Source organism: Natrinema gelatinilyticum (genome assembly GCF_024266705.1).
Lineage (GTDB): Archaea > Halobacteriota > Halobacteria > Halobacteriales > Natrialbaceae > Natrinema > Natrinema gelatinilyticum.
The window spans coordinates 461,131-691,816 of record NZ_CP100757.1 but is presented as its reverse complement, the minus strand read 5'-3'; the positions used below and the strand labels follow the sequence as shown (position 1 = coordinate 691,816).

The 230,686-nt window shown below is 58.7% G+C and carries 200 protein-coding genes and 23 pseudogenes (2 of these 223 running past the window's edge); 94 read left to right on the top strand and 129 right to left on the bottom strand.

Annotated features, from left to right (window positions below; all coding sequences use genetic code 11):
• Positions 1–135: the final stretch of a ribose-phosphate diphosphokinase gene (gene prs / locus NJU76_RS21320; protein ID WP_254533808.1), read on the top strand. 684 nt of this gene lie to the left of the window's left edge; the window shows 135 of its 819 coding nt (coding positions 685–819); its start codon lies beyond the left edge, outside the window; it ends in the stop codon at positions 133–135.
• Between the two features lie 284 nt (positions 136–419).
• On the opposite strand, the gene NJU76_RS21315 is transcribed toward prs, so the two are convergent.
• Positions 420–3,620, bottom strand: a complete 3,201-nt coding sequence (locus NJU76_RS21315; protein WP_254533807.1) for a bacterio-opsin activator domain-containing protein — start codon at positions 3,618–3,620, stop codon at positions 420–422.
• A gap of 167 nt (positions 3,621–3,787) precedes the next feature.
• Between NJU76_RS21315 and NJU76_RS21310 the strand changes: the two genes are divergently transcribed.
• A complete protein-coding gene (locus NJU76_RS21310) occupies positions 3,788–4,051 on the top strand; it encodes a HalOD1 output domain-containing protein (protein ID WP_254533806.1) in 264 nt (87 codons plus the stop codon).
• A 136-nt stretch (positions 4,052–4,187) separates the two neighbouring features.
• Here NJU76_RS21310 and ppsA read toward each other — a convergent pair whose 3' ends face one another.
• Positions 4,188–6,482, bottom strand: coding sequence for a pyruvate, water dikinase (gene ppsA / locus NJU76_RS21305; RefSeq protein ID WP_254533805.1), 2,295 nt, complete (start codon positions 6,480–6,482; stop codon positions 4,188–4,190).
• 336 nt (positions 6,483–6,818) lie between these two features.
• Positions 6,819–7,421, bottom strand: coding sequence for a hypothetical protein (locus NJU76_RS21300; protein ID WP_254533804.1), 603 nt, complete (start codon positions 7,419–7,421; stop codon positions 6,819–6,821).
• A gap of 452 nt (positions 7,422–7,873) precedes the next feature.
• On the opposite strand from NJU76_RS21300, the gene NJU76_RS21295 reads away from it, so the two are divergent.
• Positions 7,874–8,341: a C2H2-type zinc finger protein gene (locus tag NJU76_RS21295; protein ID WP_254533803.1), complete on the top strand. Its 468-nt coding sequence runs from the start codon at positions 7,874–7,876 to the stop codon at positions 8,339–8,341.
• 417 nt (positions 8,342–8,758) lie between these two features.
• Here the strand turns inward: NJU76_RS21295 and NJU76_RS21290 are convergent, their stop codons facing one another.
• A complete protein-coding gene (locus NJU76_RS21290) occupies positions 8,759–9,064 on the bottom strand; it encodes a thiamine-binding protein (protein WP_254533802.1) in 306 nt (101 codons plus the stop codon).
• Positions 9,065–9,607: 543 nt separating this feature from the next.
• Positions 9,608–9,928, bottom strand: coding sequence for a DUF5785 family protein (locus NJU76_RS21285; RefSeq protein WP_254533801.1), 321 nt, complete (start codon positions 9,926–9,928; stop codon positions 9,608–9,610).
• Between the two features lie 256 nt (positions 9,929–10,184).
• On the opposite strand from NJU76_RS21285, the gene NJU76_RS21280 reads away from it, so the two are divergent.
• A complete protein-coding gene (locus NJU76_RS21280; RefSeq protein ID WP_254533800.1) occupies positions 10,185–11,243 on the top strand; it encodes a sodium:calcium antiporter in 1,059 nt (352 codons plus the stop codon).
• A gap of 132 nt (positions 11,244–11,375) precedes the next feature.
• Here the strand turns inward: NJU76_RS21280 and NJU76_RS21275 are convergent, their stop codons facing one another.
• Together NJU76_RS21275 and NJU76_RS21270 are read right to left on the bottom strand one after the other, a co-directional pair.
• Entirely contained in the window at positions 11,376–12,494 is a 1,119-nt protein-coding gene (locus tag NJU76_RS21275; protein ID WP_254533799.1) for a sodium:phosphate symporter, read from the bottom strand.
• 451 nt (positions 12,495–12,945) lie between these two features.
• The gene (locus NJU76_RS21270; protein ID WP_254533798.1) at positions 12,946–13,239 is read right to left on the bottom strand and encodes an Hsp20/alpha crystallin family protein; all 294 of its coding nucleotides are present in this window, start codon (positions 13,237–13,239) and stop codon (positions 12,946–12,948) included.
• 148 nt (positions 13,240–13,387) lie between these two features.
• Here NJU76_RS21270 and NJU76_RS21265 point away from each other — a divergent pair, with 148 nt between their 5' ends.
• Both NJU76_RS21265 and rpl12p read left to right on the top strand, forming a co-directional pair.
• A complete protein-coding gene (locus NJU76_RS21265) occupies positions 13,388–14,605 on the top strand; it encodes a CBS domain-containing protein (protein ID WP_254533797.1) in 1,218 nt (405 codons plus the stop codon).
• Positions 14,606–14,807: 202 nt separating this feature from the next.
• Positions 14,808–15,128 (top strand): 50S ribosomal protein P1, encoded by a 321-nt coding sequence (gene rpl12p, locus NJU76_RS21260; RefSeq protein ID WP_254533796.1) that lies wholly within the window; start codon positions 14,808–14,810, stop codon positions 15,126–15,128.
• A 70-nt stretch (positions 15,129–15,198) separates the two neighbouring features.
• Here rpl12p and NJU76_RS27180 read toward each other — a convergent pair.
• Both NJU76_RS27180 and NJU76_RS21250 read right to left on the bottom strand, forming a co-directional pair.
• Positions 15,199–15,336: pseudogene (locus tag NJU76_RS27180) on the bottom strand (NifU family protein); the annotation flags it as partial.
• Positions 15,337–15,458: 122 nt separating this feature from the next.
• Positions 15,459–16,346, bottom strand: a complete 888-nt coding sequence (locus NJU76_RS21250) for a universal stress protein (RefSeq protein ID WP_254533794.1) — start codon at positions 16,344–16,346, stop codon at positions 15,459–15,461.
• A 173-nt stretch (positions 16,347–16,519) separates the two neighbouring features.
• Here NJU76_RS21250 and NJU76_RS21245 point away from each other — a divergent pair, with 173 nt between their 5' ends.
• Positions 16,520–16,741 (top strand): hypothetical protein, encoded by a 222-nt coding sequence (locus NJU76_RS21245; RefSeq protein WP_254533793.1) that lies wholly within the window; start codon positions 16,520–16,522, stop codon positions 16,739–16,741.
• A 147-nt stretch (positions 16,742–16,888) separates the two neighbouring features.
• Here NJU76_RS21245 and NJU76_RS21240 read toward each other — a convergent pair whose 3' ends face one another.
• Both NJU76_RS21240 and NJU76_RS21235 read right to left on the bottom strand, forming a co-directional pair.
• Complete coding sequence (locus NJU76_RS21240) at positions 16,889–18,094, bottom strand: CBS domain-containing protein (RefSeq protein ID WP_254533922.1); 1,206 nt, start codon at positions 18,092–18,094, stop codon at positions 16,889–16,891.
• 180 nt (positions 18,095–18,274) lie between these two features.
• Entirely contained in the window at positions 18,275–19,150 is an 876-nt protein-coding gene (locus NJU76_RS21235) for a universal stress protein (RefSeq protein WP_254533792.1), read from the bottom strand.
• Between the two features lie 117 nt (positions 19,151–19,267).
• On the opposite strand from NJU76_RS21235, the gene NJU76_RS21230 reads away from it, so the two are divergent.
• The gene (locus NJU76_RS21230) at positions 19,268–19,894 is read left to right on the top strand and encodes a SagB/ThcOx family dehydrogenase (RefSeq protein WP_254533791.1); all 627 of its coding nucleotides are present in this window, start codon (positions 19,268–19,270) and stop codon (positions 19,892–19,894) included.
• A 127-nt stretch (positions 19,895–20,021) separates the two neighbouring features.
• Here NJU76_RS21230 and NJU76_RS21225 read toward each other — a convergent pair whose 3' ends face one another.
• The 5 genes from NJU76_RS21225 to NJU76_RS21205 form a co-directional block, all read right to left on the bottom strand.
• Positions 20,022–20,468, bottom strand: a complete 447-nt coding sequence (locus NJU76_RS21225) for a universal stress protein (protein ID WP_254533790.1) — start codon at positions 20,466–20,468, stop codon at positions 20,022–20,024.
• Positions 20,469–20,618: 150 nt separating this feature from the next.
• Entirely contained in the window at positions 20,619–21,836 is a 1,218-nt protein-coding gene (locus tag NJU76_RS21220) for a CBS domain-containing protein (protein WP_254533789.1), read from the bottom strand.
• A 217-nt stretch (positions 21,837–22,053) separates the two neighbouring features.
• Positions 22,054–22,698 (bottom strand): phosphoribosyltransferase, encoded by a 645-nt coding sequence (locus NJU76_RS21215; protein WP_254533788.1) that lies wholly within the window; start codon positions 22,696–22,698, stop codon positions 22,054–22,056.
• Between the two features lie 143 nt (positions 22,699–22,841).
• Positions 22,842–23,156, bottom strand: coding sequence for a hypothetical protein (locus NJU76_RS21210; RefSeq protein WP_254533787.1), 315 nt, complete (start codon positions 23,154–23,156; stop codon positions 22,842–22,844).
• Between the two features lie 244 nt (positions 23,157–23,400).
• Positions 23,401–24,153: a sugar phosphate isomerase/epimerase family protein gene (locus NJU76_RS21205; protein ID WP_254533786.1), complete on the bottom strand. Its 753-nt coding sequence runs from the start codon at positions 24,151–24,153 to the stop codon at positions 23,401–23,403.
• Between the two features lie 303 nt (positions 24,154–24,456).
• Here NJU76_RS21205 and NJU76_RS21200 point away from each other — a divergent pair, with 303 nt between their 5' ends.
• Positions 24,457–24,888: a hypothetical protein gene (locus tag NJU76_RS21200; RefSeq protein ID WP_254533785.1), complete on the top strand. Its 432-nt coding sequence runs from the start codon at positions 24,457–24,459 to the stop codon at positions 24,886–24,888.
• Between the two features lie 92 nt (positions 24,889–24,980).
• Here the strand turns inward: NJU76_RS21200 and NJU76_RS21195 are convergent, their stop codons facing one another.
• Positions 24,981–25,766, bottom strand: coding sequence for a diphthine--ammonia ligase (locus NJU76_RS21195; protein ID WP_254533784.1), 786 nt, complete (start codon positions 25,764–25,766; stop codon positions 24,981–24,983).
• Positions 25,767–26,268: 502 nt separating this feature from the next.
• Here NJU76_RS21195 and NJU76_RS21190 point away from each other — a divergent pair.
• Entirely contained in the window at positions 26,269–26,718 is a 450-nt protein-coding gene (locus NJU76_RS21190) for an Hsp20/alpha crystallin family protein (RefSeq protein ID WP_254533783.1), read from the top strand.
• A gap of 196 nt (positions 26,719–26,914) precedes the next feature.
• On the opposite strand, the gene NJU76_RS21185 is transcribed toward NJU76_RS21190, so the two are convergent.
• From NJU76_RS21185 to kdgK1, 5 genes are all read right to left on the bottom strand, one after another.
• Complete coding sequence (locus NJU76_RS21185) at positions 26,915–27,424, bottom strand: nicotinamide-nucleotide adenylyltransferase (protein ID WP_254533782.1); 510 nt, start codon at positions 27,422–27,424, stop codon at positions 26,915–26,917.
• Between the two features lie 55 nt (positions 27,425–27,479).
• Positions 27,480–27,785, bottom strand: coding sequence for a hypothetical protein (locus tag NJU76_RS21180; protein ID WP_254533781.1), 306 nt, complete (start codon positions 27,783–27,785; stop codon positions 27,480–27,482).
• A gap of 119 nt (positions 27,786–27,904) precedes the next feature.
• Positions 27,905–29,116 (bottom strand): phosphoglycerate kinase, encoded by a 1,212-nt coding sequence (locus tag NJU76_RS21175; protein WP_254533780.1) that lies wholly within the window; start codon positions 29,114–29,116, stop codon positions 27,905–27,907.
• 74 nt (positions 29,117–29,190) lie between these two features.
• The gene (gene gap / locus NJU76_RS21170; RefSeq protein ID WP_254533779.1) at positions 29,191–30,264 is read right to left on the bottom strand and encodes a type I glyceraldehyde-3-phosphate dehydrogenase; all 1,074 of its coding nucleotides are present in this window, start codon (positions 30,262–30,264) and stop codon (positions 29,191–29,193) included.
• 113 nt (positions 30,265–30,377) lie between these two features.
• Positions 30,378–31,331, bottom strand: a complete 954-nt coding sequence (gene kdgK1 / locus NJU76_RS21165; RefSeq protein ID WP_254533778.1) for a bifunctional 2-dehydro-3-deoxygluconokinase/2-dehydro-3-deoxygalactonokinase — start codon at positions 31,329–31,331, stop codon at positions 30,378–30,380.
• 320 nt (positions 31,332–31,651) lie between these two features.
• Between kdgK1 and NJU76_RS21160 the strand changes: the two genes are divergently transcribed.
• The 4 genes from NJU76_RS21160 (at position 31,652) to NJU76_RS21145 (ending at position 34,532) form a co-directional block, all read left to right on the top strand.
• A complete protein-coding gene (locus tag NJU76_RS21160) occupies positions 31,652–32,848 on the top strand; it encodes an NAD(P)/FAD-dependent oxidoreductase (protein WP_254533777.1) in 1,197 nt (398 codons plus the stop codon).
• Between the two features lie 283 nt (positions 32,849–33,131).
• Complete coding sequence (locus tag NJU76_RS21155) at positions 33,132–33,797, top strand: plastocyanin/azurin family copper-binding protein (protein ID WP_254533776.1); 666 nt, start codon at positions 33,132–33,134, stop codon at positions 33,795–33,797.
• Between the two features lie 155 nt (positions 33,798–33,952).
• On the top strand, positions 33,953–34,345 hold the full coding sequence (locus NJU76_RS21150) for a secondary thiamine-phosphate synthase enzyme YjbQ (protein WP_254533775.1): 393 nt from the start codon (positions 33,953–33,955) through the stop codon (positions 34,343–34,345).
• A 43-nt stretch (positions 34,346–34,388) separates the two neighbouring features.
• Positions 34,389–34,532 carry a DUF7557 family protein gene (locus NJU76_RS21145; protein WP_254533774.1) on the top strand — a complete coding sequence of 48 codons (144 nt, stop codon included), beginning with the start codon at positions 34,389–34,391 and terminating at the stop codon, positions 34,530–34,532.
• A gap of 398 nt (positions 34,533–34,930) precedes the next feature.
• Here NJU76_RS21145 and NJU76_RS21140 read toward each other — a convergent pair whose 3' ends face one another.
• A complete protein-coding gene (locus NJU76_RS21140; RefSeq protein ID WP_254533773.1) occupies positions 34,931–35,353 on the bottom strand; it encodes a CBS domain-containing protein in 423 nt (140 codons plus the stop codon).
• A gap of 242 nt (positions 35,354–35,595) precedes the next feature.
• Between NJU76_RS21140 and NJU76_RS21135 the strand changes: the two genes are divergently transcribed.
• Complete coding sequence (locus NJU76_RS21135) at positions 35,596–36,480, top strand: universal stress protein (protein WP_254533772.1); 885 nt, start codon at positions 35,596–35,598, stop codon at positions 36,478–36,480.
• A 47-nt stretch (positions 36,481–36,527) separates the two neighbouring features.
• Here the strand turns inward: NJU76_RS21135 and NJU76_RS21130 are convergent, their stop codons facing one another.
• A complete protein-coding gene (locus NJU76_RS21130) occupies positions 36,528–36,875 on the bottom strand; it encodes a hypothetical protein (RefSeq protein WP_254533771.1) in 348 nt (115 codons plus the stop codon).
• 30 nt (positions 36,876–36,905) lie between these two features.
• Positions 36,906–37,127, bottom strand: a complete 222-nt coding sequence (locus tag NJU76_RS21125; RefSeq protein ID WP_254533770.1) for a hypothetical protein — start codon at positions 37,125–37,127, stop codon at positions 36,906–36,908.
• Between the two features lie 168 nt (positions 37,128–37,295).
• Between NJU76_RS21125 and NJU76_RS21120 the strand changes: the two genes are divergently transcribed.
• Positions 37,296–38,270 (top strand): aldo/keto reductase, encoded by a 975-nt coding sequence (locus NJU76_RS21120; protein ID WP_254533769.1) that lies wholly within the window; start codon positions 37,296–37,298, stop codon positions 38,268–38,270.
• A 158-nt stretch (positions 38,271–38,428) separates the two neighbouring features.
• Here the strand turns inward: NJU76_RS21120 and NJU76_RS21115 are convergent, their stop codons facing one another.
• Positions 38,429–38,854 (bottom strand): DUF7539 family protein, encoded by a 426-nt coding sequence (locus tag NJU76_RS21115; protein ID WP_254533768.1) that lies wholly within the window; start codon positions 38,852–38,854, stop codon positions 38,429–38,431.
• Positions 38,855–39,177: 323 nt separating this feature from the next.
• Here NJU76_RS21115 and NJU76_RS21110 point away from each other — a divergent pair, with 323 nt between their 5' ends.
• Entirely contained in the window at positions 39,178–40,884 is a 1,707-nt protein-coding gene (locus NJU76_RS21110) for a SulP family inorganic anion transporter (RefSeq protein ID WP_254533767.1), read from the top strand.
• Positions 40,885–40,941: 57 nt separating this feature from the next.
• On the opposite strand, the gene NJU76_RS21105 is transcribed toward NJU76_RS21110, so the two are convergent.
• A complete protein-coding gene (locus NJU76_RS21105) occupies positions 40,942–42,018 on the bottom strand; it encodes an alpha/beta fold hydrolase (protein ID WP_254533766.1) in 1,077 nt (358 codons plus the stop codon).
• Between the two features lie 255 nt (positions 42,019–42,273).
• On the opposite strand from NJU76_RS21105, the gene NJU76_RS21100 reads away from it, so the two are divergent.
• Positions 42,274–42,462 carry a hypothetical protein gene (locus tag NJU76_RS21100; protein WP_254533765.1) on the top strand — a complete coding sequence of 63 codons (189 nt, stop codon included), beginning with the start codon at positions 42,274–42,276 and terminating at the stop codon, positions 42,460–42,462.
• Between the two features lie 298 nt (positions 42,463–42,760).
• Here NJU76_RS21100 and NJU76_RS21095 read toward each other — a convergent pair whose 3' ends face one another.
• From NJU76_RS21095 to NJU76_RS21050, 11 genes and pseudogenes are all read right to left on the bottom strand, one after another.
• Positions 42,761–43,207, bottom strand: a complete 447-nt coding sequence (locus tag NJU76_RS21095) for a DUF2267 domain-containing protein (protein ID WP_254533921.1) — start codon at positions 43,205–43,207, stop codon at positions 42,761–42,763.
• 388 nt (positions 43,208–43,595) lie between these two features.
• Positions 43,596–43,859, bottom strand: coding sequence for a universal stress protein (locus NJU76_RS21090; RefSeq protein WP_254533764.1), 264 nt, complete (start codon positions 43,857–43,859; stop codon positions 43,596–43,598).
• A 104-nt stretch (positions 43,860–43,963) separates the two neighbouring features.
• Positions 43,964–44,062: pseudogene (locus NJU76_RS21085) on the bottom strand (transposase); the annotation flags it as partial.
• A 65-nt stretch (positions 44,063–44,127) separates the two neighbouring features.
• A pseudogene (locus NJU76_RS26630) lies at positions 44,128–44,244 on the bottom strand (universal stress protein); the annotation flags it as partial.
• A gap of 149 nt (positions 44,245–44,393) precedes the next feature.
• Entirely contained in the window at positions 44,394–46,130 is a 1,737-nt protein-coding gene (locus tag NJU76_RS21075; RefSeq protein ID WP_254533763.1) for an adenosylcobalamin-dependent ribonucleoside-diphosphate reductase, read from the bottom strand.
• 98 nt (positions 46,131–46,228) lie between these two features.
• Positions 46,229–47,866: a PHA/PHB synthase family protein gene (locus tag NJU76_RS21070; RefSeq protein WP_278002502.1), complete on the bottom strand. Its 1,638-nt coding sequence runs from the start codon at positions 47,864–47,866 to the stop codon at positions 46,229–46,231.
• A gap of 79 nt (positions 47,867–47,945) precedes the next feature.
• Complete coding sequence (locus NJU76_RS21065; protein WP_254533762.1) at positions 47,946–48,830, bottom strand: universal stress protein; 885 nt, start codon at positions 48,828–48,830, stop codon at positions 47,946–47,948.
• A gap of 69 nt (positions 48,831–48,899) precedes the next feature.
• Positions 48,900–49,244, bottom strand: coding sequence for an Ntn hydrolase family protein (locus NJU76_RS27175; protein WP_425604333.1), 345 nt, complete (start codon positions 49,242–49,244; stop codon positions 48,900–48,902).
• The gene (locus NJU76_RS21060; protein ID WP_254533761.1) at positions 49,241–49,930 is read right to left on the bottom strand and encodes a haloacid dehalogenase type II; all 690 of its coding nucleotides are present in this window, start codon (positions 49,928–49,930) and stop codon (positions 49,241–49,243) included. The genes NJU76_RS27175 and NJU76_RS21060 overlap by 4 nt, the downstream gene beginning before the upstream one ends.
• Positions 49,931–50,317: 387 nt before the next feature.
• Complete coding sequence (locus tag NJU76_RS21055; protein WP_254533760.1) at positions 50,318–50,692, bottom strand: winged helix-turn-helix transcriptional regulator; 375 nt, start codon at positions 50,690–50,692, stop codon at positions 50,318–50,320.
• A 131-nt stretch (positions 50,693–50,823) separates the two neighbouring features.
• Positions 50,824–51,795, bottom strand: coding sequence for an IS1595 family transposase (locus NJU76_RS21050; RefSeq protein ID WP_254533759.1), 972 nt, complete (start codon positions 51,793–51,795; stop codon positions 50,824–50,826).
• A 161-nt stretch (positions 51,796–51,956) separates the two neighbouring features.
• Between NJU76_RS21050 and NJU76_RS21045 the strand changes: the two genes are divergently transcribed.
• A complete protein-coding gene (locus tag NJU76_RS21045) occupies positions 51,957–52,988 on the top strand; it encodes an NAD(P)/FAD-dependent oxidoreductase (protein ID WP_254533758.1) in 1,032 nt (343 codons plus the stop codon).
• Between the two features lie 473 nt (positions 52,989–53,461).
• Here NJU76_RS21045 and NJU76_RS21040 read toward each other — a convergent pair whose 3' ends face one another.
• From NJU76_RS21040 to NJU76_RS21030, 3 genes are all read right to left on the bottom strand, one after another.
• Positions 53,462–53,725, bottom strand: a complete 264-nt coding sequence (locus NJU76_RS21040; protein ID WP_254533757.1) for a helix-turn-helix transcriptional regulator — start codon at positions 53,723–53,725, stop codon at positions 53,462–53,464.
• A 176-nt stretch (positions 53,726–53,901) separates the two neighbouring features.
• Positions 53,902–54,129 carry a hypothetical protein gene (locus NJU76_RS21035; RefSeq protein ID WP_254533756.1) on the bottom strand — a complete coding sequence of 76 codons (228 nt, stop codon included), beginning with the start codon at positions 54,127–54,129 and terminating at the stop codon, positions 53,902–53,904.
• Positions 54,130–54,315: 186 nt separating this feature from the next.
• Positions 54,316–54,798, bottom strand: a complete 483-nt coding sequence (locus tag NJU76_RS21030; protein ID WP_254533755.1) for a DUF8159 domain-containing protein — start codon at positions 54,796–54,798, stop codon at positions 54,316–54,318.
• Positions 54,799–54,994: 196 nt separating this feature from the next.
• Here NJU76_RS21030 and NJU76_RS21025 point away from each other — a divergent pair, with 196 nt between their 5' ends.
• The 6 genes and pseudogenes from NJU76_RS21025 to NJU76_RS21000 all read left to right on the top strand — a co-directional run bounded on the left by NJU76_RS21025 (position 54,995) and on the right by NJU76_RS21000 (position 60,060).
• The gene (locus NJU76_RS21025) at positions 54,995–56,308 is read left to right on the top strand and encodes a YncE family protein (protein WP_340681263.1); all 1,314 of its coding nucleotides are present in this window, start codon (positions 54,995–54,997) and stop codon (positions 56,306–56,308) included.
• 183 nt (positions 56,309–56,491) lie between these two features.
• Positions 56,492–56,723: pseudogene (locus NJU76_RS21020) on the top strand (ISH6 family transposase); the annotation flags it as partial.
• 212 nt (positions 56,724–56,935) lie between these two features.
• Positions 56,936–57,955 carry a thiamine pyrophosphate-dependent dehydrogenase E1 component subunit alpha gene (locus tag NJU76_RS21015; RefSeq protein ID WP_254533918.1) on the top strand — a complete coding sequence of 340 codons (1,020 nt, stop codon included), beginning with the start codon at positions 56,936–56,938 and terminating at the stop codon, positions 57,953–57,955.
• Complete coding sequence (locus NJU76_RS21010) at positions 57,955–58,974, top strand: alpha-ketoacid dehydrogenase subunit beta (RefSeq protein ID WP_254533754.1); 1,020 nt, start codon at positions 57,955–57,957, stop codon at positions 58,972–58,974. Before NJU76_RS21015 ends, NJU76_RS21010 begins: the two co-directional genes overlap by 1 nt.
• Complete coding sequence (locus tag NJU76_RS21005; protein WP_254533753.1) at positions 58,971–59,231, top strand: lipoyl domain-containing protein; 261 nt, start codon at positions 58,971–58,973, stop codon at positions 59,229–59,231. Before NJU76_RS21010 ends, NJU76_RS21005 begins: the two co-directional genes overlap by 4 nt.
• Positions 59,232–59,337: 106 nt before the next feature.
• Positions 59,338–60,060, top strand: coding sequence for a 2-oxo acid dehydrogenase subunit E2 (locus tag NJU76_RS21000; RefSeq protein WP_254533752.1), 723 nt, complete (start codon positions 59,338–59,340; stop codon positions 60,058–60,060).
• 132 nt (positions 60,061–60,192) lie between these two features.
• Here the strand turns inward: NJU76_RS21000 and NJU76_RS20995 are convergent.
• A pseudogene (locus NJU76_RS20995) lies at positions 60,193–61,185 on the bottom strand (IS630 family transposase).
• Between the two features lie 308 nt (positions 61,186–61,493).
• On the opposite strand from NJU76_RS20995, the gene rdfA (NJU76_RS20990) reads away from it, so the two are divergent.
• From rdfA (NJU76_RS20990) to NJU76_RS20980, 3 genes are all read left to right on the top strand, one after another.
• The gene (rdfA, locus tag NJU76_RS20990) at positions 61,494–62,246 is read left to right on the top strand and encodes a rod-determining factor RdfA (RefSeq protein WP_254533751.1); all 753 of its coding nucleotides are present in this window, start codon (positions 61,494–61,496) and stop codon (positions 62,244–62,246) included.
• A gap of 2 nt (positions 62,247–62,248) precedes the next feature.
• A complete protein-coding gene (locus NJU76_RS20985; RefSeq protein ID WP_254533750.1) occupies positions 62,249–64,039 on the top strand; it encodes an archaea-specific SMC-related protein in 1,791 nt (596 codons plus the stop codon).
• Positions 64,040–64,183: 144 nt separating this feature from the next.
• Positions 64,184–64,402: a hypothetical protein gene (locus NJU76_RS20980; RefSeq protein WP_254533749.1), complete on the top strand. Its 219-nt coding sequence runs from the start codon at positions 64,184–64,186 to the stop codon at positions 64,400–64,402.
• Positions 64,403–64,621: 219 nt separating this feature from the next.
• Here NJU76_RS20980 and NJU76_RS20975 read toward each other — a convergent pair whose 3' ends face one another.
• Positions 64,622–64,846, bottom strand: coding sequence for a DUF7860 family protein (locus NJU76_RS20975; RefSeq protein ID WP_254533748.1), 225 nt, complete (start codon positions 64,844–64,846; stop codon positions 64,622–64,624).
• Positions 64,847–65,117: 271 nt separating this feature from the next.
• Positions 65,118–65,948, bottom strand: a complete 831-nt coding sequence (locus tag NJU76_RS20970) for an IS5 family transposase (RefSeq protein ID WP_254532285.1) — start codon at positions 65,946–65,948, stop codon at positions 65,118–65,120.
• A 127-nt stretch (positions 65,949–66,075) separates the two neighbouring features.
• Here NJU76_RS20970 and NJU76_RS20965 point away from each other — a divergent pair, with 127 nt between their 5' ends.
• Together NJU76_RS20965 and NJU76_RS20960 are read left to right on the top strand one after the other, a co-directional pair.
• Positions 66,076–66,969: a DUF106 domain-containing protein gene (locus tag NJU76_RS20965; RefSeq protein WP_254533747.1), complete on the top strand. Its 894-nt coding sequence runs from the start codon at positions 66,076–66,078 to the stop codon at positions 66,967–66,969.
• A 425-nt stretch (positions 66,970–67,394) separates the two neighbouring features.
• Positions 67,395–68,759, top strand: coding sequence for an APC family permease (locus tag NJU76_RS20960; RefSeq protein ID WP_254533746.1), 1,365 nt, complete (start codon positions 67,395–67,397; stop codon positions 68,757–68,759).
• Positions 68,760–68,897: 138 nt separating this feature from the next.
• On the opposite strand, the gene NJU76_RS20955 is transcribed toward NJU76_RS20960, so the two are convergent.
• Positions 68,898–71,312, bottom strand: coding sequence for an amino acid permease (locus NJU76_RS20955; protein WP_254533745.1), 2,415 nt, complete (start codon positions 71,310–71,312; stop codon positions 68,898–68,900).
• A gap of 111 nt (positions 71,313–71,423) precedes the next feature.
• Here NJU76_RS20955 and NJU76_RS20950 point away from each other — a divergent pair, with 111 nt between their 5' ends.
• From NJU76_RS20950 to NJU76_RS20940, 3 genes are all read left to right on the top strand, one after another.
• A complete protein-coding gene (locus NJU76_RS20950) occupies positions 71,424–72,887 on the top strand; it encodes an HPP family protein (protein ID WP_254533744.1) in 1,464 nt (487 codons plus the stop codon).
• A gap of 228 nt (positions 72,888–73,115) precedes the next feature.
• A complete protein-coding gene (locus tag NJU76_RS20945; protein ID WP_254533743.1) occupies positions 73,116–73,370 on the top strand; it encodes a hypothetical protein in 255 nt (84 codons plus the stop codon).
• Between the two features lie 281 nt (positions 73,371–73,651).
• Entirely contained in the window at positions 73,652–74,767 is a 1,116-nt protein-coding gene (locus NJU76_RS20940) for a lipid II:glycine glycyltransferase FemX (RefSeq protein WP_340681262.1), read from the top strand.
• Positions 74,768–75,126: 359 nt separating this feature from the next.
• On the opposite strand, the gene NJU76_RS20935 is transcribed toward NJU76_RS20940, so the two are convergent.
• Complete coding sequence (locus NJU76_RS20935; protein WP_254533741.1) at positions 75,127–76,422, bottom strand: APC family permease; 1,296 nt, start codon at positions 76,420–76,422, stop codon at positions 75,127–75,129.
• Between the two features lie 555 nt (positions 76,423–76,977).
• Positions 76,978–78,150, bottom strand: coding sequence for an ISH3 family transposase (locus tag NJU76_RS20930; protein WP_254533740.1), 1,173 nt, complete (start codon positions 78,148–78,150; stop codon positions 76,978–76,980).
• Positions 78,151–78,264: 114 nt separating this feature from the next.
• Here NJU76_RS20930 and NJU76_RS20925 point away from each other — a divergent pair.
• From NJU76_RS20925 to NJU76_RS20905, 5 pseudogenes are all read left to right on the top strand, one after another.
• Positions 78,265–78,741 (top strand): annotated as a pseudogene (locus tag NJU76_RS20925) (IS630 family transposase); the annotation flags it as partial.
• 46 nt (positions 78,742–78,787) lie between these two features.
• Positions 78,788–79,477: pseudogene (locus NJU76_RS20920) on the top strand (IS630 family transposase); the annotation flags it as partial.
• A 71-nt stretch (positions 79,478–79,548) separates the two neighbouring features.
• Positions 79,549–80,368: pseudogene (locus NJU76_RS20915) on the top strand (IS5 family transposase).
• A gap of 87 nt (positions 80,369–80,455) precedes the next feature.
• Positions 80,456–80,878: pseudogene (locus NJU76_RS20910) on the top strand (IS630 family transposase); the annotation flags it as partial.
• A gap of 7 nt (positions 80,879–80,885) precedes the next feature.
• Positions 80,886–81,497, top strand: a pseudogene (locus tag NJU76_RS20905) (IS630 family transposase); the annotation flags it as partial.
• Between the two features lie 3 nt (positions 81,498–81,500).
• On the opposite strand, the gene NJU76_RS20900 reads toward NJU76_RS20905, so the two are convergent.
• The 4 genes and pseudogenes from NJU76_RS20900 to NJU76_RS27170 form a co-directional block, all read right to left on the bottom strand.
• The gene (locus NJU76_RS20900; protein WP_254533739.1) at positions 81,501–81,734 is read right to left on the bottom strand and encodes a helix-turn-helix domain-containing protein; all 234 of its coding nucleotides are present in this window, start codon (positions 81,732–81,734) and stop codon (positions 81,501–81,503) included.
• A 488-nt stretch (positions 81,735–82,222) separates the two neighbouring features.
• Complete coding sequence (locus NJU76_RS20895; RefSeq protein ID WP_254533738.1) at positions 82,223–82,597, bottom strand: DUF7475 family protein; 375 nt, start codon at positions 82,595–82,597, stop codon at positions 82,223–82,225.
• 264 nt (positions 82,598–82,861) lie between these two features.
• Positions 82,862–83,206, bottom strand: a complete 345-nt coding sequence (locus NJU76_RS20890; protein ID WP_254533737.1) for a hypothetical protein — start codon at positions 83,204–83,206, stop codon at positions 82,862–82,864.
• Positions 83,207–83,314: 108 nt separating this feature from the next.
• Positions 83,315–83,515: pseudogene (locus tag NJU76_RS27170) on the bottom strand (DedA family protein); the annotation flags it as partial.
• Positions 83,516–84,391: 876 nt separating this feature from the next.
• On the opposite strand from NJU76_RS27170, the gene NJU76_RS20885 reads away from it, so the two are divergent.
• From NJU76_RS20885 to NJU76_RS20870, 4 genes are all read left to right on the top strand, one after another.
• Positions 84,392–84,802, top strand: coding sequence for a universal stress protein (locus NJU76_RS20885; RefSeq protein ID WP_254533736.1), 411 nt, complete (start codon positions 84,392–84,394; stop codon positions 84,800–84,802).
• A 262-nt stretch (positions 84,803–85,064) separates the two neighbouring features.
• Positions 85,065–85,493, top strand: coding sequence for a cation-transporting P-type ATPase (locus tag NJU76_RS20880; RefSeq protein WP_340681261.1), 429 nt, complete (start codon positions 85,065–85,067; stop codon positions 85,491–85,493).
• 808 nt (positions 85,494–86,301) lie between these two features.
• Complete coding sequence (locus NJU76_RS20875) at positions 86,302–87,411, top strand: AI-2E family transporter (RefSeq protein ID WP_254533735.1); 1,110 nt, start codon at positions 86,302–86,304, stop codon at positions 87,409–87,411.
• A gap of 332 nt (positions 87,412–87,743) precedes the next feature.
• Complete coding sequence (locus NJU76_RS20870; protein WP_254533734.1) at positions 87,744–88,526, top strand: APC family permease; 783 nt, start codon at positions 87,744–87,746, stop codon at positions 88,524–88,526.
• A 7-nt stretch (positions 88,527–88,533) separates the two neighbouring features.
• Here NJU76_RS20870 and NJU76_RS20865 read toward each other — a convergent pair.
• Positions 88,534–89,358 (bottom strand): annotated as a pseudogene (locus NJU76_RS20865) (IS5 family transposase).
• 52 nt (positions 89,359–89,410) lie between these two features.
• Between NJU76_RS20865 and NJU76_RS20860 the strand changes: the two are divergent.
• The 3 genes from NJU76_RS20860 (at position 89,411) to NJU76_RS20850 (ending at position 91,837) form a co-directional block, all read left to right on the top strand.
• Positions 89,411–90,073 carry an amino acid permease gene (locus tag NJU76_RS20860; protein ID WP_256567116.1) on the top strand — a complete coding sequence of 221 codons (663 nt, stop codon included), beginning with the start codon at positions 89,411–89,413 and terminating at the stop codon, positions 90,071–90,073.
• 30 nt (positions 90,074–90,103) lie between these two features.
• Entirely contained in the window at positions 90,104–91,138 is a 1,035-nt protein-coding gene (locus NJU76_RS20855; protein ID WP_254533732.1) for a universal stress protein, read from the top strand.
• Positions 91,139–91,432: 294 nt separating this feature from the next.
• Positions 91,433–91,837: a DUF5518 domain-containing protein gene (locus NJU76_RS20850; RefSeq protein WP_254533731.1), complete on the top strand. Its 405-nt coding sequence runs from the start codon at positions 91,433–91,435 to the stop codon at positions 91,835–91,837.
• Positions 91,838–91,947: 110 nt separating this feature from the next.
• Here the strand turns inward: NJU76_RS20850 and NJU76_RS20845 are convergent, their stop codons facing one another.
• A complete protein-coding gene (locus NJU76_RS20845; RefSeq protein ID WP_254533730.1) occupies positions 91,948–92,775 on the bottom strand; it encodes an ABC transporter permease in 828 nt (275 codons plus the stop codon).
• Positions 92,772–93,788, bottom strand: a complete 1,017-nt coding sequence (locus NJU76_RS20840) for an ABC transporter ATP-binding protein (RefSeq protein ID WP_254533729.1) — start codon at positions 93,786–93,788, stop codon at positions 92,772–92,774. Before NJU76_RS20840 ends, NJU76_RS20845 begins: the two co-directional genes overlap by 4 nt.
• Positions 93,789–94,426: 638 nt before the next feature.
• Between NJU76_RS20840 and NJU76_RS20835 the strand changes: the two genes are divergently transcribed.
• Both NJU76_RS20835 and NJU76_RS20830 read left to right on the top strand, forming a co-directional pair.
• Entirely contained in the window at positions 94,427–94,849 is a 423-nt protein-coding gene (locus NJU76_RS20835; RefSeq protein ID WP_254533728.1) for a DUF6677 family protein, read from the top strand.
• Positions 94,850–94,941: 92 nt separating this feature from the next.
• Positions 94,942–95,373 carry a universal stress protein gene (locus NJU76_RS20830; RefSeq protein ID WP_254533727.1) on the top strand — a complete coding sequence of 144 codons (432 nt, stop codon included), beginning with the start codon at positions 94,942–94,944 and terminating at the stop codon, positions 95,371–95,373.
• Here NJU76_RS20830 and NJU76_RS20825 read toward each other — a convergent pair.
• Both NJU76_RS20825 and NJU76_RS20820 read right to left on the bottom strand, forming a co-directional pair.
• Positions 95,320–95,655: pseudogene (locus NJU76_RS20825) on the bottom strand (anion permease); the annotation flags it as partial. The gene NJU76_RS20830 and the pseudogene NJU76_RS20825 sit on opposite strands and share 54 nt — an antisense overlap.
• Before the next feature lie 303 nt (positions 95,656–95,958).
• Positions 95,959–96,692 (bottom strand): annotated as a pseudogene (locus tag NJU76_RS20820) (glucose 1-dehydrogenase).
• A gap of 144 nt (positions 96,693–96,836) precedes the next feature.
• Here NJU76_RS20820 and NJU76_RS20815 point away from each other — a divergent pair.
• The 6 genes and pseudogenes from NJU76_RS20815 to NJU76_RS20790 all read left to right on the top strand — a co-directional run.
• A pseudogene (locus tag NJU76_RS20815) lies at positions 96,837–97,142 on the top strand (IS5/IS1182 family transposase); the annotation flags it as partial.
• Between the two features lie 45 nt (positions 97,143–97,187).
• A pseudogene (locus NJU76_RS20810) lies at positions 97,188–98,279 on the top strand (IS630 family transposase).
• Positions 98,280–98,282: 3 nt separating this feature from the next.
• Positions 98,283–98,808: pseudogene (locus NJU76_RS20805) on the top strand (transposase); the annotation flags it as partial.
• Between the two features lie 28 nt (positions 98,809–98,836).
• Positions 98,837–99,455, top strand: a pseudogene (locus tag NJU76_RS20800) (RNA-guided endonuclease TnpB family protein); the annotation flags it as partial.
• A gap of 959 nt (positions 99,456–100,414) precedes the next feature.
• Positions 100,415–101,641 carry a molybdopterin molybdotransferase MoeA gene (locus NJU76_RS20795; RefSeq protein ID WP_254533726.1) on the top strand — a complete coding sequence of 409 codons (1,227 nt, stop codon included), beginning with the start codon at positions 100,415–100,417 and terminating at the stop codon, positions 101,639–101,641.
• The gene (locus NJU76_RS20790; protein WP_254533725.1) at positions 101,638–102,300 is read left to right on the top strand and encodes a nucleotidyltransferase family protein; all 663 of its coding nucleotides are present in this window, start codon (positions 101,638–101,640) and stop codon (positions 102,298–102,300) included. The genes NJU76_RS20795 and NJU76_RS20790 overlap by 4 nt, the downstream gene beginning before the upstream one ends.
• A gap of 126 nt (positions 102,301–102,426) precedes the next feature.
• On the opposite strand, the gene NJU76_RS20785 is transcribed toward NJU76_RS20790, so the two are convergent.
• A complete protein-coding gene (locus tag NJU76_RS20785; RefSeq protein ID WP_254533724.1) occupies positions 102,427–103,248 on the bottom strand; it encodes a hypothetical protein in 822 nt (273 codons plus the stop codon).
• 117 nt (positions 103,249–103,365) lie between these two features.
• Positions 103,366–103,554 (bottom strand): 30S ribosomal protein S17e, encoded by a 189-nt coding sequence (locus tag NJU76_RS20780; protein ID WP_254533917.1) that lies wholly within the window; start codon positions 103,552–103,554, stop codon positions 103,366–103,368.
• Between the two features lie 430 nt (positions 103,555–103,984).
• Here NJU76_RS20780 and NJU76_RS20775 point away from each other — a divergent pair, with 430 nt between their 5' ends.
• Complete coding sequence (locus tag NJU76_RS20775; RefSeq protein ID WP_254533723.1) at positions 103,985–104,242, top strand: hypothetical protein; 258 nt, start codon at positions 103,985–103,987, stop codon at positions 104,240–104,242.
• Between the two features lie 105 nt (positions 104,243–104,347).
• Here NJU76_RS20775 and NJU76_RS20770 read toward each other — a convergent pair whose 3' ends face one another.
• The 5 genes from NJU76_RS20770 to NJU76_RS20750 form a co-directional block, all read right to left on the bottom strand.
• Positions 104,348–105,325 carry a DUF8073 domain-containing protein gene (locus NJU76_RS20770; RefSeq protein WP_254533722.1) on the bottom strand — a complete coding sequence of 326 codons (978 nt, stop codon included), beginning with the start codon at positions 105,323–105,325 and terminating at the stop codon, positions 104,348–104,350.
• Between the two features lie 152 nt (positions 105,326–105,477).
• The gene (locus tag NJU76_RS20765; protein WP_254533721.1) at positions 105,478–105,660 is read right to left on the bottom strand and encodes a 30S ribosomal protein S17e; all 183 of its coding nucleotides are present in this window, start codon (positions 105,658–105,660) and stop codon (positions 105,478–105,480) included.
• Positions 105,661–105,858: 198 nt separating this feature from the next.
• Positions 105,859–107,649 (bottom strand): archaea-specific SMC-related protein, encoded by a 1,791-nt coding sequence (locus NJU76_RS20760; RefSeq protein WP_254533720.1) that lies wholly within the window; start codon positions 107,647–107,649, stop codon positions 105,859–105,861.
• Positions 107,646–108,296 (bottom strand): rod-determining factor RdfA, encoded by a 651-nt coding sequence (rdfA, locus tag NJU76_RS20755; RefSeq protein ID WP_254533719.1) that lies wholly within the window; start codon positions 108,294–108,296, stop codon positions 107,646–107,648. Before rdfA (NJU76_RS20755) ends, NJU76_RS20760 begins: the two co-directional genes overlap by 4 nt.
• Positions 108,297–108,970: 674 nt before the next feature.
• Positions 108,971–110,269 carry an amidohydrolase family protein gene (locus tag NJU76_RS20750; protein ID WP_340681260.1) on the bottom strand — a complete coding sequence of 433 codons (1,299 nt, stop codon included), beginning with the start codon at positions 110,267–110,269 and terminating at the stop codon, positions 108,971–108,973.
• 186 nt (positions 110,270–110,455) lie between these two features.
• On the opposite strand from NJU76_RS20750, the gene NJU76_RS20745 reads away from it, so the two are divergent.
• Entirely contained in the window at positions 110,456–111,811 is a 1,356-nt protein-coding gene (locus NJU76_RS20745; protein WP_254533717.1) for a dihydroorotase, read from the top strand.
• A 54-nt stretch (positions 111,812–111,865) separates the two neighbouring features.
• Here NJU76_RS20745 and NJU76_RS20740 read toward each other — a convergent pair whose 3' ends face one another.
• Positions 111,866–113,587 carry an NAD(+)/NADH kinase gene (locus NJU76_RS20740; protein ID WP_254533716.1) on the bottom strand — a complete coding sequence of 574 codons (1,722 nt, stop codon included), beginning with the start codon at positions 113,585–113,587 and terminating at the stop codon, positions 111,866–111,868.
• Between the two features lie 621 nt (positions 113,588–114,208).
• On the opposite strand from NJU76_RS20740, the gene thrC reads away from it, so the two are divergent.
• Positions 114,209–115,468: a threonine synthase gene (thrC, locus tag NJU76_RS20735; RefSeq protein WP_254533715.1), complete on the top strand. Its 1,260-nt coding sequence runs from the start codon at positions 114,209–114,211 to the stop codon at positions 115,466–115,468.
• A 324-nt stretch (positions 115,469–115,792) separates the two neighbouring features.
• On the opposite strand, the gene NJU76_RS20730 is transcribed toward thrC, so the two are convergent.
• Both NJU76_RS20730 and NJU76_RS20725 read right to left on the bottom strand, forming a co-directional pair.
• Entirely contained in the window at positions 115,793–116,830 is a 1,038-nt protein-coding gene (locus NJU76_RS20730; protein WP_254533714.1) for an LLM class flavin-dependent oxidoreductase, read from the bottom strand.
• Between the two features lie 260 nt (positions 116,831–117,090).
• Entirely contained in the window at positions 117,091–118,728 is a 1,638-nt protein-coding gene (locus tag NJU76_RS20725; RefSeq protein WP_254533713.1) for an N-acyl-D-amino-acid deacylase family protein, read from the bottom strand.
• A gap of 275 nt (positions 118,729–119,003) precedes the next feature.
• On the opposite strand from NJU76_RS20725, the gene NJU76_RS20720 reads away from it, so the two are divergent.
• Together NJU76_RS20720 and NJU76_RS20715 are read left to right on the top strand one after the other, a co-directional pair.
• Positions 119,004–120,236, top strand: coding sequence for a Zn-dependent hydrolase (locus tag NJU76_RS20720; RefSeq protein ID WP_254533712.1), 1,233 nt, complete (start codon positions 119,004–119,006; stop codon positions 120,234–120,236).
• 106 nt (positions 120,237–120,342) lie between these two features.
• Positions 120,343–121,671: a 5'-deoxyadenosine deaminase gene (locus NJU76_RS20715; protein WP_254533711.1), complete on the top strand. Its 1,329-nt coding sequence runs from the start codon at positions 120,343–120,345 to the stop codon at positions 121,669–121,671.
• Positions 121,672–121,857: 186 nt separating this feature from the next.
• Here NJU76_RS20715 and NJU76_RS20710 read toward each other — a convergent pair whose 3' ends face one another.
• The gene (locus NJU76_RS20710; RefSeq protein ID WP_254533710.1) at positions 121,858–122,067 is read right to left on the bottom strand and encodes a PhnE/PtxC family ABC transporter permease; all 210 of its coding nucleotides are present in this window, start codon (positions 122,065–122,067) and stop codon (positions 121,858–121,860) included.
• Between the two features lie 53 nt (positions 122,068–122,120).
• Between NJU76_RS20710 and NJU76_RS20705 the strand changes: the two genes are divergently transcribed.
• Positions 122,121–122,396, top strand: coding sequence for a sulfurtransferase TusA family protein (locus NJU76_RS20705; protein ID WP_254533709.1), 276 nt, complete (start codon positions 122,121–122,123; stop codon positions 122,394–122,396).
• Positions 122,397–122,653: 257 nt separating this feature from the next.
• Positions 122,654–123,880, top strand: a complete 1,227-nt coding sequence (locus NJU76_RS20700) for an RNA-guided endonuclease InsQ/TnpB family protein (RefSeq protein ID WP_254533708.1) — start codon at positions 122,654–122,656, stop codon at positions 123,878–123,880.
• A gap of 216 nt (positions 123,881–124,096) precedes the next feature.
• Here NJU76_RS20700 and NJU76_RS20695 read toward each other — a convergent pair whose 3' ends face one another.
• From NJU76_RS20695 to NJU76_RS20680, 4 genes are all read right to left on the bottom strand, one after another.
• Positions 124,097–126,550, bottom strand: coding sequence for a xanthine dehydrogenase family protein molybdopterin-binding subunit (locus tag NJU76_RS20695; RefSeq protein ID WP_254533707.1), 2,454 nt, complete (start codon positions 126,548–126,550; stop codon positions 124,097–124,099).
• Complete coding sequence (locus tag NJU76_RS20690; protein ID WP_254533706.1) at positions 126,547–127,113, bottom strand: (2Fe-2S)-binding protein; 567 nt, start codon at positions 127,111–127,113, stop codon at positions 126,547–126,549. The genes NJU76_RS20695 and NJU76_RS20690 overlap by 4 nt, the downstream gene beginning before the upstream one ends.
• 369 nt (positions 127,114–127,482) lie before the next feature.
• A complete protein-coding gene (locus NJU76_RS20685) occupies positions 127,483–129,927 on the bottom strand; it encodes a xanthine dehydrogenase family protein molybdopterin-binding subunit (protein WP_254533705.1) in 2,445 nt (814 codons plus the stop codon).
• The gene (locus tag NJU76_RS20680; RefSeq protein ID WP_254533704.1) at positions 129,924–130,472 is read right to left on the bottom strand and encodes a (2Fe-2S)-binding protein; all 549 of its coding nucleotides are present in this window, start codon (positions 130,470–130,472) and stop codon (positions 129,924–129,926) included. Before NJU76_RS20680 ends, NJU76_RS20685 begins: the two co-directional genes overlap by 4 nt.
• Before the next feature lie 256 nt (positions 130,473–130,728).
• Between NJU76_RS20680 and npdG the strand changes: the two genes are divergently transcribed.
• Entirely contained in the window at positions 130,729–131,355 is a 627-nt protein-coding gene (gene npdG / locus NJU76_RS20675; RefSeq protein ID WP_254533703.1) for an NADPH-dependent F420 reductase, read from the top strand.
• Between the two features lie 32 nt (positions 131,356–131,387).
• On the opposite strand, the gene NJU76_RS26625 is transcribed toward npdG, so the two are convergent.
• The 3 genes from NJU76_RS26625 to NJU76_RS27165 form a co-directional block, all read right to left on the bottom strand.
• Positions 131,388–131,513: a hypothetical protein gene (locus tag NJU76_RS26625; protein ID WP_256567006.1), complete on the bottom strand. Its 126-nt coding sequence runs from the start codon at positions 131,511–131,513 to the stop codon at positions 131,388–131,390.
• Between the two features lie 133 nt (positions 131,514–131,646).
• Positions 131,647–132,027, bottom strand: coding sequence for a Rid family detoxifying hydrolase (locus tag NJU76_RS20670; RefSeq protein WP_254533702.1), 381 nt, complete (start codon positions 132,025–132,027; stop codon positions 131,647–131,649).
• Positions 132,028–132,155: 128 nt separating this feature from the next.
• Positions 132,156–132,296, bottom strand: a complete 141-nt coding sequence (locus NJU76_RS27165; protein WP_425604341.1) for a hypothetical protein — start codon at positions 132,294–132,296, stop codon at positions 132,156–132,158.
• A 385-nt stretch (positions 132,297–132,681) separates the two neighbouring features.
• Here NJU76_RS27165 and NJU76_RS20660 point away from each other — a divergent pair, with 385 nt between their 5' ends.
• The 7 genes from NJU76_RS20660 to yqeB all read left to right on the top strand — a co-directional run bounded on the left by NJU76_RS20660 (position 132,682) and on the right by yqeB (position 140,236).
• On the top strand, positions 132,682–134,118 hold the full coding sequence (locus NJU76_RS20660) for an NCS2 family permease (protein ID WP_256567005.1): 1,437 nt from the start codon (positions 132,682–132,684) through the stop codon (positions 134,116–134,118).
• A gap of 173 nt (positions 134,119–134,291) precedes the next feature.
• Positions 134,292–135,677, top strand: coding sequence for a uracil-xanthine permease family protein (locus tag NJU76_RS20655; protein ID WP_254533701.1), 1,386 nt, complete (start codon positions 134,292–134,294; stop codon positions 135,675–135,677).
• Positions 135,678–135,894: 217 nt separating this feature from the next.
• Positions 135,895–137,565 (top strand): adenine deaminase, encoded by a 1,671-nt coding sequence (ade, locus tag NJU76_RS20650; RefSeq protein WP_254533700.1) that lies wholly within the window; start codon positions 135,895–135,897, stop codon positions 137,563–137,565.
• Positions 137,566–137,692: 127 nt separating this feature from the next.
• Positions 137,693–138,064, top strand: a complete 372-nt coding sequence (locus NJU76_RS20645; RefSeq protein ID WP_254533699.1) for a DsrE/DsrF/TusD sulfur relay family protein — start codon at positions 137,693–137,695, stop codon at positions 138,062–138,064.
• A complete protein-coding gene (locus NJU76_RS20640; protein WP_254533698.1) occupies positions 138,061–138,414 on the top strand; it encodes a DsrE family protein in 354 nt (117 codons plus the stop codon). The genes NJU76_RS20645 and NJU76_RS20640 overlap by 4 nt, the downstream gene beginning before the upstream one ends.
• A gap of 26 nt (positions 138,415–138,440) precedes the next feature.
• Positions 138,441–138,662, top strand: a complete 222-nt coding sequence (locus tag NJU76_RS20635) for a DsrH/TusB family sulfur relay protein (protein ID WP_254533697.1) — start codon at positions 138,441–138,443, stop codon at positions 138,660–138,662.
• The gene (yqeB, locus tag NJU76_RS20630; RefSeq protein ID WP_254533696.1) at positions 138,659–140,236 is read left to right on the top strand and encodes a selenium-dependent molybdenum cofactor biosynthesis protein YqeB; all 1,578 of its coding nucleotides are present in this window, start codon (positions 138,659–138,661) and stop codon (positions 140,234–140,236) included. The genes NJU76_RS20635 and yqeB overlap by 4 nt, the downstream gene beginning before the upstream one ends.
• 52 nt (positions 140,237–140,288) lie before the next feature.
• Here the strand turns inward: yqeB and selD are convergent, their stop codons facing one another.
• Both selD and NJU76_RS20620 read right to left on the bottom strand, forming a co-directional pair.
• Positions 140,289–141,317, bottom strand: coding sequence for a selenide, water dikinase SelD (selD, locus tag NJU76_RS20625; protein WP_425604340.1), 1,029 nt, complete (start codon positions 141,315–141,317; stop codon positions 140,289–140,291).
• Complete coding sequence (locus NJU76_RS20620) at positions 141,310–141,567, bottom strand: sulfurtransferase TusA family protein (RefSeq protein ID WP_254533694.1); 258 nt, start codon at positions 141,565–141,567, stop codon at positions 141,310–141,312. The genes selD and NJU76_RS20620 overlap by 8 nt, the downstream gene beginning before the upstream one ends.
• Positions 141,568–141,687: 120 nt before the next feature.
• Here NJU76_RS20620 and yqeC point away from each other — a divergent pair, with 120 nt between their 5' ends.
• The 3 genes and pseudogenes from yqeC to NJU76_RS20605 form a co-directional block, all read left to right on the top strand.
• Entirely contained in the window at positions 141,688–142,440 is a 753-nt protein-coding gene (gene yqeC / locus NJU76_RS20615; protein ID WP_254533693.1) for a selenium cofactor biosynthesis protein YqeC, read from the top strand.
• A gap of 530 nt (positions 142,441–142,970) precedes the next feature.
• Positions 142,971–143,522: a hypoxanthine/guanine phosphoribosyltransferase gene (hpt, locus tag NJU76_RS20610; protein ID WP_254533692.1), complete on the top strand. Its 552-nt coding sequence runs from the start codon at positions 142,971–142,973 to the stop codon at positions 143,520–143,522.
• A 267-nt stretch (positions 143,523–143,789) separates the two neighbouring features.
• Positions 143,790–144,092: pseudogene (locus NJU76_RS20605) on the top strand (helix-turn-helix domain-containing protein); the annotation flags it as partial.
• Between the two features lie 188 nt (positions 144,093–144,280).
• On the opposite strand, the gene NJU76_RS20600 reads toward NJU76_RS20605, so the two are convergent.
• The 3 genes from NJU76_RS20600 to NJU76_RS20590 all read right to left on the bottom strand — a co-directional run bounded on the left by NJU76_RS20600 (position 144,281) and on the right by NJU76_RS20590 (position 146,196).
• Positions 144,281–144,472, bottom strand: coding sequence for a hypothetical protein (locus NJU76_RS20600; protein ID WP_254533691.1), 192 nt, complete (start codon positions 144,470–144,472; stop codon positions 144,281–144,283).
• A 103-nt stretch (positions 144,473–144,575) separates the two neighbouring features.
• The gene (locus NJU76_RS27160; protein ID WP_425604332.1) at positions 144,576–144,722 is read right to left on the bottom strand and encodes a hypothetical protein; all 147 of its coding nucleotides are present in this window, start codon (positions 144,720–144,722) and stop codon (positions 144,576–144,578) included.
• Positions 144,723–144,915: 193 nt separating this feature from the next.
• The gene (locus NJU76_RS20590; RefSeq protein ID WP_254533690.1) at positions 144,916–146,196 is read right to left on the bottom strand and encodes an RNA-guided endonuclease InsQ/TnpB family protein; all 1,281 of its coding nucleotides are present in this window, start codon (positions 146,194–146,196) and stop codon (positions 144,916–144,918) included.
• Positions 146,197–146,252: 56 nt separating this feature from the next.
• On the opposite strand from NJU76_RS20590, the gene NJU76_RS20585 reads away from it, so the two are divergent.
• Positions 146,253–146,393, top strand: a complete 141-nt coding sequence (locus NJU76_RS20585; protein WP_254533689.1) for a hypothetical protein — start codon at positions 146,253–146,255, stop codon at positions 146,391–146,393.
• A 206-nt stretch (positions 146,394–146,599) separates the two neighbouring features.
• Here the strand turns inward: NJU76_RS20585 and NJU76_RS27155 are convergent.
• Positions 146,600–147,007, bottom strand: a pseudogene (locus NJU76_RS27155) (iron-containing alcohol dehydrogenase); the annotation flags it as partial.
• Positions 147,008–147,598: 591 nt separating this feature from the next.
• Here NJU76_RS27155 and NJU76_RS20580 point away from each other — a divergent pair.
• Positions 147,599–148,597, top strand: a complete 999-nt coding sequence (locus tag NJU76_RS20580) for an IS110 family RNA-guided transposase (protein ID WP_254530875.1) — start codon at positions 147,599–147,601, stop codon at positions 148,595–148,597.
• Between the two features lie 340 nt (positions 148,598–148,937).
• Here NJU76_RS20580 and NJU76_RS20575 read toward each other — a convergent pair whose 3' ends face one another.
• Positions 148,938–150,104 (bottom strand): ISH3 family transposase, encoded by a 1,167-nt coding sequence (locus tag NJU76_RS20575; protein WP_254533688.1) that lies wholly within the window; start codon positions 150,102–150,104, stop codon positions 148,938–148,940.
• A gap of 762 nt (positions 150,105–150,866) precedes the next feature.
• Here NJU76_RS20575 and NJU76_RS20570 point away from each other — a divergent pair.
• The 4 genes from NJU76_RS20570 (at position 150,867) to NJU76_RS20555 (ending at position 153,214) form a co-directional block, all read left to right on the top strand.
• Complete coding sequence (locus tag NJU76_RS20570) at positions 150,867–151,499, top strand: metal-dependent hydrolase (RefSeq protein ID WP_254533687.1); 633 nt, start codon at positions 150,867–150,869, stop codon at positions 151,497–151,499.
• Between the two features lie 122 nt (positions 151,500–151,621).
• Positions 151,622–151,933 carry a hypothetical protein gene (locus tag NJU76_RS20565; protein WP_254533686.1) on the top strand — a complete coding sequence of 104 codons (312 nt, stop codon included), beginning with the start codon at positions 151,622–151,624 and terminating at the stop codon, positions 151,931–151,933.
• Positions 151,934–151,997: 64 nt separating this feature from the next.
• Positions 151,998–152,249, top strand: a complete 252-nt coding sequence (locus tag NJU76_RS20560; RefSeq protein WP_425604331.1) for a zinc ribbon domain-containing protein — start codon at positions 151,998–152,000, stop codon at positions 152,247–152,249.
• 62 nt (positions 152,250–152,311) lie between these two features.
• A complete protein-coding gene (locus tag NJU76_RS20555) occupies positions 152,312–153,214 on the top strand; it encodes a ZIP family metal transporter (RefSeq protein WP_254533685.1) in 903 nt (300 codons plus the stop codon).
• 147 nt (positions 153,215–153,361) lie between these two features.
• Here the strand turns inward: NJU76_RS20555 and NJU76_RS20550 are convergent, their stop codons facing one another.
• The 13 genes from NJU76_RS20550 to NJU76_RS20490 all read right to left on the bottom strand — a co-directional run bounded on the left by NJU76_RS20550 (position 153,362) and on the right by NJU76_RS20490 (position 166,433).
• Positions 153,362–154,294 (bottom strand): SulP family inorganic anion transporter, encoded by a 933-nt coding sequence (locus NJU76_RS20550; RefSeq protein ID WP_256566994.1) that lies wholly within the window; start codon positions 154,292–154,294, stop codon positions 153,362–153,364.
• Positions 154,295–154,316: 22 nt separating this feature from the next.
• Entirely contained in the window at positions 154,317–155,420 is a 1,104-nt protein-coding gene (locus tag NJU76_RS20545; RefSeq protein WP_254533682.1) for an IS630 family transposase, read from the bottom strand.
• Positions 155,377–156,210, bottom strand: a complete 834-nt coding sequence (locus NJU76_RS20540) for a SulP family inorganic anion transporter (RefSeq protein WP_254533680.1) — start codon at positions 156,208–156,210, stop codon at positions 155,377–155,379. The genes NJU76_RS20545 and NJU76_RS20540 overlap by 44 nt, the downstream gene beginning before the upstream one ends.
• Before the next feature lie 401 nt (positions 156,211–156,611).
• Positions 156,612–157,463 (bottom strand): VOC family protein, encoded by an 852-nt coding sequence (locus tag NJU76_RS20535; RefSeq protein WP_254533679.1) that lies wholly within the window; start codon positions 157,461–157,463, stop codon positions 156,612–156,614.
• A 785-nt stretch (positions 157,464–158,248) separates the two neighbouring features.
• Entirely contained in the window at positions 158,249–158,644 is a 396-nt protein-coding gene (locus NJU76_RS20530; protein WP_254533677.1) for an Hsp20/alpha crystallin family protein, read from the bottom strand.
• A gap of 628 nt (positions 158,645–159,272) precedes the next feature.
• The gene (locus NJU76_RS20525) at positions 159,273–159,740 is read right to left on the bottom strand and encodes a GNAT family N-acetyltransferase (protein ID WP_254533676.1); all 468 of its coding nucleotides are present in this window, start codon (positions 159,738–159,740) and stop codon (positions 159,273–159,275) included.
• 227 nt (positions 159,741–159,967) lie between these two features.
• Complete coding sequence (locus NJU76_RS20520) at positions 159,968–160,636, bottom strand: IS630 family transposase (protein ID WP_254533913.1); 669 nt, start codon at positions 160,634–160,636, stop codon at positions 159,968–159,970.
• 10 nt (positions 160,637–160,646) lie between these two features.
• Complete coding sequence (locus NJU76_RS20515) at positions 160,647–161,099, bottom strand: helix-turn-helix domain-containing protein (protein ID WP_254533674.1); 453 nt, start codon at positions 161,097–161,099, stop codon at positions 160,647–160,649.
• A gap of 255 nt (positions 161,100–161,354) precedes the next feature.
• Positions 161,355–162,872 (bottom strand): molybdopterin-dependent oxidoreductase, encoded by a 1,518-nt coding sequence (locus tag NJU76_RS20510; protein WP_254533673.1) that lies wholly within the window; start codon positions 162,870–162,872, stop codon positions 161,355–161,357.
• Between the two features lie 389 nt (positions 162,873–163,261).
• Complete coding sequence (locus NJU76_RS20505) at positions 163,262–163,549, bottom strand: amphi-Trp domain-containing protein (RefSeq protein ID WP_254533670.1); 288 nt, start codon at positions 163,547–163,549, stop codon at positions 163,262–163,264.
• Between the two features lie 265 nt (positions 163,550–163,814).
• Positions 163,815–164,111, bottom strand: coding sequence for a DUF3006 domain-containing protein (locus NJU76_RS20500; protein WP_254533669.1), 297 nt, complete (start codon positions 164,109–164,111; stop codon positions 163,815–163,817).
• The gene (locus NJU76_RS20495) at positions 164,108–165,532 is read right to left on the bottom strand and encodes a lamin tail domain-containing protein (RefSeq protein WP_254533667.1); all 1,425 of its coding nucleotides are present in this window, start codon (positions 165,530–165,532) and stop codon (positions 164,108–164,110) included. Before NJU76_RS20495 ends, NJU76_RS20500 begins: the two co-directional genes overlap by 4 nt.
• Positions 165,533–165,836: 304 nt before the next feature.
• Positions 165,837–166,433, bottom strand: coding sequence for a TetR/AcrR family transcriptional regulator (locus NJU76_RS20490; protein ID WP_254533666.1), 597 nt, complete (start codon positions 166,431–166,433; stop codon positions 165,837–165,839).
• A gap of 212 nt (positions 166,434–166,645) precedes the next feature.
• Between NJU76_RS20490 and NJU76_RS20485 the strand changes: the two genes are divergently transcribed.
• Complete coding sequence (locus NJU76_RS20485; protein ID WP_254533664.1) at positions 166,646–168,040, top strand: alpha/beta fold hydrolase; 1,395 nt, start codon at positions 166,646–166,648, stop codon at positions 168,038–168,040.
• Between the two features lie 1,044 nt (positions 168,041–169,084).
• Here NJU76_RS20485 and NJU76_RS20480 read toward each other — a convergent pair.
• The 9 genes from NJU76_RS20480 to NJU76_RS20440 form a co-directional block, all read right to left on the bottom strand.
• A complete protein-coding gene (locus NJU76_RS20480) occupies positions 169,085–169,996 on the bottom strand; it encodes a DUF7351 domain-containing protein (protein WP_254533663.1) in 912 nt (303 codons plus the stop codon).
• A 281-nt stretch (positions 169,997–170,277) separates the two neighbouring features.
• Positions 170,278–171,486, bottom strand: coding sequence for an inorganic phosphate transporter (locus NJU76_RS20475; protein ID WP_254533662.1), 1,209 nt, complete (start codon positions 171,484–171,486; stop codon positions 170,278–170,280).
• 24 nt (positions 171,487–171,510) lie between these two features.
• A complete protein-coding gene (locus NJU76_RS20470; RefSeq protein ID WP_254533660.1) occupies positions 171,511–171,855 on the bottom strand; it encodes a DUF5828 family protein in 345 nt (114 codons plus the stop codon).
• 5 nt (positions 171,856–171,860) lie between these two features.
• Entirely contained in the window at positions 171,861–172,538 is a 678-nt protein-coding gene (locus tag NJU76_RS20465) for a molybdenum cofactor guanylyltransferase (protein ID WP_254533659.1), read from the bottom strand.
• 16 nt (positions 172,539–172,554) lie between these two features.
• On the bottom strand, positions 172,555–173,709 hold the full coding sequence (locus NJU76_RS20460; RefSeq protein ID WP_254533658.1) for an Mrp/NBP35 family ATP-binding protein: 1,155 nt from the start codon (positions 173,707–173,709) through the stop codon (positions 172,555–172,557).
• A 10-nt stretch (positions 173,710–173,719) separates the two neighbouring features.
• Entirely contained in the window at positions 173,720–176,884 is a 3,165-nt protein-coding gene (locus NJU76_RS20455; RefSeq protein WP_254533656.1) for a molybdopterin-dependent oxidoreductase, read from the bottom strand.
• Position 176,885: 1 nt separating this feature from the next.
• Entirely contained in the window at positions 176,886–178,661 is a 1,776-nt protein-coding gene (locus NJU76_RS20450) for a 4Fe-4S dicluster domain-containing protein (protein ID WP_254533655.1), read from the bottom strand.
• A 341-nt stretch (positions 178,662–179,002) separates the two neighbouring features.
• The gene (locus NJU76_RS20445) at positions 179,003–179,923 is read right to left on the bottom strand and encodes a sulfite exporter TauE/SafE family protein (RefSeq protein WP_254533654.1); all 921 of its coding nucleotides are present in this window, start codon (positions 179,921–179,923) and stop codon (positions 179,003–179,005) included.
• A 128-nt stretch (positions 179,924–180,051) separates the two neighbouring features.
• A complete protein-coding gene (locus NJU76_RS20440) occupies positions 180,052–181,203 on the bottom strand; it encodes an MBL fold metallo-hydrolase (protein ID WP_254533653.1) in 1,152 nt (383 codons plus the stop codon).
• Positions 181,204–181,380: 177 nt separating this feature from the next.
• Here NJU76_RS20440 and NJU76_RS20435 point away from each other — a divergent pair, with 177 nt between their 5' ends.
• Complete coding sequence (locus tag NJU76_RS20435; RefSeq protein ID WP_254533651.1) at positions 181,381–181,833, top strand: universal stress protein; 453 nt, start codon at positions 181,381–181,383, stop codon at positions 181,831–181,833.
• Between the two features lie 31 nt (positions 181,834–181,864).
• Here NJU76_RS20435 and NJU76_RS20430 read toward each other — a convergent pair whose 3' ends face one another.
• Entirely contained in the window at positions 181,865–183,655 is a 1,791-nt protein-coding gene (locus NJU76_RS20430; RefSeq protein WP_254533649.1) for a bifunctional metallophosphatase/5'-nucleotidase, read from the bottom strand.
• Between the two features lie 568 nt (positions 183,656–184,223).
• Here NJU76_RS20430 and NJU76_RS20425 point away from each other — a divergent pair.
• Entirely contained in the window at positions 184,224–184,994 is a 771-nt protein-coding gene (locus NJU76_RS20425; protein WP_254533648.1) for an IclR family transcriptional regulator, read from the top strand.
• 243 nt (positions 184,995–185,237) lie between these two features.
• Here the strand turns inward: NJU76_RS20425 and NJU76_RS20420 are convergent, their stop codons facing one another.
• The 5 genes from NJU76_RS20420 to NJU76_RS26620 form a co-directional block, all read right to left on the bottom strand.
• Positions 185,238–187,181: an archaea-specific SMC-related protein gene (locus tag NJU76_RS20420; RefSeq protein WP_254533647.1), complete on the bottom strand. Its 1,944-nt coding sequence runs from the start codon at positions 187,179–187,181 to the stop codon at positions 185,238–185,240.
• 194 nt (positions 187,182–187,375) lie between these two features.
• Positions 187,376–187,978 (bottom strand): rod-determining factor RdfA, encoded by a 603-nt coding sequence (gene rdfA / locus NJU76_RS20415; protein ID WP_254533646.1) that lies wholly within the window; start codon positions 187,976–187,978, stop codon positions 187,376–187,378.
• A gap of 610 nt (positions 187,979–188,588) precedes the next feature.
• Positions 188,589–189,587 (bottom strand): Acg family FMN-binding oxidoreductase, encoded by a 999-nt coding sequence (locus tag NJU76_RS20410; RefSeq protein WP_254533645.1) that lies wholly within the window; start codon positions 189,585–189,587, stop codon positions 188,589–188,591.
• Positions 189,588–189,627: 40 nt separating this feature from the next.
• Positions 189,628–190,869: an RNA-guided endonuclease InsQ/TnpB family protein gene (locus NJU76_RS20405; protein ID WP_254533644.1), complete on the bottom strand. Its 1,242-nt coding sequence runs from the start codon at positions 190,867–190,869 to the stop codon at positions 189,628–189,630.
• On the bottom strand, positions 190,869–190,991 hold the full coding sequence (locus tag NJU76_RS26620; protein ID WP_256566987.1) for a hypothetical protein: 123 nt from the start codon (positions 190,989–190,991) through the stop codon (positions 190,869–190,871). Before NJU76_RS26620 ends, NJU76_RS20405 begins: the two co-directional genes overlap by 1 nt.
• Before the next feature lie 839 nt (positions 190,992–191,830).
• Here NJU76_RS26620 and NJU76_RS20400 point away from each other — a divergent pair.
• Positions 191,831–193,126 (top strand): ArgE/DapE family deacylase, encoded by a 1,296-nt coding sequence (locus NJU76_RS20400; protein WP_254533643.1) that lies wholly within the window; start codon positions 191,831–191,833, stop codon positions 193,124–193,126.
• Between the two features lie 188 nt (positions 193,127–193,314).
• Positions 193,315–193,563, top strand: a complete 249-nt coding sequence (locus NJU76_RS20395; RefSeq protein ID WP_254533642.1) for a hypothetical protein — start codon at positions 193,315–193,317, stop codon at positions 193,561–193,563.
• A 466-nt stretch (positions 193,564–194,029) separates the two neighbouring features.
• On the opposite strand, the pseudogene NJU76_RS20390 reads toward NJU76_RS20395, so the two are convergent.
• Positions 194,030–195,013, bottom strand: a pseudogene (locus tag NJU76_RS20390) (IS630 family transposase).
• A gap of 194 nt (positions 195,014–195,207) precedes the next feature.
• Between NJU76_RS20390 and NJU76_RS20385 the strand changes: the two are divergent.
• Entirely contained in the window at positions 195,208–195,690 is a 483-nt protein-coding gene (locus NJU76_RS20385; RefSeq protein ID WP_254533641.1) for an IclR family transcriptional regulator, read from the top strand.
• 1,500 nt (positions 195,691–197,190) lie between these two features.
• On the opposite strand, the gene NJU76_RS20380 is transcribed toward NJU76_RS20385, so the two are convergent.
• A complete protein-coding gene (locus tag NJU76_RS20380; protein ID WP_278002501.1) occupies positions 197,191–199,050 on the bottom strand; it encodes an acetyl/propionyl/methylcrotonyl-CoA carboxylase subunit alpha in 1,860 nt (619 codons plus the stop codon).
• A gap of 323 nt (positions 199,051–199,373) precedes the next feature.
• Here NJU76_RS20380 and NJU76_RS20375 point away from each other — a divergent pair, with 323 nt between their 5' ends.
• Positions 199,374–200,183: an endonuclease/exonuclease/phosphatase family protein gene (locus NJU76_RS20375; protein WP_254533639.1), complete on the top strand. Its 810-nt coding sequence runs from the start codon at positions 199,374–199,376 to the stop codon at positions 200,181–200,183.
• Between the two features lie 648 nt (positions 200,184–200,831).
• Here NJU76_RS20375 and NJU76_RS20370 read toward each other — a convergent pair.
• Positions 200,832–201,932, bottom strand: coding sequence for an LLM class flavin-dependent oxidoreductase (locus NJU76_RS20370; protein WP_254533637.1), 1,101 nt, complete (start codon positions 201,930–201,932; stop codon positions 200,832–200,834).
• A gap of 171 nt (positions 201,933–202,103) precedes the next feature.
• Between NJU76_RS20370 and NJU76_RS20365 the strand changes: the two genes are divergently transcribed.
• Both NJU76_RS20365 and NJU76_RS20360 read left to right on the top strand, forming a co-directional pair.
• Positions 202,104–203,240, top strand: coding sequence for an acyl-CoA dehydrogenase family protein (locus NJU76_RS20365; protein WP_254533635.1), 1,137 nt, complete (start codon positions 202,104–202,106; stop codon positions 203,238–203,240).
• Positions 203,241–203,416: 176 nt separating this feature from the next.
• On the top strand, positions 203,417–204,454 hold the full coding sequence (locus NJU76_RS20360; RefSeq protein ID WP_254533634.1) for an LLM class flavin-dependent oxidoreductase: 1,038 nt from the start codon (positions 203,417–203,419) through the stop codon (positions 204,452–204,454).
• Between the two features lie 50 nt (positions 204,455–204,504).
• Here the strand turns inward: NJU76_RS20360 and NJU76_RS20355 are convergent, their stop codons facing one another.
• Positions 204,505–204,954, bottom strand: coding sequence for a PaaI family thioesterase (locus NJU76_RS20355; protein ID WP_254533633.1), 450 nt, complete (start codon positions 204,952–204,954; stop codon positions 204,505–204,507).
• Between the two features lie 17 nt (positions 204,955–204,971).
• Between NJU76_RS20355 and NJU76_RS20350 the strand changes: the two genes are divergently transcribed.
• Positions 204,972–205,286, top strand: coding sequence for a hypothetical protein (locus NJU76_RS20350; protein WP_254533632.1), 315 nt, complete (start codon positions 204,972–204,974; stop codon positions 205,284–205,286).
• A gap of 161 nt (positions 205,287–205,447) precedes the next feature.
• Here the strand turns inward: NJU76_RS20350 and NJU76_RS20345 are convergent, their stop codons facing one another.
• On the bottom strand, positions 205,448–207,100 hold the full coding sequence (locus NJU76_RS20345) for an AMP-binding protein (RefSeq protein ID WP_254533631.1): 1,653 nt from the start codon (positions 207,098–207,100) through the stop codon (positions 205,448–205,450).
• Between the two features lie 205 nt (positions 207,101–207,305).
• Here NJU76_RS20345 and NJU76_RS20340 point away from each other — a divergent pair, with 205 nt between their 5' ends.
• Positions 207,306–208,094, top strand: a complete 789-nt coding sequence (locus NJU76_RS20340) for an enoyl-CoA hydratase-related protein (RefSeq protein ID WP_254533629.1) — start codon at positions 207,306–207,308, stop codon at positions 208,092–208,094.
• A 16-nt stretch (positions 208,095–208,110) separates the two neighbouring features.
• Here NJU76_RS20340 and NJU76_RS20335 read toward each other — a convergent pair whose 3' ends face one another.
• Together NJU76_RS20335 and NJU76_RS20330 are read right to left on the bottom strand one after the other, a co-directional pair.
• Positions 208,111–209,544, bottom strand: a complete 1,434-nt coding sequence (locus tag NJU76_RS20335; RefSeq protein ID WP_254533628.1) for a zinc ribbon domain-containing protein — start codon at positions 209,542–209,544, stop codon at positions 208,111–208,113.
• Positions 209,544–210,731 (bottom strand): thiolase C-terminal domain-containing protein, encoded by a 1,188-nt coding sequence (locus NJU76_RS20330; RefSeq protein WP_254533626.1) that lies wholly within the window; start codon positions 210,729–210,731, stop codon positions 209,544–209,546. The genes NJU76_RS20335 and NJU76_RS20330 overlap by 1 nt, the downstream gene beginning before the upstream one ends.
• Positions 210,732–210,924: 193 nt before the next feature.
• On the opposite strand from NJU76_RS20330, the gene NJU76_RS20325 reads away from it, so the two are divergent.
• Together NJU76_RS20325 and NJU76_RS20320 are read left to right on the top strand one after the other, a co-directional pair.
• Positions 210,925–212,118, top strand: coding sequence for an acyl-CoA dehydrogenase family protein (locus tag NJU76_RS20325; protein WP_254533625.1), 1,194 nt, complete (start codon positions 210,925–210,927; stop codon positions 212,116–212,118).
• A 162-nt stretch (positions 212,119–212,280) separates the two neighbouring features.
• A complete protein-coding gene (locus NJU76_RS20320; protein WP_254533624.1) occupies positions 212,281–213,132 on the top strand; it encodes an amidohydrolase family protein in 852 nt (283 codons plus the stop codon).
• A gap of 20 nt (positions 213,133–213,152) precedes the next feature.
• Here the strand turns inward: NJU76_RS20320 and NJU76_RS20315 are convergent, their stop codons facing one another.
• From NJU76_RS20315 to NJU76_RS20305, 3 genes and pseudogenes are all read right to left on the bottom strand, one after another.
• Positions 213,153–213,620 (bottom strand): hypothetical protein, encoded by a 468-nt coding sequence (locus NJU76_RS20315; protein WP_254533622.1) that lies wholly within the window; start codon positions 213,618–213,620, stop codon positions 213,153–213,155.
• 40 nt (positions 213,621–213,660) lie between these two features.
• A pseudogene (locus NJU76_RS20310) lies at positions 213,661–214,029 on the bottom strand (7,8-didemethyl-8-hydroxy-5-deazariboflavin synthase subunit CofH); the annotation flags it as partial.
• 110 nt (positions 214,030–214,139) lie between these two features.
• On the bottom strand, positions 214,140–215,132 hold the full coding sequence (locus tag NJU76_RS20305; RefSeq protein ID WP_254533621.1) for a DUF7065 domain-containing protein: 993 nt from the start codon (positions 215,130–215,132) through the stop codon (positions 214,140–214,142).
• Positions 215,133–215,253: 121 nt separating this feature from the next.
• Here NJU76_RS20305 and NJU76_RS20300 point away from each other — a divergent pair, with 121 nt between their 5' ends.
• Entirely contained in the window at positions 215,254–216,504 is a 1,251-nt protein-coding gene (locus tag NJU76_RS20300; RefSeq protein WP_254533620.1) for a phenylacetate--CoA ligase family protein, read from the top strand.
• Between the two features lie 124 nt (positions 216,505–216,628).
• Here NJU76_RS20300 and NJU76_RS20295 read toward each other — a convergent pair whose 3' ends face one another.
• The 6 genes from NJU76_RS20295 to NJU76_RS20270 form a co-directional block, all read right to left on the bottom strand.
• On the bottom strand, positions 216,629–217,405 hold the full coding sequence (locus NJU76_RS20295; protein ID WP_254533619.1) for an SDR family NAD(P)-dependent oxidoreductase: 777 nt from the start codon (positions 217,403–217,405) through the stop codon (positions 216,629–216,631).
• Positions 217,406–217,482: 77 nt separating this feature from the next.
• Positions 217,483–219,096, bottom strand: a complete 1,614-nt coding sequence (locus tag NJU76_RS20290; protein ID WP_254533617.1) for an acyl-CoA carboxylase subunit beta — start codon at positions 219,094–219,096, stop codon at positions 217,483–217,485.
• Between the two features lie 21 nt (positions 219,097–219,117).
• Positions 219,118–219,582, bottom strand: a complete 465-nt coding sequence (locus tag NJU76_RS20285; protein ID WP_254533616.1) for a Zn-ribbon domain-containing OB-fold protein — start codon at positions 219,580–219,582, stop codon at positions 219,118–219,120.
• Between the two features lie 91 nt (positions 219,583–219,673).
• Positions 219,674–220,849, bottom strand: coding sequence for a thiolase family protein (locus NJU76_RS20280; protein ID WP_254533613.1), 1,176 nt, complete (start codon positions 220,847–220,849; stop codon positions 219,674–219,676).
• Between the two features lie 2 nt (positions 220,850–220,851).
• Positions 220,852–222,075 carry a thiolase family protein gene (locus tag NJU76_RS20275; RefSeq protein WP_254533612.1) on the bottom strand — a complete coding sequence of 408 codons (1,224 nt, stop codon included), beginning with the start codon at positions 222,073–222,075 and terminating at the stop codon, positions 220,852–220,854.
• 138 nt (positions 222,076–222,213) lie between these two features.
• Positions 222,214–222,588: a PaaI family thioesterase gene (locus NJU76_RS20270; protein WP_256566984.1), complete on the bottom strand. Its 375-nt coding sequence runs from the start codon at positions 222,586–222,588 to the stop codon at positions 222,214–222,216.
• A 38-nt stretch (positions 222,589–222,626) separates the two neighbouring features.
• Between NJU76_RS20270 and NJU76_RS20265 the strand changes: the two are divergent.
• Positions 222,627–223,620 (top strand): annotated as a pseudogene (locus tag NJU76_RS20265) (transposase).
• A 185-nt stretch (positions 223,621–223,805) separates the two neighbouring features.
• Positions 223,806–225,494: an acetate--CoA ligase gene (locus NJU76_RS20260; protein ID WP_254533609.1), complete on the top strand. Its 1,689-nt coding sequence runs from the start codon at positions 223,806–223,808 to the stop codon at positions 225,492–225,494.
• A gap of 116 nt (positions 225,495–225,610) precedes the next feature.
• Here NJU76_RS20260 and NJU76_RS20255 read toward each other — a convergent pair whose 3' ends face one another.
• Positions 225,611–226,675 (bottom strand): phosphotransferase family protein, encoded by a 1,065-nt coding sequence (locus tag NJU76_RS20255; protein WP_254533606.1) that lies wholly within the window; start codon positions 226,673–226,675, stop codon positions 225,611–225,613.
• Positions 226,676–226,884: 209 nt separating this feature from the next.
• Between NJU76_RS20255 and NJU76_RS20250 the strand changes: the two genes are divergently transcribed.
• A complete protein-coding gene (locus NJU76_RS20250; RefSeq protein ID WP_254533605.1) occupies positions 226,885–228,072 on the top strand; it encodes a hypothetical protein in 1,188 nt (395 codons plus the stop codon).
• 51 nt (positions 228,073–228,123) lie between these two features.
• On the opposite strand, the gene NJU76_RS20245 is transcribed toward NJU76_RS20250, so the two are convergent.
• From NJU76_RS20245 to NJU76_RS20235, 3 genes are all read right to left on the bottom strand, one after another.
• Positions 228,124–229,116 (bottom strand): DUF7065 domain-containing protein, encoded by a 993-nt coding sequence (locus tag NJU76_RS20245; protein ID WP_254533604.1) that lies wholly within the window; start codon positions 229,114–229,116, stop codon positions 228,124–228,126.
• A 58-nt stretch (positions 229,117–229,174) separates the two neighbouring features.
• Positions 229,175–229,630, bottom strand: a complete 456-nt coding sequence (locus NJU76_RS20240; RefSeq protein WP_254533602.1) for a MaoC/PaaZ C-terminal domain-containing protein — start codon at positions 229,628–229,630, stop codon at positions 229,175–229,177.
• 73 nt (positions 229,631–229,703) lie between these two features.
• On the bottom strand, positions 229,704–230,686 hold the 3' portion of the coding sequence (locus NJU76_RS20235) for a phosphotransferase family protein (protein WP_254533600.1). It continues 88 nt past the right edge of the window; only the last 983 of its 1,071 coding nucleotides appear in the window; its start codon lies off the right edge, out of view; its stop codon occupies positions 229,704–229,706.

The following is a 230,686-nucleotide window of genomic DNA, read 5'->3' as shown; positions in this document are numbered from 1 at the left end:
GCGGTACACGGCGTACTCGACGACGGAATTCAACGCGTTCGTGACACCTACGACGGACTCTACCTGACGAATTCGATCGCGTCAGACGCGGCGAACGTCTCTATCGAACCCCTCGTCCGGACGGCACTCGAGTGAGATCGAACGGATCGGTTGTCTGGAATCGTCGATAACCGGGATGAGGGCCCGAGGTGTGTGTACAATCGCGATGGGACGTGCGCGGGAGTATTGGTCGATTTGTTGTGACTCGATCGAACTGGACCGGCGAACCGTACGCTCTCGCAACCGCGCCGATCTCCGAGGCGTTATCGTCCGAAATGCTCGTTCTCGACCAGGTCAGATTCCAGACCATCGTCGTGACGGGAGGGGGCTCGGATGGCCGACGTCGTTCGCAGAGCGGCGATGACCTAGACCTCGACGACTTATCGAACGGCCGGGTGTTCGTCGGGTTCGAACAACTGCGTGAGGAGTCGTTGCTGTCCGAACCGGAGGTGGCGATTCACGGTCGGTTGGGCGACTCCGAGCATGTCGGCGATGTCCTCGCCCGTACTCTTCCGCGGCCAATCGAAGAACCCGGCGTAGTAGGCGGTCTCGAGCGCCTCGAGCTGCCTGTCGGTCAACTCCTCGAACAGGGATGCAACCAGTTCTTCTCTCGTGTGCATCGACCGCCTGACGTCGCGCCGGGCGACGAGTTCGACGCTCGAGTATCGCTCGTCCAGCATTCCGACAAACTCCCTGACGTTGATCGTCGGTGACACATCGACGACGACTTCGAGTCCGGTCGGAGTCGCGCGAATCGACCGTGGATTCGCGCCGTGACGGACGAGTCTTGATGCGATGTGGTCGCCCGCGACCGTCGCTTCGAAGAGACATCGACCGCTCGATTCATCGATGAGCTTGTAACTTCTGACGGAAACGAGGTCCTCGAGGACCTGGCTGACGGAATCGGAATTCCCGCCACTCGTCGAAAAGAACAGGCGTGTCTCGTCGGCCGAACGGGTCGTGAGTCCCTCGTAATCGATTTGGTCGCCTGTTTTGCGAGCGACTCGTGCGAGGAACGTCTCCGGGTCGTTGAACCGGAGCGTGAGTTCGAGGAGCGTATCCGCGTGCAGTGCCTGACGGGTCTTGACGGTCGTTATCGAGTTCGCGATGCCCTCACCCAGCTCCTCGAACACCGTTCGCTCGAGTCGGTCGAAAACGCCCGGCTCGTCGGCGTACACGGAGAGGACGCCGTAGGAGTATTCGTCGAACGTGATCGGCACGTAGAGGCAAGACGAGAAGCCGTACGCGAGAGCACTCTTGCGCCAGGATTCTGTTTTCAGATCGTCGAGGATGTTCGAAACGACTGTCGATCGGTCGGTCCGCGCCGTAATGACCGACGGTTCAGGTGACGCCAGATCCGCTTCGAGCGGGGCGATGTCCAGATACTCTTCTTTCCCGCCGGCCCAGGCGCGTGGCTGAAGGGTGCTCTCGGTGGGGTTCAGATTGCCGATCCACGCGAAGCCGATATCGTCAGTTTCGACGAGCTGTTGACAGACCGACAGCTCGATTTCCTCGTGCGTAGTTGCGCCGATGAGCGACTGATCGATGCTTCGAATGATCTCGGTGATCTGGATCTGTCGTTTGAGACGACGGTTTCGCGCTTCGAGTTCCGCGTCTCGCTCCCGGAGGGTCCTTTGACTCTCGAGGCGGTCGAACGCGGCTTCGGTCGTCGCGGCGATCGTCTCCACCAGTCGCCGGGTCTCGTGGTCGATCGTCGATGGTGGTGCGAGCGCGACGAAGACGCCGTAGTCGCCGATTGGGACGAGTAACCCGCCGGTGACATCCTCGTCGAACGGCAGCGAGCGTTCGTACGTCCCGTCGTCCTCGAACACGGTGTGCGTTTCCGTGGCGAACGTGTTCCAGATAGGGGAGTCAGTATCCCCCACCGAGACGGTCGGCGGGTCCTCGGAGCGGGCATCGAACCCGTCGGTGGACGCGATCGGTTCGAACTCGTTCGTATCGGTGAGGTAATACACGCCGACGCCGTCGACGTCGAGAACGTCCTCGGTAGTCCCGACGACCACGTCGGCGACGTCCGACGCCGTCTCGGTGTTGAGTAACTCGCGGGCGGTCTCGTGAAGGGAACTGAGCGCGAACTCGCGTTCTTTTTGTTCGGTCACGTCCTGGAACGTGCCCTGGAGCGACACGATCTCACCGTTCCGCTCGATCCCTTCGCCCGCCACGGTCACCCACCGCTCGTTATCTTCGGCCGTGATTAGCCGTGCTTCGAGTTCGTACCGTTCACCCGTTTCAATAGCGCGTTCGATCGCAGCGCGGATTCGAGGTCGATCGTCGGGGTGGTAGAACTCGATGCCCTTCTCCAGATCAAACGGCTCTCCGACTGGAACCTCGTGGATTCGGTACACTTCGTCCGTCATCGTGACCTCGTACGGGGGATCGGTATCGAGATCGAGCTCCCAGCCGCCCACCCCCGCGATGCGTTGGGTCCGCCGAAAGAGATCGCTCGTCCGCTTGAGTTCACGTTCGCGCTCCTTTCGTCCGGTGATGTCCAGCGAGGAGCAGGTCAATCCTACGATCGTTCCGGAATCGTCACGCAGCGGTTCGACCGTCAGTTCGTACGAGACTCGCCCGCTTGGTAGCTCGTACGACACTTCCTCGCGGATCCCCTTTCCCGTCTCTAACACGGCACGTTTTGGGGCCATTATTTTCTCGGCTTGTTCGGTCGGTAACAACTCGTCGTCGCGTTTCCCGAGCGCGTCTTCGGGTCGGAAATCCGGGTGCGGATTGCAGACCCACGTGTAGCGGAGGTCGGTGTCCAATCTAAACGCGATCAGCGGTGAGTTCTCGAGCGCCACGCGGAAGTGTTCCTTTTCGGTGCGTAGTTCACGTTCGAGACGCTCACGATCGCCGTCGTGTCGGTCGAGTTCCGCCACTATTTGGTATTCGCCCGTGGTGCCGATTTTAACCGCTGTGAGTGCAGTGCGGACGTGTTCGTCGTCCCGGGTCACGACCTCGACGTCGACGCTGGCCCGTCCGGTTTCGCGCGCTCTCTCGACCGCATTGACAACGGACGGCAGATCGGCCTCGTCGAAGAAGTCGAACGCCGTCATCGAGCTGAGGTCCGCCTCCGAATACCCCGACAGGCTCGAGAGCCCTTCTGTCCACTGCAGGAGGTTTCCCTCCTCGTCGAACGAGTAGAGAATGCCTGACTCGGAGTTCAGACAGTCCTCGGTGTGCTCGGTGTCTTCGTCGTAGGGTGCCACACAGTCGCCGAACGCACTCACAAGTCCGTCGACCGCTTCGTACAACGCACCGATTTCGTCGGTCCGGTCGGTCGTGAAGTTCCCGCGGCCAGTGCCCGACCGCGCTCGTTCAATTTCGTTCGTCAACCGGGCGATCGCGGATCCCGTGTCCTCACTTCTGACGAGCCCTGCGAAGCCGATTGCCAACACAATCGGGAGGTGAGTGCTCGCGACGGATGAGGGATTTCCTGCGGTTCCAATCCAACCGAAAAAGGCAGTCAATATGCCGGTGTGTGCTGCGAACGCGCTTCCGAGAACGACCCAGCTCAACTGGATGCTCGCGTTCTGATTTACTTTCCACCAACTAGTCCACGACATCGTTGTAGACTCTAGCGCTCGAGCTGTATTTACATACACGGTCGTACGTCTCGAAACGATCAACTACCGAGAGCGTCCCATTCGGCGCTATACCTGTACCCTCCCTTCGCTGACGTCGCTACACTGATAGCAGGTAGCCGGATATCTCCGTCGCTCGTAGTCGTCTCGTGGCAACCAAAATTCCGAGAGAGCTGCCGGACGAGGACGAACCAATCAGTGCGAACGTAATCGACGCCATCGCGACTGCGATGGAGACCGATCCACTCGAGCTATCGCCTCCCCTGTACTACTCGATCGATCTGGCCGCACTAGACCGACTCTTTCGAACCAAATCGCCGACCACAGTTCGGTTCGACTACAACGGACGGGACGTTACAGTACAGGGCGACGGCACTGTGTCCGTCGGTGATCCTCCTCCCGACAGAGCGTAACGGGTAGTACGCCCGTCTCGAGCCCCGATGAGGACGTCCGCCACGGAGTACTCGGAACGACCGGTTCCCCCGCTTTGCGCTCGACAATAAACTCCCTTCGTAGTGCCACTGATACCAGCTACCGTCTTATTTTTTATTATCCCCGTTCGATCTCAGACACCCTCAAAATCGTCTCGATGGCCACATCGGGGGACACGGATATCGAATCGATACCGGCGTCGAGCAAGAACTCGGTGTATCCGGAAATCGTCGATGGGGCGTCGCCGCAGATACCGACTGGACGGTCGTGGCGGTGGGCCTCCTCGATCAACGAACGGATCGACCGCGTGACCGCGTCGTCGCTCTCGTCGAAGAGCGCGGCGAGTTTTTCGGAATTCCTGTCGACACCGAGCGTCAACTGCGTGAGATCGTTCGAGCCGATCGAGAAGCCGTCGAACAGCTCCGCGAACCGATCAGCGAGGACGATGTTCGAGGGGAGTTCTGCCATCACGTACACGTCGAGGTCGTCTCCGGACAGCCCGAACTCGTCCATGAGTTTGAGCACTCGCTCACCCTCGGCCGGCGTTCGACAGAACGGGACCATCACAGTCACGTTATCGAGGCCGACGTCCTCGCGAACGCGTCGCAGCGCTTCGCACTCGAGGAAAAAAGCGTCTCGAAAGTCGTCGTCGTAGTATCGTGCCGCTCCACGCCAGCCGATCATCGGGTTGTCTTCTTCGGGTTCGTACTTCCGGCCGCCCTCGAGGTTACGGTATTCGTCCGATTTAAAGTCGCTCAGACGAACGATAACCCGATTCGGATAGAACGCCGCGGCTATCTTCGCGATCCCGGTCCGCAGCGCGTCGATGAACGAGGCCGCGTCGTCCCGAGCGATTAACTCGAGCGGGTGGGCGCCGACCTGTGAGGTCACGATGAACTCCTCGCGGGCGAGACCGATACCGTCTACCGGGAGTGCTGCCAGCGAAAACGCGCGGTCAGGGTCGCCGAGAATCAGGCGAACGTCGGTGTCGGTGTCGGGAACGTCGCTCACCGTCTCTTCGTCGACCGTATACTCGAGTTCCCCTTCGTACACTCGCCCCGTTTCACCGGTACAGTCGACCGTGATTTCGTCGCCGTCGCGCAGTACTTTCCTCGCTCGGCCAGTGCCGACGATCGCGGGTACCCCGAGTTCCCGCGAGACGATCGCTGCGTGTGACGTTTTCCCGCCTCGCTCAGTGATGATCGCACTTGCTCGTTTCAGAACGGGAACCCAGTCGGGGTCGGTCATTTCGGTGACGAGAACGTCGCCTTCCTCCAGCCGATCCATCTCTCGGACATCGTCGAGGATCCGCGCCCGACCGACGCCGACTGCGTTCCCGATCGATACGCCGGTGAGAAGTTCGGTTCCGCGCTCCTCGAGACGAGACGTTCGAATGACGGTTTCGTCTGAGACACCGTGGACAGTTTCCGGTCGAGCCTGCACGATGAACAGTTGATCCAGTTCACCGTCCAGAAGCCACTCGACGTCCATCGGTCGGTCGAAGTGATCTTCGATCCGCGTCGCGTACGACGAAAGCGACCGTATCTGTTCGTCGGAAAGGGCGTACCGGTGCCGTTCTTCATCCGGCACCTGCTCGACGGCAGTTCCTCCGTCTCGGTGTCTCATTCGGGTGGCTTTCTCGCCGACTGTTTTCTCGATGATACCGTCGGTCGGCTTGAAAACCACGTACCGATCCGGATCGACCTCCCCCTGGACGACCAGTTCGCCGAGTCCGTACGCCCCTTCGATCACGGTCACGTTCTCGAATCCCGTATCCGGATCCAGCGTGAACAGGACGCCCGATGATGCGAGATCTGATCGCCCCATCTTTTGGACAGCACAGGCCAGTTTGACGTCGAAGTGATCGAAGCCGTGGCGCTCCCGGTATGCGATAGCCCTGTCGGTAAACAACGATGCATAACAGGTTCTGACCGCATCGATCAGCTCTGCCTCCCCGGTGACGTTCAAGACTGTCTCCTGTTGGCCTGCGAACGACGCCGTCGGTAGGTCCTCTGCTGTCGCGGAACTTCGGACCGCGACGGCGGGGTCAGCAACGTTCAACCGGTCAGCAAGTTCTCGATACGCCTCGCCGAGTCGATTCTCGAGTTCTGACGGCATCGGTGCCTCTTCGAGGAGTCGTCTGATCCGTTTCCCGCGGTCTTGCAGGTCCGAGATGTCTTCCGGGTCCAGCCCTTCGAGCGCGTCGTGGAGGTCCGAACGGACGTCCGTCTCCTCGAGGAAGTGATCGTAGGCGGCTGCCGTCGTCGAAAACCCCGGAAGGACGGGAACATCGAGGTCGGCCAACACGCCAAGGTTCGCACTCTTACCGCCGACTGACGCGATGTCGGTGCCATCGAGGTGCTCGAACCACCGCACGAATTTGACTTCCGGCGATTCGTTTTCTGACCCCATCGTTCTCCCTGTCGTTCACCAGGCACACCTATAAATCTCGACGCAACGGTCGGCCGGGTCCGAATACATAGCTCGTCACGTTCCGATGAACGAGCGCGTTCCGGGGAACGTCGAGTCGCCTACGGCGCACTCGACCCCCCGATGCAGTTCGCGAACCCGACGCCACACACGGCAGTAAATCGACACTTCGACGACAATATCTGCCACGTCTCATCTGACCCGAGACGGCTTCCAGTCGGGCTCGATTCGCGATGCAGGATTCCGACGGTCACTCGAGTATCGGGTGTTCACGGCTCAAAAAACAGCCCTCGCGCCTGGTTCGCGATTACGCCGTCCTCAGCGACTCCACTGACGACCGGATTGCTGACCGGTCGTCGGTTGGGTCTGGAGCCCGCTGCTCACCGTGTCGAGCGTCTGCTGGGCCGTCTCGACGAGTTCCCGAATCTCCGGCTGTTGCTGGTGCTGCTGGAGCTGTTGCACCCCGCTCTGGATAACCTGCTGGCTACACTGACTGAATTCCTGAGCGAGTGGGTTTTCCTCGACGATGAGTTCTTTCTGGATGTGTGCGATGTCTTTCAGTGCGTCGGCGATGTTAGCGACCTGCAGATTCCCTTGCTGCATCGCCTGCCCATCCGCGAACTCCGCGATGGTCTCGAGTCGGTCGAGGGTTTCGACGGCCGCCAGTATCTGTTCGGGGACCGATTGGGTAAATTGCTGGCCAGTGGAAGCCTGCTGAGCCCCCATCTGTTCGAACTGTTGTTGTGGTTGGTTGCTACTCCTGGTTTGTTGCGGTCGTCCTTGTCGATACTGCTCGGTTTGTTGCGGTCGTCTTTGCTGATACTGCTCGGTTTGTTGCGGTCGTCCTTGCCGATACTGTCGGGACTGTTGTGGTTCCTCTCGCTGCTGATACTGGCTCTGTCGTGGCTGGTCTTGGCTCATGGTATTCCGTTCGTGTTTTCGTGTTCGAAGGCCGTGTAATGGCAATCGACGCCCCGTCGTACGATGACGATCGACTGTCCGCACGGACCATTCGCTCGTTCGGCAATCGGGGTATTCGGCGCCTATTCAGTCGCTCGCGTTCCTCCTCTCGTTTCCTGTATCCGTCGTCTCAGATCACCACCGGTACGCTGGTGACCACTGGCTAGGGTAAAATACCGTTGGATACTTATCTGGAATTATGCCCGCTATTGTACTCCAATCATTTCGATACGATACGCTGGCACACGTACGGCCATCCCGAGTCGGGCTCCCGGTCGTCGTCGATCACGGTTCACCGACCGACGTCTCGTTCGAACAGTTCGCCGGTCCGATAGCGAGCCCCTGGGCCCACCGCGACCTGTCTATCGCCGGTGAGAGAAGCCCTCTCCTATCTACAGATCGTAGCACGAAATATGCACATTCAACGGTTGAAACGCTTGCTCGAGTTCTTCGTTATCGGCATCATCTTCGGCGTGTCGGAAGACGTCATCGCCGTCGTCGTTGCGACCGACGCCGAGATAACGCTGGACGTGATCGGCGTCGTCGTCATGATCGCGATTCCGTTCGCCATCGTTTCCGAACTCGTCGTCGATCATCCGCGATTCCTTCAGTTCGATCGGTTGGCCATCTGGCTTACTCGAACGCTCACCCGGCGTCCTTCGAACCGGCATCATCTGACCCCACGGATTCATTGGGACGGAGGTCGTACTCACGTTATGTCGCCACAACACCATCACCACCGCTGTAACCTCTGTGGAAAGGACTTCGATACCGGCGAGCAACTTCGCGAGCACGTCGAGCGGCGACATCCGAAGAAGGACGTCAACTGGTGGGTCGTCGCCGAAGACCCTGCGAAAGAACTCCGGTTTTCTCGAGAGTAGCCCGAACTGTCTGTGCGTTCTGCGACGAGGGCGGCCAGATCCCGCACAGTCGGTCGAGACGCGATCGTGTCGGCAGTTTCAGTGCTCCAGCTCGAGCGACGAGGACGGGTGATCGGTACCGAGGCCGTCGAGACGCCGTGACCAATGAGGCTCTCGAAGACGAGCACATCTCTCCGTTCAACGAGTACGAGACCCCACCAGGACGGGTCGCACGGCTCGAGGAAATTGCCGGAGCCGCCGTCTCTCGCTTCGGATGACGCACCGTCCGTCACCGGTGGCACTATTCCGGTCGACGGTGGCTGGTCAGCGCGCCGAATAACGAGTTCACGTAGATCGGGAACGGATATCAAGAAAACGGACGGGTACCGAGAAAACGGACAGTACCAGTTCCCCAGCCGCCTCCGGAGCGATTCGTCGTTACCTGCTCGCTGAACGACCGAGCCGGTGTTCGACCGTAGTCACTCGATCCGACGTGTGCTGTTCCCGACCGGGCTGATCGTCGATCTCCAGCGACGTGATGACCCGTTCTTCGTCGATCACGTCGTGTGCGGCGGCCGCGGCCTGGAAGATTTCGCTTACGTCGTCAGCTTCGATGACCGTGTCCATCGGCGTCAGTTCGTACGTGATATCGAACTCGTCGAGCGCGTCGAGCGCGGCGGCGATCTGGTCCGACATGTGTTCCTCTCGAACCGGGATGATCTCGAGTCTGGCTATTGCTGTCATGGTCGTGTCCTCCAACAGGTGCACGGCAGTTCAGCGCCGTGGCGCTCGTCGTACGGTATCCATCGTCAAATTCCTTCGCCAGGCGTGCCTCCAGACGGTCGGGAGCGAACCGACCGTCTCGGGCGGTGTGAGCTACTTTAGCTGTATTGAGGGTGCTAAGCCCCCTTCCTCAGCGAGCGAAGCGAGCAGGGAGGGGATACAACGCCCGCACGTCTTGGTTTCGTGTGAATCGGCACCCTTATTATCCCTTCGGTTGAAGGTGAGAGTAAGATGCTCACCACGCTTCCGGCGGTGTTCAAACGCGACAACAAGCGTGCATCGTCGGTTGTGGTCGAGTGTCCAACCGGTAGGAGCGGGACACTCCGAACCGCCCGTAAAGGGAAGCCGCCTGCGGAGTCTGGAACCGCTGTGGGATCTGTTCCTGCACGTTCCGACACAGAAACAGGAAGCTCCGTCCGCAACAAGCGAGGGCCGGGGAGGCCCGAGCGCGGTAGGGCGGAGTAGTTCACTGATGCTGCCGTCTCAGACGTCTCGGTGTGACGCTCAGGCGTGTTTCGTATCGGTATCCTTACCTGTCGGATGGTAGTCCCAGAAGTCACCGGCACGCATGGCATCGCCGACGGCCTTATGCATGTCGACCATCGTCTCGAACTCTTCGGGTTCGGCGTACTCGAAAATCTCGCGCATCGGGACGACTTTCTTGTAGTTGATCCGAATTGGATCATCGCCGTGTTCGGCGACGAACTCGTCGCGCTCGAGCGGAAAGTCCTCCGTCTCGTCGACCTTCTTCGCGATGATCGCCATGTCGTATTTTCGCTTCCCTTCGCTGCCTTCCTCACCGTCTGGATCGTGTGGCCATTCCATATAGGGACGTCTGCTAGCACACAGCAAAAGCGTTGGCTCGTCCCGAGTGGCGTTCGAGGGTGCCCGAAACTGGCCGATAGTCGTCCCCGACGCGGTCTCCGTTCGGGTTCTCACCGGCGAAAACGGGTGCTTTTGGGATACGCAGCTTTCTGGTTCAGGCGAACGTCCCCGAGGGAAGAGAACCACTCGCTCACACACAATAACTCGTTGTATGCGATAACTATTAGTGGTGTTAGATGACAGTCGATACTATCGGATGGGCCCTAACGCAGTTCTCGGGTTGTCGTCCATACTGGTGCTCGTACTCGCTTCTGAACTGGTTGTCCGAAAGCTAGAACGGATCGCTAAATTCTACGGCTTGTCGGAAGTCGTGATCGGATTGACGGTCGTGTCGATCGGAACGAGTCTCCCCGAGATCGTGTCACATCTCGTCTCATCGGTTCAGATCGTGTCCGGTCTGGGCGATTCCCGAACGCTTTCGGCGACAGTGCTGGGCGGAAATATCGGTTCCGACGTGGTACAGCAAACGCTGATATTAGGGCTCGTCGTCCTCGCGGTGGGCGGATTTCGGTTCTCGAGAAAATTCCTCGTTCGGGGATACGCGCCGATGATCGGAACGACGCTCCTGACGTTGATACTCGCGTGGGACGGAATGTTCTCACGTCTCGACGGTGTCGTTCTGCTCGGTGTGTTTCTGTTCTATATGTCCTTTCTCTATTCGACCCGAAGTGACATCATTCAGGAAGCGGGGAGGAACCCACCGTCCGACAGTCCCAGACGAGACGTCGTTATCTCGGTGGTGGCTCTTCTCACCGTCGTCGTCTCCGCTCACGTTCTGTTTCGGACAGTCGAGTTCTACGTCAGTCGAACCAGTTTAGAAGGGTCGCTCATCGGTGTGCTCGTGCTCGGTGTCGGCGCTGCCTCCCCCGAGATGTCGACTGCGATAATGGGGGTACGCGAAGGTGCGGAGGGAATCTCACTCGGGACGTTGATCGGAAGTAATATCACGAATCCACTGCTCGGAATCGGTCTCGGGGCGGTGATATCGACGTATCACGTTCCACAGCCATTGATTTACTGGGATTTGCCGATGGAAACGGTTACTGCTGCGATTCTCCTGACATACTTGCTGACCAAAGACGACGTCGGCGTGTTTCTCGGACGCGTGGCTGCGGCCGTCGGACGGCAGGAAACGAAACTGAAACTCGAGATGGTCGAGGAACGGCATCTGGGAAGAGTCGGCGCCGCGATGTTGATCGCGCTGTATTTCGCCTATCTTTTCGGTCGGATTACGTACTTTCCGACGGACTTCTAGCGGGGACGGGACAGCGATTCACCGCCGTTTCGCGACGAAATCGTCGTTCCTCATGCGGTCTGGTGTACCGATATACCGGAGCACCCACAGGCCGGACGCAGTTGCTCCGAAACTGACGTACAGCAGTCCGCATCAAAGAACGATGAGCAGAATCGGGACGATCAACAGCGTTACGAGGAATCCGATAAAAAAGCCGATATCATTGACTAGTTCTGATTGCGCTGAGTTGATAACTCTCGTATACTTCGAATAGAATGCCATCGGGATCAACGAAACGATAAAACTGATCGCGAGTAAGAGTGACACAGTTACGATGCCGACGGGCGTGTTCAGTGCGACTGCGACGATGAGGGTGTCGACCAGAGTCCCGATGTTCGCCCCCAGAACGTACGGGATGATCTCGTTTCGTTTGATGTGGCCCCTGTTGTAGAGCGGAACGATAACGCCAAGCGAAAACGCAACGCTCGTCGTTAGACCGGTGAACACGAGGCCGAGCCCGAACGATGTCCACTTGTCGTTGAGTTTGACCAGGTATCGCTGTCGCAATCGCTGCTTGTCGATCTTATCGAGCGTACTATCGAATAACCGCATGCTGGAGAAGATCAATCCGATCGCCAGGAGGAACGCGACACCGCCTCCGAACGACTGAATGATCCATCCGGAAAACAACGACGGTACGTCGGGAATGTGCGTCTGTATTCCAGGAACTCCCTGCGCAGCCGCCCCCATATCGATCGCTTCAGTTCCACCAGTGTTGCTCGCGCTCCCGAGTCCGGTCTTTCCGACAAGTCCTGTCTTTTCGATCAGCGGCAACGTAAAGTACCCCACTACCAGCACGGGCAGATAGATAGAGTGCGTGAGCAAAAACGTGAGCAGTCCGAGGCTGACCGAATCGCTGAGCGTGTCGAGTTCTTCGTTCAGATAGTCGAACGCTCCGATAAAGATGACGACTGCCGCGCCGCCGAGTCTGGAACCGATGACCATAAGAAATAACTGCGACCGAACGATGAGATCGGAATAGAACAACGAGACTGAAAGGGCGGCGACGACCGAACCGTTCGCCAACACGTAGGAGGCGAACCAACTGACACCGAGCGCTGACCGATCTCCGACGATGATTTGATTGAGAACCCGTCGTAAGAGTGGAGAGAGCGTTTCGACCGCCGATCCCAGTAATCGTATCGCGAATAAAAAGAGGACGACCGTTATGACTACTTGCAACGAAATCGTAAGCGACGACCGATTAGACACCACACACCACCTCACGACAGGTATGAGGCACGACTACTAAAGAGTTGCATTGGTAAAAACACAATTCTCGTATCTGTGACATATTGTCAGTCGAATAACAGATTGGCAGCCGAGTGTGAACTGATCGAGCCATCCGGGTACAGTCGACTCCCATGTCGACTACCAGTATAGTGGAAAGAGAGCACCTCCAACCGTGACTCCTGGTTTTTCGAGTGGAACCGAGAGCGGGTGACCGACCGGAATCGGCGCGCTCGTGAGGAACGACGCGTGTGAACGATTGACGCCGTCGCGGTTCTCGCCCCGGCTGAACCGTTTCGATCGCGGATGCGGTTCACGACCGTTGGTGGCCGCAAACTAAGGGATCGCGATACGAGGGTTCAGGTACTGGAACCGTCGCTCGGTCGCACTCACCCGTTTCCACGTCGCTCGACCGACGGTACTGCAATCGCCATCAGTGTTGTTTTCGTAGCGTAAGCCAGAGAACGCCGTCCTCGTAGCTCGCGTCGACGCGGTTCGGGACGATCGGTTCGGGAAGATCGACCGTGCGAGTGATCGGGTCGCCCTCGCGTTCGGCCTCGATCGTGAGCGTGTTCCCGCTCACACTGACGTCGATGTCCTGCTTCCGCAACCCGGGCAGCTCGGCGCCGACGAGAATTTCGTCACGCTGTTCCGTGATATCGACCGGCACCTCCTCGCGGTCCCGGGTCGAATCGCCGAATTCGTCTGCATTTGGTTCGTCTTCCATGCTCTCACCGGGCTCCGTGAACCCACTCGAACCGTCTACCCGACGTCGAATAAAGGATCGTCTCGATCGAACGCCGGCGAAGAGCGCCCTCCTCAGACGGGCATACGATTAAACCGCCACTCGTGGTAGCGTGAGCCGGTGTGCGACCATGGACATTGCTGATATCATTTCCACGGAGTTCGCGTCGTTCGACGCGTACACGCCGGTTTCGAAGCTATCCGGCGCGTTCGAAGATCCGACGCTCAAAGCCGTCGTCGTCACCGATGGTGGCGAATTCGAGGGTCTAATCACCCGAAAACAGCTCGAAGCCTCACATCGACATCCACAGCAAAAGGCGCGATCGATCGTCTGGCCCGTCCCGACCGTCGAGCGCTACGAGGACATACGGGAGGTCGCTCGCCTGATGATCGGCGGCGATACGCTCGTCCTTCCGGTCGTAGCGAACGACGAGGTCGTCGGCGTGGTCACCGCCGATGCGATGTTACGGAAAGTCCAGCCGTTCCTCAGTGTGCTCACCGTCGATGACGTCGCGACGTGGGGCGTGACGACGATCTCGGAAAACACGACCCTCGGAGAGGCTCTCCACCAGTTTCGTGAGAACAGGGTGACGCACCTCCCGGTGGTCGACGGCGGGAACCTCACAGGGATGCTCAGTCTCAGCGACGTGATCGACTTTACGACCCGCGATGTCGCGCGGAGTCAAGGAGGGTCACCGCGCGGCTTCGACGAACACGGGGGAGCCGGCGCACGCGCTGGCTACCGTTCCCACGGCGGGTTCGGAGAGCGCGGCGAGACTGATCGGCTTCTGGACCTTCCGGTTCGAGACGTGCTGACCGCGCCGGTAGCGACGATCGAACCGTCCCGGCCCCTAGACGAAGCCGTCGGAGAGATGTTCGACCGTGGCACGTCGTCGCTCGTCGTGACGCGAGACGGGCGAGCGGACGGAATCGTCACGAAGACGGACGTCCTCGAGTCGCTAACGTGGACCGACAGGGCTCGCAGCTCCGTTCAGGTCTTCGGGATCGAATTACTGGACGACATCTCCTACGACGAGGTCAGCGACATGATCGACGACGTCGCCCGGAAATACGGCGATATGACCGTGCTCGAGGCGAAGGTCCACCTCCACGAACACGACGAAACGTATCGCGGCCTTCCACTCATCCTCGCTCGAATACGACTGTACACCGACAGGGGGTACTTCGTCGCGCAAGACGAGGGCTTCGGCGCAAGCCACGCACTGCATCTCGCGCGAAACGCGCTGGAGCGCGAGGTACTGAAAGGAAAAACGTACGGCCGGACGAAGAAACATCCGGACGAGGACTACTGGTCGAAAATGCAGGGCTGGTGGTTGACCGGCGACTAGCGGTCTGGCCTCGTCGAGGACCGGGACGGAATAACGGCACCTCGGAAATCGGGGTGTCACTCAGCAGCATGTAACTCACTCGCGTGATCACCGGAGTGACTATGTAATTCGTCGTCGTAGACGGCACTCGGACCGGGGTCGAGTGCTTCGCGAACCGACGAGTACGCCACGACGGTGGCCTCGGATCGAACCGGTGATCACCATGGAATACGTATACGCAGCCCTCATACTGCACGAAGCAGATCACGAAATTTCCGAAGAGAGCGTCACCGACGTCCTCGAGGCGGCCAGCGTCGACGTCGAAGAGTCACGCGTGAAGGCGCTCGTCGCCGCACTCGAGGACGTCGACATCGACGAAGCCGTTGCGGAGGCGGCGATCGGTGCGCCAGCGCCTGCCCCAGCCCCGGCGGAAGCCGAAGCGCCAGAAGCCGAAGAAGAAGAGCCGGAAGAAGCCGAAGAAGAAGAGCCGGAAGAGGAGGAAGAAGAGGCGACGGGCGAGGGGCTCGGAGAGCTGTTCGGATAACCACTTTCTTTTTACGGAATCACAGCACCGCGCGGCCTGCCAGCCCGTCGGCCTGACGAACGGTACCGTTCGTGACGTCGTCGGTTTCGTTATCGACGTCTTCGATTTCGAAATACCCGTCGTGTTCCTGAATTTGCGGAACGCTGTTACTCGGGAAGGGACAACAGGTACTACGGTATCGGTCGACCCCCTCGAGAAATAGGCACATACACTGTCGGAACGCAGCGATGGTTGCTTCGGGTCCCATCGCTCCGTTTGCAGTCGATAGACTGCCGCGCCGTCCTCGTTTCGAATCGACCCTCGATTTCGGCCCGGCCGCCTCGCGTACGGCTACGACGAACCGTCGGGGCGTCCTCGTACTAGCGTCACGGGGAGCGTCGACCGGCGAGACACGGTCTCAGCGACGCTTCCGGTGATGATTCGGGCTGGGAGGGGTCGGCCGTGGCTTCCCATGATGATCTGATCGAAGTCGTTCTCCGTTGCGTAGTCGACGATGGATCGAGACGGACTCCCGTAGCTCAGTTCGGTCTCGACGACGACGTCGTCTTCGACGGTGTCGCGGGCTGATTCGAGAATCGCTTCTCCGTGCTCGGTGAGGGTGTCGACGGTGGACTCGAGATACGTTCCGTCGATTGCCTCGACGTCGTACTCGAACGGGAGTGCCACGGCGTGGTTGATCGTGATTCGTCCTGCTGGAAACCGGTTCACTGCGTACTCGAGTGCGGCGAGCGACTGGTCGGACCCGTCGACGGGAACCAGAATCCTGCCGGGGAGGTCTCGCTGGACGAGTTCCGACCGGGATTCCGGAACGATCGTCGTAGAGACTGGTGCTCTCCTGACGACCGCTTCGCTTACGTGTCCGAGAAACGGTCGAACGATCGGCGATTCCCCGTGGCTCCCCATCACGACGTGGTCGATATCGTGTTCGACGGTGTACTCGACGATGGTGCGATGCGGTATTCCCGACTCGAGTACTGTCTCGACTGTTCGTTCGTAGTCCGCGCCGACCTCGGTCGCACGCTCGAGAATCCGTTCTCCGGCCTGCCGGACGGCTTCGTCGTGTGATTCGGGGGACCCGACCTCCGCGAACGCATCGTGTTGGCTATCGAGGACGTGCAGTGCAGTGACGGTCGCGTCCGGAAACGATACGAGCGTGTATACGAGACCCGCGATCGATTGAGACGACCGGTCGACCGGGACGAGGACGTGTACTGTCATGGGTGGGGCGGCTGTTCGCATCGTCCGCGAGCGATGCGAGCCGGTGGGTTCAACGACGCCCAACGGAATAAAGAGGGGGTGTGCTGGCGGTATCCCTGTATCCAGTCCCCGACCCGGCTCGATTTTCTACCGACGCTGATATTTCAGAGCGCGATGGATATCGAAGGACTGCCGTGGAACGCGGATACATCAGCGCCAAGGTTGGCAACCAACTCCTCGAAGCAACCGAGCAGAGACTGGAACGAATCTTCGACCGGAGACGCACGTTGGAAGCCGATTCGACGGCCGCTGACGAATTGGCGTGGGACGGGCTGGACGTCGATGTCGATACCGGAGGCGACGGATTGAAATCCGACTCAGAGGACGAGCGACCGGGTGGTGACGCGGACTCGTGACGCGGGGAATCGAGTACGTCGAACTCGCCACAGAACGTCCCATTCCCGGTAGTGAGTGCCCCTAAAAGACGATACGGACCTGGTCTTGTGGACACCGAGGACGGGTGCTCCGTACTCGAGCCCGGAGCAGGGTTCGCTCTCGACGACTTACCAACGCGGTCGATTGAGAGGTTTCGTCGGTTCATCCACCTGTTCTTCGGGCTCCGAAACGCCCCCGTACTCTCGTGTCGACCGGACGAAGCCGATACTGAGGGCGGTCACCACGTCCGTGCGGGTCACTAGCCCCGCGAACTGGCCGTCCTCGTCGAGGACGATCAACCGACCGATGTCGTTGCGCTGAAGCGCTATGAGCGCTTCCATCGCGTCATCGTTCGGTGAGACGGTCTCAAGGTGATCCGTCATCACCTCGCGGACCGTCGTCGAGTCCCGGTCGGCCGGTGCGACGGGACGAACGTCCTCGAGTGTGACGATTCCGACGACCGATCCGTCTTCGACAACCGGATATCCGGTGTGGCGCTGCGTCATCATCGAGTCGAGGAGTTCGGTCACCGTACTGTCGGGCGAGACGGTATCGAGGGCGCCCACAGGGGTCATCATGTCCTCGGCCGTGATCCCCTCGACGGCCGCTTGCAGTTCGGTCTGGCGGGCTTCGCTGGTCGCTGTGATGTAGATGAAAAAGGCGATGGCGATCAAGATGATGTTGAACCCGAGGAGTCCGATCAGGCCGAGAAACATGGCGACCACCTTCCCGACCTGTGCCGCCTGTGCGGTCGCTTCGGCGAACGGACGGTTCCGTGCCAATATCGCACGCAGGACGCGCCCGCCATCCATCGGAAACCCCGGTAGCAAGTTGAAAGCTGCGAGCATCACGTTGATGACCGCGAGATACGCGAGGACGAACTGTACCGGTTCGAGGAACGCCGGAACCACGACAGTGAGAGCGTAGAACGCGACCCCGAGTCCGACGCTCACGATCGGGCCGGCGATCGCGATCGTGAGTTCCTGTCGCCAGTTCGTCGGCTGGTCGGTGAGTCGTGCAACACCGCCGAGCAGCCAGAGGGTGATCGAGTCGATTGGAAATCCGTAGCGGATCGCAACGAGTGAGTGACCGAGTTCGTGGAGTAACACGCTTCCAAACAGACCGATCGCCGCAGTGAGTCCGAGCAGCCACGGTGTCACACCCGTCGTGAGGGGCTCGATCGTGAGTTCCGTTCCGAGCAATCCGTTGAGTACCGGCGTGAGGTCCGCGATCTGAGACGCGATGAGCCAGGCGAATGCTGGTAGGATCACGAGGAACGTGATGTCTAGCTTGATCGGAATGCCGAAGAGGGAGCCGATCCGGAAACTCCTGATCATACAGATCCTACGAGCCAAACGACCTTAGTTCGATGCCGCGATCGTCCGCTGTCTGCGCTGGTTCCGCGATGAGGCCGAGAAGTCGCACCGTCGAACCAGACATCCTATTCTCACGAACTCTCCTTCGTGGTGACGCACGCGTGCGAACCGCCACGATCGAGGCGGACACGAAGGGGGTCACGTAACGGATAAGACGGGGATCGGCGATCGACGAACGACTCGAGCCGTCGTGCTTCCGAGCAATCGACCGCTCCCGACCGATCGGCCGCGCGTGCCCATGGCGACGAGGTCGGCATCGACTGACGAGACGTATTTCAGCAGTTCGTCCGCTGGATTCCCACGACGGACGGCGGTCGTCACGCCGAGATTGCGGTCGCGTGCCATCTCCGCGACCGTTTCCGTGGCGTTTCGTCCGCCTTCCGTGAGCAACCCGACGATACTCCGCGACGCGTCCTCGAGATCGTACGGTGCTGGATCGACCACGTAAACGGTGTCGACCGCGGCATCGTATTTCTCGGCGACGTCGAGTGCGGTCTCTGCCGCGCGGATCGCACCGTCGCTCCCGTCGGTCGGAATCACTATCCGATCGTACGATATCGTTTCCGGTGCGGAGCCGTCGTCGTCCGTCAGGCGGACGGAAAGGACTGGAACGTCCGCGAGCGTGAGTACGCGTTCCGTCGTACTTCCCAGGCGGGCCCGATCCGCACCAGTCCGACCGTGAGTCCCCATTACGAGTAGGTCGACGCCGTATTCGTCCGCATACGCGAGAATTTCGCTGTAGGGGGTTCCCTCGCGAACCTCACGGGCAGCCTTCAGGTCCAACTCCTCGGCCCGGTCGGTGATTCGGATCGTCGCCTCTCGTCCCCGGCGCTCCGATGGCGCGAGGAGGTCCTCGCGCTCGTCGCGGGATATCGCGGGCGGTTCGCCGCTGGTGTCGACGACGTACAGCGTGTGCACCGCGGCGCCGTAAGTTCGAGCAAATTCGGTCGCGTGAGCGATAGTTGCTTCAGCACCCGCGCTGCCGTCGGTCGGAACGAGTATCGTACCGATCATATCGTTCCGTTCGATTCGAGCAGGTATCAAAAGCACCCACACGTTCATCGAACGTGACAGACGCGACGAGACGAGAACGGGGTCGGATATTTTGCAGAGCGCTGTCGAAGAATCGCTATGGCCTCGGTCGAACTCCCCGAACCCGCCGTCGACGGATCGACGAGCATCGAACGAGCGATCGCGACCAGGCAGAGTCGCCGTTCGTTCGCCCGAACGCCGATCGAAATAGAGGACGTCTCCCAGATACTGTGGGCGGCACAGGGCTGCACCCACGAACGGGACGGCGTCGAGATGCGCGCTGCACCCAGTGCCGGCGCGACCTATCCGCTTACCGTGTTTCTAGAGGTCGCGCCGAGTGGAAGCGAGCAACTGACGCCGGGGCTGTACCGATACGAATCGGAGCGCCACGGGCTCGAGGCGACGCTCGAGACTGCGATCCACGACGAATTCGCGGCGGCGTCACTGGGCCAGGCGGTCGTCGACACGGCACCGGTGACGGTCGTGCTGACGGCAGACTATGACCGAACGTGTCGGCAGTATCCCACCCACGGCGAGCGGTACGTCCATATGGAGGCCGGACACGTCGCGGAGAACGTTCACCTCGTGTGTGAGTCGCGCAGATTGAACACCTGTCCGGTCGGGGCGTTCTCCGAGCGCGACCTCGCGGACGCATTGTCCCTTCCCGATCGGCTGGCGCCGCTGTATCTGTTGCCGGTCGGTCACCCGTCGTCTCTCCCGGGATAGAGAATCCCGGCCCGTCGGTCGGGCGGGGAATTCGATCCGCGACCTCGAGGACCGAACCCGGAGTGTCACGACAGTGGTCGATACCGTGAGGTACGACCCACGGTGACGCATTGGCACCGCCGTGACGTTACCGGACCACGGTGACGCTAACCGGTGATCGGCGAACGACTATTTCGGCGACGCTGCCGAGTAACATCCGCGCCGTCCCGATACGTCCGTGGCCCCCGACTACGATCTGGTCGATATCGTTGTCTTCGGCGTAGTCGACGATCTCGCGCGCCGGTTCGCCGATCGCGGAATCGGTCGAGAGGTCCGCATCGTAATCGGCCGCCAGCTCGCGCGCCTCGTCGAAGATTCGCTCTTCCTCTTCGGCGGCCCGTTGGTACCATTCCCTGGAGCCGTGCGGCGGTTCGTTTCGCACGTCCACGTCGGTCGCGGAACTGTACCCCGGATCGCTCGGATCGATCACGTGGAGCGCGATGACCGAGATGGAACCCTCTTCGTCGAGTGCGTACTCGAGCGCTCGTTTCGACAGCGGCGATCCATCGACGGGCACGAGCAGTTGACGAGACATCAGGGGCTCGTACCTCGTGTAGTCTCAAAATACTATCCGGACCGCTGTGCGATCCGCCCACCTCGAGCGATTCGTCTCGAGTACCATCACCGTCCCGTCTCGAGTGTCGGCTCGTCACCAGCCGAGTCGAGCGGTCCCGTGCGAGCGGGGTCATTCCTCGAGGAGCCAGCCGAAGCGCTTCTCCCAGAATGCCTCGTTCGGCGGCTTCTTGCTCCGTCCGTAGGTCTTCTCGTCGCGGATTTGCCGATCCAGGACCTCGCGCACCTCGTTGAGCGCGTGGCTCGCACCGTAGCCCTCCCCGGAGGCGATGTACAGGCCCCGATCGGTGTGTAACCGGATGCGGGCGAGTAGCAGCGGCGTCCCGCGGCGGGTCTCGTCGTGTTCGTGGAGGTGGATCTTCGCGTCGAGCACGGTCATCTCGTGATCCCTGTCGTCGAACGTGTCGATCATAGCGACGATATCGTCGTAGGTCGCGTCGTCTATCAGGTCGGTCCCGTAGATCTGAACGGCCCGGTTGCCGCCGACCTCCCACGTGAGCGACTCGAGAATATCGGTTTTCGTGACGATCCCGAACGGCTGGCCGTCGGTCGTGACGACCAGCGATGAACCGCCGATCTCGAACATCTTTTCGATCGCCGTCTCGAGCGTCTCGGTCGGCGGGATCGTCCGCACCGGTGTCGACATGACGTCGCGGACCGGGAGGTCGAGGACCCGTGCGGGTTCGCCCTCTCGAGCGCCGAAGCCGCCCCGGCGCGAGCGCCCAGTGCTGGCGGAGATGTCGCCTCCGAACGGGTCCGTTCCGCCCGCATCGCCGCCCTTACTCTGTACTTCTGCTCGAACCGTCAGACCGGTCACATCGTAAAGGCTGAGGATGCCGACTGCCGTGTTCGACTCGACGACGGGGAGGTGGGTGATGTGGTTTTCCCGGAACACGTTGAGTGCATCACCGAACGTCGACGCCGGATCGACCGAGACGAGGTCGTCCGAGTAGGCCTCGGCGACTGTCGCCGCGTCGAGAAACGGCGTGACCTTCCGTAGAATCGCGTCGGCGGTGACGACGCCGACCAGTTCCCGGCCCTCGAATACCGGAAGCAACTGGGAGTCGCTCTCGATCATGAGCTGTGCCACCTTCCGAACGTCCTCGTCCGGCGTGAGTCGGGGGACGTGCCAGACCAACGATCCGAGTTTTTCGTCGGGTTGACGATGCGACGTGGCAAGTTGTCTTCTGGTGACGACTCCTTCGAACCCCTCACCTCGTATCAGGACGCCCTTGACGTCCGAATCGTCGAACGTCCCGACGAGCTTCGATACCGGCGTCTCCGGAGTGAATTCGACGTACTCGTCCGAAACGATGTCAGTTATTTCCATGGGTGTTGGTGAATTGATGATCCTGGTGCTCAGTTGCTCCGTTGTTCGGTCTGCGATACGATTCGGTCCCGATACGAAGAGACTGGGCGAGTGGGAGCGTCGTCGCCGTTTTCTCCTGTCTTCCCATTCTCTCAGTATCTGACGGCCTGGGTCGTCACCGCCGGTATTCGGAAGCGAGTTTCGTCTCTTCGTGTCACGGGGACGCCTCCATCTTCCGTTACGGTTCCGTCGTCAGATATTCCATCGCCTTCTCGTCGGGCACTTGCGCGAAGTCCTCGTAGAACTGTCCGACGCCTCTGAAGCCGCTCGGCGTTTCGAGACAGACGACCTCGTCGGTTTCGTCAGCCAGTTCGTGGATGGTACGTGGCGGACCGACCGGGATCGCGAGCACGATCCGCTCGGCGTCCGTTTCGTTGAGACACCTGAGGCACGCCCTCGCGGTCGATCCAGTCGCCACGCCGTCGTCGACAACGATGACCGTTTCACCTGACAGATCGGGTTTCGGCCGGTCGCCACGATACCGATCGGCCTTCCGACGCGCGTTCGCTGCCTCCTCCGCACGCTTTTCTTCGAAGTAGTCGGAATCCACCCCCACACCGCGCAACGCGGCCTCGTTTCGCCAGACGCTTCCGTCGCTCGCGACGGCACCGATGGCGTACTCCGGGTTTCCCGGCGCGCCGATTTTTTTCGCGACGACGATGTCGAGTGGGACGTCCAGCGCATCGGCGACCGCGCGCCCGAGCGGGAGACCGCCCCGCGGGATCGCGAGCACGATATCTGCGTCGATCCCTCGATCGCGGATCTCCTCGGCGAGTTGCACTCCCGCGTCAGTTCTGTCCGCAAATCGTTGAACTCCCTCCATCGGTCGGACACGACGCGACACAGTGGCATATAACGTGGGTATCGACCGATGGAACGGAACGATCGCGGAGGTCCACTGCGGGAACGAAGACAATACCCGGGCAAGAGTCCCTCCGTCCGGTCGCGTTCCAGCCGTAGAGGCTGTTACTCGTACTCGAGCCCCTGTAGGTCGTACCGGTAGGTTCGCGTCTCTTTTTTCACGACGAGCACGTGCGTGTCGCCTTCTCGCTCGAGGCTGTCGAAGTGGTTCCCGAGGTTGCCGGGATTCAGGGAGGAACTGCCATCTCGAAGCCCGAATCGGAGGGTCGCTTTCGGTTGGCGGACGTCGTCTACCTGCTTAGCTCGGACCGAAAGCACGTCACCGATCTCCCCAATCTCGACCGTCCCAGTGAGTTCCCACGTGTGATCGCCATACTCTAGCTCTGTTCCGGCGAGCTCCGGCCACTGTGTCTCGTCCATGGACACAACTCCCACGAAGAGTACAATCGTCTTTTCGCCTCTCAACGATTCGACGGATTTCGCGATCGCTTCATCTGCAACTCGATTCCATCCGCGCCGGGACGCAGAGACGGTGCGATGAACGTCGCTTCGGTGGTACCCTCGATACCGGCGTGGTGGCCGTATCCGTTCGTTCGTCTCGAGTTTCCCCACTCATGTCAACCGCGACCGCTCGCTTCGTTCGCTGGGCAGTGACGACCGCGGATCACGAGTCGGGCTCGAGTGCTGCCCTCGCTCGTCGCGCGGTGTCTCGCAACAGGAGGACGTCGTCGGTGAACACTTCGACCGCAACGGTCTCGTCGAATCCCGCGAGGTGCTCCGTGACGATATCGTAGTTTATTTCGCCAGCGCCGATCGGGAGATGGGTGTCGCCGCGGCTCCGGACGTCGTGGACGTGGAGGTGCGAGACGAGGTCGCCGTACTGCGAACAGAACCGGTCGACGCCGTCATTTCCGTCTTCCATGTACGCGTGACCCACGTCGAAACAGACTGCGGTCTCTGTATCCCGTGCGATATCGCCGAGAACCGTCAGTGGGAACCCTCGCTTTTGATGACCGACGTTTTCGACGACGAGTTCGACGCCGGTATCGTCGGCAGCCGTCGCAATGGCCGTCAACTGATCGGCGAAGAGAGGGCGGAGGTCTGTATCGTGCGGATTTCGGGCTGTTCCGTGAAGAACGGCTTTTTCGGCCCCGACGGACCCGGCCCACTCGAGCAGGGTCTCCAAGTAGTCCACGATTGCGTCGTTGATTTGGTGAACCGGCGTCACGATTACCTGTTTGAACGGCAGGTGGACGCAGAGATCGGCACGTGCGTCGGTAAGTGTCGTCTCGAGTCTGTCCGCGTTGATGTCCTCGACGTCGGTACCGTCGCCGATCGACAGCTCAGCGAACTCGAATCCCGGTATCGTTCGTTCCAACCGCTCGAGCGAGTCGCCGACGGTGAGGCCCACGTCCATACGACCACATCCGTCGCCACCGACTTAACGGCGCTGGCGTCTCGGGTTTCGACGACAGCTATCGACGCCCGAAACCGGCATCGGGCGTCCGGTGTCTTGCAACGGACAGGACCGACCGAGACTCGAGAGCAGGGAGTGGACGATTCTGTCTCGAGCCACCGTTTTCCTGTCTGCATCGAGTAGCTGGGATGTTCACAGCAGCGTGTTGTTCCACAACGATACGATCTGACGCCAGTCGCTATCGAAACCGGCCCGATGCGGAGCACGGAATCATTCTTGCCCTTCCCCGAGCAAACCATTGGCATGGCCCTGGAATTCGGGTACGGACCGACGGGACGAAGCTCGATCGTACCGACGCCCGACGAACTCGTCGTCCATTTGCGCGAAGCAGGTGCAACGACGATCTACCTGTCGCGAACCGATGCCTTTCGCGACGACGTCGTTCCGATCACAGCGACCTACACGGCCCCGTCACAGGAGCCAGCGTACGGACCGGATTCCGAGACGGTCCGTCGGATGCTCCGGCGTGTGTTCGACGCAATCGACGACCGGCTCCGATTTCACGGACGTGAATGGGTCCTCGAGTGGTCCGTCGAACCCGCGTTCACCGAGCCGCGAACGGATCTCATTCCGCTGTACGATCGCAGGATCGAGCGAACGTACGGTGACGGGTTCAACCTCTGGAATCTTTATTTCGTCTACGAAGAACACAGCAACTCGTCCACTGACGCGTAAGCGGGAGCAGGACGTCGCCCATCGACTCGCGGACGTGGCGGTTGCATCCCCACAATAGTCGCTTCTCGTGGGTCGCTCCTCGTCGGCCGTGGTTACGCTACCCTGTCGCGGTCGCCCTCCTCCGACACGGATGCCTCGAGTCGGGCGTCGGTGATCCGCAATCGTCCCCAGGTGCCGTACCACTCACGCTCGAACTCGAACTCGATGGGACGAAACATGTGCGGTCCGTCGGTCACGACCGTCTGAAACTCTCCCCCCTCCCCCAGCAGATGAACGCCGTACTCGCGGTGGAGGTCGGTCAGTTCCGCGAGCGCCTCGCTGTCCAGCCGTCGGCCGAGCCAGGACGCGTCGAACCCGGGCGCCGCCACCTCGACGAACACGATCTCGAGACCGGCTTCGATCATCGTTTCCAGGAGGTCGGACGGGTCCGCATGCCACAGCGGCGCGTCGAAGGCACACCCGAGGCGCTCACACATCGAACGGAGCCGATTGGCCTGGTAGTCACTCTCGACGGTCCCGGCGATGAGCCCTCTCAAGCCACCGACGAGTTCGGCGTCCAGCCGTCGAAGGGCGGTCTCGAGGGGTTCGATTTTCGCGTCTCCCGCCTGCCTCGAGACGCGTTCGTCCCTCCCGCTGATATCGGGAGGTTCGACGTCGACGGAGGGGATTGCGACGTCGACTACGGGGATGCCGATGCTCTCTGCGGCTAAACGGGTCACCGACCGTGCGGGCGCGTGGTAGACGTGAGAGCCCGCGGGCGGATTGACGATCACGAGCCTGCAGACGTCCCGGCCAGCCTCGAGGGCCCGGGACAGCGCCCACACGGACTCTTTGCCGCCGGAGAAGAGGACGGCCCATCCGCCGCCGGGTTCGGACATACGGCCCATTTTCCGTCACGGGATATATCTCTGTGGTCCGGTGACGAACGGTACGATTACCGTCGAAAACGGGCAATGACTGGGACGGTATTCGGGGGCCTCGATACGCCGCCCGTCCGTCGCTGTCGACAGTAATTGATTGCGTACCAGTAACAAGTTATTACACTCGTACGATCGTAATGGACCGGGGTCGTCGATCTATTCGCTGGCCCTGCCGGTCGTTCCCTCCACCGCCCGTGAAACGCTTGAAACGATCGGGAAATACTGTATTTCCGCAATCAAATCCGCGAAGTCAATCGTTACAAAGATTTCTACAGCGTATTTCCTGAGCATCCTGAGCATCCAGACGACTGGACAGCACGGACGGGCGCTGATTGGTCGCCGCCGGATGTATCCGGCCGATCACATCGTCGGCGTGCGTCGGCACCCCTCGTACGGATAAGCTTTAACTCGCCACGAGTGGCCCTCTCACTGGGCAGTCGGAATGCCCGTGTGAAGCGCCATGACCAATGGAAGTGATCCCTTCGACGGATTTGAAAAGCAACTCAACCGGCTACAGCAGCAGTTCGAAAACATGACGAAAATGTGGGATCCCAGGCAGTTCGGATTTCCGGAGTCGGAGATGACGGAAATGGGGGTCGATCTGGTTGATCAAGGTGACGAGTTCGTGCTCACGGCGGACGTTCCCGGCTTCGAAAGAGACGAAATTGACGTCCGTCTATCGGATCGCACGCTCAATATCACGGCGGAACACGAGGAATCGACCGAAGAACAGGAGGAACTGTATCTCAAGAGCGAACGGGCACACAAGTCGATCACCCGCTCGGTTCGGATCCCGGAGCCGGTCGACGAAGAGAACGTGAGTGCGACGTACAACAACGGGGTGCTCACCCTCACGCTCCCCAAGCAGGAACCGAGCGACGTCGGCGGACACAGGATCGAAGTCGAATAACCGTCCCGCCTTCGTCGTGTTGCAGCTGCGACCCCCTTGAGGAATAGCGTCGTGATGAGCGATGAGGCGCCGGAACGGGCCGACCTTCGTGTATCGCCCGTTCCGTTCTGGATATGGGTGTCGTTCGGTGCGTTCCGAAAGGGAGGCCATCGAAACGCGTCCGCGCTCACGTTCGACGACGGGGTCCGGGGTTCGGCTACTCGTCGATCCGTTCACTGACCGTTCTCAGTCGATCGACGGCACCGATGTCGTCGATGACCGACGCAACCGGGTCGGGAACGAGGTGTCGCCACGGGTCTCCGCCAATTATTCGGCGTCGGATTTCGGTTCCCGAGTACTGGTCGCGTCGGTAAAGCCGGACGCCCCGGACCTCGAGTCCGGCTTCTTCGAACAGGCGTCTCACGAGCGGATTGTTCGAGTACGCGACGTCGAACGATGGTGCCGTGGCCGTGACATGCGACACCCAGACTGCGTTGCGGTGGAGATCCTCGATCGGGACGACGAACGTCGAATTCTCTGGCCCCGCCATCGTTCGATGTATCATCTCGACTCGTTCGCCCGCGGTGAAGGGGTTGTCGACGGTGTGTGACGCCTGTGCACTTCCGACGCCGATCACGATTTCGTCTACTTCCGCCGTAATATCCGCAACGAAGGAGCGGTGACCGAGATGAAACGGCTGAAACCGGCCGACGAAGAATCCCCGCATGCGGATCAACTCGGTTCTGAATCGCCTGCGCGTCGCGAGACGAACTCGTGCCGACTCATCGATCGACGGCGTACGATTTCAGTGCGTCCGCTATCTTCGCGGCCTTTCGGGTCGCGGGCTCCGAAGGCGGCGCCGTCCGGTAGGCGATCGTGGCCCGTTCTCCGTCTCGGTTCGCGGAACTCGTCCCGACGATCGCGACGAGCATTCCATTTGTCGTCCGGTACTTCGTTCCCTCCTCGCTGTCGGAGGTGGTGAGCCCGTGTACCGCATCGGTGATATGGTCGTGAGCGTCGGCAACGGCGATATCGAGGTCGATTGATTCGAATTCTGGCCGTGCGAGTGCTTCCTCGAGTTGGATCATGGTGTAGCAATTCTCGAGTCGACGCGTCGTACGGAAAGGCTTGCGGTACCTACTATCGCGGAATACGATTCCACTGCAGTCCGCGATTCGATCGTCACACTGGTTCCGTTCACGGGTTCTTACATCTCTCGTTCGAGTACTTCGATACCGACGAGCGACTCTCCAGTAAGCGCGCGGGCGTACGCACCGCCGGCGATCGAAACGCGGGAGAAGTCGTCCTCGTCCAAATCGTACAGTTCGATCGATCGGGAGGTGTCTCCCCCGCCGACAACCGAGAAGCAGTCGGCGTCGGCAATCGCCGTGAGGACCTCGACGGTCCCGTGTGCGAACCGGTCGTCCTCGAAGACGCCGAGGGCGCCCTTGACGAAGACTGCTGCTGACTCGGAAACGAGGTCGGCGTAGCGGTCGGCCGTCTCGGAGCCGATGTCGAGGAACGACGTTCTCTTTGTGGTGCCCTCGACGGCCGTCTCCGCGCGCTCACCGTGTTCGTCCTCGTAGGCGAGATCGCTCGGGAGGAACAGGCAGTGTCCGTACTCCTCGAGCACCCGTTCGATAGTCTCGCGGTGGGCATCCCACTGGTGGTCGAAGAGCGCGGTTCCATGGACGTCGTATCCGACGTCGTGACCGCTGGCCCGAAGGAAGAGTTCGCCGACGATACCGCCGAGACAGAACTGGTCGACGGTGTCGGCGACCCGTTCGATGACCGGGATAGCGTCCTCGGCTTTCTTGCCGCCGAGGATCATGGTGACGGTGCCGTCGAATTCGCGTTCGCGGATGGCGGTGTTCGCCGTGTACTCGCGTTCCATCACGCGACCTGCGTACGCGTCCATGACCTGCGGGAAGCCAACGATCGAGGCGTGAGACCGGTGTGCGGTAGAGTAAGCGTCGTCGACGTACGCATCGAACTTCGGTGCGAGCGTCTGAACGAGCTTCGTTTCGGCTTTGATCGCCGGTTTCTCTTCGGGTAATTCCCCGTCGCACATTCTGACGTTTTCGAGGAGGAGCACGTCCCCTGGCTCGAGTTCGTCGATCGCCGCGAGGGCGTCCGGACCGTCGGTGTCGGCGACGAAATCGACCGGCCTGTGGATGTGATCGGCGAGGAGCGCGGCGTGTTGCTCGAGGGAGACGAACGTTTCACGGCCCGGCCGTCCCTGGTGGGCGAGGAGGGCAATCGCGTGGTCGTCGTCGAGCAGTTCCAGGATCGTCTCCGCGTGGCGGGCGAACCGGCGGCTATCTCGGACGATACCGTTCTCGACGGGTGCGTTGACGTCGATCCGCACAAGTAGCCGCTGTCCCGCATCGAGGTCGTCGATGGTTCGAAACGTGGTCATGTGGTGGATGCGTGAGGTCGTCGCGATCGCTCGGCTGACTGATTCGAGCGTACCGACACCTGTCGATCAGGGTATCAGTGCGCGACCGCTTCTTCGGTCCCGATGGACTCCGTCTCGCTGGCGACGTACGCCGCAAGTTTCAACATCTGCATCGAGAAGCCGTACTCGTTGTCGTACCAGGTCAGGACCCTCGCGAAATCGTCCGCGACGACCATCACGGACTCCAGGTCGACGTACGAGGGAAACGGCAGCCCGATGATGTCCCGCGAGACGATTTCCTCGTCCGTGTACCCGAGAACGCCCGCGAGTTCACCGTCAGCCGCCTTGCGAATCGCGTCGGCGATCTCGTCTTCCGTGACGTCGGTCTCGAGATTGAGGGTCAGGTCGGTGATGGACCCGTCCGGAACCGGGACGCGCATCGCCATCCCGTCGAGTTTGCCCTCGAGTTCGGGCAGGACTTTGGTCGCGGCGATCGCGGCACCGGTCGTGGTCGGAACGATATTTTCGGCGGCTGCGCGGCCGCGACGACGCTTGTCGAGCGGGCCGTCGACCAGCCCCTGGCTCCCGGTGTAGGCGTGGACGGTCATGAGCAGGCCAGAATCGATGCCGAATTCGTCGTCGAGTACCTTCACGACCGGTGCGACCGAGTTCGTCGTGCAGGACGCATTCGAGATGACGTCCGCACCGTCGTATTCCTCGTGATTGACGCCGTAGACGAACATCGGGACCTCCGTCTCCCCTTTCGGCGGGGCCGAGATGATGACCTTGTCGGCGCCCGCGTCCAGGTGCATGGCTGCCTCGTCGTACGTCCGGAACAGGCCCGTCGCTTCGAAGGCGACGTCGATCTGGAAGTCGTCCCACGGAAGGTTCGACGGGTCGTGTTCGGAGAGCAGTTTGATCTCCTGAGAGCCGACGAAGAGAGTATCTCCCTGGCGAGTGACGTCGTCGAACCGGCCGTGAACCGAGTCGTACCGGAAGAGATACTCCATGTCGTCGTCGTCCATGACGTCGTTTATGGCGACGATTTCAATGTCGTCGCGCGATAGCGACGCACGCAAGATAGTGCGGCCAATTCGCCCGAACCCGTTGAGTCCGATTCGGAGCGTCTCGCTCGACCCCGCACTACCGCTGTACGAATGGTTCCCCATGTATGTCGTGTCTCCTCCTGCCGTTAAATCCGTTGCGCCCTATCAGTTAGAAAACGGTAGGTTTCGCTCGAGCAGCCTCCGGATGACGTCGACCATTGCGCCATTGGTCCCGATCACCGCGAAATCGTCGCGTGTTCTCCCGCCACGATACGGTCGACTTCGTCGCGGTCGACGATCGCGACGTCGCCGGGTATCGTTCGTTTGAGGGCGGCAACGGCGGCCCCGTATTCGAGCGCCGTCCCGACGTCGACTCCCTCAAGCCGACTCGCGAAAAAGCCGCCGACGAAGGCGTCGCCCGTTCCGATCGGGGCGATCGTCTCCGTTTCGAATGCAGACCGGTCGACGAGCGTCCCTCCGTGGTACGCCACTGCGCCGTCCGATCCACACGTTATCACGACCGTTTCGAATCCCCACTCGTCGGCAAGTGTGGTCGCGATTTCGTCCGCCTCACCGGTCGCCTCGAGGACATTGCGGGCGTCACGGACCGGCGTGACGAGCGCGTCGATCGACGGGAAGTACGTCTCGATCGTTTCGCGCGCCTCGGCCGGGGACCACAACTTGCTTCGATAGTTGACGTCGAACGCGGTCTGCACGCCGGCCTCTCGGGCGATCTCGAGCAGATCGCCGACCGTCCGTTCGAGCGTCGCGGACAGCGCGGGTGTAATACCGGAGGTGAGAAAGACGGCTGCGTCTTCGAGTAGGTCGGTGGAGAGTTCGTCGACGGTTGCGGTCGTTACCGCGGCGTCGGCCCGGTCGTATACGACGTCGGTTCCCCGCGGTTCTCCCGCGATTTCGAGGTAGTAGACCCCCTGTCGACCGGTTTCGGTCCAGACGACGTCCGCGTCCAGCCCGTAGCGCTTCAGATCCGAAATGACCCGCCGTCCCAGCGCAGTATCCGGCAGTTTGGAAATCCACGTCGCGTCCGCCCCGAGGCGGGCGGCAGCGACCGCCGCATTACTTTCGGCACCGCCCGGATACACGTCGAACGCCGTCGCGGTTTCGAAGCGTTCGTGACGAGGGGGCGACAGCCTGAGCATCGTTTCACCGAACGTGACGAGGTCCGTCATACGTCCGTGGTCGACGGCTGTCGACATAGTTGGGCGGGACGTCACCTGTCGTCTCTCGGTGGGCCGATCCAGTCTCGTGTCGCGGTGGATCGCTGCGTTCTGTTTCCTCCGTGCACGGACGGTGCGTCGGACCTTTCGATCGACTCATCGTGACTGCGCGTTCGCCCGGACCCACAGTACGTTTCTGCGATAAAACGGGAACGTAGGCTGTCGAAGCCGAACCTGTACCTGTATCTAGTCCTTTTGTTAGACTGGGGACCGTTAGGAAACGCACACAGATGACAACGGACCACGCTACAGCCGCGGTACTCGGAGGTTCTGTGTCCGGGCTTGCTGCGGCGACGGGGCTGAACGACGTAACGGCGATCGATCGAGTGACCGTCTTCGAACGCCAGGAATACGACGAAAAGCGAGTCGATTGTGGGGAGGCGATAAACGATGCGACGCTGATACCGCTCGAGAAGACGCCCGAAAACGGATTCGTCAACGACATCGACGGGTTCCGATTATACGTGTACGACGGTGTCGATCGCCCGTCTGAAACGGATCCGTTGGCGACATCGGATCTGCGATGTGCTCCGGGATACATCTGTGAACGGGCCGTCGTTGAACGACGATGGGCGGCTGAGCTGGCGTCCAGGGGCGTCGAATTCCGAACCGGTCGATCCGTCACTCCTGCGGAGTACGCGGACATCGTCGAGACGTACGATTACGTCGTCGACGCAACGGGACACCCGTCTCTGACGCTCAGAACCACGGGTCAAACACGGGAATATACCGGCGAGATGGTCGCTCTCAACGCGACGGTCGACGGCGACTTCTCAGGATACGTGAACCGGCCGCGCATCTTTTTCGAAGGATACGTCGGATACTCGTGGGCGTTCCCGAAATCGGAGCGCCACGCGAACGTCGGAATCGGGTGGGCGGGTGACAGGCGACCGGATGCCTATTTCGCCGCCCTCGAGTCGGCTGCGGACCGGAACGCGTTTCCGAAGCCGGAACGAGAGCAGGTGAACGTCGCCACCATTCCAAAAGGCCCCAGCCTCGACCCTGCCAATGTGTACTTCCCCGACGGGAACGTGTTTCTCGTCGGTGACGCGGCCGGAATCGCCAATCGATACCAGGGCGAGGGAATCTGTCAGGGGATCAGGTCGTCGTATCTCCTCACCGACCTGATCGCGGAGGGAAACGAGGCTTCGTACCCGCAAGCACTGGATTCGTCGATGACGTCCGAGTACCGCCTCGCTCAGCTGATGCGCGGCGTGTGGGTCGAACACGAGGATCCCGAGTTACTGGCGGCGGTCGCAGAGGCGCTCGACGGACTGACGATCGACGACATAACACGTCGACCCGCGACCGTGATTCGCCGCATCGCGAGTCGACCGACGACCGCGATCAGACTCGTCTCAGATATCGGAATGATTCGGCGCCTCTACGACTCGGCGACGAACTCGTGGGAATACACCGAGGAGAACGGGTCGAGACGGGCCACCGATGAAAACGGATCACGAATGTAACGGTGACGGGACTCGCCGGGGCTGACAGCCGGTGGGGCGATGTCTCAATCCACTCGCTACTCGTCGTCTCCGCCCGCCAGTAGCAGTCTCCGGCGCTCGACATCGGAACCGAACGATCGCACCCGACTGTCGCGCTAGCCGCCGCTCTCTCGAGTCGAAGTGACGGTTTCCGGCTTAAGAGGCTCCTAATTGTATCGTTTCCGTTCAGTTGGAAATATCGCCGCCAATCTTATTCCTCGAATAAGTAAAGCAGAGTAGCCGCGTCGTTCGTTCGACGAACATCATGACTGATCGCCTCTCGCGACGGAGTCTACTGGGTATAGCTGGCGGTACGATCGTAACTGGGCTTGCCGGTTGTCTGACAGGGAGCGACCAATCGGCGAACAATGACGGGCCGGAGGATACGTCTGAGAACTCTACGACGGATCAAGAAAGCGGGGACGATGGCAATACCTCGTCCGAGAACGAGACCAATGGTGAGGGAACCGAAAGCCCGTCCAGTGCTGCAGACGTTACCATGTTGACGAACGATTCCGGGACGCACTTCGACCCCCACGTCGTCCGCATCGAACCGGGTGAGGCAGTCACGTGGACCCTGGAAAGCGGAACCCACACGACGACCGCGTACGCCGCTTCGAACGACAAACCCCAGCGGATTCCAGACGATGCAGAGGCGTGGGACAGCGGTTCGATGTCAGAGCAAGGCGCGACGTTCGAACACACCTTCGAAACCGAAGGGGTCTACGACTACTACTGTCGCCCGCACGAGAGTACGGGGATGCTGGGAAGCGTCATCGTCGGGGATCCCGATCTCGAGGGCCAGCCCGGACTGGCAGAGCCACAGTCTGCCCTCCCTGATGCCACCCAGACGAAGATCCACGAACTAAACGAGATGGTCCGCGGTGGGGGGGAAGGCGGACACGATCACGGTCACGAGGACGGCCACTGACCGACTCTAGGCGGGCTGTCGGTCACACTTGGCCGTGTTCGTTGATGGACGACGTGTTCGCTTCCGCCGTCCGCTTTCCTCCGTTTCTGCGTCACACTTCCGCGACAAGTGGACACGATTATCACCGACTCCATCGTACACCGTACACGACCGATATGATCGTCGAAGTACGAACCAGCGAGCGAGTCGACATCGTCGACGTTACCTCGGACGTCGCAGAAACGATCCCCGCAGAAACCGACGACGGTATTTGCACCGTCTACGTTCCACACACGACGGCCGGAGTAATCGTCAACGAACACGAGAGCCGACTCCTGTCGGACGTCGAACGCGCACTCGAGCGACTCGTCCCACGTGACGAGGAGTACGGACACAACGTGATCGACGACAATGCAGACGCTCACGTGCGTGCGACTCTGCTCGGCGAGAGCGCTACAATCCCGGTGGTCGACGGGGACCTCGCGCTCGGAACGTGGCAGTCGATCCTGTTCGTCGATTGCGACGGACCTCGGACACGTCGGCTTCGAATTTCGGTCGTCGACGGGTGATCGGGGGAGTGATTTATTCGCCTGGCGAACGTCGTCGCCTCTGATGGTCCGAACGATCGAGCTCGACGACGACCTCGCGGAACGAATGGACGGCCACCTCGAGGAGGACGAGACCATAGAAGAGTTCATCGAGGAACTGGTCTCGATATACGAACAGGAAGGCAGATTCCTCCAGGAAGGGGCCTGAGCCGCGACTCACCGACGACGTCACGATCGACGAGAGCAGTCGATGGCGGTGTCGTGACGGCCACACAGGGAGTGGTGAGCGACGTCGATACCTCTCCTCCTGACACCGGATATCGAACGCGTCCGGCAGATCGGACCGGATCCACCGTGCGCGGCGGCCGCCGGACGGTCGATGGTTCCCGATGTGTTCTGCGAGTGCCGGGTATCGCTTCTGGGGACGGGATCGTCGACGCACGATCGCCGTGGGGGATCCTACGGTGATCGCCGACGGTCGCGTGTCACGCGTCATCTCTCCGTGACGTCTCAAGTAGGTTCTGGACGTTCCATCGCCTGTCGGGGCGTGTGACGTATAGCAAGCGGAAGCCTCGCCCTGAAGGGGCGGGGAGGATGTCGAGACGGTTAGTACGGCGGTCGTTGCGCCCGAATGACTGCTGCCAGTTCCTGGTGTTCGTTGGCGAGTAATTCGTTCAGGTCGTCGACCGTGATAATGCCGTCCAGATTGCTATTGTCGTCCAAGACGGGAAGTCGTCGCACACCGTTTTCACTCATCATCTCGGCGGCTTCCTTGAAGCCAGCGTCGTGCTGGACGGTCTGTAAACCATCCGACATGACATCGTCAGCAACGAGCTCGTCGGGATCCGTCCCTTCGGCGAGTACGTGCATCGCCAGATCTCGATCGGTGACGATCCCGACCGGCGAATCGCCATCGGTGATGACGATACTTCCGATACCTTCGCTTTGCATCGTCTCGGCGAGGTCGTGAATCGATTCGTCGGTCGTAGCTGTGACGACGTCGCTTCGTGCGAGTGTTTCGATAGGCATTGGTTCTCTCCTTCGTCCATCCCACCGGGAGTACTATAGTAATTTTAGGCGGGTCGCAGTGACAGTCAGCCTTCCTAGCCTTCCGTGAGTCGATATCGCTCGTCGTCTCCATCCATCGGCGTGACGTCCCGTCCTCGAGGAGGGAACTGTCGGAAGTCAACTGAGCACCCGAACTCGAACTGCCGGCCGAACTCAGCCTACGTACGGGATAGCTGTAAGTGAGCGCCGGTCGAATGTCGCGTATGTTCGATCGGATCCTCGTTCCGACCGACGGGAGTGGCCCCGCAACCGCTGCTCTCGAACTCGCGGCCAAGGTCGCGCCGCCTTCGGCGACCGTTCACCTCCTGTTCGTCTCCGAGGCGGACGACCTCGACGATATCGACACGGAACCCGCTGGCGGGACCGAAGACGTCACCGACGCCTCCGAACGGACGGGCCATGAGATACTCGCTGCCGCGAGTGAATTGGCGACCGCCGAGGGACTGTCCGTCGTCACCGCGGTTCGAACGGGGGTCCCTCGAGAGCGCATTCTCGAGTACGCCACGACGCACGATATCGAGATGATCGCGATGGGTCAACACGGCCGGCGGCGGGTCGGACGGCTCGAACTCGGGACCGAAACCCGTGACGTCGTCCGTGACGCGTCGGTGCCGGTTCTCGTCGTTCGGGCGAGCGACGACGTTCGAAGCGTGTATCCGTTCGCGCGGATCCTCGTGCCCACGGACGGAAGCGACCACGCGAACGCGGCGATCGACCTCGGAATCGAAACGGCGGCGGAAACGGGAGCGACGCTCCACCTTCTCGCAGTGGTCAGCGTGACTCGGTACGGGGCCGACGAGGAAACCGACCGACTGATCGACCACCTCGAAAAAAACGCCCGATCGACCCTCGAGGCGGCAGCCACGAACGCTGCCGAGGGTGGCGTCGACGTACATACGGGCGTCTCCGTCGGAACGGTTCATCGGGAAATCTCCGCGTACGCCGAGACGGAAGGAGTGGATCTACTCGTCATGGGGACCCACGGGCGGACCGACGAGGGGCGAGAACTGCTCGGCAGCGTCACGGAGCGCGTCCTCCGAACCGCGCCGGCTCCCGTCCTCACCGTACGAGCACCCGAGTCGGAGTGACGCCGTCTCGACCGAGAGGCCCCGACTGATACACGTCGATCGACGGATCACTCTTCGGGCCGGTCATCTCGAGTCGGCTCCGATGGGACGGCTTTCGGGGTGTCGCCGAGGACGTAATGGCCGGACGTGTCCGCTTCTTCGATCACGTCGGTGTGTACCAGCCAGCGGAGGAACTCTTCGTACTCGCCGTCGCTCAGCGTGCCGCTCAACCGAGCGTCCTCGACGACCTGGCGGGTGTGGATCGGCTCGAGTCGCCTGAAGGTGGCGAACAGTTCGACGATGTCGTCGAGCAGGGGCGCGATGTGCTGTACGCCCGCTTCATCGAGACGGATCGCTCGAACGACGCTCGCTCGATCGATGTCGACCGTCGCCGTCGCAGTGTCATCTCTGCGCATAGCGACGGCTGATTCGAGAGCCATCGTGAATTAGGTTTCCACGGCACGGGACTCGAGACGGGCTGGACCGGGGCACGGCTGACGGGCGTGTGATAGTTCGGAATTCTGCCAGTCGTCCTCGCAGTGCGTGCTGCCGATCGTTTCGTCGTGGGCGAGCAGTTTCGTTTCTGGGGATCTGGCGGGTGCACCGATCCACGCGAGTGTGGTCGTGCCATCCACGTTCTCGGGTTTCCTCGCCAGTTCGATCGGCATCACTCTCCGTGAGCACGGATTTGTTTCGGCCTGGCGGTCGTCACCTCCGACGGGGAGATCGAATTCAGGGGGTCTGAACGAGACAGCGCCATCGGTGCCGCAGAGACGCCGACTCGGGGAGACGAGCCACACACAGCTTCATGCGTCTGGCTGACATACGTTCAGCTAATGGTGCTCGAGACGGTTCCGCTCGGTCAGACGGGGCTGAGCGTGAGCGAACTGGCACTCGGAACCTGGCGTTTTGGCCGGGAAAACGACGCCGGAGAGGTCGAAATCGAGGAGGATCGAGCGCACGAGCTGCTCGATGCGTTCGCCGACCGCGGTGGGACGTTCATCGATACGGCAAACTCCTACGGTGACGGGCGCGCGGAGGAGTGGATCGGCGAGTGGCTCGCCGATCGGGATCGAGACGAATACGTCGTCGCGAGCAAGATTTACTGGCCGACTCGGTCCAACGATCCGAACGCGAGCGGATTGAATCGGAAACACCTCCGCGGACAGATCGACTGCATTCTCGACCGTCTCGAGACGTCGTATCTCGATCTCCTGTACGTTCACCGCTGGGACGACGCGACACCGGCCGCGGAATACATGCGCACGCTGAACGGGTTCGTCGAGGACGGACGGGTGAACTACCTCGGGACGTCGACGGAAACGCCGAACGCGTGGAAGGTCGTCAAGGCAAACGAACTCGCGCGACAGAATGGGTACGAGCCGTTTTCGGTTGCCCAGCCGCGGTACAATCTGCTCGACCGTGAAATCGAGGCGCGGTATCTCCCCATGTGCCGGGACTATTCACTCGGAATCGTCCCCTGGAGTCCGCTCGCTGGCGGATTTTTGACCGGAAAATACGGACGCGACGAAACAGCCCCGTCGACCTCGCGTGCGGCGACCGATCAGTCGTTCGCCGATCGATATTTTTGTGACGAACACTTCGAGGTCCTCGATCACGTCAAGATGATCGCTCTCGAGGTCGGTGCGACACCCGCGCAGGTATCGCTCGCCTGGCTTCTCCATCAGGACGCGGTCACCGCACCGATCGTGGGTGCACGAACTGTCGACCAACTCGAGGAGAACGTGGAAGCGACCGCGGTCACGTTGACCGCGGCTCAACGCACGGAACTTCGCGAGGGAACGGCGTGAGCGGCCACCTCCGATGATGGCGTCTCCACCGACGTATCACCGATCGTGACCCACTTCGAGATCGGGTCGATGGCTGTTCAGCGGGAGTATTGGACGGCGACGAACCTTCCGAACCGGCCACGGTGTCCCGTCCAACCAGGCGAGCAAATCGATTCTGATCAGTCACTCTCTGTGGACTCGAGGAACGACTCGAGATCCGTCTGTATGATCTCGGCGACGCGTTCACAGTAGTTCCAGAGCAGGTCGTTGAGTTCCTCCCGCATCGCCTCCTCGAGGCTCTCCTCGCCTCGAAACCCGTCGTAGGGGATTTCCGGGTGATACGTACACACGACGTGCAGCTCCGATGTATCGACTGGCTGCCCGGTGACGATTCCGTATTCGTCGGCGTCCCACAACCCGATGCCGTTCCGTCGGGTGAGATCCGAATCGATCCTGTCGAGCACCAGGAGCTCGTCGTCCGTCAGTGCAGCATCCGATCCTTCGAACAGTTCCGTGAACGCCTGGGCTCTGGCGTCGAATTTCCACTCCTCGAGATGCGTTCGTGCACGCTGTAATCGCTGTCTCTCGCTATCTGTGACGCCCATAGGAGTCTTCAATCCGTCCAGCCCGATTAATCTGTACCCTATCGCGAGCCCACCCGGCCGAACGATTCCGTTCTCTCTGTTTTTCTTCCGTGCTACCGACAGAGGCGTGAGGCCGACGGCAGTAACGTTCGTCGGACGAGCCGTCTCGACAACTCGTAACGTGTTCGGTTCGGCCTCCGTGATTCAGTCGTGATTCAGTCGTAATTCAGTCGTAATTCAGTCGTGATGATATTCGTGACTGGTCCGAAATGGGTATTTGTCCCGTCGAACCGTCCGTCCCAGAGGGGTGCATTCCGTTGTCATCGAAACGCCTCACGGAACGAATGACAGGACGGTTCTCGTCGGTCTTCCCGGTGCTCGAGTGGCTTCCGCGGTACGACAGCTCGTGGCTCCGTCTGGACATCGTCGCGGGAATTACCGTTGCGGCGTCAGTCATTCCCGAAGGCTTGGCGTACGCGTCGCTCGCGAACTTGCCACCGGAGACGGGATTGTACGCCGGGTTGATGGCAGTCATCGCCTACTTTTTTCTCGGCACCTCTCGGCAACTCATCGTGGGACCGACCTCGGCGCTTTCGATCCTGGTCGCGAGTGGCGTCGGGTACGTCGCCACCGGGAACACCGCCTCGTACGCGTCGCTCGTACTCGTAACGACGCTGCTCGTCGGCGTCATCGCGTTCGTCGCGTGGATACTCCGGTTGGGCTTTCTGGTTCACTTCATCTCGGGGTCGGTTCTCACGGGGTTTTCCGCCGGCGCGGCCTTGTACATAATGTCCACACAGCTCAATAAACTGTTCGGCATCGAGAGCAGTGTGTCGGGGGGCTTCTTCGAGCAATCGTTCTTCGGGCGGATATGGTACATCACGTCCCATCTCGGGATGATGAACGCGGAGACGCTGGTCGTCGGCGTTGCGGGCATCGTATTGCTTGTCCTCGGTGAACGGTACCTACCGCGGTTCCCGAACGCACTTGTCATCGTCGTCCTCGCTATTCTGGTTATGTCGGCGACAGATCTGGAAGCCCGCGGCGTCGACATCGTCGGATCGATTCCGAGCGGGCTACCCTCGCTTTCGGTTCCGGCGGTTCCCGAACTCTCGACGCTGGGTTCTCTCGTTCCCATCGCCGCCGCGTTGTTCCTCCTGTCGTACGTCGAGGGTATCGGTGCGATTCAGACCTTCGCCAGACGCCACGACTACGACACCGATGCGAATCAGGAACTGCTGGCCGACGCCGGTGCCAACCTCGCCGCTGGCCTCGGCGGTGGGTTCCCCGTCGGCGGAAGTTTCTCGCGGTCGGCGCTCAACGATTCCGTCGGTGGGAAGACACAGTTCACGAACGCCGTCGTCGTCCTCGTTCTCGTCGTCGTTCTGCTGTTTCTCACCGACGTGTTCACGACCCTCCCGGAAACGATACTCGCAGCCGTCGTCATCGTCGCCGTCTCTGGTCTCATCGATACGACCGCGATCCGGCGACTGTACCGGGCAAGCAAGAGCGAGTTCGCCATCGCGATGGCGTCCCTGCTCGGGGTCCTCACGGTCGGAATGCTCTGGGGCATCTACGTCGGTGTCATTCTCTCGTTACTGGTCGCGATATCTCGAGTCAGTCGCCCGTCGACGCACGAACTCGGTCAGGTAGCCGGGACGAACGATTTCGTCGGGCTCGACGTAACCCGGTCGGCGACGACCATCTCCGACGTGTTCGTCTATCGCGTCGAAGCCGAACTGTTCTACGCGAACGCGGAGACGGTTCGGACCGACCTCCTCGACCGGCTCGCGAACCGCGACTCCGACGTCGAACTCGTCGTTTTCGACCTTACATCGTCGCCGACGGTCGATTTCGAGGCTGCACAGATGCTCGAGAAACTCCACCAGAAACTCGAGTCGCGCGAAATCGACCTCCGTTTTGCGGGGGCGGAACCCGATGTCGTGCAGATGTTCGAAACGACGGGACTCGCGGCGAACGCTGGCGGCGTGAAACCCGAGGAACCGATCGCCGACGCGATCGACCGCTGGCGGACGGAGCGATCGTCCTGATCATCTCAGTTGTTCCCCCGGTTTCCAATCGCGCACCTTTCTTCCGCCCTCAATCGTCTAAGAGTGCCCCTCGAACCACTCACAGACACGTGGCCAGAGGTCCTCGTGCGACGCTCTTCCGACCGACAGGCCGACGTGGTCGGTCGGAAACTCGATCACCTGGATGTCCTCGCTCGCAGTCGTGTCCAGAAACGGGAGGCTCGCTTCGGGCGGGATGAACTGATCTGCCGACCCGATGACGTTCACGATAGGCATATCGATAGCGTCGACGTCCACGTTCTTTCCCTCGACCGTCAGCCGTCCGGTCTGGAGCTTGTTCTCCCGATAGAGATCGACGAGAAACTGTCGGTAGAGTCTGCCGGGAACGTCGACGCTGTCGAATCCCCATCTGAGTCGCCGCATAACGTGGTCGACGTACGCCTCGTCGTCGAGACGATCGAAGAGCCGAAGATACCGCCCGAGGTGATATTCGAACGGCGCGATGAGGGAGAACTCGAAGGTCAGTAGTGTCCCCGGAGCATTTCTGTATACGTCCGCGACCCGTTTCGGGCTGTAAGACTCCTCTCGCTCCCAGAGCGGAAAAGTCCCCTTGTCCGCATCGAAGTTGAGGACAGGAGCCAGGAGCCCCAGTGTGTGCACGCGCCGGGGAGAGAGCGCTGCGAAAATCGCACTCAGCGTCCCGCCCGTACAGTAGCCAAAGAGGTGGATCGAATCGCAGCCGACGCGCCCGATGACTTCGTCGACGCAGCGTGAGAGGTATCGACCCACGTAATCGTCGATTCCGAGGGACGAATCGAGTTCGGACGGGGAACCCCAGTCGACGAGGTAGACCTCGAACCCCCGCTCGAGAAACCGTCGGACGACGCTGCGATCCGGCTGGAGGTCGAGGATGTACGGTCTGTTGATGATGGCAGAAACGAGTACCACGGGAATATCCCGTGTCCAGTCGGTGAGCGAGTCGTACCGGACGAGACTGAGCTTGTTTTCGGCGTATATCTCCTCGTGCGGCGTTCGACCGACGTCCGCTGCGGCGGATCGGCGGGTCAGGAATGGAGGCTTCGCTCGCGGCGATGGTGACTTCCGAACGCCGGTCTCGAGGGCGGCGCTGATACTGTCTGCAGGGAAGAATGGCATCGTACGGTTCACCACGTGATGCGGATGCTTTGACCTTCGCCACTGTCGAAGCGGTTCGCTATCGACCGATCGCGGGGAATCCCCGATCCATCCGGCCCCACTGAAACGCCACCCAACTCGTCGATCGGAACGGTGTCTGCGAACGGCGACTCGCTTGTCGACTATCGTCGACCAGCACTACTCCGCCGACGAACGCCGCCCCACGGCGTAGAGACGGTGACAAGGATTTAGGCGCTCTACCGCGTAGTCAGTGACATGCAGTACGACGAGATCGAACTACGGGTCCATGAGCGCGACGGGCGGCAAATATTCGAACTCGACGGATACTTTCGCCCGCAGCCGGAATCCAAACCGCCCGAATACAGGCGGAACGCGATCATCGATCTGACAGAAGAACAGGCACAGAGACTGCACGATGACCTCGGCGAGTATCTGAGCGGATAGGAGGCGGGTCGCGTTCAGAGGCGGACGTTCGCCTCGTCCATGGGGAGTCGTACCTCGAACGAGACGAAACGGATCAGCGGTGTCTCGTGGCTCCCGTCGATGTTCCGAGACTCCCTCATTCTGGGCCGTCGTCACAAATCTTTTCTCGGTCGGACCGCCGGCGGTTGCCTCGCTCACCGACGACTATCACATCCGGGATTTGTCGAGCGGTCTAGGAGGATACATCGGGGCGTGACCCCGAGGCGATCCACCAGTCGCGTCCGGATGTCTGTCCGGTCCCCCGTTCTGTTCCTCGCTCTCAGCTCGCGTCTTCGGGCGGTGCTTCTTCGTGCTCCTGCCATCCCCCGGCGTCGACGATTTCGAATAGTTTACCCCAGTTCTCGTCCTCCTGACTTTCCGGGAGTTGATCACGCAGCTGTTGAAAATCGGATGGCGCCACCTGTGTATTCACGAGGTCGATGATGACTCTAGCGTGGTAGGCCGCCTTGGGCGGATCGACCTGCTCGATTTCGGTGACGCGCTCGACGAACTCGTGCCAGTCGAACCGCTGGCCGTGGTCCTGGACGGCGCCGGTCATGTACCACTGAATCTCCATCGGGAGCGACCCGGCGAGGTCTTCGGCCGCGCCCGCCGGGATTCGCTCACCGAGCGTCATGAGTGTCGCTCGAATCGCCCGCACTGTCTCTCCGGTGCCCGGTAGCTCGAGTCGGTGCTGGACCTGACCGGTAAATTCGTCGAAATTCATGTGCTCCCACATTTGTCGGACGATAATCACGGACATAAAACCCTCCCCACGAGGGAGTGGCCCCCCGGTCTGGGGGCCCGAGATGGACGATACCGAACGAGAACGGTGACGAAACGAATTCGTCTCTTAACAGTAGACGACCGCTCTCCCCGTGGGTTACATGGAGTGCAGGAGAAAGCCCACGACTGTAGTCGTGTGGAGGACGTCAAATCTCCGCATCTCACTTGCTCCTGAAGGCGAGTTCACACGAGAAGAAACACTCGACCGTGGCCTTCATCGCTGGCGTCTGCCTGACGCTGTTCGTCGTCTTCTCGCGGACGATATAGTTCCGTGAACGTGGTCAGGGATCGACGGACGGTCGACGATCTCGCACTGTCGCACTTCGCTGCTACATCTCGGCTTTCACGACATCGACTTTACGGTCGCTCCGGTCGGCGACCCGCTTTCTGATACCGGAAAAGTGGTCCAGATGGTCGCCGTGCTCACCGACGACGATCACGTCCGCGTCAACGTCGGCTGCGTACTTGAGGATCACGTCGTGGGGAACGCCGTGCAGCGTCTCCCCCACGACGGGAACGCCGCGCTCCGCTGCCTCGTCCTTCACGTCGTTGACGCATACGGCGGCGTGATCCTCGGCGTAGACGGTCGCCAATGCTGCCGAACTGAGCGCGAGACTGTCGAACTTCTGTTCGTCTACAGGCGGAGCAGGCCGAGTGCCTCGGGGCTTGACCCCGAGGGTGAAGGCCGCACGCACGGCTAAACGTGTTCCGTTCGCTCGATATACTGCTCAATAGTGTCGGTCGAAACATCGCCTGCCGTCCCCACGTAGTATGATTCCTCCCAGAACCCACCGCCCCCCGATGGTCGGATGGGAGTGTCCGACTAACCCACGGGAAGCCTCGGGGCGTGACCCCGAGGTGGTTCACCACGCAAATGACGTACAGCGTCGTTTCCCGCCGTTCCGCGAGATCGATCGCGCGCTCGGCCGCCGACCGCGCGTATTCGCTTCCGTCGGTCGCTAACAGGATCGGTCCCATGAGGAACCAGTCAACGCACTCTCCCGAATAGCTTTCATGCCGGACGACGCGGTGACCGGCGTTCGCTGCGGCTCTCGTTGGATCGGACGCGGACCCGGTCCTGTTTCTGAACACATCGTCGTCCGTCGCGGCTCGAGGGGGGGTCGACGCTATTCCCCTCGAGGACCGACGTAATCACATTCGCCGACGCACTCCTCTTTGAGCGGGCTTTCGCCCAGGATCTGTTCGGGTTTGGCCCCGCTTCGGAAGACGGTGATGCCCTTCAGGTCGTACTCACGAGCGGTGAGGAACACTTCTTTGACGTCGTCGACGGTCGCCGATCGGGGCATGTTGACGGTCTTGCTCACGGCGTTGTCGACGTGGTCCTGAAACGCGGCCTGGATTCGCAGGTGGTGAGCGGCGGGAACGTCGTGGGAGGTATGGAAGAGGCGCTTCACGCCGTCCGGAATCTCCTCGACGTCTTGAATGCTCGTCCTGTCGTGTAGGTCTTCCATGAGCGCCTCCGAGTAGAACCCGTCGTCCTTCGCGAGATCGACGAACCGGTCGTTGACGATTTCCAATCCGCCCATGACGTGTTTCGTGTATGCGACGTTGTATATCGGTTCGATGCTGGCGGAACAGTCGGCGATCATCGAAATCGTCCCGGTGGGCGCGATGCTCGTGGTCGTGGCGTTTCGCATCGGTTCCTCGAGCGTGGAGTTTTCCCACTGGGGGAACGGTTCGCGCTCGTCCGCGAGTCGACGCGAGGCCGCCTGTGACTCGTCCTGGATGAATACCATCAGCTCGGACGCGCGCTCGACGGCTTCGTCAGAGACGTACGGGACTCGGAGATCGACGAGCATGTCGTGAAAGCCCATGACGCCGAGTCCCACTCTGCGAGTTTCGGCGACCGTCTCATCGATGGCCGCGACCGGAAACTCGGACATTTCGATCGCGTTATCGAGGGCCCGGACGGCGAGATGGACGGTGTCGCGGAGTTTCTCCCAATCGACGGTGGAACCATCTGTGTGTTCGCCGAGATTGATCGATCCGAGTATACACGCTTCGTAGGGCAGCAGCGGGACCTCGCCGCACGGGTTCGTCGCTTCGATCCGGCCGAGGTGGGGCGTCGGATTTCCCCGATTGATCGTATCGAGAAAGAGAACGCCGGGATCACCGGTCTGCCACGCCATCTCGGCGATCCGGTCGATGAGTTTCGCCGGGTCCGCTCGACGGACGACCTCGTCCGATCGAGGGTTAACGATCTCGTAGGCCGTGTCACCCTCGTAAGCCTCCCAGAACGCTCCGTCCGTCGCCACTGAGAGGTTAAAATTCCGGAACGCGTCCGTCGCTTCTTTCGCTGCGACGAAGTCCTCGATGTCCGGATGCGTAGCGTCGAGGACGCCCATGTTCGCGCCACGTCGGCGCCCGCCCTGTTTGATCTGTTCGGTGGTGGCATCGAAAATCCGCATGAAACTCACGGGTCCCGACGCTACGCCGCCCGTTTTTCGGACGACGTCTCCTGCGGGTCGAAGGTTCGAGAACGAAAACCCGGTCCCGCCGCCGCTCTGATGGATGAGCGCAGTCTGCTTGACGGCAGTGAAGATCGACTCCATGGAGTCCTCGATCGGCAGGACGAAACACGCGGCGAGTTGCTGGAGATCCGTCCCAGCGTTCATCAACGTCGGTGAGCTCGGAAGGAATTCGAACGCGCTCATGGCATCGTACAACCGCTTCTGGGTCGTTTCGACGTCTCCATCGAAGTCTGCCTCGGCCGCCGCGAGGTTCTCCGCGACGCGGTGGAAGAGTTCGTCCGGTGTCTCGATGACCGCCCCGTCGTCGCCTCGACGCAGGTATCGCCGGCGAAGGACGGTCTCTGCGACGGTGTCGAGGCTGAGTGATCCCATGCGATTCCTGCTCTCCGTGACGAAATAACGATGTCCACCGTCAGTTCAGCGTGACTGTCTGTTCGCGCCCGTCCATGGCGGTGACCGAACGGACGGGCTTAGCCGTCCCTGTCGACCAGACGCCGCGCGTGATCGATCCACGATCGGGCGAACCGTTCACTCGTCTGCGCTGCCTCCGCAACTCGAGCGGCGTCGGCGACGGCGAGCTCCGAGACGGAATCGACCCCGCCTGAACGGAGCCGCTCGGTGTACGTCGGTCCGATTCCGTCGATGTCGTCCAGTTCGTACGATGCGGCGACGTCGGCCGCTTCGATCGCCTCTCGAATCTCCTCTCGAGTGGCCTCGCCGACGTTCTCGACGACCGTCGTCACCTTTTCGTCCGCCGTCTCGACGGTGACGGCGATTCCTTCCGATGCGGCCTCGAGTCCGAGCGAGATACCGAGTTCGTCTTCGAAGAACGTCTCGATAGCCGTCGTATTGTAGCTGATCACGGCGGACGTGCGCTCGCCCTGTGTGTCCGCGATGGCGATCTGGATCTCGTCTACTTCGCCGACCGTCACGTCAGTTTCGACGTCGACGTCGAGCGCGCGCTCGACTCCCTCAGCGATGACGTCGGCGAGTGCGGGTCGTTCGGATTGGTCGAGGAACCACTCGGCGACTTCCGGCCAGACGTCGCGGTGAGACCGAGCGGACATCGCGAGTCCGACGTGGCCGGTCGGATACTCGATGGTCGTCACGTCGTCACTGCCGACGACATCGTTGAACGGTTTGCTCGCCGCCGGCGGGACGAGACGGTCGTACTCCCCGAGGATCTGCAGTATCGGCATATCGATGTTCGTGACGTCGACGTGCGTCCCATCGAGGGACAGCTCGTTCCGGTACAGGAGATTGTCCTGATAAATGTCCTCGAGGAACTCGTCGTAGACCGTGCCCGCGACATCTACGCTCTCGGAGAGCCACGTCTCCATGCGGGCGAAGTTCCTGAGGAAGTCCTCGTTTTCGAGTCGATCGTACAGATGGACGTACTTCGTGACGTAGTTGGCCACGGGGTCCATCAGCGCGAACCCGACGTCGAGGAACTCTCCGGGAACGTTCCCGAATCGATCCGTTACCGTGCGCGGATCGTAGTACTCCTCATCGCCCCATACTTCGAGGACGCCGCCGGTGTCCGCGAAGTACAGTCCCGTGGCCATCAATGCGAGTGCGTTCACCGTTTCTGGATGAAGGGCGGCGTACATGACCGATAACGTCCCTCCCATACAGTATCCGAGGACGTTGATGGCGTCTTGTCCGGACCGCTCTCGGACTTCGTCGACGCAGTTGGCGATGTATCGCTCGACGTAATCGGAGAGGCCGAGACGTCGGTCGAGTCGAGACGGTTCGTTCCAGTCGATGAGGTAGACGTCGTGTCCGGCTTCCAGCAACCGACGGACAATCGACCGGTTCGGCTGGAGGTCCAGAACGTACGGTCGGTTTATCAGCGCATAGACGACGAGAATCGGGACGTCGTGTTGCCGTTCGGTGAGCGACTCGTATCGACGTAACTCGAGTTTGTTTTCCGTGTACACGACCTCGTTGGGTGTCTGACCGACGTCGACTGACGCAGCGTCTTCCAGCCGGTCGTCTGCGATAGATGCCTTGTGAACCGCCTCGGCAGCGATTTCGAGTATGGTCCGATAAACCGCCACGGACGGCTCGAGTGGCGTACGAATCGGCTTCCGTTCGTCAACCGGCACGGTGATCTCGTAGTTTGGGCATGGGTGTCCTCGTGGCGATGGTATCCGGTCGACCGATCCGTCGTTTTCGTTCGACGGCCTACTCCTCCGGCGATTGCATCTCCGATTGCTCTTTGACGGAGATTACGGGAATCGCAGCGAGGCGGACCACCCGCTCGGTAACGCTCCCCAGGAGGTATCGGTCCCAGCCGGTCCGTCCGTGGGTCCCCATGACGATGCAGTCCACGTCACGGTCGTCGGCGTAGGCGACGATATCGCGGTGGGGCGACCCGGTCATGACCGACGCTTCGACTGTCGAGACGTCGGCTTCGTCGGCGCGGTCGACGACCCGATCGATCGCACGTGTCCCCGCCTTCTCGAGCGCATCGCGGGCCGTGCCGACGTCGTCGGACCAGAGAATTCCGCTATCGACGACGTTGACGATGTGTAGCGCTGCCCCGGTGGTCTCTGCCAGTTCGATAGCGTGGTCGGCGGCCGCCATTGCGCAGTCGCTCCCGTCGGTCGGCACCAGCACCGAGTCGAAGGCCGGCTCGACGACCGTGTCCTCGTGGACGGTCACGACCGGGACGGGCGATTCGCGCAGCGTTCGTTCCGCGACGCTCCCGATGACGAACCGATCGAGTCCCGTTCGTCCGTAGGTCCCCATCACGATGCAATCCGCGTCGTGCTCGTCCGCATACGCGATGAGCGTCCGATGGATCGGTTGGTCCTGATCGAGTATCGTCCCCGACGCGTCGACGCCGGCGTCGGCCGCCAACTCGGTGGCCTGTTCCGTCGCCTCTTCGCCGCGATGGGCGAATTCGTCTGCCGCCTCGTCCTCGAATTCAGGCGGGAGATCGCCCATTTCGAGGACGTGAACCACGTGTAAATCGGCGTCGAACAGCTGAGCAAATGTGATGGCCGCCTCGGTCGCGGCGCGTGCGACGTCACTTCCGTCGGTGGGGTGGAGGATACGGTCGTACATTTCGCCTCTCGTTCGAAGTTGGTTCCGAAGCGGCCTTATTCTAGGGGGTACGACGCCGACGATCGAGGATCAGGTCGACCGCGAATCGGATCGCGCGGACGAACGACTGTGCTGCGCGAGGTCGTCGGTCGATCCCATCGCAGCGGCCGGGTGAATCTGCGTAATCTTCCGAACGCCCTCGCTGCTCACGATGGTACCGCGGCTCGTACGGGTGTCCGAGATGAGGAACACGCCATCGTTCGTCCTCACGCTCACGAACGTTCCCCCCGACCCGGTTCCATCGCCATCGGTCAGGCAGACCAGTTTCCGAACCGTCGACCGCGGTTGAACGTCCGTCGGTGACCGATCACTCGTTGCCGTTCCAGTACTGTGGATACGTCGAGGTGCTCGACCGAGTGTCGACCCCCGCCTCACTCTAAAAGGGCGTCAACGAAGGCGGTGAGATCCTCGACGACGATATTTGGTTCCTCACCGAACGCCTCCCACGGATCTCCGGCTCGATTGACCCACGCGGACTGCATTCCCGCGTTCATCGCACCGAGAACGTCGGTCCAGCCCGCAGTGACGTGACACAGTTCGGCGATTGGCGTCCCAGTTCGCGCCGCTGCGTGCTGATACAGTTCGACGGCCGGCTTGTACGTCTGTACCTCGTCGGCGCTAATCGCATCCTCCACGAAATCTTCGATACCGACCCGTTTGAGCAGCGACGTGAGCATATCGGGATCTCCGTTCGAAAGGATCCAGCAGTTGCAGCCGGCCGAAGCGAGCCGTTCGAAGCTGTCGCGGACGTCCTCGTACGGCTCCGGCTCGTGATACACCGAGAGGATCTCCTCGAGTTGCTGGCTCGTGACATCGACCCCGTGGACCTCGAGTGCGTATTCGAGCGCCGCGCGATTGAAATCGTAGAACGGCTGATATCCCCCGACGTCGTTACTCACCGTGGCATACTCCAGTGATCGTCGGCGCCAGAGGCGCGCAACCGACCGCGGCTCGTCTGTCACGGATGTCAGCGCGGATTCGAACGTCTCCGGAGTGACGTCGACGAGCGTGCTGTACGAATCGAACGTTATCGCTGTGACACGTTCTGGCGAGAAGGACATACCGTCTTCTCTCCGGGAACGATGATATACCTACGGGCTCTCACCCCAGGTTGTAGTGTCCCGTGAGAATTGTCCAACGAGAAACTTGTCGGTGATAATATCAAGGGAATGCTAGAAATACGTAGTTACCGTCCAACATCGGGTACCGTCGGATCGATCGTGACAGACACTCGAGAGCGGGATTTGCTTTCGATATATAATGGGGCGTACCAGCTCAGACGTGGATAAAAGATTACAACAGAAATAAAATATAATTTGAAACAATATATAATAATACTGTCGGTTCTGAACGGCCGAATTCGAATGGATGTCGATCACCGAGTGCCGGTCTGCCCTCGTTCCGACGCACTTCGCTGTCGACCCCGCGTCGGCTGACTGGAACACGACCTACGCGATCGAGCTAGTCTCGTCCGATGGTTCCGTCAGGTATTCGCTCCCCCACTCGGCCATCTCCTGGATAACTGGCTCGAGCGATTCACCGAGTTCGGTCAGCGAGTACTCGACGCGGACCGGTTTTTCGTTGACGATCTCTCTGTCGACTAACTGCTTCTCCTCGAGATCCTCGAGTACGTCCGAGAGAACCTTACTCGAAATCCCACCAACTTCCGTTTTGAGCGCGTTGAATCCGAGCGGGCCGTTGGCGAGCAGCCGATGGAGGATCACTGTGTGCCACTTCTTCCCGATTAACATCGCGGTAGACGTGATCGGACACCAGTCTTCACCAGCGCACCACACTTCTAATTGTCGTACGGACTCGGTCATATCGAAAGGTACTCGACAGCCCCACAAATAGTTACCTGTTGTAACCACGTTACACGTGGTTGGTAACTTTCGCATTTCGATTCTGGCGTTCCCGCCGAGGCCGGTCCCGCGGTATCGATGAGTAATCGCTCTTATGTAGAGCTGGGGAATGCCCCCATAGCAAGGCAGTCGATGACGCTTACGAGGGATGCGCCAGCGAGATTCAATGAACGGATGATTCCAAATGTGTGAGCGGCCTGCTCCAAGCCGTGCTTGGACAGGCCGCGGAACTTCCGTAGCCACGGTTTGATGAGTGAAAAGAGGCACTCAACCTGGTTAATATGGACACCGTCAGGCGAGACGTACGTCTCGTCGTGCACAACGATCTGGTGAGTGTACTCCATCTGCCGATACGCTTGGAGACCATCAGTCCAGACCTCTCCCAGCGGCTGGGAGAGGTCTTCAGCCTCCTGTATTACTGGATCAAGGTCTGTTTCGTAACTGATGCCAAGCTGGCCGTGAACAACCCGTAGCACGTCGCGGCACGCCGCGACGAGCGTTATCTGGTCGCCGTGTCGTCCACGCCAGCGCGAGCGTCCTGATCGAGACGACCCGCCGCGGTGACGGCTGTTCCGCGGCGGGTCTTGGCCTTTGTATCCTGAACAGACGCTGCTGGATTCATCGATTTGTACCGGTCCGTCGATTTCCTGCTGGAACTGGTTCCAGACGACCGGGAAGCCTCGCTGAACCGCGGCTTCGACCTCTCGAATGGCGTAGTAGACGGTCTTGTACGCTCGATCGAGCAGTGTCGCAATTTTCGAGATACTCAACAGCGTGTCGGCATAGAGGATGAATGCGAGAAGCACCTCTCCAGTGGTGAGGTGCTTCTCGTGAAACGGTGTTCCGTAGGTGCAAACCGGCTTGAACCCACAGCTTCGGCAGATAACACGATTCGATGACGGCCACGTTTGGATGCTTGGATCACCGCATTCTGGACACGGAGCCTGCTCCCAGAATTTCTTGAGTCGCCGCTCGATTTGATCATCGAACGGCTTCGTCTGCAGTTCAACCACTCCAAGATCAACGAGCTGTTGCAGCATCTTCCCGAATGCTGGCTGAGACATATTCTCTTGAGATCAGCCATCACAGTGTAACCGTGGGGCATTCCCCAGCTCTACATAAGAGCTTGAGTAATACAGTACTTACTGCTCGGTAACCCAGTAACGAACCGATTGGCCAACGTTTATACCTAACGACGAGTAACCGCATTACACCACGTTACTTCATGACTCCATCCTTCGAATCCGAAGACGAATCCCACTACGAGGTCGCAGTAGTCGGCGGCGGACCGGCAGGTCTGACGGCCGCTCTTTACACGACACGACTCGGCCACGAAACCGCGGTCTTCGATCGCGGCGGCGGTCGGGCCGCGATGATGCAAGAGACGCACAACGTTATCGGCGTCCCCGAATCCGTCTCCGGCAACGAGTTTCTCGAGACGGCCGTCGATCAGATTCGTTCGTACGGGGCGGACTGCCGACAGGAGTTCGTGACCGCGATCGATCGTCGCGACGGTTCGTTCGAGCTCGAAACGGTGGACGGAACGGCTATCGCCGATCGCGTCGTGCTCGCGACCGGCTTTTCCGACGGGCGACCTGACCCGCCGCTGCCCCGAACGGGCCGCGGGCTGCACTACTGCCTCCACTGCGATGCGTACATGTTCGTCGACGAACCGGTCTACGTGATGGGCCACGGCGAGAGCGCGGCTCACGTCGGGATGATCATGCTCAACTACACCGACGACGTCGACCTCCTGCTTCGAGGCGACGAACCGACGTGGAGCGATGAGACGACGACGATGCTCGACAATCACCCCGTCGACATCGTTCACGACGACGTGATCGGCATCCGGACCGGCGACGACGGCTGGCTCGAGGCGTTGGAATTCGAAGACGGAACCGTTCGCGAGTACAGAGGCGGATTCGCGATGTACGGCTCCGAGTACAACAACGGCTTGGCGGAGTCACTGGGGGCGGACCTCACGGCCGACGGCACGGTCGACGTCGACGATCACGGACGGACCTCCGTGGACGGGCTGTTCGCGGTCGGCGATCTGGTTCCTGGACACAACCAGGTCCCGGTCGCGATGGGTCAGGGTGCGAAAGCGGGGATCGCGATTCACAAGGACCTCCGCGAATTCCCGAAGTCCGTCGCGGAACTCGAGGCCGACGGCGCCGTGTCCGTGAGCGACGTTCCAGCGATGGCCGACGGTCTCCGAACTCGGGCGAACGAACACTCGTCGGCAGAAGGCGACTGAGCGATTCGCACTCGGTTTCTCTCGGTCCCGAAGTCGAGTTCCCTCGCTGGATACAGATACCACGTTCGGACGGCTCGACCGTTCGAATTATCGGGTTACTGTCATTCCTGCTGTCACCGCCGACGACGAACGGCTCTATCATACTGGTCGATTAGAATCGACTGTCCTAACTGACTGGTCGTGTGTGCGCGATATCAGAGCGTGGATCGGTCGCCGATCCGCCTTGAGACGCCGAAACTGCGACGACCGGTCCAGTCCACGTGGCGTGATCCTCGAAAATCGATTTCCGAGAGGACCCGTGCGGTTCGGCAGCGAGGGTCCTCGGCGTGGTCCGACTCCCTGGTATACCGCTCGCGGGAGCGACGGACGCTCCCTGTTCTCGCTCGAGGGTATCACACGGACTACTGTACGTCATTACCGGTACACCCACAGGACGGTCGCGGTTGCACCGGTACATCGTTACAGCAGACGTATCAGTCCGTGGCGCGTACCATCTCGTCGGCCGCTTCCGATTCCGGAATCGAATAGAGCGTTTTTCTCGCATCGCGAAACGAAGCGCGTTCGTGGAGTATATCGGCGTCACGGAGGTTACCGAGTGCGTACCGGACCGTCCGCTTGGACAGGAATGATTCGTCCGCGATCTGGCTCTGTGTCATCGTACCGTTTTCCTCGAGTACTTTGAAGACGAGTTTCGCACTGGGTGAGAGTTCGTACAGTCGGTCTCTGGTGTGGCTCATGTATTCCCCCTGGATTGCATGGCAGCTACCCGTTTACCGGTGTTGTATCGCATGTACACGACCGTCAGTTCGACCGATCCCTATTTAAATAATATGCGTATATATTGCGTCGGATCGACAGTCGCGTGTTAGACGGAACATCGCCGTCAGGCCCGAGCGCGTCCGAGTTCGTCAATTCATTCGAGCAGGTCGTCAGCGGACGGTCGGTCGGCCGGCGTTCTGTCGCGATGGACGTATTCGATGGCCGGTTGCTCACCGGTCGTGTCGATGAGGATCGCCTCGAGCATTCGCCCGACCATGCCGTGGACCGAATCGATCGCCCCGAATCGAACGGGCTGGTCGTACCGGTCGCTCGTCGCCTTCGATTCGTCGACCGGATCCAAGCTGTCGCTGCAACTGGCCACCGATCCCGACGCGAACGAGATTATCAGCGCGCCGAGGAATCGACGCTTCGAGGGAAACGGTGTTTTTCCATATCCCTCCTTGTCGCCTCTAACGGAAACGCTCTCGGACGAACTGTTAGCTTCGAGTCACGTCAGACGTTCGAGAACCTTCCACGAAGTCCTTCCTCGGTGTCGGGTGAGATCGGATCAGTGAACGGACTCTTCGATCCGCGTGTAATACTCCGTTTCCGACCAGTCGTCGTCGAGAAACGAGTTTGCCCACTCGGGTTCGATGAAAACCATGAATTCTACTTCTCCGTCCGCGTTCTGAGCGGTCGGCATCGCCTTGTGATCGAACCCTCGGTCGGCGATGTCGGCGTAGGCACTCCCGAGAATCGCGACGTCCTCTTCCAACCCGATGCTATCCGTATATTCCGGAATGAACATCCCTGGTAACTCCCACCCGATGACCGTGAGATCGGCGTCGATGGTTTCGACCATCTCCGCAGCGAGTTCTCTGTCACTCTCGCTGATATCGCTTCCACCGTCCACGTCGTCCGTTCCAGTTCCGTTCTCGGGTGTACCGGTCACACAGCCCGCGAGAGTTCCGAGGCCGGCGACGGTCGCGGCAGTGAGAACGGATCGTCTCGAGACGGTGCGGGATCTCTCAGAAGGTGTCAGTTTGGACATGAATTCGCTCCTCGATCGGCTACCGCGATCGGCTACCGTGTTCTATTCAGTGCGGTTCACTATAATAGACGCCCGGTTATGCGTCACTGGCGAACGACCGTCGGACGGATCGCACTCTCGCTAGTCAGGTGAAGCCGTGTGCGACCGATGCACTGTCACAGTTCGTTATTTACCCACACCCAACGAACCGACGACTGTGGTGCATCACGGTGAGAAGCGGTCCAAAAATGAGGCTGGACGGATCCGACTGAATCCGAACCCGACGGATCCCTTCCGGAACGGGATCGATCGTCGGCGGGTACTACAGTCGTCGGCCGCGATCGGAGCGACCGCCACTCTGTCGGGGTGTCTCTCGAACAACGACGGACAGCGAGCGCCGACGGTGTACGTCTTCAACAACGGTGATCGGACGCTGAGCATCATCAACGCCACGACCGACGAGTTGATCGAGACCGTTCATATTGGAACGACCGCATCGTTCCCGGCCAATCAGTACGGGACGGACGTCGAGTCGGAGTACGAGACGCTCTGGCTCAACGTGTCCGGCGGCGTCAAGGCGCTCGACCAGCACACGCTCGAGGAGGTCGCAGCGATCGAAACGGGATTCGGCCCGAACTATCCCAATCTGACCCCGGACGGGACTCACTTGCTCGTTGCTGCCGGCGGAACGACGTCTCTCGAGCCCGATCCGGTCGATTCCGACGATCACCTCCTCGTCCGCATCGACGCCGACCGCGAGAGCGATACGTTCGGCGAGGTCACCGGAGAGATCGCGGTCGGCTACAGCGGGCCGTGCGATATGACCCTCAGCCCCGACGGCGAGTACGGATTCGTCGCGGACATCGCAAACGAGACGCTGTCCGTCGTTCGCGTCGATCCGTTCGAAATCGCAGCCAGGATCGATGTCGGCGAACCCGCGGGAGACGGTCACGTTCTTCCGTTCATGTGTACGGCTTCGTTCGACGGCGATCGCCTCCTGGTCGAAAACGGCGAGGGTGAACTCGGCTCCGATCCGGCTATCCCACGCAAGGGTTCCGAGAGTATCTGGGACGTCTCCGATCCCGAGTCGCCGGTCGAACTCGAGCGGATCACCCGTGACGATGGGTTAGCGGCACTCCCGATTACGAGCGAAATCGGACCGAATACCGATGCGGGATTCCTCTTCACTCCAGCGATCGACGCTGTCACGGTGATCGATCTCGAAGCGCAGACCGTCGACCGCGAAATCGACATCGGCGGCAGTGCGATCGCGGGAGCGTGGGGGCCTGCGCGTGACAAACTGTACGTCCCGGTTCAGACGGCGAACCACGTCGCCGTCATCGATCCGGTGCAGCGAGAACTCCGCACCACCATCGATACCGGAGCGGCTCCGACGGGTGCCGTCGGCGGAACGGTTCGGCCCAAAACGACCGCCAGTCAACGACTCCGGAGTTCACTCGCGACACTCGGCGTTCAGGTAGGGGACCGGGAATCGTCCGTCTGTCCTGACGATAATTGCTATTGCGGATAACAACGATGCCGTCGCCGTGATACTCGCACGGTCTGGTTCGATCTCGACACCCGCCACGGGCCGCGATCACGTGCAGTTCAGCCACTGATTTCTCGGTCGTGTCTCAAACTCGTCACTCGTCTAGAGTAGGAACTGACCTCTGTGGAGACAGGGTCACCTCTGGTGCCTACCCCCAAGTGACCCATGCACGCCACAACCGACGCGCCGTTGACGGGTAGTCTCGACCAAGACAAAACGTATCGTGCGCCACCCTCGCTGAATCGCTCACCGAGATTCAGCTCGATGCCACCATCCTCGAGCAAATCGTCAGGACCGACGATAAAGCGCTCGTCGAGGCGTCCTGTGGAGAAACGTGCGCGGAAACGGCACCCGCCGTTCCCAGCACGCCGGAATCACCACACGAACAGCTATCACGCACGATATCGCGGAACTCGCGGCTGTGACAACTGCATGAGAACACGAATTCAATTCGTGTTGATCGCAAGACTGCGTCCGATTCACCCGTTACGTTCACGAAAACCACTCAGAGATTATAACGCCGCAAATCGGACCCACAACAGGACATTTTTACTGCTTGCCGTGGTTGTTGGTCCTATAGATATGCCAAGTGTTCACGAACAACAGACCATGTACGAAAACATGGTTACCGCGCGGTACTATGAGGAACGCCTCCAGGAAGAGTATCTCGAGGGCAAACAACCGGCCTTCGACATTTCGGCCGGTCCGATTCCGGGTGAACTCCACCTGGCTGCCGGCCACGAGGCGTCGGGGGCCGGCGTCTGCATCCACCTCCGGGACGACGATACCGTCACTGCGCCACACCGACCTCATCACATCGCCATCGCGAAGGGCGTCGACCTGAAGCGCATGACCGCGGAGATTTTCGGGCGTCGTACCGGTCTCGGGAAGGGGAAGGGTGGTCACATGCACCTCTTCGATCCCGACGTGAACTTCGCCTGTAGCGGCATCATCGCCCAGGGATGTCCTCCTGCAGTCGGAGCTGCTCTCGCGGCGAAGAAACGTAACACCGACAGCGTGGCGGTCGCATTCCTGGGGGAAGGCGCAATCGACCAGGGCGCGTTCCTCGAGTCGCTCAACTTCGCCAGCGTACAGAATCTGCCGGTCGTGTTCGTGATCGAGGACAACGACTGGGCGATCAGTATGCCGAAAGACCGGATCACGGACGTCCAGGACGGGTCCAAGCGGGCGGCGGGTTACGACATGCACGGCATCCGCGTCGACCACGACGACGCCCTCGACGTCTACGAGGCGGCCGAGGAGGCCATCGGTCGCGCTCGTGACGGGAACGGTCCGACCCTGGTCGAGGTCCAGGTGCACAGGCGGATGGGGCACTTCATGGGTGACGCGCAGGGGTATCGACCCGAGGTGGATATCGAACGCCATCAGGCCCGCGACTCTATCGAGCGTCTTGCGGCCGACCTTCGTGCCCACGACGTCAGTGACGAGGACCTCGACGCGCTCCGATCGGACGCCGAAGAGCACGTCGAGGCGGCCATCGAGTGGGCGAAAGATCAACCGGAACCTGATCCCGAGGAGGCCTACGACGACGTGTTCACTAACCCTCCGGACGGCGCGACTGACCGGGAACGAGCTGGGGATGTCAGAGCCGACGGGGGTGACGACTGATGGCACAGTCCCAGACGACGGACCGCGAACTGACGATGAGCCGGGCGATGGTCGAAGCGATCGCCCACGAGATGCGCGAGGACGAGGAGGTCTTCTACATGGGTGAAGATGTCGCGGACTACGAGGGCATCTTCGACAGCACGACCGGTCTCCGCGAGGAGTTCGGCTCCGACCGGGTCATGGACGTACCGATCAGCGAGACGTCGTTTATCGGCGCTGGCGTCGGTGCCGCCCAGGCCGGCATGCGCCCGATTGTCGAGCTGATGTTTGCCGACTTTTTCGGCGTCGCCATGGACCAGATCTACAACAACATGGCAAAAAACACCTACATGAGCGGTAGGTCCGTCAGTGTCCCGATGGTGCTGACGACCGCGGTCGGCGGCACCTACAACGACGCCGCCCAGCACTCACAGACGCTGTACGGGACCTTCGCCCATCTGCCGGGCATGAAGGTGGTCGTCCCGAGTACAGCATACGACGCCAAGGGATTGATGCACACCGCCATTCGCGACGACGACCCGGTAGTCTACATGTTCCACAAGCGGCTGATGGGGCTGGGGTGGATGCCCGCTCCCGACGGGCCGAAGACCGGCGTCCCCGAGGACGAGTACTCGATTCCCTTCGGGTCGGCGGACGTCAAACGCGAGGGGGCGGACGCGACCATCGTGACCCTGGGTCTCCACGTCCACCGGGCGCTGGAGGCAGCAGCACAGCTGGCCGAGGACGACGTCGACGCGGAGGTGATCGACCTTCGGACGCTCACCCCGCTGGACACCGAGACGATCCTCGAATCCGTCCGGAAGACCGGGCGATTGGTCGTCGTCGACGAGGACTACCGCTCGTACGGCGTGACGGGCGAGATCGTTGCGAGAGCGGCCGAGGATGCGCTGGCCGATCTCGACGCGGTGAAACGAGTTGCGCTGCCCGACGTGCCGATCCCGTACAGCCGGCCCCTGGAGAACGAAGTGCTTCCCGGTGTCGACGATATCACGACGGCGGTTCAGAACGTACAGGAATGAGTTCGGACCGCGTCGCCATCACGGTCGAGGAGTACTGGCCCGAGGACGTCGACGAGTCTGAAGCTGGCGTCGTCACCAACTGGTTCGTCCGCGAAGGTGCCCACGTCGACGAAGGCGACACACTCTGTGAGATCCAAGTTGAGAAGGTGAGTACCGACGTCGTTGCGCCAGTTGGTGGGGAACTCGTCGAGATCGTCCTCGAGGAGGACGCGGAGTTCGAGCGTGGTGATACGCTCGCGGTCATAGAGCCGGAGTGAGGTCGGCGTCAGCACAGCACGAGACGCTCTCGCCAGCCCGCTCCCACGCCACCCGCTCCACGAACGGAACACACGAACGCACCGTTGATACGACAGCAGATATTTCATGAATGACGACACGACCGACGCCGAACGAACCGATCCGGTACCTCGAACAGTGCAGGAGGAGCGCACGCTCACGCCGATGCGCAGATCCATTGCCAGTCGTCTCCACGAGAGTTACAGTGAGGCCGTCCACGTTACCGTCAGCCGTGAAATCGACGCCGAGGCCCTCGTCGCGAGGACGGAACGTGCCCAAGACGCCCTGGAGACGCCCGTTTCGATACTCGATGTGGTCCTCGTGGCCGTCTCGAAGACGCTCGACGACCATCCCGAATTCAACGCCACTTACGAGGACGAAACACACATGATATACGAGGAACACAACGTGGCGGTAGCGATCGATCTCGATCGAGGGCTCGTAACGCCCGTTCTCGAAGATCTCCGCGAGAAGTCCTTCGGGGACGTTGCGGCCGAACGGCGGGCACTCACGGAGCGAGTCCAGGCGGGCGAATACTCGATGAGCGACCTCAAAGGGAGTACGTTCACCGTGTCGAATCTCGGTCCCCTGGGGAGTGACTCGTTCACCCCCGTTATCAACCCACCCGAGGTGGGGATTCTGGGCGTCAATCGCATCCGCGAACGCCCTGCGTTCGTCGACGGCGACGTCGAGAGCAATCGGTATCTGAACTTCGACCTCTCCATCGACCACCGAGCCGTCGATGGAGCCGATGCGGCACGGTTCCTCGAAACGTTGGCCGACGTCCTGACCGGGGAGGTCGAATCTTAAAGCCGACCGAGATCGCCGAATCGAATGCGGACGGATTGGATACCGGAGGGAACGAGGACGGCTCGAACGACGGCTCCGGCGACGGATCGTATGACTGGTAGGATGCGACCTGGGGCTCCTACTATAGTAGAGTTAGAAATAGTTGCTCAATTTGGGAATAGAGAATTGATCAAGAGCGGTATCGATCGCTGTTGTTAGCTCAGAAAGTGAGTCGAAGAATCGGTTGCCAAGAGCTGATTGCAGCTGTCTCCAGCACTCTTCGACTGGATTGAGTTCCGGTGAATACGCTGGTAACGTGACGAAGGCGAGGTCGTCACGGGCCGCCAGGTCCGTGACGGCCGACGCCTGGAAATACGGCGCTCCATCCAACACGACGATCAAGTTATCTTCGAATTCTTTTCATAATGCGAGAATGAAATTTTTCGCATGTTCGGCGGTCACGTACTCTTCGAATCGAGAAAAAAGCGATCACCGTCCTCGGTGATCTCGTCCAAGAGACACGTCCTGTCGCGTTACCCGGACAATTCGACGGCCAGCCGCGTGCCGCGCGGAAACCACGCGGCTCAACTTGCACGGATTTCTTGATTTGATCGATACAGACTCCTGTGGCGTCCATCTCCCGCCTCTTTTTTTTGAGTTCTTCGTGGAACGTTTCTTGTTCGTCAGACTCAGCTTCAGCGGCTGTGCGGCGTGGTTTTTGATAACTCAATCCCGCCTCTTTGAGCAACCGCCGGCAACTCGGGATTGAGTACTCAACATCGTAGATCTCGTCGAGATACTGCTGGACGAGCGCCGGCGTCCACGCCGGCGCGTCAACCCCAACTTCTTTGGGTGAGTCGTAGACAGCTTCTTCGAATTCTTGTTGCTCTTTGTCTGAGGGTTTTCGCTTTCTCCCAGATCGGTGAGCATCAGTTACAGCCTGCTCAAGCGACTCGTCGGTGTCGAGTCGCTTGAGCCAGCTATAGATCGTGCGTCGCTGAACGTCGTACCACTCGGCGAGTTCAGTTTGCGTGACGCGTTTTTGGACGCTATTGCCACTAAGAGCCGTTGCGTTGGCTTCTTTCCCTCCACATTGTCGAGAGCATCTTGCAATTCCTCGACAGAGATTTCGTCAAGATGATCCACTACCCTCAGAAATCAACTCTGAGTAGAAAGTTCTAACGGTTACTATAGAATGGCGTATCTCAGCTTTCTCGGTTCAGTTCTCTCCATCTGTGGACTCTATTTCTCCTTTACTAAGCTATCACACCAGCATTCACTCCGGTCATCCGTGACTCAGCATAGCTCACGAAGCAACGCTCAGGAAGTACCGAAAATACGCTTTCATGGAATATCAACATTTAGAACTTAGTTATTAGGATATATATGACGCTACTGGGGTGTCGGTAAACACGTTTAATACTTTGTGGGGCCTCTTCCCGTACGAACGAACAATGGGCTGCAAGGTTGACCGTCTCATGGACCGTTATGAACTCACCGTGCCAAGCGTTGAGTACAATTCTCTTGATGAGTATCTTGTGCAACGGTGGACTGGTGTAGACGGCCGCGAGTCTGAGGGATACAAGCCCCTCACGAGGTACTTTAATAAGCAAGTTCTCAATCGAGTGTACGAAAAAAACGGTCGTGATACGATGGCGGCACATCTAGATCGAGAATATGAACTCATTGTCGGTGGTGATGCTGTCGAGCGCGACGAACTGGCAGCGGATCTATCAACTGACGATCTGAATATTGACGAGATTACGGATAATTTCATTTCCTGGAGCACGATGCGCCATCACCTGAAAGGTTGTCTTGAAGCGGAGAAGGGGATTTCGTCAGCCAAGACCGAATGGGAGCGTAATTCAGTTGATATGGCGAAAGACCGGACGGCTGAAAAGGCTCAGTCAGCGCTCTCTTCCCTTACTTCTAAGGGCAAACTCCCAGAGGCGGAACGAGCTACCGTTGACGTACAGGTGAAACTAAGTTGCCCCGAGTGTTCTGTCCGCGTCCCCTTCGAAGACGCGGTCGAACGCGGATACGTGTGCGAGGCGCACTTCGAAACGCAATCGAATGAGAACGTGACCGACCGCATTAGCAACCAGCTCTCGACTATCGCACTTCCGTTCTCGCTTGTTGAAGCGATGCCAACGCTCGTCTTCGAAGATCTTTATCTTCTCGACGCTCTAACAGTGGTTGGATTCTAGATATGACATGGCATCTCTCACTCGAGAACATCGCTGGAATACGGAGCGGCGAAGCTCGAATTGATCCCGGCGTGAACGCTGTTCGGGCGAGTAATTGGCAGGGTAAATCGAGCTTCCTCTCAGGAATCAAGACAGTATTCGGAACTGATAAACCTCTCACTGAGGGTCAGGACCGAGGTCGAGTCGTACTCGATACAGACGAAAGCGAGTTCGCCGTCGATCTTCACCGAACGAACGGATCGGTAACGCAGTCAGGAAAGCCCTACTTGACGGGCGACTATGAACGAGAGTGTGCGGACCTTTTTTCATTCCTCGATGAGGATAACGAAATACGGGGTGCAGTACGTACGAACACGGACCTGGAAGAACTACTGACGAGACCGCTTGATTTCGAAAACATTGAGGAGCGGATCGCGGATCTTCGCGCCGAGCGTGACCAAGTAGAAAGCGAACTCGAGCGAGCGAAAACGGCAGCGGATCGCCTTCCAACGCTTCAAGAACGAGTCACCGGTCTCGAATCCGATCTCGAAGAACTGCAATGCAAACGAGCGTCGCTGGATGCCGACGATACGACGGCGGACAATGTTTCGAGAGAAGAGCTGAGCGATCTTCAAGCGGAACGAAACAGGGTTTCGACGAAGGTCGAGCGACTCGAAAATACACTGGAACGTCTCAACGAACGACTCTCGAATCAGCAAAAGGAACTCGAGTCGCTGTCAGTTCCGGCTATCGAAGATGTCGAAGACGAACTTGCGGCAATACACGACGACCTTCGGGACATCGAACGTGACAGGGAACTCCTCCAGTCCGTATTCGAGGCGAACAAGCGAATCGTCGACGAGGGACGAGTCGAACTTCTGACCGATATCTCCCACGAGATGATGGCGGATGCTATGTCGTGCTGGATATGTGGCCAAGAGACGACACGCGATTCAATCGAGTCGCAACTCGATGCGCTTGATCAGTCGATCTCGGGACTTCGGAAGCAAGCTCAAGCGTACAGAACCGACGTCGAAGAACTCGAGGCGAAACGCGACGAGGCAAAACAGGCTCGACGCCGTCGGTCGGACCTCGAATCCGAAATCGCAGACCTGGAAGCCCGCGTGAGCGAGACCGAGACATCGCTCGAAGCTGCGGAGACGAAACGCGCCGACCTAGATGCACGCATCGAAACCCTCGGCGCAGCCGTCGACGAAACGAGAGATCGGATCACAGACGTGGAGAGCGATATCAAGTACACCGAGGCGGAGCTCGCCGACGCTCGCGACGAACTTGAAACGACGAAACGGCATGCCGAACAGCGTAACGTGCTCGCAGACGAATACGAGTCGATAACGGAAGAGATAACTGGCCTTCGAAACCGGAAGAAAATGGTAAAAGACCGCACCAGAGAGGCCTTTTCGGCGGCTTTGGAGGATCTCCTCAGTCGATTCGAGACCGGGTTCGAAACCGCCCGGCTCACCGCTAATTTCGATCTTATAGTCGCACGAGAGGGTCGGGAAGCAGATTTGAACGCTCTCAGTGAGGGCGAGCGGGAACTTCTCGGTATCGTCGCAGCGCTCGCCGGGCATGAAGCATTTGAAGTCGGAGACATTGTTCCGGTAATGCTTCTCGACGGACTCGGCGGTCTCGCAAGTGACAACCTTGAAGTGTTAGTCGAATACCTCGCGGATCGAACGTCGTATCTCGTTCTCACCGCTTACCCGGAACACGCGAGCTTCGATGCCCATGAGCTATCTCCGACCGACTGGCAGGTCGTCTCGCACAGTTCTGACGTACAGGCCTCGTCCTGAAATTGTGACGTTAGCAATGTCTTTCGCCCCTGATTTGGGATTGTCCGCCCTCGAAGTTAGCAGGCGCATCATCGGTATCTGACTGCATATGTGCGAGTCGATTCCCCGACACAGTTTAGTAAGTGGCGACAAGATTGTCACTTGATGAGCCGCTTTACTGACGAGCACGAAAAAGGCGTCAACGCCTTCATCAAGAGCCTCGAGCATAAGCAATTGTCTTGCAGTGGATGCGAGTTCGAGGCGTCCGTGCTCCACGACGAGTGGGACACTCACGTCGAGACGAATCCCAAGACAGGACACATTCAATACCGGCTGACCTGCCCGGACTGTAGAACTGAAGAAGTCGTCGACATCGACATTTAGGAAATACCCCCACGTGGTTCCGAACGAATAGCTGGAATAGTCACCTACGATAGCGTCTACAGCATAGGGGGGGGTGACAAAACGATATGCATGCCCAGCATCACTGGTTCGAAGGTGGGCATCATATGAAATCATATCACGCTCATCGAGGTATTTGTGCAGAATTTCGCCGGTTTGAATATGGCATCTATTGCCAGAGTACCGGGGCCTATCGGGCGATCAGTCGGTGAGCGGGAGGACGATTCCGAATCCGAAGACAGAGATGAAGCCAAGCGAAAAACCGAGGATCATCGAATCGGAGAGAAGCGTTCTTTCCCAACCCGGGAACGGCCCTATCCTCGATGCAACTATTGCTCCAAGTGCGCCGAAGAGAAAGAGAGCGAGGCCGAGTAGGAAGCCACGTTTCGCGTACGTTGCATAGTCGAGACCCATATTGTGACCCATGCGACAAGGCACGACGTCTGAGATAATATTCGTTACGACCCGTGTCACCAAACTACCATTGTTCCGAGAACGGGTTGCCGCCGATATCAACGTTCGTTTCTGCATAACCAACATGGCCGACGACGTCACTGAAGTCGAACGAGTGTACTTGTGACAATAACTAAGGGGTTGTTATTAGATGACGCCGACCGCCCGCCATCGCAACTCATTGGATGGATCGGGATGCAATCCGATGAACCGGCCGTGTTGAATCGCCATACGGAATCGGAATTCACTGTTTCACGGCACGCTTGATGTTGTAGACGACACACATCAGGGCGATTTCGCGGAACTCACGGAACCAAGAACGCGCTCGCACGGCGAAGCCGAGCGAGCGCTTGACAGCCGAGTTCACGGTTTCCGTCATAGAGCGCTGATTGTAGCGTTGTTCGTCGATTCTGGCGTTGTGCGCGTGGTCGTACGGAGCGAAGATACGATGCTTGATCAGCGGTCTGATGCCGAGTTCACGGAGTGCTTCGCGGAGCGATTGCTTGTCGTAGCCCTTATCGGCGGCCAGAGACCGCAGATCGCCCGCGTTTCGGCGGGCGATCTGCTCGGCGAGGTCTGCGTCACTTCCTTCCCGGTTTGTCGAGCAGTGTACGTCGAGGACGGCTTGAGACTCCGTATCGACGAGTTTCGTCACTTTGAGCTTCTGGACGCGGTAGCTTATTCGCTGACAGTAATGACGGCTCGCGGCTGATCGCTCGTAGAATGTGGCGTCAATAGCGCCGTGTTTCGAGGGATCGTGCAGCTGCGCCGACTGGCGCAGTAGCACTCGACAGACGCTCATACTGATCCGATCGAACGCTTTACACAACGTGGATGGACAGGGGAGATCGGCCGCGCTGAGGCCGATCTCTCCGGTTATTTGTGGCATCTCCTTGAGCAGGTCAATCGTCATCCGGTAGGACGTATCGAGGTAAATCCGCAGACAGTGGAGTGAAACGAGGGCATAGTCGGCGAATCCGCCGCCACCTTCCGGGGCGGCGGATTCGTCTCCATCGCCAGTAACGTTTTGAGCAATCGGCACAACTTCCCCAATGAAGCGGGAGATTTGCGTCATGAACACTCGCAGCCTCCCGCTTCAACTCCTTTGATTTACTGACTTGTTCCGCCGCCGTCTAGTGATTCAACACAGCCGATGAACCAGAAAAGTTGATACCCCTCGGTGAGAAACTGGATACAAGGCGATGCCAGCAGAGCAATTAGAAATACTTCTCGATAGCGATGTGACCAGAGAGGCTCTTGGCGTAATATTTGAGCGGACGGACGAGGGAAACGAGGAGATTCGATGGGAAGACGTCAGCGATACAGTATCAAGTAGTCAGTGGGGCAAATTACTTAGCCAGGACGTTCTCGTCAGCGGGAGCAGTGGATTCGTCCTCGCGGACTCCGAGAGGGTTCGCCGTGCGCTCAAGAAGGGTGAAACGGAGATAACCGCCAGTGGGAAGTTCGATGAGATTGAACCCGAGTCGTGGAAGTGGTACGACAAAGTCGCCGGGTTGGTTACGCTTGTTCTTTTCATGGGATACTGGAACTCGGAGATTCGGGATGTCGTCGCGTCCCTCGACAACATCTTTCTGGCCCCTCTTACGGATATCGTGCCTTTTTATGCTGTCGTGATTTTGCTGGCGGTCGTAACAGGTCTCTATTCGACTGTGTTACAGTCGTGGCTCATGGACTACGAGAAGATGGAGGCGTATCGAGAGCGAATGCGTGACTTAAGTGAGCGGCGCACGGCTGCCAAAGAGCGGGGTGATGACGAGGTGCTCAAACGAATTCGGCAAGAGCAGATGGAGGCCGCGGGTGACAACGTGGGGATGTTCAAGCTTCAGTTCCGGCCCATGGTCTGGACGATGCTCCTGACGATACCGGTCTTTCTCTGGCTGCGCTGGAAAATTCGGGGTGGACACCTCGCCGCGGGAGAAATAGGTATGATTTTTCCCATCGCTGGCCCTGTCAGGTGGCAAGAAGCCGTATTCGGTTTTATGCCGGCCTGGATCTTTTGGTACTTCCTGTGCTCAATGGCGTCCCGCCAGATAATCAGAAAATTATTCGCTAATCGACTTCCGATCCCGACGTAACAATAACTAAGGGGTTGTTATCTCGGCTTTGGTGCTGTTAGCACGATGATTTGGGGAACTGATGGATCGAGTCAGGTCCATATCAGGGGAGATTGATTCGCGTTGCCCGAATGATTATTTGTCACACGTTGCGTCTCTGGTATTCCGTCTATTAGAGCTACTGATATCAGGATAAGCGAACTGATCTAGCGTTGGAACCCGATCGGTTTCAGATGGAATAGTTTTCTGGGGGTTAGTAGCCGGACGAAGATGAGTAATAACATTCCTGTAGCCATCATACTGAAACGAGATCTTTCTACCGTGGGAAGACGTTTTGTTCGTGATCTGTCACGATTAAACCACTCTTTGGAGTTGAAGGAGGCGATGCGGAAATCCCACCAATGGGAACAGACATACCCGGCTCGAACTTGTAATGTCGACGATCCATGAGCGAAGGAAACTTCGGACTCACCGAGGCTGTCTCGATCGCCCTCGGTGGCATGATCGGCGGCGGCATCTACGCCGTGTTGGGTGTTGTGACTCAGATCACGGGCGCAGCGACGTGGCTTGCCTTTATTTTGGCGGGAATCGTAGCCATCTGCGCCGGGTATTCCTATGTTGGGTTGAACGAACTCGTTACCGCGGAGGACGGGAGTGGCGGCGGATCGGTGACGTTCGTCCAGTCGTTTACCGGGAACTCTGATTTCGCCGGTATAGTCGGATGGACGCTCCTTGTCGGGTACATCGGCTCGATGGCGATGTACGCATTCGCTTTCGGCGAGTTCGCAGTCGCTCTCCCCCTCGTCCCTGATTCGATGGCCGGTCTGGCGCTTCGACCGGTTATTTCCGTGCTCGCCGTCGCCGGATTCGTCGGTCTCAATCTGCTCGGAGCGCGTGCCACGGGGTCGGCCGAAAATGTCCTCGTCGGTGCGAAAGTACTCGTCTTGCTCACCTTCGGCGTTGGCGGCATCGTCTACGTGCTGTTTGCATCACCGGGTCCTGTGAACCTGGGGATATCCGAGATCACGACATTCAGTCCAATCATGGCGGGTGCCGTCTCGTTCGTCGCGTTTCAGGGCTGGCAGTTGCTGTTCTATGATCAGGAGAGCTTGGACAATCCTCTCGACCAAATTCCGAAAGCGATCTACATCGCAATTCCGAGTGCTGTGTTTATCTACGTCATCGTGGCGGTCGCGACGTATAACCTGGCTCCGGAGGCGTTGCAATCGCATCCGCACACCGCCCTTACCGAGGCTGCACGGACGATTGCCGGCGTTATCGGCTACGCTACCGCCGGTGGAATCGTCCTTTCTCTGTCTGCGCTGTTCTCGACAGGCAGTGCAATCAACGCGACCCTCTTTTCAGCCGGATACTTCGCCAAGGGAATGCTCTCGGACGACCTCCTTCCCGACCGAGTTGGGGACACAAGCGCGAGCGGCGTCCCGACGCGAACACTCCTCCTCCTTGGACTCGTCACTATGGCTTTTACCGCCTACGGAAGTCTGGAAGCGATCACGTCGTTCGCGTCGTTGTCCTTCATCGTTGTCTTCGGGGCGATGAGCGTCCTCGCGTTCACTCGGCGCAACGCGGATCAGATCAACGCGACGCCGCCTGTCGTCGGTGCCGCTGGTTCAATCGGTTTCTTCTTCCTGATGTTGTATCACCTCTATGTCGAACAACGAGGGACCTTTTTCGCGGTTATATTGATCGCTGCCGCTGTCTTCCTCGTCGAACTCCTCTACTTCGAACGACGTATTATCGAAGAAGAAATTCCGTACATTACGCCCGGTGTCGAGGAATCTGCGGACTGAAAGAACTGCGCTTGAGCAGGGATTGTCAGTTCTCGGTCGACTCTGTAATATCGGACGACTAGGTTAGGCCATGACAGTAGTTAGCCAGTTGAACGGGACAGTACTGCTCCGGCCGGCAAAGGCTGTGACATTTGAAACTCAGTTTCGCTGGTTTCGAAACCAGCGCGTTACCCGTGATTTGATCCCGATGTATCGCTTTGCCATGATTACCGCTCCATTCACGCGTTGTCCGACCTCTTCGGGAACGGATCCGAACACGAGTTGTTGTAACAGTCCTTCTCGAGACGACCCGACGATCGTTACGTCGTGGTTCTCGGCTCGTTCCACGATCGTATTCGAGACGTCGTCACCCTCAATGGTCTCGGTTGTAACATCAACATCCTCGAGTACGGCTGCGGTTCGCTTGAGGATTCGCTCCGCCTCATCAGCCCCGGCCTCCCCGGGCGCGGTGACGTAAATCACTTCGACGGTCGCGTCCGTCGAATGGGCGATCGCCCGTGCGACTTCGGCGGCGAACTGGGCGTGGGGGCCGCCTGCAGTCGGCACGAGAATCGAATCGATGTCGTCTGTGGGGCTCATTCGCTTTACGAGGACGTCACACCGCGCCTGGGTCACAACCTGGTCGACATTGCTCCCGAGGACGTAGTCGGTCCGGTGACTCCGACCACGCCAACCCATTAACACCAGGTCGATCTCGTCCTGCGAAACCGTATTTAGGATCGCCTTCCCCACGTCGTGACCGATTCGGACCGTGCCGCTTACGGGAATATCGTGTTCGGTTTCTGTTGCGTAGGTCATCGCCCGTTCGATGACGTCACGTTCGGGTGCGTCGAATTCTCGTCCTTCGGACAGTGGTGTCTGTCGAGGGACTTCCACGACGCTCACCACCTCGATCTCTGCGTTCCGCTCCGCTGCAAGATCGAGCGCGGTTTTCATCAATTGATCGACGCTATCGGGATTTGAGATCGGGACGAGAAGCCGCTGATCCCGCGCACGACGCTGCGTTGCCGGTGCCTGCTCCGTGGCCACGGTCGGCGTCTCTTCCTCGAGTTTTTCGATTTCTTTCCGCTCTGAGTAGCCGTAGTAGACACCGATGCCCAACACCATCCAAATGATGGTAGTGATAAGTGCGATAAACCCGTGTGAATCCGGGCCAAGACCGAGTTCCAAACCGAGCGCGGAGAGGAGGAACGGCGTGAGCAGGAGCTGAAGGAGGATACCGATCAGTGGCGGCCACGGCATGTAGGGTACCTCGAACGTGCGCGGAAGATCCGGATGGGTCTTGCGCATCTTGATGACCGTCCAGTTGACTTGGACGAAGAGGAGAATGAACATAATGTCTGCCGAGGCGGCGACCGCCTCTATGGGCAGTGCGATGGCCATCAACACGATGAGTAACGTCGAGAGGAAAATCGCCCAATGTGGCGTCCGCTTCTCGGGATGGATACGGTCGAATACCGCGGGAAGAGCCCTATCCCGCCCCATCGCGAATGAGACACGAGAAGAGGAATAGACGGTCGCGTTCAACGCGCTCATCGTCGCCGTCAGACCGGCGACGAGCAACAGCGGGACGCCGTACGGAACGAATTGACCGGCGGCTTCTATGATACCGAGTTCACCGAGGTTTCCGAGCAGGCGCCAGGTCGGAGCGTCACTGGCGACGTTCGCATGCGCTGCCAGTTCGGGACCGACGCTGATGCCGCCGAGCGCGGCGAACGAGACGAGTATGTAGATCGGTACGACGATCATCAACGAATAGAAGACGGCTTTCGGAACGTTCTCTCCGGGGTCGACAACTTCCTCGCCGGATTGAACGATGATTTCGTATCCTTCGAACGCGATATAGGTGAATCCCATCGCACCGATGACGCCGATAACGCCGTTTGGGGCGAATTCAGGGTGGGCGACGAACTTCGCCGGCCAGTTCGGCGTATTGATCGTCGCGAGGATACCGAACCCAACGAAGACGGTCAGAATGATTACCTTGATGCCCGTCACGACGACGCCCGCTTTGCCGGTCTCCTCGGCACCGCGGTAGTTGATGTAGGCGAACAGGCTCACCACGACGACGGCGAGTAGCTTCTCAAGCAGAAGTCGATCGAAGACTCCAAACAGGACGAACCCCTCTGAAAGGAGGCCCGAATAGACGACGAATTCGGTTACGAAGACGCCAAACGTGACAGCGTACAGTGAACAGGCGACGGCGTGGGCAAACCAGCTCATCCAGCCAGCGAAGAACCCGTTCGGGTCGACGAGCGCTTCCTTTACCCAAAGGTACCCCCCACCGGCTTCGGGAAAGGCGGCCCCCAGCTCCGCATACGAGACGGCCGTAAATATGGCCACGAAGCCGTTCAGAAGAAACGCCAGCGTAAGTGCCGGTCCGGCCAGGCCGGCAGCGAAGCCCGTCAGGGCGAATACGCCGGCACCGATCATCGCCCCGACGCCGATGAAGGTGATGTCGAAGAGGCTCATGTCGCGCGATAGCTCCGTCTCGACGTCGCTGTCGGACTCAGGCGCTACTGTCGGCTCTGAGTCCGCTGTACCGTCCGTCATCACCTAGGACTTGAGGAAAGAGCCCAACTAATGTTTCGGTTACTGATCGGGAGTTTCAGGGCAACAGTATACCACCACATTTTCTTCCCGTTGTACCCGATACATTCACTCATGCTCGAGTCACTGCGAGGTCGATACTACTCGATCCGCCGCCACGCGCGACGTCTTAAACGACGGGAATTGAAATCGTTGCGGCGGTGGCTCGAAGATACCGAAAATCTCCTCCACTTCTCCGCGCTCTTCGTCATCCCCGTTCTTATTGGATCGATCACCTGGCTCTCGAACGCTTCCCCGATCATCTCGTTTTTTGTCTATCCCCCGCTCGCATCTGGTACGTACACGCTTTTTGCAGATCCTGACGGGAGATACTCCACACCACGGAAGTTCGTTGGTGGAATGACGACAGGCGCGCTCTGTGGGTGGTTTGCTCTCGAACTGACGGCTCGTTTCCTTTACATTGTACCGCCGGAGCAGTTTCGGGTGCACGCCGGTGCGGCAGCGCTGGGGATCTTACTCACCGGTCTTTTGACCTGGATGCTAGAATTCGAGGAGCCGACGGCCTTTTCGACGGCGCTGCTGATTCTGGTAACCGGATCGGAGAAGCTCACGTACGTGGTGGGTATCGTCGTCTCAAGTATCCTCGTCGCGAGCATCTTCGTTGTCTGGCGACGGCACTTCTACCGTGAGCGTTCACGGTACCTGTTCCAGTCAACGAGCGGTGACGACAAGGTACTCGTTCCAGTTCGCGGTGATGACACTGTATCACTGGCGTTGTTCGCCGCGCGACTCGCCGCGGCTCACGAAATGGGAAAGGTCGTTCTCATGCAGACGGTAAGTGAGGATGCGATTCAGGAGACAGCGGACCGAATAGGATCTACGGTGTCCCCGACCGAGAGTGACGGTGTTGAGGGGCAAACTCACGATATTACCAGTAAAGCAGAGGAGCAGATCACTGACCGAGCGCTCCAGCGCCTCGACCGTCTTTCGGAACGGATCACGAGCGAGGTGGATGTTCCCTGTGAATACGTCGTAGCAGTCGATACGGGCCCGGCAGGAAAGACGATTTTACAGACGGCCGGGACAGAGAACTGCGACTTGATCTGTGCACCCTACGAAACGGACGAGGGCGTGCCTGCTCAGTTCGTCCGGACGCTGCTCTCAGGGACCATCGATACCGTCGTGTTTCGCCCTTCAAGCGGCCGTACCGAATGGCAGCACCTCCTCGTGATGGTTCGCTCGTCTGGCCAGCTAGCCAATACGATGTTGGACTTTGCACAGCGCCTCGTTTCGGATGGGGGGACCATCAGCGCCTGTTCGTGTATCTCGAAGCACGGTGAGCGACGGGCAACTGAGATACTTCTCGAGAACGTCGTCGAATCCCTTTCGGTCCCGGTCGAGACGCGGATCGAACACGGATCCGTCGAGGAGTTCCTCACACGCAACGCCTCTCACTACGACATCGCCATCGTTGGCGCGAGTACCGATCGAAGTGGTCCATCCCGTTTCATCTTGTCGCCAACCTACGAGCGTGTCTACGAATTGGAGTGCGATCTAGCCATCGTTCATCGCGGATAGTCTATGTTGACGAGTGACGCTGTTTCACCGTACGTTTGAATACAACGATAGACGAGGGGTGAGAACGCGGTGCTTTTCATCGAATCACTTTGGCCTGTCGACCTCACTTCTATTGATTTACTTGCACGGCAGACTCCGCCATCGCTATCATAGAGGTGTGATTTTACTCGATTCGAGCCTATCCACCCATTGTGAACATTTATTACGCCCTCGGACGTATGCTATAACATGACAAGCGAAACCTTACTGTACAGTTCGTTACTCCTTAGCATGGTTCTCGGCGCAGTGATTGTCGTATTTGGAATATTCTACCAGAACGGTATCGGAACACTGGCAGCTCTAGGTAGTGTGTTTATACTACTGTGTGTTGGCGGATTAGCTTATCTCGCAACCGAAACCGAAGTACCGACCAAGACTGCATCCCCAGGTACTGGATCGTCAAGCAAAGAATCGGAACAAGTGAACAGAGAAAAAAGCACCTGAAATTTTCCATAATTTGTTTGATCGAACTATTTTAGCAAACGTCAGGAGCATCGGTGAGTTCTCTATGGCATCAACCGGCGCCGTAAATTGTCTGTGGATAAGGGGCGAAAATCGTTGTGCATTCGGGTTGAGGCGGCAACAACTACCAAATCGAATTTCGTTACGTTTAGCATCGTATCGGCCGATCATTTCCGTAACAAAGTGGATCAACTGCCGGCACTGGAATCAGAGCATGAATACGAACAGTACTACTAAAATGACATCCGTGTTTGAGTCAATCGATGGCTGAAAATACCGGCAACACTAGCTGTAGGACTTCCAGACTCCGTTGGCTACTCTCGAATTTCAAAAACCAATCCACCTCGGATAGAAAGACGAATATCGAACTGACTGTCACCGATACAATACAGTCCATAGAAAAAGAACAGTGGAATGCGATCGTCCACCGTTCAAGCCGAGGCAGTGTATTCCATCGGTACGAGTGGCTCAATGCGGTCGAGACTGGTCTAGACTATACGCCGAAGCACTTAGTCGTCGTCAAAGACGGGAATATGATCGGTGTGATGCCAAATTTTGTCGTGGAAATCGAAAAGACACCACTCAACCGTCTCTCGTCACTCTACCCTGGTTTCGGCGGGCCATTACTTCCGACAGACACGAACGAATCACTCGATCGCGTACTAAGGGCCATTCCGGATCTGTGTCAGGGACGGACAATCGTCCACCAGATCCGCGGACTCGACATGAGTTACCTGCGGTACAACGACATTTTCCAGTCACTTGGCTATAAGTCGCATCGACGGGAATGTCGATTCCTCCTCAATCTCACGAAAGGATACGACGAAATCCTCGCAGATATGAGCCGGACTCGGCGGCGAGGAATCGAACGTGGTAAGGATGTCGACTACGAAATAGTTGAGGAGGAGATCACGCCGAAAAAACTACAGCGGTTTCACCGGACCTACCAGCGCGTCATGAGTCGCGTCGATGGGGTGACCTACCCCGTTTCGTTCTTCGAACAATTGCAAGCGATGGATGAACAATTGCTTCTGTTAACGATTCGGATCGACTCCGAGTACGCTGGGGGGATGCTCGAATTACTCGACGAGGAACACGACTCGATACACGGCTTTTTTGCAGCGGTTCCCGAGGAGTATTTCGACGATCATGCGTCTGAACTTCTTTATGACCGCGTATTTCGGTGGGGGATTGAGCACGGCTACGAGACGTATGACTTCGGGAGCACGAACACGAACTTTGAGGACGGCGTCTTCCGCTTCAAGGAAGCTTTCGGCGGTCGAGCTGAACCGGTCCTCGTCTGGGAGCGAGGATGTAGCCCTCTCTGGCCACTGGTGAAAACTGGTCGGAGGCTGTACTGGCCATATTACACGTCATGATCCTAATCGGAGCAACCTTCATCAGCGTCGGTTTGATCTTCGCCTCTTGTATCAACGATTTCCACGCGTTCAACCTCGTCTTCAATTTCGCCCTCTTCCCGCTCCTCTTCCGTGCATTGTATCCGATGACGAACTTCCAGTCTGTGATTCGGTACGTGACGTATTCAACCCGCTCACGTACGGCATTGACGGACTGCGCGGCGTACTCGTTCGAGGGGGAGTGACGTGGTTTAGTCGGCTGACGAGAATCGAGGGATCACTACGTCTGAGGATTCAGCGGTAGGACCCCTGAAGAGCGCAGGTGGGACAGCGTATGCCTGATCGGGGTACCGGTTGCGTATCACAAACCGAAACGGCGATTAGAGTCGACGCCGTTCCGAGTAGGCTAACTCCAAAATAACGAGTGCGAGGAAGATTCCGCCGACGTAGTAGAACATCGTCGGCTGTGTTCGGAGGTAATGCCAGAGGATCAGCGGGAGGAACGCGACGGTCCCGACAAGTCCGATACCGGGAATCAACGGGGATCGGTCGATGTCAGAATCTCGAAAGCAGATGTAATTAACTGTCCCGAAGACCAGGGCGAATGCAATAGACGCGAACGACGTGATTTCCTCAAGTGTTCCGAGCGCCGTGAAGACGGCTGTAAGGCCGGCGATGATGATCAAACTCCACGTGGGTACCCCATTCTTGTTCTGAAACGAGAACAGCTGTGGCAGCGCGCCCTCTTTCGCCACCTTGTGTGCAAGTCGTGCTGTGCCAAACAGCGTCGCGTTGATCGCCGACGTGGTCGAAAACAGCGCAGCGACAGCGACGAGAACGAACGCTGCCCGTTGGATCAGCGGATCGGCAAAGAGCATGCTCGCCGCAACAGCGAGGACAGTCTCCTTGGATTGGAGTATCTGCTTGGGGGATAATACTGTCGTCGTCACGAACGCGACGAGGACGTAGATCACCGTCGAGATGGCGATCGAGAGGTAGATTCCCCCCTCCATGGTGTCGATGCCGCCTTCAATGTCGGTGTATTCGTAGGAGAGTAACTGGAACCCCTCGAAGGAGACGAAGATGGCACCGATGCCCACGATCGGTGCAAGCAAACCTTTGGAGAAGATGCCACCGACAAACGGCTGGGCGCGGTGGCCGACAAAGATAGTCCAGAGGCCGACGAGTCCGAACGCGAAGAGGATAGTTACCTTAACATAGACGAGGATGTCCTGGGACTCGCCGCTCTCACGTACGCCCATGAGATTGATTCCGGTGAACATGACGATGATACCAATCGATAGTGCTCCTCGCAGCCACGTGCCGGATGTACCCACGAGAAGATCCGCCGCGAAAGATCCGAACGCGAAGGCGTACATCGCCATGGTTCCAACGTAGCCCACAATCAACGTCCATCCGACCAGCCCTGCGACGTTCTCGTTGCTAGTATAGTGTTCGACGAAGGTGAATGAACCACCCTCTTCGTCGAGGTGGGCCGTGAGCCGTGCATACGAGTATCCCGACGCCATTGCGACTCCTCCAGCAATCAGGTACGCAAGGAACGCGGCATTACCGGCGATTTCGGCAGCGACTCCGAGTACCGCGAAGATGCCACCACCGATGAGCCCGCCGACCCCCATGGCGACGACCTCTCGGAGACCAAGTTGTTCCGACATACTAGATGTGGGATTTCGATTACCGCATAGAATCATTTGTTCGCTCGAGGCGTAAATGCTCTGGAAGGCGCAGAATCACGAGGAGGTGGGTGGCTCAGACGGCGACTCCCCCACACCACGTGTTCAGGCCGCTACTCCGAGCAATGGCGACGGCAGAGTATCCCGACGAACACGTCCAGAACATTCAGGTCAATTGTTGAATCGATGGGGGGTGACACGGTGATCGCGTCAGGGAGAGTCTACACCGTCAAACCAGATACCGGCAGCGAAGGGCAGCTCTCTTTCCGAGAGGAACTAACAGGAGGGTTATACTTCGGGCGGTAGTAGCGAATCTCATGGCGACCGAGACTACGAATAATGAGTATCGGTACTTCCCAGACTCGCTTCGTGAACTGTGCTGAGTCATGGACGAGCGGAGTGAATGCCGGTGTGGTAACTGAGTGAATAGGAAATAGAATCCACGGATGAGGAGAAGTGAAGTAAGAAGGCTGAGATACGCTGTTCTAGGCGAATGCTGTTGCTCACTAGGAGCTTGCCCAAGGCCGCGGGCTGGCGTCAGCCCGCGGCCAGCGCGTATGCTTCTGGCACACCGACGCCGTTCATCTCGACCTCCCAAGTCCGCTCTAGCTCTTCCTCTAATGCATGCCTGATCCAGTCAGAGAAGGTTTTAAACGTGAATTCCTCGGGCAGGTCGCGCCCGCCCCGCCGGGGGCGGGCGACGACCGCCCATCGAAGCACAAGCCAGAGGTTCTCCAACAGAAATCCAACCAGGACGAACGCGAAGCGGATAATTGGGTCTTGTGTCGTCGTTACCACTCGTGCTTGGCGAAATACACGGTAGCTCGTTTCGATCGCTGACCGTTTCCGATAGAGTCGTTCGACTTGTTTCGGCGTGCGATCGGCCAGATCGCACGCCACATAGCCTCGAACGACCTCGCCGCTTTTCCCGCGATCTCCGGCGTGATACGACACAGCGACCGCGAGCGGGAATTCCAGTTCCCGCTCGCGGCCTTTGTACATCCGATAGGTCGTCATGTACGAGCAGTGCGTATCCAGCTTCTTCCTCATGCGCTTGCCCTTCTTTTGGACGGGAACGACAGTCGCAGCAATCTCCCGTGAGCGGCGCAGAATACGTTCGTTGTAGAAGCCACGATCTGCCAAGAGCAACTCTATCTCGAAGGGATAGGCTTCGACGCGGTCGAGGACGCGCTCGACCGCATCGGCCTCTTTCTCATCACTACGGACGTACGTCATCGCCAATGTCACTGGCTTTCCGTTCGAGACGAGATACGCCGTGCAGTACCGGTGGCACGTCGTTGTTCCGTCTTTTGCGTGCATGCGGCAGAGTTCACCTTCTTCATCGGCGTACGTTCCGTGGTAGGGGTTATCGACGAAGTCAATGGAGACGATCCTCGACCGATCAGGGTCGAGGATCGTCATCGCCAACTCCTTGAGAAGGCGGTTAGCAACCCGCTCAAGCCACTCTCGGTTGAGCGTATGTAGCCAGTCCATGACAGTATCGTCACAGGCAGCGTTGTCGTTGTCCTTGCACGTCTCCCAGATGGATGTCTGGTTCACTGCTGCAAGAACCACGACAGCCCAGATATCGCCGGGATCGAGGGGCGAGCCCTCGATCCCTGGCAAAGGGAGCTGGCAGATGACGTCTTCCGCTAAATCTTTCACGTCCGAGTCCGAAAGAACACCGTCTGGCTGAGGGGTTTTGAACACATTCACTCAACCAGACATCTTCCTCATCAGACCCACGCTTTAGCTTCAGCTCTCACACCAGTCGGGAAGTACCGAGTATGAATACTTTTGCAATTGGATTTTGATACTTAGGTAATGGGATCACGCCGAACAGAGATTAAGCGTCACCTGCCAGAGGAAGAGATTGATGAGTTACTGCGAGAAGCCGAAGACAAGCACCATATTCGACGAATTGGTTTTGTCAAGAATCTCTATCAAGGCGATACAATTCCAGAGGCTGCCGATCGAGAAGGCCGATCTCCAGCCACCGGGACCCGCTGGACGGAAGATTGGAATGATGGTGGCTTCGAAGAGCTTATGCCGAGTTTCGGGGGCGGCAGACCCCCGAAACTCGACGAAGACTAACAAGAAGAGCTGGTTGGGATGCTCCGTGAAGATCAGCCCTGGAAATCACAGGAGATTCAGCACCTCCTCCAGGAAGAATTCGGTGTCCAGTACAGTCCAAATTATCTCGGTACCTTTCTTCGGAATCTCGGGCTCTCCTACGCAAAACCACGGCCAAAGCGTCCGCACCAGCCAGAGAATCCAGACGAGATCCTCGAAGAGCGCGTCGTAATGAGTGACGGAAGTTATGGGCATAGACTGAGACGGGCGAGTGATGGGAGGAGACCGGCGAGGCGATCTTGTTCGTCATCTAAGTGAGCAGGAGTTGGATCGGCTGCTGGACGAAGCAGACGATCCAAAGATCATCAAGCGACTCACCTTTGTCAAACGTCTCTACAAGGGAGCAACGTACGAGGAAGCAGCCGACGACGTTGGCAAATCTGCGTCGACTGGAAGTCGCTGGGCGCGTCGATGGAACGATGGCGGACTTGGTCAGTTGACACCGAACTTCGGGGGCGGAAGGCCCCCGAAGCTCGGTGACGAGGAACAAAAGCGTCTTTTAGAACTTCTCCGGGAGGGGCAACCCTGGAAAGCACAGGAAGTTCATCAGCTCTTGGACGAAGAGTTCGGTGTAGAGTACCATCCGGATTATCTCGGTCGATTCCTCCGGAATCTCGGACTGTCCTACGCTAAACCACGTCCAAAGCGCCCCTCTCGGCCAGAAAACGCAGATGAAATCCTCGAAGAACGCGTCGCAGACGCGTTCGACGAGGAGACAGAGACGGCACATAACAAGCGTCCTGATGATGAGGACGAAGGATGGGTCCTCGACGACGATATTTGCACGGATGGGGGAACTGTCGTCGGTTTTTGTGATGCTTCGCATCCACAACCATACGACAATTCGCATCGACTGTGGTACGTTGATGATCCGACACTGGAACGACCGCTGGTGAAACTTGATGCTCTGTAGGATCGCTAGACGGCGTCGCCTCAATCTCGTTATCTTCGTAGAAAGCGAAGAGACGGATTACTTTGGTATCCGAATTCCGTCTCCTCACCCGAGAAATCGTTGCGAAAGCTAAAAACGTTGTCGAGAATCCGGACGAACCCGCCGACCCCGTAGGGGGTGGCGGGTTCGCCGAATGGGCGATGCTCACGTTGCAAGCACTGCGGATCGAACTCGGGAAATCCTACCGCCAGACAATCGATCTGTTGAGCGAAATGCCCGGCATTCTCGACGAAATCGGCCTCACGCGGCTTCCGCATTTTACCGTCCTGCGTGACTGGTTTGAGACTATCTCGATGGAGACCTATCGTGCGTTTCTCGGCGAATCAGCCGAGAAACGCACTGGCCATGCCGCGATCGACTCGACTGGTTTCGACCGCGACCAGCCCTCGCGGTACTACGCGACGCGAAAACACTACCGCGTTCGCTCGCTCAAAGTCACTGCCCTCGTGGACGTGAAAACGCTGTACGTCTACGATGTTCACTGTACGACCACGAAAAAATGATGCGAAGATTGGTCCGCAGGTCGCTCGGCGAAACGCCGAGGACCTGCGGTCATTGGCCGCTGACCGTGCTTACGATGGAAAGCCATTCCGAGACGATCTTCATCTTGATCGCATCCGACCGTTGATCAAACACCGGATCTACTCCTCGCTCGACCGGGCACACAACGCCCGGATGAGCAGCTGCTGGTACAATCGCCGCTGGATGGTTGAGACTGTCTTTTCGTCGATCAAGCGCACGCTCGGCTCCGCCGTGCGTGCGCGAAGCTGGCACCTCGAATTCCGCGAGATGGTGCTCAAATGTGCCGTCTACAATCTTCGTCGAACAGTTAGATATCCGTAGAATCAACCGCAGTGTATCGGTTTTCGACCGGCGGTGGCATTAGTGAAAACGCCGAAATCAAGCTTCGTCTAGCGATCCTACGAAGCAAAACTTGACGAACCAGCGGTCGGATGCTATACGCTCACCGGCGAAAGTGTCCTGACGTTCCCTGAAGATCAATCGAAAGAGAACATCTGTGCGCTATTGGAGCAAGTCCGCGAGCAGAATCCGGGAACACGGATTCTGCTCGTCTTGGATAACTTCTCGTCTCACATCTGTGAACACACGCGCAAGCGCGCACATCAACTCGGTATTGATCTCGTCTTTCTTCCGGTCGGCTCACCGCACCTCAACCCGATTGAACAGGTCTGGAAAGTACTCAAACGCACTGCCTCGCCAATCGTGGTGGCGAGCGAGAGCGCGTTCCGAACTCTCGCTCGCCGTCTCTTCGACACCCTTACCGATCGACTCGGATTTGCCAAGTCCTGGATCGATCAATTCCTCAGTCCATATTTGCAAAAGTTATCTTGATCATTATGACGCGCTCGACGAGGACGATCAGCCACACAACAAACGCGAGGGTGAAACTGACGACGGCTGGGTCGTTGACGAGGAGATCTGCACCGATGGCGGCACCGTCCTCGGCTTCTTTGACGCGTCAAAACCACAGCTGTACGATAATTCGCGCCGGGTGTGGTACGTGGATGATCCTCATATCGAACGACCGCTCGTCAAGATGGAAGACTCGGCTGTCGGGTTCTACGCACTCAACGGTGAGAGCCTCGTCACGTTCAAAGAAACCGAGGAGAAAGAACGGATTTGCGAGGTCTTAGAGAGGATTCGCGAGCAGAATCCCGGCAAACGGATTCTGCTCGTCTTGGATAAGCATGGGTCTCATATCTGTATACACACGCGCAAGCACGCCCATCACCTTGGGATTGATCTGATCTTTCTCCCACCAAGCTCACCGCACCTTAACCCAATCGAGAGGGTCTGGGACAACCTCAAGTGGACGATGTGTCCAATCATCGTTGACGATGAAGATTGGTTCAAAGATCTCGTTCAGGAAATATTCGAACAAATAACACAGCGTATCAGCTTTGCAAAGAAGTGGTGTCAGAAGTTCCTTGACTTTCAAAAGTTATCTTAGTCATTAACTCGCCGCAAGGCCGTCCTCGGTGTAGCGTTTCCGGACGCGTCCCACTGTGCCGGGATGACAGCCGACGGCTTCACTGACCTGCTGGTCAGTCAAGCCGTCATCCGAGTGCAAGAGACACCGTGCACGTGTGAGTTCCCGCGTTTTGTACGTGCCCGCTGAAAGCATCGCATTCAGCTCCGCTCGTTCATCGGCAGACAGATCGACAGAGTACTGTTGTGTTCGTGGCATGAGTTACTCCAGAGAATTTCTGAACACATCCTAGAGGCGCTCTACGCAAATAAAGCTAGCATTTCAGGGCTGAAGCCGCACTAGCTGCGCTCGGCGGCTTGTTTATACTCGTGTGCGTCGGGGGGCTCGTGTATCTAGCGACCGAGACCGAGGCGGAGACTTCCTCGGGAACCGAAGCAGAGTCGACATAAGAATCGGAACACATTCAGGAACGTAATACCAGTTGAACGTGGTAGTTAGTCACCCGCCGAATGATGTCGCCATGCGAAGAATCGTCAGTGACCGATCGCTGACATCGATCGATAAACCGGACCGGTTTCGGGAAGCCGACGAGTAGCGACTATCTGCTGAGGCGCTCCCCCGAATGAGGCCATTCCGGATTCCCTCTACTCAGGCCATGGAATGGTTAACTGGCACCGGCAGAGCGAATGATATCACAGATGACGGGCGTGAAAACGACCATATATGACCGATTATGGAAAGTTCTCTCACCGAGAATTTCGTCGGTACAGTACGACGAGAACGATCATGAGTACCAGTTGGACCGCTTTGTCGATGACTCCAATTGCCTCGTAGATCTGCGGCCAATTGAGCACGAAATACATAACAAACTGAATCGCTGTAAAGACGAAGCCGGCGATGTAGATCGGTTTCTTTGGGACGTTGACGAGGAGAAGACCGATCCACATGAAGAAACCAACTCCGGCAAGAATAAAGAGTATCGGAAGAATTCCTTCCCCCAGATCCTCGTACCCCTCATAGAAATGGATTAGCCCTGATATCGTTGCGAGAACGATCGCCGCGTAATCTAACGATTCAAGGCCTTCGTTCTGGGGGAATGCCGCTCTCGTATCTGTACTCATATGCCTGGTACCACAGACATGTTCAAAACTGGTCGGGGTACAGTCGCCAGGAGTTGATATAGTGGACCGAATAGGATTTTCTCCAATAATAAATTCACGTTCAAAGAGCGCAGGAGATGCAACTGATTCAGCGTAACCCTCCTCGTTGTGCGGTCATTCGTCTTGCTTATCTATAGACTCATTTCCTGTTGATGATTTGGTTGAATGTCTAATTCATGCCATATAGATAGTGTCGGTTCGGTTATGGGCCAGCCATTCACGTCGTTACGGTCCTGAATAGGTACTGATAAGGTGGACTCCAACTCGATAAACTGCCAGTGCGCCAATCAGTAGGGAGATTCCCGAAAGGGCGAGCGCAGTTTGCCGCGATGCGCCAAGGTGGACGAAAAAGCGAGGATCATTCCACACCCACGCGACAAGGGAGAATGCGTCACTGGGGGTAGCGATGGATGCTGAGATCAGCAGAAGACCAACGGTAATTCCAACAACACGGACTGTCCGCAAGGTCACTTGCGCGGCGGCAATCGGATTTGCTCGGATCCACTGGCGGTTTGACCAGACAATCACAAACAGGCCGGTAAAACCAATGATTTGCAATGCGAGGGTCATGGGCCGGGCCCATAGATATCCAAGATTGAAGGTCAGAAGCGCTATCGTGGCTTCGAACGCACGTCTGAGGGGTGTCCCTGCACGTGTTCCCATAAAAACAAGATATGTAATACTCGTGTTGAACGTGAGGCATCCGAGTGCCGAGTAGAGTGTAAATCGGCGGATGTCCATCGACGCCATTCCAGCAGGAACCGAAATGAACGCGCGAACGAACGGGAGAAGTCGTGCCCAGAGGACGATGGGCTCCCCCCAGCGGACAAACAACTGTTCCCCACGGTCAATGTCAGATTGATCGAGATATATAGCCACCGTACACACGAAGTGCGCGTTCGGTGTTTCGCCCGATCAGATAATACGCCACGAGCGAACCCACTACTGCGCCAGCGGTCGCAATTGTAATGAATATGAAAAACGTCAGTATATCAGAGACCAGAAGCGAGATTACTACGGGGAGTACGACTTCGCTCGGGACGAAGTGAAGTAGCATGGATGTTTCGAGGACCATGTAGACGAAGACGGCGACGAATCCATAGGTCGCTATAAACGCGAGTACCTCGTTCGTTAGCTGACTCTCATGAATCATCGCTTAATTGGGGATGGAAGTTCACCCGTACCTTTCGCTTCGAACGCATCTTTCGGAATCGCCGATTCTCTCTACAGTGGACCGAAGTTGGGACACCATCACGTTAATACCGCATAGACTTCGAGGGAAGGAAGTCTAATCTGTTTGTAGATGTCCTCTTTCGGTTCGGACGTGAACGCCATCCGTTCTTTTTCAGTGCGTCTGGAAGGATCGATTGCGCCATCATCGACGTATGTTAGCCACTACGATTCCCCTTCAGATAGAACCATCTGCAAACCACCAATGAGGTTTTTCACCGTCCGGAACCAGTCGGTGGATACTCACCGTGCGGTAACTAATGGGAAACGATCTCTTGGTTCGCAGAGCCGTTCCCTCGCCGCCTCGAGCGTACTGGGACGAAAAGCGATCACATTCGGCTTTTCAATTTCGAATAACACCGCACACACTGGGCTCACGCGCGGTTAATCGCAGAAAACGATCGCAGACGCCTCGAGACACCTATTAATCGTCGTTCGCCACGATCATGCCCTGATAATTATACCCCACCTGCTACAGTTTGCAAGCCCCAGTTTTATTCGAGCGGTTTTCGATACGTAACTTCGATGTACGAACGCATTCTCATCCCGACTGACGGAAGCGAAAATGTGGTCCATGCGGTCGAAAATGGAATCGCAATTGCAGAACAATTCGGGGCAACAGTGTATGCCTTTGCAGTTGTCCCGTACGTCGTCACTCGTGATCACATCCGATACGACCCGGAAGCTGTGGCAGAACGAGGGGTCGAAGATATTCAAGAGCAGTGTGATAAAAAAGGAATCGACGTCATCACGGAGGTCCGAAAAGGAGAACCCTTTGAGGAGATTTTGGCTTATAGCGACGAAAACGACATCGACGTCATCGTGATGGGCACGCATGGAAGAACCGGACTAGACCACGTCCTCATCGGGAGTACTGCCGAGCGGGTCGTAAGGCACGCACCGATACCTGTCCTGACGGTTCGATCGAAGGAGTAGTCAAACGCAATAGCTATACCGTACTACATCCCTGTCCCACTACTTTCCACCGCGGAAACGGTCAAATCTTCCCCTATATCGCACCCGATTTCCGCATAATATCAAAGCAGTCGCTCATGTTGTGGAGTACATGACTAGTAGGTCCCAGAGTCTGTCGGTGGCTAACTCATGTTGATACCATACACTATACTCCACCGTTGGTAGTCTGGAGAACTACCTGCTGAAGGGGTTTATTGACCTGGTCGTTGTGCATTGTCGGTGAATGGTGCGGAAACCCGCGAATTCGCCTTCTATCCGTCACGTTCGTGGCCTTTCTGAAACGGAAGTGGCTGAGAGAAGACGGCGCGACGGTCCAAACGTCCTCCCGGCACAGCGGCCTCCACCGGCTTGGCGTCTGTTCGTCGAACAGTTCATTCACTTCTTCGCAATTTTGCTCTGGGTGGCGAGCGCGCTCGCTTTCGTCGCTGGGATGGGTGAACTCGGGATCGCCATCGTCCTTGTCGTCCTCATAAACGGTCTGTTCGCGTTTGCACAAGAGTATCGCGCCGAGCGTGCGGCCGAACGGCTTCGAGACTTACTTCCAGAACGGGCCAGAGTCCGACGTGACGGGGTTACACGCGAGATTAATGCGACTAAAAAACCAGGAAAAATGATGAGTATTTCCGGGATCGCCAAGAGGAGGCTTTCTTGAGTGGCCATTACTGTACCCGTTACCAACCCGCCGGTGACGGAAACAAGTTCGGACGCCAGGATATCTCGAAAATCCTGATCGAGGAAGTTCATCATTTTGGGTAGTTGCGTCTGACGAACGGTTCGTCCATGGTGTGTGCGATGCGACTCGTATCGTTACTGTTGCTCAATTCTGGATCAGATCCACATCGATTGCTTTCATCGAGCAATACCTGATGTTTTTGGCAACCAAATATTGAGAAATCTACATTGCCCTCATGACGGTACGTAAGGATTTTGCAGGGCGAGGAGCGATCCCGCTCTTCTATGATGTACGGAATTACAAGGACATCGTTGAGTCCGTTTCTATTTGCCTCTGATGTAGGGAATAACACCAGACGTCGTGTCGATCCGTTGCAATCGGTTCCCAGGACTCGACTCAAATCACCGAGAGACGACTCGATGATAGGAGGCGGAACGTGCGCTCGACCACCCAGTCGGCTCTTTCCGTCGTCTCGAGACTCGTTTGTCGTCTTCATCGCCATTATAGACCGTAGGGCATGGAGCGGGATAATGCTCGAGTGAGTTTCATAGGCATGTCCGTTATCATGATCAGTGTCGATATGATGCAAGGAAGATGAGCATGAGGACAGACTGGTGAATTCTATCATTCGTCCGTCGTGTTTCGTCGAGAATTCCAGTGCTGCACCTTCCGTTCGTGCATTGGGACCCGTCCGTACCCGTCTACCGTCGTCAAAGTCGGCCAGTATCGTCTTGTCACAAATCCGTACCAAAGTGTCTTTTTCCTCAACGGTGTTCGTTCGCTGTCAATGATCCCGAACGACGATCTCGACGCGGCGTGGTTACGGGCGAAGATCGGGTGGTGGGCCTTGGCACTCACACTCGCTGTCGTGTTGATAGTCGTGTTGGGAGACTACCTCGGCTGGTTCGTGTTCGGAATATTCCTCTACTACATCGCTCGTCCACTTTCGAGAACGTTGCAACGCCGTGGATTTTCATCGGGAATGTCTGCCGCCGTAACGCTCGGACTCGTCGTCCTACCGTTTGTGACAATCTTAGCCATCATTACGACGTTGGCGTTCATACAGTTCGCGACGCTAGAGCTGGCCGACTTCGAGCAAATTCTCGAATTACTCTTTCCGAACCCCCACCCAGACGATTTACCAACGACAGTAGCCGAACTGTATCCGATTGCGGAGGATCTCGCTACTGACCCGACAGTTACAACGGTTGGGCTGTGGGTTCGCGGCGTTCTCGAGCGATTTCTGACGGCCACGTATCTTGCCTTCGTCACGTTTGTGTTTGCCTTCGTTCTCGTTCGCGACGAACGACGGCTTATCGAATGGGTCCGGACCGATTTTATCGCCGAGGAGTCTCCGTTAGATCTATTCCTTTGTCAGATTGACGAGGGATTAGAGTCGATCTTTTTCGGGTACACGCTGACGATTTTCGCAATCATGCTTTCGGCCGGCGGTATCTACCTCCTCCTCAACGCAATCGCGCCATCGGGGATCGCGATTCCACAAGTTCTATTGCTCGCTATTATTACCGGACTCGCATCGATTATCCCATTCGTCGGCAGGACTGTCGTCTACGTTGTCATTATCGGCTTCCTCGCCGTACAGGCGATTCGAACGGATCCGACTGCTCTCTGGTTTCCTGTCGTTTTTTACGTCGTTATGGGCGTTCTGTACGATGGCATTATCCGAACGTACGTGAGACCACGTCTTTCTGGACGGCTGTTTCCAATGAGTGTCGTCCTGTTCGCGTATCTCTTGGGACCGGTGACGTTCGGATGGTACGGCATCTTTCTAGGTCCCATCATCATGGTCGTCACGGTTGTATTTATCCAGCAACGACTCCCAACGTTGCTCTATAGTGACTCGGAGGTGTCTGAATCAGACATTGACGAGTTATGATGGCAGACCGGTGGCGACGAAGGATGCGTTTCGAATTCGTGTTGGTATACGATATCTCCGCTCCTTCTTGCATCGATCGCATTGCTCGAGACACACTTCGATTAGTGTCATTCAGCGCATGGATGAACGAGCGTTTTGTGGATGTGCCTAAAAGTGATTGCTGATGCCAGCGTCCATCGGTCTCGTCATCGGGACAGGACTCACGATCGCTGGATGGGTCGGTCTCCTCGGAGCCGTCGTTCACGGACGCCACGTGGTGAATAAACTGAACACGCCACCGGAGCAGGAGGGGCACCGAAAGCCGTTCGAGGATCAGAACGGGTCACGTGAGAATGAGAGATAACCAGTCCCGTGAAGCGACTGCCATCGGCGAAGACAGTGCGGACTTCGCCCGAGAACTGACGCTCACGGATATCACTCTCCTCGGCGTCGGTGCGATGATCGGTGGGAGCGTCTTCGTTCTCACGGGGCTCGCAGCCGGAGAAGCAGGTCCGGCGTTGGTCCTCGCGTTCGCGCTCAACGGCGTCATCACTATTTTCACCGCAATGACCTACGCCGAGCTTGGAAGTGCTATTCCGGAACCCGGTGGGGGATACCTGTGGGTCCGAACGGCACTCGGCAGGTCGCAAGCGTTCATTTCCGGGTGGATGAGCTGGTTCGCCCACGCCGTCGCCGGGTCCCTCTACGTGCTCACGTTCGGCTCGTTCGTCACGCTCATTCTCACGGCGTACTTTGACCTCACGCTGGGTTTCTCCGATGTTCAATTACAGAAAGGATTCGCCGTCCTTGCGACCGCGGCGTTCACATACGTGAATTACCGCGGGACGAAAGAAACTAGCTTTGCCGAAAACGTGGTCACGCTACTCCAACTGGCTGTTATCGTCGTCGTTATCGTGGCCGGTTTTCGAGTCGCCGTCTCATCGCCTCAGGTAACGATTGATAATCTCGAGCCGTTCACGCCGAACGGCGCAGGAGGTGTCTTTCTCGCGATAGGGCTGACCTTTATCGCTTTTGAGGGATATGAAATCATCGTCCAATCCGGACGCGAGGTCATCGATCCCCGCGAAAACGTCCCGAAAGCGGTCTTTTATTCTGCCGTGTTGAATAGCTACTGAATCATAGTTAGAGTGGCTCACAGAGCAGTTCTATATTGGCGATGGCGAACATGAGGACGATCTCACGAAACTGTCGATACCAGCCCAGCGCTCGCACGGCGTCGCCGAGCGAGCGCTTCGTCGTTGAGTAGGAAGTTTCGGCCATCCAGCGCTGTGAGTAGCCTTTTGCCCGGATGAGCGCGTTATGTCCTACCGTGAGTGGTCTCGATCCACGTTGTAAGATGAGCGGTTCGACACCGAGCGCATAGAATTCGTACTTGGTGTGCCAGTTGTGGAAGGCTTTGTCAGCCGAGACGGACAGCAGGTCGTCCGCGTTCCGGCGGACGACCTGCGGCCCAGTCTTCGTATCGTGTTTCCACCGTGCTGAGATATGCACGTCGAGAACAGCGAGTGAGTCTACATCGGTTACTGTCGTCACTTTCAGCGTCTGCACGTCACTTCCAGACCGCTGGCGGTAGTACGAGGAGGCTGAGCGGCGGTCGAAGAACGTACTGTCGAGAGCTGCGTGACCAGACTGCGGGTGTTGCTGCGCGTTTCAGCGCAGCAACGCCCGCCACACCCACATTTTGAGACGGTCGAACGATTTGTAGATCGTGGTGAACTCAGGAAGATCGTCTCGGTCTAAGCCGAGCACATCACGAATCTCGGTCATGTACTTCAGCCGATTCGGCGTTTCACGGTAGCTGTGGCCGTCTTCGAGCCGGAAACAGTGCAGAACGACGTGCACCCAGCGGGCGAACCCGCCGCTGGCGGGCTCGCCCGCGTGCTTCCCCAACGCTTGTTTGGCTAGGTGCCGACACTGCTCAACGAAGTCGAGGAGATCGACTTCCATAGGTCAGAATCGATTTCCTCGGCTTCGTCCTTCTAACCCGTGACATCAGCCGATTGGATCGCTATTCAACACGGCATTTTATTCGATGCTCATCGTCGTCACCCTCTATATTCTGATCGGGGTCGTGATGCTGGGTGCGATCACCGTCACACCTGACCTCCTCGAGGCCGCCCGGGCGACCGATAGCATCGGCGGCACGACGATCACCGACCTCCCGGCGGACCCGGCCGTCTGGCAAGTTGTCGGTCACCTGGGCGAGTTCGGTCTCGCGCAGGCCGTCGGTCAACTGTTGCCCTACGGGACGCTGATCATCCTCCTGACCGGTATCCTGTCGTCGTTGGCCGCGCTCAACGCGACGACGTTCTCGAGTTCGCGTGTGGGCTACGCTCTCGGACATGACCACGTCTTTCCCGAGTCGTTCAGCCGGATCCACGCGGAGAATCAGACGCCGTACGTCTCGGTCGTACTCAGCGGCACATTGATCGCAGTGATGGCCGTCTCGCTTCCGCTCGCACAGGTCGCCGCGGCGACCGACCTGATGTTTCTCCTGTTGTTCTTGCAGGTGAACTACTCGATGATCAAGATCCGCCGCGAACTCGGCGAGGAGCTCACGTACGGGTATCTGGCACCGTGGTTTCCGTACGTTCCCATGATCGGAATCGGCACGAAGCTCCTCCTCGCGGTCTACTTCTTCAACTACAGCCCGCTCGCGTAGGCGATCGCAGTCGGCTGGATCGGATCCGGCGTGGTCGTATTTTGGGTCTATTCTCGGGGGCGCATTCGCCGGACGGAGGTTCCCGAAACGCGGGCCCTCGTCGAGGAACGCGCCATACAAGAATGGCCCTATCAGGTGCTCGTTCCGATCGACAAACCCGAAAACGCGGAACGGCTCGTTGACATCGCCAGTGCGATCGCCCGGCGGAACGACGGCGAACTGTTACTGACGACGATCGTCACGATGCCCGTTCAGACGCCGATCGAACGGGGCGGTGAGCGCGTCTCCGAGGGACGAGAGCTGCTCGCTGATGCGATACAGCACGTGCCGGACGACGTCCCGGCACACCGAAGCGTCACCGTCGGTCGGACGGCAGGACGCAGTATCGTCGATCTCACGCGACGGCACGAAAGCGACGTCGTCGTTCTCGGCTGGCGCAGACAGCGAAAACGAATCACCGGTGCGGTGCTCGGATCGACGATCGATCACGTCGTCGAAAACGCTCCCTGCGACGCCATCGTGGCGAAAACTGCCGGTCCGGTTGTCCCGCAATCGATCCTTATCCCGACAGACGGCGGTCCACATGCGACGTATGCAGAACTGGTCGGTGGTACGCTCGCCAGCGAATACAGTGCGGATTTGACGTTGCTGAACGTCGCAACCGGTGACAGGGACGACGCAGAAGAATTCGTTCGAGAGAGGCGCACCGATCTTGAACGAGCGGGAGTTGAAAGCGAGACGGCGGTCATTCTGGACGGAGACGTTGCCCGGGCTATCGTCGAGTTTGCCGAGGAGAACGATGTCGATACAATCGTCGCCGGAGCGGCGCAGGCGGGTCTCGTCCCACAGACGCTCTTCGGAGATATCGCCGAAGAAGTCGGGGAACGATTCGGCGAGGAGGTGTTGATGGTCCGGAAGTACCGTCTCATTCGATCCACCGTCGTCAGGTGGGCGCACAAATGGTTCGCTCTTCGCCCATCGGTAGAAGACCGAAATGAGAGTTTCGATCCGCGAGGTGCCCTAGATACGGAAGATACTACCGACGGTGACGAACGGCAACAGTAATTGGAAGAGGCACTGATTCTGAAGAAGTCGATCAGACCCGACATCAACTTCGCCTGGCGGAACTACAGTTGCAGTTCAGGGCTGAGCCGCTCGAGGCCGTAACCGACGATGATCGTGAGAGGGAGCGTCGCGACAAACAAACAGAGGGGGAATATCGTAGATGAACGCGACGGCAATTGGGATTACGAGCGGGATAGTGTTTAGGTTTGATTATAAATCTAGTCCGTGCAATTGTACTATCCGGATCCCCTGAGATGGGGTTTATTTTCTTTGACAGTGTAGTATCAATTGATCATGGAAATAAACTGGACAGCAGTCATAACTGGATTCGTCATGACCCTTGCGTTGGGGTTCATTAGTGGCCTCGTCTACGTCGGTTCAGAAGCTTCAGTCGTGCTCCTGTACTGGGGTGGAATCGGGCTCCTCGGTGGCCTCACCGCCGGCTACCTCGCTGGCGGAACAATTGGTTCCGGTGCGACCCATGGCGGTATCGCAACCGTCTTCGGGTCGCTGGTCCTGTTAGCCCTTGCGACGTTCACGACGTTGCTCTTCGGCGGCCTCGTTGTGTCGTTCAGCGTGCTGGTCCTCGGGCTACTCATGCTCACGTTCTACGCCATTCCCGGCGCACTAGGTGGCGCAATTGGATCGTGGGCGAAACACCGCCGGTCCGCACCGGAACCAACGGGACCACAGACCTGAGCGATCGTTCTTCCGGTTTTTCGTAGACCATCACTGGCACGTGAGAGGACTCCTAGGACGCAAGCGTAAATCGACGACATCGGGTTCTCGGGGAGGACTGGAAACGCTATCTACATGTCTCGTCTCTGGAAGGAGTAGAAAGCAATACCGAGTGCAACGACTATCCACCCAGACTGAACGCCAATCAAGAACTCTATTGACATATAGCCTGGTGTTATAAGGAAATTCCCGACAGATTTCATAACTGCGAGTTGGTACATGTCGAAGGGGCTCAAAACGATTGAGGCCCATATCCAGTCCGGAAGTTCGCCAAGCAGCAGGGAATTCAAACTGCCTCCCGTCACAAAGTAGAGACTGAAGATCACGATGCCATGAACCATCGACCAGAAGAAGAGCACTATGCACGCAGCGATGGATGTCGCCCGTCGCTCAAAAATGGTTGAAATACTTACTGCTAGTGAAAGATAGAGGATACCAATCAAGAGAGACAATCCTACAAAGTCGACGTACGCCGTCGCGTTTCCAGCGCCATCGGCGACCGCAATAACCAATCCACTGAAACCGAAGCCGATGAGCGCCGAGACGACCAAGACTGTACCTAACCCAATTACTTTTCCGAGCAAGATTTCCGTGCGAGAGACTGGATAGGCTAACTCAAGTGATAGTGTTCCACTTTCGACTTCCCCAGAGATGGTCGCATATCCGAGTAAAATTCCGATCAGAGGGATTAGGATAGAAGTAATTCCTGTGAGCGTCGCTACTGTCGACTGAAAGTCCCCGAACACCGACGCGTCAAATGCCGCTCCACCTGTTAGTAGGGCGGCAGCCATCGTCAGCACGAGGAAAATGACGGTTAGTGCTCCGACCCATCGATTGCGAACGTGGTCGGTAAATTCCTTACGGGCGACCGCAGCTATTGTCTGTGGTTCGACATTCATCTTTCGCCCTCTGATTCGTTCATCTCGAGGACTTCGATGAAAGTATCCTCAAGTGTCGGTTCGAATGTGCGAACTTCTGTAATATTATACCCCGATTCAACCAGTGATGAGATTATCTTCGCGCGACAATATATAGGCGAAGTCACAGTAAGGGTATCTCCGTCCCGCTCGACCCGTTCTACGTCTTCCAAATTCGCTAGAAAGTTTTCGACATTTCTTCCCAGGTCCGGCATCGTCAGCACGAGTCGATGGTCGACTCCCGATTCTTCGCTCAGCGCAGTCAACGTATCGGTGGCGATGAGTCGGCCTCCTTCGATGATGGCCACGCTGTCGCAGAGATGTTGTACTTCTGAGAGATCGTGGGAGGACAAGAAGATGGTTGCACCGTTTCCGTTCAATGTCTTGATCTTCTCACGAACGCGCTTACTCCATCGCGGATCTAGGGCCGAGGTGGGTTCGTCAAAGACATACACATCTGGGTCACCGATCATCGCTTGGGCCACGCCGAGCAGTTGGGTCATGCCTTCTGAAAACGTCCCTACCAGGCGGTCTGTAGCGTGACCGAGGCCCACTTCGGTTAGCATCGAGTGTGGATCAATCAAAACGCCTTTGAGTCTGGCAAAATATTTCAGCGTCTGAACGGGCGTCAAGTTGTCGTAGAACGACGGTCGCTCCGGAAGATAACCGACGTGCGCCTTGGCCGCTTTTCCCTCCGCGAACACGTCTATACCTTCGATAGTGACGGTTCCGGAATCGGGCGAAAGCAAGCCCAATATCAACTTCATCACTGTGGTCTTACCAGACCCGTTCGGTCCGATAAAGCCGAATATTTCTCCGGACGGAACGCGGAACGAGACATCGTCGACAGCATGGAGATTTCCAAATGACTTCGTTAATTCGTTGACGACGATGGCCCATCCAGAATCGCTTGATTCGGTCCCGGCGTGCCTCATCACCCCGTGATTGCATTCTTCCGAAATAGGTTTCTCACTACTTTCCTCAAAAGCTGTCATACCGGTTATCTGGCTCTGAGAAGCTTAAAAACCGATACTTGATAACGCAAACGGGCGACCCGTTCGCCAGACAAGTGTGATTACATATGCACTAAATTGTCTTATCCGTGAACGGATATTCCATTGCTTGTAGAGATATGTGCCCCACTTTGTCGACGAAGCGTAGGTCGTGAAAAGGAAAAGACTGTTCAGTACGGAAGGGGTGTGACATTTGAGCTTGCGATGGCAGGTATCACCCCGTTCCATTGCCGTGTGAAACGCACATTATATTATCTACGTCGCTTATTCAAAATCATCCCGCGCCGAATTCGACCTTACTGGTGCTAATTTCACAACCCGGGAAATGACAAGGATACTCACGAATGCAGTTCAGCAGAATCAATCCCAACTGATCTCGTCACGCCAAAATTCGACCCGCGTTCGACGACGAACTCTCGTACTCTCCAGCACGACGACCAGGCGTGCGCCACGAGACACGAGGCTGGGATAATCTGCGCCGTCTACGCCGAATCAAGCAGGAGAGCTCTCAACTTCGAGACGTGACCCCGCTCTACCTGCTCCGGGCGTGTGATTGCGCCTCGACGTTCGGACACCAAGACAACAGAAGATTAATCCCAGCTGATCGCTGAAGCCAGTCAATGAGTCTCACTCACGAGAAACGACATCGAACGACTGCCGTGGTGCTGTCCCTCCTCTCTCCGGGACTCGGCCACATCTACCTCCGTGCGTGGGTTAGGGCGCTCGTCTGGTTCGGCGTTGTCCTGTCAGCAGTCGTGCTCATTCTCCCGACCGACTTCCTCGTCACGATTACCACAGGGACAGCCGCGTCCATCGCTGGCATTGACGCACAGATCCCGACCGTCACGCTCGTCATCCTCGCCGTCGTGTCGCGTGTCCTCTGCGCACTTGACGCCTGGTTGACCCAGAGACAGCAGACTAATGGCGAGACGCACGCGCACTGCAACGCGTGCAATCGATCGGTCGAAGTGACCGTCGAGTTCTGTCACTGGTGTCTCGAACCCGTCGAGGCGGACGTCGAATCGAGGACTGCGGATGATTGACCGCGAAGCGAGGGCGACTAGGGCGAGCCACCAGCGTTCCGAAGGTGGAAAACAACGGAACCAGAGGTCCGGAAACAGACCAAGAAGCGAGCGTGGGCGACGAAACCTCTGAGTCGGTAACGGCGTTTCTGACAGCGACCGATCAGTTCGTTCAGGACCGAGGGGCAGCGCTCGGGCGAAGGGACGTTCAGACCGAAACAGCAGTCGTATCAGACGGAGGCATCGCTTATGCGATCGTCGAGTTCGCCGAGGAGAACGATGTCGATACGATCGTCGCCGGAGCGGCGCAGGCGGGTCTCGTCCCACAGACGCTCTTCGGAGACATCGCCGAAGAGATTGGCGAACGGTTCGGTGAGGAGGTATTGATGGTTCGGAGGTACCGATTCGTTCGATCTGCCGCTATCAGGTGGGCACACAAATGGTTCGCCCGTCGCCCGTCGCCAGAAGATCGGAGCGAGAATGTTCAGGTACTAGATCCCCCAGAAGAGGACGATTCCACCGACGGTGACGAACGACAGCAGTAACTGAAGGGGTGCTCCGATTCTGAAGTAGTCACTGAACCGATAGCCCCCGGGCCCGTAGACGAACAGGTTTGTCTGATAGCCGATCGGACCGAGGAAAGCCGTGCTGGCGGCAAACGTTACTGCGACGGCGAACGCGAACGGGCTCGCCCCGATTTGAGCGGCAGTGGAGGCCGCAACCGGTATAAGAAGGACGACGCTCGCATTGTTGCTGATGACTTCTGTGATCAAACCCGTCGCGAGGTAAAACAACCAGAGAACGACTACCGGTGAGAGCGCTCCCGCCACTCGACTTCTTGAAGACGCTCTGGAAACCCCGTTGTTCGCGTACTTCGTCGAAGTCGTCCGTTCAGGGGTCGGTGGGCCAATTACCACAATGCGATCCTGCCAGTGGAAAATCCCGTCACGTCTGGTCGGAATGTACCTAAGGAGCCTCGTTGAAGGCCTCGAGAGGTGGTGAGTGTTAGGCTTCCTGTTGCATACAGGATGCACATCCTGCGGGCTAACACCCCGAACGAGGACGGGCTACATCGGTAGATACAGAGGAAAGATATGGTGATTACTCTGTTTCAAACGCAGCTCGACGCCCTATTGACTCCCGTAGCCGCCGTCGATGACCATCGCTTCGCCCGTCACGAACGAAGCGTCATCCGAGCAGAGTCAGACCACCGCGTCGCCGATCTCTTCGGGTTCGCCGACACGGCCCAGCGGCGTTGCTGCGCCAATCTGCTCCACCATCTCGGGGTCGCGTTCGGCCGCTCGGTCGACCATCGATGTCTGGATTACCCCCGGACAGATGGCGTTAACCCGGACGCCTTGGTTGCTGTATTCGAGGGCGGCCGTCTTGGTCAGCCCGATGACGCCGTGCTTACTCGCGACATACGGGCTACTCCCGGAAAGCCGACTTCGCCAGCGGTCGACGAAATATTGACGATAGCACCGCCGCCGTGCTTGAGCATCGCGGGCAGTTCAGCACGGATTCCGAGGAACACACCTTTGAGATTGATGTCGATGACGCGCTCCCAGTTATCTATCGGCTGGTCGGCCGTCGGGTACATGTCGCCTTCGATGCCGGCGTTATTAACAGCGAAATCGAGCCCGCCACACGTCTCGACAGTCTTCTCGACCATCGCCTCGACGTCCGTTCGCTCACTGACGTCCGTCTCGACGAACGTTGCCTCGCCTCCTGCATCCTGGATGTCCTCGACGGTTTGTTCGCCGTCCTCGGTGTTAACATCCACCACGACAACGTTCACGCCTTCCTCAGCGAACCGCAGTGCCGCCGCTCGGCCAATACCAGAACTCGCTCCAGTTACAATCACCGCTGAGTCTCAAATGCCGTTCATGACCCCTCTGAGTTGTAAGCCGCTATACAGACATTGGGTAGAGGTTGGTTCTATTGAATCCACCGACGACGTCGGGGCAAGTCGTCAGAACGATTGAATTGAAGCGGAAGAGGAACCTTTGTGCAGAAGACTCTCTTCTGCTTCGTCAAACAGGCTGTATCGATCGCACGAAAACTTACGGATGCAGTGGTAATGCAGATCAGCCATCCTGCCGGCAACGGGGTTGCCGGCTGGAAGCACGCTGTTCTGCATTTTCTCCGACTTCGCATGGAAGCAACACTCCAAGAAGTTCTCGGTTGGGCTGAAGAGATGGAGCGGGTACGAGCCGCGCTCGATCTCGAGCGCGGCGAGTTCCCCGGCCCATCCGCGCTCTGCAAGTCCTTTGACCGGGCGCCGATGTGGATCTGGCGAGAGCTGCTCCAACTTTAATGAGTATGAATACTTTTGCAAGTGGAAGTTGATACGTAGGTAATGGGATCACGCCGAACGGAGATTAATCGTCACCTGCCAGAGGAAGAGATTGATGAGTTACTGCGAAAAGCCGAAGACAAGCACCATATTCGGCGAATTGGTTTTGTCAAGAATCTCTATCAAGGCGATACAATTCCAGAGGCTGCCGATCGAGAAGGCCGATCTCCAGCCACCGGGACCCGCTGGGCGGAGGATTGGAATGATGGTGGCCTCGAAGAGCTTATGCCGAGTTTCGGGGGCGGCAGACCCCCGAAACTCGACGAAGACTAACAAGAAGAGCTGGTTGGGATGCTCCGTGAAGATCAGCCCTGGAAATCGCAGGAGATTCAGCACCTCCTCCAGGAAGAATTCGGTGTCCAGTACAGTCCAAATTATCTCGGTACCTTTCTTCGGAATCTCGGGCTCTCCTACGCAAAACCACGGTCAAAGCGTCCGCACCAGCCGGAGAATCCAGACGAGATCCTCGAAGAGCGCGTCGATGACGCGCTCGACGAGGACGATCAGCCACACAACAAACGCGAGGGTGAAACTGACGACGGCTGGGTCGTTGACGAGGAGATCTGCACCGATGGCGGCACCGTCCTCGGCTTCTTTGACGCGTCAAAACCACAGCTGTACGATAATTCGCGCCGGGTGTGGTACGTGGATGATCCTCATATCGAACGACCGCTCGTCAAGATGGAAGACTCGGCTGTCGGGTTCTACGCACTCAACGGTGAGAGCCTCGTCACGTTCAAAGAAACCGAGGAGAAAGAACGGATTTGCGAGGTCTTAGAGAGGATTCGCGAGCAGAATCCCGGCAAACGGATTCTGCTCGTCTTGGATAAGCATGGGTCTCATATCTGTATACACACGCGCAAGCACGCCCATCACCTTGGGATTGATCTGATCTTTCTCCCACCAAGCTCACCGCACCTTAACCCAATCGAGAGGGTCTGGGACAACCTCAAGTGGACGATGTGTCCAATCATCGTTGACGATGAAGGTTGGTTCAAAGATCTCGTTCAGGAAATATTCGAACAAATAACACAGCGTATCAGCTTTGCAAAGAAGTGGTGTCAGAAGTTCCTTGACTTTCAAAAGTTATCTTAGTCATTATCGTCGGAGCTGCTCGAGCAGTCCGGACACGCCGCCATCGACGCCACGTACTTCGACCGCCGACAGGCCTCAACCCACTACCTCAAGCGCTGTGATCGAGACGTACGGACGATACAAGCGACATTTCTCGTCGATACCGCGTAAGACGCGGTTATCGACGTGCACTGCAGCACGAAGTGGCCGAACGGAACCAACATCGGGCCGCAGGTCGCCCGGCGCAACGCCGGCGACCTGCTCAGTCTCGCCGCTGACAAAGGCTACGACGACATGAGCTTCCGCGAAGAGCTTCGTGCTGAAGGTGTACGACTACTGATCAAACACCGCATCTTCGCACCCTACGATCACGCGCAATGCGCGGATCGAAGATGGACGCTACAACCAGCGCTCGACCTGTGAAACCGTGAACTCGGTGATCAAGCGCTCGCACGGCGAAGCCGTCCGAGCGCGTGCATGGTATCGTCAATTCCGTGAAATCGCTCTCGCAGCGGCATTCTACAACGTCGAACAAGCCGTCAAACGATGAATCCCGTCGCCCTCTGCGGATTCAATAGAGCCGTCTGAAACAGGAAGGCTACTATTCCCGAAGAAAATCGCTAAATGTGACGACAGCGGTGGTGAAAGAGCCACGCGGTTGTACCACAAGTTGTCGGAACGCCGCACCCAATTTTTCCACTCCTTAGCGAAACATATCGTCGAACGGTGTGTCGAGGAAGAAGTCAGGCGAATCACCGTCGGGAAACTCGCTGGTGTCCGAGAGGACGAGAACGGTGAGTCGAAAAACTGGGGTCGGAACGGGAATCTCGACTTGCACGGGTGGGCGTTCGACCGCTTCACCACCATTCTCACGTACAAGGCGACGGTCGAGGGAATCGAAGTCGGAGAAGTGTCCGAGCGTGACACGAGCAAGACGTGTTGCGTCTGCGGTAGAGAAGACGACAATCAACGTGTGAGCGAGGTCTATACGTGTGTGAAGCGTGTGACGCGGCGTTCAACGCCGATGTGAATGGGGCGGAGAACATCCGTCTCGACCTGAAACAAAGTAACTCCGAGTCTTCCGGGCAGGTGTCCGGGGATAGGAGTACCGGCTGGTTGGCACAGCCCGGAGTCTACCTTCACGACTTGTCCCGCGGATTCCAACCGCAGGACCAAGTGGGAGACTGCAAACCCTAATATCCCAACTGCGGTCGGGATTCCTCCGCGTTCACGCGGAGGAGGATGTCAATCGCCTCCGAGTGGGTAACCATATCAGTAGCCTGTCGCTCTGCGGTCCGTATGTGACCGAGGGGCCGTTCTCGAGCAGGCTCGGGTTCACGTCGATGGCGTTCGCTCCTCTAGATCGCCGTCTCTCCATCGGGCCCGGAGGAGGCGCGACTGCACCGTTCGTTCGCCGGTCCGAGATTCGAAACGATTCCGTGTTCGAGGTATACCCGTCCCTAAATATATATGAATATAGCCACGAATGAATATAATGAAGTATAGTAGTGGGTTATATATGAAATTTTAGAGCGCACGATCTTCGATCGGTGTACGGAGAAGCGGTTACCAGACGCGGGCCGTCAGTGGACTGTGGAGGACTGTCTGAGGACCGCACAGCATCGGTTGTACACTTTCCCCGACGGTATCCTACCTCGTGCACTGTCGTCGGGATTGGCTCATTTCGGTCAGAAATACGATCGCGTGCTAATCGTTCTGCGTAAGCGGTCGATACAGCGCAATCGCCAAATCGAGTCCATTCAGCCCGTCGCAGCGAGACGGAGGACGGTAGAGATGGGATCGGTAATGTAGAAATATAACAATAGTATCGCCGCTCTAAAACCATCCACTACCTATCATATATGCCGAGGCTGGCTCCGGCTGTCCGAAGTGCGGCGGAGACATTCAGAATCGGGCCAACACCCTCGAGTGAGACCCGATTTCATCGCACCGGCCACCGCCATGGGTGGCGGACGGCGGGACAGCGAACCGATCGACCGAACCCGCTGAACCGAACTGCTGTGGCAACTCGAGTTCTCCGGCACGTTCCGGTCCCTACGGCCAGCGTCGTCCGAGTGTGCGACCGACACGCACCTGGTGGGTTGCCCCATCGGGCGACAGACAACGCTTTAGTGACTATCTGAAAAGGAGTAGTTATGGGAACTGATCACGAGGACCTCGTCTGGCGCGAAACCGTCCTGGGCCAGGTGCTGAGCGCCCGACGTGAGTTCGTCTCGACGGTCGGGACCGAAACGGTCTCCCTCGGTTCGATTTCTGGGCGAGTTCTAGCCGAATCGATCGTTGCCGAGCGAGACGTTCCGGAACACGATTTCGCGACCATGGACGGGTTCGCGTTCGATGCGACCGATTCGTACCCACTGACCGTCGTCGACGAAGAGGTCTTTCCGGAAGACGAGCCACCGTCAATCGGGTCCGGCGAGGCGATCCGTGTCGCGACGGGCGCACCGATTCCGGAGGCGGCGAACGCGGTATTGAAACGGGAGGAGGCCGCCGTCGAGGACGGACTGCTTCGCGGAACCGACATCACCCCGGGGACGTACACGTACGAGCGCGGGAGCAACGTCAGCGAAGGCGACGTCCTCTTCGACAGCGGCGAACGCGTCTCGGCGAAAGACGCGATTCTTCTCGGGGATCTCGACAGGACCAGCCTCGAGGTCGCCGACCGTTTCTCGACGGGGGTCCTCGCGACAGGAACGGAGATCCACGAGGGCCGGTCGCGCGATCTAGATTCACCGATGCTTGCCGGGCTCGTCCGTTCGTGGGGCCACGAGGCGACCTACGAGGGCACCGTTCCGGACGAGTACGATCGAATCGAGTCGGCGATCGATCGACTCGCGACTGACTACGACGTCGTCGTTACGACGGGTGGGACGAGCGTCGGGCACAAGGACCACGTCGTCCGGGCGATAGACGAACTCGGGTCGGTACTGTTCCACCGGGTTCGAATCCGACCGGGCAAACCCATCGCGTTCGCCCGACTTCCCGATCACGATGCGGTCGTGTTCGCTATCCCGGGGAAACCCATCGGTGCCCACACGGTCGCTACCCTCGTAATGCGGCCGTTCTTCACGGGTGAAACGGCGCTCCCGACGGTCCCTGCGACCGTCGAACGAGCGGTCTCACTCGGTCCTGATGGCTTCGAGTATGCGATTCCCGTGACCATCTCGAACGAGGACGGCGTTCGTCGGGCCATGCCGCTCGGCCATCGCGATTCGCCGCTTCGGGTCTACGACGACCGATTCGACCCGAGCGTCCTGTCCTCGAGTACCCGTGCGACCCGAGCGGACGGGCTCGTGGTGACGCGGACGCCGCTCGAGGCCGGTACGGACGTCGAGGTCGTCCCCTATTCGGTGATCGAATGACGGGTGAGGACCTTCCGGTCATCGACCCGCGTCCGGTCGACGATATCGAACGAGAAGTGGCCGTTCACGGCGTCGTTCTAGCGGCGGGAACCAGCGATCGATATGGATCGAAGAACAAGCTCCTCGAGTCCATCGATGGCGACCCGTTGATCTGTCGGTCGGTCGAATCGCTCGTCGATACCTCACTCGAAGCCGTTACGGTCGTCCTCGGACACGATTCCGACCGGATTCGATCGGCACTCTGCGCGTACGATGTCGACTATCGGTACAACGAATCCTACGAGAGCGGTCAGAGCACCTCCGTTCGAACCGGCGTTGCGGCGGCTCGTGACCGGGACGCGGACGCCGTTCTCTTCGCGCTCGGTGACATGCCGGCCGTCTCTCCGTCTACGGTCGAGGTACTGGTCGGTGCCTATCGGAGCGGTCGCGGTTCGGCACTTACCGCCGGGTACGACGGAACGCGGGGAAATCCGGTTCTATTCGACTCACGGCATTTCGATGCACTCGATTCCGTGACGGGTGATATCGGCGGACGGGACGTCCTCCGAAACGCATCGGACGGAGCCATCGTCGAAACCGGCGATCCGGGTGTTCTTCGGGATATCGACCGACCGGGCGACCGAAAGCGTACGGGGTCCGACCCCGATACGTCGACCTGACATCCTCCCACGACTGCAGTCGTGGGCTTTCTCCTCGATACTCTGTAACGAGACGGTGATCGGCCACGGGGGCGGTGATCGTGTCTCATCCGGTCAGCGTCACAAGGAAGTCGCGCCAGACGTGAGCTACGCGCTATCACCGGAGTGACCCGTTTCTTCGTTTTCCTCGACGAACAGGCTTCGACGGAGTAGCAGCGGCATGAGCGATTCTTTCCCCATGATCTCCGTTTCCGATTCCTCGGTGTCGCTCCCGTATCGCTTGATTCGGTACGTGTCGAGTTCGTTTCGGTTTTCGGTAACACACTCGAGAACCTCGAGCACGTCTCCGGTTATCTCGTCACGATAGGTCGTCCCGATTTCGACACCGATGACCGGCACCTCCGACGGCCAGTCCCAGTTGAAGTCGCGAACGTACTGTCCGAACTGCCAGACGTGGTGGTCTAGATCGGTATCCTCGGGACCCTCTATCGCCAGTCGTTCGAGCTTTCGATCCCAGTAATCGATCACGCAGGCTTTGAGGTCGTCCTGGAGCGTATTTTCGACCAGCCGTTTTTCGATGGGATAGCCGATTTCGATGCCGACGATCGCGTGATGATCGAGATGCGTGAGACAGCGTTGGCATTCCATCTCGTAGACGGGGATGTTGATCGGATTTTCGACCGAGAGATGGGCCATCTCTTTGCCACAGTTCGGACACCAGAGGAACAACACCTCGTTATCGACCGTCGTCAACTCGTCGAATACCGTCAAGTCATCGAACGCTTTTTCATCGGCCGCCGGTTCGGATTCGGTCGACTCCTCGGTCGGTGCAGCGGTGTGTGCAAACTGCGCTAACTCGTGGTCTTTCAGCAGCGACTTGATGACCGAATCGTGAGACGAGTGTGATTCCGTTTCCTGTATCTCCTCTAATTGCTCTTTCGTCCAATCCCGTATTCTGATAGTGGCCATACCATGTACGCTCCGTACAGATTCAGTTAATTGTTTCTACTGTTCAACACGTCGAGAGCTGAATCGGCGCCGAGAACCGATCACCCCCGTGATCGAACCTCACCGGTTACCAAGGTGTCATTGAATCTTGCCGGCGCGCTTTCGCGTGACGTACCCAGCAATCCGGTTTTGTATCCGCTTCGATTCGACGTCGGTTAGCCTCTCGACCTGTTCTCTGTTCTCCTCGAAGTCGGTCGAAAACCCTTCCGGATACCGCTCGAGAAGTGTGTCTCCGACGCTGATGATATTCTTCGAGTCGGCCGTCATTTCTTGTGTGTGCATGTGCGTGCCAAACACAATAACGTTTGCCAAATGTGACCGAATCGTTACGTGATGTGGGAAGAAATGGTGCCACCCATCGTCGAATCCGATTCCACCGGACTCGACCGATCTCGTGTCTCGCTGGAAAGGTTCGAACGAATGCTGCGATGGGTTCGTTTTCGCGGTCGCAATCTGACGGACCACGCAGTCGCATTCTGATGAACAGGTGGTTTGTCTGTCGACGGCCACTCGTTCGATTAATCCTCCGTGACGAGCGTATACCTGGGACGTGTCTGTATACATATCCTGTGCGCATCGTGTACATGTAGTATGAATTTGATAGGTTCTCCCCACTCTCGGCACGCTCGATCGGGCGATTTTGCTCCAGGCCATGCCGATGCCGATATATTGAATAGCGATGCGAGAAAGGAGAGTAATGGTAGCAGTTAGCATGCAATCGCGAGTTACAATAACTCCAATCGAATCGATTCCACCGACGGTGGACGTCAAACATATCGACGAACTTTCCAATAAAGCTAGAGCGTTTCTCTATCAGGTCGTGTGTGAAGACGGCCAGATAGCCGTCGAATCCGAAGTCCAAGCGGAGCTTGCCAACTGTGATGTCGTCAAATTCACCGAGTACTATCGTATCACGGTCGTCGGACCGCACGCGAGCGGTCACGTCACCGCCTGAAAGTCGGGTTTCGGATCGGGGAAGTGAACAGGTCGTTCCAAACTGTGTCGCTGTGAGCAATCCGGAGCACGGTGGGGAGCAAAACGATGCCGGACCGGGGTGATGTCATCCGTTCCGTATGCTCCGTTCGACGTCTGCGAGCGTGATATCGTCGCGGGGATCGGTGAGTCGGCCGGTGACAAACGAGATTACTCCGAGTTCGTTCAAAACCCGTCGAGTCTGATCGTGATCCAGATCGAGCGCGTGTTTGACTTCGGAGACCGTCCTCGACCGATCGAGTGTCTCCGTTAGATCTGCGACGGTCAGGCTTCGCGGAACACCGACGCCATCGGCGATTAGTGACTCGTCCTCCTCGAGGTTCGTTTCGGCGAGAATCTCGGCGACGGACCGCTCGCCGAATTCCGAGCGTTCGGAATCGTCGGCGGTCGATTCCGTATCCGTTCCGTTCGCCGTTGCGGGTGACTCCTCGACGGGCGACAGTGCGGCATTCGAATCATCTGACGAACCGATAGCCCGTTCGCCCTCTGCTGTCGCAGCGTCTCTACTCGCCGTCTCGTTCTCACTGCCCGTCCGATCGGTCGCGTCGTCGTTCGAGTCTTCAGGATCGTGTATGCCGTATTTCACCATGTATCGCCGGACCGTTTCCGACGTGACGTCGACCCCTAGCGCTTCGGTCATCTTCGGGAACGAATCGTGCTGCTCGTACACCGTTTCGAGGACGTCCGGGTCTTTGTACGGTGCAATGCCGGCAGTCGACCCGCCCTTCCCGGTCGGTTTCACAGCCCCCTGGAGTTGGCGAGACTGACGCTGACCGAACTCGGTTTCACCGGTGCCAGCAGGGATCGTGAATTCGAGTGTAACGTCGACGCGGCCATCGGTCAGTTCGGTCTCGGCGGCTGCGACTGTCACATCGTCGCTTATAGTACCGCCGTCAATTACCGGAACACTCACTTCGACGCGAGCGGTTACCGTTTCCGCATCGCCGTCCGTTTCCGTGAGCGCGACACTCCGTACCTCTTTGTCGGTCTGCTCGAGCCGTGCGAGAATCTCGGCGAATTCCCCAATCGCGGCGCTAACCACCATACACACTTGTTACTCAATACCATACTAATTGTGTGTGGTTCCCGGCAATATTATCTCACACCGGTCGAACGTCGGCCGAGGTACCTGTCACGCCACGGTTCCCAGGAAACTCGTCGGTATCCCAGCTTCGGACGAAGCCGTCGACAGAGGCGTCAATTCGACTGTTTTTTCCGGGTAATGTATCCGGCGATACGGTTGCGGAGACGGCGCGAGCTGACGTAGGTCATGTTTTGTACGACCTGCTTGTTCGTGCTGAATTCTGTCGAAAACGCGTCAGGATACTGTTTGAGGAGCCGGTTCCCGATATTCATTACGTCGTTTGGATCGGATGTCATTCACGACCACCATTTCCTGGAGGCGAGATTAAAGGCTTGGTTTGCGGAGTCTATCGCCCGCTGTCCCACCGACCGACAAATACTGGTCTGCACCGTCACGAAACGCCGCGCCGGATCGTGACGGTGTCATTTTTCACGGCCGGCGTTCCGTTCTGTGCAGCGGTGTTCACGACCGACACGGCGAATTCCGCGTTGCTCTCAGGCGGCGTCGATCGCGTCACGACTCGCTACCGACCAATTCGTCGGATCGATCGTCTGGCCGTCACCGGTCGTGTATTCTGGATAGGTGGTGAAAACGAGGTACTCCGTTCGATCGTCGAGATACTCGACGAGCGTTCGTAGATTTTCGTCCGCGAGGCTTCCGACTCCGTCGACGAGCATGATCGGCACCGCTTCGTCCACGCCGAACGATTCGTATCCCGCGAGTGCCGCGATGAATCCGATCAGTTCGAGTTCACCCTCGCTGAGCGCCTCGAGGTTCGCTTCGCGTCCGTCTCGTGCCACCACGAGATCGAACCCGCCGGTCAGATGGGCGGATTCGAACCCCGTTTCGAACCGTTCGCTGATATCACGGATCGAGTCACTGAACTCGTCACGTGCCCGTTGTTTGATCTCCTGTTTGCGGTTTCTGAGCGCTGTTATTTCGTCTTGAATCTCTTCGCGTTCGTCTTCCAGCAGCTCGATCTGGTCGGCTCGAGATTCGAGTTCGTCGAGTTCGGTTCGCGCGTCTTTGAGTTCCGCTTCTCGATATTTGATTTCGCTCTCGACGTCCGTAATTGCGTCGACCGTTTCGTCGACCGCGTCGCTGAGCGCCTCGACGCGCTCGTCCGCTCGTTCGAAGCGGTCGCGGGCCTCTTCGAGGCTCTGTTTCCGATCTGCGAGTTTCTCCTCGAGATCCTCTATTTTCGTCTCTACGTCCCGTTTCCGTCGCCGCGCCTGGGCACGCTCCTCCCGCCGCGCCTCGAGTTCTTCGACCCGATCACGATGGGTCTCGAGCTGAGCGCGCTTCTCGGTGATTTTCTCCCCAAGCGCGTCGAGTCGATTCTCGAGGTCCGTTCGGTCGACCGTCGAATCGCAGGTCCAGCAGACGACCGAGTCGCCGGAGAGCTCCCGGTCGACGGTGGTGATGAGGTCGAGTTGGTCCTCTTCGAGAACCATCTCGTTTGCCGAGTACACGTTTTGCAACACCTCCAGGGCCCGATTCACTTCCTGGCGGTTCGAACGTGCGTCGGCGAGTTCGGACTCGACGGAGTCTCCTTCGTCGATCTCGATGTCCTCGAGTTCCGACCGATGGTCCTCGAGACGAGTCTCGACCCGGTCGATCGTCTGTGTCAGGCGCTCGATCTGGCTCTCCGCCTGGCTGCGATTTGCCTGTGCCTGACTCAATTCGCTCTGTACGGAGTCGGCCCGATCCTCGGTGGCGTTGCCAGTGGAAAGTTCCTCGCGCCGGTCCCGGAGATCATCGACTTCGGTTTCGAGTTGCGTCACGCGCTCTTGGAGGCCGGGAAGCCGTTTCTGTGCTTCTCGCGCCTGTGCCAGCTCGGAATCGATTCCGTCGCGCTCGGCTTTCAGGTCCGCGATTTGAACGTCGATATTCTGGAAGTCGAGGGGACGCAACAGTACGTCCGCTAAGTTCTGACCCTCCCGAACGGCCCGCCTGATCTCGTTTTGTTCACCGAGACAGGCGAACAACGAGGTACGAGCGATATCGTATTTCGTCTCGAGATAGGGAGTCCCCTCGACGTTCACGACGCCGTTAGTCCGATTAAGATCGAGCGAAACCGCTTTCTCGGGCGTCTCAAGGCGGACGTGTCCGTGGTCTTTTCCTTCGGTGAGCGTCGCTGTCGTCCCGAGACCGGTCTTGATGGCTTCGATGAAGCTCGACTTTCCCTGCCAGTTCGAGCCTTTGACCGCGTTCAACCCAGGCTCGAGTTCCGCGCTTCCCTCGTATATGCCGGCAATGTTCTCGATATCGATTTTCCAGGTCATGGTTTGGTTGTCGTCTCGTCGGTCGTCTCGCTGTGGGTCTCGCACACGTACCCGCGCTCGAGTGCCACATCCAGGGGGACTCGTGTCGGGCAGTCGTCACACCGCACGTGGATCTGCACCTCGACGGTAGACGACGTCGTCCCGTCGAGTTCACCCTTCGAGGCGAGCGAGGAGAGCGCCTCGTCGACTTTTCCGGTGACGACGTCCCGTGCGACGTCGATGCTGTTTCGTTCCCAGTCAGTGCGGGCGTCCGTTTGCTCTTTCGACCCCTCGAGACACTCGTTCAGGTGCGTTCGCATCGTTCCCCACGACACCATATCGTCCAGTACTTGCTCGCCGTCGATCCCTGCCGTGGTGAGCTGTTCGATCATCTCGTCGCGGACCAGGTCGTCGTCTCCGGAGAGCGCCTCGTAGTCGGCGTCGATCTGTGCATCGAGTGCCCCTCGGCCGTGCTCGTCGTAAATGCGCTTCAGTAGTCGTTTGTTGAACCACTCGGTCAGCGTCCGATAGCCGACGTCCGTGTGTCCGTCCGTCCCATTCCATCGTGCGAGAAGCCCGTCGTCGAGCGATTCGTGACGAGGATCGGCCGTCTCGAGATCGTACTGATCTATCGTTGCGTCGACCTTGCAACCCTGATCAGTAGGCATCTCCCGATACTATCGGTCGTGATCTTATAAGCCTGACTATGCGTACACTGCTCGTTTGCACCTACCGTTTTGCCGCTCGTGTGGCACCGGTTACGGAGGCTGTGTGCGTATCGCGGATCCTCCGTCGGCCACCAGGTCAAAATTCATAACCTAAGGGTGTATAATACACCGCCGGACGAGCCGCCCATTCTCTCGGCGGGAATTAACCCCTTAGGGTGTATATTCTGGCAGAGCCACGGACTGATCGATCGCGTTCACCGAGAACGGGGTCTCGCGTACCAACCGAAGTCACGGTGCGTTTTTCGACGACTGCCGGTCTGCGTTGTACTTTGCGATCGTCATCGTCGGACGATCCGCGTCCACATTGCCTATCGTCGGTGCTCGGAGACGAGTCGCTTCGATTTTGCGGACCCGATCACGCGACGTGTACGAATCGTTTACGAAGACACCGCACCACGTCCACACGCTGAGAACGGATACGAGAGACGAGACCGAATACAGGAGCGGACGCGACCGTATCGTTGTGCGTTTTCTCGCGCATCTATACAGATAAGCAAGGCGAGTGCCTCGAGGTCGTACGGATATCGGAGAGTTCCGTGACTACGCGGAGCGACCTTCGCGTCTCGAACCACTCGACCCCGAAGCGGTTCACGAGTGGCGCAGGCCGCGGCGATTCACAGGCGATCCCAGAGTTCGGCGCTCGCGGCCCCGACGGCGTCTAAATCTTCGTCATCGACCGACAGGACACTGTTACCGCGTTCGTAGACCGTGTCCCCGTCGATGATCGTCCGGGTCACATCGGCCCGACTCGCCGCGCTGACCACGTAATAGGGAGCGCTCTCAGGGAGCACCGGATTCGGTCCGAGATCGAGCGTCACGAGATCGCCGCGCTTGCCTTCCTCGATGCTCCCGATCCGATCGTGCATTCCCATCACGGTCGCACTTCCAATCGTCGCCCACTCGAGGGCGACGGCGTTGTCGAACGCGCTCGGGTTCCTCTGTTTCAATTTGTGGATCCCGACGGCCGTCCGCATCGTCTCGAACATGTCTGGATCCCACCCGTCGTCGCCGATACCGATCGTCACGCCTTCCTCCTGCATCTTCTCGACGTTCGCGATCCCGACTGCGTTGTTCGTATTCGAGTACGGGTTGTGCGCCACGGCGACGTCGTTCTCGCCGAGAATTTCGATCTCCTCGTCGGTTGCGTGGACGCAGTGTGCTGCGATGACGTCGGCGTCGAAGAATCCCATCGACTCGAGGGCGGGAATCGGACGTTCACCGTACTCTTCGATCGATTTGTGAACGTCGACCAGTCCCTCCTCGAGGTGGATCTGGACTGGCCGGTCGTCGGTCGTCGCCCGGTCGACACACTCTCGGACGATCTCTTCCGGGTTCGTAAACAGCGTATGGAGGCAGTAGTGTCCCGTCACCCGATCGTAGTCAGCCTCCGATTCGCGTATGAAGCGTTCGTTCTCGTCGATACCTGCGAGTGCCTCGTCTCGGGAGTTACGGGCGGTCGTCTCGAACGCGATCATGCCGCGAATCGGCGTCTGAGCGACCCCCTCGGCGACGGCGTCCATCGCACCTGGCAGCGTGTTCGGGCCGGAGTAGTTGTCACAGAAGGCGGTCACACCGCTCTCGAGCATCTCTTTGCACGACCCGAGCGCTGAGAGTCGTGCATCCTCCATCGTGAACGCCTCGTCCACCTCCCACCAGATGTCGATCAGCGCCTCGTAGAAGCTCTGTGGCGACACCGAAAGCGGGGCTCCCCGGATCGGTAACGCGTACATGTGCGTGTGGCAGTTGACCAGACCGGGAATGACGACTTCCGAACGGGCGTCGACCACGTCGTCTCCAGATGCGTACCCGTCGGCGATGTCGACGATTTCCCCGTCTTCGACGACCACGTGTACCTCTTCTCTGACCTCGCGCTCGTCGTTCATAGTGACGAGCGTACCAGCGTTGAGTATCACAACGTGTGACTCTCTATCAACCACTAAAAAACTATCTCCCGTCCGTTCTGTCCCCGGTCCGGATTCGATCACCACGGTCGGTATGGGTCGGAAGGGAGCGACTCGACGGGTGCACATAGGATACGTCCGACCCGGAACTGGAGCGCACCTGAACTGTTATGACACCCGCGCGTGAGTATGATAACCATGACCGATTGTCTCGTGGAGAACGCTCGCATCGTGACCGACGCGGGGCTCCAGCGTGGATCGATCGCGATCGAAGACGGAACGATCGCGGCGATCGGATCGGCTCTCTCGGTGACCGGAGCGGACGCCGATCGGGTCCTTCAGGCCGATGGCATGGTCGCACTCCCGGGTGCTATCGACGTCCACACGCACATGCACGACCCGTCGTTGTTCCCGGACGACATCAATTTCGCATCCCAGACCGAAAGCGCCGTCGCCGGTGGGGTGACGACCGTCATCGAATTACCGACGCAAACGCCTGTTACCACGCCTTCGGCGATCCGGGAGAAGCGAGACGAATGTGCCAAACTCGCGCACATCGATTTCGGACTCGTCGCCGGAAACGTCCAGGAAACCGGGACCGACGTCGGGGGGGTCCTCGAGGCGGGCGTTCCGGATTTCAAGACCTTCACGGCGGAGCCGTATCGCACGGACGACGAGGTGATCGTCGACCTGATGCGTGACGTCGGGGCGGCCGGCGGTTCGGTCCGTGTGCACTGCGAATCTCAGGCGATTCTGGATCGAGCACGGGACCGACTCGAGGGGACGGACCCTGAACTCTATCCTCAGTCGCGCCCGCTCGAGGCCGAACTGGAGGCCATCAGTCGAATGGGATGGTTCGCGGAGTACGCGGACTGTCCCCTTCACGTCGTCCACATTTCGAGCGGGAGCGGCGCGGCGGTCGCCGACCGCTTCATGTCCCGCGCGAACGTCCCGGTAACGCTCGAGACGTGCCCGCAGTACCTCGCGTTCTCCGCCGACGACGTCGAGACGCGCGGCCCGTTTCTGAAAGTCAACCCGAGTCTGAAGTCCGACACGGAAGTCGAGCGGTTGTGGCAGGCGCTCCGTGACGGAACGATCGACCTCGTCGCGACGGATCACTTCCCAACGCACCGTGCGGATCGCGAGCAGGGATGGGACGATATCTGGGAACCCTACGCAGGGTTACCGGGCGTCGAGACGATGCTCGAGTTTCTGGTCAGCGAGGGCGTCCACGAGGGACGGATCTCGTGGTCTCGCCTCCTCGAACTCGTCTGTGCGCGACCCGCACGCGAAAGCGGTATGTACCCGCGGAAGGGATCGCTCGCAGTGGGGACGGATGCCGATATCGTGCTGCTCCGAAACGACCCGTGGGACGTCTCTGCGGACGAGCTGACGTACAACGGTGGGTGGACGCCGTTCGAGGGCCGGACCTGGAGCTGGCGGGTGGATACTGTCATTACCGACGGAGCGGTCGCGGCACGTGATCACGACGCGGTCGCAGACCCGGGTGACGGGTCGTTCCTTGCAAGGGGCCCCCGGACGACGGTGGATTAACGATGCGTTCGGCGGATGACGATGGCGTACCGAAGCGAACGGCGGAAGCTCGAGTCAGTCGGTCACGCTCGTGGCCGAGGTTTGAAGCGGCTCAGCGCCCCTGAGGTGTGCGAGTAGAGTATCGTGGAGCGGTCCGTTCGACCCGAGCAATTCGTTTCTCGTATCGAGGGCGGTGTTCGGGTCGTAGGGGTTTCCGTCGGCATTCGTTATCGTCGCGCCGGCCGTCTGTGCGATGACGATTCCGGCGTTAACGTCCCACGGATAGGTGTCGTACTCCCAGACGGCGTCTGCGCTGCCGGCCGCGAGGTAGCAGAGGTTCAGCGCGGCCGATCCGAGCCGACGAACGCCGCGGGCTTCGTGGTAGCTGTGCGAGAGGAACGTCCCGTCCGGATCGTATCCCGAGAGCAGCATGCACTCGTCGAGCGAGGTTCGATTGGTCGTCGAGAGCGGTTTCCCGTTGAGCATCGCCTGATCGCCACTGATCGCACTGAACATCTCGTCCGTCTCGGGCGCGTACACGACCCCGACGACGGGGGTGTCGTCCTCGAGGAGGGCAAGCGAGACGGAGTAATTCGGATTCCCGTGAGCGAAGTTTCCGGTGCCGTCCAGCGGATCGACCGACCACGTGTAGTCACTGGTCCCTTCCCGCTGTACGGTCTCTTCCGAACGGATTCCGTGGTCCGGGAACTCGCTTTCGAGGACGGTCGTGATTATGTTCTCGGCTTTGTAGTCGGCCTCGGTGACGATATCCGATTTGTCCGTCTTGAACTCGACCGACTCCGTTTGGCCGTGGAGTTCGCGAAGCGCGGGTCCGGCCGCGCGGGCGGCCTCCTCACCGACCCGTTTCGCTCGCTCGAGCGGTGCGGCCTCGTGCTGATCCCGCGTCCCACGAGTCCACATCTGGTCCGATCCCGTGTCGTCCCGCCCCTCGCGGACACCCCACCCGAGTTTCTCCGAGACGGACGTGAAGAAGCCGTCGTCGTAACTGGTGTTGACGACGTGAGCCGGCGTGTCGGCGCCCGCTATCGTGACGACGGCGTCCTCGTCGAGGGTCGTCTGTGCCCGACCGCCGTCGACGAGCAAGTTCGCCTGACCCGCAGAGACGACCCGAAGAATCGTGTCCGCATCGACGATGAGCGGACGGACGCCGAGCCGGTGGGTGTGAAGCGGCACGACCTGGAGCGAAGCGTTGTTCTTCGGATAGTGAATCGGGCCGCCGGCCGAAAGCGACACACCGGTCGATCCCGTCGGCGTCGAGACCGCGAGCCCGCTACCCTCGTACTCGCCGATGAACTCCTCGCCGGCGAACACCTCGAGTCGGGTGATCTTTCGTTCGACCGGGTTCTCCGGCGGGACGTGCTCGATCATCACGTCGTTGATGCCCGTACAATCGACGCCGTCGGCGTCGACGTGCAGCTGCTGGCGCTGATCGATCGTTGCTTTCCCGGTGACCGCTTCCGTCAGCGCGTCGGTGAGGTCCGACGGGGAGATGCTCGCGAGGAACGCGAGACTCCCGGCGTTGATCCCGAGAATCGGGATTTGCCTGGGGCTGAACTGCCGGACCCCCTCGAGGTAGGTCCCGTCACCGCCGAGGGTGACGCCGAGGTACTCCGTTCCTGGTTCGTAGACCGGGTCGATATCGTCGCCCACGTTCACTGCGTTGACGGGGACGTTCTGTTTGCGTCCCCACGTTTCGATCGTTGCCAGTTCCTCGTCGCTGTCGGGGCTGACGAGGACGATGAGTTCTTCCGTCGTGGCTAATCGTCTTCCAATCATGGGTGTACTCGGTGCCAACTGTCTCTGGCGAACCGTCGCTCCGTGCGACGTTTCTTGTGAGTGGTTAGCACCCGACAATCAAAACGAGCGACGGTCCCATAAGCATTGGGTGCTGTGGAGCCGCTTGCGGCCGATGTGGCGGTGTTTGTGCCGATCCCCACGGAATCTGGTTCGGTCACAAACGATCGACGGTCACGTCCCGACTCGGGCGACGCCGTTCGATCGGGTTCGGACCCAAATGACGGTCCGATCGGATTCCGGCCCGAGTGACGGTCCGATCGGTGACACGGACGGATCGATTCCGTCGTCTCCGTTTCCGTCGGCAGCGCGGCACTCCCTCGGCGACCCGAGCCGTTCGTTGGCGTTGGCCGTTCGAGGCTGTTCTCGAGCGACAGACCGGTTACAGACTGGTGCTCGAAGTCCGGCCACGTCGGTGGCGGGGGTCTGGCTTGGATCTATTCGTCGTGGGACGGTCATGGGGTTCAAACGGAGTTCATATCGTCCCGTTTTCTTCACTGTCGCTCCCGCGTCGCGTCGTCTCGGTCGCAGATTCCGTTGGTACGTGGCCATACGGGAACGTGGAAGCTAGTCTTTATGTGAGCCGCCTGCTTTGATTGTGCCATGGCGATGGACCACGTTACCACACTCGAGTGTACGATTTGTGGGACAGAGTACGATCCGGATCAGATCATCTACACCTGCCCGGAGCACGAGGGTGTCTCGGGCATCCTCGAAGTGATGTACGATTACGACGTCATCGACGACAACTTCGACGCCGAACTCGACGGGAACATCACGAGTCAGTGGAAGTACGAGGCGTTCCTTCCAGTCGACGACGACGCCGATATCGTGACTCTCAACGAGGGCGGCACGGATCTCTTCGACGCGCCGAATCTTAGCGAGGAACTCGGCGTAACGACGCTCGTCAAGGACGACGGTCGGAATCCGACTGGCTGCTTCAAGGATCGGGCGAGTTCCGTCGCGGTCACGAAAGCGAAACACGCCGGCCGGGACATCATCACCTGTGCGTCGACCGGGAACGCCGCCGCCTCCCTGTCTGGGTACGCCGCTCGCGGGGGTCTCGACTGTCGAATCTTCGTTCCCGGCGACGCCCCTGCCGGAAAGCTCGCACAGCCGCTGGTCTACGGTGCCGACGTCCTGGCCGTCAACGGATCGTACGACGAGGCCTACGATCTGAGCGTCGAGGTCACCGACGAGTACGGCTGGTACAACCGCAACGCCGCGATCAACCCGTTCCAGGTCGAAGGCAAACGCACCGTCGGACACGAACTCGCCGAACAGTCGAGGGTCCGCGGCGAGATCCCGGACTGGGTCGTCTTCTCGATGGGTGACGGCTGTACGATCGCTGGCGCCTGGAAAGGGTTCCGAGAGTTCTACGACCTCGGATACGTCGAAGACACGCCGAAGATGCTCGGCGTGCAGGCCGAAGGCGCGTCCGCGATTCACGACGCGTTCCACGACCACGACGACGTCGACGACCTCGCCGACACGCTGGCCGACAGCATCGCCGTCGGCAGACCCAGAAACACGATCAAGGCCTGCCGTGCGCTGGAAGAAAGCGGCGGCACCTCCCTGCTCGTCGAAGACGAGGAAATTCTCGAGGCCGAAAAGTTGCTCGGGAGCACCGAAGGCATTTACACCGAACCAGCCGGCGCAACGCCGCTCGCCGGCGTCAGGCGTGCGATCGAGGCGGGAATCATCGGGTCCGACGAGACGGTCGTCGTCAACTCGACCGGGTTCGGACTCAAAGACACCGAGAGCGCGAAACAGGCGACCGGCGACGTCGTGCGGATCGATCCGGACATCGCCGAAGTCCAGCAGCGCTACGACGTTCCGGCGTCGGCGGCCGCCGACGACTGAGCGGCGCTCTCCGAGAGCCGATTCGACCTCTTTTTCGCTCGTGCTCGTCCTCGGCCTCGAGACACATCGACCCGGACAGCCCGCGGGTCACGCCTCCCACCCCTCGAGGCTCGTCCACTGTTGGGACGGTGAGTCAGCGCGGATCGTCAGTGCCTCGAGCATCGACCTCGATGTGCTCGAGACTCGTCCACTGTTGGGACGGTGAGTCAGCGGGGTCGATCTGAATCCGAACCGAAAACGGCACACGAAAACTCTACGAGCGAAAACCAAAGCAGACCCCGATGTACGACTACTCTGTCGCGGATTCCAGCGTCCCGTGCTCGATCAGCGGTAGCCGTCCGCGAACTCGTCGATCATGAGTTTCGGATCGTCACCGAGCGGGTACAGGATCGGGCAGAGACAGCCGTTTTCGGCGTACTCTCGAACTTTCGCGCGACACTGTTCGGGTTTTCCGCTCGCCGTCAACTTGTGGACCACCTCGTCCGGGATGAGGTTCATCCCTTTTTGAATGTCGTCCTTGTCGGCCGGCCAACCGCCGATGGCCTCGCCGACCTCGTCGATCAGGTCCTGGCTCACGCCGCTGGCTTTCATGATGTGGGGCTGCTGACCGAGATACTGCGTGATGAGTTCCCGGGCGTTGTCCAGCGCCTTCTCTTCGTCGTGGTCCATCGAACAGACGATCAGTTGCGGCCGATCGATCTCGTCTAGGGTCCGGTCGGATCGATCTGCTCCCGTCTGGAGCGCATCGAGGGCCTTCTGGTTGTACTCCGGACTGACGAGGTAGTTCATGAGGGCCCCGTCGGCGAAGTGGCCCGTCAACTCCATCATCTTGAATCCGGTGGCACCGACGTACACGGGAACGGTACGGGGACCGGAATCGCCGTGAACGACGTCGAGTTCGATGTCGCGGACGTTGACGTGGTCGCCGTCGTAGGTCACGTTCTCCATCTCGAGCAGGCGTTTCGTTACCTCGACGCACTCGCGCATCGCGCGCACCGAATCGGAGCGATCGATGCCGACCTTCTCCGCGAGGGGGTCCCACCAGGCGCCGATCCCACAGAGGATTCGGTCCGGACCGGCCAGTTCCTCGAGTGTACTCATCGTCTGTGCGATGAGGGCCGTGTTCCGCGTCCAGTTGTTGATGACGCCCGAGCCGATTTTGATGTCGTCGGTGACGGCGGCGTAGGCTGCCATCGGGGTGATGGCGTCCCGGGCGAGACGCGATTCGGCCTGCCAGACTTCGTCGAACCCTCGTTCTTCGGCGTACTGTACCAGTTCCATATTCTCGCGAATCGGGTGCTTGTCCTGGAGGTACATCCCGACTCTGTCGCTCCCGTCGCTTGCCTCGTGACTGTAGCTCATGGAATCGTCCACAAATAGCAGAGCAGGTGATATATAACTATGGGGCAAGGTAGCACAGATGCGACGGCCGGACACCGTGTGCCCGTTCTGGCGTCCGAGCGTGGTCTCTGCGAGGAGAATCGGGTTCTCCCGTACGCCTAACTGCGATCCGCCGCGGCTCGAGTCGAGTTTCGTTGCGCCGAGGCGAAACGGGATGACAGTGCGTTGCCAGTGCGATGCAGCGGAGTCGCTCGTTGCCACACGAGTGTCTGGCGCGTGGCTCAGAACGCTCGGCGCGAACGGGACGGGCGCGTCCCGCCGTCCCACTCCTCGGTCGAGCGGAGGACGGATCCGTTCCGTTCGCCGGTCGGATTTCCGTCTTCGACCGCGATTTCGCCGCCGACGAGGACGTACTCGAAATCTTCCGTCAGCCGGTTCGGTTCATCGTACGTCGGCCGCTCGACGACGGCGTCGGGGTCGAACGCGACGAGGTCGGCCACGTAGCCTTCCTTCACGTAGCCGCGGTCCGAAAGCCCGAGAAGATCCGCCGGGCGGCCCGCCGCCTTGTATACCATGTGCTCGAGCGACAGCGTGTCGCGTTCTCGAACGTATCGTTCGAGGATTCGCGGGAACGTCCCGATCGCTCGCGGATGGGGTTTCCCGCCGAAGATGCCGTCACTGCAGAAGGTCCCTCGCGGATCGGCGAGGAAGCGTTCGATGTCGCGTTCGGACATGATGAAGTCGGCCATCGTCACGTCGAGGTCCTCTTCGACGAGGAGATCGCACATCGCGTCGACCGGCTCCAGATCGCGTTCGGCGGCAATTTCCGCGATCGTCTCGCCCTGATGCTGTCCGCTTTCCGTTCGCGTGATCAGGATGTTGTCCCACGTGCCGGCCGCGCGGGCGAGGTTCTCCCAGTCGCCCGGGTCCGCGATATCCGTGGCGATTTGCTCTCGCGCCGACTCGTCGCGGAGGCGCTCGAGTATCGCGTTCGAATCGTTCTGGCGCGCCCACGGCGGCAACAGCGCCGTGAGCATCGTCGAACCCGCAGTGTACGGATACTGATCGAAGGAGACGTGCTGTCCCCGCGCTTCGGCGTCGTCGAAAAGCGAGAGAACGTCCTCGGAGGCCCCCCAGTTGTCCTGTCCCCCGACCTTGAGGTGCGAAACGTGTGCGTCACATCCACCGCGATGACAGATGTCGAGGTATCGTTCGATGGATTCGACGACGTAGTCGGTTTCGTTCCACACGTGCGAAATCATGAACGAGTCGAACTCGCCGAGGGTGGCCGCCAGCGCTTCCAGTTCGGGGTCACGACCGTAGGAACTCGGCGGGTAGATCATTCCCTTCGACAGCCCGAACGCGCCCTCCTCGAGCGCCGCGGCCAGTTCCTCTTGGAGGGACTCGAGTTCGTCACCCTTGAGCGGGCGGTCTTCGAATCCGGCCTGTAGCGAGCGGAGATTTCCGTGGGGAGCGTAAAACGCGCAGTTGACGGCCGGTGTCGCATCACGCAGTTCGTCGAGAAAGCCGTGGACAGTCGTCCAGGGCCACCCCCGGCCGATCGTCCCGTCGAGCGACTGGATTCGGTTCGCCCATTCCGCTTTGAGTGCCGCCGGAACGGGAGCGACGCTGACTCCGTCCTGGCCGAGGACCTCCGTCGTTACCCCTTGCGTTATTTTCTCGGCCGCTTCGGGCTTCTCGAACAATCGCAACTCCGAGTGGGCGTGCATGTCGATGAATCCCGGTGCGAGGGTCGATCCCTCGAGGTCGATTTCGCGGTCTGCACCGGCCGGATCGTCGGCGATCCGACGGATGCGGCCGTCGTCGACCAGAACGGTGGCGGTGTACGCGTCACCACCGCTCCCGTCTACAACCCGCGCATTACGGAATTCTATCGATTCCGTGGTAGGAGACGACATACTACTGCTATCGGGTATCGACAATTTGGTTCTTTTGGTCATCGTATCTTACAGGCCGATTGGAGTATTGGATTCGCCGTCGAACAGTGACTCGCGACCTCTCGGGGGCACATCGGCGACCCCATCGTAGCACACTAGCTACGAACTCGCCCGGTACATCAGGTATCGGTACCACCCTGAACGATCGACGGTCGAACGGAACGCGTTCGCTCGAACGGGCGGAACGGACGTCGCTCGGCGGAATGTTAAAGATGGTGGGATCAGTGTCATGAGGTATGACACCTGCTACGATAGACGATAGTCGGTTCCGCGAACGGTTCGACGAATGTAGCCAGATCGGCGCGACCGATGCCGGCGGCGTGAATCGACCCTCGCTCTCCGACGAGAACAAAGAAGCGCGTGACACGCTGGTCGAGTGGTTCCGCGAGGCGGGCCTCGAGGTGCGCATCGACGAAATGGGCAACATCTTCGGCCGTCGGGAGGGACGCGATCCCTCGGCCGCTCCGGTCGTGTCCGGCTCTCACATCGATAGTCAGTACAACGGCGGTCGGTACGATGGCGTCGTCGGTGTCTTGAGCGCACTCGAGGTCGTCGAAGCGTTGAACGACGCCAACGTCGAAACGGACCGACCGATCGAAATCGTCGCCTGGAGCAACGAGGAAGGCGTGCGGTTCCAGCCGGATATGCTCGGCAGTGGCGTCTATACCGGCGTCTTCGATCTCGAGTACGCCTACGACCGGGAAGACAAGGACGGGAATCGGTTCGGCGACGAACTCGAACGGATCGGGTACAAGGGCGACGAACCCTGTGAACCGGACGACATCCACTGCTATTTCGAAATCCACGTCGAGCAAGGGCCGTTCCTCGAACGGGCAGATCTCAGCGTGGGCGTCGTCGAGGGGGTCTTCGGCTTTTCGTGGATGAACGTCGCGTTCGAGGGCCAGGCGAACCACGCCGGTCCCACGCCGATGAACATGCGCCACGATGCGTTCGTCGCCACGGCGGACGTGACGAAGGCCGTCCGCGAGATAACGGCGACCGAAGGAACCGATCTCGTCGGTACGGTCGGCAGCGTCGACGTGTGGCCGAACGCGATCAACGTCATTCCCGAACGCGTCGAGTTCACCCTGGATTTCCGCTCGTACGACAACGCCGTCGTCGACGCGGCCGTCGAGCGGATCCGAAACGAGATCGAGTGGGCCGCCGAACGGGAGGGCCTCGAGTACGAGGTCGAGGAGATCATGCGAGTCGACGCCGATCCGTTCGACGACGGCTGTATCGAGACCGTCGCGAACGCGGCCGAAGACGCCGGCTGCGAGTACACCCGACTGGTGAGCGGGGCGGGCCACGACGCGAACTACCTCAACAAGATCGCGCCGACGAGTATGATCTTCGTTCCGAGCGTCGACGGAATTAGCCATAGGGAGAGCGAGTACACCGAGTGGGACGACATCGTAACCGGTGCCGACGTTCTCCTTCGTGCGATCCGCGAACAGGCGTCCGAGTGAATCGTCCCACGACCGTCCGAGCGGCTCGCTCCTCGGCCGTGAGCGCGCACGATATCTGTCGCTTCAGTAGTAATCATTTTACCCTTCCAGGGAGAGGAACGAACGTATGATACTATCTGGCACGGTAATCGTGGACTCCGAGACCGTCATCGACGACGGGAGCGTGGTGGTCGACGGGTCACGAATCGAGGCCGTGGGACGACGCGAAGAACTCGTCGATCGGTATCCGGATCTGGAAGCGCGATCCTACGACATTCTCCTCCCCGGTCTCGTCGGGGGGCACATCCACTCGGTCCAGAGCCTCGGGCGAGGCATTGCGGACGACTCGGAACTGCTCGACTGGCTCTTCGAATACATCCTGCCGATGGAAGCGTCGCTGTCGGAAACGGAGATGGAAATCGCGGCGAAACTGGGCTACCTCGAGTTGATCGAGAGCGGGACGACGACGTGTATCGATCACCTGTCGGTCAACCACGCGGATCGCGCGTTCGAAGCGGCTGGCACGATGGGGATCCGCGGACTGCTCGGAAAGGTCATGATGGATCAACGGTCCCCGGATGGGCTCGACGAAGCGACCGAGGACGCACTTGCCGAGACGGAACGACTCATTCGGACGTACCACGGCTCGTTCGACGACCGCATCCAGTACGCGGTCACGCCCAGGTTCGCCGTCTCGTGTACCGAGGCGTGTCTCCGCGGCGCTCGCGAACTCGCGGACAGATACGATGGCGTTCGAATTCACACGCACGCGAGCGAGAATCGAAGCGAGATCGAAACGGTCGAATCCGACACCGGGATGCGAAACATCCACTGGCTGGACGAGGTCGGTCTCACCGGGGAGGACGTCGTGCTCGCACACTGCGTCTGGACGGACGAGAGCGAACGCGAGGTATTGGCCGAGACCGGGACGCACGTCGTCCACTGCCCGTCGTCGAATATGAAACTGGCGAGCGGTATCGCACCCGTCGTGGACTACCTGGATCGCGGAATCAACGTCGCGCTCGGCAACGACGGGCCGCCCTGTAACAACACGCTCGATCCGTTCACGGAGATGCGCCAGGGGAGTCTCCTCCAGAAGGTCGACCACCTCGACCCCGTCACCGCGCCCGCCGAGACGCTCTTCGAAATGGCGACGATAAACGGTGCGAAAGCCGCCGGCTTCGAGCAACTCGGCGAACTCAAACCGGGCTGGCGGGCGGACATCGTCGGCGTTCGAACCGACGTGACTCGTGCGACGCCGCTGCACGATCCGTTGTCCCACCTCGTCTTCGCGGCCCACGGAGACGACGTCGTCTTCTCGATGGTCGACGGTGAGGTGCTGATGGACGACGGTGAGGTAACGACCGCCGATGCGGACGCTATTCGCCAGCAGGCACGCGACGTCGGACTCTCGCTCGAGGATCATCGTGACGCTGCGGAAGAAATACGGCCATAGCGGATTAGAGAACGCGGATCGCAGCCGACTCGAGAGGGAATTACAGCCCACGACGAGGACGAACACCGCACAGATCGCCGTCAGCAACTTCTGATACTGGAGCCTGTTCGTCGTGATGGTGAGGTAGTACCCGAACCCGCCAGCACCAACGAATCCGAGTACGGTCGCTACCCGGATCGCACACTCTCATCGGTACAGCGTGGTCCGACACCACCGTCGGCGTGATTGCGGGACCATCCCGTGGACGACGGTCTGGAGACGCGTCGCGCCGGTCGAGTAGACGGCCTCCGCGGATAGCAGATCGGTATCCTCGAAGAAGTCCGCGAACACCGTTTCGAGGACCCCTGCGTTGTGAATCCTGATCGCTAGCGCTCCGGCCTTCGATCGAATCGACACACTGCCCGGACGGGCCACCAACTGTTATTACGAGCGTTCCCGTACCAGGACGCGTGCACATCGACGTCAGTGGAATGGTCTGCCCACAGCCGGTGAGCATCGTCCGGCGCTGTCTCGAGGAACTCGAACCGGGCGACGAACTCGTCGTTACCGGCGATTATCCGCCTGCTGAGCGGAGCATTTGCAGAACGTGCTACAAACACGGATACGCGGTCGCCGATGCCACCGGTACTACAGCCGAGTCCGAGGGAACGGAGACGTTCTCCATTCGGATTCGCGTAACCGAACGCGCCACCACCTCCGCAGGCGGGACGGCTCCTCAAAACTGACTCTCGCCTGCACCACGCTGTGGCTCCGTTTTCGTGTGCACCACGTAACAGCCAATCTTCGCTCGCATCACGCTACAAACCGACATTCTCCTGGACCACACCACGATCCACCTTCGATTTCGTCGGTCGTGTACGCGGCATATACGACACGTTTACAGAAGTGCAAGGAGAATGCCCCGAGGCTTGACCTCGGGGTTGAATCCGACACTCCGTGAAACAAACCAGTAAGTCAACACACTCTTAACCAGTAGACAGCGATGGAATACAGTCACCGCTACCACGCTTACCCGACACAAGCAGTGGCGGAGCGACTGGAATACCATATCGACGTTCATCGCCAAGCGTACAACTACACGCGATACGAATACCAGAACGTTGACGCCGACAACATCGGGTCGGCATACAAACACCACTACCGACTTCCTGGTTGGAAAGACAAGTTCCCCGTCTTCTCAGAGGTCAACTCGAAGGCTTTGCAACGAACCGTCACGCAGTTCTATCAGAACCTCTCAAACCTCAAAAAGAAGAAACAGAACGGGCACAAGGTCGGGAAACTCAAGTGGAAGTCTCCGGCCGAGTATCAGAGTCTGACGTATTCGCAGTCTGGCTTCGAACTCAAAAACACGAGTGGCCGACATGCAACGGTAGAACTTTCCAAAGTCGGAGACATACAGATTCGCTACCACCGCGAAATCCCTGACCACGCCGACATCAAAGAAGTCACCATCAAAAAGGAGACGACTGGCGAATGGTTCGTCTCTTTCGGACTGGAAACCGACGACGCGAACCTGCCCGAGAAACCCGACGTAGAGTCGCTCAACACGAACAACAGCGTGGGTATCGACCTCGGAATTCTCAACTACATCCACACGAGCGACGGCAAGAGTGTGGATTGGCTCGATCTCGACGACGAGTACAACCGACTCCGACGAGAGCAACGGAAGTTGTCTCGCAAGGGGAACGGTTCGAACAACTACGAGAAACAACGCCGAGAGGTGGCGAAAGTCAAGCGCCAGATTCGGCGCAAAGTCTTGGACTATCAGCATAAACTCTCAACGTGGCTCGTCACGGAGTACGACGCCGTGTTCGTGGAAGACCTGAACGTCCAGAGTATGCTTCAGGGCGATGGGAACGCTCGCAACAAGCACGATGCGGCGTGGCGGCAGTTCATCACGTTGCTCGAATACAAGGGCGACCTGTACGGCTGTCACGTCGTTCAGGTTGAAGCACGAAGGACGACCAAAGAGTGCGCTCAATGTGGTGTGGAGACGGCGAAACCAATCTGGGTCAGGGAACACTCCTGTCCGAGTTGTGAGTTTGAGTGTGACCGTGATGCGAACGCATCGTTGAACGTGTTGCAGAGTGGTTTTCAGGAGTTAGGGCTGGGATGGCCCGAATCAACGCCCGTGGAGACTGCGCTCCCTACGGACACCACTCAGGTGTCTGCAAAGCGCGTCATAGAAGCAGGAAGCCTCGGGGCGTGACCCCGAGGCGATTCACAGACGCGGTCCTGACGAAACAGTCGCCCGTGTGGCAATTATGTCTCTTCGCCACAGACACCGGGTCGAGGGCCACATCGAATGGCACACGGTACACGACGGATACGGCCACCGATGCATCCGGAAACGACGTCGCCGAACGACGCACTGAAGACGATCCGTTCGACAGGATATACCGAAACCGACGGTCGCAAAACGGCGTTACGCTTTGCGACGGTCAATCGCCTCTTTGACGTCCGCCGCTGTGATCGGCAGCGACGTCACGCGCACCCCGACGGCGTCGCGAATGGCATTACTGAGCGCGGGTGGAATCCCGTTCGTCGGCAGTTCACCGATGGATTTCGCGCCGAACGGACCGGTCGGCTCGTGGGTTTCGACCAGAATCGTCTCCATCGGCGGGTGATCGGTCGTTCGCGGCATCCCGTACTGCCGAAACCCGGTCGTCTGTGGATTCCCTTCGTCGTCGAAATCCAGGCCGCCGCTCGTCGCGTACTCGAGGCTCATGTGTTGGCCGCCTTCGACCTGTCCCTCGGCGAGCGGGGGATTGATGGCGACCCCGCAGTCGGCCGCATAGACCAGTTTGTTCAGCTCGAACTCACCGGTCTCTTCGTCGACGGTGACGTCCACGAACTGTGCGCCGAACGGCGGCGGACTCTCGTCCGTCGAGTGATGTCCGTCGCCCATGATCTGTTCGCGCTCGTCGTGGCCGTACGTCGCTTCGTAACCGATCTCCTCGAGGTCGACGCTCGCGCCCGTCTCTTCGCTGTAGACCTCGCCGTCACCAGTCTCGAGGTTCGATTCGGGCTCCTCTATGAGTTTCGAACCCCAGTACAACAGTCGATCTCTGGCGTCTTCGGCAGCTTTCTTGACGGCGGTTCCGCTGATGTACGTCGTCGAGGAGGCGTAGGACCCGTAGTCGAACGGGGTAATGTCGGTATCCGAGGATTTGACGACGATATCCGCCGGTCGGCAGCCCAGCACTTCGGCTGCGACCTGGCTGAACATCGTGTCGTTTCCAGTCCCAGTGTCGACGCCGCCGACGTGGAGGTGGAACGAGCCGTCCTCGTTCATCTTGAGTTTCGCAGCACCGAGTTCCCTCCCTGCGACCCCGCTTCCCTGTGCACACATCGCCATGCCGACCCCTCGATGGCGGTGCTCCTCGTCCGGCTGCTCGATGTCGGCCCAGCCAATCGCCTCCATGCCGCGTTCGATACACTCTCGGAGGCCGCAGGAGCGGATTCGCCTGGCGAATCGATCATCGTCTTTGAGGATGGTCGAGACGTCGTCGAGGTCTCCTTCTCGAATCGCGTTTCGCCGTTTGAACTCGACGGGATCGATCCCGAGATCTCGAGCCACCTCGTCCATGTGCGACTCGACGGCGAAGTGGCCCTGCGGTGCGCCATAGCCGCGCATCGCGGCGCCCATCGGAAGGTTCGTGTGGACGACGTCGCCCTCGAACCGGATGTTCGGCACGCGCGGATACAGGGGGAGCGCCTTGGTCCCGACGTTCGTGGCGACCGTCATCCCGTGGGTCCCGTATGCCCCGGAATTCGAGCGCGCGTAGAGGTCCATCGCCACGATGGTTCCGTCCTTGGTCACCGCCGACCGCATCCTCATGTCCATCGGATGGCGCGACCGCAACGCGTAGAACTCCTCCTGTCTCGTCATCTCGAGTTTGACGGGTCGGTCGGCTTTCAGGTGTAGCGCGAACGCGATCGGTTCGATCGCCATCTCCTGTTTTGAGCCGAAACCGGCACCGACGCGCGGTTTCTCCACGTGGATATCTCGGATCGGCACGTCGAAGACGTGCGCCAGCTGACGTCGCGTGTGATTCGGCACCTGCGTCGCCGTGACGAAGGTGTAGCGGTCGTCTTCGTCCGTGTAGGCGATCGTCGTGTGCGGCTCGGGAACGCAGTGGGACTGATACGGCGTGTCTAGGTCGGTCTCGTGAACACGGACGTCGTCGCGTTCGAGTGCGGCGTCGACGTCGCCGATTTCGCCTTCGAAGTGTGACTCGAGGTTTCGTCCGTAGTCCGACCCGCTCTGTGCGTTGTCGACCTCGTCGTCCTCGAACAGTCGGGGGGCGTCCGGTTCCGTCGCCGTCTCGACGTCGAAGACCGGGTCGCGTTCATCGTATTCGACCTCGATCGCGCGGGCGGCACGATCCGCGATTTCACCGGTCTCGGCGGCCACGGCAGCGATCGGATCGCCGACGAATCGCACGTGTTTCCTGAGGACGCGCATGTCCCACGGACTCGGCTCCGGGTAGGACTGCCCCGAACTCGAGTACAGCGTGTCGGGAACGACGTCGTCCCAGGGCGTGACGACTGCATGTACGCCCTCCATCTCCTCGGCCGCGCTCGTGTCGACGTTCCTCACGTGGCCGTGTGCGATATCGCTACGGACGACTGTACCGTGGACGAGGTCGGGAAACTGACGGCTGTAATCGGCCGTGTATCTGGCCTCGCCCGTCACGATCTTCCGCGCGTCGTACTTCTCGACGTCCGTCGTGAGGTTTTCGCGCTCGGCTTCGCTTTTGCGATTGTTCTCCGGTTCGTCCCACTCCACCGGGGACTGCTCGGAGTCGGCGCGTCGCTGCTGGCTTCCCTCGACCGAATCCTCCTCGAGACGGTCCCGTTCGGTGGGTGTGCTCATCGATCCGTCTCACCCCGAGAACCGTCCTCGAGTCGCCGAACGACACAGTCACACGAGCGTCCGCACTCCGCACTGACGCCCCCTCCGTCCGCCGCAACCGCCCGGTCGTCCATTCGCTCCGACGCCTCGAGGACTGCTTCGACGATTTTCTTGTATCCGGTGCACCGACACAGGTTGTCCGATAGCGCCTCCCGGACCTCTGTTTCGCTCGGTGACGGGTTCTCCTCGAGCAGCGCCTTCGATCGCATGATCATACCCGGGATACAGAACCCACACTGCAGCGCCGAGTTGTCGACGAACGCCTGCTGGACCGGGTGGAGGTCGTCCTGTGTGCCGAGGCCTTCGATCGTTTCGACGGCCGCACCGTCGGCTTTGACGACCGGCGTTATGCACGACATCGTCGGCTCGCCATCGATCTGGACCGTACACATGCCACACGCTCCGGTATCACAGCCACGTTTGGCGCCGGTGTACCCGTTTCGACGTAACACGTCGAGCAGAAGGTCGGATTTCGATACCTCGAAGGAGCGTTCGTTACCGTTGATTGTACATTCGATGTGCATATGGCTCACTCTATGGGTGATGCTACCACTATACCTCACACGTCACGTACCGGACCCTTAAGATTTGTCGAGGTTTCTGCCCTCTACCGGTATGTAAAAATATATGTTTCGTAACCGAACGATCCTTCGTGTGCGAATCGAACGACTGATACGGTCTGCTGTAACGATGTACCGGTGCAACCGCGACTGTCCTGCGGTTGTACCGGCAATGACTTACAGCAGACCGTATGAGACGACGGAATTCACGATATCGTGAGAAACAAACGAGACAGTCGATTTCGAATCGACACCGGGTGCGCGGGTCGGGTGGGCGAAGTCGCGTACAGGAACGGAGGAGGGCCGACCGAAGTGTCAGGTAGGGGAACTCGTTCACTCGTCGTCTACGAGTGCGGCCCTGATCTTCTCCGGAGTGATCGGCATGTCGGTGATCCGAACGCCGACGGCCTCGCGGACGGCGTTGCTCAGCGCCGGCGGCACCGTGTTCGTCGGCACCTCCGCGACGGATTTCGCGCCGAACGGACCGGTCGGCTCGTGGGTCTCGACCAGAATCGACTCGATCGTGGGCGTCTCCGACGCCGTCGGCCAGTCGTACTCGTCGAAGCTCGTCACCTCCGACCGGCCCTCGTCGTCGAACGTGATGCCCTCGCAGACGGCCATCTCGTAGCTCATGTGGTTCGCGCCTTCGACCTGTCCCTCCGCCATTCCGGGGTTGATCGCGACCCCGCAGTCGACCGCGACGACGAGCTTATTGACCTCGAACTCGCCGGTCTCCTCGTCGACGGTGACGTCCGCGAACTGCGCGGCGAACGGCGGCGGACTCTCCTCCGTGCAGTGGGTCCCCTTTCCGAGGATATGTTCGCGTTCGTCGTGGCCGTAGGCGGCCTCGTAGCCGATCTCCTCGAGATCGACGCTCGCGCCCGTCTCTTCGCTGTAGACCTCGCCGTCACCAGTCTCGAGGTTCGATTCGGGCTCCTCTATGAGTTTCGAACCCCAGTAGAGGATGCGCTCTTTCGCGTCTTCGGCAGCCTTTTTGACCGCCATGCCGCTGATGTACGTCGTCGAGGAGGCGTACGCCCCGTAGTCGAAGGGAGTGACGTCCGTGTCGGACGATTTGATTACGATGTCCGTTTCGGGACAGCCGAGCACCTCGGCCGCGATCTGAATGAATGCCGTGTCCGCCCCGGTTCCGATGTCGACGCCGCCGACGTGCAGGTGGAACGAGCCGTCCTCGTTCATCATGAGTTGGGCGGCGCCGAGCTCGTCGCCCGCAACGCCGGTCCCCTGCGCCGAGAGCGCCATCCCGATCCCGCGGTGGAGATGTTCCTCGTCGGGTTGCTCTAAGTCGTCCCAGCCGATCGCGTCCTTCCCGCGTTCGATACATTCGTCGAGTCCGCACGAGCGAATCCGACGCTCTGCACCTTCGCCGCCCATCATGCCGGCAATCTCGTCGAGATCGCCGACTTCCATGTAGTGCCGTTGGCGGAACTCGATCGGATCGAGATCGAGTTCACGAGCGACCTCGTCGAGGTGGCCCTCGAGCGCGAGAGTTCCCTGTGGCGCGCCGTAGCCGCGCATCGCACCGGTCTGTGGGGTGTTCGTGTGGACGATATCGGCTTTGAATCGCGCGTTCGGGACCTTCGAGTACAGCGGCATCGGCTTGCTGCCGACGTTTCCTGCGACCGTCATCCCGTGGCTCCCGTACGCGCCCGTATTCGAGAGCGCGTACAGATCGAGGGCTTCGATCGATCCGTCGTCGGTGACCGCGGTGCGTGCTCTGACTGTCATCGGGTGGCGCGATCGCATCGCGGAGAACTCCTCTTCGCGCGTGGCTTCGTAGATGACGGGCCGATCGGCCGCGAGCGAGAGCGCGAGCGGAATCGGCTCGACGACCATCGCCTGTTTGCCGCCGAAGCCACCACCAACCCGCGGCTTCGAGACGCGGATGTCCCGGATGGGGATGTCGAACAGGTGGGCCAACTGTCGGCGCGTGTGGTTCGGTACCTGCGTACTCGTGACGAGAACGTGTCTGTCGTCTTCGTCGGTGTACGCGAGGGTGGTATGTTTCTCGATCTGGGCGTGTGACTGACGGATCGTCTCCCACTTGCTCTCGTGAACGTGGACGTCGTCACGGTCGATGGTCCCGTCGACGTCGCCGATCTCGCCTTCGATCTGGGACATCCGATTGCGGCTGTAATCGTGCCCGACGATCTCGTTCTCGACCTCGTCGTCGCCGAATAGCTGCGGTGCGTCCTCCGAGTACGCTTCCTCGGGGTCGAGTACGTAGTCGTCTTCCTCGCACTCGACCGCGATGCTGTCGGCCGCGGCGCGTGCGGTTTCGGCGTCGTCAGCCGCGACTGCCGCGATCGGATCGCCGACGTAGCGGACGTGCTCGTTGAGCACGTTCATGTCCCACGGACTCGGCTCGGGATAGGACTGGCCTGCGCTCGTATACTTCGCGTCGGGCGTTTCTTCGGTCCACGGCGTCAGGACGGCGCAGACGCCGTCCATCTCCTCGGCCGCGCTCGTGTCGACGCTCGTCACGTGCCCGTGTGGAATCTCGCTCCGGACGACGGCAGCGTGTGCGAGATCCGGGAATTGCTTCTCGTAATCCGCAGTGTACTTCGCCTGACCGGTGACGAGTTTCGAATCGTCGTCTTTCTCGGCCAACTGCGAGACGCTGGCTCGCTCGTCGGGCGCCAGGTTGTTGTTCTCCGGTTCGTCCCACTCGAGGGGATGATCATCGAGCGCCGTGACGTCCTGTTCCTGGTGCGATGCCGTACCGCCATCGGGTTTTGGATCGTCTTCGGTAGTCATGTGTCTCGTGTCTCACCGGTACGTTCGGTCGCCTCGCGGGCGTCGGATTCGGCCGGGGTGCCGCCGTCCGTCGCGACGGCTCCGTCGCCGTTCAGACGCTCTGCGGCGTCGAGAATCGCTTCGACGGGTTTCTGATAGCCGGTACACCGACACAGGTTGTCGTCGATCGCCACTCTGACCTCCGCCTCGGTCGGGTTCGGGGTCTCCTCGAGCAGTTCTTTCGTCTGGACTATCATGCCCGGGATACAGAACCCACACTGGACCGCGAAGTGATCGACGAACGCCTGCTGAATCGGGTGGAGATCGTCCTGGGTACCGAACCCCTCGATCGTCCGGATGGTCGCGCTGTCCGCCTCCCGGATCGGTTTCCCACAGGCCATCTCCGCGCTCCCGTCGACGAGTACCTTCGAGGCTCCACAGACTCCGCCGTCACAGCCGCATTTCACGCCCGTGTATCCTTCGCGTCGGAGTACCGATGCGAGGTCGTCGTCCGGCGCTGCCTCGATTTCGAGCGATTCGCCGTTGACGGTCAGGCTGAACTGCACGGTGATCCCTCCTGTAAGCGTGTCACTAGCATACGTGTCGTTGTGTTAGATGCGAGACAGCGCTACATATAATTATGGTTGTGTCGGCTCGTCGCACTCGAACGGGGACGCGTCCGTCGTCGATCCGTTTCCGGGAGACCGGATCGCGGATCGACCTGCCGTGGCACACCGTGTGTCGGATGCGTACACGGCTGTGGTGCGGCCGCACATGCCCGCAGACGGATACTTCTTAGAATGCGATCATCGATTCGCTACCATGGAGATTGCACTCCTCGGTGGAACTGGAGATATCGGTGAAGGACTGGCGCTGCGGTGGGCTCGTGACACGGCCCATTCGATACTCATCGGCTCGAGAGACCCGGAGAAAGCGACGCGTCGAGCGAACGATTACGATACGCTCCTTTCGGAACGCGGTGCGGACGCCGACGTCGTCGGCGTGAGCGTTCCGCCCGAGTATGCCTCGGATACGGTCGATTCGATCGCATCGCGACTGGACGACGAGACCGTCCTCGTGAGCCCTGCGGTATCTATGCGCCGGGACGGAGCCGGTTTCCACTATACGGCTCCCGAAGCCAGTTCCGTGGCGGAAGAACTCGCGGACGCTGCACCGGATTACGTTCCCGTCGTCGGTGCGTTCCAGAACCTCGCAGCGGGCGCTCTCAGCGATCTGGACCAGGAGTTGGCAGCGGACGTGATCGTCACCGGTGACGAATCGGAAGCAACGGCTCTCGTCCGCTCGCTCACGGACGAAATCGAGGGTCTGCGAGCGCTCGACGGCGGTCCGCTCGCCGTCACCGGAATCGTCGAGAGCGTGACGCCGCTTCTGATCAACCTCGCGATGAACAACGACGGGATGCACGACCTGGGCGTTCGATTTCAGTAACGCAGCCGCTCGACCCGGCGGTCGATCGTCCGCTAGTCTTCCACGTCTTCGTGACTGAGACAGGTGATCGCCACCGTGTCGCTCGAATGTTCGTTCTCGGCCGTCGTCGTTTCGAGAGCGGGGCCGATACGAGCCGCTCCGGACGGACTTCCGTCCACGCGATGAGTGTCACCGTCGAAACGGATGAGAACCCGAATACAGCGGTCGATTCATACGATCTGCTGTGCCAATGTACCGGCGCACCCACAGGCCGGTCACGGGTGCTCCGGAACTGACGTACAGCGGTCCGTATCAGTCGTGTGCGGCGATCGCTTCGATTTCCACGCCGACGCCCTTGGGCAGGTTCGCCACCTCGACGGCGCTTCGGGCCGGCGGTTCCTCGTCGAAGAAGTCCGCGTACGTCTCGTTCATCTCGTCGAAGGCGTCGATGTCGTCAAGAAAGACCGTGACCTTGAGGACGTCGCTCATCTCGAGGCCCGCTTCGGCCAGCACCGCCTCGACGTTGGTCAGCGATTGCTCCGTCTGGACGGCGATCGGCTCCTCGTCGAGCAACTCGCCAGCCGGCGTCATCGGAATTTGACCGGCAGTGAACGTGATATCGCCGTTGGTCGTCGCCTGACTGTACGCACCGACTGCAGCCGGCGCTTCGTCAGAACTGAGAATGCGCTTCATACAGCGTGCATACAGGTACGAACGCTTAAACGTTACCCAGCGCGGGTTTACATCGGTATCTCGTCCGATACTCGATCGACGGTGACGCATCCGGTCCGTGGATCGAGCCGAAAGCCAGTATCGCAAAGTCACGCCGCAGCCCGTCCCGATCCGTGGAACAGCACTTCGACGAGGTCCGCAGGCTCGTCGACGTCGACTTCGAGACTGAACGAATCGATCGTGGCCGTGGACGCGCCGACGAACCGTGCGATTTCGCGGTGCGCGGTGATCGAGAGACGACGACCCGTGATACTCGGCGGTGAAATCGGGGTGACGTCTCACGAGCGCATGTATTCCCCTGCCGAGTCCCGGCGCGATCACGATATCGGCAGCGGGCTCGAGCAGTCGGCCGATCGCCTCACCGTCACGAACTCTGTCCCGCGTCGCAATTCCTCGAAATCGGTGAGATCGGTGGATTCGTCCGTTACGTTCGCCGTTTGCGTTAGATTCGATATCTCCGGTACGAACGATACCAACGTGACGTCGAACGAGCGGCTGTCCTGGTGTGCCACCGAGAGTCGGGATTTGCCATACTTCGGTCGGTCCGTTGCAAACCAGTGTGCTCGACACCTCACCCAGGAAACCTTTTTATTGATATAGTTTAACATGGAACATATGTCAGATCCCACTGGCACGAAATCAGGCTTGAGGAGGCGCTTTGGGTTCGAACGAACGAGGTCGTGGCTGTCGGGGTATTTCGGATTCGAAGAACACGGCACCGACTTGAAGACGGAGGTGATCGCAGGAATAACGACGTTCCTCACGATGTCGTACATCATCGTCGTCAATCCCGCGATTCTCTCCCAGGCGATCCAGATAGAGGGCTACGGCACGCAGGCGGTGTTCCAGATGATCGCCATCGCGACGATCCTGTCGTCAGTGATCGGCATTCTCGTCATGGCCCTGTACGCGAATCGTCCGTTCGGTTTGGCGCCGGGGATGGGGTTGAACGCCTACTTCGCGTTTACCGTCGTCATCGGGCTCGGCGTCCCGTGGCAAACGGCTCTCGCGGCCGTCTTCGTCGAGGGTGTCATCTTCATCCTGTTGACGCTCGTCGGCGCGAGACGGTATATCATCGAACTGTTCCCCGAACCGGTCAAGTTCGCCGTCGGCGCCGGTATCGGACTGTTCCTCTTGTTGCTCGGTCTCATCGAAATGAACGTGATCGTCGCGGCTGATGCGACGCTGGTCCAGTTGAACGACGTCGCGACCAACCCGGTCGCGCTCCTCTCGCTTGTGGGGCTCGGGGTAACGCTCATTCTCTACGCGAAGGGGATCACTGGTGCGATTATCCTGGGGATCATCTCGACCGCGCTCGCCGGCTGGGGACTCACGCTCGGCGGCGTCGTCGACCGAGGGGTACTCACGCCCGCGGAACTATCCTCGGCGCAGTACGATATCACGCCGCTCTTCGGCGCGTTCGTCGACGGCTTCAGCCAGATCGAGCCGGCGACGTTCCTTCTGGTCGTGTTCACGTTCTTCTTCGTCGACTTCTTCGATACCGCGGGCACGCTGATCGGCGTCTCGCAGTTCGGCGGATTCCTCGACGAGGACGGTGACCTCCCCGAGATGGATAAACCGCTCATGGCCGACGCGGTCGGTACCACGGCCGGTTCGATACTCGGGACGTCGACCGTCACGACCTTCGTCGAGAGCTCTGCCGGGGTTGAGGAAGGCGGTCGGACCGGGATGACGGCGCTCACGGTCGGGATTTGCTTCCTGCTGGCGCTTCTGGCCGTTCCGCTGATCACCGCGGTCCCTCAGTACGCGTCGTATCTCGCGCTGGTCGTCGTTGGACTCATCATGCTGGGAGGGGTGACCGACATCAACTGGGACAATCCAGCCTGGCTCATCTCGAGCGGTCTCACTATCACCGTCATGCCGCTTACGGCCTCCATTGCTGACGGGCTGGCGGCAGGGATCATCAGCTATCCGGTAGTCAAAGCGGCGATGGGTGAATTCGACGATGTCCGTCCAGGACAGTGGGCGCTGGCCGTGGCGTTCGTCCTCTATTACTACGTCACCGCGGGGGGTGTACTATCTGGAACATAACGCTCCGGTTGGCGTTCGTACATTTGATTCCACGATCCGGACAAGAGACCGTGGAATAATGTGTTAACGCACCTATTCGTGACTATCTGTCGCCTTTTCCCGAAATTTATTGGCTAAACCCCTCCTTACCAAGAATTTATCAAGGACGGGAGCGATCTGGAGTATGTTATTCCATGTCATCCAATGACGGATCGATTGACTTGGTGTACGAATTAGAAGACAAACCACCAATACCAGAGGCAATTTTGCTTGGATTGCAACACGTCTCGGCGATGTTCGTTCCGACGGTCGCCGTCGCGATCATCGTCGCCGGTGCGGTCGGTGTCAGCGGCGGTGATACGACGTACCTCATTCAGATGGTACTGGTATTCTCCGGCCTGGCGACGCTCGTCCAGGTCTTCCCAATCGGCCCAGTCGGTGCGAGACTCCCGGTCGTAATGGGGACGAGTTTCGCATTCGTCGGCGCGGCGATAGCTATCGGCGGACAATACGGGCTCGATGCGGTCTTCGGCGCGGTCGTCATCGGTGCGCTGGTCGAGATCTTGATCGGCTGGCAGTACGATCGAATCAAGGGGCTGTTCCCACCGCTCGTCACCGGTCTCATCGTCATGATCCTCGGTCTGTACCTGATTCCGGTCGGGATGGACTACATGGCGGGCGGGGTCGGCGCGTCCGATTACGGGTCGTACACGAACCTCGGCCTCGCGTTGCTCGTTCTGGGGATCACCGTCGGTATGAATCTGTTCATGGAGGGGATCTGGCGACTCCTCAGCATTCTGATCGGCATCATCGTCGGTTACATCGCCGCCGTCGCCCTGGGGGTCGTCGATTTCTCCACGGTCGCGGAGGCCGGCTGGTTCGCACTCCCGATCCCAGGTCGATTTGGGTTCCAGTTCGAACCAGTCGCCATCCTGACAATCACCGCGATTCACATTACTGCTGCGATAGAATCCATCGGTGATATGTCCGGAATCACAGCTGCAGAGGGCCGAAACCCGGACGACGACGAAATCGGTGGTGGGCTGTTCGTCGACGGTCTCGGCAGTTCGGTCGGCGCCATTTTCGGCGCGTTCCCGCTGACGACGTTCTCGCAGAACGTCGGGATCATCAACTTCACCGGCGTGATGAGCCGCTACGTGGTCGGTATCAGCGGCGCCGCGTTACTGGTGCTCGGATTCATTCCGAAGGTCAGCGCCGTCGTCGCGACGATTCCGAGCGCCGTCCTCGGTGGTGCAGTGATCGTCATGTTCGGAATGGTGATGTCGAGCGGCCTCCGGCTCATCTTCCTCAACGAGCGCATGAACCGCCGGAACATGGTCATTATGGCTGTTTCGATCGGTCTCGGCCTCGGCGTCGAAGTTCGAGCCGAGATCTTCGAGGCGATGCCAACCGGGGTCAGCATCTTCTTCGGAAACGCGATCATCGTGACCGCAATCTGTGCGGTCCTGCTCAATACGCTCGTCCCCCGTTCTGACGGAGGATACGAGATGGGCCTCGAGGAACCGGTCGACGGCGACGACCCGTCACCGGCCGAGGCCGCTGCCACGCAAGAAAACTGATCGCCGGCCGAACGTTCCTTCGGTGGGAAGACCGATCACCGAACGCCCCTTTTGCATGAAGACTAAAGACACAGGAAATCCTGTGTGATTTACGAAGACTACCGATGATCACAGCGCGGGCACACACTACGGGAATGCACGAACCGGATCCGACCGATCGCGCCTCCGGCCTGACGGCGGCCGCTGCACCACGCAGACGCACTGTCGCTGTCTGTCCATGAACCGGGTCGACACGCTCGTTCGAGGCGCGCTCGTCAACGTCAACACGGGCGTTCTCGAGGACCGGGCGATCGCGATAGACGACGGAGAGATCGTGGCACTCGAGGAACGGCCAGCGGACCGAGAACTCGAGGCAGCGTACGTTGCACCGGGGCTGATCGACGCTCACGTCCACGTCGAATCGAGTATGGTCACGGTGGCGCAGTATGGCGAAGCGATGGTTCCGCGCGGGGTGACCAGCATCGTCCACGATCCCCACGAGATCGCGAACGTCCTCGGCGCCGACGGCGTTCGGGCCGTGTTCGAAGACGCGACGCAAACCCCGTTGAAGGTCAGGTTCGGCGTCCCGTCGAGCGTTCCAGCCTCGAATTTGCAGGACGGCGGTGCGAGACTCGACGCTGACGACGTCTCGTCGCTACTCGATCACGAACTCGTCGTCGCGCTGGCGGAGGTGATGGACCTTCCTGCCCTCGTCGGTGGGGACGCGGACCTCCACGCGAAGATCGAAGCCGCGCGCGAGCGAGAATTGACCGTCGACGGCCACCTTCCGCGAGTCTCCGGATCGGACCTCCAGGAAGCCGCACGATTCCTCGACAACGATCACGAGAGTATCACCCGAGCCGAGGCTCGAGAGAAAGTCGACCTCGGATTCAGAGTCTACGTACGCGAAGGGTCGTCGACGAAGAACCTCGCCGACCTCGTCGGTCTCGTCGACGACATTCCCACGCGTCGGCTGTCGCTGTGTACGGACGACCGCGACGTGGTCGATCTGGTCGAAAACGGCGGCATCGACTTCGCAGTGCGGAAAGCGATCGACGAGGGCGTCGACCCGGTCGAGGCCGTGCAGATGGCGACGCTGAACACGGCCGAATCGTACGGCCTTCCGTTCGGACGGATCGAACCCGGTGCCCCGGCCGATCTGGTGCTGCTCGAGGACCTCGAGTCGTGGCGCGTCGACCACGTCCTCGTCGACGGAGAACTCGATCCCACGGCCACCGATCGCGACCCGCCATCGACCGCGCTCTCGACGGGAACTGTCGATTTCGATCCGGTCGCGCCTGAGGACCTCGCGCTCGCCGCCCCGGCGTCGACCGCAGAGCGCGCCGAGGTCCGCGTTATCGACCTCGTCGAGGGGATCCAGACCGGACGTACCGAGGCGTCCCTTCCCGTCGCCGACGGAACGATCCGTCCGGCACCCACCGAGGACGTGCTTCCGATCGCGGTCATCGAACGGCACGGTAACGACGCCGGTATCGGTCGCGGTTTCGTCAGCGGGCTTGGCCTCGAACGCGGCGCGATCGGGTCGACGGTCGCACACGACGCGCACAACTGCGTCGTCGCGGGCACGTCGTACGATGCGATGGCTCGAGTCGCGAACCACGTCCAGGTCATCGACGGCGGCATCGCCGTGTGCGATCCGGAACGCGAGGGGGACGAGATTTCGTCGGTCCCGCTGCCGGTCGCGGGCCTGATGTCCGACGATCCGCTGGCGTCTGTCTACGAACAGTTCAAATCGGTCACCGATTGCGCGGGGACCCTCGGTCTCGACCGTCATGGACTGATGACTCTCTCGTTCCTCGCCCTCGAAGTGATCCCCGAGTATCGGCTGACGAATCGGGGGTTGGTCGACGTTGAGCGCTGGGACCACGTCGACGTCGTGATCGGGTAGGTCGGCGCCGCCGCCGCAGTCTCGCGTCCTGGACGGCCGGACGCCGATTTCGACTGGCGTCCTGCCCGCCCGCCTGGATTTTGTGGGATGCTAACTCTTATTATCGCAGTCGGCCAACGTCTCGGATATGATCCACGTGGGGTTTTTGCTCAGCGGCGGCCCCTTCGACAGCGAACGGTGGCGGACCGCCTACGAACTCGGCCGGGCGGCGCTCGACGCCGGCCACGAAGTCACGTACTTTCACTATCTCGACGGCGCGTACGTACCGGTTTCCGACCAGCACCTCCCCGACTGTTCGGATGCAAGTTTGTACGACGAGATGCCCACGGAGAAGTTTCAGGACCTGATCGACGACGGTGCAACGGTCTTCTGTTGCGGTCTCTGTGTGAACGCACGCGGTATCGACGCCGAAACCGACTACCCCGACGGCGTCGAGATCGGCTTGCTACCGGATCTGGCTGACATGCTCGGGGAGGCCGACAGGGTGATCTCACTATGAAACGGGACGTCGTCGTCCTGCTCACCCGCAGTCCGTACGGGCGCGTTCACGTCCCCGAAGGACTCCGGGCGGCCCGCGGTGTCGCAGCCGGCTTCGACAGACACGACGTCTCAGTCGTATTCACACAGGACGGAATCTACGCCGCTCGAGCGGCCATCGATCGCGATGCGCTCAACATGACCGGTCACCTCGTCGATCTGGCCAAAGAGGACGGTGACCTGTTCGTCGACGAGGCGTCGATGGCGGCGCGAGACGTTACGCGAGACGAGATCGCGTCCGACGTCGGTGTCCGATCCGGCGAGGAAATCGCGTCGATGATCGAACGAGCGGATCACACCCTCGACTTTTGACAATGTTGTATCTGATAGACAAACCGATGGCTGAAATCGGACTGCGAACAGCGGCGAACGACACCGACGGAATCGTCGTCCTGATCCAGGATGGCGTCTTGCTCGACCCGGAACTCGATATGCAGACGCTGGCGGTCGAACGGGACGTCAAAATGCGCGGTCTGAGCCTCCCCGATCGAATCGATACCGTCACGTACGACGAACTGGTCTCGCTCATGATCGATCACGAGGTGACGAGCTTCGTATGACGCTGTTCGATCGCGTGGACGACCTCGTCGAGCAGGGACGACCGGCCTCGATGCTGACCATCGTCGACAAAGACGGAAGCGCGCCGCGCGACGTCGGGGCGAAAATGCTCGTGACCGACGACGACGAGTACGGCACGATCGGCGGCGGAACGGTGGAAGGACTGGCAGTCGAGGATTCCCGCGACGTCCTCCGCGGTGATGCCGATCCGGGCGTCCGGACCTACGAACTGCGCCCCGGTGGGAACACCGGGATGGTCTGTGGGGGATCCATGGACGTCTTTATCGATCGGATCCGCGGTCGTGCGCGACTCTACGTCGCGGGCGGCGGACACATCGGCGTCGAACTCGCGGCGATGGGAACGCGACTCGGCTACGCCGTCACCGTCGTCGACGACCGCGAGGAGTACGCGTCACCGGAGCGGTTTTCCGCGGACGTCGACGTCGTTCACGGCCCCTACGACGAGGTCCTCGCGGGGCTCCCGATGACGTCGGAAACGGCGGTTGTCGTCGCGACACGAAGCGGAACGTTCGACCGGCAGGCCGTCGCCGCCGCTCTCAACGGCGGTGCCGGCTACGTCGGCGTCGTCGCCAGCGAAGACAAGACGGCGCACATCTTCGACTCGTTGCTCGAGGACGGGTACTCGCGCCGAGACCTCGTTCGCGTCCGCGCGCCCGTCGGTCTCGACCTCGGCGGGGGTGGGCCCGAGGACGTCGTGCTCTCGATCCTCGCTGAACTGCACCGCGATCGCTACGATGCGACCGGCGAGCGTGCGAACCGACACGACATCGATGACCTCGTCGTCCTTCGGGGCGGCGGAGACCTCGGCAGCGGCGTGGTCTACCGCCTCCATCAGGCGGGGTTTCCGGTTATCGTGACCGAGACGGCCCAACCGACCGTCGTCCGACGTGCAGTCGCGTTCGGGGCGGCGATGTACGACGGCGACGTCACCGTCCAGGGCGTAACGGGCCGTCGCGTTGCGGACGTGGACGAGGCGCTCGCCGTTCTCGCCGACGACGAGGTACCCGTGCTCGAGGACCCCGACGGGACCGTCATCGACGAACTCGAGCCCAGAGCCGTCGTCGATGCGATCATGGCCAAAGGAAAGTTCGACACCGGAACCCGGCGAGCGCTCGCGGACGTCGTCGTCGGCCTCGGTCCGGGGTTCGACGCCAGCGAAAACGTGGACGCGGTCGTCGAAACCGATCGCGGACACGAACTCGGTCACGTCATTTACGACGGCAAACCCAGTCCGTACGACGGTGAACCGGGCGACCGTCGCGGGTACACCCACGAACGCGTGCTCCGCGCACCGAGCGACGGCGTGTGGTCGCCGTCGGTCGAAATCGGCGAGGTCGTCGAGGCGGAGACGATCGTTGGCTCCGTCGACGATGACCCCGTCGTCACGGAAATCGGGGGGCTCGTACGGGGGCTCGTTCACGACGGCGTTTCGGTTTCCGCCGGCGCGAAACTCGGCGACGTCGATCCCCGCGACGACGTCGACTACACGAAGATTTCGGACAAGGCGCTCTGTCTCGGCGGTGGCGTCCTGGAAGCGTTGCTCAAGCTCTCCTAGTCTGCGTTCGCCGCGACCGACCTCCGAAGCCCGAATCGAGCACTGCAGACAGTCAGCCGGTGATTCGTTCGATCGTCGGATCGACCAGCGACGCGCTCGAGCCAGGAGTGACGCGGCCGACGTCACGGTAGAAGACGTTCGCTTCCGAGAGGGCGGATTCGAACGCGTCGGTGCGTTCGTCTGGAACCGAAAGCAAGAGTCCACCGCTCGTCTCTGCGCTCTCTCCGTCCTCGAGGCCGTAGCCGAAGAGCCGCGAGAGCTCGGGGGTACCGTCGATAAGCGGAAGGTGTGTGAGTTCGACGCCGACGCCGGCGTTCTCCGCCAAGACGCGGGCCTGCCCGAGCAACCCGAAGCCGGTGATATCGGTCGCGGCCGTCGCGTACTCGCGGGCTGCCAGCATCGCCTCCCTGTTGGGTGTCGTCATCCACGCGAGCGCCTCGTCGGCGATGTCCTGAACGGGTCGTGTCGTCGTTTCGGCGATCGTCTCGCCGAATTCCCCGTCCTGTACGCGCAGTGCGCCCATCGCCGGTTGCGTTCCGAGGGGTTTCGTCAGATACAGCCGGTCGGATGCCGAGGCACCGCTCGTTCGCAGAATGCGATCCGACGGCGCCGTGGCCACGACGGTGCCGCCGGCGATCGGCCACGGGTTCATGATGGTGTGCCCGCCCGCGACGACCCCTCCCATTTCGGTCACCGCGTCGACGATCCCTCGCAGAACGTCCGGGGCTGTGCCCGTCACTTCCCGTGGAAGCCCGAGAACGACGAGGAACGTCAGATCGTCGCTGGCGCCGGTCGCGAAGGCGTCGCTAGCCGCATTACACGCTGCGACGCGACCGAACTCGTACGGATCGTCCACGATCGGTGTGAAGAAATCGATCGTCGACACGAGACTGAGCCCGTCGGCGATCACGCGAGCGCTCGCGTCCTCGCCGACGCCGACCTGGAGGTCCTCCTGCGCGCTCGATAATCCGACGTCCGCGAGCAACGAGTCGAGTTCGGCCTGTTCGACCTTGCACGAACAGCCGTGGAGTTCCGCGTATTCGGTCAGGGCCGGCGGACGATCCTCGTCGCCGTCAGTCATCTCCATCCCCCGATGGGCTCGAGTCGGCGGGCGGACGAATGAGCAACTCGAAGCCGCCGTCGCCGTCGGGGACCGGACGATCCTCGACCTCGTATCCGTGTTTCCGACACGTTCGACGGAGGTTGGACTCGGCCGGCGGATAATCGCCACGAACGAGCAGTTCGTCGGATCGATCCAGTTCGGACAACCGTTCCCGGACGATGAGAGCGGGGCGCGGACACACTTCTCCCGTGACGTCCACACGTTCCATAGGGTCTCTACCGAGTCCGTGCGAATAATTGTATCGCCGCGACCGGCCCTCGTGGACCCGCCTCGTCCGGCTTCTCGGTCGCTCCGTAACGCTCATGCCGTCGGCCAGTGAGGGATAGCTATGGACCTCGCGGATGGGCTCGGGCTCGAGGACGACGAACTCGTTTCGTTCGTCGGCGCAGGGGGGAAAAAGACCGCCATCGGTCACCTGGTTGCCGAGGCGGACGACCGTGGCCTCGATGCGGGGTACACCACGTCGGTGCAGATGCCCCCACCACCGGACGTTCCGCTCGCGCTCGTCGACTCCGATTGTGTTTCGGCCGACGTGGACGAGCTATCGGCGCCGGTCGCACTCGCGAGCGCCCGAGTGTCCGATCCGGACCGGGTCGACAAGAAGGTGCGTGGATACGCGCCGGGCGTCCTGGATTCGGTTTTTGCGGATGGCCGGTTCGACTGGCTCCTCGTCAAGGCCGACGGTGCGAGAATGCGCGAATTCAAAGCGCCGGGAGCCGACGAACCGCCGATTCCAACCGCGAGTACGGTCGTCGTCCCAGTCGTCTCCGTTCGGGCCGTCGGACGGCCGCTCACGGACGATGTCGCCCACCGAGTCGAACGGGTCGAACGGTGCGCACCTCTCTCCGCGGGGGAGGAGATTACCACCACCGCAGTCGGCCACGTGCTCGCACACCCCGGCGGCGGGTTGAAGAACGTTCCCGCGGACGCGACCGTCGTCCCAATCGTGAACAAAGCCGATACCGCCACCCTCGAGCGTCGGGCGACGGACGTGCTTTCGGCCGCGCTCGAGCGCACCTCGCGTTTCGACCGCGGGCTCGTCACGTCCTTCGAGACCGGTCGCCTCGTCGTCGTCAAGTGAGTGGTTTCGGTGTGCGACCTCCTTCGGTCACGTCCGTCGTCCCCGTTCGCACGCTGCGTCGGGCCGATTCTCCCTGGCAGGTTCCAACAGAACGGAATGGAATTCTTTATCTCCTCAAACGATCCATGTGAAACGAACGCCGAGTGCTGGAACCGACCGTGGCTCCATTCGATCGTCGATTCGGCGAGTAACTCCGTAATTGTGACTCCGCTCACCGTCAGCGCCTCGAGTGGCGGACATTCTAAAACGAGACGATAGCACAGATATAGCGCATAAAACAAAACAATCGGTGTATTATAAATATAGATATATTTAGAATAAAGCAACATAAAAGGAGATATAGTGTGGGAAGAATACAATAATAGCCCTCGAACAGGCACTTCTTTGTCCTATTAATAATATTCCCACAGGTATTTATCCCCGATAGAATTCCATTTATGGCTATTTTTCTCTCATAATTCGAACTTCTGCCCATCGGCTCTGGGGCGCCGCAACCAACATCTTTTATTCGCTTTGTGGCAAGTGCCCATATGGAGAAATTGGAACGTTCGATCCACGAAGCGCCCATCATCAATAAGGGAGATTACGAGTATCTCGTTCATCCGATCAGTAACTGCGTCCCGAAACTCGAGCCGGACCTCCTTCGAGAAGTGGCGTCGCGCATCGTGGCAGTCGCCGATCTCGAGGACGTCGACAAGATCGTCACCCCCGCAGCGATGGGGATTCATATTTCGACTGCCGTGTCCCTTCTCTCTGACATTCCGCTGGTCGTTATTCGGAAACGCGAGTACGGTCTGGACGGTGAGGTTTCGTTGACACAGCGGACTGGATACTCGGAGAGCGAGATGTACATCAACGACGTCGGAGAAACGGACTCGGTTCTCCTGCTGGACGATATGCTCAGTACTGGGGGAACGCTGCGGGCGATTACCGACGTTCTCGATTCTATGGGGGTCGATATCGTCGATATTATCGTCGTGTTGCGAAAGGTGGGCGGTGAAGACGCGTTGGCCGATATTTCACACGACGTCACGTCGCTACTCGATATAACCGTCCAGAACGGCGACGTCGAAATCGTGTAGTTTGCAACCCCCTCCCACAGTGTGTTCGAACTGACATAGCTTCCGGATCGGGTACACGATCGATCAAAATCTCCACCATCTGTTCGGACGGCCACCGGATCGCCGTCGGTGTTTATCTATAATTGAGGGCGCTCAGATCTTTTCTGCTCACGGCGACGCCGTTCGCATGGTCAGCGGGACCGTAGGTCCCGCGCTTTCCTCAGCGAGCGTCATCAGAACGCATAATGAGTGACGGAAGTTATGGGCATAGACTGAGACGGGCGAGTGATGGGAGGAGACCGGCGAGGCGATCTTGTTCGTCATCTAAGTGAGCAGGAATTGGATCGTCTGCTGGACGAAGCAGACGATCCAAAGATCATCAAGCGACTCACCTTTGTCAAACGTCTCTACAAGGGAGCAACGTACGAGGAAGCAGCCGACGACGTTGGCAAATCTGCGTCAACTGGAAGTCGCTGGGCGCGTCGATGGAACGATGGCGGATTTGGTCAGTTGACACCGAACTTCGGGGGCGGAAGGCCCCCGAAGCTCGGTGACGAGGAACAAAAGCGTCTTTTAGAACTTCTCCGGGAGGTCGGGGTAGTTCACCGCGACCGACCGTTCGCACCCCGAGTACCGATTCGGGATGCGTCTCGAGGCGGTGAGCCGGGTTCGTAGTGCGTTACCGCACCTGTTCTCCACCACGAACGGTAGTTCTTCTCGCCTACGACCGACAACTCGAGTTCGTTCGAACGATTGTACCCGGACCTGGCCCACCCGACTTACCACAGTTGGGCGTAGTTCCCGAGGGCCAGAAACGCAAATATGAGGAGAGCCAGGAAGACGAGTGACGAAACCGCCTGTGACTCCGGCGTCGCCATCACTCGCGCCGGTGTCGCTGTCAGTCGCGCGGCCAACTGTCCCCGCATATTGCTCTCCGGCGTCTCCCACTCTCGCTCGTTCTTCTGTGACATATGATCGCATACCACACAATCACTTATATGTCTATTCCATCTTTATTAACAATTATGACGAATGAGGATCGGGTAGCTCGTCGGTCCGCTCGGGATCAACGCGTCACGATTCGGGAAACTCGACGTCGACGATGACGTCTCGAATATCCTCTCCGACCTCTCGCGGATTCGTCGCGAGGCGGCGGTCCTGAACGAGCGTGTTCGTCACGATGTCGTCGACGTCAGCGACCGAACGATCGAGCTCCGTCACCGAACCCGGGAGACCAATCGCCGATCGTACTCGATCGCACTCGTCGATCAGCGCCATCCAGTCGGGCGTTTCGTCCCTCTCGACGCCGAGCGCACGAGCGATCTCTCCGTACTGCTCCCGCCGGACGGGGAGGTTGTACTATGACATCCTCCCCGGCGTGAACGCCGGGGTTTCCTCGCGCTGGGAGTCTCGGCTACGCCGAGTCCACGGAGGCAACTTGCGGGTTCGTGTGCTCCTCGTTGGGACGGAGAGAGCGTGGTGACTCCAGCCAGTCGTGACTGTCCCACTTAAGGCACACGGGCCGTGCCATCGGCCGTGCTACTTCTTCGTGCCGTCTCAGGAACGTCGCGCTCGCGACCAGATCCGCGTGACCCTCGAAGCCGCACGAGCACGTCAGCGTGTCTTGGTGCCGGGTCGTGTCCTCGGTTGAACCGCAGTTCGGACACGTCTGCGAGGTCCACGCTTCCGTTCGTACTTCGACAGTGATGCCGTACTCCTCGGCGGTATCGGCGAACCGTCCGACGAACCGCCGGAACGCCCAGAAATTGTGCAGCTTGGTGTTTGTCCGAACCGACCAGTGCGTCTCGAGTACGTCCGTGAGGTCGCCGACGTACACCGTTGAAACGCCCTCGTCGTGCAGTCGTTCGATCAAGTCCCGACAGAGCGCGTCCATCGCGTGGTTGCGCCGTCGCGTCCGTCGTCGGTACAGCGAGTCGATTCGCTTCGAGCTGTACCGACCGTCCTCGAGTTTGGACTGGAGTTCGGCGATTCGTTGCGTGGTGTCGCGGAACCGTTCGAACAGGTCGCGGCCTTCGTACAGGTACTGCTCGCCGGTCGTGGTCGTACAGGCGACGATATTGTTTGCGCCGATGTCCAGAGCGGCGGTTTCGTCCGCCAGTGGGTGTGCCAGTCGAGAATTGTCGATTGTGACTGGCTGAAAGGCCCTGAACGTCTCGCTCACATCGTCGTAATGCAGTTCCAACCGGCCCTGTTTGTCGTACTCTTTCCAGTTCGGATCGCCCCGAACTTCGAGACGGAGTCGTTCTTGGTATCCAAGACCGTACTCCTCTTTCAGGTCTTGACCGACAAGAATCTCGAGGCGTGAGTATTCGCCCCACTCGACCGAGTACGACATGTTTCGGATGTACGTCCGAAGGTCTCGACCCTCGTCTTGGTTGCCCCAGAATCCGGGTTTGCCGTTGGCTTCGTCCTTCTCTCGGAGCGCGAAGAACGAACCCCACGCTTCGCGGTTCTTGCGTTCGATCTGCTGAACGGTCGAAGCGCCGAGCGTACCGCCGTACCGGCCGCGGTACTCGTCGATCTCCCAGACGTCGCCGTCCGGGTCGTCGAAGTTGGTTCGACGCTGGTAATTTATTTCGTTCCAGAGTGCGGCTGAAGCGTCCAACAGACGTCGAAGCAACTCCTCGTCCTCGTCGGACTGGGGGATTACTTCGAACTCGTTGGTGCGCTTCATCGCTACTTCTGTATACGAGCGGAACTAACATAGACCTACGGATTCTCGTAGATGGTGTGTCGAACCACGTTAACATCGAAGTTCCTGACGACGAACAGTACGAGCGCATTAAACGTGTGAAGAACGAACACGGCCTGACGTGGCGTGGGATGTTGATCCACGCCGCCGACGACCTTGAGACTCCGACCGGGGAGTAACCGGTGGTTCGCGTCGTCGAGTGACGCGATTCACGCCCGGCGTAAACGGCGGGACTCTCTCGCTGTTTTAGGTAGGTGATCGGTCGTGGTTCGACCCACCGGTAGTCGCGGGCAATTACCGACTCGAGCGCGTGGACGAAGGCGTCGAACCCCGAACGGGCGGTCACCGACTGCGGGAGATCGAACGTGAGCGTGGGATCGACGAGCGCAACATCGGGACGAAGGTGGCTGTCACTCACGCCTCGCTTGACATTGTCGTGGGAGATAACGGCAGTCTGTGTCGCTTGCGATCCGGTCCCGCTCGTCGTCGGCACCGCAATTAGCGGCTCGATCGGTCCTGGCACGGAATCGACGCCGAGGTAGTCGACGGCGTCTCCACCGTGGGCGAGCAGTGCAGCCGCCAGTTTTGCCGTATCGATACACGAACCGCCGCCAATCGCGACGACTCCGTCGACGGCCTCGGTCGGCAGATCTTCGAAGTCATCGGTGGATGGCTCGGTCGACGCGTGATAGATCGTGGCGGATAGTTCGATTTCGTCGCGGATTCGGTCGAGTATCCCAGCCGATTCGATTCCCGCGTCGGTCACGATGAGCGGATCCTGGATCCAATACCGCGAAAGCGTTTCGTCAACTACCCCGCCCTACTCGCGCTGATGCGCTCGTCGAGGACGGGGCTTGCGTGTGTCTTCTCGGCATGGGACTCATACCGACGAAAGACGCTTGTAGCGCACAGCCAGACGCCAGAGGCAATTTAATTAGACGTGACCTCCACTCTACGCCCGTTCGGTCACGAGCGACGGAGAGGCACAGGGCGTCACGTTCGTTTCGTCGGTCCGTCTTTCGGGGTTGGTTGACTGCGACCCGTCCATGTCGAGAAACGCACCGTGGCTCCGTTGGCACGCCAACCCTCGCGGACTGTCTGTGGCCCGTCATGGACAGTTACTCCAACGATGCGGCTAGTCTCAGTACCTCACAAAGCATCGCCAGTTAGCCTGACCTGAGCCACCTGTTCTGACTTTATGAGAATCCTGTTTAAGCCCCAAATCGGTGAACGAAACGCGTTGGGGTTGAAGGAGGCCGTCTTTCAACATGTGTCCGAGAACACGCTGCTCTGACTGGCCCCTTGCAAGAATCCGAAGGATTGGGCAAACAGCCCGTATAGGTGTCTATTCGGTTCGTTCACCCAACCCCAGAGACATCATATCATGTACATCGGAATGGATACGCATGACCGCTACTCGCAGGTAGCGGTCATGCGACAGGACGGCAGCCTCGTCGATGAATTCCGCCTCTCCCATGGCACTGAGCGCGCCGAACTCGAAGAGTTCGCGCGCGAGTATGTCGGGTCGGCGGTTGCCATCGAAGCAACTGGGCACTACCGCCCGATTTACGAAACGCTCGACGACCACATGGACGTTACGCTCGTTAACCCGAGTAAAACACGTGTCATCGCCGACGCGAAGGTCAAAACCGATCGCGTTGACGCAAAGATGCTCGCGCATCTTCTGCGTGCAAACCTCGTCGCTGAAAGCTACGTTCCGCCCAAGGACGTGCGCGAACGACGTGACCTCGTTCGCGCACGCAAGGCACTCGTCGAAGATCGAACCCGGGAGAAAAACCGTGTCCGAGCAGTTCTCAAGCGAACTGGTAACCAATACAGCCGCGAACTGTTCGGCCCGACCGGGCGTGAGTTCCTCGCGGAACTCACGCTCTCCGAGGTCGATCGAGCGGTTCTTGAGGCACATCTCGCGGTGATTGATACGCTAAACGAACAGATCACGAAACTCGACAAGCGTATCGAAGACACCGCCGCTGCGCGTCACGACGCGCAGCTGCTCATGACTATCCCTGGCGTGAGTTATTTCACGTCGCTGTTGATCACGTCCGAACTTGGCGAGATCGACCGGTTTAGCAGTGCAAAGAAAGTGATCAGCTACGCCGGGCTTGATCCATCTATTCGGCAATCTGGCGACAAAGAGGTGCGTGGCGGAATCTCGAAAGAGGGCTCAGCGCCGTTGCGCTGGGCCCTCGTTCAGTGTGCCAACGTGGCTGTACGGTTCGACGACTACCTAGAACAGTTCTACACCCGCCTGAAACAGCGGAAGAATCACAACATCGCAATCGTTGCAACAGCTCGGAAAATGCTCGTCGCAATGTTTCACATGCTCAGCCGTGAGGAAGTCTACGATCCGCCAACAGCATAGTTGCTGAGTGGCACCGCGATGGTGCCACTCAGCAGGGCATTCGCCCACTGTTAGCAACTGCTCTCGCTTTCAAGATAGCCTCCGCCTGAGGGCTGTTTCCACTCAATTGTAGCGACATCGTGCGGTTCTACGTCACCAACACGCGCCGGACACCATCGACGACGAAACAGCTATGAGACGATCCGTGGTTTGGTCAATCACAGGATTCTCATAGGTGTTGTGATGAGTCGCCAGCAACGGTCGAGCAACGCTGATCGAAGATGGAGCTGTCGCTGTCGGCGGCGGTCAGCCGCCGACGCGACAGCGTTGCCACTTGCGAAGACGCTTGCTCGGTCAGTGACTACCGGTAGAACCGGTCATCAGGTGGTCGGTTCGCGGGGACGGCCCGACGCACCGCGAGGGCCGTCCACGCGGCCCGTCGAACCATATTCACGAACTCTTTGTATGGCCACCACCAGAGGCGACGCCCGCCTCGGCGGGGCGTCGCCACATATTCGTAGTGGAGATACCGCCACGCGTTCTGTAACAGCAGGCTCACCACGACGTACAGCAATCTCACCGTTGCGTCTCGTGTCGTTGTCGTCGCTATCGCTTGCTCGGACAAGCGATAGCTCGACTCGATACCGAAGCGTTTGCTGTAGTGGTATTGAGCGTCGCGTGGTGTCTCGATGAACGGCGCGTCAGCGGCGTAGCCGTGACGCGCCACGCCGTGCTCGTCATATCGTCCGTTCAGGTACGTACAGTCGATGTAGACGGGAAACTCGACGGTCCAGCTATGACCGTCGAGTTTCCCTGTCAAGTCGTGTTGAATGATGCGACTCCACCCTTCCGAGAGTTCCTGCTGAATCGTCTTCCCCCACCGGATGATCGGGACAACGTAGGCGTAGTTGTGCGCCTGTAGCAGCGTGAGACACTTGCTGTCGTAGAATCCGCGATCAAGATAGACGGCCTTGATTTCGGTGTCAAGGCCGTCGAGAACACCGAGGAACTCAGCGAGGACGCTGCTGGCGGTGTCGCCGTCTTCGAGACGGCGCACCGCCAGCGTGTAGCGTTTGTTTTTCACACGCGCGTAGAGTGTGGCGTAGGCGTGGAACGAAGTGGTTCCACGCTTCGCTTCCGAGTGGTAGAGAGCGTCTGTGTTGTCTTCGTCACCGTAGTAGGGCCGCAGGTGGAGGTCTGCGCAGACCTCCACCTGCTCGGGGAGCAGTTCCACAATATCTCGCCGAAGAAGCGTGTTTGCGACTCGTTCGAGCCATTCCGGCTCGAACTTCGTCCGGAGATGATAGAGAATCGCGTTTGCTGATGGCGAGTTCTCGCTGGAGTTGCAGAGCGTAGAGATCGAGGTCCCGTCGGCGGTCGCGCCGACGAGGACCTCGTAAATGTCCTCTGCGTCGATTTCAGCGTTGTTGGCAAGGTTCAGAGCAACTTCCTCGTCAAGCTGGTTGACGAGGAAGTTAAGGAGCTGGTCCTCGTGGATTTCACTGTCTGCTTGTTGGGTCTTGAACACACCTTCAGCAAGCAGACGTTCTAACTAACCGGCTTTGTGAAGTACTGAGTCTTAACAATTTGCGTGCGCTCCTCCCTTCCCTACTCACTCGCTTCGCTCGTTCCTTGAGGAAAGGGACTCCGCTTGACCGGTCAGCGTGTTGAAGATGCACCGCGACACCGTCGCCGAACCTCACGTCGGGTGATCGAAACGACAGGGGTGTCGATCCCGGTTGCCCGTCGAGCGATTGCATACCACACCATTCGCGACGACGAAGATACATTTGCTCCTTTGTTTTACAGGCGGTCGAGGCGAATGCCCGGGGCTTGACTCCGGGGCGGTTCACCGGATCCCCTTCCTCGAGACCGTTCCTTGCGAGCGCCATGCTCTCCATCATTTTGACGATGAGGCGGTTGGCGAAACCGCTGGTGATACCCCCGTCGTAGGAGTTCGTGTTGCTCACGTGGTAGGTCGGTGAGGCTTCGACCACGTCGAAGCTGAATTCGCTCGGATCCGACGAACGGGACTCACACGTGCCGTCTGACCCGCTCCCAGGACTACCGATCCCTTCCTGATCCGATAGCCGGTAAGCGGGTTTGTATCGAAAATCTCTTCTGAACGTAAAGAGACAGAGTACTGAATGCAGATGCTAAAATACAGAAGCTCTCCGCATCGTGTTCGCGGCAATCGAGCCGGCGGTCGCGGAAACAGCGGCGCTGAGACGAGAGCCGGAGTCGGCGACTCGGATGCCGTACCGCTCTTCGATACGGGAGTTCAAAACGGGTGCCGCGACGGCGGCGCCGCTCGAGCGTCGAGCGCTCGGGGTACGGACGACTGATGTGGCCGTGGGGGCATCTCGCGGTCGGATATCTCCTCTATTCGATTTCGATCCACGCGTTGCTTCGTCGGCCGCCGAGCGACCGAGCTGCGATTGCGCTCGTCGTCGCGACGCAGTTTCCGGATCTCGTCGATAAGCCACTCGCCTGGATGCTGGCGCTCATTCCAGGGCGTTCGTTGGGGCATTCGTTCTTCTTCGTCGGCCCGCTGGTGCTGATCGGCATGCTGATCGCCGGCAGGTACGACCGACCGGAGGCTGGGGCCGCCTGGGCGATCGGTATTTTTTCGCATCTCTTCACGGACGTCTTTTCCCCGCTGGCGATCCTACAGATGGACGTCTCGCTCGGCTTCCTGTTCTGGCCCCTCATTCCGGTCCCGATGAGCACCCACGGCGGGTTTTTCGAGACGATACTGTTCTACCTGAACGCGTCGATATCGCTCTTGTTCACGCCGATTGGGGTCCTCTTTGCACTCTCTCAGATTATTCCGTTCACTATCATGCTGACCGTCTGGGTGTACGACGGCTGTCCCGGCCTGGGCCTTCTCACTGCGCGGGTTTCCAGCACGCGGTCGGGGTAATCGGACCTGGCCTCTCTGACTGGGATACATATTCATTTGCAGCGGACAGCGGTACGCACCGTCGTCGAACCGTCCACCGAAACTATACGTTTCGCGTCAGTGGTGGGTAGCAGAGACCGACCATGTCCACCGAGCCGGCGACTCCACCGACGGAGCTCTCGACCGACGTCGTCGGGAGGCTCGACGAGTATTCGTCCGAGACGCTCCGCCAACTCGCCAGATACGCCGAGTCGCTCGCCGAATACCGGGCGCGCAACGCCCGAATCGCCGAGGGAGCCGACGAAGCCGAGGTCGAGGATCTCCCGGACGACGTCCCGCCGAAGGTGACGATAATGGTGAAAGAGATCAACGAGAATTGCTACTATTACTGGCAGTGGCGAGACGGCGACGAGATCGAGTCGACGTACAAGGGGCCGGTCGACTCGAGCGAGTAGTCCCGATATCGCTCGATACCCAGGAATCCCGAGTTCCCGTTCGGAACCGACGAACCGGTACTCGTTGCGGGTCCGTGAGCACTCCTGTCCCTCGTGCTGGTTCACAACGGACAGGGATTGGAACGCGGCCTGGAACATTCTTTCTCGCGGCATCAAGAAAGTAGGGACGGGCTGCCCCGAATCACCGTCTGCGGAGACTTCGCTCCCGATAGGAACCACTGCGGTTCTTGCAACGCACGTTTGGACTCCCCTCTCACCGCCACTGCGCAGTTCAGTGGGGGGACTTTGCCATCCCAAATGGGAAAACAAATTTTAGGATAACCTAAATTATGTTGGCGAATTAGAAATACTTTTCAGGGCTTGGGACCAACACGGTGTATGGCCCTACTGGAAAACCTCGTGCTCGTATTTATTGCTGGTCTGCTCACAGCGGTGGCGACTGGCATCGGAGCACTTCCGTTCTTCTTCGTCGATGACTTCAGCGACCGATGGAACGTTGGCCTGTGGGGGATCGCGTCGGGAATTATGGTGACCGTGTCGGTGTTCGGCCTGGTCAACGAGGGGCTGGCCTACGTTTCGAGTGGCTTCCCGACCCTGTTGGTCGGCGGTCTGCTCGCGGGCGTCGTGCTGGTCGAAATCTCCGACAGAGTACTCGACGGTGTCGACTTCGGAACCGATGGTGCGTCCCATCACGGTGAAGAACCGGGCACTGACGGGGGAGTCCCGATCGATAGTCCGGGCCACGATCAGGACGAGATCGCGCTCGAGGCGAAGGCGTTCGCCGAGGGCGACCTGAAGAAACTCGTGCTCATCCTCGGCATCCTCACGGTCCACAGTTTCCCCGAGGGCGTGGCGGTCGGCGTCTCGTTCGCCAGGCTGGGGCTCGACGGAGGGGTGCCCATACTCGGGTTCGCGGTCCCGTTACTCGCGGTGTTCATGACCGTCGCCATCGCCGTCCACAACATCCCGGAGGGAACCGCGATCGCCATTCCGATGCGAGCGATGGGGCTGTCGAACTGGCGGATGGTCGGTGCGGCGGTCTTCTCCAGTCTCCCCCAGCCGATCGGCGCGGTCATCGCGTTCGTGTTCGTCTCGTGGGCCGAGTCGTTCCTCCCGTTCGGCTACGGGTTCGCCGCCGGCGCGATGGTCTATCTGGTCGCGACGGAGTTCATCCCCGAAGCAATCGAGACCGGCGCCGAACTCCCGACCCACGGCTACCGGGAGTTACTGGCCGGGTTCGCGGTCGGCGTCCTTTCGATGCTACCCGTCGTCTACGTGTGAATCGTGACCAGGACGTCGATGTAGCGCCACTCGCCGTACTCGGATGACGCCCGTCGCTCGGCCGGAGTAGTGGGATTGCAGCGTCTGATCGATCATAGACGGCCCGTACCGATCGAACGTCGTGCTGCAGTGGAGTTGTTCGCGGCGTTATTCGGTCGAATCTTCGCTGTCTAACCGATTATAGAAGGCGGCCACGCCTCTGTCCACTTCCAGGTAGAAGGCGTCGATCTCCTCCCGTAGACCGCTTCGTTCCACCGTCTCTACGAAGGGGGCCTTCGCCCCTGCGACGGTAAAGCGGATACCGCGCTCGTGGAGGTCGTCAACCAGTTCGTGCAGGGTCTCGTGTGCCGTCGAGTCTATGTCGGTGATCGCCTCGGCGCTTACTAGCACTTCTTCCGGGGGCGGATCCGACTCGTCGACGAGCGCGGTAATCTCGTCGACGAGGACGTCGGCGTTGGCGAAGTAGAGCGGAGCGTCGAACCGGTAGATTATCAGTCCCGGGATCTCCTCAGCATTCGGGAGAGTGTCTACGTCGCGGAACCGTTCCGTTCCGGGCACACGTGCTACCACCGCCGTGTGAGGCTTGTACGGCTTGAGGGCCGCATCCAGGAGGGATAGAAAGACTGCGACCAATATGCCGGTGAGTACGCCGACGCCGACTACCAGCGCCGCCGTGATCAGTATTAGCCAGAAGTCGAACCGATCGAGAACTCGGACGCGTCGTATCGCCGAGAGGTCGACGAGACCGGCGGCTGCGACCAGGAGCACTCCGGCGAGCGCAGCTTGCGGCAGGGTCTCGAATAGCGGTGTCAAAAAGAGAAGCGTCAGGACGACGAGTACAGCTGTCACGAGGTTTGCAGCCTGAGTCTTCGCGCCCGCTTCGTCGTTGACGGCGCTACGGGACTGACTTCCATTGACCGGAAACCCCCCCATCAATCCCGCCCCCACGTTGGCCGCACCCAGCGCATAAAACTCCTGGTCCACGTCGATCTCGTAGTCCTTCTCCGTCGCAAGCGATTGCTCAGTGAGAATGCTATCAGTGTACATAAGCAGCGCCACAGCCAGGGCCGGCACCAGCAACGAGGTGAGGTCGCTTTAATGATCAAGATAACTTTTGCAAATATGGACTGAGGAATTGATCGATCCAGGACTTGGCAAATCCGAGTCGATCGGTAAGGGTGTCAAAGAGACGGCGAGCGAGAGTTCGGAACGCGCTCTCGCTCGCCACCACGATTGGCGAGGCAGTGCGTTTGAGTACTTTCCAGACCTGTTCAATCGGGTTGAGATGCGGTGAGCCGACCGGAAGAAAGACGAGATCAATACCGAGTTGATGTGCGCGCTTGCGCGTGTGTTCACAGATGTGAGACGAGAAGTTATCCAAGACGAGCAGAATCCGTGTTCCCGGATTCTGCTCGCGGACTTGCTCCAATAGCGCACAGATGTTCTCTTTCGATTGATCTTCAGGGAACGTCAGGACACTTTCGCCGTTGAGCGTATAGCATCCGACCGCTGGTTCGTCAAGTTTCACCAGCGGTCGTTCCAGTGTCGGATCATCAATGTACCACAGTCGATGCGAATTGTCGTATGGTTGTGGATGCGAAGCATCACAAAAACCGACGACAGTTCCCCCATCCGTGCAAATATCGTCGTCGAGGACCCATCCTTCGTCCTCATCATCAGGACGCTTGTTATGTGCCGTCTCTGTCTCCTCGTCGAACGCGTCTGCGACGCGTTCTTCGAGGATTTCATCTGCGTTTTCTGGCCGAGAGGGGCGCTTTGGACGTGGTTTAGCGTAGGACAGTCCGAGATTCCGGAGGAATCGACCGAGATAATCCGGATGGTACTCTACACCGAACTCTTCGTCCAAGAGCTGATGAACTTCCTGTGCTTTCCAGGGTTGCCCCTCCCGGAGAAGTTCTAACAGACGCTTTTGTTCCTCGTCACCGAGCTTCGGGGGCCTTCCGCCCCCGAAGTTCGGTGTCAACTGACCAAGTCCGCCATCGTTCCATCGACGCGCCCAGCGACTTCCAGTCGACGCAGATTTGCCAACGTCGTCGGCTGCTTCCTCGTACGTTGCTCCCTTGTAGAGACGTTTGACAAAGGTGAGTCGCTTGATGATCTTTGGATCGTCTGCTTCGTCCAGCAGACGATCCAACTCCTGCTCACTTAGATGACGAACAAGATCGCCTCGCCGGTCTCCTCCCATTACTCGCCCGTCTCAGTCTATGCCCATAACTTCCGTCACTCATTACAGCGACCTCAGGGAGACCGACGGCGGGTAGGCCCGGTTCGATGGGGCCGATAACGGCGACCCCTTCCGTCTCGAGGTCTCCGAAGACCACCGTGATCGTCGCAACTGCCATCCCGAATAGATACGCGAGCGCACGAGATCCGATTCGCCGTACGAGAAGGATCGTGACGACCGTGAGGGTCCCTACGGCGACCGTCCATCTGTTTACGGTTTCTACGGAAAGCAGGATCGAGATGACCGTGGGCGCGTCGATACCCAACAGACTTCCGAGTTGACTGGCGGCGATGATGATCGCCGAGCCCAGAATATAGCCGATTAATACCGGTCGGGAGAGAAATCGGGTGATCCAGCCGAGCTCGAGCAAGCCACCCAGCATCGAGATGACCCCGGTGAGGATAGCCAATGCCGCCGTGAAGGCCACGTACTGAGCGACATCGCCACCCGCTATCGGTGCGACGATCGTCGCCACCAGGATAGCCACCGTACTCTCCGGACCGACGTTCAGCTGTCGTGACGTCCCGAACACGAAGTAAAGGGGCATCGCTCCCAGCGCCGTATACAACCCGACGACGGGGGGAACGCCGGCTAACGATGCATACGCGAGCGCCTGTGGAACGAGCACGGCCCAGAGTGTGACTCCGGCAAGCACGTCGCTCGTCACGCGATCACGTCGATACTCGGTAACGAGTTCGATCCCGGGAAGACGAGATCGGACCCGTTTGAGCGTGGCCGAATCGATATCCATACCAGGCCACCTCGTAGTATATCCGCATGAGCGATAACCGCTGTCACTAGTACCTCCCGGGATCCGTCTACTTCTAATGGAGAGTCTGTGTATGCGTATTTCGCCACCGATCTGTGGGGCGAACACGGACTTCGAACTGCCAGAACCCCGGAACGCATCTTTCGATCGTCGATGGCACCCGAACTCGGGGCGTTCGTCGGCGGCAGGTGTGGGTAATCGAAGACGGAGGCTCCGGTTCCATCACCAGACACCGTCTCAAGCCGTGATGTGATCGGGGTCGGAGGGCCTCTCGAGCGTCTCCGTGGATTGGAGCACACTTCCGCCGAACTGGAATGCGCTCACTGCCGGCGTCGTGAGTCGAAAGCCCTCGATCGGACACTCCCATCCCTGCGCTCGAACGATCAGTTTGGTGCTGTCGTTCGGAGCCGCACTTCGATACCGTCCGTGTCGGTGACCGCGAGACCGTCGTCCGTCTCGGTCGCCGCAACGCCGCGGGCCTCTATCCGCTCTCGAACTGCGTCGAGTGCACCCCGATCCGGTACGACGATCTCGAACCACGATAGCCCTCGTCCCTCGATCGGTGTCGTCCGGTCGTGCCACGTATTCGCGCCGAGGTGATGGTGATACCCGCCTGCCGAAACGAAGCACGCGGCCGGGACGGTGGTTTGCACTTCGAATCCGAGGACTTCCACGTAAAATTCCCTGAACGCTTTCAGTGAGGTGACCTCGAGATGGACGTGACCGACATCCGTTCCGGTGGGTGCTCGGGCGGCACCCGTGGCGGCAGCTTCGATGCTAGCGAGATCGAGTGGCTCGGTCCCGATTCGAACCGTTCCGTCGTCGGCGATGGGCCATTCGTCGCGGGGGAAATCGCGGTAGATCTCGACGCCGTTCCCTTCGGGATCACTGAGATAGAGCGCCTCGCTGACCCAATGGTCGGAGGCGCCACTGAGCTGCCAGCCGTCCCGTATCCGAGCTAGCGAATCACCGAGTGCCTCACGGGAGGGTACTCTGAAGGCATTGTGGTAGAGACCAGCTCCTGATCTCGATCGCTCGAGTGCGTCTCCATCTCTTTCCAAGACGAGAAGTGGTGTTCCGCCAACCCCGAGAACCGAACCGGTATCGGATCGGTGTTGCACACCGAGGCCAACGACGTCCCGGTAGAACTCGGTCATCGCCTCGATATCGGTGACACGGAGCGCAGTCCGGCCGATGTGTGTTCCTCCAGGAAGCGTGTCCGTGTTCGATGGCATGGTCATTTTGGATGATTTGGAACATTCCGTCTCGGAATCTCCCCGGTAGTAAACGACTGATAAACGTCGTCGACGAACCGGTCAGTCATATATGGGTCCGTGTCACCGGTGGCACCGGCCACGAACACCGTCCTTCGTAGTTTCATTACATTACTTAGTTTGCTCCAAACCCATATATAGTTCAGGTGACAACAAAGTGACCAGGTTATGGTTGCCCAACCACCGGCCGACAGTGATCAGGAATCCGATATCTTGGCCGAAAGGTTGCGATGCATCAGAACGCGAGAGTGGTTGGCGTACCCTGTGAACATCACAGGGCTACAAGCTGTGCTCCTCATATCGTCGAGCCCAATCTGGGCCACAACGTGTTCAGACGGTGCGCAGACCACTCGGCAAAGCCCGGAGTCTACCTTCACGACTTGTCCAGCGGTTTCCAACCGCAGGAACAAGTGGTAGACTGCAAACCCTAATATCCCGAATGCGGCCGGGATTCCCCCGCGTGAACGCGGAGGAGGATGTCAACGCGCTCAGCGCACTCACCAACCGAAACCGGGATACTGACAGCTTTTGATTGGTGAACCGATACACTTCTCACCCGAGTGTCGCAAATGTACTACGATTTCAACGGGAGGCTCGTTTTGCCGTTTGAGCGCACGACTTCTCTCCTTGACGTCAGCAAACTACAGCCCATCTAGGGATGTATTCAGTACGGAGGTCGGAACCACGTCTGAAAAATTCTTTTCAATGAATTGAATCGGATTGTCCGAAATCAGTCGTTCTGGTTACTAGATCGGGATAGTCACCTGTTGCCCTTCTTCTTTTGGCAACGTAATTTTCAGTATACCGCTTTCGTAGGTGGCTTCAGCTTTATCGGGGTTCGTTGGTACTGGCAGTGGAATGGTCCGTTCGACGTTAGAGTGCCATTCACTGTGGAGTGTTTCGCCTTCCCCTTCGTATTCGTCGCGGGTTGCTGAAATAGTTAACAATGTATCCGTACTCAGGATTTGAATATTGTCATTCTCGAAACCTGGAAGTTGAGCACTGACAGTTATCGATTCAGGCTCGTTGATGATTTCGATCAACGGCCTTGGTACAGCGTGTTGTGCCCGGGCCTCCTCTGCTGTTTGTGAAATCGCACGGCGGTGTTCACCCCATGTAGCATAATGCGGTACGGGAGTCATTCCAACGGGAACATGGTGTCGGTTCATAACACTTCCCCTGCTTGGGAGTAGATCTCCTTTGTTATACACACCGATCGTGCGTTTATTGGATAGTAATGACGTTTTTCTGAATTTTCCACCAGAATAGCAACAATTGTGGCGGATTATGAAATAGGTCTCGGGTATTAAGATAGTAATACCTTGAGAAAGAGACTAGTACTGTGATAGCTGCGAACCCTGTACTGAGTGCTCACTGCTCAATGTGAACCGCCTCGGGGTCACGCCCCGAGGCACTCGGCCTGCCCTTTCTAGAGATGTGCCAGTATCGGTCATCACGTCCTAACAAGACATACCACTAACAGCCCAGACTCGTACCACAGCATGAGAGGGTTCGATCGATATTTCCTTGAAAGCGTCACCGACCATCTCATTCGGGCATCGCCAATTCCTGGACTTACTGGTGTTTCAACCTTCGACTTGTGAGTACCAGCATCCGTGCAGTGGCAGATTGAAACTGTGAACTGACAGTAACGGCGTGCAAGACTTAGAAGATGGATACAGCACGGCAGCCACGTTCATTTCGCTTCCCATCTACTGAATCAGCCATGCTGTGAGGCGTGCGTACTGGACATCGAACTCAAATCTTGCCTCACTCTAGTGACAGAGCATAATCGACTTGCTTCGGTCGAAGCCCTGTTTCCCGATAAAACCGGCGGGCACCCTCGTTGTGCCATTCACAAGAGACCTTGAGGTGGTCGCAATCCCAATCTTGGGCGACCTCTTTCACGCGGTTAACGACTTCCGCGCCGTGACCTTGGTTCCGGTGACCTTCGTCGATAATAAGGTCTACGATACGGAGATACTGTGAGTACTTCCGTGAGGAGTGATGGCCCTCTCGGAGAGTGACGTAGCCTATACTCTCACCCTCGTGGACGATAAGGTAGATCGTGACTGCCTCCTCATCAAGAAGTGCGCGGAATCCATCGCCGGAGACATCATTGACATCCGCATAAGTGAGTTCGTTCAGTTTGTCGTATTCTTCCATTGAGCTGGCGAGGGTATACCAGCGTTCAACGAGCGCATCGAGGTTTTCAGCGGTGGCCTCAACAAGTTCCATACGAGGATTCTACACTATTTCACCATCAATCTCCAGGAGGAATGCTGGTGACTGCCACACCTGAATCGACTGTTCTCTGATCACGGTATCGGCACGTGCTGCATTCGCGCTGTGTGTCTTGCAGGGCTTCAGAAAAATGAGTTGGAACTGGCAGTTTGATCGTCGGATGATGTACTCACAAGTTCGTGGTTGAAGCTACACTGAGTGCTCTCCCAAACATCGAATGACTAGTTCTCAGCCTCCTCGATAATCGGATAGAGCCGGTGTAGTTTCGTTCGAGCGTCCTCGCTTGTGAATTGCCACTTGACCGTGACATCTAACTCATTGCGTTCAGTTTCCCACGCAGCGACCTCCGACTGGAGGGTCGCTGCGTCCGGAATTCGGCGGTTGAGGCACTGGGTCTGGAGCGTGCTCCAGACGAGCTCGGCCATATTTAGCCAACTTCCATGCGTGGGCGTGTAGTAGAACTCGAACCGATCGAGATACTCGCGTGCTTTCTCGGGCGGGAAGAACCGATAGAAGGCGGCCGGATTGTGTGTGCTGAGATTATCCAAGACTACCCGGATGCGGTCTGCATCCGGGTAGTCGTCGGCAATCGTCTGCATACAGTCGATCCACTCGCAGGTCCGCCGACGTTCCGTCACATGGAAGCGGCACTGGCCGGTCAACGGTTCAGTCGCCACGTGGAGCATCTGTTTGCCGTTGCGTTTGTAGCGGTGATCTGTCCGAGCGACCGCTCCCGGCGCGACCGGGAGCGGGTCGCGCAGATGCTTGCGAAGCGCCTTACTGGACTCGTCGAAACAGATGACTGGATGGGTCTCGTCGTACGGTTCTTCATAGAGTGCGAGGATCGACTCCATGCGGTAAACAAACTCGGCGTTCTCTCTGGGCGGGATAAGCCAGTACTCAGAGCGGTGTGGCTTCAGGTCGTTTTTTTAGCCGTTGTCGGACGGTTTCTTCGGAGATCGAGTCGAACTCGATCTCCTCAAGAGTGACAAGGCGATCAGCAAGGAGTGCGTACGTCCAGCGACTGTGCCCTTCTGGTGGCTCTGAACACGCAAGAGCAATGAGGTGCGCTTCACCGCGGCCATCGAGTTTTGGTGTGTAGTCTCGGTCGGGTTTGCGGCGATGAATCGCCGCAATCCCTCGGTCGGCGTATGCTTTCCGTGTCTTGTAGGCGGTATTCCAGTGGCAACCGACGTGCTCACTGATTTGGGCATCAGTGAGCCCGTCGTCAGCCTTCAGAAGGATCTTTGCGCGGATTATATCCTCAGCTCGGTGTGTTCCCTTGGAGCTGAACGTCTCAAGTTCCTGTCGCTCCTCCTCGGAAAGTTCAACAACGTGCTTCTTTCTACTCATTCCAGTGAATACGTGCTCGGAGGAGATATACTAGGTATTCGACGGTTGGGAAGCTACTGAGTGGTGTTTCACCCTTCGACTTGTGAGTATCAGCATCCATGCAGTGACAGATTGGAACTGTGAACTGACAGTAACGACGTGCGAGACTTAGAGGATGAGTTCAGCACAACGGCTTCGTTTCTTTCAACCCCTAATAGGGGAATCAAATTTCCAGTGTTCGTGCTAACTTACCGGCGTAGATTCTATCAGGTATTGTCACGATGAGGATGCGTCCATCATATTCACCGTCTTCGAGACCCATCCCGTGGCACCACTTGGGAACGAGTCCGACTGCTCCTCGGCCTGAACGGTTCCGTCTCCATCGATCGCCCGGACGACGACCATCTGGCTGTCCTGGGGTTCGAATTCGAAGCGCCACTGTCGCCACACGTCCTCGCCCGGCAGCGGTTCCGACAGTTCGGCATCCTGCCAGGTGTCGCCGCCGTCGACCGAAACCTCGACGACGTCGACGCCGCGGGTCCCGGCGTACGCGTGGCCTGCCACTTCGATTTTTCCGTTGCCCAGCATGGACTCGCTCCAGAGTTTGGCGACGGTGTTCACCGGGCCGGTTCCGTGCCACCCGCGCTGTTCCCAGTAGCCGTCCATCTCCTCGTCGAGTAATTCGATCTCGTCGAGCCACTTGACGTTCGTCTCCCCCCAGTGTCCGGGAATAAGTACTCGCACAGGATGACCGTGGGACTGTGGGAGCGCCTGGCCGTTCATCCCCCACGCAAGGAACCCGTCTTCGAGCGCTTCGATCGGGAATTGGACGAAGTAATCGTCCTCCGCGCGGAGCATCGCACACCGACACTCCCCTTCCGGGTCGGCTTCCTCCAGTAGTGGCTTAATCGGCGTCCCGGTCCAAACGGCGTTGTCCAGTTTGTGACCGTTCAGGCTCTCGCCGACACAGCGAAGCGTCACGAACCGTCGCTCTGTCGGCATGTCGGTTAGTTCGTCGAACGCAACTGTGATGTCCGTCCCGACCTCACCAGTGACGGTCAGCGACCACCCTTTGGCCGACAGGTCCGGGTCGAACTGCGCGATGTCCACGTTGTAGAATTCGTCGAACGTACTTACCAAGCTCGGGATATCGCCTTCGATGTCGAGGGACTTACTCTCGGCCTCCTGCATGAGTGTCGATACCTCTTCATCTATCTCCCCGCGCTCGTCGCTGGCCGGGCCGCCGGTCGTCACCAGCCGCCCGAGGCCGATCGATACTCCAATGAAGGTGAGTGCGCTCGCACCGGAGATGAGTGCGCTCCGCCGTGACTGGTCGTGTTCCGCCGAACTAAACGGCGCAGTACCGACTGCGGTAAATACTGCTACTGGCCCAGCCGCACCGAGTGCGAGCGTTGGCTCAGTCGTAATCGCTGTCGTCACCCCCCACGCGAGTGTGGCGGCGAGGAGTACGCCCGCGGAGGGTTGACCGAATCGCCGCGCTACGAGAAGCCCGACTATCGCAGTGCCTGCGAGTACTCCGATCGCGATCGTGAACGACAGCGCGATGTGAAGGAGATGTCCCTGCTCGCCCACGTTCTGTATGACGAACGCGACGATCAATCCGGGCGTCAGTCGTACGACGAGGGCGTCGATCGGTGCGACGATGAACTGTCTGGTGTATCCCGCGACAGCATACGAGCCAGCGACCCCGGTTACCCCTGCGAGGATAGAGAATAAAATCTCAGAATAAGAGACAAAATCGCGGGTTTTTATCGGCATCGCCTTAATGTTCATAGTTGAGGCCTTAGAGGCCAAAGCTAAAGAAGATTTTTCAAAGTTTGTTCAAATTCTGTCTAAAGACATCCTGGGTTAAACCCAACCTCTATATTCAGCGGACAGCTTCTGACAGAACCTGGATAAATTGCAACTCGACGTGATATACCGATTCTCTGTACTTAACGACTCGAGGTAACCGGAGGTATGTCGTTTCCCTGCTACATCTGCGCTGTGTATCTTACATGGCTTCAGAAAAATGAGCTGGAACTGGCAGTTTGATCGTAGGATGATGTACTCACAAGTTCATGGTTGAAGCTACACTTACCGTTTGAGAGTCTCCATCATCAGTTTCCGTTTCTCACTTAGAAAGAACGCTAAAAGCAGTGTTGTGAAGATGTGCTAATTGATCACTCGATTTCTAACTGGTCACTTCCGACGTCCCCCTCACTGCCGTTCTCGTCCCATTCGAGTTCGAACTCGATACTCAATTTACTGGGCCCGTCTGTTGGCCCCTCGCGTTCGGCTTTGACCTCAAACGTCGGGCGGGCTGGCGGTTCTATCGTCACGGACTCGGAACCAGATTTTAGCGTGACAGCATCGCCTTGTTCGAACTTCTCAGCGACGCTGTGAAGATACGATGCGATTTCTTCTCGGGTTTGGCCACTCTCTGATTTGAACAGAACTTCTTCGGGCATACAAAGTAACAATACACCCTTGCATCGATAAATGCCTGACCTCTACTGAACAATCGGGCTATCCTCTGACTGGGGCGGCAATCCATGCTGCATTCGCGCGCTGTATTCGTCACTGCATATTTGTCAGTCTCTGAAGAGCACTGAAGCAAAACTATGAATTGTTTTGCTAATCCCTATCTCTCGCCGTTAAAGGTAGTGATACTGACGATGGGACCCTGTTCTTTGCCACCGACCCCACGTGGCACTCATATATCGCGTGAGAGGTTCAGCGCGAGTCGGATTCGTCGTCCGTCGCTGGTGGTCGCTGGGATAACTCGTCGAATCGCCGTCGTGCCGCCGTCGCTCGATCGTTCGTCTCTTGGTTCTCGTACGTGATCCGGACCGGTTTTCCGTCCTCGAGTTCGACGTCCACTACTGCACCGACGTGTCGTCCGCTCTCGGGGAGTCGGTCTTCGTTGACCACCAGTTCGCCGGTCGTTTCGCCGTCGTCTTCGAGCAACAACACTGCGAGGTCGTCCTCGAAGCGGTCCACGACCGCCGTGTAGGTTCCGTCGCACGTCATTGGTATTCCTCCTGAAGCACGATAGTTCCGCTATCGTTTCTCACGATAATAACGTCTCCGGCGTTGTTCCAGATGGCGCTGCCGGAACTCCAGTAGAGGTCACTCGAGGAGTCCGTCCCGCTGCCGGTGTGAAGCGTAACCCGCGCGCCTGAATCGAGCGCGAATCCGCTCGGGAACGTATAAGCGTGACCCGCCTCGTCGGTGACCGACCAGCCGGTGAGGTCGAGCGGTCGGGTACCTGTGTTTTCGAGTATGATGTACTCGTCGTTCAGATTGACGGTGTCGTCCCCCGGGGCGTCCTCGTGAACCGCACTGATCGACAGCGCACTCTCTTCTCCCGTCGGCTCGGTCGTCGCTCCGCCGTCGGCCACGGTCGTCGTTGTCGCCGACCCACCCACTGGAACGATCGCGCGGACCGGCATCGCCTCGTCGGAATCCGGTTCGATGGGCTCCCCGTCTCGAAGCGCGAGCGGTGTAGTCGGGGCGTCACGTTGGGTCGCGACCGTGATCGCCGACCCGTTGCTCGTCAACGCGACATCTCCGTGGGTCGCCGTCCAGTACGTCCGGACCGACCGCTGAGAAAACCGCTGGAGTACTTCTTCGTCGGGGTGGCCATACTGGGAGTCGTACGCACTCGAGATGACGGCGATGCGCGGTTCAGCGACGTCCAGGAACTCGCTCCCTGAGCTGGCTTCGCTTCCGTGATGGCCCGCTCTCACGACAGTCGCGTTCAGTTGGGACCCGTATTCGTCGACGAGGTACCGCTCACTGGCTGCTTCTCCGTCCCCTGGCAGCAGGAAGCTCGAGCGGCCGAAGCCGAGTCGAACGACAATACTGTTCTCGTTCCGATCGTCGCTCGCGAGATACTCGGCAGGTGGCGCGAGCACGTCGGTCTCGACCCCCTCGAGCGGGATCCGGTCTCCGGCCCGCGTCTCGTAGAGCATCACGTCGTACTCTTCGATGGCGTTCAGGTAGTCGCTGTACGTTTGCGAATTCGACGTGATCCCGGGGTCGTACACTGCACCGACTCCCTCTCCTCGTGTCTCGAAGTAGTCGATGACTGCCTCGTGGCCGCCGATGTGATCCGCATCCGCGTGCGTCGTCACGAGGTAGTCGATTCGCTCGATGTCGCGGGCCCTGAGATACGCGAGTACGTGTTCGCCGTCGTCGGACCAGTCCCCCGAATCGATGAGCATGGTCTCGTTCGTCGGCCCCACAATCAGCGTACTCGTCCCCTGGCCGACGTTGATGAAATGGACGGAGAGCGTTCCGTTCGGACTCGCTATCGGTCCGTTCTGTGTTCCGTCCGGCAAATCGTCAGTCGTCCCTGTTGGCGCGTCCTCAGTGACGATAGCGCCACATCCCGCGAGGACGACGAGACCTGTCACGACGACCACGGCCAGAATACGACTCCCCCTCATGGAGCCACCGAGGGGATACATTTGGATAGATGTATCGGATTTCAAATAGCCCCAACTTAGGGTCTATGCCCCTATAACAGGGACAAGTGGCAATATTTCATCTATATTATAAAATAATTTATTTAACTGGTTTATTGATAATATTAGCGGCTGAGTTCCCTCCCCGGTCTCCGTTCATTCACGGTGCTGTGGCAGCATCGACTACTCGGCTCTCGAGTACTCGCCGTACCCCAGTTGAGTACTCACCGCGAGATATTTCGAGCGAAGTCCGACGATGGTCGAATGACCAGGGGCCGACCGATGTCTAAACGACGAGACTCGAGACCACCAAGTCGAAGAGAAAATCGCGGACCATCGGATACTGATCGGTTCCGAACTCGTCCCGATGGAGTGGGAGGGAGGACACGTAGATCAGCGACTGGGCGATGAGTTCCGCATCTGCGTCGATGATCAGGCCTCGCCGCTGCCAGTCTTTGAGTTGCGGAATCAGCACCGACCGCTTCTCGAGTCGCGTCGATCGTAGCGTGCCCTGATCGAGTTCGTCTCGAAGGCGCTTACGTTCGTCGCGATCTATCGTTCCTTGGAACAAGGGATTCGACACGATGGAGTCGCTGGCGATCTCGAGGAACTGCCGGAGTCCCGTCTCGGGGTCGTCTTCGTGATCACGAAGGGCTTCGCGGAGATCTTCGTAGACCGTCTCCGCTTCTCGTTGGAGGATCGCCGCGAGAAGTTCTTCTTTCGAGTCGAAAAACGAGTAGAACGTTCCCGCGGCGATGTCGGCATCGTCGGTCAGCTCTGCGATGCTCGTTTCCTCGAGTCCGTACTCCCCAAATCGTTCTCTTCCCGTTCGAAGTAGCGACTGCCGGATCTCGCGACGCCGGTCATCGGTGAATTGTGGCATGAATCGTTTATCGGTATCGGGTATCGACGGCCCGGACGTCGTATGCGGCGCCAGTACCCGCTCAATATGAATCGATACACCTGCACGTTCATATGGGTATCGATCGATCTTTCCGCAATATTCGAACACTCGAGCCGCATGTTGGGGTTCTATCGTCTCATATGAACGAGAGAACAATCATATTCATATAGCTGCTCGTCGAATCAGTTCGTATGAGCAATCAGCTCCGGACGCCCCGAATTCATAAGGTTATCACGTCGCCAGTCGGGCGTCTCTTCCACTCCGGTCTGTTCGAACGATTCAAAATCGCATCCGTGGACCGCGAGTTTACGGTCCTTCGCGCTCGAGCCGCAGCGGACGTCGCAGGAACGGACGTCGACGCGTTCCTCCGCGAACTGGACACGCCAGAGTCCGTCGATTCGGGGATGCGCGACTCTATTTCTGAAGCGTTGTACAGCCACCGGGACGCTCGAGCCCGATTCCAACGCATTTCGGATGAGTGGAACCAGCACTTCTGGAACGGTCAGGTATCGACCGTCGACGAACGAAACGAACTCGAGACGAAGCGGCGAGAAGCGGGCGGACAGTGGGTCTCCCCGCAGAAGACGTTCAAATTCCTCAGCAAGGCCGGATGGATCGATATCGTGGACTTTTCGATTCCGGATCCCGCGTCGACGATCGAGGACTGGAGCGACCTGTCCCCTGAGACTGTGTACGGGGCGCCCGAATCGATTCCTGACGTACACTCGTCGGAGACCATGCAGGGGCCCGAGACGAGGGAATATCTCCTCCGGTTCCCCTCTCCCTCGAATTTCATCGACGACGAGGCATACGCCCGTGTGTACGAACCCTGGGACGCACCCGAGAGCCAGCCGCTTCCGACGCTCATCTTCGGGACCGGGCTGGCGATGGCGTGTGACGTGATGGAATACTGGACCGAGGAGGAATACGTCGGACGCCGATTGGCCCCCGCAGGCTGTCGCGTTATCCTACCGATTCCGCCATGGCACGGACGCCGCGAACGGACGGGTTTCTACACTGGCGAGCCCTATTTAGCCAAAATGCCCGTGAGCGCAGTGGAACTGTACGAGGCACAGGCCGCAGAAATAGCGGTGCTCACGAAGTGGGCCCGCGACCGCGGCGCACCTCGGGTCGGCGTCGGCGGTATCAGCATGGGCGGGATCGTCTCGATGTTCGTTACGAGCTATGCAGACGTGTGGCCCGAGTCGATGCGACCCGACTTCGCCCTCCCGGTGGCCGCATCGGCGGACGTCTCGGAATTACTGTTCGAGAGTTCGCTGACCGAGATCCTCGGAGTGACGGCTGCACTGCGAGAGGCCGGCTGGAACGTGGACAACATGGCCGCACTCGACGATCTACTCACTACTCCATCGATTCCCGGAATCGCCCCCGACGAAATCTATCCCGTCGGTGGATTAGCCGACGATATGACGAAATACGGTACATTACGGCAAACGCTGGACGAGTGGGACGTCCCAGCGGCGAACCGACTCGAGTGGGATTGTGGTCACTTCGGTGTGACGCTACGTGCGATGCGGACCGACGAATTCCAGACCTTCGCCCGGGAGGCCATCGGCGGACGGTGACGAATGCACTCCGAAGCGTCGATCGACTGCCGCCAAGATACGGGCCGGTGTTCGGAATCCGGAGATCAGTTGGCTCGAGAAGACCACTAGCAGGGATCTCAGATGACGGGACGTCCCTGCGATGAGGGCCGCGTTTTCAACAGTGTAAGCGACGATATGAGCAACGAATCGCTCCCGTTTGTAGTTCACGATCGCTCCGTATGGGTTCTTTGCGACGGTCTGACTCGGAAGGGACCGTACGCTCGTGACGCTCGTCGCTGTTGGCCCTTCCCTGCGGTCGGAATGTGGTTTCCACGTTTCAGCGCCATCAATGTCGGCCAAAGTCGGGGGGTACTCCGATCGCGGCTACCTTTGACAGTAAGAGAGTCCTGCCCTTCCCGTGAGGGACGAGTGTTCCGACACGTGCTGTCGGAAGTGAACTACCCTGCCCTACCGCGCTCGGGCTTACCCAGCCCTCGCTTGGTGCGGACGGAGCGTCCTGTTTCTGTGTCGGAACGTGCAGGAACAGATCCCACAGCGTCCACAAGACGCGGAGCGTCTCGTGCGGCCCGGCAGAACGCCAACGGCGTTCTGCGGACGGTTCCAGACTCCACAGGCGGCTTCCCTTGACAGGTGGTTCGGAGTGTCCCACTCCTACCGGTTCGACACTCGGCCACAACCGACGATGCACGCTTGTTGTCGCGTTTGAACACCGCCGGAAGCGTGGTGAGCATCTTATTACCACCTTCAACCGAAGGGATAATAAGGGTGCCGATTCACACGAAACCAAGACGTGCGGGCGCTGTCTCCCCTCCCTGCTCGCTTCGCTCGCTGCGGATAGCGCGGGACCGTCGGTCCCGCTGACCATGCGAACGGCGTCGCCGTGAGCAGAAGGGGGCTTAGCGCCCTCAATTACAGCTAAGGAGTCACTCCGCTCTCTCCGTCCCAACGACCAGCGCACAAACCCGAGTACCGTTCACCGTGGCGGGACTGTTGCGTCCAGGGACGCGTAGACCGGCTGAGACTCCCAGGGAGGAAACTGCGCCGTTTACGGCGCGGAGGATGTCATGTAGTGGAGCTCTCACCATCAGATCGCTCGAGTGTGACCGTCGCCGTCTCGTCCATGCTGAGACGGAGCGACTCGTCGGCCAGCGTAACGTCGAACGACGCTGCGAACGGATCGTCGGAGACGATCGTCGTTGCAATCGTCCCCGATGTGAGATACTCGAAAAACTCCCACAGTGGAACGTCCAGTACCGAAATACCGTGCTCCCAAAACGAGTAGTGGACCGCCGGGTGAAACGCGACTGGCACTTCGACGGGCAAACTGACTCTGTGATGGCACTCGCGACACGAATTGACGTGGAGGTGAACCGGTTTCCCGCCGTGTTCGTACACGTCAACAGTTCTCTCGACCGGGCCGAAACACTCCGGGCAGACGTCGCCTCGTAGCTGAACGTACATACTCCAGATACGGTATCCGAAGCTCTCGATCACCTCCATTGGCGACCGGTCACGCGTTTGGCTTTGCGGGAAGAAGTCAGTGATGAGGATCGCATCGCATTCCGTACAGCGAATTCGGAACTGTTCGGCATCGAGCGTCGCGATGAGCGAGGCCGCTTCACAGAAGAGGCAAACCCCAGAAACCTCGCTGTCCTCGAACGTCGAAGTACTTTCGTACACGTCGGAGACGATCGTGCGTACGATCTTGTGGCCGCTGTACGTGAGTCTGTATCCGTCGGACGTTTCACGTACGAACTGCCCGACGAGCCGGTCCAAGTGATACGAAAACTGGGACGTGCTGTCGACATCCATCGCGTTGTACAGTTCCGTAAAGGACATCGTGTGCCACGGCTCTTGATGCTCTTGCTCCACGTTATCTAACGCCATCAATATTTGTAGTCGATGTGCGTTTCCGAGCGAACTAATCGCATCGACCACGTCCTGATCGATTTGGTCGCCGACCTCTTCTTCCATAGTCAGTACCTATTGTTCTCCGTTACGATGTTTTCATCGCTCGGTCGTACTGAGTCCGTTGGCTCTGGCAACCCGGAGCGTTCTCTGTGTTGGTCATGCTGATTCTAACAGAAAATAGGTAGGTCAATAGCAATCGCGTAAGATACACAGCGGTAACAGGAAGTTGACATGGCTCAAATTAAACCTAAAATAGTTTATTATTATGGCCGAGACGACGTTTGTCGTTCCGGGATGTCGTAGCCAACATCGAGCCAGAACCGTTGTATAATATTTCTTATACGCTATATTCCACCTTTGAGAAATACGCCCGTTACGACGGAATAGGCAGCGTATCCAATGCCGAGGGAAAGTGCGAGTGAGCCGACCCATCCGGCGATCGTGTACAGTATTTTTTGTTTGCTCACGTCCGACCCACCGGCAGCGTATCCGCTTCCGATGATCCCAGAAACGATAACTTCGTTGAACGATACGGGAATTCCAAACAGAATGGCCGCCTGCGCGATGAGGAACGACGGGATGAGCGCCGCGATGGACCGCCGTGGACCGAGCGAGGAGTAATCCCGCGCGAGCGCCTTGATCAATCGGGGAGCGCCGGTCCACGACCCCACCAGTAGTCCGATTCCACCGCCAACCAGTAGCCAGACGACAGGGATGGAGACGGTGTCGCGGAGCGGTAAGAGCGGGCCGACTGCGAGTCCAACCTGACTGCCGCCTGCGGAGAATGCGACGAGCCCGCCGAGGACGAGCAGGAAGCGACGTTGGCCAGCTGTGGCATCCGATCGAACGTCCGATGCGACGACGGACCCACAACCGACGGCGACGGTGAGCGAGACCGCGAGCTGTGCGAGCGTGACGTCCATGAGCGGGAGAGACGCGAGAGATGGGGCTGTGGCAGCAGCCAGCGAGGTGCTTTCCCCGGACGAGCCGAGGAATACGAACTCGATGTTCGCGAGCGTGAGTCCGACGATACCGGCGAGAACCGGAACGGCGATTCGTTCGGAGACGCGCTCGTCCCTGAGAAGCGACGCGGTCGTATACGCCAGGAAGCTCCCGACGAACGGCACCGCGACCCAGAGGCCGACTATCTGGCGATATGTCGCCCACGCTGGATTTCCACCGCGCGCGATTCCGACCCCGACGACGGCGCCGGTCACGGTGAACGCCGTCGCGATCGGATAGCCGGTGTAGACGCCGAGGGCGACCAGCGCCGCCGCAGTGAACAGTGCGACGACGACCGCAATCGGCGAGAGGATGACGCCCTCGACGAGACTCTTTCCGATCGTCGCCGAGACGTTCGCACCCTGGAACACCGCGCCAGCGAATCCCAGCAGACCGACGACGAAGCCAGCCCGCATCACGGAGATCGCGTTCGCGCCGACGGCCGGTGCGAACGGCGTGGAGCCCGAAGACCCCGCACCGATGGTCCAGGCCATGAACAGGCTCGCTCCGGCCGCGACGACGAGCGTCGCCAACGTGTTCAGTCCTATCATCTCGTTTGTGTCGGTGTCGTTCCGTCACCCCGCGGCGTCAGTCGTCGGGGACGTCGATTCCCTCGGACGCTTCGGCGTGTCTGTCTCTGTCTCCGCGGCGTGGTGCCAGCGGTCTATCTCGCTCTCTACGGTTACGATCAGTGTGCGGACCGCGTCCGTTCGTTCGTCGTCGTTGATGTTCATCTCGAACGTGTACCCGTACTTGTCGGTCAGCCGATGCTGTTGGATGGTGGCGCTGACGAGTTCGTCGTCGAAGTAGAACGGCGATAGTTTCGTCACCATTCGGAAGGCAGCCGTTATCCGGTTGCCGTGTTCGACGACGTCCGCCCAGTCGCTCTCGACCACGAATCCGGAGACGTGTTCTTCCATGGTAGTTACTGGTTGGGTAGCAACCGCTGGACCGCCGTCTCGAGGTCGGTTCGCGTGTTGACGTTGGTCGTCGACTCCTCGATGGGAACTCGTGGGGGTGTAGCCTCGACGGGGAGCGTCACGACTCGGTCGAGGGTCTCCAGTAGCGCACGCGGTCCGGCACTTCGCGGGAGTTCTGCCCGCGCACGCGCTACTGACGACCGTCGATACAGCGTGTGCAGCGGCTCGGTCGTTCCGTCGGGGTGTCGAATCGCGACCGCGTCCGGGCGTCCTTCGGACGGACAGCTCCTGCCGCGGAGTTCGTCGACGAGCCACTGAATCGCCGCCGATGAGAGTAACGGCATATCACAGCCACAACAGAACAGCCACTGAGAGTCGACGGTATCGATGCCGCCGAACAGTCCGGCCAGCGGACCGTCGAACGCGCCGTCGTCGACTGCGAACGACACATCGCTAGCTGACACAGCCTCGGCGTACGCATCGCGCTGATCGTCGGAACGGACGGCGACCACCGGCGGCCGAGTCGTCGCCGCGGTGACCGCCTCGACGACGCGGCCGAGCAGCGTCTGCCTGCCGACCGTCGCGACGGCCTTCTGCTCGTCGGCGTCGCCGAACCGGGTGCTTCGTCCGCCAGCGAGGACCAGGCCTGTCACCTCGTGCGCGAGGTCAGTCGATGCTATCATTATCTGTCGTCCTCCGTCAAACGGCCAGACTGTTGATGCGTGCGGCAGTTCGCGTCGCCAGCCGTTCCATCGCAGCGCGGGAGTCGCCCCCACCGTCTCTGACTGCGATGGGCGGAAGGGTCGAGGAGCGCTCGCGTTCCTCGCGCATCCGTGGGAGCTGTAATCGGCCGATGCCCGGAATCGAGACGCCGGGTGTCCCCTCGTCGGTATCGGGGTCCAACGTGCCGACCGCGGGGTCGACTGGGAGCTTGCCGAGCACCGGGATGTCGAACTCAGCCGCTAGCCTCTCGCCGCCGCCCGCGTCGAAGATGTCGTGTTCACTCTCGCAGTCGGGGCATTCAAAACTCGCCATGTTCTCCGCGATGCCCAGGACGGGGACGCCGTATCGAGCGAAGCCCTGCAGGCCGCGGCGAGCGTCATCGACCGCGACCGGCTCGGGCGTCGTCACGATTACCGCACCAGTGACCGGGAGGTGTTGGACCAACGAGAGCTGTGCGTCGCCGGTGCCAGGCGGGAGGTCGACGAACAGGTAGTCGAGGTCTCCCCACTCGACGTCGCTGAACAGTTGCTTGATGAACTCGTCGACGAGCGGCCCGCGCCAGATGACGGGGTCGTCTTCCTCGACGATGAAGTCCATACTCATCACTCGTACGCCGTGAGCCTCCCGCGGGACGATTTGATCGTCGAGCGTCGCGTCCGGCGTTCGCTCTTCGAGGCCGAGCATCGTTGGTGCGTTCGGCCCGTAGATGTCCGCGTCAAGTAGCCCGACGGTCGCACCAGCGGCCGCGAGCGCGGACGCTACGTTCACTGCGACCGTGCTCTTGCCGACGCCGCCCTTGCCGCTGGCAACCGCGACGACGTTTTTCACCTCCGGGATGAAATCGACGCGGTCCTCGAAGCTCGGAACTTCGGATTCGAACCGACACTCGACAGTCGAGACACCATCGACGTCCTGAGCGACGTGCGTCACGTCTCGTGCGATGGCGTCGCGGACCATCGCCGAGGGAATCGGGAGCGTGACGGTTACCTGTGCCGTTTGCTCTCGGACACGCACCGCCAGCGCATCCAGGTCGGCGAGCCCGGTGAACAGCACATCACGGGCTATTTCGGCGTCGGCCAGCGCGCGCCGGACGCGTGCGGTGAGTTCGTCGGATTGGTGTCGTGCATCCATGGTTGTTCAATCAGTCGTCGTCCGCCGACCAGTCTTCCGTCGTGGATGTTCGACTGTCGGGGTCCCAGCGTTCCGACCGCCCGACCGGACCGTCGACGTACCACGCATCGTCCTCGTCGGGCTCCGTCGGTGGCGCGATGGGGCGTTTGAGCCACTTGGGCCGTCGGAGTCCGTCGGGGCCCGGCGCGGGGTTGGTATCGTCGAGCCACTCGCGGTAGATCTCCATCGACTTGTCGGTGTCGACGAAGATGTCGCCGTAGTAGTCGTCTTCCCCCGCAGGCTTGACGGTCACTTTCTGGTGCCAGCAGTGCATCCCCGAGATGGGGTCTGGATGTGGTGCGTGGGTGAGGTTCTGGGCGACGCCGCCGTCGGTCCACCAGATGCGCTCTGAGTCGGGGTCCTCGGATTCGAACGGCTTGATGCCGGAGGTCTGGCGCATCCCCCACATCGCACGGTCGTTGTCGAGGTCGACTGTCACCTTCCCGTAGGGGTCGCCGCCTTCGTCGAAGTCGCCGTCGGATTCGCCGTCGTTGTCGCGGTCGATCTTCCACTGGCCCATGTGGTGGCTCATCGCCACGATGCCGGGCTTGATGGACTCGGTCACCCACACCTCGTTGACGTAGTAGCCGATGTCGGTCTCGACCCGAATCAGGTCGCCGGTCTCGACGCCGAGGCGCTCTGCATCCTTGGTGTGGACCCAGACGGGGTTGTTGTGCGAAATCTCTTCGAGCCACTTCGAGTTCGAGGACCGCGAGTGAATCTGGGTCGGCAGTCGGAACGTCGGCACCAGTACCATCTCGCCGTTCTCGTAGTCGATGTTCTCGGGGTGGACGTGGGACTTGAGGTAGTTCGGGACGACGTACTCCTCGTCCTCCCAGCCCCAGTCGTCCAAGGTCTTCGAGTAGAACTGCTGTTTGCCGGTCGGCGTCGGGAAGCCGCGTCGGGGTTCGCCGTCGACCATCACGCCGAGGACTTCGGTGTCGTATTCGGCGATGGTCTCGCGGTCGACCTCGTCGTACGAGTAACCGAGGTCGCTGTCGGTGACCGACTCGGTGCCCGCCGCGCCCTCCTCGCCGTCCGTCCCGCCGTCTGCGCTGGCGGTCGTCTCGACCGTGGCGCTTTCGGGAATGCGGCGGATGGTGCCGTACTCGTCGACGTAGACGTCGTCCTCTTCGAGGATAGCGGAGTCGAGCGTGTCCTCGTGGAGTCCGTAGCGGTTCTGCTGGGCCTCGAACGCGCCGTGGTGTTTCATGTATTCGAGGGGCTCCATCCCCTTCTCCTCGGCGGCCTCGACGAGGTTCTCTTCGTTTTCGAAGACGTACCGGTAGTACTCGTCGATGGACATCTGGGCGGGCTCGCCGTCCTCGCCATCGCGGTACGGGCTCTCGAAGTACTCGCGGATGCCGAGTTCGCCGTCCTCGTCGAGTCGCCACGAGAGGTCCATCCAGAACTCGTCTTCCTCCCAGACCTCGCCGGGGTTGGCCTCGTAGGTCCGCTCGACGTCCTCGCCCTCGCGCTCGGCGTATTCCCGGAGCACGGGCTGGCGGTAGGTCACCCACGTCGCAGCGTGGGTCTCCTGGCTCTGGATGTCGTGGCGTTCGGGACTGTGCCCCATCGGCAGCACGTAGTCGGCGAAGTACGCCGTCTCGTTCCAGGTCGGCGTCAGCGCGACGTGCATCCCGACCTTGTCCTCGTCGGTCAGCGCCTCGATCCACGAGAAGCCGTCCGGGTAGGTGTAGACGGGGTTGAACACGCGGGTGAAGTACACCGAGATGTCACCCCGACCCTCCTTCAGGAAGTACGGCAGGAGATAGCTCAACTCGTAGTGGGCGAAGGGGTACTCCACCGGCAGCTGGAGTTCGTCCCAGAGTTTCTGGCGCGGCGGCTCTTTGGGCAGGTGCGGGTCGAACTTGTGCCAGGCGTTCGGCGACGTTCCGCCTTTGGTGCCGACCGACCCGGTGAGGACGCTCAGGAAGTGAAGCGCTCGGCTGACCTGCCAACCGCCCTTGTTGCCGGAGGCCGCAGACCGCCAGATGTAGCTGGCGAAGCGATCGCCAGCCAGGCCGATCTTCCGGGCGACCTTCTCGAGTTGCTCTGCGTCCACGCCGCTCTCCTGGGCGGCGTACTGGGGCGTGAAGTCGGCGTAGAGGTCGTTTTTCAGCAGGTCGATGTAGCTCTCGAACGTCCGCGGCCGGTCGGGATGCCGCTCGTCGAGGAACTGCTCCCAGTTGACCCACTGGCGCACGAAGTCGGCGTCGTACAGGTCCTCCCGGAGGATGACGTTCGCCATCGACAGGAGGACGGCCGCCTCGCTACCAGGCTGGGTCGGCATCCAGAAGTCGGACATCGCCGCGGTGTTCGACAGCCGCGGGTCCATCACAGCGAGTTGGCCGCCCTCCATCACGCCTTCCATGATGCGCTGGGCGTGGGGATTGAAGTAGTGGCCCGATTCGAGGTGGGCCGACAGCAGGAGGATGAACTCTGCGTTTGCGAAATCGGCGCTCGCCCGGTCGTACTTGTGCCAGAACGCGTAGCCTGCTCGCGCGCCCGCCGAGCAGATGTTTGTATGGGAGTTGTGGCCGTCGAGGTCCCACGCGTTGATGACCCGGTCCATGTACTCCTCATGGCCGGGGCGCCCGACGTGGTAGGTAATCTCGTTTTCGCGGCCGTCCTCGATGGTCTCACGCATCTCTGAGGCGATGTCGTCGAGCGCTTCGTCCCAGGTGGTACGCGTCCACTGGCCGCTGCCGCGCGGGCCGTCGCGCTTCAGCGGGTACTCGATGCGCTGGGTGTCGTTGATCTGGTTGACGGTCGCCGGCCCCTTCGCGCAGTTGCGACCCCGACTGCCAGGGTGTTCGGGGTTGCCCTCGATCTTCTGGATGTCGCCGGTGTCCTTGTCGATGTATGTCAACAGGCCACAGCCAGCTTCACAGTTGAAACAGGCGGTCGGCACCACCGAATAGTCGGTGGGGTCGCCGTCCGACCCGTACTCTCGCCAGTCGTCCCACTGTTCGGGATCGGGGTAGCTCCGCAGCTGGCCCTCTGGAGCGATTCGTTCGACGTCGTCTGCTTTCCGCCGCTGTCGTTGCCTATTCGTGTCGTCGGTTCGGTTCGAGATGAGACCCAGTTTCTGGGCGATTCTCTCGACCGAACTCGGATCGAAATCGTGTCCCATGTTATGCGAGTGAGATGGTCTGCGGTGCGGTTATCCAGCAATACTCGTAGGCGAACAGTCCGACGAGCGTGGCCACGCCCGCGAGTGCGACCACGACCGGCGATGCACTCAGCGCCAGCGCGACCAGCGGCACCGCGATGCCGAGCGCCATGCCACCGGCCCAGAACGCGGTGGCGAATCGTCCGCGGACGATGCGTGCAGCTGCCTCTTCGGCGTCCTCGGTCTGGTGGGGCGTGAACAGTTCGGAGGCCACCAACGCGAGGTGAACCACCAATCCGCCCGCCAGGACCAGTTGCGACGGTGTGACGAGTTCCTCGAAACCGACGAGACCGAGGAGCGCCGTCGCGGCCGCCCCGGCGACGATTGCCTGCGTGAGCATGTGCAGCGGCATCGCAGGGCTCTGCCAGAGGTCCCGTCCCTTCGACTGGCTGAACAGGAATGCGGTGTAGATGGCCGTCGCGGCTGCCAGCACCGATCCGATCGACAGCACGATCGGGTTGACGACGATCGATGCGCCGAGCAGCCAGCCCAGTACCATCAGGCCGAGGAAGCCGCCGAACGCGGTGATAATGTACGCTCCTTTCACCAGCCAGGAGTTCCAATTCGGCCGCAACAGCACCCAGTGGAATCGCGTCGGTTGTTCGAGGTCGAGGATGAGCAATACGCCGGTCAGACCGAGGAACACTGCACTGAGTAGCGAACTCACGCCCATCACCGTGACGTCGGGTTCGAGGAGTCCGAACGCCATCAGCAAGGCCGGAAGCAGGAAGATTCCCGCCGAGATGGACTTGGTCATCGTGTAGGAGTACACTTCCCAGCCCCAGGACTCGTAGTGGCTCTCACCGATATCGTAGACTCGCCTGGCTTCTTCGTTGAGCAGTTCGTACGCTTTGGCGGTCCGGTTTTTCTTCTCGCTCGTGGCTCCGGTGTTTGCTTCCGTGCTGTAGCCGCCGTCCGAGGCGACCTGATCGTCGGAGCCACACGAACACTCGCCGCCGCAGCCACAGTTACCGCCGCAGCCACAGCCGCCAGCGCTGTGGGCGTGTCCGCCGTCGGCGCGCGCCGATTCCTCGTCCGAGGCGTTCAGCGAGACGTCCGACTCGGCGAGCGACTCGGCAGCTTTCTGGAGGTCGAAGTCCTCGCGGGCCGCACCGTGCGTTTCGACCTGGTTCGGGGCGTCCGACCACATGTAGTGTTCTTCGCGGCCGGTCGAACCGGGCGTGATCGAACCTTCGTCGCCGTCGACGTAGTACAGCTTGGGTTCGGTCCCTTTCTCGGGCTTTCGTGCCTGGACTTCTTCGTCGGCGATGGTCTGGGAGAGGTCCGTGTTCGGGTTCTCCATGTCGCCCGCGATGATGGCGTCCTCTGGACAGACCGTCACGCAGGCGGGTTCACGGCCTGAGTCCACCCGGTGAGAGCAGTAGTTACACTTCGCGGCCGTGGAGGTTTCGGGGTCGATGTACAGCGCGTCGTACGGACAACCCTGCATGCAGGCTTTGCAGCCGATACAGCGATCGGGGTCGAAGTCGACGATCCCGTCCTCGCGCTCCCAGAGAGCGGTGACTGGACAGACGTCAGTGCAGGGTGAGTCGTCGCAGTGGTTGCACCGCATCACCGAGAAGTTGCGGTTCGTATTCGGGTAGTCGCCCTTCTCGATGTACTTTACCCAGGTTTTGTTCACGCCGATCGGATCGTCGTGTTCAGTCTTGCACGCCACCGTGCAGGCGTGACATCCGATGCACCGTCGATTGTCGATGACGAACCCGTAGTTTGTCATACTGTCATTGTTGTTCGTCGTGGTGACTTGGCTGTACAGCCATGCGATCACCGGCTTGCCCAATCATGATACTTAACACCATGCAGCAAGCGTGCGATTTACATTATAGTTTTCGCTGTTCGAGCGCGGCGAACGTTCGCATACGTTATCTGTATGCGTTCGCCGAAATTTCCATTCAGTGCCTAAATTGTATTTTAAGAATATTAGGGGGATAATTCAGTTTAGACCGATGGTGAACCGCGAGCCGGACGGTAGACGTTCGGGCGCGACACCGTCGGAAATCGAGTTCGTATCCGACACGAAAGAAAAATGGGACCGCTACGTTGATCGCATCGACCCGCTTACAGGAACAATACCGGAATGGTATTGCGGAAGATGTTGAGCGCGATGACCAACAGCATGACGATGACCAGCCAGTTGAATTTCTTTTCGTCGATTTCGAGGCGGCGCAGATAGGTTCCAAACAAGAGTCCGACAATTGTAATGACTCCGATGGCCGAACCTAACCACAGCCGGTAGGGCGTCAGCAGCCCGTTGAACCACATATGGATGATGCGCTCGGTGAATACGACGGTGAACACCATCGACAGCCCGCCGACGTACCGCTCAGTGTCGCGTTCGAACGTGTGCAGGTACGCGGGTAACAGCGGACCGAGGTTCGCGGCCGCCAGCAGGAACCCCTCACCAAGGCCGACCGCGCCGAGAGCGACGGAGTTGCTAGCCTCCTCGATCACGACGAAGTTACTGATGACCTCGAACAGCACATACCCAAGCAGCAAGATCGCGATGAGGAATGGAATCAACGGTCCCTTCTGGAACGAATTGAGGAAAAACACGCCAATGATCGAGCCGAGGAGCGCGAGCGTAATGAGCGACCACTCGCGCTTGATGTACGTCAGCCCAGTTTTCGTCTCCCCGACCTGAAAGACGTTAATCATCCACGGGGGAATGGCCAGTACCACGACCGCGAGCGTCGGATCGATGACCGTCGCGAACACCGGGGTCGTGATGAGCGCGTACCCGAAGCCGAGCGCGCCCTTGACCGCACCTGCAAAAATCGCCACGAGGAAGAAGAACGCTAGCGTGACCGTGCCCACTTCGCTGTTCACCCCCGCGGTCACGTTTTCGAAACCGGGAAACAACACCACGCTGGCAATCAGAACGAGCCCGGTCGCCACCACCATCGTCACCTCGCGGTACCGAAATTCGAGCAGGTTCTTGGTGAACTGCCTCGGTTGGATCTTCGTATCTTCAGTCGCCATTATGAACCACGCACCGGTGCCGTTTCACTTCACCGTAGTATTGGGTTTGTAAGGTGTTCGATGCCGCTACCGACCGGAGTGCTGCGTTTTTCGTTGCCATGTTGATTACTGAGCGTTTGCTTGCGTCACTACTCGACTGCGCATTTGTTCGGCCCGAGTTCGATTTCGGGGTCTTCGACCTCGTTTTTGCCCTCGTTGATCGCGATTATCTCCTCGTGATTCGCCGGCTTCGAACCCAACTGTTCGACGATGTAATCGACGAACTCCTCCTTGGAGTCTTTCTGGACGGCCTCGTTCGTCGCCTTTATCTCGCCGATCGTCGCCGTGATCGGCGTGCCAGCGTCGACCTCTCCACCGCTGTAGTGAGCAGGGAAGACCGACACATCGTCGTCGTGGGTGAGGATTTTGCCGAAGATCGACTCGTAGAGCACTTCCGCGTGCTCTTCGGCTCCCTCGTCGCCGTGTTCCAGATCGGGGCGACCGACACTGTCGACGAACTGCGTGTCGCCCGTCAACATCGCTGCGTCGTCGACGAGGTAGGAGGTACTCTCCATCGTGTGTCCGGGTGTATGGAGGACCTTGATCTCGTGTCCGCCAAGGTCGAGCGTCTTGCCGTCCGCGACGGCGCGGAACTCCGAGCAGCCACCCGGCTGTTCGGTTCGGTCAGAGACGGGCGCGCCGACGATGAGGTCGGCGTCGTGCTTTTCTGCGAGTTCGCAACCGGACGAGATATGGTCGGCGTGGATGTGGGTAAGCGCCACGTACTTGACGTCGACCTCCCCGTTCTCGTCCTGGAATCGTTCGTCGCTTTTGAGATTGCGCTCGAAGACGTCGGTGTACTGGACCGGGTCGACGATCATCGCCTCGCCGTCGGCGCCGACGACGTACGACAGGCAGCCGTTGGCGACGCGTTTGGCCTGTTTGAACACGATGTCGGAACCGAGGTCGATGTCGACAACGTCGAAGACTTGACTCCAGCCGAGCATGCCGTCCTCGAGAGTGGCAGCGTCGAAGCCGCGACGCGAGAGTGCACTCGCGGCCCGACGGCTCGTGTTCCCGTGTGCGCATACCACCACGATTCGCTCACCCTCGTCGAATAGTTCATGCGGGTCTACCTCGAATTCGTCTGCTTCGGCATCGTACGGCAGATGGATGGCGCCGGGAATGTGCCACTGTTCGTACGAATCATGCGACCGTACGTCTGCGATTGGCGTCTTGTAGTCGATTCTACCCATAAGTCCTTGGGGCGTGATTTGCCCCATGACGTGGCCTGATTGCATTAGAGTCACCTGCGATGTGTCGTGGTTGCAGTTACCACGCTAAGGAAATATTAGGGCCAAATAGAAATATCTATGGTATTACCTAGCTCGACAAATCAGCTGTAATTTGGTTAATTGCAGACAGATGGACAACAATCGTAACTAACGTTTAAGGAGCGCCGTACCTTCACTCCGCGTATGTTCGATTCGATCCTGATACCGGTCGATGGAACCGATACGATGGACGAGCTGATCAAGCGCGGCTACGAGTTGGCCCAGACGCACGACGCTGACGTCCACGGATTATTCGTGAACAACGTCTCTGACATCATCCCCACGACCACAGCGCCTGCAGCCCCGCGCGAAATAGACGAAGAAGTCGAACGGCAAGGTGAACGGACACTCGATCAAATGCGTCGGCTGTCACCGCCGGGATTCGATCCCATCACCGAGTTCCGTCAGGGCAACCCGGCCAACGAAATTATCAGGTACACGGACGAGAACGACATCGATTGCATCGTCATCGGCCGGAAAGGGACGTCCATCCTCTCACACCTCGGGAGCAACACCTCCGGCGTCGTCCAGGGAAGCAACGTCCCCGTGTTGGTCGTGCCGTTCGGCGATTCGGACGCCGAATCCGAAGAAGCGTAAGTCGCAGCGTCTCTCCGTACCCGCAGTCGAGTCACCGCTTTTCGTTGAACGCCTCCTCGAGGTGGACGTTACTCCGGGGAATCATCGACACCTCGCAGTACTCCTCGCCGTTGGCGTAGTCGACGCCGGGCTGGATGTGCGGGTACGGGCCGTCGGCAGGCGTGTTCTGGACCTCGCCGCCGTCCTCCGGGGTCTGGACGAGCCCCATCACGTCGTAGTCGACGGGCGAGTTATTCTCGAAGTACTCGATGAGCACGTCGACGGGGATGGTGCCGTTCTCGATCTCGACGTTCCGGAAGGGGAACCCACAGTTGCCGAGGTCCTTCTCGGGGTCGCCGGGTCGCCGCAGCGTCGCCACCGTGTACGTCTCCTCGGGGTCCATCGGTTCGCCATCGACGGTCATCTCGACGAGTCGACGGCCGCGTTTTGCGGTCGGGTCGACGGTGACCTCGACGTTCGAGGAGTAGTTACGGAGACGGCCGTCTTCCTGGTCGTAGACGTACGGCGTGAAGTTGTCCATCAGGAAGTTCTCCATGTGGTTCATGATCTGTTGGCCGTACGCGTCGCCCTTCGCGACGGGCGCGGTCATCGGGAAGAACGTATAGAGGTCGCCGATAGTGACCTCGCCCGCCGGGATGGCCGACCCGTATCGGAACCCGTGGGAGATAGCCAGGTCGGCGTCCATGTACTGTTTGAGTGAATCGTTGTAGAGGGTATTCCAGGCGCTCTCCAGGAACGACTGGCGGTATAGTGGTTGATCCGTCTCACCGACGACGGTGTCGATTGGTCGGTCGAGCGTGCCGTTCCCGCGTTCGACCTCGACGTCTGCTTCGAGGAACGGTGCTCGCACCTCCTCGACCGTCCGTTGGGCGTCCGGGTCGGGTTCCGGGGTGTACTCGTGGTCCTCGACGAGACAGTAGAGGTTGTGCCGGAACTCCAGTTCTCCGTCGTTGATTCGCACGTCGACGCGACCGAGGCCGTCTCCCATCCCGGATTCGACGACCACGGTGTCGGTATCCTGTACGACGATGGGTTCGTGGGTGTACTCGTGGGTGTGGGCCGAGAACATCACGTCGATGGAGTCGAAGTCCTTGGCAGCCTGGACCATCCACTGGAGCCCGATTTCGGTGATAGCGACGACGACGTCTGCGCCGTCGTCGCGCGCTCGTTGAGCATACGTATCGAGGAGGCGCGGGTGCTTCGCGAACTTGTACTTCTCCTTCCAGAACAGCGGCATCATCCGGTCGACGTAGACGTTGGTCATGCCGACGACGCCTACTTTCGTCCCGCCGACGTCCTCGATGGTGTAGGGGTCGAAGATGAGTTCCTCACTGTCCCAGTCGAGGAGGTTGTTGGCGAGGACGTGCGCGTCGAGGCTCTCCATCAGTTCCACCATATTACCGTCCTCGACGGCCTCGTTAGAGTAGTCCCAATTCCCGGGCATGTAGATGTCGGGACGGAGGTGGTGGTTGATGGGGTCGAGCATCGACTTACCGAGGGTGTAGGTCGTAACGGCGGTCCCGTGGAAAGTGTCGCCGCTCATCAGGGTAAGGACGTTCTCGCCGTACTCCTCGCGGATTTGGTCGAGTTTCGCGGTCAGTATCGGGACGCCACCGCCTTTCTCGATGAGCTTGTCCTTGCCCTCGAAGTCGAGGTCGGGTCGGGACTTCGGGTTGTTGTAGTATACCTGGTATCCGGGCGTGATTTGACCGTGCAGGTCACTCAGGTGCGTGAACACGACATCGGGGTCGCCCTCCGGGGCGTCGGACGGAGAGCCATTCAAGCGCTTCCATTCCCCGAGGTACTCGGTGTCAAGGCGCATACCAGTATCCAACAGAACCGACCACCTTATTATTTTCGTCGGTTCGACCGCAACTCTGAGACGCCAGTTGCCGAGATCAGCCAACTGAACGCGCCTACCGACTATCCCGAGATTGTTCTATATTATAGAATGCGGAATTGTCGTAATACTGTCTATTCACTAACTGCGGACGACGAAAATCGGACCAGGATACGGTCATCGATGACACAGAACGAGTCCGCCGGTAATAATGCTGTTTTTCATTATAGAACAGTGCTAGTACCGTCACCGTACATCCCGTTCGTCCGCACACTAAGCATTCTATGAGGGCATCGCCCTCGACGGCTCAGCGTCAGCATCGCTATCGAGATTGGTCATTCTACCGTGAAGACCGAGCCGAGCACCGATGATCCGGGGTTCTGAGCGGACGTAGGAATTCGTTCGCAGGCCACGGTGATTATCCGATACCGAACAGCGAACTGCGGAGGCATCGTTTCAACTCTCGTCTTTCCAGAGACGCCGCGACCTGTCGGGACACCTTCGGGGCGAAGGAACTAAACCCAACTGCGGTGACGTGATATGGCAAGGCATGGGAAAAGAGGTAAAACATCCGGTGAAGGCGACCGAGAAAACGCTCGCGATTATCGAGGCGCTCAAAAATCAAGACGGTGGCCGAGTCACTGCCCTCGCAAATTCTCTCAATATGAGCAAAAGCGTCGTTCACAACCACCTCGCGACGCTGGAGAAACACGGGTACGTCGCTAAAGACGGCAACGAGTATCGACTCGGGCTAAAGTTCCTCGACCTCGGCGGGTACATCCGCCATCACATGGAACTCTACCAGATTTCCAAGCCCGAAATCGACGCGATGGCCGAACAAACGGGCGAACTTGCGAACCTCCTGACCGAGGACGACGGGTGTGGCGTCTACCTGTACCGGGCGAAGGGAGAGCAGGCAGTCGACCTCGATACGTACGTGGGCCGACGCACCAATCTCCATTACACCGCACAGGGAAAGGCGATTCTCGCCCATCTTCCGGCGAACCGTCTCGAAGATATCATCGAGGAGAAGGGGTTGCCCAAGGCGACTGAGAACACGATAACCGACCGCAAAGCGCTCGACGAGACGCTCGCCGAGATTCGCGACCGGGGGTACGCCTACCACGAAGAAGAGCGACTCGAAGGGCTCCGGTCGGTCGCCGCCCCCATCGTCACCGACGACGGCACTGTCCACGGTTCGATCAGCGTCTCCGGACCCGCGAGTCGAATGCAGGACGAGGGAGGGGAGTCCGATATCCCCAAGTTGGTCTGCTCGACCTCCAACGCGATCGAACTCAACCTCAAGTACGCCAACGTTTGATTACGGTCGCACGCCACCGTCTCACGAAGTCTGCCGTTCCTTCCTCGATCACACGCTTCGATTTGCGGTGTCAACATCTCCGACGGAGCTTCACAAAGTACTTGTAAAGTAGAGGCCGACACTGCTTTACTTATAACTTGTAAAGCACCCGGCCCGAGTGAGCCATCCGGACAGCGAAGACGGAATCGAGAACGAATGGTGGAACGAACGCGTGAACGACGAGAGCGGACGACGAACGATGGCTCACCCGAGCTGTTCGGCCGGGATGCGGTCGTACTCGTTCGAAAACGCCTGCGCGTCTTCGGGAAGCACCGCGACGGCGAGGAATGGAGCGTACCCGGCGAAGTAGTCGACGAGGGCGACGATCCGGTCTGAGTCGATGGCTTCCAGCGAGTCAAGGAGGACGAACGGCACGAACTCGTACACTTCGTGGACCAGGAATCCCGCGAGTGCGACGACCAGACCGATAGTTTCGCGTTCGGACTCCGAGAGGGTCGCGACGGTATCCTCGTACATCGCGCCGTCGTCGCTTTCGCGAACGACGTGGAGGTCGAAACTCGAGTCGTCCGCCGAGTTCGTCGTCTTGCGTTCGATCCACACGCGGGCGATGTCGTACTCTAAGAGGTCGAGCACCGACGCCATCTCCTCGTTGAACGCCTCGACGGCCTCGCGTTCGACGTCGTCGATACGCGACCGAAGCGACGCGAGTTCGTCCTGGACCACGGTTAGTCTGTCTGCCACGTGGTCGCGCTCTTCTGCAGCGTCGGCCACTGCTGCCAGTTCCGCTTCGGCATCCGAAAGGTCGCTTTCGAGTTTGCCCCGCTCGTACTCGAGTTCGCTGAGCGCTCGATACGCCGAGAGGACGTCCTCGCGGAGCGACCCGGTTTCTTCGACCTGCTCTTGGAGGTCGTCAATCTCCGCTCTGAGCGTCGCCGCCTCGTCTTCGTAGTTCGTTACGTTTTGCTTTCGGTGAGAGATTTCTCGATCGAGTTCGTCCAGTCGACTACGGAGTTCCGCCTGTTGCTCGCTCGAGCGTTCCAGTTCGCGTCGCCGCTCTTCGACCGCCGTCAGGTCGGATTCGACGCTGTCGCGTTCAGCCTGCTTTTTCGTGACCAGGTTTCGGAGCGTCTCGAGACGTTCGTCGATGTCCGACTGCTCGACCCGACTGCCGCAGGTCCAACACTGCATCGTCTTCGACGACGGATCGAGGTCGGCAACGACGTCGCCCTCGTCTTCGACGTTCCGGAGGCCGCTCGTCTCGCCAGCCAACAGGTCCTCGGTGAACTCGACGACTCGCACCAAATCGTCGATCTCGTTCTCGACCTCGCGCTTGCGCCGCTTGAGTCGGGTACTCTGCCGGTCGAGTTCGTCGAGTTCCTCTTCGGACGACTCGATATCGTCGAGTTCGGCCGCCACGTCTGCACGCTTCGTTCGAAGCGAGCGAAGCTCGGACTCCTGGTGGTCCTTGCGGTCGAGTGCGTCGTCCAGTTGCCCACGAAGTTCCTCCAGTTCGTCGAGCAACGATTCGGCCTCCTCGGCCTCGGCTTCCGCCGCGTCGAAGGCCTCTACGGTTTCGCGGACGTCGGCCAATTCGTCTTCGACCGCCTCGAGGTCGGCTCGACGCTCGTCGCGGCGGCGTTCGAGTTTGGGGCGGCGGTCGACCGTCGCCTCGAGGTCGTCGAGCTTCGACCGAAGGTCGTCACGTTCGGCCTCGCGGTTCCGGATGTCGTCTCGAAGCTGGTCGGTATCGACCGGCCGCATGATGACCTCGCGCAGGTCGTCCCCGCGTTCGACCGCACGACGGGCGGGGTTGTCTTCGAGCAGACACGCGAAGGTGTCGACGTATTCCGATTCGTCGACGAAGGGGTCGCCGTCGACGGAAACGGTTCCGGCTTGTCGCGTGTATTCGCGGGTGTAGGTCTCTCCGTCGAGCGCGAGTTCGACGCCGCCGTAGTCGGCGTCGGCTTTCAGCATGGCCGCGGTCCCGCCGAGCACGCCAGCGATAGCGCTCAGAAACGACGTCCGGTTCGTGGCGTTTCGGCCGGTGAGTATGGTGATACCGGACGAGAGCGTGACTTCGCAGTCGTCGATACCGCCGACGTTCGTCACCGAGACTGTCGCGGATCTCTCCGTGGATTCGTCGATTGTATCTCGAGTCTTTTGCCCGGTGTCGGCGTTACGTGACATGATAACGGCGGATGTTCGTGTGGTTTACTTGGATATCATTTGACTTAGTCCTGAGGAAGTCCGTCTTTCTCTCCGCTATCTACGACGCTGCGCGGACGACCGTGCTGGGAGGCCAGTGGTGGAGGCAGGAGCCGGCGCTAGTGGGCACTGTATCGTGAGGCCAGTGGGACTGTCCGTGACGCCGATGGAAGTCCTCATTTCTCACGACACGCACAGCGGCCGCGGTCGAGGAGTTCTTCGACTGGGTACGACGAACCGCACTCGGTGCACGTAATACGGACCGAGTGGGTCACGTCGAGCGAACCGACGTCGAGTTCGCCGTTGCGTCGTAGTTGGTCAAGCGTTTGGTCGACGATGTGTTCGTCGCGGCCGCGTGCCCATTCGATGACTTCGCGACCTTCCGTGATGTCGGTGACGCCCTGCCGTGAGGTGTCGATGTCGAGGCAGTCAGCGAGATGAGCGCGGACTGTCTGATGGGAGACGAAGTCGTCGGTCACTCCCGTGACGTCGATGCCAGCGTAGTTCAGTTGGTCACGGACATCGGCGCGACGTTCGGGGGCGACATCGTCGCCGGTGAGTGCCTCGTACACCGACGAGGGGTCGCCCACTACGTCGACGTCGGCGTTCTCCATGGCGGCTCCGAGGATGCGGGTGTTGGTGACGTTGGCGAGGGCTCGCAGGCTCAGGTCGTCGCGCTCACGTCGGTCGCGAAGTTCTGCATCGAGCCCCCGGAGACCGTAGGCGTCGATGGCTCGTCCAACTTTGCAGCCACAATGGTCCAATTCGTCGTCGGTCATGGATCGAATGCCTGGTCCGCAGTCTTGGTGTGGGTCCGAGAATCGCCACGGTGCGTCGTGCACGAGCAGTCGGATCCGGACTGCATCACGCCCGGACGTTAGCAGCGCCCGATAAAAAGGGTTCGGTGGCCGTCGCAACGGGTACTCGAAAGTGAGGTCATCGCCGCGAGAACGTACTGCTGTGGTGGTCCGAACGACGTCAGTTGTGTTCGACGCTGTCGAAGAGCGTGACGATGTCGTCAAAGTGTCACATCGCCTTCCAGACGTTGCTGAGGGCGGTCATCAGTGCCTGTCGTCCGACCGCATTTTGGGTAAATACGGTGTTCGATGCGTATCTGGTTCACGTCCTTGAACCGAACGTTACCGAGGCGGTTCACCGAGTACAACGGCTGGTCGAAATTGTGCGGCAGGCGACCGTGAGTTCACGGGGGTGCCTCCGCCTGGATCGGGAGCGGACGATCGGACGACACGGTTGCTCGAGAGGAACGGTCACCGTCTCGTTCTGGCTTCGGTGACCGGACGACTCACGATCAACGCGTCCATCAGATGCCGTGAGAAGCGACGTGCACGGATGACGGTTGGCAATCAGTCTCACTTCCGTTTCACGCCGTCATCGTACTACCTCCTCGAGCGGTCGCCGCGGAGTGTGTTTCTCATCCTCGTCACTGTATCCGAGTCGGAAGAGGTGCTGCGGGACCGACTCCTCGAGCCCGAGTTCCGCGGCGAGTTCGGATTTTATCTGCGGAACCTCGAGCGTTTGGCTCACGGGGTGGTGAGCGATTCCCTCACTCGTGGCGAGCAGCGTCAGTCGTTCGAAGGCCTGGCCGGCTCTCATCCGTGATTCATCGTCGTCGGTTTCCGTGACCAGAACTGCGAGCACCGGCGCTCGTTCGAGCAACGCTGCGTTCTTGCGTCCCTCTCGGTCGCCCAGGTCGAGGTGCGTTACCGCGAGCCGTCCGACTCGCGCCATCAACCACGAGGCACCGAGCGCCCCTGTTCCGATCCAGTGTCCCAGTTCCGCTCGGTACGCGGCGTCGTCGAACTGGTGCTCGTCCGCACGGAGCTGCAGTCTCCCAATCGACTCCTTCCTGTCGGCCTCGTCGATCACCAGGAGGGTTACTGCCGTCTCACGGACGCAGCCTCGGAGCCGATCCAGGACTCCCTCCGGGATCGGCTGGTCGTCGTACGCGTGATGGGTCGTATGTCGATCCGTGATCGCGTCGAACAGATCCGGTCGCGCTCGAGACGCCGTTTCCGCATCTGGGTCGAGGTGGACGGTCGCGACGGGGTCGTCTCCGTCACTGGGGCGATAATCGACCGACACGGCATACCCGAAATGAGCGGCTGCGATCCGGAGATTCTCGATCGCACACCCGACGCTGAGGAAGAGTTCGCGCTTGTCAGCGTCTGCGATTTCCAACCAGCGCGATTCGTCGGCGAATACGTCGATTGCGTCCGCACGAATTCCGAACTCCCACGGCTGTGAGTTGTGGCTCGAGGGGGCAAGAATCGCATACCGAAGGAGAAAGCGAGCCTGCGCTTCGAAGGCCGCGTTCGTCGGGAACGCACGCTCGTCGACGTTCCACGGTGAATCGAGTCGGTCGTTCATGACTTCTGTTTCGCCATTTGAGTACGTGAACTACCCCACCCTACCGCTCGCCTGACGGCTCGCGCTTGAGAGTGGGGCTTCCTGCTTCCACGACGCGCTTTGCAGGAACCGAATGGGTTCCCGTAGGGAGCGCAGTCTCCACAGGCGGTGATTCGGAGCGTCCCGCTCCTACCTGCGTGATACCGCGAGACAGAATGTTCCAGGCCGCGTTCCAGTCCCTGTCGGCCGTGAAGCCACAGGAGGGACAGGAGTGTTCGCGGACCCACAGCGGCTTGTCGGTCGAGACACCGCACGCCGCACACTCTTTGGTCGTTTCGGCCGGATCAACAGCCACGAAGTGCGCCCCGTCGCGTTCGCACTTGTACTCGAGCATCCGGAGGAACGTCCCCCACGCCGCTCCAGCACGGTTCCGAGAGTTGCCGTCGAGTTCGACAAGACCTTTCGCGTCAAGGTCTTCGACTGCGACGAGGTCGTACTCTCGAGCATAGTAGTTCGAGAGTTTGTGCAAGAAGTCGCGGCGCTTTCTTTTCAGGTCAGCGTGACACTCAGCCACGCGACGGCGCTGTTTCTCCCAGTTGTTCGAGTCGTGATCTTTGCGAGAAAGCTTCCGTTGCTCGCGCTCGAGCCGGTCGCGTTCGTCCGAGAGGTCGACCGATTCGATCGCGTGGCCGTCAGTGTCGTGTGCGTACTTCAGGATGCCCACGTCGATACCGACAACGTTCTTCGGATTGGCCGGTTTCTCTGGTGGCTCTCGATCGACTTCAACACCGAAGGTGGCGAACCACTCGCCGGTCGGCTCCATCTTGAGCGTGACCTGTTTGAGTTTCGCGTCGTCAGGGATGGCGCGGTGGAGGCGGATCGGTATGTCCGCGAGTTTCGAGAGTGACAGCACAGTCTGGCCGCCCTTCTTGTCGAGCTTGAAGCCAGACTGACTGTATGTGAAACTGCGGAACTCCCGCGGTGGTTTCCACGTGAGTTGGCCGACGCCGTAGCCGTTCTGTTTGAGTCCCCCGAGCGACTTGAGGTTCTGCTCGATTCGCATGACCGCTGTTTGCAGAACTGTTGAGTACACGTCCGAGAGATCATTCCACCAGTCTTTCAGAGACGGAAGTTCGTCACGGATGGACCGGACACGCTGATTGAGCGTGCCTGCGCTCTCGGGGATTTGGTCGAAGCGGTAGAGTGCATAATTGTACAGTTGCCTACAAACGTCGCGGTGGCGGTCCAACTCCTCGCGTTGGGCGTCGGACGGCTCGAGACGATACTTGTAGGCGTAGTACATCAGCTCTCGCGCTCTTCAATAAGTTGGTCAAGTTGACCACGGACGAACGACGAGAGGTTCAGGTGGTTCTCCTCTACCCACTTGGCTTGATCCTCTCGAATGGTGATATTCTTCCGTCTCACGACATGCGTATTATGCGCACAGATGCGCATAAGTCTTGCGGAACGTGGGCCTGTGGGCCTGTGGGCCTGCCGTAGTAGAGTGTATGAAAAACGAGCGGCGCTGTCTCCCCTCCCTGATCGCTTCGCTCGCTGAGGAAGGGGGCTTAGCGCCCTCAATTACAGCTAAGTGTGTCCTCGAGGTCGGATTTGGATACGTTCGACGGACGGACGGTGTCTCTCCGGGGGGGCGTCTCTCGAGGCGATCCGAGTGTTTTCCGAAGGACGACCGCCAGTCCCACCGTCGCGATAAGGACGAAGACGAATCCTCTCGCTCTTCGATGGACGTCACGACGCGAGCGCTCTCGCTCGACCCTGTTGCCGACTCGAGTGTTTACCCAGTCGAGATCACTCTGGTCTTCGCGCGGCGATCACGCGGACGCTACCACGTTTTCCCTATCGGCCTAACCAATCGATCTATCCGAATGGACTAACTCTGTTCTCGCGTTCGACCGCACCGTCGAGATAGACCATTTTGAGACGCGAGCGGGTCATAGAGTCGGTCCGGATGAGATTCACAGATATGCTGAATCACCTGTAAGCGTTTAGCCGAATCGGCGTCCCGACCTATCGGTCTCCTGTATCGATCTGTTCAGCAAGTGGTAGCGCGGACCCCCCTTCCTCACCGAGCGAAACGAGTAGCGAGGGGTAGTTTACGCAATCCCAGTATAGATACCATCACCTGTTCCGAAACCATTCCGTGACGCAGTACGTGACTTCGCTGCAGCCCTCAGCCGTCGATGGACGCCGAAATCTTCCGGAGAAAGAGGTAAATATCGCTATGATATAGCATAGCGAGACGAATGCTTTCAGAACACAGGGAGGTTCGGAGCCATATCGAAGATACGCGCGATGATCTCGTCGATCTCGTGAGTGAACTCATCAGCCAGAAATCCGTTACCGGAAACGAAAAGCCCGCTCAAGAGGTCGTCTCTTCTCGCTTGAAGTCGTGCGGACTCGACGTCGATGTCTGGGAACCAGATGCCGACAAACTCAAGGCTCATCCGGGGTTTTTCGAGACATCGTCTTACCTGAAGGACGGGTACGAGAACCGCCCGAACGTTGCAGCGACTAAAGAGGGCGACGGAGACGGTCGGTCACTGACCTTTAGCGGCCACGTCGACGTCGTGCCGGCCGATGCAAACGAGTGGAGTTACGACCCGTGGACCGCCACCGTCGAGGACGGCCGTCTCTACGGACGTGGAAGCAACGACATGCTTGGCGGTGTCGCTTCCATCCTGATCGCCTTCGAAGCACTCGAGGACGTCGGTATCGAATTGGCAGGAGACCTCACTCTCCAGACGACTATCGAGGAGGAGGCCGGCGGGCCCGGCGGCGTGCTCTCCGCGCTCGAGCGAGGATATCAGCCCGATGCAGCGATCATTACCGAACCCTCTGGTCTCCCGAATATCGGAATGGCGAGTGCTGGCGTAATGTACTTCCGTATTAGCGTCCCCGGAAAGTCGTCACACGCTGCACGGGGCTACGAAGGCGTCAACGCTATCGGAAAGACAGCGACGATTTACCAGGCGCTCGACGAACTCGACCGAGAACGGAAATCGCGAATCTCGTACGAACCGGCATACCGGACCGATCCGAAACTCGACGGCCACGAGACCAATCTGAATGTGGGCACTATCGAAGGCGGTGACTGGCCCTCGACGGTTCCGTCTGAAGCGATTCTGGAGGGACGCATCGGATGGCCACCCGGCGAAACGCGCGAGGAGGTTCGGGCGGAAGTGGAAGCAACCGTGCGAGAAGCCTCGGAGAACGACGAGTGGCTGTCTGAAAATCCGCCCGCGTTCGACTGGTTCGGGTGGAACGCCGCTCCTCACGAACTCGACACGGACGAAGAGATCGTCCAACTCGCACGGGAGAACGCAGAGCTGATCACCGGTCGAAAAACGACCTTCGGTGGCGGTAGTGGCGGAAACGACGAACGGTTCTACAACCGATACTACGACATTCCCTGTCCCTCGGTCGGTCCGCGTGGCGAGAACATCCACGGCGCCGACGAGTACGTGGACATAGACTCGTTAGTTGAGACGGCACAGACGCTAGCTCTGACCGCTATCGACTGGTGTGGAACCGTGGAATAACTCAGGCAAGATATTCTCCCGAAACGCTCGTCTACTGTTGTACGACTTTTTTCACGTCGATCACGAAATAGTGAGTAGTCGTTTTGAGTCTCGAGTGGGTCGACATCGAAGAACAGATGAGGTGGACGGGAACCTCGTGGGTACTTTTGCCCTTCCGTTCTCATCGATCGATTCTCATACTGGCTAGCGTGGCCTACGTTCTCGTCGCGCCTGGGTTTGCTGTCGGCGGTCTCGGATACGGTATTCGTTCCGACTGGTGGGAGGGCTCAGGATTCCTCCGCGTTCACACGGAGGAGGATGTCAACGGAGCGGCAGTACTCTCCGCCGTCACAATCGTCGTACTCTGGAACGGACAGTTCGATTTGCTGGTCGTGGAAGGCACTGTTGGCGTTCTCATCGATGTCGCAATTTTGGTCGCTGTCGTGGTACTCCGGTGAGGAGAACTCGAGGGGGAAACTGTTTCCAAGCTGTATAGGAGAATGCCCTGGTGCTCGATCCCGAGGCAGTTGACGTTGCACCGATGAGTGATTTTCTCACGAACATTCGCCGTGATCTTTCTAATCGATTGGGTTTTAGTATAATCGGTTATTGAAACCATATGTGGGCGTTAGTACGAAACACTTCCGCATCAGCTAAAATTGCATCATTGGTAATATTTATTATTGTACGATCGTTACTTCAGCGTAGGTGATGACACAAGTTCACAAGCACCACTACGATACACCCGATTTACGTGGCACAAGTACACGTGTGCCTATTGGCTGATCCGCTACCAATCTACCCGCCCCACTTTCGCACTCGAATTCCTCTGCTGATACGTTCGACTCATTATGCCTTCCCAGTAGCTACCGTGAAGTACCACGTGGGCAAGCTCCGGGCACTCTTGCTGTAATACTGTAAACATTAGAAATAATTGCTCACTTTTGGTATGAAGAGTTGATCAAGAGCGGTATCGATTGCTGCTGTGAGTTCAGGAAAGGGTCGAAGAATCGATTGTTAGGTGCCGATTGGCTTGTCTTCAGCACTCCTCGGCCGAACTTAGTTCAGGTGAATATGCCGGTATCGTGACGAATGCGAAGACGTCACGGACCTGGCAGCCCGTGACAGCCGATGCATTAAAAGACGGCGCTCCATCCAGCACGATAATCAGATTATATTCGAACTATTTCCATAATAAAAATTATATTTATTGCGTTGGAGGCAGTAACGTACACTCTGAACCGAGAGAAAACGCGATCGCTGTCTTCGGTGATCACGCCCAAGAGACACGTCCAATCGCGTTTGCCGGAGAATTCGACTGACAGTCACGTGCCATGCGGAAACCAAGCGGCACGCAGCTCGACCTGGACGGATTTCTTGATTTGATTGAGACATACTACTGTATCGCTCATCTTCCACCACTTTTTGTGAGTTCGTCACAGAACGTTTCGTGTTCGTAAGCGTCAGATTCAGCGGCTGTACGGCGGGGTTTTGATAGCTCAATTTCGGTCGTTGCGCAACCGCCAACAGCTCAGAATCGAGTACTCGACATCATACCGCTCATCGAGATAGTGCTGGGCAAGTGCCGGCGCGTCAATCCCCACTTCTATGGGTAATTCGTGGACATCGTCTTCGAACTCGTATTACTCTTTTTCTAAGAGCTTTCGCTTTCTTCCAGATCGATGTACATCAGTAACGGCCTGGCTCAAGCGCCTCGTCAGTGTTGCGTCGCTCGAGCCAGCGATAGATCCTCCGTCGCTGCACATCGTACCACTCGGCGAGTTCAGTCTGCGTGACGCCATTTTTGTACGCTATTACCACAAAGAGCCGTTGTGTCGGCTTCTCTCCTTCTACCTTGTCGAGCGCATCTTACAAGTCCTCGACGGAAATCCAGTCGAGATGATCCACTCCATTCAGCAACGTATTTTGAGTAAACAGTTCTAACGGATACTGTAGCAGTATTGCTAAACGATCAGAACTATGTATTTGAGCCGCTTTGTTCAGGTGACGACGGTGATGTCTCTCCCGGATACCTCCGGAGAAAGGGAGCAGGCAGCGAGTCCTAACTCACCGCCTGCGTGAGGGTATGGACGATGCATTCCGTGGCAGTTCTGGGAGCGGAGCTTCTCGCCGTTGAGGAGGACGGCCTCGGAACCATCATCTACGAGCGGGAAGGGCCCAACGCCGTCTCGCTCGACACCTACGTCGGTCGTCGCGTCGAGATGCACTGTACCGCGCTCGGGAAGGCGATACTCGCACACTTCCCGGAGGAACGCGTCGAGGAGATACTCGACCGATACGGGCTAACCGCCGAGACGGAGCACACGATAACTGACAGGGCGGAGCTCGAAGACAACCTCGAACGAATTCGAGAGCAGGGATACGCCATCAGTTCGGGCGAACGAATCCCGGGTCTCGGGTGTATCGCGGTTCCCGTTATCGCAAACCGGCAGGGCGATGTGGACGGTGCGCTAAGCCTCTGTGCACCGCTCGCGCGCATCAAACCGTTGACGCTCCCGGACGAGATGCTCGACATGATGCGCCAAACCGCAAACCGAATCGAACTGGACATGGCGTTCGATTGATCCGGTAAGGCCGGGAACGCTCTTTCGTCGTAGAAAGGAACCTACGACCAGAGCGGTGCCAGTTCGAGGCATCATCACCGCCATATTACATGCGTACGGATGTAAATTAAAACGGCGACGACACACCGAAGACGTGACCAAAGCGCCTCTCGGAGCCGAATTTTGGAGGCAGCAGTCCGACCAGGCGCAGTCGCTGTAATACGACGAGAACGTGATATCGGGTTTCGGTATGACCGGATGGTCACATTCGGCACTAACACCTCTGTGAATGGCGGTTCCTCTTCGCGTGGGGCTATAGTAACCGTTAGGGGGGTCGACGCACCGGCGCTCGTCCGGCATTATTTCGATAAGTCATATGATAACAGAGAAATATTTTCAACCGATCCCGTTCTCAGACGAGTAGGGTCTCTCTTGAGGGCGTCTCTACCGATGACTTCCGTGATGAAACATAGTGATTAAGATAACTTTCAAGGTGCCATAGAGTACGTCTAACTAAAGTATATCGAATCCGACTATATCGGATTTGAGTGAGTAGGGAAATCCTTTCTTTCGTAGAGATAGATTTTCCCTGATTATTCTTTCGAGGGTTCTAATTCTCCTGAAATCAGGGTGTAAATCGGCTGTAGGGTAAAAAGGACGATATCCTGTTCACGCGACTGATAGAGGGTGCGTGATTAACTAACGTTGATACTGTACCCCCAGACGAGGACTTTGAGCACTACCACAGCATTTGAGGGCGGCCGCCCTGGCAGTCTTTCCGGGATTCTACGAACGGTGAGAATTCTGAATATCGAGGTTATTGATAATGTCGGAGACGATTCGTTCGGGGCTGTAGTCGTTAACCTCCTCCGTTATGACTTCGCCAGGAGAAACTACTGGTTCCGATCATTATCAATGTTCATATGGTTATAGTTAAAGATACGCTTCGCATCCGTAAATTTCTATATTGAATATCTATCATATATGGTTCTATATAGCTCCCTCGAGGGTTACTCTCGGACAGGATCGCAACAGAGGCAGAATAACGAGTCTAGTAGTGTTATCCGAACTCAGCAAGAGACCGAAAACCCGACCGAACAATATCCTCACCTACTTTGGACCGGTTCTGGCAGGAAAATCATGCTCTGTTGTATCCGACATGGTCGGATCCACATTTACTGTTTTCTATTGGAATGACTACTAAACAAACTACTATACTTGTGGCAAAGTTGATCATCCAGTTGCTGATACTATGAATCGGATTAAGTTGTGCGCCAGGGATGCCGTTGACTCAGCCAGTGTCCATCGGCGCTATCGCAGCGATATTCACTCCCTGCTCATCGACGGTGGTCACGCGGCCGTAAATTCGTCTTCAACTGTGATCGACATATATCATTCCGCTCGACAAGCGCCGTCAACGGCGATGCCATCTGGTTCCTGGGGACAGATACCTCGGAACGATCCTTGCGCCTCGTAGTTAGAGTTCGGTACCGTCGCCGTCGCAGAGGAGCAAGACCTCAGCTAGTCAAGGGAGACAAGTAAATCACCGATATCAACGCTCTCGCCTTCGCTAATGCCGACTTCTGTAACGGTTCCGCTGTGCTGTGTGACAATGTCGTTTTCCATCTTCATTGCTTCGAGGACACAGACTACATCACCGTGTTCGACTTCGTCCCCCACCTCGACATTGGTCGTAAGGATGGTCCCCTGCATTTCTGCTTCAACGCGTTTACTGTCGTCTGACGTGGCCATCCCTGTGCTATTGGCCCTGTCGTCATCGCTTGTATTCAGGAACCCGTTACCGGATACCTCGCTTTGACCGGCGGTGCCACCCGGCGTTCGGTCTCCATCTGGGTTGGAACTGGCCTGGTGGAGACCGAAGCGAATATCACTCTCCTTCTGATATAGCGTCATCTCGAACCGTCTGCTCCCCATCTCTACAAGGAGGTCGTGATTCACATAGTCCTCACTGGGGTCGGAGGCGTTCGACTCGGTTCCCCATTGCTCCTGTACGGATTCGATCTTGCTCTGTTCGAGTTCCTCATCGAGATAATTCGTGGTGTGTGTTCCTTCAACGAACCTCTCATCGGTGAGTATCATGCGGTGGAAGGGGACCGTAGTCACAACTCCATCGACACCGAAGTCCTCGAACGCGCGGCGCGAGCGGGCGAGACATTCGGTGCGATCTGCGCCCCTAACAATTAGTTTTCCGATCATTGAGTCGTAATCGCCACCAATCACGTCACCCTGTCGGACGGCATCGTCGACCCGCACGCCGATGCCACCCGGTGGATCATATATCGCGAGTGTTCCAGTCTCCGGGGTAAATTCCTCGGCGGTGTTTTCAGCATTGATGCGGAACTCCATGGCGTGCCCGGTGAACATGATATCTTCCTGTTCAAAGGAGAGTTCCTCACCAGCAGCGATCCGAAGCTGCCACTTGACAATATCAATACCGGTAATTTCCTCGGAGACAGTGTGTTCAACTTGAATACGAGTGTTCACTTCGAGGAAGTAGAACTCTCCATCCTCTACGAGGAACTCCACCGTTCCAGCGTTGGTGTAGTTCGTTATATCGACACCGCGTCTGGCTGCATCCGCAATCCGTTCGCGTAAATCGGCGGACAGGGTGGGGCTGGGCGCTTCTTCGATGATTTTCTGATGGCGACGCTGAAGCGAGCAGTCACGTTCACCGAGATGCCGGACGTTCCCGTGAGCGTCTGCGAGCACCTGAATCTCGATGTGTCGGGGATCATCCAGATACCGTTCTAGATAGACAGAATCGTTGTCAAAGTACGCTTTTCCCTCGCGTTTGGCGCTTTCCAACTGCTCCTGGGCTTCTTCGGGGCTACGGACGACCTTCATCCCGCGCCCGCCGCCGCCGCCCTCGGCCTTAATTGCCACCGGATAGCCGTTCTCGTCCGCGAAATCGGCAATCTCGTCTACGGATTCGACTGAGTCGGTGGTTCCAGGAACGATGGGGACATCTGCTGCCTGCATCGCTTTCCGCGCTTTCGTTTTCTCACCGAGTTGAGTCATGGCATCACTGCTGGGACCGACCCAAGTTAGGCCGTCCGTCTCCTCTACCTTTTGTGCGAACTCAGAATTTTCTGCGAGAAAGCCGTAACCGGGGTGAATCGCATCAGCGTTGGCCTGAACAGCGATATCGAGTATTGCGTCCTGATCCAAATACGAGTCCGCTGCCTGCGCCGGTCCGATGTTATATGCTTCGTCAGCAAACCGGACGTGACCTGCATCTATATCGGCATCGCTGTAAATAGCAACCGTCTCCACGTCTAGGTCCTTGCATGCGCTCATCACCCGAACCGCGATTTCGCCACGATTGGCAATCAATACTTTGTCAAACGGCATCGGGTTCATGTTTAGGCATCCAACTCATTATTCTATCGGTGATGACAGCCCTGTCGGCTACCGGTATTGACGAAGAGGGTAATCTCCAGCGCACTACGACAGCGACTCACTATCGGGAACCCAGTACTAATTAGCACCGCGGACTAAAATCGCCTCGTGGTGAATACGCACTTAACGCGGTTTGGTCGTATAGTCGGGTTGGGAGCGCTGATGGTGACTGATTCACCCAGCTTCCGGGATCTCGACTGGCGAACATCCGTGAAGCACGCCTGTACTGAGACTGATTACGGCTATTCCCACGCAAGCTATGTATCGAGACGGAGTTGGTGCTCGTGAATCGAGATCTAACCGTCGTCTCGTACAACATCCACTCAGCGATCGGCATTGACAACCGATACAGCTTACAACGTATCGCCGATGTACTCTCCCGACTCAAACCCAACATCGTCTGTCTGCAGGAAGTGCAGCGGGAACTTGCAGAAGAGACCGGGTTCGAGGACCAACCCGCGGTACTCCAGGCGGAACTCGATCTCGATGGATCCTACGGCCCGACCGTGAGCCTCGAACCAGTTGACATCGAGGAAATCGACGAGGATCTAGGTGACGCTGAAAGAGACCTCGCCCGCGAGTTCGGGAATCTAATTCTCACCGATGGAACTGTGGAGTCGTTCGAGTACGACACCCTCCCAAGCCCGGATGACGGGGGACAGCGTGGGTACGTCACTGCCGTTATCACGTATGCTGGGACTGAACTCCGAGTCGTCAACACGCATCTCGGTCTCAGCCCGAAGGTCCGGAAGCAGCAACTGAAGGAATTGTTCGCCAGGCTTGATACGCTTGAACGACCTACGATACTTGCTGGCGATTTCAACGCGCGTCCGGACTGGCCGGCTATCGAGCTGATACGCGACCGGTTTGACGATGTATTTACCAATGATGACAACGAGGTGTTCACCTTTCCATCTCCATACGTTGACCGCGACACGCAAGAGTACTACCACCGGACCTATACCCCACATCGGCGAATCGACTACGTGTTCTGTACCCCCAATGTGGCTGTCGAGAGTACCGAGGTCTACCACAGCCTCGCATCCGACCATTCCCCGATCATCGCACACCTCTCAGTTCCCGAGTCGGACTGAAAAGGTTGACCTACGTAACTCCGGAGACAGAACAGTCCTTTATAATACGTGTGATGGACATAGAATTATTTACAGTTTTCATCTGGTCCTCTTAGCTGTAATTGAGGGCGCTAAGCCCCCTTCCTCAGCGAGCGAAGCGAGCAGGGAGGGGATACAGCGCCCGCACGTCTTGGTTTCGTGTGAATCGGCACCCTTATTATCCCTTCGGTTGAAGGTGGTAATAAGATGCTCACCACGCTTCCGGCGGTGTTCAAACGCGACAACAAGCGTGCATCGTCGGTTGTGGCCGAGTGTCGAACCGGTAGGAGTGGGACACTCCGAACCACCTGTCAAGGGAAGCCGCCTGTGGAGTCTGGAACCGTCCGCAGAACGCCAACAGCGTTCTGCCGGGCCGCACGAGACGCTCCGTGTCTTGTGGACGCTGTGGGGACGTTCCCTGCACGTTCCGACACCGAAGCAGGAAGCCCTGTCCGTAACAAGCGAGGGCTGGGTAAGCCCGAGCGCGGTAGGGCAGGGTAGTTCACGAGAACCGTTCTCTGCAAGGTTCGTGTTTCTCGTAGTATTTGAGACCGATTCACGTCAGTTCAACGAAATCTGAGGTCCGCACTTTGGGGTCCAATTTGCGTTTGTGGACCGTGAAAGACGGATTCAGTATCCGGCGATCATGTGTGTTTCGGTGTCTTCGTTGTTCAGAATCCACTCTCCGTCGTCTTGTTCGTGGAAGTACGGAACTACCTTCTCGCCGAACAACTCGACTGCATTTCGTTCTTTTTCTAGGGACGGGCCCTTCGGGAGACGGAATCGCATCACGCAGTAGTCGATATCGAACTTTTCTTCGTAGTGTGCCATCCGCTCGATGCAGTCCTCGGGATTTCCGATGACCATGTGATCGCGCAGATTATCGAGCGTGAAGTCGTCCTCAGATTGGAAATCTGGATGATGCGTGAGGATCCCTTGCCGGTAATAGAACAGCAGTTCCTCTTTGAAGATTGGCCCGAAGACCTCTTCAGCTTCCTCCCTGGTAGGTGCAACGTATGCGTCACGCATCAATCCAACCCGGGCGTCGTTACCCCGTTCCGCCGCAGCGTCCTTGTACAGGTTGATTTGTCGTTTGAACGTTTCCTCCTCGAGCGGAAACGGGTCCAATGCCCAGCATTCACCGAGTTCGCCGGCACGTTCGATCGCCGCATCCGCCTGTCCTCCTGGCCAAATTGGCGGCCGGGGCTCCTGATACGGATCGGGGCTCTGATAGACATCTTCGAACTGGTGGTATTTTCCGTCGAAGCTGAACGGCTCGTCTTTCGACGAGTTCCAGGCCTTTTTGACCACTTCCAACCCGTCGATGAAGCGACCGAATTTGTCCTCTGGATCGTGACCAAAGTACTGTGGGTAGCCATCGTGATAACCCATCGACGGAACATACACGAATCGCCCCTTCGATAGCTGGTCGATGTAGGCCACTTGTTCGGCGATTCGCATCGGGTTATAAAGCGACAGTACGTTCGCCCACGTTCCCAATTTTATCTCGTCGGTGAGCGTTGCCAGCGACGCTAGCAGCCCCATTTGGTCTGGAACGTATGTCTCGGTGCGCATATGACGATCTGGAACCCACAGTCCATCATAGCCGACGTCCTCGGCCAGCTGCGATGTTTCGAGTAGGTGATCGACGAACTTCGCGACTTCGTCGCGGTTGGGGTGCGGTGCATCGTAATCGGCCGCGTGCGTATCAGGCATGTATCCGAGTCTCATCTCTTACCCTCGCGTGGTAATAGGTCGCATTCGACTTAAGTTTTTTTTTCACAATATGTTTATTATGTCACATACGCTCGAGTCCCCTCTCTGTTCCAGCGGTCATATCCCCGGTCTCCTGTGGTGAGGAGAGGAAGTTTTAATTATACGATGGTCCTGATCGAATACGCTGTGACAGCTCTTACCGACGAGCAACAGATGTTAGCACAGTCCTTGTCAGATTTGGCTGAAAACGAATTCGAGGACAGGGCTTTCGAATGGGGGGGGAACCCTCCCTGGGAAAATGTCGAACTCCTCGCGGATCGTGGCTTCCTCGGTATCAATATCGACGAAGCGTACGGCGGTGGTGGAATGTCTGAATTCGAGGCGATGCTCACCATCGAAATTGTAGGTCGAGTGTGTCCCGACACGGCCGAGTTCCTCTACAACCAGCAGATGGTCGCGCCGCGAGCTATCGAGATGTTCGGAAGCGAGACAGCAAAGGGAGAGTATCTTCCGCCTGTGACCGCCGGGGAAGAGGCTATCGCCATTGCGATCTCCGAACCGGAGTCCGGCTCAGACGTTGGATCGATGCACACCTCTGCAGAGGATGATGGCGACGCGGTTGCTGTAAACGGTGAGAAAACCTGGGTTAGTAACGTCAAGCACGCCAGTGCGGCGGTAACGTGGGTAAAATTCCCCGAGGGGTTAGGGTCTGTCATTATCGACCTCAACTCGGCAGGCGTGGAGGTTCAACAACACTATACGAACATGGCTGGCCACGAACAGACTCACTTCTACCTCGAAGACGTCACTGTGCCACCAGAGAACGTACTGACGCGAGGAAAAGAAGGGTTCAAGAATCAACTCAAGGCGCTCAACTGGGAACGCTTGGGGAGTGCCACGTTGGCAAACACGATCGCTCGCTGTGCGCTTGAGACGGCACTCGACTACGTTGAGCAGCGAGAACAATTCGGACAGCCTATCGGGAATTACCAAGGAATCGAATGGAAACTTGCCGACATGGTCACCGAACTTGAAGCCTCGCGAGCGCTCACGTACAGGGCTGCCGAGCGCGCCTACCACCAAAATCGAATTCCGAATAGACTGGATGCATCGATCGCGAAACTCTATTCGGGACAGATGGTCGAATCAGTAGCTAGCGAAGCACTACAACTACACGGGGCAAATGGCTATCAACGCGATCATCCGCTCGAATATCTATACCGCCTTGCACGGGGTCGCCGAATCGCAGCCGGGACAGACGAAATCCAGAAAAACACCATCTCATCGGTCGTCAAAGACAAGGGGCTCCCATCACTGCTGTAACCGACAGAGCCCGTCGGACACCTCTCTGGTTGCTGGCCTGCGCACTCACAAGCCTGTCCTCCCTACCGCCACGTGCTTGACAGATGTGGTGAAATTCAATCGTGTTAAATGATCACAAAAGACATACCTATAAGTATCATTGGCAAATAGTTGGAATTGCAGGTGAAAGATTAGCCATGGAATTCGGAATTGGATGCTGGAATTGCGACAGGCATCCGGACGACAACAAGCCCCACTCGGAACTGTACCAGGAAATGCTTGAGGAAGTGCAAGTAGCCGAGGAAAACAACTTCGATTGCGCCTGGCTGACGGAGCATCACTTTGCGGAAGGCGGATATATGCCGTCCGTGACGACGAGTATGGCCGCAATAGCAGCAGTGACCGACGAAATCGATATCGGTACCAACATTGCCCTTGGGCCACAGTACAAACAACCTGTCCGTCTCGCGGAGGATCTGGCCGTCGTCGACAACATTTCCGACGGCCGCATCCGATTCGGGGTGGGAAACGGGTATCGTGTCGAAGAGTTCGAACATTTCAACGTGCCGCTAGAACAGCGTGCGGTCCGACTGCGCAATCTCATCCAGATACTGCGTAAGGCTTGGGCAGATGAGCCCCTGAGTCACGAGCCGCACGAAGTGTTACAGGGAGAACATAGTTCGTGGGAGTTCGATGGTGCCAACGTCACCCCAAAGCCGAAACAGGATGGTGGGCCACCAATCATAATTGGCGGGTTCGCTCCACCCGCGATCGAACGCGCAGGCCGGATGGGTGACGGATTTACTATCGGCTCACTGGTCGGCCTCGAGGAGGCACAGGGTGCAGTCGATCTGTACTGGCAATCGGTCGAAGAAGCCGGAAAAGATCCGGACGAACAGGAACTGGTCATCTGGAACTTCGCGTTCTTGACCGACGGTGGCGACGCGGAGGCAATCGTCGAGAAAGGATGGGAGCAGACCTTAGACCAGTACGGTCGTTGGTATCACGAAGCAGGCATGATCGAGGAACCCGACGATCTTCACGCCGGCTTCAACGAAGTAGCGATGTACTACGACTCGCCCGACCGAATGATTGAGGAAATCGAACGGTACCGAGACATCTTCGGTGACGACTTCCACTTCGTGTTCCAGGCGGCTCAACCGTGTCTGGATTCCGACGAACTGAAACGCTCTATCGAACTATTCGGCCAGGAAGTCATTCCACATTTCAACTGACCCACATCGTATTCGGTCGGATTTCTTCGACAGTATCCAGGTCAAGTAGCTTACTCCTCAACGTCCGATTCGGTTTTCGGCCAGCCGTCTTCCCACTGAGATCGTTCCTTGGGATTGTCCACCTTAAATACACCTCTGGCCGTGGCGATCTCGCATCCGCTCTCGTCTGTAATCTCGACATCGACGATCGAGATGGAACTTCCCTTACGGCGCACCTCAGCGATTCCGTTGAGTCTCTCACAGTTGGCGGGGTTCAGGTAGTCAATCCGTAGGTCGATAGTTGGCGTCACCCGTCCGGCGAGTGGGAGGGTCGCGGTTCCGGCGACGGTATCGGCGAACGCGGAGATGACGCCACCGTGAGCGATACTTCCGTCCGGTGGGCCAGCATGACAGTCCTCTATTTCGAGAGTAGCCTCTCCGTAGCCCTCCTCGGCGCGCGTTATTTCTATCCCTAGATAACCCACGAACGGGGACCGCTCAATCATTTCTTCTGGATCCATATTGGCGAGTGGCATCTATGGACACAAATAATTTCGTCCTCCGTTCGATTCGTACCATCGCTCTCGGCGAACAGATCAACGCCGTCAGTATCCCGTCCTCGTTGATTAAGCGAAACTTCAGGGAGTATCTCAGACGGATGGAGCGTGGGCATCACCCTCACAATGGCGAGATTGGGGCTTCCGGCGACGAGGACGTCCTGGACGAGGTAGAACGATACCTCGGCTTCGAGGTCGGAACTAAATCGATATCCTCAGTTTTACCGGCTGAGGACACGCCGATACCGAGCGCCCACGTCGTCTGTCCGTTCGACCGCTCCGCGAATCTCTGGTGAGACCCATTCTCGGTTCAGGTCGTCAACGAACCGATCACGGACTGGAGGCCGCTCGAGGAGTGGTACGTCAGCATCGTCCGCAATCAACTCGAGTTCACGGAGAGCGGGTCACTCATACTCTGGGTTTTCGAGTGAATTCGATCAGCGTGAGCCTGCAGGAGTTACTCTTGGGTGAGAGCGATATCCGCAGACTTGCGGTCCCACGTTTTGTCCGTGTTGCCGCGTTCCCGGAGATCCTTTTTCTGGATTTTCTCGTTGGACGTTTTCGGGAGTTCGTCGATGTCCTCCAGATAGCGAGGAACCATGAAAGAAGGCAATCGTTCGGCACACCACTCGATGAGTTCCTCCTCTGTCGCGGTCATCTCGGATTTGAACACGACGAACGCCTTCACCTCTTCTTCCCCGCCCTCTTCGGAGGCTGGCACACCGACGACGGCGACCTCTTCGACCGCCTCGTGTTCCAGGATGGGTTGCTCTACCTCGTAGCTGGATATGTTCTCGCCACGTCGCCGGAGCGTATCGCCGATTCGGTCCACGAAGTAAAACCAGCCGTCATCATCTTGACGCAGGCCATCCTCGGTGTGGAACCAATGATTGCGAGACGCCTCTACGGTTTTCTCTGGCATTCCGTAGTAGCCGGGCGTCGTAATCCAGGGAATTCGGGGACGCGTCGCGAACTCGCCCATTTTGCCCGCTTCGACCGGTTGGTCAGTCTTCGGGTCCTTGAGTTCGACGTCGTAGAACTCCTCCAAAAGGAGGCCGGCAGCCCCATCAGGTCGATCGACACCATACGGCGTCAGCACCGGTAGAGAAATCTCCGTGCTGCCGTACACCTCGGTGATGTACTCGACGCTGAAACGCTCCTGGAACTCCTCTTTAATTCCCGTCGCCGTCGGCGCGGCAAACAGACAGCGAAGGTCGTTCTGGTCGTCGATGTCCCGTTCGGGCTGTTGGTAGACGAAATCCATCATGGACCCGAGGAAGTTACAGACTGTAGCGCCGGTTTCATGGAGTCGGTCCACCCAGTCCGAACCGCTGAACTTCCCGAATAGACACACCTTTGCTCCTGCGATGAGTGCCGGATAGACGACCAGTACCTGCGCGTTACTGTGGAACAGTGGATTACCAGTCATGTAGACGTCGTCCTCGGATAGCTGTACCAAATTCCGACATTCTTCGGAAAAGAAGTATTGATGGGAGTACGTCTTCTGAATCGCTTTGGACGGGCCTGTGGTCCCAGATGTCATGATAATGGACGCCACATCGTGGTAATCGAGGGCGACATCGGGATTCCTGTCATCGTCTGAGACGAGGGCATCGTACTCGAGCCGTTCCAGCTCCAGTCCAGCCGCGGCCGATTCGTCTCCTTTGACGGCCACCGTCTCCAGGTAGTCGAGGTCGCCTTCGATATCTGTGAGACGCGAGACGTACTCCTCGTCGAAGATTCCGAACGACGCCTCCGTCAGGTTTGCCACGTGGCTGAGAGATTGCTGTTTGTAGTCGGTGTTGACCGGGACCTCAACGGCGCCGATCTTGCTTAGTGCGAACCAGAGGTACAGGTACTCCAGTGAGTTTGGCAACATCAGCAGAACGTGGTCTCCCTTTTCGATGCCCTGATCGACAAGCCCGTGTGCGAGGCGATTTACGATTCGGTTGGTTTCCTCGAAACTGATAGTTTCGCCGTCTGTTTCCCACTGGAGGAACGTTCGGTCTCCCTGTGCCTCTGCTTGGTGTTCTAGCACGTTCGGAAGCAACCAGTCTTCTTGGTTCTCCCACTTGAGACTGAAGTCCGCGAAATCCTCGTATGACTTCATATTCAAGTAACTCTATTTTCAGGTACTTATAATCAACGCTCATGCAGTACGACGGCCATCATACCACAGTTTGAGGGGTGTGATCGGCCGGTTGCTCGAAGTGACTATCGAATAGCAAATCACCACAACAATTTTTTACTTTCAGCGGTAGTTGAAATACGAAACTGGCATCCGGGTTCCGACTCGGTACACAGAGAGTGTGAACATGTCTATAAAGTACGAGAAAGGCGATGACAGAGCGTATATCACGTTGAATCGACCGGAGGCACACAACGCGCTGACGGAGGAGATGGTCACCGACATCGCCGAGGCGTTGAACAAAGCGGACGAAGATGACGATGTACTCTCTATCATCGTCACTGGCGCGGGCGACGATGCGTTCTGTGCTGGCGGTGACCTCGGCTCTATGATTCCCGCGATTACCTCCGGTGAATTCCCGCTCGGTCGAGGTATTGCCGAGGACCCGGAGAAAGACATGATGTTGAAGCATACCCTGATCCGGACACCCATCATCGCGGCGGTAAACGGAGTTGCACTTGCAGGCGGGACAGAGTTTCTTCAGGCGACTGACATTCGCATCGCCGAAGAGCATGCAACCTTCGGTCTTCCGGAGGTCTCATGGGGGCTGGCCCCTGCCGGTGGCTCACACACTCGGCTCCCGCGACAGATTCCGTACTGTCGTGCGATGGAAATCCTCCTAACGGGGGATCGCATCACCGTAGAGGAAGCTTCCAAGATGGGACTCATCAATGAAGTCGTCGAGAAAGGGAAAGGGCTGGAAGCGGCCGAGGAATACGCCGATTCGATCGCCGAGAACGGTCCGCTCGCCGTTCGAAAAATCAAGGAGGCCGTCATCCGCGGCTTGAGCGTTCCGATGGAGCAGGCATTTTACTCGGAGGAGGCTATCGTCAGCGACGCATTGGATAGTGAAGATGCGAAGGAAGGGCCGCGAGCGTTCATGGAGAAACGCGATCCCGAGTTCCAGGGGAAGTAGTCGCTGAGGCGTTCTGTCAGTCCTGTTCCGGCCTGAACTTCATCCCGTACCGGATGACGCCTTCCTGTACGTAGATTCGGCGTATCGTGAACGCGACGCGATCGCCGATATCGATGGTTCCCGGCTCAGCTTCGACGATCTGCGTAGGGATACTCGCCGAACCGCTGTCCGGGCCGTCGATTGCGACGATTGCTACGATATAGTCGCCCGTACGGGCCTGCTGTTCGATGAACTCTGGCGGAGCACCCCCTTGCGAGATGACGGTCACGGCTTCGACGGTCCCCGTCGGTTCGAGTTGGACGTTGTCGTACTCGACGAGGTCGTGGCAGTTGCTGCAGGCACCTCTCGGTGGAAAGTTTAGGGTATCGCAATTGGGACACCGCCCTGCTTCTAATCTATAGCGCTGGGTGAGCGTTCGTTTCCAGGCCGGGACGCTCACATATGCCCCACCACCGTCGGGTGCGCCCGAAGTGATCTCGCCGTGCTGTCTCAGATATTCCGCGTAGGTGATTTCAGTCGCACCCTCGAGTGACAGGTCCGTCGGAACTGGCCTCTCTCTCGACTGACCGAACACCGCTGCTTCCGAGACTGCACCGGAGCCAAAGGCCGCGGTCAACACAGTGTCGTTGCCTGTCGATAGTGCACGAGCGAGACTGAGCGGAACGCTCGCTGCCCCAGTGTCGCCGATATCGTGGACCAGCGCCACGTCTTCTATTGCCGACGGATCGATTCCGGCCACCTTGCCAGCCCGATAGGGGAGCGCGCCGTCGGGTGCCTGGATAGCTGCGACGTCGACTCTCTCGGTCTTTACGGTAAGTTGCTCTATAGCTGCCGCAATAGTCGTCGTGAACGCTTCACGATCGAACTCGGTGATGTCCAATTGCTCGGTCCGCTCGCGTCCGGTTGGCCGGAACCGGGTCCCCTGGTACGACTCGGCGTACGTGGCATGGTCGCGGACCTGTACGGGGCCATCCTCCGTGATCACGAAAGCTGCGGCCCCCGCTCCGGCAGCCTGCCCAAGCGAATCGTCGGGAGCCCCCTTTGGGCAGTCTGCCGCCACGATGAGCGCCGGAGTGGGACGAGCATCAGTGAGTGTTTCGACAAGTGCCTGCAAACCTACTCTGGTGCTGCCGGTATAGAAGCGCAAGCTGGCGTCGTCAGGTAGGTCGAACAATTCGCTGAGGTGGACCGAGATTTCGGCTTCTGCCATCGGTGGCATGGTGGTCGCGAAGGCGAGCGATTTGATTTCGGGTCCGTCAGTATCGGCTACGTCGAGCGCGCGTCGTGCGGCCTCGTACGCCATCGTAATGGAGTCCTCGTCGGCATCGAGGACTGCCGTCGACTCGATGCCGCTTCCCTCGAACTGACCCCACGACTCGGAGAATTCCTCGGCAGGAATGCGCGTCTTCGGTGCGTATCCTCCGACACCCGAGATGCCTGGGCTACTCATCACGCACTCACCTCTCCATCAGGCCGCTCGAATACGTGTACGGTAACCGCACCACCGCTGCCCCCCATGTTGTGACAGAGGCCACGCTTTGGGGCGTCAATCTGCCGATCGCCGGCCCGTCCAGTAAGTTGTTTGAACGCTTCGACCACCTGTCCTGTGCCCGTTGCGCCGATGGGGTGTCCCTTCGATTTCAGTCCGCCTGACGTGTTTATCGGGAGCGCGCCGTCGGGGGTAGGCTGGCCGCTCTCGATGAACTCGCCCCCGTCACCTGGCTCACAGAAACCAAGATCCTCGTAGGCCATGAGTTCAGCGATCGAGAAGCAGTCGTGGACTTCCGCAAAATCAAGGGCCTCGATCGGATCCTCGAAGCCCGCCTCGGCGTACGCTTCCGCGGCGGCATCCTTCGAAGCGGGAATCGAGGTGTAGGTATCCCGCTCGAAGAGTCCGATGCCATCAGTCGACGCTCCGACACCCGCGACTCGCACAGGCCGGTCGGTGTATTGGTCGACGACGTCCTCGCTCGCGATAAGCACTGTTGCTGCCCCGTCGGACATCGGACAACAGTGATAGAGGTTCAAGGGTGCAGCAACGTCGGGTGCCGTCAGCGCTTGGTCTAGTGAACACTCGAACCCAAGCTGTGCGTGCGGGTTATTCGCGCCGTACGCGTGGCTCTTCACGGCTATCTGTGAGAGATGCCTCTTAGTTGTCCCGTGTGCCTCCATATGGGCGCTGGCCATCTGCGCAAACACGCCCGAAAAGGTCGTTCCAGCCATCCGTTCCCACTCCATTTCGCCGCTGACGCCGAACCAGTACTTTGCGGCGTCGCTCGACATGTCGTTCATCATCTCGACACCACCGGCGAGAACGAGGTCGGCCATGCCACTACGAATCGCTTGGATCGCCTGTCGAACGGCGAAGCCACCCGACGCACAGGCGTTTTCCAGGCGTACCGTGGAGATCCCATTCAGTCCGAGGTGGGAGGTCGCTCCAGGTCCTGCGAGGCCGATTTGTCTGCCGCCAATACCGACCATGCCAACGAACGCCTCTTCGATGTCGTCCGGATCGACGTCACTCTCGACGCTCTCGCGAGTGGCCTCGAACGCTTCGTGAAACATCGAACGGTAGCTTCGATTTGGGAACGAGCCGAAATCTGTCTGTCCGGCCCCAATTATGTACGCGTCACGCATGTTCTACGTCCATTCTGACGGGCCATCCACTAATAGCTACTCGTGTTTCAACCGATAAACCACGGCCACCACCCGAAAACCGCGTTTTGTTCGATCGGACATCCGGGATCAGTTTGTTATTAGAAATCACGAGGGCGACTTGTCGACGTTCGAAAACCCAAACCTATTTGCTGCAAGTTGCGGTGGTAATACCATGGTAGACTTTGCAAGCAGCGAAGAGGTTTCGCTGATAAAACAGACTATCGACGACTTCGTAGACCAAGAGGTCGAACCTCTGGAGGCCGAACACGAACGTCTCCTGCAGCCCGATTTCAGACGTCTGGGCGACGACGGGCGACAGAAACCAGAAGCAGTCGAGTTGATGGACGAAATCCGCCGCAAATCTGGTGACGCGGGGATTTATGGGATGCACATGCCCGAGAGTGTCGGTGGCCTCGGGTTGAGCATGACGGAAGTTGCGCAAATTGAGCAACACGTCTACACCCACGGAATGGGTCTGAACCGGTACATGTTCGAGTTTTCACCGGGACCACATCCATCACTGTTGAATCTCGATGATGAACGCAAACGGCAGTACTTGGAACCGCTAGTGGCAGGCAATCTAAGCGCCTGTCTCTGTATCACCGAGAACTCCTCGGGATCCGACGCCCTCGACATGCAGACAACCGCCGAAAAGGATGGCGACGAGTGGGTAATTAACGGCACGAAGCAGTGGATCACTAACGGTCCCTACGCCGATTTCGGCCAGGTGTTCGCGGTGACCGACCCCGACGAAAGCGGGCCGGAGAAGGTTTCCGCATTCCTCTTCGAGACGGACAATCCCGGGTTCGAAGTCGGGAAGGTCAATCAGACACTGCTCAACGACGGCATGCAGGCCGAGGTGCAATTTGACGACCTGCGAGTGCCCGAGGAACACATGATTGGTGAGCGCGGAGAGGGGTTCCTCGCCATGATGGATACGATCAACGCGGGCCGTGCCCGTATCGGTGTCCGCTGCGCCGGCTTGATGCAGTTCCTCGTTGACGAGACGGTCCGCTACGCGAAGGAGCGGCTGTCCTGGGGCAAGCCAATTGGGAAACGCCAGCACGTTCGGCGGATGATATCGAACATCGCGACCTGGCAAGCAACGACCGAGAACCTCGCCCTTCGGACCGCCTGGCTTATCGAACAGGGTGAGGACCCGGCACGGCAATCTGCGATGACGAAGTACTATGGTACGGAGAAACTGTTCGAGGCTGCGGACTTCGCTGTGCAGGTTTTCGGTGGGAACGGGCTCACATATGACTATCCGGTACAGAAGGTGTTCCGGTATGCCCGTATGCTCCGCATCCCCGAGGGTACGTCTGAAATCCAGCAAGAGACCATCGCGAGTGAACTCGGTCTGTAGCGATATATTATCTCGGCCACTGACGGTAGGCCGGGTGCCGAACAAAGCGAGCGAAAACACTTTTGTACATCGTCCGTAATCGTAGAACGATGACAGCGCGACAAGCAGAGCAGCAGGACGGACACCGTTCCGAACGGTTCCCATGTCGGCAAGGGGGAGCACATGACTGACGGGATAGCCGTCGATACGTGGTGCAATCCGTTTACGGAGGACGCACTCCACCAATTCAGTAACTCGGCCGTCCAAGAGGCCGCCGAATTGTTCGATCAGCCGGATCTCTTTTCCGGCGCCGTCAAAACGCCAGATGAGTTCGTCGAGAAGATGGACGCTGCCGGGGTGGATAAAATTCTTATCCCCGCGCTCAAGTACGGCAACGCACAGCACCGAGGGCTGGAAATCGACATCTCCTACGAACTCGTCCACGAGCTCTGTCAAGAGTATCCCGATCGGTTCAAGGGGCTCGCAGGCATCAATCCCCATGACGGGATGGAGGGAGTCCGTCGACTAGAAACTGCCGTCGAGGAGTACGGCTTCGTCGGTGCCAATATCGATGCGTATGGTTTTGACGTGCCGCTCAATCATCGGAAATTCTATCCGTTCTACACGAAATGTGCCGAACTCGGCGTGCCTGTCGTGATGCAGGTCGGACACTCGGCGATTCCGACGCCGAACAGGCACGGGAAACCGATACTGTTGGACGACATCGCGATCGATTTTCCAAAACTCGACCTCGTTGGCTCACATACGGGTTGGCCGTGGACCGAAGAACTAGTAGCGCATGCGTGGGTCCATCCGAACGTATACATCGGAACGGCGGCATATGCACCGCAGTACTGGGATGATTCCCTCGTCAACTTTCTCCGATCACATGGCCGCGACAAGGTCCTTTGGGGGACCGACTATCCGGTCGTCGATTTCGACCAATCCCTCGGCCAGATAGAGGAGTTCAACCTCTCCGAAGAAGTCCGAACCAAGTTCCTCGCCGGAAACGCCGAATCGATCTTCGATCTATAGGCCTCGTGTAAGTAAACGGCCTATTCTCGACCGAGAAGGTCAAGCTGCGTTTGTACTCGGGTATCGAGGAAGTCGTAAAGTGGGCGACGGGCACGCCGAGCAGCCTTCTCGTCGAGTTCCGTATTGATCGCTTCGAAGACCGTGTTCGCTGCGTTGGTCAGTTCCGTTTCGAGGGCGCGAACATCAGTCATGTCCGTCTGCTCGAGCTCCGCCCGTGCAGTATCAATGGCGTCTGCGACCGCGACGGCCGCATCTCCATCACCAAGTTCGGACTCGATGTCGTCGAACGCACAGAGGAGTCGCCGTCGTTGGGTTTTCATCGCAACGTGCATCCCGCCGAGTTCCATGGCGAGGAAATTGAGGGAACTGGACATCGACCCAACTTGGGCCTGGACGAACTTCTGATCGTCCGCGATGGCACTTCGCACGTCATCGTTCAAGTAGCTCGCGAACTGATGTAACACGTGCTCGGGTTCTAAATACGGCATCGTGAGTCAGTAGATGACATCCTGATCCTTAAAAGTACGTCCCGTCGTGGTCATCCTCGTGGGCCGTGCGGAACTGTTCGGAGCGGTCTTTGAAATTACGGGATAGACAGCCCGTATTACAGGTCGTTGTGACGTTGTTGTTGAGATTGGCGACAAAGGTACCCTCCTCGCCGACGTCTTCGGCACGGCGGCGGTCAGCGGATTCGAGGACCGCTTCCTTTCGCGCATTATCGATGCCGTTGATGTCGGTTCCCGTCGCCAGAAGTTCGATTCCATCGTCGACCGTCAATCGGTCGGCGGACCGCGCTTTTTCGAGCACGTTGTGAAACGACTGGTTCGTGACTGGCGTGTATCGGAAATCAAATTTGTCCCGTGGAATGTTCGCAGCACTCCGGGCGACAGCATCCATGTCACAACCTAACCCGGATGCTGAATACAAAAATTCACATCGGTTATCCATCCATTGTTAGCCTTACTGCCCCGGACCTCCGTCCGAATTCTCGAGAGCGGCGGTGACGGTCAATTGAATGGATGGGTTGCTTCGATCCAACCGGAACCCTTCACGCCGTCCCACTCGCAGTCGACTGGCATTCGATTCAGGACCCCCTTTAGCCACGGTCCGTCGGGATCCGACAGTGCCCAGTTACGGTCCTCGTAGCCGATCGGGAGGTTGTGGCGCGGCGTGCAGTGAATCTTCGTTTGACCGTCACCGAAGTCGGGAGCGTACGTTACTCTACCCGGTCGGTCACCCTCGGCCCATGCCCGACCACGTTCCCCGCGTTCGAACCCATCGTCACATATGACGCTCGCCGAATCGATAGTATCGACGCGCTCGCCATCCGCCCGGTACCCGAAGGTGTTGCGAACGCTCCCGTCCGGCCGAACTTGAGCAACGAGCGTCACACAGTCGCCGTTTTCGAACTGCAGCGTTCCTGTATAGTGCCCCCACTCACCCGGCGTCCAATCGCGGAACCAACCCCATGAGTGGTCGCGAAACCCCTGACCTTCCACGTCGAACCGCGTCCCGTCGATGGTAACCTGACCGGCGTAGTGACCCGTCTGGTCGTAATGGTCCTGAGTGTCTACGAGCATGTCGATGGAGTACGCATCATGGTGTGGATCCGAGAAAATGAGGTCTAACTCTACTGGAACCGACTCGTCGATGCCGACTAATACGTCCCAAGATTCGTCGCTTACAAAACACGTTCCCTCGGCCGAGATGGTCCATGTGTCATGTGGATCGATGATCCGGTAGGATTTCTCCAGTGTGTCAGTCCGGACGTGGTGTCCGTGACATTGTTCGATGGGAATCGTCTCCTTCCGTTGCCAATAGACTGCTCCATTCTGAACGAGGTACAACCATATGTTGGCACGGCGCTCGAACGGCTGGTAGCCGAGTCGCATAAATCCGCGGATACTGTCCGCGGTGAAGTCGAAATAGTAGCTCTCGTTCCAGAGGCGTCGGTTCATTGGCTCGTGAAGGTACTCGGCCGATGGGGGAGCAATCTCCATGCGATCAAATTGCTTGGGCTCGGAGTATAAGCGTTATCACGAAACTGCCGAGTAGCTCCCGTATTCGACCGAGAGTTACCACCCGAAGTTATTTCTCCCTCACAGATAGTATACGTATCGTATGGTTCAAGCGACGCTAAATGAAACAGATGACGTCATCGACCGCTTACAGAATGCTGCGGAGTACCTATCCCAATTCGAATTTTACCGAGAGCGATTCGAGGAGGTGGGACTCGAACCGGAAGATGTCGATTCAATCGAGACGTTCCGGCAGTTGCCGACAATGACCCCCGAAGACTTGGCGAACGATTACAGCGAGAACCCACCACTTGGCAGCCTCATTCCCGAACAGTGGGACGTCATCAGAACGAATCTGACGCCGAATCCGTACATGGACACGCGGATGCCAGTCCCCCAAACATCTCAGGACATCGAAATCAACAACACTGTAAATTCAAAGGCATATCGCAACATCGGCGTTACTGCCGACGATGTCCTGTTGAACACGGCCAATTTCACACCGTACCCCTTTGGATGGGCAATCGGGGGTGCGGCGGAACAAATCGGTGCGCGCCACATCCCTACCGGTCCAGGCGACACCACCGAACAGGTCGAAGTAATCGAGCACCATGGCGTGACAACTATCTGTGGGTTCCCCAGTTTCATGCTGAAGATCGCAAACGAAGCGGAGGATGGGCAACTCGACAGTGTCGAACGCGTCATCTGTAGTGGCGAGCCGTTCACGGCTATCGATGGATATCGTGAGCAAGTTCGCGGGGCGTTCGGTAACGACGTCACCGTTGTCGACGGCTACGGTCTGAGCGAATTCGGTACGGGACACGTCGCGTTCGAGACCCGTGAGGAAGACGGTATGCACCTGTTCACCGAGAAGGTGTTCCCGGAGGTCATCGATCCGGAGACAGGGGAACTCGTCGAACGCGGTGAAAAAGGCGAGCTCGTGCTAACGACGCTTCAAGAGGAGGCAGCACCGGTGCTTCGTCTCCGGACTGGTGACCTGACTATCCTCGAAGAGCGCGACTCCGAGTACGGCGAATACGTCTTGCCCGAGGGCGTGTTCGGTCGAGTCGACAATATGCGAAAGATCAAGGGCGTCAAGGTGTATCCGCTAGAACTCCAAATGCACCTGGCGGGAGTTCCACACGCCGATCCGGAGAATGTCCAACTTCGTATCAATCGCCCCGAGGGACAGACAGACAGACTCGAAATCACGATGGGGGGTGATCCCGACGAAGCCGACGTCGAAAGAATTACCGATGGAATCGCTGACGTCATCAATATTACACCGGACGACGTACAGATCGAGGCGGGATTCGAAGTCGCCGACGACGAAGTCGTCGCGGACGAACGGTAACACCTCCGATTTTCCGCCACCTTTCCTCCGAGAACTTCTTCGGGGGTACATCACGTCGCCCGTGACGACACCGTCGTCGACCCAATTTGTCGCTTCGAGTTTGTTTCGTAGCCGGCCGGGCAAGTTATCCCCGGATGTAGCCACCGTTGACGCTTACCACTTCTGCGGTAATCCAATCTGCGGCATCACTTGCCAAGAAGGCGACAGTATTGGCGATATCCTGTGGTTTTCCAAGGCGATTGAGTGCGTACGATTCGAGGATCTTTTCTCGGTATTCGGCGATCCAATCCTCGGTCGCAGATGTCTCGGTGGTCCCGGGAGAGACGACGTTCATCCGAATGCCGTGTTCGCCAACCTCCTTTGCAACGTTCATCGTAAATGCAACGTTCCCGGCTTTCGCGCCGCCGTACACGGCCAATGAAGGGTCATTTCCTTTGTACGAATCGCTGGCGTAGTTGATAATACACCCACTTTCCTGTTCGACCATATGCCGAAGTGCCGCGTGGGTACAGTTCATCGTCCCGAAGTAAGTTACGCCAACCGATCGGTCCCAGTCTTCAGGCGTCGACTCGAGGAACGACGACGTGCGCGTGCTCATCCCAGCATTATTGACAAGAATGTCGATCGACCCGAACTCGTCGACAGTGGTGTCAATCATCTCGGTGGCGTCCTCGTACGAGGAGACGTCTGTCTCGATAACCATGGCTCGAGTGTCGTACTCCTCCTCGATAGTAGCAGCAGTCTCTTCGGCTGTACTGACGTCGACGTCGGCAATGGTTACGTTTGCACCTAGCGCCGCGAAGGTTTCGCAAACTGCCTGTCCAATTCCGCTTGCACCGCCGGTAACAGCCGCTACATCATCTGTGAAGTCCAACTTCTCGGTTAATGATCGCTCAGGCATATCCCCTCGTTTACTTCCATCACACATAATTGTACTGTATAGCGGTGAGAGCGGCGTCGAGTCGAAGAGGAGAACGGCTATATTGGCGGAATGCCGTGTTTTTTGGGTGGTATGTCCGTCGTATCGGTCTGTGCGGTCCGCTCGAGAACGTGTGTGATGAGCTTTCGAGTTTCCCGTGGGTCGATGGCCGCGTCGATACCCATGTCCTCAGTTGCACGGAGTGGGCCGGTTCGCGATGTGAACTCGTTAACTATTTCGTCACGTTTTTCCTCCGGATCGTCCGCGTTCTGGATCTCGTCTCCATAGACCAAACTCACAGCGCCCTCTATGGACATTCCGGCGATCTCGGTCGTCGGCCAGGCGACCTTGAGCTGGTTGGCGTTACGCCCTCCAGCCATCGCTAGATAGCCGAACCCGTAGCCGCGTCGCATTGTGACGTTGATGACGGGCGTCGTTGCCCGACCCAGTTCGTAGAGGAACTTACCAGCGTGTCTGGCGAGCCCTCTGCGCTCCTGATCAGGACCCGGTAGGAATCCAGGAATGTCCGAGAGGAAGACGATGGGGATGTCGTACGCGTCACAGAGGCTGATGAATCGCGGCCCCTTGCTCGTCACGTCTACGTCGATAGTCCCTGCCTTGATACGAGGATTGTTTGCGACAATACCGACTGAATGACCATCGATGCGCGAGAGGCCAACGATGATGTTCTGTGCGAAGTTTGCCTGCAGCTCGAAGAACGATCCCTTGTCGACGATACCCTCGATAACGTCGTGCGTGTCGTACCCTTTCTTCGGGTCCGGCGGAACAACAGTAAGTAGATTTTCGACATCTCGCTGGTCCGGTGGCGTCGGGGTATCGCTCTTCGGTGGCGAAGTGGTCACGTTCTGGGGCATGTACGAGAGGTACGTTCTAATCGAATCGAGACAGGCTTCGTCCGTCGGATAAGAGGCATGAGCCATCCCAGTCTCGACTGTGTGAAACCTGGCATCGTAGTCGTCCTTCGAGATGTTCTTCCCGAGAGCCGCTTTGACGATTTCAGGGCCGGCCATTCCCATGTTTCCACGGCCCTCTACGATGGGAACGAAGTCACACAGAGACGCGTAATTCGTCGGTCCAGCGAAACCAGCCCCCATGATCGCCGAGACCAGCGGTACGTATCCTGAGAGTTTGGCCAGCATGTCGAAGGTTCCCTCGTAGTCCCCGTGAGCGATCGGCCGGGCATCGAGACCTTCCTGGATACGGTGGCCGCCGCCTTCATGCAATAGGACGACCGGATACCCGTTGTTTTTTGCGAGATCGAGGAGACGACGTAATTTCGTGAATCCGGTATGACCGATAGACCCGCCCTTGACGGTGAAATCGAAGGACCCGACTGAAACCGGTCGGCTCTCAATCTCGCCGATGCCAGTGACGATCCCGTCGGCGGGTGCGTCGTGGCGGTCCCAATCCACCGTCTCGGGCGTGCTCGGCCCCGGAGAGGCAAGCTGGCCGATCTCGTCGAACGAATCCTCATCACAGAGGTACGCGACGCGTTCACGGGCCGTCAACGCGTCGTTGCTGTGCATCTGCTCGACTGCGTCAGGACGGCCTTCGTCTGAAACACTCTCTTTTTCGTCCTTGATGCGCTTGAGTAATTCTTCGGAGTCTAGGCGCCGTCTATTTTTCTCGTCTAGATCTTCATTTCCTGTCATTTTTTGGACCTGTATTTCGAGTTATTCTACTGGTCGAAAAAATTCGATGTCGAGGATATCACCCTCACGATCATCCCGCCAAACGGGTTCCACGGCAGTTCCGCTGCTGACTGCATCGATGAGATCCTCGGGTTCGTCGTAATCGATCCCGCCGATAAAGTGAAGGAGCGATGTCGCCGAGTCACCGATTCTAATTGCACCGTTCACGTACGGTGGTTCGGGCATATTACGAAACTGCCGGAACGTGACGGTGTAACTCTCGACGATCGCTTCCTGCTCTACTTCGACCCACTCGTCAGTTCTGGCGAAGCAATCATCGCAGTATGGTTGTGGCGGTACGAATACTCGGTCACAGTCGGGACAGCGTTTCCCGAGAATCCGTTTTTCTTTCAGGCCCTCGAAGAATTCGCGGTCAGTCTCGCCCAAATTGAGACTGAAATCGAGTTCCCAGCGAAACGTCTTCTCGTATGCATCAGATTCTGTCATCGGCTTACTCCTAATTGATTGGTCGTTCGCTCAAAGTCTTTTCGTCTATATCGTTGAGTCCCAGCCCATACGGTAGTATCTCGGAAGGGGTTCATTGGTCTGTTCCCTTCGACATAATGGCTAACGTGTGGAATTGGCCGAGGTTCGAGCCCCAGGAATGAGAGAGCCCGACCTGAGGGTCGTCAATCTGTCTGTTGCCGGCCTCGCCCATGAGTTGGAGTGCGACTTCGATGTGGCGTGAGAGCGACGCGCAGATGCCGGAGTTGGTACAGAGCACGCTCCCAGAGACGTTCCATGGAACGTTGCCATCTGGTTGTGTAATACCCGACCGGAGGAATTCAGGGCCTCCTCCGGCCTCACAGAAACCGAGGGCCTCGTATTGCATCAGCTCAAATGCGATGTACGGGTTGAACGTCTCAACGTAATCGAAATCCATCTCTGGATCAGTGATTCCGGCGTTGTCGTACACCCGTTCCGCGAGCGTTTCGAGTTTCGGGAATCCTTCGTACGTGCGATACCCTGTCAGGAACGTGTTCGTGATGCTCTGCGTATCATCCACCCAAACAGGGTCGTCCGAGAGCTCGTGAGCTTTCTCCTCGGAGGCCAATAGCATCGCTCCACTCCCCGACGAGACGGGACAGGTGAGCAACCGACGAAGCGGCCATGCCACCATCTCTGAGTCCATAATCTCCTCGACGGAGAACGGCGTATTTCTGTGTGCCCACGGGTTGTTCGCAGCGGATTCGTAATTCTTCGCGGCCGTCAGCGCCAGATCTTCCTCAGTGACGTCATAGGTGTCCATGTACTTCGAGGCGTACAAAGCACCCATGTGAATTGCCGAGATGATCGGTTTCTCGAATAATGGTGGGGCAGCAGTGTTCATAATCTGCTGACCCTCGATCACCGAATCGAACGAGCCCGATGCGTACACCAGTACAAGGTCGTGTTGACCAGATGCGACTTGTTCGTACGCGGCCTTGAACGCACTTCCACCACCTGTACCACCAGTATTGATGCTTATGAGGGGGGTATTTTCACCCTGGCCGAGTGTTGTAAGCGTACGCTCTATCCGGTTAGTGGCCTCAAATCCGTCGACTGTTGTGAAAACCGTCGCATCGATCTCGGAAATATCGATTCCCGCACTCTCGGCGGTGTTCTCGATGGTCGAGAGCGCCAACTCGTCTTTGGACTTCCTCGCGCCTCTGAAATCCGTGAAGGTTTCGGGGTCAGAGTAACCGGCACCGACCACACTAACGGGGGTCGCCATGGTTAGCTCGCCTCCGTTCCAAGCACGAGCACGCCGTCGGTCTGCCCGCGGCATCCGAGCATTTGATCGCTACCCGTTACTACAGCTCGCTGTGCATCCGACATGGCGAGCACCTCGTCGTCCTCACGAAGCCCTTCCATCGCCATGGCAGTTCGATAGAGACCGCCCGTGTTGAGTGGGTTAGTTACCACCGCACCACCGAACGGATTCACAGGGAGGTCGCCATCTGGCTCAGTGACACCGTCACGTAGTAACTGAGCACCATCACCGTTTTCACAGAGATCAAGCGCTTCGTAACCCAGAAGTTCGAGCGATGAGATCGGATTGAAAATCTGAGCGAGATCTATGTCGGTCCGCGCGTCGGTGATTCCAGCTTGGTCGTAAGCTTTGCGGCGCGCCGCTCGCAGTGACTGCATTTCTAAAAGTGAGTCCATATCTCGTATCTCGTATCGACTCGACCCTAAACCCGCACCTTCGATCCACACCGGTGAGTCGGTCACCTCGTTGGCAAGCTCCGCGGAAGTCAACACTAACGCTCCAGCACCTGCGGAGATGGGACAGATTTCCGATTCGCGAATTGGCCACGAAACTATGTCGGAGTCGAGTATGTCGTCGATTCGGGGAGTCTTAGTACGGTGTGCGTACGGATTCTCGGCCCCTGCTTCGTAGTTTTTCGCCGTTGCTCTCGCATAGTCCTCTTCCGTTACGTCTCGGGTATCGAGGTGGTGGTTGGCGATAAGCGCATGCGATTGCACGTAGTTCTGTCCGATCGGACGTGTATACACGGGATCCTGGCTGATATTGCTGATCGTCTTCTCGTCAAACCGGACGTTGTCCTCTGAGGCGATGACTACGCAATCCGCTTTGCCTGCAAGTATCTTCGCCCGTGCCTGTGCAATCGCGTAGACACCACCGTTCTGGATACGCGTTGACGGCTTGTTGTATCCGCCAACGGCGCACGCTTTCATGCCGAAACTCACCGTAACACCGTTGAACGCGTCTTGGTCACAACCGATTACGGCGTCTATGTCATCGCGTTCAAGGCCGACCTTGTCGAGCGCCTCACGAGTCACTTCGAAGACTGCTTCATTGCCACGAGAGGCAATTCGGTCTTGAAACCCGTTTAACGCATGGGAGACTAAAGCTACATCTGACATTGCGCTTCCAGCCTGTAGTTTCTCCCCGACATAGATATATTTTGGTATCCGATAACACAGAACCGACACGTTCCGCTTGAGCAGCAGTCGGCCGATCGATTGAACCCGTCGCGATTCCTGCAGTCATCTCAAGTGGATATCAGAGCGAGTCTATTCCACTACGAATGAGTGCCCACAACCGCTTCCAATCAACGCGGCATAGGGTAATCAAGTGAGTTTGAGCACGGCCGTCGCATTGATGACGTTCGATTGGTTTTCGTCGACGATGTCGATCTGAACGATACTGATATCATCTCCATCGCGGACGACCTCGGCCTCCGAGTATAGGTCGCCGTACCCAACGTTGAGGAACTTCACGTCCATGTCAACCGTGAACACCGGTGGATCATTGACCGATACGACAGCAGCCGCCCCGGTTACTTCAGCAAGCGTGAACGTCACGCCACTGTGTGCCATCAGTTCGTCCGTATTCCACGAGAGGTCTTCCCGCATTTCGAGATATCCCTGAGCACGTCCGTCACTCATTTTAGTTAGTTCGATACCGAGCAGGTCGATAAACGGTAACCCCTCAGAGCGTGTCATAGAAAGCGTCACGTACGAAGCAGCAGGGTGCGGAAAGTGTGTCCAACACAATCGCAGCCCTGCAAGACGTAGCTTCGGTAGACGACTTCTTGAATGCGGCGGCTACCGAAACAGTACCGCTATTCGAGCATCTTGAGTTCGAGTTTCTGCTGGAGTACGACGTGTTCGCCCCCTCGAAGCGGGGGCGAGCACGAGTTCATCAGCCACCCGATCTCTTCCGCGGTTTTCTACACTGCTACTACAAAGATGTTTACGGCACACGTCCGGTTACACGAGAACTCAAGCACGGCCTCGTCTGGTACTACTGCGGACTCGATAAACCGCCATCCAGAGACACGGTTGATCGATTTCTCACCGACCTCGAACACGTGATTGACGATGTCTTCGAGAGACTCGTCGAGCAGGCCGCCGCCCGCGGCCTGCTCGACTCCACGTACTCTATCGATTCGACCTCACGTCGAGGCGATCCAATACAACGACGCTGCGTCGTGGAACTACGATCCAACAGCCCAAGAGTACTACTACGGCTTCGGCTGTACGATCGTCTCTACTGGCGCAAAGATCCCGATAGCAGCGGAGTTCACACAGGCCAAGCAAGCGGATCAGGAGACGGCGATGCGCGTCACGCGTGACGCGCTCGCCGTCGATACACCGATCTGGATGCTTGGAGACAGCGCCTACGATATCCTCAATTGGCACGACCACCTGCTGGCCGCAGGGGTCGTACCAATTGCTCCGTACAACCCGCGAAACACTGACGACCCGAAAGATATCGAGTATAGGGTCGAAGACCGGATCGAGGAACGCAGCGAGGACGTTCAGCTGAAACAATCCATCTTGGACGAGACGTACAACAATCGGACAGGAGTCGAGCGAACCAACGACGCAGTCAAGGACTGCGGCCTCGGGCACGTCCGCGCCCGAGGCCGCGTCCACGCACGAACAGAAGTGTTCCTTGCGCTGTGCCTCCGGCTCGTCGTTGCAATCACCAACTACGAGCGAGGAAACGAACCTGGCTATGAGAAGCTATGAGATGGATTCTATGACACGCTCCCTCAAGAAAGGATACAGCTTCCATAATTCTGGTTGAAAGCCAACGATATTGAAGATGCCGGCGCGACTCTCAGAACTCGCATAGCAAGGTCAAACGTATGTCACTCACCCGTAATAGAAGAGTGGCCTAGAAGTTTAATATGGTAGTGGGAAACAATGCATGTATGGCTGACGTGCCACAACTAGACGCATACCACTTCTACGAGCAGGATTGGGATAGTTACGACCAATTACAAGCGGACTTCGAGTGGGAGATCCCCGAGCAGTTCAACATGGCAGACTACGTCTGTGACCGATGGGCGGATGACGATAGTCGCGTTGCTATGTATGCGGAGGACACGGGAGGCAACGAGCGAACGTACACGTACCAGCGGATGCGCAATATCACGAACCAGCTCGCGAACTATTTTGCCGAGCAGGGCATCAAGCCAGGTGACCGGGTCGGCGTTAACGTCCCACAGAAAGCGGAAGCCGCACTGGCTCATATCGCAATCTGGAAACTCGGTGCCGTGTCGATTCCGCTCAGTGTTCTGTTTGGGCCGGACGGCCTCAGATTTCGGCTCGACAGCTCGAGTGCGAAGGCCTGTGTCGTCGACGAGGACAACATCGATACGTTCCGAGAAGTGAAAGGCGATTTGGAGAACATTGATACGTCCTTGACCGTCGGCGATATCGAACCAGTGGGTGACGAGAAAGATTTCTGGAACGTCATTGAGGACCAACCACAGAAATTTGACACACATCCAACTAAACCCGATGACAACGCGATCATCATCTACACGAGTGGGACTACTGGCGACCCGAAGGGTGTTCTCCACGGGCACCGCTTCCTCCTTGGGCAACTCCCTTGCTTTCTCACCACGTTTTCGGCGATGGACGTCAAAGATGATGATGTCTACTGGATGCCGATGGAATGGGCATGGGTCGGTATTTTCAACATGGTATTCTGTCCGTTCTACTACGGCCGACCGGTCGTTGCCTATGAACGTCGGGAGTTCGTTCCGGAGAAAGCCTTCGAGATCATCGAAAAGTACGGCGTGACGAGTTTCCTATCGGTCCCGACCGCACTACGGATGATGCAAAAGAAGGATCATGTGGCCGAGAAGTACGACGTCAGCAGCGTCCGCGTCGTCCCCAGCGGCGGGGAAGAAGTTGGACAAAGCATCGTCGACTGGGCAGCCGAGACGTTTGACGGCGCGACAATACAGAAGGCCTACGGCCAGACGGAGGCCAATATTATCATCGGCGATTGCACGGAACTGATGGAGTACCGCGAAGGCAAGATGGGCCGGGCAGCTCCGGGCCACGAAGTAGAGATCGTCGATCCAGAGACCGCAGAAGTAGTTGAAGAACCCGGCGAACCGGGCGAGATTGCGGTTCGGTACGAAAACGACCCGGTCTGTTTCAAGGAATATTGGAATGAGCCGGAAAAGACGGACCGCAAGCGAAAGAACGGCTGGCACCTGATGGAAGACCTCGGGACAAAAGACGAGGACGGGTATTTCGGCTTCGTGAGCCGGAAAGACGATGTCATTCTCTGTTCGGGCTACCGGGTCGGTCCGGAGGAAGTTGAGGAGAGTGTCGTCAACCACGACGCGGTGGCCGATTGTGGCGTTATCGGTATCCCTCATGACACACGCGGTCAAGTCCCAAAGGCGTTCGTGGTTCTCAACGAGGGGTACGAGCACACCGACGAACTGAAAACGGGACTTCAGGAATACGTCAAACAGAATCTCGCCAAGTACGAATATCCGCGTGAGATTGAATTCATGGACGACTTGCCGAAAAACCCTGTCGGCAAACTCCGACGGACTGACCTCCGTGATCGAGAGGGTGTGACACAGGTGTTCTAGGTCGGCCAGTTATCAGGACTTCCGATACCCCACTATTACGAGTACGAACGTCCGCCAGTCCGATCACAGTAGCTAACGATGTGTTAGGTCAATCTTGGCTTTGGTACGCCGACAGATCAGATACGGTCCTTACGGATGTGGCGGAGCAGTGATTCACGAAGGCCGGGAAGCATGTACTGGAACCACACGTTCCGGACGTCGTCCGAGCGCCCTTCGTGGTATCGATGCATCCCCCCGACACACATTGTGATTACCAGGAAAATCGAGAGAACGCGCCAGAACTTCACTCGCTCGGAAGAAATGGAGCGCCCTGTTCGTCTCTCATACTCCTTGTAGAACCAGTCACGGTCTACGAGAGAGCATGCTAACTCGGGTCTTTCAGTCTCCGTCAGTAACTTCCCTGCATAGTAATCCATACTCGCATAGCCGATATCGAACAACGGGTCACCGGCACGTGCGAACTCCCAGTCGAGTACGCCCATAATCTCATCCCCGTCGTCGATCAACATATTCCCAATCCGGAAGTCGCCGTGAACGAGTGTCGTCTCGTCGACCGTCGGTTTGTTATCTTTCAACCATTCAAGCGCCTCTTCCATCAACGGCTCTTCGATCAGAACTGTTTCCCGATATAGTGATTCCCACCGCTCGATTTCGCGCACAGGAATCTCGTCGGGGTGAACGTCTGTTACTCCCTCGACGTTGGCGGGGTCGATGGAGTGAACGCCGGCCGCCGTATCGACGAACTGGTGAGGAAGAGACCGCCCATCGGCGTCCCATGCATCATATAATCGGGATCGCCACTTCGGAGACCAGGTGATCGGTGCCTCGCCTGGAATATGTTCGACGAGGAAGAACCGCGCGTCGAGATGAGACGTATCGGATTCATACCAGTGTGTTTCGGGTACGGGAAGAGATGCAGACTGCGCTGCTTCCATCGCGTGGAACTCCGTCTCGATTTCTCCGTAGAGTTGGAGGTCCGCATTGGACTGTTCTGCGCTCTCCGCCCGGATAACCAGTCGGTCCTCGACCTGTTCTCCGTTCTCCATCCACGAGGCGGTGAACGAAACCGTGTCCCGCGACCAGCCCTCCACGTGCTCGACGAGGTCAGTGACGGTCACGTCGCCTTCCGCAAGCCGTCCCGAGAGATAAGACGATATGGTCTCTGTGTTAATCTCTGTCATCGGCTTGTAGGACATCTCATCGCTTCGGCTTAAAAATTTGTACGCCGTGCCCGGTTTGACCGTCACCGTGTATCCCCGATTCAGTTCAGTATCCACGGACGCATTTTCTGTAAAATATGCAGACATATACGCGAAACGAATAGTGCTCTAGGAGAAGGTTTTAATAGCTCTGCAAAATCATGTCAAGGTACCCCATCAGAGGTACTACCATGGTTAGGAGAATTGACATCGACGATGCAACGATAGGAACGTGGGGGGCAATCGCGTCCCTGATGCGGACCCAAATGCGAAATGGAATATTCGAAAACACAGTCGTGACGCTTTCCTGGTCCGAGGAGCAGCCATCACTGGCGCTCGGGAACTACGAGGATGCAGACCAACTTGACGTCGACCTCGTCCGGGAGAACGATGTCACGGCTGGTCGTGTATACCATAGCGGTGGGGGTGGGAGCGGAATCTTTACACCAGCAATCCCACTTGTACTCGTCTACTACCGGCACGATCAACACGACAAAGACGAAAATTCGCTTCTTAAACACTTCGACGAACTCAACGGGCAAGCAAACGCAGCGGCGCTCCAGAAAGTTGGCCTCGATGGAGAGTACCGATCCATCGGTGATGCCGAAGTCGTCCTCGACGATAACAGGTACAAGGTTATGGCGTGTGCCGCCACGAACTACCCGCAGTCGGAGTACTGGGCGATCGTCTCGAGTGCTATCTGGGATGTGCCACCCCAAGAGCTCTCAGAGCTAATGGACGAAGCCATCGACATGCCTAAAGAGAAGTTCGAAGACAAGGATACCGATAGTCTGACCTCTCGAATGCGGCCAATCTCGGTCATCCTGGATGATCTTGGGAAGGACGTCAGCAAAAACGAGATGATCGACGCGCTCGTAGAGGAGAACGTCAAACGACTTATCGGCGACGATGAAGAGATAGTCGAGGCCGAGTTAGCGGACGAAGAGGCGGAGTACATCGAACAGTTAACACCGTTCTTCGAGAGCGATCCCTGGATCGACCGAATTTCGACGGCGAACCTCTGCCGAGAAGTGCCACGAAATCTCGAGATTGGGATAGCCGCGTACAAGTCCAGGAAACTCATCAAGGCGAGCGTCGTATTCGATGATGACGGAACCATCTACGACGTACAGTTCTCCGGTGACTTCTACTTCCGGCCGACACTCCCCATCACGTCGACGTCGGTACTCGACGACCTTGCGAACGCCGTAACCGGTCTCGATCCTTCGAACGAGGATGCCCTAGAGAGCGCCATCGCCGAGGTGTTCGACCAGCCATCGATCGAATTCCCGCGTATCGAGCCAGTGGACTTCGTTCAGCCACTCGTCAGGGCCACCGGCAACACTCAGCCAGTCGCCGACTATCTCGACGAAAACTGAATCCACACCTTCGACCCTCAACCAGTTCTTTCGGCCACATCCCACTCCAGATTATATCGAGAGGAGTTCTTCGGGCCAAGCTAGTCCTTCGTTGCCGCGCCACTGACAATCGGCAGGCATACGGTTCGTAACGCTGGTGAGCCACGGTCCATCAGGGTCTGAGAGGGCCCAGTTACGATCCTCGTAGCCGATCGGTATGTTGTGGGTCGGTCGGCAACACAGTTCTTCAGTCCCATCCTCGAACTCGAGGGTGTAGTCAATCTCGGTCGGATACTCGCCTTCAGCCCACGCACGCGCTCGGTCGGCCCGGTCATGCCCGTCGTTCCAGTCGACTGTCGCATCTCGAATTGGTCGGACAGTTTCGGCATTCGCGTGATAGCCGTAGACGTGATGCACCTCGTCCCCCGGATTCGTTGACGCGATGAGCGTAAAACAATCGCCAGTGCCGAACTGAGCAAAACACGCCATATGTCCCCATTTCCCGGGTGTCCAGTCTCGAAACCAGCCCCACGAGTGATCCCGATACCCACGTCCAGAGACGGGTACCTCTTCGCCACCAATAGTAAGTGTCCCCTCTACCTGGTTCGCGTAGTCGTAATGATACTGTGTATCCACGAGCAGGTCGATATCGAGGGGGTCATGAAGCGGATTAGAGAACGTCAGATCGGCCGTCATCGACACCTGTTCGTCGGTACCCGTGAAGACATCGTTTGCATCATTTGCGACGTTACAATCCCCCGAGGCGGAAACCACCCACTCCTCGTACGGCTTATGTAGTTCGTATCGTTGTGTGAACTCCGGCGTGGAAGATTGGAGCCCGAACGTTCGCTCTAGAGGGATATTCTCGTCGCGATACCAGTACACCTCGTCGTCGTAGACGAAATAGAACCACGCGTTGGCACGCCGCTCGAAGGGCTGGAAACCCAGCCGTGTGAAACCGCGGACAGTCTCGTCGTTAAAATCGAAAAAGTAGCTCTCATTCCATAGGCGTTTTTCGGGAGGTTCGTGCAGATACTCATCGCTCGCATTGGTCTTGACGTCCATACAGTATGCACTTAATCATCGGATTTAAAATTACCGTGCCGTACGGGCCTGATACAGGTCAGTCGGCTTTTGTCTCTCGCCGCTCGAAGAACGGTAATCCGACAGTCGAGAGGACTTGCTCGTCGTTTTGATTTAATCCTCTGTACTGAATGCGGACGAGCCCACGATCAGGATAGCTCTCGAGTGTCCGCTTCTCGAGTATTTCCATTCGGACGGAGAGTGTATCACCGGCATACACCGGCGCGGTACATTGAACGGCTTCGAAACCAGCACCGGCCTTCGTCACGACATCGCGAAAGAGGTGATCGGCGACGATGCGTTGGCAGATGGACAGCGTGTGCAAGCCACTCGCGATGAGTCCGCCGAACCGTTCTGTCGCTACCTCCTCGTCGACGTGGTACGGTTGTGGATCGAATCGCTCGCCGAATTCAATTATTTCCTCTTTGGTTACTTCGTATGCGCCGACCTCTCGTGCCATTCCCTCATCGACATCCTCGAAGTAGAGCTGGGTCACAGGTATCAAATCAATGGTCGAGGGGATGTATGAACTTTACCGTTCAGCTGATACTGCTGACTCTATGCCGTGTCTACAGTGGATCCTCACCAGTAGTGATTCGGAGTCCGCGGTTAGCCATCGCCGGAACGCGATCTCTCATCCGTGGGTACAGCGGGTCGCTGGTTTCGCCATCGAGATACCGTCTGAAGAACATCTCCCCGGCGACTGCTTCCTTGAAGACGGCGAGTGCCCGATAAAACCGTTCATTCGAGAACTCCATGTCCGTCAGTTCCTCGTAACGGTCGACCAAATCTCGCCTACTCAGGTAGTCCGGATGTTCGGTGTGGGGGGCCGTCCACTCTGGAATTGCGGGTTCGAACTCGTCTTTGGGGTCTCGCCAATGTGCGAGCAAGAAACCTAGGTCGGTGAGTGGATCACCAAGCGTACTCAGTTCCCAGTCCAGTACTGCAACGAGCTCTGGCGGCGTTCCGGTCCCGAACATCATATTGTCAAGCCGAAAGTCGCCGTGTACGAGCGTACTATGGTGGGACTCGGGCACGTGATTCTTGAGCCAATCTCGGAGCGATTCGAGGGCAGGCACCTGTCGGTTATGGTCCTTTTCCTCGTAGATCCATACCATCTGCTTCGACCATCGTTCGACTTGCCGTTGCGTGAATCCGTCCGGTCGGCCAAAGTCCTCGAGACCTATTTCCTCGAAATTTACCGTATGAATGTGAGCCAGTGTTTCGACGAGTTCCGCTCCGACCGCGCGCCGGTATTTCGGGGTTGCGAATCGGTCGGGTTCCTCATAGCCGATGATCTCCCCATCAACCCGTTCCATAAGGTAGAATTCAGCACCGAGGAGAGACGAATCTTCGCACTGAAGGACGGTCCGGGGAACGGGAACCGGCGTCTCCTGAAGCGCGGAGAGGACTCGATACTCCCGGAGCACGTCGTGTGCAGTGCTCGCTGTCTTTCCCGGCGGTGGACGCCGTAAAACGAGGTCTGCATCACCCCAAGTGACAAAGAGAATCTCGTTAGAGTTTCCGCCCTCGTGGTATGACACGTCAAACG

What these genes read in the sequence shown, in the direction of transcription:
- NJU76_RS21315 (WP_254533807.1), bottom strand. Translation starts at nt 3,620, where the DNA reads ATGTCGTGGACTAGTTGGTGGAAAGTAAATCAGAACGCGAGCATCCAG.
- ppsA (WP_254533805.1), bottom strand. Translation starts at nt 6,482, where the DNA reads ATGGGGTCAGAAAACGAATCGCCGGAAGTCAAATTCGTGCGGTGGTTC.
- NJU76_RS21300 (WP_254533804.1), bottom strand. Translation starts at nt 7,421, where the DNA reads ATGAGCCAAGACCAGCCACGACAGAGCCAGTATCAGCAGCGAGAGGAA.
- NJU76_RS21295 (WP_254533803.1), top strand. Translation starts at nt 7,874, where the DNA reads ATGCACATTCAACGGTTGAAACGCTTGCTCGAGTTCTTCGTTATCGGC.
- NJU76_RS21290 (WP_254533802.1), bottom strand. Translation starts at nt 9,064, where the DNA reads ATGACAGCAATAGCCAGACTCGAGATCATCCCGGTTCGAGAGGAACAC.
- NJU76_RS21285 (WP_254533801.1), bottom strand. Translation starts at nt 9,928, where the DNA reads ATGGAATGGCCACACGATCCAGACGGTGAGGAAGGCAGCGAAGGGAAG.
- NJU76_RS21280 (WP_254533800.1), top strand. Translation starts at nt 10,185, where the DNA reads ATGGGCCCTAACGCAGTTCTCGGGTTGTCGTCCATACTGGTGCTCGTA.
- NJU76_RS21270 (WP_254533798.1), bottom strand. Translation starts at nt 13,239, where the DNA reads ATGGAAGACGAACCAAATGCAGACGAATTCGGCGATTCGACCCGGGAC.
- NJU76_RS21265 (WP_254533797.1), top strand. Translation starts at nt 13,388, where the DNA reads ATGGACATTGCTGATATCATTTCCACGGAGTTCGCGTCGTTCGACGCG.
- rpl12p (WP_254533796.1), top strand. Translation starts at nt 14,808, where the DNA reads ATGGAATACGTATACGCAGCCCTCATACTGCACGAAGCAGATCACGAA.
- NJU76_RS21250 (WP_254533794.1), bottom strand. Translation starts at nt 16,346, where the DNA reads ATGACAGTACACGTCCTCGTCCCGGTCGACCGGTCGTCTCAATCGATC.
- NJU76_RS21235 (WP_254533792.1), bottom strand. Translation starts at nt 19,150, where the DNA reads ATGATCGGTACGATACTCGTTCCGACCGACGGCAGCGCGGGTGCTGAA.
- NJU76_RS21230 (WP_254533791.1), top strand. Translation starts at nt 19,268, where the DNA reads ATGGCCTCGGTCGAACTCCCCGAACCCGCCGTCGACGGATCGACGAGC.
- NJU76_RS21225 (WP_254533790.1), bottom strand. Translation starts at nt 20,468, where the DNA reads ATGTCTCGTCAACTGCTCGTGCCCGTCGATGGATCGCCGCTGTCGAAA.
- NJU76_RS21220 (WP_254533789.1), bottom strand. Translation starts at nt 21,836, where the DNA reads ATGGAAATAACTGACATCGTTTCGGACGAGTACGTCGAATTCACTCCG.
- NJU76_RS21215 (WP_254533788.1), bottom strand. Translation starts at nt 22,698, where the DNA reads ATGGAGGGAGTTCAACGATTTGCGGACAGAACTGACGCGGGAGTGCAA.
- NJU76_RS21210 (WP_254533787.1), bottom strand. Translation starts at nt 23,156, where the DNA reads ATGGACGAGACACAGTGGCCGGAGCTCGCCGGAACAGAGCTAGAGTAT.
- NJU76_RS21205 (WP_254533786.1), bottom strand. Translation starts at nt 24,153, where the DNA reads ATGGACGTGGGCCTCACCGTCGGCGACTCGCTCGAGCGGTTGGAACGA.
- NJU76_RS21200 (WP_254533785.1), top strand. Translation starts at nt 24,457, where the DNA reads ATGGCCCTGGAATTCGGGTACGGACCGACGGGACGAAGCTCGATCGTA.
- NJU76_RS21195 (WP_254533784.1), bottom strand. Translation starts at nt 25,766, where the DNA reads ATGTCCGAACCCGGCGGCGGATGGGCCGTCCTCTTCTCCGGCGGCAAA.
- NJU76_RS21190 (WP_254533783.1), top strand. Translation starts at nt 26,269, where the DNA reads ATGACCAATGGAAGTGATCCCTTCGACGGATTTGAAAAGCAACTCAAC.
- NJU76_RS21185 (WP_254533782.1), bottom strand. Translation starts at nt 27,424, where the DNA reads ATGCGGGGATTCTTCGTCGGCCGGTTTCAGCCGTTTCATCTCGGTCAC.
- NJU76_RS21180 (WP_254533781.1), bottom strand. Translation starts at nt 27,785, where the DNA reads ATGATCCAACTCGAGGAAGCACTCGCACGGCCAGAATTCGAATCAATC.
- NJU76_RS21175 (WP_254533780.1), bottom strand. Translation starts at nt 29,116, where the DNA reads ATGACCACGTTTCGAACCATCGACGACCTCGATGCGGGACAGCGGCTA.
- gap (WP_254533779.1), bottom strand. Translation starts at nt 30,264, where the DNA reads ATGGGGAACCATTCGTACAGCGGTAGTGCGGGGTCGAGCGAGACGCTC.
- kdgK1 (WP_254533778.1), bottom strand. Translation starts at nt 31,331, where the DNA reads ATGACGGACCTCGTCACGTTCGGTGAAACGATGCTCAGGCTGTCGCCC.
- NJU76_RS21155 (WP_254533776.1), top strand. Translation starts at nt 33,132, where the DNA reads ATGACTGATCGCCTCTCGCGACGGAGTCTACTGGGTATAGCTGGCGGT.
- NJU76_RS21150 (WP_254533775.1), top strand. Translation starts at nt 33,953, where the DNA reads ATGATCGTCGAAGTACGAACCAGCGAGCGAGTCGACATCGTCGACGTT.
- NJU76_RS21145 (WP_254533774.1), top strand. Translation starts at nt 34,389, where the DNA reads ATGGTCCGAACGATCGAGCTCGACGACGACCTCGCGGAACGAATGGAC.
- NJU76_RS21140 (WP_254533773.1), bottom strand. Translation starts at nt 35,353, where the DNA reads ATGCCTATCGAAACACTCGCACGAAGCGACGTCGTCACAGCTACGACC.
- NJU76_RS21135 (WP_254533772.1), top strand. Translation starts at nt 35,596, where the DNA reads ATGTTCGATCGGATCCTCGTTCCGACCGACGGGAGTGGCCCCGCAACC.
- NJU76_RS21130 (WP_254533771.1), bottom strand. Translation starts at nt 36,875, where the DNA reads ATGCGCAGAGATGACACTGCGACGGCGACGGTCGACATCGATCGAGCG.
- NJU76_RS21125 (WP_254533770.1), bottom strand. Translation starts at nt 37,127, where the DNA reads ATGCCGATCGAACTGGCGAGGAAACCCGAGAACGTGGATGGCACGACC.
- NJU76_RS21120 (WP_254533769.1), top strand. Translation starts at nt 37,296, where the DNA reads ATGGTGCTCGAGACGGTTCCGCTCGGTCAGACGGGGCTGAGCGTGAGC.
- NJU76_RS21115 (WP_254533768.1), bottom strand. Translation starts at nt 38,854, where the DNA reads ATGGGCGTCACAGATAGCGAGAGACAGCGATTACAGCGTGCACGAACG.
- NJU76_RS21110 (WP_254533767.1), top strand. Translation starts at nt 39,178, where the DNA reads ATGACAGGACGGTTCTCGTCGGTCTTCCCGGTGCTCGAGTGGCTTCCG.
- NJU76_RS21105 (WP_254533766.1), bottom strand. Translation starts at nt 42,018, where the DNA reads ATGCCATTCTTCCCTGCAGACAGTATCAGCGCCGCCCTCGAGACCGGC.
- NJU76_RS21100 (WP_254533765.1), top strand. Translation starts at nt 42,274, where the DNA reads ATGCAGTACGACGAGATCGAACTACGGGTCCATGAGCGCGACGGGCGG.
- NJU76_RS21095 (WP_254533921.1), bottom strand. Translation starts at nt 43,207, where the DNA reads ATGAATTTCGACGAATTTACCGGTCAGGTCCAGCACCGACTCGAGCTA.
- NJU76_RS21075 (WP_254533763.1), bottom strand. Translation starts at nt 46,130, where the DNA reads ATGGGATCACTCAGCCTCGACACCGTCGCAGAGACCGTCCTTCGCCGG.
- NJU76_RS21065 (WP_254533762.1), bottom strand. Translation starts at nt 48,830, where the DNA reads ATGTACGACCGTATCCTCCACCCCACCGACGGAAGTGACGTCGCACGC.
- NJU76_RS21060 (WP_254533761.1), bottom strand. Translation starts at nt 49,930, where the DNA reads ATGTCCTTCTCGCCAGAACGTGTCACAGCGATAACGTTCGATTCGTAC.
- NJU76_RS21055 (WP_254533760.1), bottom strand. Translation starts at nt 50,692, where the DNA reads ATGACCGAGTCCGTACGACAATTAGAAGTGTGGTGCGCTGGTGAAGAC.
- NJU76_RS21050 (WP_254533759.1), bottom strand. Translation starts at nt 51,795, where the DNA reads ATGTCTCAGCCAGCATTCGGGAAGATGCTGCAACAGCTCGTTGATCTT.
- NJU76_RS21045 (WP_254533758.1), top strand. Translation starts at nt 51,957, where the DNA reads ATGACTCCATCCTTCGAATCCGAAGACGAATCCCACTACGAGGTCGCA.
- NJU76_RS21040 (WP_254533757.1), bottom strand. Translation starts at nt 53,725, where the DNA reads ATGAGCCACACCAGAGACCGACTGTACGAACTCTCACCCAGTGCGAAA.
- NJU76_RS21030 (WP_254533755.1), bottom strand. Translation starts at nt 54,798, where the DNA reads ATGTCCAAACTGACACCTTCTGAGAGATCCCGCACCGTCTCGAGACGA.
- NJU76_RS21015 (WP_254533918.1), top strand. Translation starts at nt 56,936, where the DNA reads ATGTACGAAAACATGGTTACCGCGCGGTACTATGAGGAACGCCTCCAG.
- NJU76_RS21010 (WP_254533754.1), top strand. Translation starts at nt 57,955, where the DNA reads ATGGCACAGTCCCAGACGACGGACCGCGAACTGACGATGAGCCGGGCG.
- NJU76_RS21005 (WP_254533753.1), top strand. Translation starts at nt 58,971, where the DNA reads ATGAGTTCGGACCGCGTCGCCATCACGGTCGAGGAGTACTGGCCCGAG.
- NJU76_RS21000 (WP_254533752.1), top strand. Translation starts at nt 59,338, where the DNA reads ATGAATGACGACACGACCGACGCCGAACGAACCGATCCGGTACCTCGA.
- rdfA (WP_254533751.1), top strand. Translation starts at nt 61,494, where the DNA reads ATGGGCTGCAAGGTTGACCGTCTCATGGACCGTTATGAACTCACCGTG.
- NJU76_RS20985 (WP_254533750.1), top strand. Translation starts at nt 62,249, where the DNA reads ATGACATGGCATCTCTCACTCGAGAACATCGCTGGAATACGGAGCGGC.
- NJU76_RS20980 (WP_254533749.1), top strand. Translation starts at nt 64,184, where the DNA reads ATGAGCCGCTTTACTGACGAGCACGAAAAAGGCGTCAACGCCTTCATC.
- NJU76_RS20975 (WP_254533748.1), bottom strand. Translation starts at nt 64,846, where the DNA reads ATGGGTCACAATATGGGTCTCGACTATGCAACGTACGCGAAACGTGGC.
- NJU76_RS20970 (WP_254532285.1), bottom strand. Translation starts at nt 65,948, where the DNA reads ATGACGCAAATCTCCCGCTTCATTGGGGAAGTTGTGCCGATTGCTCAA.
- NJU76_RS20965 (WP_254533747.1), top strand. Translation starts at nt 66,076, where the DNA reads ATGCCAGCAGAGCAATTAGAAATACTTCTCGATAGCGATGTGACCAGA.
- NJU76_RS20960 (WP_254533746.1), top strand. Translation starts at nt 67,395, where the DNA reads ATGAGCGAAGGAAACTTCGGACTCACCGAGGCTGTCTCGATCGCCCTC.
- NJU76_RS20955 (WP_254533745.1), bottom strand. Translation starts at nt 71,312, where the DNA reads ATGACGGACGGTACAGCGGACTCAGAGCCGACAGTAGCGCCTGAGTCC.
- NJU76_RS20950 (WP_254533744.1), top strand. Translation starts at nt 71,424, where the DNA reads ATGCTCGAGTCACTGCGAGGTCGATACTACTCGATCCGCCGCCACGCG.
- NJU76_RS20945 (WP_254533743.1), top strand. Translation starts at nt 73,116, where the DNA reads ATGACAAGCGAAACCTTACTGTACAGTTCGTTACTCCTTAGCATGGTT.
- NJU76_RS20940 (WP_340681262.1), top strand. Translation starts at nt 73,652, where the DNA reads ATGGCTGAAAATACCGGCAACACTAGCTGTAGGACTTCCAGACTCCGT.
- NJU76_RS20935 (WP_254533741.1), bottom strand. Translation starts at nt 76,422, where the DNA reads ATGTCGGAACAACTTGGTCTCCGAGAGGTCGTCGCCATGGGGGTCGGC.
- NJU76_RS20900 (WP_254533739.1), bottom strand. Translation starts at nt 81,734, where the DNA reads ATGCCACGAACACAACAGTACTCTGTCGATCTGTCTGCCGATGAACGA.
- NJU76_RS20895 (WP_254533738.1), bottom strand. Translation starts at nt 82,597, where the DNA reads ATGAGTACAGATACGAGAGCGGCATTCCCCCAGAACGAAGGCCTTGAA.
- NJU76_RS20890 (WP_254533737.1), bottom strand. Translation starts at nt 83,206, where the DNA reads ATGACCCTCGCATTGCAAATCATTGGTTTTACCGGCCTGTTTGTGATT.
- NJU76_RS20885 (WP_254533736.1), top strand. Translation starts at nt 84,392, where the DNA reads ATGTACGAACGCATTCTCATCCCGACTGACGGAAGCGAAAATGTGGTC.
- NJU76_RS20880 (WP_340681261.1), top strand. Translation starts at nt 85,065, where the DNA reads ATGGTGCGGAAACCCGCGAATTCGCCTTCTATCCGTCACGTTCGTGGC.
- NJU76_RS20875 (WP_254533735.1), top strand. Translation starts at nt 86,302, where the DNA reads ATGATCCCGAACGACGATCTCGACGCGGCGTGGTTACGGGCGAAGATC.
- NJU76_RS20870 (WP_254533734.1), top strand. Translation starts at nt 87,744, where the DNA reads ATGAGAGATAACCAGTCCCGTGAAGCGACTGCCATCGGCGAAGACAGT.
- NJU76_RS20850 (WP_254533731.1), top strand. Translation starts at nt 91,433, where the DNA reads ATGGAAATAAACTGGACAGCAGTCATAACTGGATTCGTCATGACCCTT.
- NJU76_RS20845 (WP_254533730.1), bottom strand. Translation starts at nt 92,775, where the DNA reads ATGAATGTCGAACCACAGACAATAGCTGCGGTCGCCCGTAAGGAATTT.
- NJU76_RS20840 (WP_254533729.1), bottom strand. Translation starts at nt 93,788, where the DNA reads ATGACAGCTTTTGAGGAAAGTAGTGAGAAACCTATTTCGGAAGAATGC.
- NJU76_RS20835 (WP_254533728.1), top strand. Translation starts at nt 94,427, where the DNA reads ATGAGTCTCACTCACGAGAAACGACATCGAACGACTGCCGTGGTGCTG.
- NJU76_RS20795 (WP_254533726.1), top strand. Translation starts at nt 100,415, where the DNA reads ATGGGAACTGATCACGAGGACCTCGTCTGGCGCGAAACCGTCCTGGGC.
- NJU76_RS20790 (WP_254533725.1), top strand. Translation starts at nt 101,638, where the DNA reads ATGACGGGTGAGGACCTTCCGGTCATCGACCCGCGTCCGGTCGACGAT.
- NJU76_RS20785 (WP_254533724.1), bottom strand. Translation starts at nt 103,248, where the DNA reads ATGGCCACTATCAGAATACGGGATTGGACGAAAGAGCAATTAGAGGAG.
- NJU76_RS20780 (WP_254533917.1), bottom strand. Translation starts at nt 103,554, where the DNA reads ATGACGGCCGACTCGAAGAATATCATCAGCGTCGGAGACACACTTCTC.
- NJU76_RS20775 (WP_254533723.1), top strand. Translation starts at nt 103,985, where the DNA reads ATGGTAGCAGTTAGCATGCAATCGCGAGTTACAATAACTCCAATCGAA.
- NJU76_RS20770 (WP_254533722.1), bottom strand. Translation starts at nt 105,325, where the DNA reads ATGGTGGTTAGCGCCGCGATTGGGGAATTCGCCGAGATTCTCGCACGG.
- NJU76_RS20765 (WP_254533721.1), bottom strand. Translation starts at nt 105,660, where the DNA reads ATGACATCCGATCCAAACGACGTAATGAATATCGGGAACCGGCTCCTC.
- NJU76_RS20760 (WP_254533720.1), bottom strand. Translation starts at nt 107,649, where the DNA reads ATGACCTGGAAAATCGATATCGAGAACATTGCCGGCATATACGAGGGA.
- rdfA (WP_254533719.1), bottom strand. Translation starts at nt 108,296, where the DNA reads ATGCCTACTGATCAGGGTTGCAAGGTCGACGCAACGATAGATCAGTAC.
- NJU76_RS20745 (WP_254533717.1), top strand. Translation starts at nt 110,456, where the DNA reads ATGACCGATTGTCTCGTGGAGAACGCTCGCATCGTGACCGACGCGGGG.
- NJU76_RS20740 (WP_254533716.1), bottom strand. Translation starts at nt 113,587, where the DNA reads ATGATTGGAAGACGATTAGCCACGACGGAAGAACTCATCGTCCTCGTC.
- thrC (WP_254533715.1), top strand. Translation starts at nt 114,209, where the DNA reads ATGGCGATGGACCACGTTACCACACTCGAGTGTACGATTTGTGGGACA.
- NJU76_RS20730 (WP_254533714.1), bottom strand. Translation starts at nt 116,830, where the DNA reads ATGAGCTACAGTCACGAGGCAAGCGACGGGAGCGACAGAGTCGGGATG.
- NJU76_RS20725 (WP_254533713.1), bottom strand. Translation starts at nt 118,728, where the DNA reads ATGTCGTCTCCTACCACGGAATCGATAGAATTCCGTAATGCGCGGGTT.
- NJU76_RS20720 (WP_254533712.1), top strand. Translation starts at nt 119,004, where the DNA reads ATGACACCTGCTACGATAGACGATAGTCGGTTCCGCGAACGGTTCGAC.
- NJU76_RS20715 (WP_254533711.1), top strand. Translation starts at nt 120,343, where the DNA reads ATGATACTATCTGGCACGGTAATCGTGGACTCCGAGACCGTCATCGAC.
- NJU76_RS20700 (WP_254533708.1), top strand. Translation starts at nt 122,654, where the DNA reads ATGGAATACAGTCACCGCTACCACGCTTACCCGACACAAGCAGTGGCG.
- NJU76_RS20695 (WP_254533707.1), bottom strand. Translation starts at nt 126,550, where the DNA reads ATGAGCACACCCACCGAACGGGACCGTCTCGAGGAGGATTCGGTCGAG.
- NJU76_RS20690 (WP_254533706.1), bottom strand. Translation starts at nt 127,113, where the DNA reads ATGCACATCGAATGTACAATCAACGGTAACGAACGCTCCTTCGAGGTA.
- NJU76_RS20685 (WP_254533705.1), bottom strand. Translation starts at nt 129,927, where the DNA reads ATGACTACCGAAGACGATCCAAAACCCGATGGCGGTACGGCATCGCAC.
- npdG (WP_254533703.1), top strand. Translation starts at nt 130,729, where the DNA reads ATGGAGATTGCACTCCTCGGTGGAACTGGAGATATCGGTGAAGGACTG.
- NJU76_RS20670 (WP_254533702.1), bottom strand. Translation starts at nt 132,027, where the DNA reads ATGAAGCGCATTCTCAGTTCTGACGAAGCGCCGGCTGCAGTCGGTGCG.
- NJU76_RS20660 (WP_256567005.1), top strand. Translation starts at nt 132,682, where the DNA reads ATGTCAGATCCCACTGGCACGAAATCAGGCTTGAGGAGGCGCTTTGGG.
- NJU76_RS20655 (WP_254533701.1), top strand. Translation starts at nt 134,292, where the DNA reads ATGTCATCCAATGACGGATCGATTGACTTGGTGTACGAATTAGAAGAC.
- ade (WP_254533700.1), top strand. Translation starts at nt 135,895, where the DNA reads ATGAACCGGGTCGACACGCTCGTTCGAGGCGCGCTCGTCAACGTCAAC.
- NJU76_RS20645 (WP_254533699.1), top strand. Translation starts at nt 137,693, where the DNA reads ATGATCCACGTGGGGTTTTTGCTCAGCGGCGGCCCCTTCGACAGCGAA.
- NJU76_RS20640 (WP_254533698.1), top strand. Translation starts at nt 138,061, where the DNA reads ATGAAACGGGACGTCGTCGTCCTGCTCACCCGCAGTCCGTACGGGCGC.
- NJU76_RS20635 (WP_254533697.1), top strand. Translation starts at nt 138,441, where the DNA reads ATGGCTGAAATCGGACTGCGAACAGCGGCGAACGACACCGACGGAATC.
- yqeB (WP_254533696.1), top strand. Translation starts at nt 138,659, where the DNA reads ATGACGCTGTTCGATCGCGTGGACGACCTCGTCGAGCAGGGACGACCG.
- selD (WP_425604340.1), bottom strand. Translation starts at nt 141,317, where the DNA reads ATGACTGACGGCGACGAGGATCGTCCGCCGGCCCTGACCGAATACGCG.
- NJU76_RS20620 (WP_254533694.1), bottom strand. Translation starts at nt 141,567, where the DNA reads ATGGAACGTGTGGACGTCACGGGAGAAGTGTGTCCGCGCCCCGCTCTC.
- yqeC (WP_254533693.1), top strand. Translation starts at nt 141,688, where the DNA reads ATGGACCTCGCGGATGGGCTCGGGCTCGAGGACGACGAACTCGTTTCG.
- hpt (WP_254533692.1), top strand. Translation starts at nt 142,971, where the DNA reads ATGGAGAAATTGGAACGTTCGATCCACGAAGCGCCCATCATCAATAAG.
- NJU76_RS20600 (WP_254533691.1), bottom strand. Translation starts at nt 144,472, where the DNA reads ATGTCACAGAAGAACGAGCGAGAGTGGGAGACGCCGGAGAGCAATATG.
- NJU76_RS20590 (WP_254533690.1), bottom strand. Translation starts at nt 146,196, where the DNA reads ATGAAGCGCACCAACGAGTTCGAAGTAATCCCCCAGTCCGACGAGGAC.
- NJU76_RS20580 (WP_254530875.1), top strand. Translation starts at nt 147,599, where the DNA reads ATGTACATCGGAATGGATACGCATGACCGCTACTCGCAGGTAGCGGTC.
- NJU76_RS20565 (WP_254533686.1), top strand. Translation starts at nt 151,622, where the DNA reads ATGTCCACCGAGCCGGCGACTCCACCGACGGAGCTCTCGACCGACGTC.
- NJU76_RS20555 (WP_254533685.1), top strand. Translation starts at nt 152,312, where the DNA reads ATGGCCCTACTGGAAAACCTCGTGCTCGTATTTATTGCTGGTCTGCTC.
- NJU76_RS20545 (WP_254533682.1), bottom strand. Translation starts at nt 155,420, where the DNA reads ATGGGAGGAGACCGGCGAGGCGATCTTGTTCGTCATCTAAGTGAGCAG.
- NJU76_RS20540 (WP_254533680.1), bottom strand. Translation starts at nt 156,210, where the DNA reads ATGGATATCGATTCGGCCACGCTCAAACGGGTCCGATCTCGTCTTCCC.
- NJU76_RS20535 (WP_254533679.1), bottom strand. Translation starts at nt 157,463, where the DNA reads ATGCCATCGAACACGGACACGCTTCCTGGAGGAACACACATCGGCCGG.
- NJU76_RS20530 (WP_254533677.1), bottom strand. Translation starts at nt 158,644, where the DNA reads ATGACTCCCGTACCGCATTATGCTACATGGGGTGAACACCGCCGTGCG.
- NJU76_RS20525 (WP_254533676.1), bottom strand. Translation starts at nt 159,740, where the DNA reads ATGGAACTTGTTGAGGCCACCGCTGAAAACCTCGATGCGCTCGTTGAA.
- NJU76_RS20515 (WP_254533674.1), bottom strand. Translation starts at nt 161,099, where the DNA reads ATGAGTAGAAAGAAGCACGTTGTTGAACTTTCCGAGGAGGAGCGACAG.
- NJU76_RS20510 (WP_254533673.1), bottom strand. Translation starts at nt 162,872, where the DNA reads ATGAACATTAAGGCGATGCCGATAAAAACCCGCGATTTTGTCTCTTAT.
- NJU76_RS20505 (WP_254533670.1), bottom strand. Translation starts at nt 163,549, where the DNA reads ATGCCCGAAGAAGTTCTGTTCAAATCAGAGAGTGGCCAAACCCGAGAA.
- NJU76_RS20500 (WP_254533669.1), bottom strand. Translation starts at nt 164,111, where the DNA reads ATGACGTGCGACGGAACCTACACGGCGGTCGTGGACCGCTTCGAGGAC.
- NJU76_RS20495 (WP_254533667.1), bottom strand. Translation starts at nt 165,532, where the DNA reads ATGAGGGGGAGTCGTATTCTGGCCGTGGTCGTCGTGACAGGTCTCGTC.
- NJU76_RS20490 (WP_254533666.1), bottom strand. Translation starts at nt 166,433, where the DNA reads ATGCCACAATTCACCGATGACCGGCGTCGCGAGATCCGGCAGTCGCTA.
- NJU76_RS20485 (WP_254533664.1), top strand. Translation starts at nt 166,646, where the DNA reads ATGAGCAATCAGCTCCGGACGCCCCGAATTCATAAGGTTATCACGTCG.
- NJU76_RS20480 (WP_254533663.1), bottom strand. Translation starts at nt 169,996, where the DNA reads ATGGAAGAAGAGGTCGGCGACCAAATCGATCAGGACGTGGTCGATGCG.
- NJU76_RS20475 (WP_254533662.1), bottom strand. Translation starts at nt 171,486, where the DNA reads ATGATAGGACTGAACACGTTGGCGACGCTCGTCGTCGCGGCCGGAGCG.
- NJU76_RS20470 (WP_254533660.1), bottom strand. Translation starts at nt 171,855, where the DNA reads ATGGAAGAACACGTCTCCGGATTCGTGGTCGAGAGCGACTGGGCGGAC.
- NJU76_RS20465 (WP_254533659.1), bottom strand. Translation starts at nt 172,538, where the DNA reads ATGATAGCATCGACTGACCTCGCGCACGAGGTGACAGGCCTGGTCCTC.
- NJU76_RS20460 (WP_254533658.1), bottom strand. Translation starts at nt 173,709, where the DNA reads ATGGATGCACGACACCAATCCGACGAACTCACCGCACGCGTCCGGCGC.
- NJU76_RS20455 (WP_254533656.1), bottom strand. Translation starts at nt 176,884, where the DNA reads ATGGGACACGATTTCGATCCGAGTTCGGTCGAGAGAATCGCCCAGAAA.
- NJU76_RS20450 (WP_254533655.1), bottom strand. Translation starts at nt 178,661, where the DNA reads ATGACAAACTACGGGTTCGTCATCGACAATCGACGGTGCATCGGATGT.
- NJU76_RS20445 (WP_254533654.1), bottom strand. Translation starts at nt 179,923, where the DNA reads ATGGCGACTGAAGATACGAAGATCCAACCGAGGCAGTTCACCAAGAAC.
- NJU76_RS20440 (WP_254533653.1), bottom strand. Translation starts at nt 181,203, where the DNA reads ATGCAATCAGGCCACGTCATGGGGCAAATCACGCCCCAAGGACTTATG.
- NJU76_RS20435 (WP_254533651.1), top strand. Translation starts at nt 181,381, where the DNA reads ATGTTCGATTCGATCCTGATACCGGTCGATGGAACCGATACGATGGAC.
- NJU76_RS20430 (WP_254533649.1), bottom strand. Translation starts at nt 183,655, where the DNA reads ATGCGCCTTGACACCGAGTACCTCGGGGAATGGAAGCGCTTGAATGGC.
- NJU76_RS20425 (WP_254533648.1), top strand. Translation starts at nt 184,224, where the DNA reads ATGGGAAAAGAGGTAAAACATCCGGTGAAGGCGACCGAGAAAACGCTC.
- NJU76_RS20420 (WP_254533647.1), bottom strand. Translation starts at nt 187,181, where the DNA reads ATGTCACGTAACGCCGACACCGGGCAAAAGACTCGAGATACAATCGAC.
- rdfA (WP_254533646.1), bottom strand. Translation starts at nt 187,978, where the DNA reads ATGACCGACGACGAATTGGACCATTGTGGCTGCAAAGTTGGACGAGCC.
- NJU76_RS20410 (WP_254533645.1), bottom strand. Translation starts at nt 189,587, where the DNA reads ATGAACGACCGACTCGATTCACCGTGGAACGTCGACGAGCGTGCGTTC.
- NJU76_RS20405 (WP_254533644.1), bottom strand. Translation starts at nt 190,869, where the DNA reads ATGTACTACGCCTACAAGTATCGTCTCGAGCCGTCCGACGCCCAACGC.
- NJU76_RS20400 (WP_254533643.1), top strand. Translation starts at nt 191,831, where the DNA reads ATGCTTTCAGAACACAGGGAGGTTCGGAGCCATATCGAAGATACGCGC.
- NJU76_RS20380 (WP_278002501.1), bottom strand. Translation starts at nt 199,050, where the DNA reads ATGAACCCGATGCCGTTTGACAAAGTATTGATTGCCAATCGTGGCGAA.
- NJU76_RS20370 (WP_254533637.1), bottom strand. Translation starts at nt 201,932, where the DNA reads ATGAGACTCGGATACATGCCTGATACGCACGCGGCCGATTACGATGCA.
- NJU76_RS20360 (WP_254533634.1), top strand. Translation starts at nt 203,417, where the DNA reads ATGGAATTCGGAATTGGATGCTGGAATTGCGACAGGCATCCGGACGAC.
- NJU76_RS20355 (WP_254533633.1), bottom strand. Translation starts at nt 204,954, where the DNA reads ATGGATCCAGAAGAAATGATTGAGCGGTCCCCGTTCGTGGGTTATCTA.
- NJU76_RS20350 (WP_254533632.1), top strand. Translation starts at nt 204,972, where the DNA reads ATGGACACAAATAATTTCGTCCTCCGTTCGATTCGTACCATCGCTCTC.
- NJU76_RS20345 (WP_254533631.1), bottom strand. Translation starts at nt 207,100, where the DNA reads ATGAAGTCATACGAGGATTTCGCGGACTTCAGTCTCAAGTGGGAGAAC.
- NJU76_RS20340 (WP_254533629.1), top strand. Translation starts at nt 207,306, where the DNA reads ATGTCTATAAAGTACGAGAAAGGCGATGACAGAGCGTATATCACGTTG.
- NJU76_RS20335 (WP_254533628.1), bottom strand. Translation starts at nt 209,544, where the DNA reads ATGAGTAGCCCAGGCATCTCGGGTGTCGGAGGATACGCACCGAAGACG.
- NJU76_RS20330 (WP_254533626.1), bottom strand. Translation starts at nt 210,731, where the DNA reads ATGCGTGACGCGTACATAATTGGGGCCGGACAGACAGATTTCGGCTCG.
- NJU76_RS20325 (WP_254533625.1), top strand. Translation starts at nt 210,925, where the DNA reads ATGGTAGACTTTGCAAGCAGCGAAGAGGTTTCGCTGATAAAACAGACT.
- NJU76_RS20320 (WP_254533624.1), top strand. Translation starts at nt 212,281, where the DNA reads ATGACTGACGGGATAGCCGTCGATACGTGGTGCAATCCGTTTACGGAG.
- NJU76_RS20315 (WP_254533622.1), bottom strand. Translation starts at nt 213,620, where the DNA reads ATGCCGTATTTAGAACCCGAGCACGTGTTACATCAGTTCGCGAGCTAC.
- NJU76_RS20305 (WP_254533621.1), bottom strand. Translation starts at nt 215,132, where the DNA reads ATGGAGATTGCTCCCCCATCGGCCGAGTACCTTCACGAGCCAATGAAC.
- NJU76_RS20300 (WP_254533620.1), top strand. Translation starts at nt 215,254, where the DNA reads ATGGTTCAAGCGACGCTAAATGAAACAGATGACGTCATCGACCGCTTA.
- NJU76_RS20295 (WP_254533619.1), bottom strand. Translation starts at nt 217,405, where the DNA reads ATGCCTGAGCGATCATTAACCGAGAAGTTGGACTTCACAGATGATGTA.
- NJU76_RS20290 (WP_254533617.1), bottom strand. Translation starts at nt 219,096, where the DNA reads ATGACAGGAAATGAAGATCTAGACGAGAAAAATAGACGGCGCCTAGAC.
- NJU76_RS20285 (WP_254533616.1), bottom strand. Translation starts at nt 219,582, where the DNA reads ATGACAGAATCTGATGCATACGAGAAGACGTTTCGCTGGGAACTCGAT.
- NJU76_RS20280 (WP_254533613.1), bottom strand. Translation starts at nt 220,849, where the DNA reads ATGGCGACCCCCGTTAGTGTGGTCGGTGCCGGTTACTCTGACCCCGAA.
- NJU76_RS20270 (WP_256566984.1), bottom strand. Translation starts at nt 222,588, where the DNA reads ATGACACGCTCTGAGGGGTTACCGTTTATCGACCTGCTCGGTATCGAA.
- NJU76_RS20260 (WP_254533609.1), top strand. Translation starts at nt 223,806, where the DNA reads ATGGCTGACGTGCCACAACTAGACGCATACCACTTCTACGAGCAGGAT.
- NJU76_RS20255 (WP_254533606.1), bottom strand. Translation starts at nt 226,675, where the DNA reads ATGACAGAGATTAACACAGAGACCATATCGTCTTATCTCTCGGGACGG.
- NJU76_RS20250 (WP_254533605.1), top strand. Translation starts at nt 226,885, where the DNA reads ATGGTTAGGAGAATTGACATCGACGATGCAACGATAGGAACGTGGGGG.
- NJU76_RS20245 (WP_254533604.1), bottom strand. Translation starts at nt 229,116, where the DNA reads ATGGACGTCAAGACCAATGCGAGCGATGAGTATCTGCACGAACCTCCC.